We start from the raw sequence: 230686 nt of genomic DNA, 5'->3' as shown, positions 1-230686 counted from the left end.
GCTTCGCGCGCAAGTTGCCGATCATTGGCGGTCTGTTGATTTCGACCTCGATCATCGGCGCCAACTTCGTCGAATCGACGCCGCTGGTGATTGCCTTCCTCGCGTTGGCGTTCTTCGGTAACGGCCTGGCTTCGATCACCTGGTCGCTGGTCTCGACATTGGCCCCGGCGCGCCTGCTCGGCTTGACCGGCGGGGTGTTCAACTTCATCGGCAACCTGTCGGCGATCACCACGCCGATTGTCATCGGGTTCCTTGCGACCGGCGATTCGTTTGCTCCGGCGATCACCTACATCGCGGTGCTCGCATTGATCGGTGCACTTTCCTACGTGCTGCTGGTGGGCAAGGTCGAGCGTATCGAGTTGTAGTCGCCGCCATCGGGCGACCATAATGCCGCCCGTTCACTCGCTCAACGGTAAAGGCTGGATATGCAGGAAGACGCCCCAAAAATCGCCAAGGACGCCGCGCCGACCGGCACCCAGACTCTGCTTCGTGGTTTGGGTGTGGTTCAGGCTGTGGCCAGTGGCGCGCGCGATCTCAAGGAAATTGCCCGGCTGATCGGCACCACGCGCAGTACCACGCATCGCCTCGCCAGTTGCCTGGTGGACGAACGTTACCTGCGGGTGGTGCCGCAAATCGGTTATCTGCTGGGGCCGAAGTTGATCGAACTGGGTTTCCAGGCGCGCGAGGAATTGCCGCTGGTGACGTTGGCCGGGCCGTATCTGGATGAGTTGTCGGCGTTGACTGGTGACACCGTGCACCTGGCGATTCGCGAGGGCGACGAGGTGCTGTATCTGCACAAGAATCCGGGGCGCAATGGCCCGGAAATGCGTTCGCGGGTTGGCCATCGCATGCCGTTGGCGCGCACCGGGATCGGCAAGGCGTTGATGCTCGATGATTCGCAGCAAGACTGGAAACGTCTGTACGAAGTGAGCCTGCCGGCGGGTGGGAAAAATCAGTTCTGGCCGCTGCACCCCGAGCAATCCTGGGAGCAGTTTCAGCAGCGCATGATTGAGTACGTGGCGGGCGGTTACGCCTTCGACCTGGAGGACAACGAGCCGTCGATCCGCTGTGTCGCGGCGCCGATTCGGGATGCCAGCAAACGCATTGTTGCCGGGATCAGCATCGCCAGCACCGTGCCGTACATGCCGCTGGAAAAAATGGCCGAGCTGATTCCCCTGATCAAAGGGGTCACAGCCCGGCTATCAGCGGAGCTTGGTTTGAAAGTCTGAGACGCTACAGTTTGATCAGACTTTGAGCGTCGCCATGTCGATCACGAATCGGTATTTCACATCACCGGCAATCATGCGGGTGAACGCTTCGTTGATCTGATGGATGTCGAGCATTTCGATGTCGCAGGTGATGTTGTGCTCGGCGCAGAAATCCAGCACTTCCTGGGTTTCGGCGACGCCACCGATCAGCGAACCGGCGAGCACGCGGCGGCTCATCACCAGTTTGCCGGCGTGGACCGGTGGATCAACCGGTTCGATCAAGCCAACCAGAATGTGCACACCGTCGAAACGCAGGGTATCGAGGTACGGATTGAGGTCGTGCTGCACCGGAATGGTGTCCAGCAGGAAGTCGAAATGCCCTGCGGCAGCCTTCATCTGTTCAGCATCGGTGGACACGATCACGTGGTCCGCGCCTTGGCGACGACCTTCCTCAGCCTTGCTCGCCGAACGGGTGAACAGGGTGACTTCGGCGCCCATCGCTTTGGCGAATTTGATGCCCATGTGGCCGAGGCCGCCCATGCCGAGAATCCCGACTTTGTCGCCAGCCTTGACGCCGTAGTGCTTGAGCGGCGAGTAGGTGGTGATGCCGGCGCAGAGGATCGGCGCGGCGCTGGCCAGGTCGAGTTTTTCCGGGATGCGCACCACGAAATGCTCGCTGACGACGATGCTGTCGGAGTAACCGCCCATGGTGTTGCTGCCATCGACGCGGTCCGGCGTGGCGTAAGTCATGGTCGGACCTTCGAGGCAATATTGCTCGAGATCAGCCTGGCAGGCTTCGCAGCTGCGGCAGGAATCGACCATGCAACCGACGCCAACCAGATCGCCGATTTTGTGTTTGGTCACGTTCGCACCGACGGCGGTAACTTTGCCTACGATCTCGTGGCCGGGCATCAGTGGGTAAACGGCAATGCCCCACTCGTTGCGCGCCTGGTGAATGTCGGAGTGGCAGACGCCGCAGTACAGAATGTCGATGGCAACGTCGTCGGCCCGAGGGCTGCGGCGTTCGAATTTGACCGGGGCGAGGGGAGTGGTAGCCGACTGGGCGGCGTATCCGATAGCGGTGTACATGCAAAACCTCGCAAAAGCAGTGACAGTTGAGGCGTGCCATTTTGCGGGGCGAGGCGGTTATCAGCCATGACGATTCCTCCGGGTGTCATGCCTAATCCTCCGGCATGCGCCTTTGATTGGTCGCATAACGCGACAGACCTGCGATGATGCTTTCATCCCGAAATCTGCAACTTTTGTGTGAAGACTTGCCCATGCTGTTGACCCGCCATCTCGACGCCAACGCCACGTTGGTATCACTTCTGCAGCCGCTCACCACCCGCGACGGCTTCGCGCCGACGTTATTGCCCGGCGTGCAGGTATTGCGCGCCAGTCGCGACGTCGCGCGTGGTCCGCAAATCTACGAGCCGAGCCTGGTGATCATCGTTCAGGGCAGCAAATTGGCCTACCTAGGCCCGCGCACCCTCGAATATGGCGCCGGGCATTACTTGATTCAGGCGTTGCCGGTGCCGTTCGAGTGCGAGACGTTTGCCGCCGCCGAAGGGCCGATGCTGGGCCTTTCAATCGCGATCGACCGCGTGTTGCTCGGCGAATTGGTGCTGGCGATGGGCTTGATGCCGGGGCGCAACATCGCGGTGCAGACGCTGGAGTCGATGACCTCGGCGGTGCTCGATGACGAGATGCGCGGTTGCGCGGAGCGGTTGTTGCGCTGCCTGCACGATCCTCTGGAATCCCGGATCATGGGCCAGGCGCGGCTGCGGGAATTGCTGTTCGTCGCGTTGCGCGGTCCGCAGGCCGATGTGCTGCGGGCGCTGGTGGAGCAGCAGGGGCAGTTCGCGCGGATCGCGGCGTCGCTCAACCATTTGCACGGGCATTTCACCGAGCCGTTGAATGTCGAGACGCTGGCCAGTTGCGCGAACATGAGTGCTTCGACGTTTCACGAGCATTTCAAGCGCAGCACGTTGTTGTCGCCGGTGCAGTACCTGAAGCGATTGCGCTTGCTCAAAGCGCAGCAGTTATTGCTCTCGGAGGGCTTGGGCGTGGCGCAAGTGGCGCATCGGGTCGGGTATCAGAGTACGTCGCAATTCAGTCGCGAATATAAGCGCTACTTCGAGCGCAGCCCCGGCGATGAGCGCGCTGCCTGATGAATCGTCAAACCCTGTAGGAGTGAGCCTGCTCGCGATCGCGGTGGGTCAGCCTGCATTGATATTTAGCGATGGATTGCTATCGCGAGCAGGCTCACTCCTACAGGGGGATTGCGGTGTGAAGTTAATCGCGCACAACAAAAAGGCCCCCATTCCGGGAGCCTTGATGTTCAGACGTCGCGCTTACATGTTCGGGTAAGTCGGGCCGCCGGAGCCTTCCGGTGCTACCCAGGTGATGTTCTGTGCAGGGTCCTTGATGTCGCAGGTCTTGCAGTGAACACAGTTCTGGGCGTTGATCTGGAAGCGCTTCTCGCCGTCTTCCTTGGTCACCACTTCGTACACGCCGGCCGGGCAGTAACGCTGGGCGGGCTCATCGTACAGCGGCAGGTTTTTGCTGATCGGGATGCTCGGGTCGGTCAGCTTCAAGTGGCAAGGTTGTTCTTCTTCATGGTTGGTACCGGAGATGAACACCGAGCTGAGTTTGTCGAAGCTGAGTTTGCCGTCCGGTTTCGGGTAGTCGATCTTCTTGCAGTCGGCGGCGAGCTTGAGGCATGCGTAATCCGGCTTGTTGTCGTGCAAGGTGAACGGCAGTTTGCCGCCGAAGATGTTCTGGTCGAGCCAGTTGAAACCACCGCCGACAATCGCGCCGAACTTGTGGATCGCCGGGCCGAAGTTGCGGCTGGCGAACAGTTCGTCGTAGAGCCAGCTCTTCTTGAACGCGTCGACGTAAGTAGTCAGCTCTTCGGTGCCATCCTTCTCGGCGAACAGCGCCTCGGCAACCGATTCAGCGGCGAGCATACCGGACTTCATCGCGGTGTGGCTGCCCTTGATCTTGGCAAAGTTCAGCGTGCCCAGATCGCAACCGATCAGCGCGCCGCCCTTGAAGATCATTTTCGGCAGCGAATTGAGGCCGCCCTTGCAGATTGCGCGAGCGCCGTAGCTGATGCGCTTGCCACCTTCCAGGTATTGCTTGAGCACCGGGTGATGCTTGAGGCGCTGGAATTCGTCGAACGGCGACAGGTACGTGTTGCTGTAGGACAGATCGACGATCAGGCCGACCACCACCTGATTGTTTTCCAGGTGATAAAGGAAGGAGCCACCGGTGTTCTCGGAACCCATGATGTCCAGCGGCCAACCGGCGGTGTGCACCACCAGGCCTGGCTGATGCTTGGCCGGATCGATTTCCCAGATTTCTTTCAGGCCGATGCCGTAGTGCTGGGCGTCGGCATCGCTGTCGAGGTTGAAGCGCTTGATCAGCTGCTTGCCGATGTGGCCACGGCAACCTTCGGCGAACAACGTGTACTTGCCACGCAATTCCATGCCCGGGGTGTACAGGCCTTCTTTCGGATGACCCTCACGGTCAACGCCGAGGTCGCCAGTGATGATCCCGCGAACCACGCCGTTCTCGTCGAACAGGGCTTCCTGCGCAGCGAAGCCCGGGTAAATTTCCACGCCGAGGTTCTCGGCCTGCTGAGCGAGCCAGCGGCACAGGTTGCCCAGGGAGATGATGTAGTTGCCTTCGTTGTGCATGGTCTTGGGCACAAAGAGGTCGGGGATTTTCTGCGCGCTGTCGGCGTTCTTCAGAACGAAAATGTCGTCGCGGGTGACTGGCGTGTTCAGCGGTGCGCCGAGTTCTTTCCAGTCCGGGAACAATTCGTTCAGGGCGCGCGGTTCGAACACCGCACCAGACAGGATGTGAGCACCGACTTCGGAGCCTTTTTCGACCACGCAGACGCTGATTTCCTTACCGGCTTCGGCGGCCTTCTGCTTCAAGCGGCAGGCGGCGGAAAGACCAGCGGGGCCGGCACCGACGATGACCACGTCGAATTCCATGTATTCGCGTTCCACAGGCTATCTCCTACTCAAGGCTCAACAGTTTTTTTTCTAATTGGAGGTTTGGCGTCGTATCCAGGAACTCCGGCGCAAGGCTGGAAAAGGACAATCGATGAACCACCTTTCTCTCTAGGTGGCGCATTATATCTACACCACTCCTAGCGTCCAATACAAACGTTTGTTTGAATCGGCTCGAAGCCAGAGAAATCAAAGTCACGCGGCTTATGACTGGCCATTTTGCCGTATTGACCGGAATAGGCGTTCCGGTCAAGATACGGGCGGTTTTGCGCTCGCCGTAGGCTGACTGTTGGTTTCAAGAGCACCTCTAAAGACAGGGCGATGGCAGTACAAGGTGATGCGCAACGATGATTTGGCGCGCAGTTTACACGCCGCGAGATTGTATGACTCGTCAGTCACCACTGACGAACGGTCATCAGCAAAGCGAGCCGTGTCACCCCGTTCGGATGCCAGCGTTTTTAGAGGTGCCCTTGCGCCCACGAGCATCAACCGCCAGGTTCGCCTAGGCGACTTTCTTTTCACCGGAGAGTAACGAGGAATCCATGAAGGTTCTTGTAGCTGTCAAACGCGTTGTTGATTACAACGTCAAGGTTCGCGTCAAGGCGGACAATTCCGGCGTCGACCTCGCCAACGTGAAGATGTCGATGAACCCGTTCTGCGAAATCGCAGTGGAAGAAGCCGTACGCCTGAAAGAGAAAGGTGTTGCGACTGAAATCGTCGTCGTCTCCATCGGCCCGTCCACCGCTCAAGAGCAACTGCGCACCGCGCTGGCTCTGGGTGCCGACCGCGCCATCCTCGTCGAATCCGCTGAAGATCTGACTTCCCTGGCCGTTGCCAAACTGTTGAAAGCCGTTGTCGACAAGGAACAGCCACAGCTGGTGATCCTTGGCAAACAAGCGATCGACAGCGACAACAACCAGACTGGCCAGATGCTCGCTGCATTGAGCGGCTACGGCCAAGGCACCTTCGCTTCGAAAGTCGAAGTGTCGGGCGACAGCGTTGCCGTAACTCGCGAAATCGACGGCGGCGCGCAGACAGTTTCCCTGAAACTGCCGGCCATCGTCACCACCGACCTGCGTTTGAACGAGCCGCGTTACGCGTCCCTGCCAAACATCATGAAAGCCAAGAAGAAGCCTCTCGAAGTGCTGACTCCGGACGCTTTGGGCGTTTCCACCGCCTCCACCAACAAGACCGTCAAAGTCGAAGCGCCTGCTGCACGCAGCGCGGGTATCAAGGTCAAGTCGGTGGCTGAACTGGTTGAAAAACTCAAGAACGAAGCGAAGGTAATCTAAATGACTATCTTGGTTATTGCTGAACACGACAACAAAGTGCTGGCCCCGGCCACGCTGAACACCGTCGCTGCTGCCGTCAAAATCGGTGGTGACATCCACGTGCTGGTCGCCGGTCAAGGCGCTGGCGCCGTGGCTGAAGCCGCTGCGAAAATCGCTGGCGTGAGCAAAGTCCTGAACGCTGACAACGCCGCTTACGCGCATCAGCTGCCGGAAAACGTTGCGCCGCTGGTTGCAGAGTTGGCATCCGGCTACAGCCACATCCTGGCTGCCGCGACCTCCAACGGCAAAAACATCCTGCCGCGCGTTGCCGCTCAGCTGGACGTTGACCAGATCTCCGAGATCATCTCGGTCGAAAGCGCTGACACCTTCAAGCGCCCGATCTACGCCGGTAACGCCATCGCTACCGTGCAATCGAACGCTGCGATCAAAGTGATCACCGTGCGCGCCACCGGTTTCGACCCGGTTGCCGCTGAAGGTGGTTCGGCGGCTGTTGAAGCCGTTGGCGCTGCTCACGATGCTGCGATCTCGAGCTTCGTTGGCGAAGAACTGGCCAAGTCCGATCGTCCGGAACTGACCGCTGCCAAAATCGTCGTTTCCGGCGGTCGCGGCATGCAGAACGGCGACAACTTCAAACACCTGTACGCGCTGGCCGACAAGCTGGGCGCTGCTGTTGGCGCTTCCCGCGCGGCAGTCGACGCAGGTTTTGTACCCAACGATATGCAGGTCGGCCAGACCGGCAAAATCGTTGCGCCACAGCTGTACATCGCGGTCGGTATCTCCGGCGCGATCCAGCACCTGGCCGGCATGAAAGACTCCAAAGTGATCGTTGCGATCAACAAAGACGAAGAAGCGCCGATCTTCCAGGTGGCCGATTACGGCCTGGTCGCTGACCTGTTCGAAGCAATCCCCGAGTTGGAGAAGCTGGTCTAATCCAGCGGCTTCACTTATAAAGAGCCCGACCTTATGGTCGGGCTTTTTTTTTGATTCGGATTTGAGTGGGAGAGCTTCGCCATGGATCTGCGCCGCCTGTATGGCTGGTCTTTATTGCTGGGCCTGACGCTGGCGCCAGCGTTCGCGAGCGCGGCCGGCAAGTGCGAGCGCCTCGTTGTCACCGGCAGCCCGGATGCGCCGCCGTACCTGTGGCAAGACCCGCAAAATCCGAAAAAACTGATCGGCGCCAATGCCGATCTGCTGCAGCAAGTGGCGGCGGAGCTGGGCATCAAGGTTGACCTGCTCTATGCCGGCAAACGCTCGCAGGCGTTGGACGAGGTGCGCAGTGGGCGCATGGACATGCTCATCGACGCACCGTTGACCCTCAGCGAACTGGAAAGCCTGGACTACATCCATCCGCCGCTGCTGGAAAACGACTACCTGGTGTGGACGCGCAAAGGCTCGACGCTGGTCTACAGCGAAGCCAAAGACCTGCAGGGACACCCCGGCGCGGTGTCGGAAAAGTCTCGAATGACCGGCGGATTCGGCACTTTCGCCGAGCAGCAATTGACCCTCACGCGTACTCCAAACCTGACCCAGGCCTTGCAGAAATTGCTCCTTGGCGAGGTGGAATATGTACTCGCCGGCCGTTACTCGGGTATGGCGGCCGCGCAGGCATTGGCCATGGGCAACGACTTGCTGGCGTTTGAGCAACCCGTCGACCGCCCGGGCCTGTACCTCGCGGTTTCGCATAACTCGGCTTGCAACGATCCGTGGTTGCGCGGACAGCTGGCGAAAAAGATGACAGAATTGCCCGCGTCCGGTCTGGCGGAGACCGCGCTGCAACGCAATATCGAGCGTTGGAAAGCGCAGCAACAGCAGCAACCCCCGAGCACCCCGCCAGTACCCCAAAAAAAGTAGGGATTTTTAGTGAGTATTCGACCTCTTTTCGCTGCCCTGGCCGTTCTGGCTCTGGCGGGTTGTGCAGCCGATCCGGCGCCGAATGAACAGATTCGCCTGACCGAGCAGGCACTGGTACAAGCCAAGGCCGTTGGCGCCACTGCCGATGAAGTGCCGGAGATGAAACTGGCCGAAGACAAATTTGCCCGCGCTCAAGGCGACATGACCGACCAGTCCTACAAGCACGCCCGCATGCGCGCCGAACAAGCCGAGCTGGATGCGCGCCTCGCCGAAGCCCGGGTCCTGACCCTCAAGAGCCAGGAGCAGTTGAACGTCCTCAATACCCGCATCACTCGCCTGCGCAAGCAACTGGGAGATGCCAAATGAGCCTCGCCATCGGAAAAACCGCCATCGGCGGCCTGATCATCGTCGGTTGCGTCAGCCTGTACGGCTGCGCCGGGCAACACAGCGAGTCGGCCATTCAAGAGGCCAGCGTCGATTTCCAGAAGGTCAAGGAAGACTCGAACGTGCTGCGCATCGCGCCGAAAGACGTGATCCGCGCCGGCGAATCCCTGGCCCGCGCCGATCGCCTGTCCAGCTATTGGGGCAGCGGTTCGGACGTGGTGCATTACGCCTACTTGAGTCGGCGCTACAGCGAAATCGCCCGAGAGCACACCAATCAGGTGCTCAACGAAGAACAAGCCGCCAAGCTCGAACTGGAACGCCAACGCCTGCAACTGGCGTTGCGCGAATCCAAACTGCTCAGTGTGCAGCAGCAGGGTAAATGGCTCGAAGAACAGATCGTCGCGCTGGCGACTACTCAAACCGAGCGCGGTTTGGTGATGACGCTGGGCGACGTGCTGTTCGATACCGGCGAAGCGGAGTTGAAGAGTTCGGCCAACCGCGTGGTGTTGAAGATTGTGCAGTTCCTCCAGCTCAACCCGAAACGCGTGGTGCGCATCGAGGGCTACACCGACAGCACCGGCGGCAAGCAGGAAAACCTCAAACTGTCGCGCGACCGTGCGCAGTCGGTGGCTGATGTGTTGATGGACCTGGGCATTGACGATAAACGCATTCAGGTCGAAGGTTACGGCGATGAATACCCGGTAGACGCCAACGCCTCCGAACGGGGTCGCGCGCAGAATCGTCGGGTGGAAATTGTTTTCTCCGACGAAAAAGGTCAGCTCGGCGCTGCCCGCTAAGGCAATCTCCAATGAAACCCGGCACCGCGCCGGGTTTTTTTATGCCTGTGAATCGCTTCGCAAAGCAGTACAGATTTTGCTGACACTGCACTGTACCGTCGTCTATTGTGGCAACTGTCCCCGTACACTTCTAAACTGTTCCGGTATTGTTTCGCACAAGAATAAAATGCCCGTGAAATCGAGTGCTGCGTCATGACCAATCTCTTGCTCTACCAACGTATTGCTCAGCAACTGGCCGAGGACATCCGCCGTGGTGTCTATCAACCGGGGGAGCGCGTGCCTTCGGTGCGCAAGATGAGTTCGCAGCTCAACGTCAGCCACGCGACGGTGTTGCAGGCGTACGCCAACCTCGAAGATCAGGGCCTGATCCGCGCCCGGCCGCAATCCGGTTACTACGTTCACCAGACGCCGGCCCTGACCGCGCCGACCCCGGACATCGCGCGGGTCGAACGCCCGGGGCTGGTCACGCGCAGCAGCATCATTCAACAAGTGCTGGTCGAATCTCGGCGCGAAGGCGTGTTTCCGCTGGGCGCGGCGGTGCCGAGTGTCGATTACCTGCCGGTCCGCGCGCTGCATCAGCAGTTGGCCAAAGTCACTCGATTCCATAGCCCGCGCGCCTTCAGTTACATGTTCAGTCCCGGTTTTGAGCCGCTGCGTCGGCAAGTGGCGATTCGCATGCGCGACGCTGGCGTGGTGGTCGATCCGTCGGAAGTGGTGATCACCCACGGCTGCGTCGATGCCTTGCAGATGTCATTGCGCGTGCTGACCCGCCCCGGAGATTTGATCGCTGCCGAGTCGCCGACTTATTACGGTTTGCTGCAACTGGCTGACCTGCTCGGCCTCAAAGTCATCGAAATCCCCAGCGATCCCGCCACCGGCATGAGCCTGGAAGCCTTGCAACTGGCGGCCAATCAGTGGTCGATCAAAGCGTTGGTGCTGACCACGCGCCTGAGCAATCCGCTGGGCGGAACCATGCCCGAGGAACGCCAGAAACAATTGCTGCGGCTGGCGTCGGACTTCGATATCCAGATCGTTGAAGACGATATCTACGGCGAACTGATGTTCGAGCAGGGCCGCACCAAAGCGCTCAAGGCTTACGACCGGCTGGATCGAGTGATCTATTGCTCAAGCTTCTCGAAAACCCTGTCGCCGGGCGTGCGCATCGGCTGGATGATTGCCGGCAAGTACCAGCAAGAGATCCAACGTTTGCAGACCTTCAGCACCCATTCGGCGTGCAGCGTCACGCAAATGGGCATCGCCGCGTACCTGGAGAACGGTGGATACGACCGGCATTTGCGCTACATCCGCCAGGAATACCGGAAAAACCTCAGCGCGTTCCAATTGGCGGTGCAGCAATACTTCCCTGAAGGCACGCAAATGAGCCGACCTACCGGTGGCTTTATTTTGTGGGTGAGCCTGCCGGGGCGGGTCAATACTCAGGAACTGCACGTGCGTGCGTTGCAACAAGGCATCAGCATTGCACCGGGGCTGATCTTCAGTAACACCGAGCAATTCAATCACTGCATCCGCCTCAATTGCGGCACCGCGTGGAACCGCGAGGCCGAGCGCGCATTGATGACGTTGGGCTTGCTCGCAACGCAACTGTGTCAGGAAACGGCCAGCAGTTTTTGATCAAACGGACAGTTGAATAGCTGTCCGCGCTTGTCATGTGGCGCTCAACGCGCGAGCATATGGCCCTCTGCCGTTAGTGCCGTTGGGTCCATGAAAACGATTTTTTCTGTTGCCTGGCTGTCGATTTTCCTCGTGACGACTGCGGTTCCGCTGGCTGCGACGGCGGCTGCCGTCCAGGATAAGCCCGCCGCCAGCAGTACTGAGCAAGCGCCAAAGAAACCTGCCGTGGCGAAAAAAGCCGCCCCAGCCAAGAAGAAAGCCGCGCCGGTGAAAAAGCGTGCGCCGATTGCTTCCAAGTCCAAATCGGCGCGTGAAGTGGTCAAGACCACCAAGTTGCCGCCCGCCGATCTCGACCTGAGCCTGCCGCAACACATGGTCGAAGACCTCAAGCCTGCCGGCACTGTGCCGTTGCCGAAACATGACGGTGTGTTGCCGCAAATGTTCGGCGACAAGACCAGTGACTTCCAGCTCAATGGCCGTTTGATCAGCAATGAAATGCAGCTGCAATTGCGCAACGAAGAGCGCCGGGACGTGGATGGCGCAGCACTCGAATTCGAGTTCAAGCGCTAATCAGCGCCATCTGTAAGCCGCAGGCCAGACACTTCGTCGGAGACTGCTCGGTCACGTTCGCTTGAGTGCACAAACGGCGCCCGTAGCAATTTGAAACAGTCGTTTTAGCGGTTACTCTGTGTCCCGTCCCTTTTACACATCACCCGTTGCGAGGTTGTTGTCGTCATGAAATGCCGCGAAGGCTGTGGCGCCTGTTGCATTGCCCCTTCCATCAGTTCACCGATTCCCGGAATGCCGCAAGGCAAACCTGCGGGAGAACGTTGCGTGCAACTGTCTGTCGAAAACCTGTGCAACATTTTCGGCCAGGCTGAACGCCCGGCGGTGTGCTCGGCTTTCTCGGCCGACGCCGAGGTTTGCGGCAGCAGCAGCGAAGAAGCGATCCGCCTGCTCGGCTGGTGGGAGCAAATGACCGCCGCGTGATGTGTTCAAGAATGGAACTTCAACAATAAGGAATAACACTATGGGTTCGCTGCATCGTATAGCTGTGCTGTGTGGTTTGACGGTAGCGCTGGCCACTTCGGCTGCGCAGGCTGAAGAATGGAAAGTCGCGAAAGACCAGGACGGCATCAAGGTTTCCCTGAGTGAAGTGGCGGGTTCCGATTTCAAGGCCTATCAGGGCGTGACGTTGATGAAGACCACCATCGCCAAGTTGCGCGCGTTGCAGGAAGACGTGGCGGGCGCCTGTTCGTGGATTCACGAGTGCAAGGCGCAGAAGTTGCTCAAGCACGAAGGTGATCAGAGCTGGACCTACACCCAATTCAATACGCCGTGGCCGGTCACCCCGCGTGATTCGGTATTGCACGTCACCACCGTCGAAGGCGCCGATGGCAGCCTGACGCGCAAACTTGAAGGCGCGCCGAAGTACATTCCTGAAGAAAAAGGTTTTGTCCGCGTTCAGGAAGTCGACGGCTTCTGGAAGTTCGTGCCAAAAGGCGATCAAGTCGAAGTGACGTATCAGGTGCACACGAATCCGGGCGGCAGCGTGCCGTCGATGGTTGCCAACAAGTTTGTGGTCGATGCTCCGTTCAATACCCTGAAAGCCTTGAAAGAACGCGCCGAGAAATAACCGCGCCGCGCTACAAAAAACGCCCCGACACAATCGGGGCGTTTTTATTACAACCGAACAACCCAAAACCCTGTAGGAGCGAGCCTGCTCGCGATCACGATTTATCACTCGATAAAAATGTTGGCTGACACACCGCTATCGCGAGCAAGCCCAACCTCAAAGGTATTGCCCATCAACAGACACCGCACCGCCCATTCTTTATTGTGTTTCCAGATATGCGTTGTACGAAATTTTCACAATGCCTCCAAGACAATTCGCCCGCGTCAATTTGCCGAACAGTAATCAATGGCAATGGCGTCAGTGATCGTGCAACATTTGCGCACCGCGCGAGCCCCGGGGCCAGGTAGTGGCCAACAGAGGGCAGGGCGCAGCTGTATTTTTTGCAACTTAAACTTCCAATGGGTCCTAAAACGACATGGCAAACCCGGACGCCCTGAATCAGCAGCGAGCTTCTAGTCGCCTGCTGCAACCGACCGTCAAATCGCATCTGGCCTACACGCTCCTGTGTGCCCTGGTCATGATGGTCATGTTCAGCCTGCTGCGCCTCGCGCTGCTGGTTTACAACCGCGCGATGATCCTCGACACACCCGCTTCGACCTTCGTCGAAGCCTTCGCCAACGGCCTGCGTTTCGACCTGCGCCTGGTGGTCTACCTGAGCATTCCGCTGCTGCTGGCCTTGTTCAGTGCCCGCGCAATGGCGGCTCGCGGGTTCTTCCGTTTCTGGCTGACCCTGGCGTCGAGCATCGCGCTGTTCCTCGGCCTGATGGAAATGGACTTCTACCGCGAGTTCCACCAGCGCCTCAACGGCCTGGTTTTCCAATACGTACGCGAAGACCCGAAAACCGTGGCGAGCATGCTCTGGTACGGTTTCCCGGTGGTTCGTTACCTGCTGGCGTGGGCCTTCGGCACGTTGCTGCTGACCCTCGCGTTCAAGGGCGCCGACCGCGCCACTCGGCCGCGCGGTCCGTTCAGCGGTGGCAGCGTCGGCACGCGGCAGATTGCGCCGTTGTACGCGCGCGTCGGGGTGTTCGTGGTTTGCCTGCTGATCTGCGTGGTCGCCGCGCGCGGCACGCTGCGTCAGGGCCCGCCAATGCGTTGGGGTGACGTTTACACCACCGATTCCAACTTCGCCAACCAACTGGGCCTCAACGGCACGTTGTCGCTGGTCGCGGCGGCGAAGTCGCGGATGTCCGAAGATCGCGACAACATCTGGAAAGCCACGCTGCCACAGCCACTGGCCCAGCAGACCGTGCGTGACATGTTGCTGACCCCGAGCGACAAATTGGTCGACGAAGACATTGCCGCCGTGCGCCGCAACTTCACGCCGAATGCCGACAAGACGTTGCCGATCAAAAACGTCGTAGTGATCCTGATGGAAAGCTTCGCCGGTCACTCGGTGGGCGCCTTGGGTCGTCCGGGCAATATCACCCCGGCGTTCGACAAGTTGAGCAAGGAAGGTCTGTTGTTCGACCGCTTCTTCTCCAACGGCACGCACACCCACCAGGGCATGTTTGCGACGATGGCCTGTTTCCCCAACTTGCCGGGTTTCGAATACCTGATGCAAACCCCGGAAGGCAGCCACAAGTTGTCGGGTCTGCCGCAACTGCTCAGTGCGCGTGATTATGACGACGTGTATGTCTATAACGGCGACTTTGCCTGGGACAACCAGTCGGGTTTCTTCAGCAACCAGGGCATGACCAACTTCATCGGCCGCAACGACTTTGTTGATCCGGTGTTCTCCGATCCGACGTGGGGCGTGTCCGACCAGGACATGTTCAACCGTGGCCTCGAAGAGTTGAAAGCACGCGACGGCAAGGACAAAAAACCGTTCTATGCCTTGCTGCAAACCCTGTCCAACCACACGCCATACGCCTTGCCGACGCCATTGCCGGTCGAGCGCGTAACCGATCGTGGCAGCATGAACGAACACTTGACCGCCATGCGTTACTCCGACTGGGCGCTGGGTCAGTTCTTCGAGAAGGCGCGTAAAGAGCCTTACTTCAACGAAACCCTGTTCGTGGTAGTTGGTGACCATGGCTTCGGCAACGAAGAGCAAATCACTGAAATGGACCTCGGCCGCTTCAACGTTCCGATGCTGTTGATCGGGCCGGGCGTGCAGCAGAAGTTCGGCGAGCGTGACCACACCGTGGGCACGCAGATCGACGTGGTGCCGACCATCATGGGTCGCATCGGCGGCGACGTGATCCATCAATGCTGGGGTCGTGACCTGCTGAACCTGCCGGAAGGCGACAAGGGTTTCGGCGTGATCAAGCCTTCGGGCAGTGATCAGACCGTGGCCTTGCTGACCGCAGATCGGGTGCTGGTATTGCCCAAGGAAATGCCGCCGAAGTTGTACAGCTACGAGTTGGGCGCCAACCCGAAAGGCACGGTGATTCCCGATGCGCCGGACGAAGCGGCACTCAAGCAGAAACTCGAGTCGTTCCTGCAAACCGCAACCAAGAGCCTGATCGACAACACCGCCGGTGTGGTTAACGGCAAACCGGACTAAACGCTGAGGCAATAAAAAAGAGGCCCTTTTTCAAGGGCCTCTTTTTTTGGGTCGGGGTTGACGCTTTATATCTTGCCAAGCAAGAGCAGGATCAACAGCACCACCAACACTACGCCGAGGATACCCGATGGACCGTAACCCCAACTTCTTGAGTGCGGGAACACTGGCAAACCACCGATCAGCAACAGGATCAGGATTACGATAAGAATTGTGCCCATGTCTATTTCCTTGTTCGAAGTGTTCTGGATTGACCTAACGTTGTAACGGTCAGCCGGAATGCAATTAATCCGAACTGCTTACAAACTCCGACTCGTGGGCCTGAAAGAAAATTCCATGTTTTTTAATCTTTTTTAGATTCATGGGTTATTTCTTTTGTGCAGCGCGCTAGTTGATTTAATGGGAGCAAGGCTTGCCCGCGAAGGCCGTTACGCAATCGCGATCCGTGCTGCGGTTTGCCAACACCATTCAGCAATCTGATGGAGCGTGGGTCGGCCACGGTCCTTCGCTACACTCGGCGCATCTTCCCCAGAACAACAAGGCTGTTTGCTATGCAAAATCGCATGATGATCACTGGCGCAGGCTCGGGCCTGGGTCGCGAAATCGCGCTGCGCTGGGCCCGCGAAGGCTGGCAACTGGCCTTGTCGGATGTCAGCGAACCGGGCCTTCAGGAAACCCTGAAACTGGTGCGCGAGGCCGGTGGTGACGGCTTTGTGCAACGTTGCGACGTGCGCGATTACAGCCAATTGACCGCATTCGCCCAGGCCTGCGAAGAAAAACTCGGCGGCATCGACATCATCGTCAACAATGCCGGCGTGGCGTCGGGCGGGTTCTTCAGCGAACTGTCGCTGGAAGACTGGGACTGGCAGATCGCGATCAACTTGATGGGCGTGGTCAAGGGCTGCAAAGCGTTCCTGCCGCTGCTGGAAAAAAGCAAAGGCAAGATCATCAACATCGCCTCGATGGCGGCGCTGATGCAAGGTCCGGCGATGAGCAACTACAACGTCGCCAAGGCGGGTGTAGTGGCGTTGTCCGAAAGCCTGCTGATCGAACTGGCGCAACAGGAAGTCGCGGTGCACGTAGTGTGCCCGTCGTTCTTCCAGACCAACTTGCTGGATTCTTTCCGTGGCCCGACCCCGGCGATGAAAGCCCAGGTAGGCAAGTTGCTGGAAAGTTCGCCAATCACCGCCACTGACATTGCCGACTACATCTACACCCAGGTCGCTGCCGGCGAGTTCATGATCCTGCCCCACGAACAAGGGCGCATGGCGTGGGCAATCAAGCAGAAGAATCCGCAATTGCTCTACAACGAAATGACCGTCATGGCCGATAAAATGCGCGCCAAGGCCCGGCAAACCGCAGGCTGACCTTGCCCGTCGGCAACAGCCTCGTTAGGGTGGCCGCCAACGGTCATCCTCACGAGACGCCTGCATGCTCAATTACCTGTGGTTTTTCCTCGCCGCGCTGTTCGAAATCGCCGGTTGCTTCGCGTTCTGGATGTGGCTGCGCCAAGGCAAAAGTGCCTGGTGGGTGATCCCGGCGCTGCTCAGCCTGACCCTGTTCGCGCTGCTGCTGACGCGCATCGAATCCACTTACGCCGGCCGCGCCTATGCGGCTTACGGCGGCATTTACATCATTGCTTCGATTGGCTGGCTGGCGGTGGTCGAGCGCGTGCGGCCGCTCGGCTCGGACTGGCTCGGCGTGGCGCTGTGCGTGATCGGCGCGAGCATCATTCTGTTTGGCCCGAAATTCTCGGCGTCCTGAGTGATCAGCGCTGCAATCCAGCATTTTGTAAGAGAAGTCTGTAGGCGCGTTCATTTCGCGCTGTAGGGCATGACTGATTATCTGGCGGCGCATTGAACCGCGAGCACGCGGCGGGCATCTTCAAAGTCCAGTAACCCTTAAAGGACGAAGGCCATGCTTGTTCTCAGTCGTGTTGTAGGTGAGTTGATTTCCATCGGTGACGATATTTCCGTGCGCATTCTCGCGGTCAATGGCGGCCATGTGCGCTTCGGTATCGAAGCGCCGCAGAACGTCAATGTGCATCGCGCGGAAGTGTACGAACGTATTCAGGCCAAATTGGCGAAAAACAAGGCGCGTTGATTGCTTCAGTCGAACAGGTGCTTGGGCACGTCGTGCTTGAGCATCAATTGGCATTGCTCGCTGTCGGGGTCGAAAACGATCAGTGCCTGGCCTTTGGTCAACGCCTGGCGCACACGTAATACGCGGGTTTCCAGCGGCGTGTCATCACCATTGTCGGTGCCGTCGCGGGTGACGAAGTCTTCGATCAGGCGGGTGAGGGTGTCGACTTCAAGTTGGTCGTAGGGGATCAGCATAGGCACCTCGGTAAAAACAATGTCGCGATGCTACGGCGAATGCGGTTTTGCGGCTAGTCAGTGGATGTTGTGTTGTCTGGTTTGACGCCTTCACGAGCAAGCCTCGCTCCTACAGGTTTGGCGTTCCATGCCCGCGAAGGCAATTTCACTGACAACACATCACTCAACTATCGTTGCGCTGCCCCACCAGACTGTCCACCGACGGCACGCGCGTATCGCTTTCCATCTGCGTGTCGTGTTCGATCTGGTGACTGAAGCGGTCCAGCGAACCCTTGGCCGGTTGCGCATCGCTGGCAAATACCGGCGGGCTCAAGATGTACGCGCCGAGCAAACGGCTGAGCGCCGCCAGACTGTCGATGTGCGTGCGCTCATAACCGTGAGTGGCGTCGCAGCCAAACGCCAGCAGCGCGGTGCGGATGTCATGTCCGGCCGTCACTGCCGAATGCGCATCGCTGAAGTAATAACGGAACAGGTCGCGGCGCACCGGCAGTTCGTTTTCACTGGCCAGACGCAGCAGATGCCGCGACAGGTGATAGTCATACGGTCCGCCGGAATCCTGCATCGCCACACTCACCGCGTGTTCGCTGGAATGTTGCCCCGGCGCCACTGGCGCAATGTCGATGCCGACAAATTCGCTGACGTCCCACGGCAGTGCCGCCGCCGCGCCGCTGCCGGTTTCCTCGGTGATGGTGAACAGCGGATGGCAGTCGATCATCAGCTCTTCGCCGCTGTCGATGATCGCTTTCATCGCCGCCAGCAGCGCCGCGACACCGGCCTTGTCGTCGAGGTGACGGGCGCTGATGTGGCCGCTTTCGGTGAACTCCGGCAGCGGATCGAACGCGACAAAATCGCCGACGCTGATCCCCAGCGAATCGCAATCGGCGCGGGTCGCGCAGTAGGCGTCGAGGCGCAACTCGACGTGGTCCCAACTGATCGGCATTTCATCCACGGCGGTATTGAACGCATGCCCGGACGCCATCAGTGGCAACACGCTGCCACGAATCACGCCGTTGTCGGTGAACAGGCTGACGCGGCTGCCCTCGGCAAAACGGCTAGACCAGCAACCGACCGGCGCCAGGGTCAGGCGCCCGTTGTCTTTGACCGCACGCACCGCTGCGCCGATGGTGTCCAAGTGCGCGGAAACGGCGCGGTCGGGGCTGCTTTTCTTGCCTTTGAGGGTGGCGCGGATCGTCCCGCGCCGCGTCATTTCGAACGGTACGCCGAGTTCTTCCAGACGCTCGGCGACGTAACGCACGATGGTGTCGGTAAACCCGGTCGGGCTGGGAATGGCGAGCATCTCCAGCAGGACTTTTTGCAGGTAGTTGAGATCCGGTTCGGGAATTTTGCTGGTCATGGAAACTCCTGATGAGTTACGAGCATCGATGGTTTCGATGAAGGGGAATGTGTCGCGCCAGTCAGGCCGCCATCGCGAGCAGGCTCGCTCCCACAGGTTGTACGCGTTGCAATGTGGGAGCGAGGCTTGCCCGCGAAGAGGCCCGCCCAAACGCCAAAGAACTACGAAACAGCCGGCTGACTGTGCGGAAACAGCAAGTCGACAAATTTCTCCGCCGTCGGTTGCGGTTCATGGTTGGCCAGCCCGGCGCGCTCATTGGCTTCAATAAACACGTATTCCGGCTGGTCCGCCGCCGGCACCATCAGGTCGAGCCCGACCATCGGGATATCCAGCGCCCGCGCCGCACGCACGGCAGCATCGACCAACGTCGGGTGCAGGATCGCGGTGACATCCTCCAGCACGCCGCCGGTATGAAGATTCGCCGTGCGCCGTACGAAAAGATGCTCGCCGGCCGGCAGAATACTGTCGTAGTCGTAGCCGGCAGCCTGCAAGGTGCGCTCGGTTTCGTGGTCCAGCGGAATCTTGCTTTCGCCGCTGGTGGCCGCCTGCCGTCGGCGACTTTGCGCTTCAATCAACGCGCGGACTGAATGCTGGCCGTCACCGACCACCTCGGCGGGACGGCGAATCGCTGCCGCAACCACTTCAAAACCAATCACCACGATGCGCAGATCGAGGCCTTCGTGGAAGCTTTCGAGCAACACCCGCGAGTCGAATTGGCGCGCGGTTTCGATGGCTTGCTGCACGTCATCGATAGTCCGCAAATCCACCGCCACGCCGTGACCCTGTTCGCCATCCAGCGGTTTCACCACAACACGTTCGTGTTCATCGAGAAACGCCAGATTGTCATCGCCATTGCCGGCCAATTGCTGCGACGGCAGGTTCAGTCCGGCGGCTTTCAGCACTTTGTGCGTCAGGCTTTTGTCCTGACACAAACTCATGCTGATGGCGCTGGTCAGGTCGCTCAACGATTCGCGGCAACGTACGCGGCGGCCACCGTGGCTGAGGGTGAACATCCCGGCGTCGGCGTCATCGACCTGCACGTCGATGCCGCGCCGATGCGCTTCCTCGACGATGATCCGCGCGTAAGGATTGAATTCCGCCTCCGGCCCCGGGCCAAGAAACAACGGCTGATTGATGCCGTTCTTGCGCTTGATCGCGAAGGTCGACAGGTTGCGAAAACCGAGCTTGGCGTAAAGGCTTTTCGCCTGACGGTTATCGTGCAACACCGACAGGTCGAGGTAACTCAAGCCACGGCTCATGAAGTGCTCGACCAAGTGCCGCACCAGCACTTCGCCGACACCCGGACGCGAACAATGCGGGTCCACCGCCAGGCACCAAAGGCTACTGCCGTTTTCCGGGTCGTTGTAGGCCTTGTGATGGTTAAGGCCCATGACGCTGCCGATAATCGCGCCGCTGTCCTCGTCTTCCGCCAGCCAATACACCGGGCCGCCCATGTGGCGCGGGGTCAGTAATGTCGGGTCGATCGGCAACATGCCGCGTGCCTGATACAGCAGGTTGATCGCCTGCCAATCCGCCTCGCTCTGCGCGCGACGAATGCGAAAACCGCGAAACACTCGGGTCGACTGGCGATAGTCGCTGAACCACAGGCGCAAGGTGTCCGAAGGATCAAGAAACAACTGCGCCGGTTCCAGCCCCAGCACTTGCTGGGGCGCCGCCACATAAAGAGCAATGTCGCGCTCGCCGGGCTGCTCATTGAGCAATTCCTGGGCAATGCTCGCCGGGTCAGGGAAAGTGTGCCCGATCAGCAATCGGCCCCAACCGCAATGCACCGCAATCGGTGCCGCGTTGAGTGCGCTGCCATCCTCGGCCAGGCGTGCCTGCAAGCGTTCGTAAGAAGGTGTCTGACCGCGCAACAAGCGTTGGCTGTAAGCCGTGGCGTGGGGTTTCATCGATCAGATTCCTTGTTCACTGAGCCACAGGTTCAGCGCAGCCAATTGCCACAGCTTGGAGCCGCGCAACGGCGTCAACTGACCTTGCGGATCGGTCAGCAGGCGATCGAGCATGGCCGGGTTGAACAAGCCGCGATCCTGACTTGGATCGAGCAGCAGTTCGCGTACCCAATTCAGCGTGTCACCCTGCAAATGCTTGAGGCCGGGCACCGGGAAGTAACCTTTTTTACGGTCGATCACTTCGCTTGGGATGACCAGTCGCGCGGCTTCCTTCAGCACTTGTTTGCCGCCGTCCGGCAGTTTGAATTTGCCCGGCACACGTGCCGACAATTCCACCAGTCGATAGTCCAGAAACGGCGTGCGTGCTTCCAAGCCCCAAGCCATGGTCATGTTGTCGACACGTTTGACCGGGTCATCGACCAGCATGATCGTGCTGTCCAGACGCAACGCTTTGTCCACCGCCGCATCGGCGCCGGGTTGGGCGAAGTGCTCCTTGACGAAGTCGCCCGCAGCGTCATTCGCGGTCAGCCATTTCGGCTGCACGGTGGCGGCGTAGTCTTCGTAGCTGCGGTCGAAAAACGCGTCGCGGTAGGCCGCGTACGGGTCGGCCGCGCCGTCCACTTGCGGATACCAGTGATAACCGGCGAACAGCTCGTCGGCGCCCTGGCCGCTCTGCACCACTTTGCAATGTTTGGCCACTTCGCGGGACAGCAGATAGAAGGCGATGCAGTCATGGCTGACCATCGGCTCGCTCATCGCCCGGAACGCTGCCGGCAGTTGTTCGATGATTTCTTTTTCGTCGATGCGCAACTGGTGATGCTGGGTGCCGTAATGCTTGGCGATCAGGTCCGAATACTGGAATTCGTCGCCGCGCTCGCCGCCGGCATCCTGGAAACCGATGGAAAACGTCGAGAGATTTTCCACGCCGACTTCACGCAGCAGACCGACCAACATGCTCGAATCGACGCCGCCGGACAGCAACACGCCGACATCGACTGCCGCGCGTTGACGAATTGCCACCGCGTCGCGGGTGCTGTCGAGCACACGGTCACGCCAGTCTTCGAGCGTCAGGTTCATCTCGTCGGCGTGAGGGCCGTAGGGCAGGGTCCACCAGGTTTTCTGTTCGGTAGTGCCATCAGCTTCGATACGCATCCAGGTCGCTGGCGGCAGTTTTTCAATGCCGGCGATCAAGGTGCGTGGCGCCGGGACCACCGCGTGGAAATTCAGGTAATGGTTGAGGGCCACCGGGTCGAGCATCGGGCTGATATCGCCACCCTTCAGCAACGCTGGCAGCGCCGAGGCGAAACGCAGGCGCTGGCCGGTGCGCGACAGGTACAACGGCTTGACGCCGAGACGGTCGCGGGCAATGAACAGGCGCTTGGCGTCGCGTTCCCAAATGGCAAACGCAAACATGCCGTTGAGCTTGGGCAGCATCGACTCGCCCCAGGCGTGGTAGCCCTTGAGCAGCACTTCGGTGTCGCCACCGGAATAGAACGCATAGCCGAGCGCTTCAAGTTCGGCGCGCAGCTCCGGGAAATTGTAGATCGCACCGTTGAACGCCAGGGACAGGCCCAATTGGTTGTCGATCATCGGCTGCGCCGAGCCGTCCGACAGGTCCATGATTTTCAAGCGACGATGGCCCAGGGCAATCGGCCCTTGGCTGTGGAAACCCCACGCATCCGGGCCGCGTGGGGCCAAGTGATGGGTGATTCGTTCTACGGCTGCAAGGTCCGCAGGTTGTTGATCAAAGCGTAACTCGCCAGCTAGTCCACACATAAAGTCCTTACCGGTTTTTCCGTTGGGGAGGGGTCGGTCAATTCCGCGTCAAAACAGCGGGTACTCAGAAACTGACCCGGCGGATTGGCGGGAGTTTTAGATCGATCGGTTATAAGTAGCGGGGCTGGGCTGTTGCGCGACGCATGCACAACGCTGCGCGGAAGGTGCGGTACGGGGTTATCGCATGGGTAGAAATTACTGCTTGAAACAGTGCCGGACCGCGCGACTATTCGTGTTTTTTTTCCAGCCGCAGACTCGCTAAGTTAACGGTCCACCACTCGCAATAAGGATATTGCCGATGCTGACCACCGAAAATCCGGCGCCAGTGCGCCAAGCCCCGACGCCGATGCAAACGCTGATGGCGCTGCTCGATGAAACCGGCGATTTGGACATTGCGCAGGCGCTTCAGGCGGGCATGCCTGACTGGCTGCGCAAAGCCTCACCGGCCTTGCTCGCGGCCCTTGAAACCGACGTGCAGGAACTGTTGGCCTACCAGCACAAAGTCGAGTTGCTGCTGCTCAAGTTGCAGCCGCTCGACAGTTTCTGCGCGGTGAACCTGTCGGCGGCGCTGAGCAGAAAATGGTCCGTCGCGTTCGACGTCAACAAAGACCTGCTGGTGCTGCCCGGCTTCGACTGTGGCTGCGACGGCACCCCGACCAAAGTCGAGGGCGAGGTCGAAATCCCCTCGATCAAGCGCAGCCTGCTGCAAGCGGCGATGCAGAATTTCACCGAAGAAGAAACCGCCAGTGAAGGGTTCCCCGATGGCAGTTCGCTGGATATCGCCGCCGCCCCCAAAGGGATCGTCGGGCTGACCCCACAAACTTTCGCCACGTTGTGCCGGGAACTCGATCTCGGCCGGCGCTACCAGCAACATCTCAGCGATGTGTTCAGTTTGCCGCTGACCTCGGATGGCCTGGTCAACGATCTCAAATGGCTCAAGGTCAAGAAGCTGCGGGTAGATGCGCACTTGGCGTTGATGAAAGGACACATCAGCCCCGCCGCGCATAAAACCTTGCTGACGCTGGGGCCGCACAGCGGCACGGTGGCGCAGACCGGCATCCAGAAAATCACCCACGATGGCCAGCCGCTGATCACTCAGGGCATGGAGTTGTTCGGTGCGTGCGTGTGGGGCGTCGTGGTGTTGTCGCGGCGCTCGGTCGAAACCTTCCCGACCGATTGGTGCCTCGTCTACATGCCCAACGAACCGGGGCGAGCGCTGTATGAGTACAGCTCGTTTGCTGAATACAAAGTCTATTTGGGCCTCAAACTCAAGGTCAAAAGTTACAACGAGTACTTTGCCCACGGGATCGAAGAAGATCGCAAACGCGAGTTCTTCGAGGCTGCGGCAGCGGCCGACAACCTCGATACGTTCAAAGCCCTGCCAATCGATGTGCCGCTGTTCCAGTTCATGATCCAGAGCGCGCTCGGCAAGATGCAAATCGATGCTCGCGAACTGGCCGTGCCGACCGCCGATGTCGATGAGCAAGTGCGCAAGAAACGCCTGGAAAACCTCCTCGAACTGGGCTTGACGATCAGCAACATCGCCGGGTTTTTTATCCCGGTCCTCGGCCAATTGATGATCGGTGTCACCGTCGGCCAATTGCTTGGTGAGGTCTATGACGGCGTTCAGGACTGGCACCACGGTGACAAGCAAGAGGCACTGTCGCACCTGCTCAGCGTGGCGGAAAACCTCGCGCTGATGGGCGCGATGGCGGTGGGTGGCAAAGTCGTGGGTTCGCTGATCAAGAAAACCGTGCGCGAACACGCCGAGTTCTTCAGCCAGTTCCAGTCGGTGACCAACAGCCAAGGCCAGCCGCGACTGTGGAAGCTCGACCTGCGGCCCTACAAGCGGCCGTTGAGCACGCTCAGTGGGCGCACGGCGGATGCGCAGGGGGTTTACCACGTTGCCGGGCAACCGCATATCCGCATCGACAACAGTGCTTACCGGATTCACTACGACCCGCTGATCAAAAAATGGCGAGTGCGGCATCCGCTGCGCCCGGAAGCGTTTTCGCCGACGCTGGAGTACAACGGCGAGCGCGGCTGGCGGCTCTCGTTCGAGCAACCGGACCAGTGGCGCGAAGGCAGCTATGCACTCAAACGCCTGGATTCACGGCTGGCGACCCTTGAAAACGCCAGAGTGGAAGAAATTCGCAACGCCACCGGCACGTCCATTTCCGATCTGCACTACCTCAATGACGAAGGCCTGGTGTTGAACGCCCGGTTGAAGGACACCATCGAGCGATTTCATCTGGACCAGCGCATCCGTGAGTGCATCAGCGTGCTGGAAACCGGAGATCCGCACGATGCCGTGCACCTGCCGGAACACTTGAACGCCTTGCCAGCGCTGCCCGGCTGGCCGTCCGGGCGCTACATCAAGGTGCTCGATAGCAAACAGCGAGTCAGCGCGATTTACCCCAAGGGCGCGCATGTCGCTGATGAAGACATGGCCATCGCGATCTCCGAGCTGGAGTTGGCGCAGGGCCATTTGTTCGAGCAAGTGCTGGACGGTTTGACCCGCAGGGAAATCGATGGCTTGCTCGGCGCCAAGGCCAGCGCTGAAAAAGAAACCGATGCGCTGGCGAAAAAAATCGCCGCCGCGCTGAAGCAGGATCGTTTGCCGCTGTTCAATCGCTTATATGAATTGCAGGACGTCAGCGCCGCTGCAGACGTGGAAATCGTCCGCAAGAAATTCGCCGGGTTGCCCGTCGACATGACGCAAGAGCTGATCGATCAGGCCAGCAGCGTCGAGCGTCTGCGTTTGCGCTCGACCAAACGTGTGCCGATGGGCATTGCCGAAAAGGCCCGCAAAGGTCTCGCCGAGGTGCGCCTGGACCGCGCCATCAGCGGCGTTTACCTGCCGGAAGTGGCCAGCGACGATTCCGCCCGGCTCGCCGTCGCGTTGCTCGAACATTTGCCCGGTTGGAACCGTGAACTGGCGCTCGAAGTGCGCGAGGGTGCCGTAACTGGCGAGGTCCTGCAACGCGTCGGCCATCCGGGTAACTCGTCAACAATCACTGTGGTCAAATCGCCGGCCGGATATCAGGCGTTTGCCAGCGACGGCGCATCGCTGACGGCCGTCAGCAAGGGGCCGGACGCCTTGTATAAAACCATCGTTCAGGCGATTGAACCGCCGACTCGCGCAGCGCTGGGGCTAGGCAATGATTTGCAGGATCAAGCCAGGCTGTTGCGTGGCAAGTTGCTGTCCCGAGCCTTGGAAGAACGTTCGGTGTGTTCGCGATTGCTCGCCGGTGAACCGCTGGAGGCAGCAATTGCGCCAGTTTCCTGTGTGCAGGCGCAACAGCCGGGCCGGTCATCGCGCTACCCTCGGGCGCTGGTGCGCAAAGTCAAAAAACTCTACCCGTTGATGACCGATAGCCAGATCAACACATTGCTGGACGGGCTGGGCACTGACCACCTGACCCGCTCGACCGCGATCAAACAGCGCCTGGCGCAACTCGAAACTTTGCGCACGTTGCTCAAGACCTGGCGCACCGATGACGCGCAGATGCGCAAGTTGCCAGGCGCGCTGAGTGAGTATCGGCAAAGCCGCAGGCAAGTTGCCGATGCCATCGAAAACAGTTGGCGGCGCCTGTCGTTGCTGCGTGACGAGCATGGCGTTGGTGTTCCGGGGTTGAGCCTGAATGGCATGCGGGTCGGCCAGTTGCCGACGTTGCCGGCGGCAATTGACTTCAGTCACGTGCAACGTCTGTCATTGAAAGACATGCAGCTGGGCGACGAAGTCAGTCAATTCCTCACCTCGTTCAAGTCCGTGGATTCGCTGGAGCTGGACACCAACAAAATCACGGCGCTGCCCGACGAGCTGGCGTCGATGCCCAAGCTGATCCACTTGAGCCTGGCCGATAACCAGCTGCGCCTGAGTGAAACAACCCTGGCCAGGCTGGCGGCGATGCGTTCGCTGGAATCGCTCAATCTGAGTAAAAACCGCCTTGGCGCCACGCCGGACATCAGCAACATGTTCGACCTGCGGGTGCTGTCGCTGCGAGAAACCGGCGCGACCGAACTGCCCAAAGGCCTGGTCCGTTTGCCTAACCTGAGCTTCGTCGACCTGCGTGAAAACAACATCAGGACGTTGCCGGACTGGTTGTTCAGCGTGTCGACGACTTTCAGCAAAGCGATCAATCTGCGCACCAATAACCTCGACGAGGCCAGTCGGCGCAAATTGCAGACCTACCTGGATAACACCGGGGTCGGCATGGGCGTGTTTGATGACGACATCGGGCGCATGACCGAGCGCAACGCCAAGGCCCTGTGGTTGCCCGAAGAAACTATCGTCACCTATAGCCGTCGCGGCGAAATCTGGAACGCTTTGCGCGATGAGCCGCAATCCGAGGGTCTGTTCCAGTTGCTCGCCGAACTGGGCAACACCGCCGACAGCGAACACGTGCATGAAGACATGAGCCGTAGAGTCTGGTCAGTGCTGGAGGCGGCCTACGACGATGCGGTGCTGCGTGACCAAGTGCTTAATCAGGCCGCCAACCCGATCAATTGCACGGACAGTGCGGCGATGAACTTCAGCAACCTGGAAGTGGCCGTGGCGGTCGACAAGGTGCTGCGGCAGTCGGGCAACAGTGCCACGGCAGCCCGGCCATTGTTGAAGTTGGGGCGCACTTTGTTTCGCATCGAGCAATTGAATGCGATTGCCGTCGAGCACCAAATCAAGTACCCGACGATGGACCCGCTGGAGATCAATCTGGCTTATCGCACTGGGCTGGCAGACGCACTGGAGTTACCCGGTCAGCCACGATTCATGCGTTACGCCGCGCTCGGCAATGTGCAGACTGCCGACCTCACGGCAGCCAAAACCCGAATCATCGCTGCCGAGCTTTCACCTGCGCTGCGTATGTCGCTGGTGAAACAAGGGTTCTGGGGCGATTACCTGAAACGTCATTCCCCACAGGAGTTCTCAGTGATGAATGCACCGTTTCAGACGCGCTTGAGTAAAGTTTTCGAGAAGGCCACCACGCTCAAGGGCGCTGACTATCTCAGCCAGATCGAAGCGATCAACAAGGAGCGCGCAGCGGCCGAGACTGCGATGATGGAGCGCTTGACCGGCGAGGCGATGAAACGCCTCGAGTTGGGTCTGTGCGCTATCGCCGAAATGTGAAGCGTCTGTCGACCTGCTCAGTTGCCGCGAATCAAGCGGCGCAAGGCAAAACGATTCGGGTGACAGGCTTCAGCGACGGCGCGCGGCAGCGGCAACGGTTCGTTGTCCAGCCACGCCGCGAGCAATTCGCCGGACAGCGGCGCGGTGATCAAACCGCGTGAGCCATGACCGCTGTTGACGTACAAACCGTCGAGCCATGGGCACGGGACGTCGGGCACTTGCCGGGCATCTTTGCTCAGGGCGGCGTAAGCCAGGTTGAACGCCTGACCGTCCGCCAATGGCCCGACAATTGGCAAGTAATCGGGACTGGTGCAACGAAACGCCGCGCGACCTTGCAGTTGCTCGGCGTCGAGTTCGCCTGCGTGCAGTCGGCTGACCAATTCGCTGGAGATTTCTTCGAGCAATTGCAGATTGCCGAGGTGTTCGGCGGTGGTCGGGCTCAGGTCATCGCTGGTGAAATCAAAACTGGCGCCGAGAGTGTGTTCGCCCAGTCGCGCCGGGGCGACATAACCTTCGGCGCAGACCACCGTGGCCAGGCTCTGGCTCTCGGCGGTTTGCGCCAGTCGGGTGATCTGCCCGCGAATGCGTTTGAGCGGCAGGTCGGCGCTTTGCTCGAATCGCTTGATTTCGGCGGCGCCGGCCAACACTACGGTCGCTGCGCTGGCGAGCAAAGTGTCGCCGTCCCACGCTTGCCACTGGTCATCGACTTTGCGTAAGGCCAGCACATCGTTATGCGGCAGCACGTGGACATTCGGTTGCGCCGCTTGCCACTGGCACAACGCCGGCGGATGCACCCAACCACCTTCCGGATAGAACAAGCCACCGTGGGCCAATGCAATTCCGGCCCGCGTTGCGGCTTGAGGCTGATCGAGCAGGTGCAGCAAGTCGGCAGGAAACGCCGCCGCCAGTTGCGCCTGACGCTCGGCTTCCTTGGCATTGAACGCCAGTTGCAACACCCCGCAACCGTCCCAATCGACACCGCGATGCAAATGCTCCAGCACCCGGCGCGTGTGGCCGAAACCGCTGACAATCAGTTGCGACAACGCGGTGCCGTGCGCCGACAGTTTCAGGTACAGCACGCCTTGCGGATTGCCTGAAGCTTCTTGCGCGATCGCCGCATGGCGCTCCAGCAAACTTACCTGCCAACCCCGCGCCGCAAGGCTGGCCGCCGTCGCGCAACCCGCCAGGCCGGCGCCGATCACCAATGCGCGACGCTCGCTGGTGGGCCGAGGAGGGCGGGCGAACCACGGTTTCGCCGCGAGCGGTGCGCCGACTTCGGCTGGCCAACCGAGAAACACCCCACGCAGAATCTCCCATTTGTGGCCGATGCCCGGCGTGCGTTTCATTTTGAAACCGGCGGCGTTGAGCAAGCGCCGCACCCATCCGGTGCTGGTGAAGGTGCTGATGGTCGAGTCGGGCGCGGCCAGGCGCGCCAGTTCGGCAAACAGCTCGGCGGTCCACATATCGGGGTTTTTCGCCGGGGCAAAACCGTCGAGAAACCACGCGTCAATTTGTGCGTCGAGTTGCGGCAACATTTCCAGCGCATCGCCGATCAACAGCGTCAGGGTCACGCGGCCGTTGTCCAGCACCAGCCGTTGAAAACCTTGATGGATCGCCACGTACTGCGCCAACAGTTGATCGGCGAACGGTTTCAGTTGCGGCCACAACGCCAAGGCCCGCTGCAGGTCTGCCGCAGTCAGCGGGTATTTTTCCACGCTGACGAAATGCAACCGCGCGCCAGCCACCGCGTGCTGGTCAAACAATTGCCAGGCACACAGAAAATTCAGCCCGGTGCCGAACCCCGTCTCGCCAATCACCAGACGCCCGTCGACGGGCAGCGCGGCGAAACGTTCCTGCAAACGGTTCTGTTCGATGAACACATAGCGAGTTTCTTCCAGACCCGACAGGTCGGAAAAATACACATCATCGAACACCCGCGAATACGGGCGTCCCTGGTCGTCCCAGTCGAGCTGGGCGTTGGGCAATTGAGGATTCATGACAGGCTCGGCAACGGCAAGGTCGGCATTCTAGCCGATCAGCGCGGCTGTGCTTGATCCATGGCAACTGCCGGAGACACTGCTTCAGGGAAAATCTGCCGCCAGGCCATTGTGGCAATGGAGCTGTGGCAAAAGAGCTTCCTCTGGCAAAAGAGCTTTTGTGGCGAGGAGGCAAGCCCCCTCGCCACAACAGCCCGTTAGCCACAACTGCCCGGCAGCCACAAGATCAAACCTGCAATCCCGGCACGACCCAGCACTAATGCGCACACCCCATGGAATTTCTACGCTGATCATCAGCCCAATCCGCTAGTCTTGCTCATTCCCGGAACGGAGCCGCCCATGTTCGAATCTGCCGAAATCGGTCACGCCATCGACAAAGAAACCTACGAAGCCGAATTGCCGGCCCTGCGCGAAGCCTTGCTTGAGGCGCAGTACGAACTGCTGCAGCAGCAACGCTTCCCGGTGATCATCCTGATCAATGGCATCGAGGGCGCCGGCAAGGGCGAAACGGTCAAACTGCTCAACGAATGGATGGACCCGCGCCTGATCGAGGTCCGCACGTTCGACCAGCAAACCGACGAAGAACTGGCGCGACCACCGGCCTGGCGTTACTGGCGCATGCTGCCGGCCAAGGGCCGCATGGGGATTTTTTTCGGCAACTGGTACAGCCAGATGCTTCAGGGCCGCGTCCATGGTTTGTTCAAGAACGCCGTGCTCGACCAAGCGATCAACCAGTCCGAGCGTTTCGAAAAAATGCTCTGCGACGAAGGCGCGTTGATCTTCAAGTTCTGGTTCCACCTCTCGAAAAAACAAATGAAGGCGCGACTCAAAGCCCTCGCCGACGACTCGCTGCACAGTTGGCGCATCAGCCCGCTGGACTGGCAGCAGTCGCAGACTTACGACAAATTCGTCAAATATGGCGAGCGCGTATTGCGCCGCACCAGTCGCGACTATGCTCCGTGGCATGTGATCGAAGGGGTAGATGCCAATTACCGCAGTCTGGTGGTCGGGCAGATTCTGCTCGAAGGCCTGCAAAACGCGCTCAAACGGGCCAAGGTTCACCCGGAAAAGGTCAATGCTGCGCCGTTGCCGATTCATGTCGATCAACTGAATCTGCTCGACAGCCTCGACATGACCCTGCGCCTGGACAAGGACGATTACGAAGAACAGCTGATTACCGAACAGGCGCGCTTCTCAGGATTGATGCGCGACAAGCGCATGCGCCAACACGCGCTGGTCGCGGTGTTTGAAGGCAATGATGCGGCGGGCAAGGGCGGGGCGATTCGGCGAGTCGCGGCGGCGCTCGATCCACGCCAATACAGCATCGTGCCGATTGCCGCGCCCACTGAAGAAGAACGCGCGCAACCGTATCTGTGGCGTTTCTGGCGACACATTCCGGCCAAGGGCAAATTCACCGTGTTCGACCGTTCGTGGTACGGCCGGGTGCTGGTTGAACGCGTCGAAGGTTTCTGCCCGCCGGCGGACTGGCTGCGCGCCTACAGCGAAATCAACGATTTTGAAGAGCAGATCGGCGATTCCAATGTGATCGTGGTCAAGTTCTGGTTGGCCATCGACAAGCAAACCCAACTCGAGCGTTTCCAGGCGCGCGAAGAAATCCCTTTCAAGCGCTTCAAGATCACCGAAGACGACTGGCGCAACCGCGACAAGTGGGACGCTTATCGCGCGGCGGTCGGCGACATGGTTGATCGCACCAGCACCGAAGTATCGCCATGGACCCTGATCGAAGCCAATGACAAGCGCTGGGCGCGGGTCAAAGTGTTGCGCACGATCAACCAGGCGCTGGAAGAGGCATTCGACAAGGCTGATAAAAAACGCAAGAAGCACAAGAAGTAAGTCGATGGTTACGCATACGCGGGGTGAATGATTGTCGCGGTGGGTCATGCGCTGGACTTATGCTCGGTCCACTCTCAACCGACAACAACAATCAACATCAATGAGGTATGCCATGCGTGAAGTGGTGATCGTCGACAGCGTGCGGACCGGCTTGGCCAAATCCTTTCGCGGCAAGTTCAACCAGACCCGTCCGGACGACATGGCGGCCCATTGCGTGAATGCGCTGCTGACGCGCAACGCCATCGACCCGGCGAGCGTCGAGGATTGCATCGTCGGCGCCGGCTCCAACGAAGGCGCGCAGGGCTACAACATCGGGCGCAACGTCGCGGTGCTCTCGCGTCTGGGCATCGGCACCGCCGGCATGACCCTCAACCGTTTCTGCTCCTCGGGCCTGCAAGCCATTGCCATTGCGGCGAACCAGATTGCCTCCGGTTGCAGCGACATCATCGTTGCCGGTGGCGTCGAGTCGATCAGCCTGACGATGAAAAGCGTCAACACCGATAACCTGATCAATCCGTTGCTCAAAGAGCAGGTGCCGGGCATCTACTTCCCGATGGGCCAGACCGCCGAAATCGTTGCCCGGCGTTACAACGTCAGCCGCGAAGAGCAAGACCTCTATGCGCTGCAGAGCCAGCAACGCACCGCGCAGGCGCAGGCCGACGGCTTGTTTGACGATGAAATTGTCTCGATGGCGGTCAAGTATCGGGTCGAAGACAAGGCGACTGGCCAGGTGCAGATCCTCGACGGTATCGTTGATCGCGACGACTGCAACCGCCCGGACACCACACTGCAAAGCCTCGCCGGGCTGAAACCGGTGTTCGCCGAAGACGGTTCTGTGACCGCTGGCAACTCGTCGCAACTGTCCGACGGCGCCTCGATGACGCTGGTGATGAGCCTGGAGAAAGCCCTGGAATTGGGTTTGAAACCAAAAGCATTCTTCCGCGGTTTCACCGTCGCCGGTTGCGCTCCGGACGAGATGGGCATCGGCCCGGTGTTCTCGGTGCCAAAACTGCTGAAGGCCAAAGGCTTGCAGGTGGCTGATATCGACTTGTGGGAACTCAACGAAGCGTTTGCGTCGCAGTGCCTGTACAGCCGCAATCGCCTGGAAATCGACAACGCCAAATACAACGTCAACGGTGGCTCGATTTCCATCGGCCACCCGTTCGGCATGACCGGGTCGCGGCAGGTCGGGCACTTGGTGCGTGAACTGCAACGGCGCAATCTGCGTTATGGCGTGGTGACCATGTGCGTGGGCGGCGGGATGGGGGCTACGGGGTTGTTTGAGGCGGTGCGCTGATCGGCAATTGTTGTGGTCCGGTAGGCCGCCATCGCGAGCAAGCTCCGCTGCCACATTGGATCTGTGTCGCACATCAGATCCCTGTGGCAGCGAGCTTGCTCGCGATGCAGTCGCCACGGTCTAGCGGTTGGCCGTTGATTCCTGCATCCGCTCGATATAAGCCTGAATCCCTTTCGCCGCCACTTCAGCATTCTCGAACGGCCCTTCAAGGGTGTTTTCCCGAGTACTGAAATACAACTCCCCGTTCACCCGACACAAACGGTCACTGCGAAAGTGCGTGGCGGGGGCCGGGTCCTGGGCGCGCATGCCGTACATGGCCATCTCCTGTGGGCGTTGGTTATGGGCGGATCCACTGAGCGTAGAACTTAAGGCCTGGTGCCGCCCGCCGACCTGATCGACGGCATCTGACCTTGCGACCTGCACAGTTTCATTTGCGTCAGCGCGTAACTGTGCCTGTGTTGTGCCAAAAGCTGCGCCTAGAATGGCGACTCTTGCCAATCGGCGTTGGAGTCAGCATGCACATTTCATCGGGTCGCTGGGTTTATGGATTGTTCCTCGCGTTACTGACGGCGCTGCTGTGGGGCATTTTGCCGATCAAGCTCAAGCAAGTGCTGCAAGTGATGGACCCGGTGACGGTGACCTGGTTTCGTTTAACTGTTTCTGGCGGTTGCCTGTTCCTGTACCTCGCCGCCACCAGGCGTTTGCCGAGCCGCAAAGTGCTCGGCCCCAAGGGTGGCTGGCTGGTGCTGATGGCGGTGCTCGGGCTGGTAGGCAATTACGTGTTGTACCTTATGGGCCTCAACCTGCTGAGCCCCGGCACGGCGCAACTGGTGGTGCAAATGGGCCCGATCATGTTGCTGATCGCCAGCCTGTTTGTGTTCAAGGAGCGTTTCAGCGTAGGACAGGGGATCGGCCTGCTGGTGCTGCTGATCGGTTTCGGGTTGTTCTTCAATCAGCGTCTCGCGGAATTGCTCACCTCCCTGACCGATTACACCGCTGGCGTGTTGCTGGTTTTGCTCGCGTCCACGGTTTGGACCTTCTACGCGTTGGGGCAGAAGCAATTGCTGACGGTGTGGAATTCGTTGCAGGTGATGATGGTGATTTACCTGTTCTGCGCACTGCTGCTGACGCCGTGGGTGCACCCGCTCGAAGCACTGAGCCTGAGCCCGTTGCAGGGTTGGTTGCTGCTGGCGTGCTGCATGAACACTTTGATCGCCTATGGCGCGTTCGCCGAAGCGCTGGCGCATTGGGAAGCGTCGCGGGTCAGTGCGACGTTGGCGATTACGCCGTTGGTGACGTTTGTCGCGGTGGCCATCGCGGCGTGGGCCTGGCCGGAATACGTGCATGCCGAGACCATCAATGGCCTGGGATATGGCGGGGCAGTGCTGGTGGTGCTCGGTTCGGCGCTGGTCGCGCTGGGGCCTTCACTAATTGCGGGGCTCAAGGCTCGGAAAGCCCGAGTTGTGGTCGGCTGAAGATGTTCAGTGTCGCCAATCGCGAGCAAGCTCGCGATTGGCGGCGTGACAGTCACCGTAAATCTCAGCCCTTGGCGCCCGCTTCGAGCATATTCTCCGGCCGCACCCACGCATCAAACTGCTCGTCAGTCAGATAACCCAACTGCAACGCTGCTTCACGCAAGGTCAGACCTTCGCTGTAAGCCTTCTTGGCGATTTCCGCCGACTTGTCATAGCCGATGTGCGGATTCAACGCCGTCACCAGCATCAAACCCTGCTCCAGGTGCTCAGCCATTTTCCCGGCATCCGGTTCCAGACCGGCGATGCAATGTTGTTGGAAGTTGCTGCAACCGTCGGCCAGCAGCCGAATCGACTGCAGCAGGTTGTGGATGATCACCGGTTTGAACACGTTCAATTGCAGATGACCCTGACTCGCGGCGAAACCGATTGTCACGTCATTGCCCAGCACCTGACACGCCAGCATCGACAGCGCTTCGCACTGCGTTGGGTTGACCTTGCCGGGCATGATCGAACTGCCCGGCTCATTCGCCGGCAGTTTCACCTCGGCAAAACCGGCGCGCGGCCCGGAACCGAGCAAGCGCAGGTCGTTGGCGATTTTCATCAGGGTCACGGCGAGGGTTTTCAGCGCGCCGGACAACGTCGTCAGCGGCTCGTGGCCGGCGAGGGCGGCGAACTTGTTCGGCGCGGTGACGAATGGCAGGCCCGACAACGCGGCCAGTTCGGCAGCAATAGCCTCGCCAAAACCGTGCGGCGAATTCAGCCCGGTGCCCACCGCAGTGCCGCCCTGAGCCAATTCACAGACTTGCGGCAAGGCGCTGCGGATCGCCCGTTCGGCGTAATCCAGCTGCGCAATAAATGCCGAAATCTCCTGGCCGAAGGTGATCGGCGTCGCGTCCATCATGTGCGTGCGCCCGGTTTTCACCAGTTTCATGTGGCGCGCCGACAGCTCGGCGAGGCCACCGGACAATTCGCTGATCGCCGGCAGCAAGCTGTGCTGCACCGCTTGCACGGTGGCGATGTGCATGGCGGTGGGGAAACAGTCGTTGGAGCTTTGCGAACGGTTGACGTGGTCGTTCGGGTGCACCGGCGACTTGCCGCCACGCGCATTGCCGGCCAGTTCGTTGGCACGACCGGCGATCACTTCATTGACGTTCATGTTGCTTTGCGTGCCGCTGCCGGTCTGCCAGACCACCAGCGGGAATTGGTCGTCGTGGCTGCCTGCGAGCACTTCGTCGGCGGCTTGTTCGATCAGCCGGGCGATGTCGGCGGGCAAGTCGCCATTGCGGTCGTTGACGCGCGCGGCGGCTTTCTTGATCAGGGCCAGAGCGTGCAGCACCGGCAGGGGCATGCGTTCCTCACCGATGGCGAAGTTGACCAGCGAACGTTGAGTCTGTGCGCCCCAGTAGGCCTCCTCGGGGACGTCAACTTCACCAAGGCTGTCGGTTTCGATACGGCTCATCGGTCACACTCCTGTAGGTCTGATTGCGCAGTTTAGGCCGTGTTCGGCGCTTGTGGTTCCATCAGTCTGTTTTCTGACCGCTGGGCCTTACAAATCAAGCCCTGTAAGGCTTGGGGGTTGAGCCATGGCGTTTTTTAGGCGCAGAATGGTCGCCCTTGGGGTTTTACCTCGCCTGCTAGAAAAGGAAACTCGATGACTCGTCTTCGTGCCATCTGTACCGCGGTTGCACTGGTTTGCGCCAGCGGCCAGGTTTTTGCCGATACCGCCAGCCACAACGCCAGTGCCGAAGCTTTCCTGACCCTGGCGCACGCTGACAAATTGGGCACTCCGGTGTACATGCAAGTGCAGCAAATGTTCGCTCAACGCTTTGAGCAGACCAAAGCTCCGGCGTCGAAAAAAGCCCTGCTGGAAACCTACCAGGCCAAGGCCAACGCCGCGCTGGACCAAGCCATTGGCTGGAACAAGCTGAAGCCGGACATGGTCAAGCTGTACACCACCAACTTCAGCGAGTCCGAGCTCAAGGACCTGGTGGCTTTCTACCAGTCGCCACTGGGCAAGAAAGTCCTCGAAAAAATGCCGCAGCTGACTCAGCAATCGGCGCAGATGACCCAGGCCAAGCTTGAAAGCGCGGTCCCTGTGGTCAACAAACTGCTGGCCGACATGACTGCCGAGCTGGAGCCTAAAGGCGCCGCCGCTCCAGCCAAGAAAAAGCCTTAAGCGGAGTTCGGTATGAGCATGCAACAACGCATCGAATCGACGCTCGGGCTGCTGCAGCCCGAGCACCTGCAAGTGCTCGATGAAAGCCACATGCACAGTCGCGGGTTGCAGACGCACTTCAAAGCGGTGGTCGTCAGCCAGCAGTTCGAAGGCCTCAATCGCGTCAAGCGCCACCAGAAAGTCTATGGAACGCTGGGCGAACTGATGGGCGAGTTTCATGCGTTGGCGCTGCATACCTACACGCCGGAAGAATGGGTACAGATCGAAACGGCCCCGGCCTCACCGACCTGTGCTGGCGGCAGCAAGCACTGATGATCTGCCCCTTGTAGGAGCGAGGCTTGCCCGCGAAGGCGTCCTCAAGATCGCCTTCGCGGGCAAGCCTCGCTCCTACAGAAGCGTTTATTTTTGTTAGACTGCCCGACGCGCCGCTTACCCGGCGCGTTTTTTTTCGCATCCGGTTCACCCCTTACGAGGGTAGCCACCTGGAGAATCACCCATGACACAACAGATTGTCGTGGCGGCACTGTATAAGTTCGTCACTTTGGAAAACTACGTCGAGATGCGCGAGCCATTGCTGCAAGCGATGGTCGACAACGGCATCAAAGGCACCTTGCTGATTGCCGAAGAAGGCATCAACGGCACCGTTTCCGGCAGCCGCGAAGGCATTGACGGGCTGATGGCCTGGCTCAAGAACGACCCGCGCATGGACGACATCGACCACAAAGAGTCGTACTGCGAAGACCAGCCGTTCTACCGCACCAAAGTCAAACTGAAGAAAGAAATCGTCACCCTCGGCGTCGAAGGCGTGGACCCGAACAAAACCGTCGGCACCTATGTCGATCCGCAAAACTGGAACGCCTTGATCAGCGATCCGGAAGTGCTGTTGATCGACACCCGCAACGACTACGAAGTGGCGATCGGCACCTTCGAAGGCGCCATCGATCCGAAAACCACCAGTTTTCGCGAATTCCCCGACTACATCAAAGAACACTTCGACCCGGCCGTGCACAAGAAAGTCGCGATGTTCTGCACCGGCGGCATTCGTTGCGAAAAGGCGTCGAGCTACATGCTCAGCCAGGGTTTCGACGAGGTCTATCACCTCAAGGGCGGCATTCTCAAGTACCTCGAAGAAGTGCCGCAGGAAGAAACCAAATGGCAGGGCGACTGCTTCGTGTTCGACAACCGCGTGACCGTGCGCCATGACTTGAGCGAAGGCGACTACGATCAATGTCATGCATGTCGTACGCCGATCAGCGCCGAAGACCGCGCATCCGAGCACTACGTGGCTGGCATCAGTTGCCCGCATTGCTGGGATAAGCTGAGCGAGAAAACCCGTCGCAGTGCCATCGACCGGCAGAAGCAGATCGAACTGGCCAAGGCGCGCAACCTGCCGCACCCGATTGGTTACAACTACAAGCAAACCCCTTCCGAGGCTTGAATCCATGTCTGCCCGCCGCCTGCTCTACGTGATGGACCCGATGTGTTCATGGTGCTGGGGCTTCGCGCCAGTGGCCGAAGCGCTGGTCGAACAGGCGCAGGCAGCGGGGGTGGAATTGCACTTGGTGGTCGGCGGCTTGCGCACCGGCAGCGGCTCGGCGCTGGAGCCGACCACTCGGCGCTACATTCTTGAGCACTGGCAAGCGGTCACCGAGGCCACCGGCCAGCCGTTCAAACGCGAGGGCGCATTGCCCGACGGTTTTGTCTACGACACCGAACCGGCGTGCCGCGCCGTGGTGACCGCGCGCAGTCTGGCGCCCGATTGCGCGTGGAAACTGCTCGGGCTGATCCAGCACGCTTTTTACGCCGAAGGTCGCGACGTCACCCACGCCAGTGTGTTGGTGGAACTGGCCGAGCAGGCTGGCGTGCCGCGCATCGAGTTCGCCGCCGCGTTCGACCGCGCCGACCAACACGCCGCCACCGCCGCCGATTTCACCTGGGTGCAGGACTTGGGCATCGCCGGTTTCCCGACCTTGCTCGCCGAGCGCGATGGCCAACTGGCATTGCTGACCAATGGCTACCAACCCTTGAGCGAACTGTCGCCGCTGCTCGGCCGCTGGCTGGAGCGCGCTGCCTGTGCCTGATGTGCCCGACGATGTGCCTAATGGCTTGCCCGATGATGCGGCGGCGCCCAAGCGTGTTGATCGACTGAGCTGGGCGGAAATCCGCCGACTGGCCTTGCAGCACAAAAAAGCCCTGTGGATCGCCAACGGGGTCGCCGTGCTGGCGACTTTGTGCAGCGTGCCGATCCCGCTATTGCTGCCGTTGCTGGTAGACGAAGTGCTGCTCGGTCACGGCGATTCGGCGCTGCAAGTCATGAACCACGCCTTGCCCGACGCCTGGCAGAAAGCCGCCGGTTACATCGGTTTGATGTTGCTGGTGACCTTCGTCCTGCGCTGCGGCGCGTTGCTGTTCAACGTGGTGCAGGCAAAACTGTTTGCCGGGCTGGCCAAGGACATCGTCTACCGCATCCGCATTCGCCTGATCGAGCGGCTCAAGCGGATTTCCCTCGGCGAATACGAAAGCCTCGGCAGCGGTACGGTGACCACCCATCTGGTTACCGACCTCGATACGCTGGACAAATTTGTCGGCGAAACCCTCAGTCGTTTCCTCGTGGCGATGCTGACGCTGGTCGGCACCGCGAGCATTCTGGTGTGGATGCACTGGAAACTGGCGCTGCTGATCATGCTGTTCAACCCGTTGGTGATCTACGCCACGGTGCAGTTGGGCAAACGCGTCAAACACCTGAAGAAACTCGAGAACGACAGCACCTCGCGTTTCACTCAGGCCCTCACCGAAACCCTCGATTCGATTCAGGAGGTACGCGCCGGTAACCGTCAGGGGTTTTTCCTCGGGCGCCTCGGCCAGCGTGCCCGCGAAGTGCGCGATTACGCGGTGACCTCGCAGTGGAAAACCGACGCATCGAACCGCGCCAGTGGCCTGCTGTTCCAGTTCGGTATCGATATCTTTCGCGCGGCAGCGATGCTCACCGTGCTGTTTTCCGACCTGTCGATCGGCCAAATGCTCGCGGTGTTCAGCTATCTGTGGTTCATGATCGGCCCGGTCGAGCAGTTGCTGAATCTGCAATACGCGTTTTATGCCGCTGGCGGCGCGCTGTCGCGGATCAACGAACTGCTCGCGCGTGCCGATGAGCCGCAATACCCCGGCGGCATTGACCCGTTTCAGGGACGCGAAACCGTCGGCATCGACATTCAGGGTTTGAGTTTCAGCTATGGCGACGATCTGGTTCTGGACCAGATGCACCTGAGCATTGCGCCCGGTGAAAAAGTCGCAATCGTCGGCGCCAGTGGCGGCGGCAAAAGTACCTTGGTGCAATTGCTCCTGGGCTTGTACACGCCGCTGGCCGGGACCATTCGTTTCGGCGGTTCGACCCAGGAAGAAATCGGTTTGGCCACGGTGCGCGAGAACGTTGCCGTGGTGTTGCAGCATCCGGCGCTGTTCAACGACACCGTGCGCGCCAACCTGACCATGGGCCGCGAACGCAGCGACGAAGCCTGTTGGCAGGCACTGGAAATCGCCCAGTTGGATGGCACCGTACGCGGCTTGCCGCAAGGGCTGGACAGTGTCGTCGGCCGTTCCGGCGTGCGCCTGTCCGGTGGCCAGCGTCAACGGCTGGCGATTGCGCGGATGGTGTTGGCCCAGCCGAAAGTGGTGATTCTCGACGAAGCCACCTCCGCGCTGGACGCCGCCACCGAGTACAACCTGCACCAGGCGCTGGCACGTTTTCTCCATGGCCGCACGACGTTGATCATTGCCCATCGCTTGTCGGCGGTTAAGCAGGCGGACCGGGTACTGGTGTTCGACGGCGGGCGCGTGGCCGAGGACGGCGATCACCAGCAATTGATCGCCGACGGTGGTTTGTACGCCAAGCTTTACGGGCATTTGCAGCGCCTGTAACTCAGCCTCACCGCCTCATCTGCGCCACAACACCTGCAGCGCATTCTGCCCGCCGTCGTAGCCAAACTCCTTGATCACCACCGAACAACTGCCACACGGCGGCATGGTCGTGGCGATGCTCACGGATTTGATCATGGCGCGCTCGGGGTATTTTTCGCGAATCGCGCTGATCAATTTGGCTTCGCTGTCCAGTGACGTCGGGCGCGCGGACATTTGCGGATGATAGGTTTCAATGTTCTTGATGGTCAGCGGCACCGCCAGCAGCTTGCCTTCGGCGGTCAGGTTCAGCGCGGTGCGGACCGGCGTCTGGCCGACATCGGTATTGAAATAAGTCGTGCCGTTGATAGTCATCTGGTCTGGGTGGAAGGGCGGTCGGAATACCGGCAGATAACCGGTCAAGCCCTGCGCGCCGGAGACGCTGACGTAGACCTCGCGGGCGCCGCTCGCCGTTTCCACTTCGGCGTAAGCAATGTTTCTCGCGCGTACACGACGCAGGCCATAAGGCAGGATTCTTTGAAAATCCTCCATCACCGCGTTGATTTTCAGGTTGCTGTCGGCTCTTACCTGCACGGTTTCCCTGACAAACAGCGTGTCGAAAATCTCTGCGGTGCGCTGGCGAAAAACTTCCGGCGCTTCCTTGCTGCGTGACCATGACGTCGCGCCTTCTGGCAAGGTGCTGACGATCATGCGCGTGGAATGGTCAAACAACACCGCTTCGCCCGGGCTGGTCTGCACCGAGAGCAATTTCAGCGTATCGGGCGGATTGGCATGACCGCCGATGGGAATCGCGATCTCTTCCATGGTTTTCAGCGCCCGGTCTACCGCGTCGACGCCATGGATGCGCGCGATGTTGTTGGCATTCAGCGAGCCGATGTACACCTGTTTCAGTTCATCAATCAGCTCGGCCGGCAATGTCTCGGCCCTCTTCAGGGTCAGCAGTTCATGGGCCATTTGTCCCTTGAGGCGCTCGGCAACATAAAAGTCGCCGGCATTCAGGCGAGTGAAAACGTAGTGCCGGGAGCCGTCGCTGGCCTCGACCACAATCGCCCCGACCCGCAGGTTATCCACCAGCGGCTGCCCCGGCACCGGCAAGCTGACCATCACCCGGCCAAACATGCCCTGATTGAATTCCAGCGACGCTTGCAGGGTCGCGTTCCTGGCAATGTGCGAGGCCTCCATGGGTGGGCGGTTAGTCGCCGGGGTGTAGAGGATGTCGCCAAACCACGGGGCCCAGGCGCGGGTTTCGTCGTAGTCGCCAACGGCCAGCGTCGGTGCCGGATCGCGTGTCACGTAACGTGTCTCGCAGACCCCGGATTGCGGCGCGCGGCGCAGGTGGCACGGCTGAGCCATCAAGCCATCGTGGTCAATCAGGTCCGCGCGGTGCAGGTGGTCGTCATCGAGACGATAAGGCGCGTTATCGATCAGCAAGGTGGTTCGGCCATCGACTTCGAGCAGTTCGCGAACTCGCGCGGTTTTCGGCACATCGAAGACAACGTGACGGTCAGTCTTTTGCAACGCTGTGTAACGCGAGCGGCCCGGCGACAGATCGCCGGATTGGGTCGGTAATGTCGGACCGTACAGCTTGGACGACAGCGGATCGATCAGGCGGAAGTCGGATTTGCCCGACGCGGCGAGATTGCGCACCGGCACGTCGTCGATGCCTTTTACGCGGGCCAGTTGATCGCCGGCCGTCTGCGGTTTCCAATGGCTGATGTCGGCCATCTGCGGGTGACTGTGCACCAGATCGTACTGGCTTGTGCGTCCCAATAACTGCATGAGTCGGGAGCGATTGGCACGGCTGGCTCTGTTCACGGCATTGCCCAAACCGGTCAGCAGCGACACCGGGCCGTCCAGCGGATTGACATTGCCCGCCAGCGAAACCAGCAACTCCATGGTCAGTAACTTGAACGACGGCAATGGTGCTCGCAGTGCCTGCTGGCCGGCGCGGGTAATCAGGCGTACCGAACCCGACGCGTATTTGCCGATCGGCAGCGCGAATGACAGTGAGTCGGCGAACAATCCGAAAGCGCCCTGAATCCAACGCGTCTTGTCGTTTGACGCGAGGTCGTCGAGGCTGCCCCAAAAAGGCACGAGCGACTTCGCCAGTTCGAGTGCTTTTTTATACCAGTCGGCCCGGCGCTCGGGTTCGGTCTGGCCGTAAGCGGCGTCGCGCAGGGTTTTCGGGTCGATGAATAACAGCTGGGAAGCAATCGCCTGGCCGATATCGACGATGCGTTGCGCGGTCAGCGTCTGGGCGACGCGCAGCGGGTTTTCTTCGGTGTCCGTGGTGGCGGCGAGCGTGTCGCCCAATTGTTCGATGATTGCCTGGCAACGCGCGTTGGCTGAGGGAGCGCTGCCGGTGGCGTGTGCTTGCCAGTCGAACGGCAAGTCGCTGTGACGGCGAACATCGACCGAAACATTCAGCGACTTTCTCAGCGACCAACGCTCAGTCGTGAGACCGCCAGTCAACCATTCAGGGTCCAGTTTGCCGAGGCAGCGAATCACCCCAGCCTTGGGCAACAATTCGTAGTGAGTGATCCGGCTCGCGTAGTCAGCCTCGAGGATCAGCCCGTAGCGAGCCCGCAGCGGCAAGATCTTTTCCGCCGTTTCGTGCTGGGCCTCGACGCCGCTGGTTTGTTTTCTGAGGCTGAAGATCCGCACGTCGCCCAGTTGCAGCGCGAGGCGATCTGAATTGGGCAAGGATGCAATCAGGCTGGTGATCAGGGTTTGGTAGGCGCCGGTGGTGCGCTGCAAATAATCGGCGAACTCGGTCTCGAACAGCGCCTTCACGTCCGGCATTTTCGCGCGTGGTGAGATAACCAGTGGATGGCCGCCGAAGGATTTTCCTGACGCGGGCCAAGCGGCTTCGGTTTTGATCGTGCGTTGTTGGTCAATCCGAATCCATTGTTTGCCCACGGTCGCGCCATCGCCGTCGGTGACGAACCAGGTGTCGTGGCGATCAAACAGACCAGACGCCAATACATCGAGAAAGGAATACACGTCGTAATCCTTGCCTTTGAGGTAGGGCACATCAAGCAGACGAGGAATGTGGCGGCCAATCTTCCTCGCAAGCTTGCGGCCGTCCGAAAGGAACGCCACTTTGCCGAAGATCTTTTCCATTTCTCTTTGTGCAATGTTCAAACGCTGCACGGGTGCTTCATTCAGTTGCTTGACGGCTTTGTCGATGTCAGCGGTATGTTTGTCCAACTGGGCCAGCGCTGTTTCAACGTTGTCATGCGAGAACTGTTCGCCAGGTTTGGCGGTAATCACCGCGTAGGTTTCGGCCCAGTCCAGGGTTGGTTGAAGTTTGGCCTGGGCGATGTCTGCTGTTCGGTCTTCGGTAGTACTTTCCGCCATTGCAATTGGCAGGTTGACGAGTTGCTGGAACGTCAGACTTTCGAGCAATCGATGATCAATGAATTTGATCAAGTTCACCCCTGTCACAAAGTTGACCCAAACGATCGAACTTCTGTAAGAAAGATCTTCAGGGATATCCCGCACACGAAATTCGGCAGGCCATTGCCGCAGGAATAACCGCGCAATCACCACAGCCTCTTTCTCGGTGGCGGCGCGGTGGGTGGTTATAAGGTGTTGTTCAAATTCGTGGCGAATAGTCTGATAACTTTTTCCCCAGTTTGTCTGCGCCTGCCAGGCATAGCCGGCAATCGTCGAGGAGTTTTCAGCACTGGGTTTACTGAGCCAAAGTTGCAACGCCTGGGCGACCAGTTGTGTGCGAACTATTGGTGAAGTCTCTTCGCCGGGCTCGGCCCCGTACCAACTCATGGTGGTTAACAGCAGTGCGCTCAAACGTTGCGCTTCGGCGCTGTGCAAAATCTTTTGCAGATAAACAGTGGGCGTGGCCCGAACTTGCTCCAGCGTTGCGTCGCCAAGCACCTCGCTGGCCAGCCAGGTCAGCGGCGAGGTATGGCTTGGCGGGATAAACGACGTCACGGTTTCGATTATTTCCTTGCGGACAATCTCGGCGTGCACCTGTTGTATATCGACTTTGCCCGGCTGCGCAGATTTTCGCCGACTGGCGCGAAACGCGGCGCGATCCTTGTCGGTGGGCCGCCGTCTGAGCGCGAGGATATCGAAGTCATCTTCAAGTCGCAGATCATGGCTGGCGATTCTTTCCTGCACATGCTGGATCGCGCCGCGGTGCTGTTGCGCGTGTCCGGGCGTCCAGGGCGCGAAGGCATAGAACCGGCACATTCTTTCCAGGCTGATCATCTGATTGGAATTGATCTGCCCGCCCAATAACAACGCGGCGCGTTCGATTCGTGGTTTCAGCGCTTGCCAACTCGCCTGCTCGGTCAATGGCAGGGCGACTTTGCTGCCATCCTCCGTCCAGCCTCGGTACACATAGGCGGCGTTTTCGAACGTAACGCTCAGGTCACCCTGTTTTATTTGCCGGCGGTGGCACATGTCGATGTAACGTCTGTCGCGCAGCAGGTTCCACAGCGCATTCAAGCCATCCTCGCTGACCCGACGTAACGGTGAGAATGGCCCGATGGTGATCAGGTTGGAGAGGTGCACCACGCCGGGCGGCTCGTTCATGGCCGCGAGCATCAATCGATAGTCTTGCAACTGGCCGGTATGCAGTTGCGCTTCGGTGGGGAAAGTGGGCGGGAACAGGCCACTGGGAGTGAGGGTTTGCATGAGCGTCCTTGTCTTGATCGGCGGTTGCGTAGTTGGCGAAGGGATTGGCGTCAATTACAAATGATCGGGCGCAGGCGCTGGCGTTACATAGTTATCGCTTCAAGGGATATCGAGTTGGAATTTTCACGCGGCGTTGTTGACCAAGTTTTGCCCCATCTGCGTTAAAAAACCGTCATTTATGGGGAACTGTCCACATCGCGAGACGGCACTTCCTTGCGGGGAATGCGAACGCCTCCTAGTCTTGCGACAGTGGTCGGATCTGGATGATGATCAGGCAGTACCTATGCAAGGGACCTCATGAAGCCAAACCGGACTCTCGGAACGCCGCGATTGTTGGGCATCGTCTGGCCGTTTATTGCCGTCGTGCTGTTCCAGGCGTTGCTGGGTGGCGTCAGCCTTTATGTGCTGTCGGCCGTTCGCGGCTATGTCGCCGGTGAAAGCCTGTGGTCCAAGGGCCAGAAAGACGCGATCTATTACCTCAACCTCTACGCCGACAGCCGCGACGAGGCGATCTACCTCAAATACCAGACTGCGCTGGCCGTGCCGCAGGGCGGGCATGAGTTGCGCCTGGCGCTGGACAAGCAACCGCCGGACCTGGAAGCCGCGCGGGTGGGCATTCTCAAGGGCGGCAATCATCCTGACGACGTCGCCAGCCTGATCTGGCTGTACCTCAACTTCCGGCATTTCAGTTATTTGGAGAAAGCCATCGACCGCTGGACGGTCGGCGATGCGTACTTGGTGCAACTGGACAACGTCGCGCAGCAAATGCACCAACGCGTCCTGAATGACCAGGCCAGCGCCGCCGATATCCAGCGCTGGAAAGCGCAGATTTTCGCCATCAATGACGCCGTCACCCCGGCCGCCCGGGCCTTCAGCGATGCGCTGGGCGAAGGGTCGCGGTTGATTCTGCGTTTGTTGCTGGTGACCAACCTGGCCACCGCGCTGGGGCTGATCGTGCTGGCGTTGCTGCGCACGCACAAATTGCTCGCGCAACGCCACGCCTTCGCCGACGCGCTGCAACTGGAAAAAGAACGCGCGCAAATTACCCTGCAATCCATCGGCGACGGCGTGATTACCACCGATGTCGACGGCGCGATTGCCTATATGAACCCGGCCGCCGAGGCGCTGACGCACTGGAAAGCCGAACAGGCGACCGGTCTGCCATTGGCGGCGCTGTTCAATCTGCTCGACGAGAATGCGCAGACTGACGGCTTTACGTTGATCGAGCGGATTTTGAGCGGCCAGCTCAGCGGCGGCAGCGAGCATTCAAAATTGCTCCAGCGCCTCGACGGCAGCACGGTTTCGGTGACCCTGGTGGGCGCGCCGATCAGCAACGCCGGCAAGGTCAGCGGCACGGTGCTGGTGCTGCACGACATGACGCAGGAGCGGCAATACATCGCCAATCTGTCGTGGCAAGCGACGCACGACGCTTTGACCGGGCTGGCCAACCGCCGCGAGTTCGAATATCGCCTGGAGCAGGCGCTGCACAATCTGACGCGCCAGAGCGGGCGCCACTCGTTGATGTTCCTCGACCTCGATCAGTTCAAGCTGGTCAACGACACCAGCGGCCATGCGGCGGGAGACGAGTTGTTGCGACATATCTGCGCGTTGCTGCAATCGGATCTGCGCGAAGGTGACACCCTGGCACGGCTGGGCGGCGACGAGTTCGGCATTTTGCTGGAGAATTGCGCGCCGGAAGCCGCAGAGAAAATCGCCGAAGTGCTGCGCCAGACCGTGCAAAACCTGCACTTTGTGTGGAAGGGCCGGCCATTCCTGACCACTGTGAGCATCGGCCTGGTGCATGTGGCGCAAACCCCGACCACCCTCGAAGCCTCGCTGCGCGCCGCCGATATGGCTTGTTACATGGCCAAGGAAAAGGGCCGCAACCGGGTTCAGGTCTACCACGCCGACGATTCGGAACTGTCGATGCGCTTCGGCGAAATGGCTTGGGTGCAGCGCTTGCACATGGCGCTGGAAGAGAACCGATTCTGTTTATACGCCCAGGAAATTGCCCCGTTGGGGCATACCGAGAAGGCTGGCGGACATATAGAAATACTCTTGCGCCTGCATGACGAAGCCGGGCGCATGATACTTCCCGACAGTTTTATTCCCGCCGCTGAACGTTATGGTTTGATGACATCGCTGGATCGTTGGGTTGTCGAGAATGTATTCAAGATCATCGCACAATGTATAGCGCAACAACATAAGGCGCCGTTAGCCATGTGTGCGATTAATCTGTCAGGCATTACTATCGGAGATGAGGCGTTCTTACACTTCTTGCGTGAGCAGTTTGTTAAGTACGCTATTCCTCCTGAAATGATTTGTTTTGAAATCACAGAAACCAGCGCTATTGCGAATTTAGCGAGTGCAATCAGATTTATTAATGAACTCAAAGGTTTAGGCTGCCACTTTTCACTGGATGACTTTTGCGCCGGAATGTCTTCATTCGCTTACTTGAAACATTTACCTGTAGACTTCCTGAAGATCGACGGGAGTTTCGTTAAGGACATGTTGGACGACCCGATTAACCGGGCAATGGTCGAAGTGATTAACCATATCGGCCATGTCATGGGTAAGCGCACTATTGCCGAGTTTGTCGAGACACCACAGATCGAGCAGGCACTGCTCGAGATCGGTGTTGATTACGCCCAAGGGTATGTAATCGAACGCCCGCAATTGTTTACCTGTGACAGTTTGCTAAGTCGTCCGGCCAGACCGCAACCGCTGTTGTTCAAGGCGCCTGGCACGTTTCGTTGAACATCTCTCGTTGATCTGACAATCACAATCAAAAGGAGCCGAACAGTGATCGATACATTCAACCGAACCGGACCACTCATGGAAGCTGCGAGTTACCCAGCCTGGGCACAGCAACTCATCCAGGATTGCAGCGAGAGTAAGCGCCGGGTAGTCGAACACGAACTGTATCAGCGCATGCGAGACAACAAACTCAGCGCCAGGACCATGCGTCAGTACCTCATCGGTGGCTGGCCAGTTGTCGAGCAGTTCGCGTTGTATATGGCACAAAACCTCACCAAGACCCGTTTCGCGCGCCATCCCGGCGAAGACATGGCGCGGCGCTGGCTGATGCGCAACATTCGCGTTGAGCTCAACCACGCCGATTACTGGGTGCACTGGAGCCGTGCTCATGGGGTCAGCCTGGAAGATTTGCAGGCGCAGCAAGTTGCCCCGGAATTGCACGCGTTGAGCCATTGGTGTTGGCACACCAGTTCGTCGGATTCGCTGATCGTCGCCATTTCTGCGACCAACTACGCAATCGAAGGCGCGACCGGTGAGTGGTCGGCGGTGGTTTGTTCCAGTGGCGTCTATGCAGCGGCGTTCCCGGAAGAGGATCGCAAGCGCGCGATGAAATGGCTGAAGATGCACGCCCAGTACGACGATGCCCACCCGTGGGAAGCGCTGGAAATCATCTGCACCTTGGCCGGGATGAATCCGAGCAAGGCGCTGCAAACGGAATTGCGCCAAGCGGTGTGCAAGAGCTACGACTACATGTTCCTTTTCCTTGAGCGCTGCATGCAGCTGGAACATGCCGAACGCTCGTCGTTAACCCGTGAGCGGATGGCGTTGGTCGAAGGCTGAGCTTAGCGTCACCGCAAACAACTGTGGGAGCGAGCCTGCTCGCGATGCAGACAACTCGGTGTAAGCGGCATACCGAGTTATCGTTCATCGCGAGCAAGCTCGCTCCCACATTGATTTGTGCGGCTGCGGAAGACTCAGCCCGCCATCGCCAGGCGATTACGCCCCTCGCGCTTGGCCACGTACAGCGCGCTGTCTGCGCGACGCAACAGGCTTTCGGCAGATTCGCCGGGCAGCAACGTCGAGCAACCGAGGCTGACGGTCAGGTCGATCATTTGTCCATCGGCGAGATATTCCTGGGCTTGCGCGGCAAAGCGCAAACGCTCGCCGACCATCGCTGCCGCCTCACGCGGCGTGTTGGACAGCAAGATCAAAAACTCCTCGCCGCCAAAACGAAACACCATGTCGACGTTGCGCAACTGGCTCTTGATCGAGGCCGCGACGGCTTTGAGCACTTCATCGCCGGCGCTGTGGCCATGGCTGTCGTTGACACGTTTGAAGTGGTCGATGTCGAGCATCAGCAACGACAACGGCTGCATATGCCGGCGGGCCATTTCGATTTCGCGTTGCAGGGTCTGGTCCATGGCGACGCGGTTGCCGGTGCCGGTCAGCGGATCGCGCAGAGCGCTCTGGGTCGCGGCGCGGTAGAGCAGGGCGTTGCGCATCGGGAACAGCAGCGCCGACAGTAACGATTCCAGATGACCTTGTTCCTGCTCGCTGAAACGCTGATTGCGGCGGAACACCAGTTCACCCAAATGCTCGCCTTCGTGGCTCAGGTTATAGCTGACGGAGTGGTGACCGCGCTGACCGAATTCCAGGCGCAAATCACTGGTCTGGTGGCGGTAACTCAAGGCATCCAGCGGCACGAGGCGCTGAATTTCGCGAAAGAATAGGCCCAGAATGCGTTGTGGCTCAAGGCTGGTCTGCAATTGCAGACCCAGTTGCTGGCGCAATTGCGCAAGGCTGACCGGCCGTTCCAGAAGCGCAGGCTGTTGACCGAAGCCCAGGCGTTGCAATTTCGCACGATCGAAGTCAATTGCGTTGGTCTGGGATGGAGATTTCATATGGCGTGAGCCCCTAAGCAGTAAGGCTGTCTTACAGGCTGGGTGAGAGCGGCTTTGGGCTGCGCGTCATACTGGTCCGTCAGTCCCGTAGGACATTTGGTACGAGTCTAGTCCGCTTTATCGACGATAAGTAACCTATCGATTTGTGCGCCAATTCCAACTGCTTTCACACGTCTGTCTGAACAAATTAGAGCGAAAGTCGTGCCATTCAGTTCATTCGAATAAAAGCCGTTGAAAATCATGCGATTACGGCGCCTAGCTAAACCTGGCGGGAGGAATAGCGGCAATAGTTTGACTGGGAAATGCGAAAGTTACGACGATTGCCGTGTGCCGCGACGGATAAATGCCGCGGCACAAAGCGACGTGCGGGGATTATCGAGGGTTACTGCGCGTTGAACGCCTGGCCATTGATGCCTGTGCTGTCCGGACCCATCAGGTACAGGTAAACCGGCATGATCTCCTCGGGCGTCGGGTTGTTCAGCGGGTTTTCCCCCGGATAAGCCTGGGCGCGCATGCTGGTGCGGGTGGCGCCGGGGTTGATGCTGTTGGAGCGCACGGGCGCCACAGTGTCCAGCTCATCGGCGAGGGTTTGCATCAGCCCTTCGGTGGCGAATTTCGACACGCCGTAAGCGCCCCAATACGCGCGACCCTTGCGCCCGACGCTGCTGGAGGTGAACACCACCGAAGCATCCTGGGATAACTTCAGCAACGGCAGCAGCGTGCTGGTGAGCATGAACATCGCGTTGACGTTGACGTGCATCACGCGCATGAAGTTTTCGCCGGACAACTGCTCGATCGGCGTGCGCGGACCAATGATCGACGCGTTGTGCAGCAGGCCATCGAGGTGGCCGAACTCGGTTTCGATCATCGCTGCCAACTCATCGTATTGATGCGGCAGAGCGGTTTCGAGGTTGAACGGGATAACCGCTGGTTGCGCATGGCCAGCCGCTTCGATTTCGTCGTAGACCTGAGTCAGATTGGCTTCGGTCTTGCCCAGCAGCAACACGGTCGCGCCGTGGGCGGCATAGGTTTTCGCAGCAGCGGCGCCGATGCCACGGCCAGCGCCAGTCACCAGAATGACCCGGCCCTTGAGCAATTCAGGGCGAGCGGAATAATCAAACATGAAAAAACCTCAACAAATCAAAAAGCGACTTAACAGCTGCACAACGCGCTGTCCAACACCTTGCGCAGCTCCAGCGGATGATCCACCACCACGTCCGCGCCCCAGTGCCGCGGGTTGTCGTCCGGATGAATGTAGCCAAAGGTCACCGCAGCGGTCTTGGTCCCGGCATCGCGGCCCGACTCGATATCACGCAAGTCATCGCCGACAAACAACACACTCGCCGGATCGAGGTCGAGCATCTTGCACGCAAGAATCAACGGCTCCGGGTCCGGTTTGCTGTTTTTCACGTGGTCCGGGCAAATCAGCACTGCCGAGCGCTCGGCCAACCCCAGTTGCTGCATGATCGGTTCGGCAAACCGCAGCGGCTTGTTAGTGACTACGCCCCAGATCAGATTGGCTTTCTCGATGTCGGCCAACAATTCGCCCATGCCATCGAACAGCTTGCTGTGTACCGCGCAACCGACGAGGTAGCGCTCGAGGAACTCCAGGCGCAATTCCTCGAAACCCGGCGATTCCGGGTCCATCGAAAACGTCACCGCGACCATGGCTTTCGCGCCGCCGGAGATCTCGTCGCGAATGTGTTTGTCGTTCATCGGCGGCAAACCACGATCAGCGCGCATTGCCTGGCAGATGGCAATGAAGTCCGGCGCGGTGTCGAGCAGGGTGCCGTCCATGTCGAAAAGGACTGCTCTGATTCGCATCGGCTTACTCCTCGCGCAGGGTCTGGATCATGTAATTGACGTCGACGTCCGGCGCCAGTTTGTAGTGCTTGGTCAGCGGGTTGTACGTCAGGCCAATGATGTCCTTGACGGTCAGGCCGGCCATGCGGCTCCAGGCACCCAGCTCGGAAGGGCGGATGAATTTCTTGAAGTCGTGGGTGCCGCGCGGCAGCAACTTTATGATGTATTCGGCGCCGATGATCGCGAACAGGTAGGCCTTCGGGTTGCGGTTGATGGTGGAGAAGAACACCTGGCCGCCGGGCTTGACCATTTTGAAGCAGGCGCGGATTACCGAGGACGGGTCCGGCACGTGCTCGAGCATTTCCAGGCAAGTGACCACGTCGAACTGCTCGGGCATTTCTTCGGCCAGCGCTTCGGCGGTGATCTGCCGGTATTCGACGGTCACGCCGGATTCCAGTTGATGCAGTTGCGCAACGGCCAACGGGGCTTCGCCCATGTCGATGCCCATGACCGTGGCGCCGCGCTGAGCCATGGCTTCGCTGAGGATGCCGCCGCCGCAACCGACGTCGAGGACTTTCTTGCCGGCCAGATTGACCCGTTCGTCAATCCAGTTGACCCGCAGCGGGTTGATGTCGTGCAGCGGTTTGAACTCGCTTTCGCGGTCCCACCAGCGATGGGCCAGGGCTTCGAATTTGGCGATTTCGGCGTGGTCAACGTTGCTCATGGTTTAAATCCTCTAAAACTTGAAAAATCCTGTTTGCCCCCGGTATTTGACCGAGGTGCTTACGATTCGGTGTGGCCGCTGATGCGTTGGCCCCAGGCCTTGGCCGTGGCGCAGAGTTGTGCTTCATCCAGGCGCGTCAGGCGTTTGTCGTCGAGCAATTGCTTGCCGGCGACCCACAGGTGTTTCACGCAGTCGCGGCCGGTGGCGTATATAAGCTGCGAAACCGGGTCGTAGATCGGTTGCTGCGCCAGGCCGGACAGGTCGAAAGCGACGATGTCCGCAGCCTTGCCGATTTCCAGCGAACCAACGTCAGCCTCGATCCCGAGGGCGCGGGCGCCGTTGAGCGTGGCCATGCGCAACGCGCGATGGGCGTCGAGCGCGGTGGCGGAACCGGCGACGGCTTTGGCCAGCAACGCCGCAGTGCGGGTTTCGCCCAACAGGTCGAGGTCATTGTTGCTGGCCGCGCCGTCGGTGCCGATGGCAACGTTGACGCCGGCCTGCCACAGACGTTCAACCGGGCAGAAGCCGCTGGCGAGTTTCAGGTTCGACTCCGGGCAATGAATCACATTGGTGTTGCTTTCTACCAGCAGCGCCAGGTCTTCATCGCTGATCTGGGTCATGTGAACCGCCTGAAAGCGCGGCCCGAGCAGGCCGAGGCGACCGAGACGCGCCAACGGACGCTCGCCGCGTTGTTCCACCGCTTGCTGCACTTCGAAAGCGGTTTCGTGGACGTGCATGTGAATCGCCGCGTCCAGCTCTTCGGCGATCACCCGAATTTTCTCGAGGTTTTCATCGCCAACGGTGTACGGCGCGTGCGGGCCGAAAGTGATTTTGATGCGCTCGTGGTGCTTGAGGTCGCCGAACAGCTCGACGCCCTGACGAATGGCTTCATCCGCCGAAGCCGCGCCGGGGATCGGGAAATCAAGGATCGGAATGGCGATTTGCGCGCGAATGCCGCTGTTGTGTACGCGTTCGCTGGCAACCTTGGGGAAGAAATACATGTCTGAGAAGCAGGTGATGCCGCCCTTGATCTGCTCGGCGATTGCCAGGTCGGTGCCATCGCGGACGAACGCTTCATCGACCCACTTGGCCTCGGCCGGCCAGATGTGATTTTCCAGCCAGCTCATCAGCGGCAGGTCGTCGGCCAAACCACGGAACAGCGTCATCGCCGCGTGGCCGTGCGCGTTGATCAGTCCCGGTGCAAGCAGCACATCCGGCAACTCGCGAGTTTCAGTCGCGTTACACTTCAGCGCTTCGGCACGCGGGCCGATAAACACGATGCGACCGTCGCGGATGCCCAAGCCATGTTCTTTGAGGACCACGCCAGCGGGTTCGACGGGTACCAGCCAGGTCGGCAGCAATAATAAGTCGAGCGCAACGGCAGGTTTCGGCATCGAGGGTCGGTTCCAGTGCTTTTGTAAAGGATGGCGAAGTATACCCGAGCGTCTTCGCCGGGGGATCGCTATAATCGGCGGCTTTTGTTCATGAGTGCGGGGTGTGGGATGCGCGATCGACTGTTGGCTGCGGAGAAGGTGAAGGCCATCGATTGGCGTGATGGCGCCCTGTACCTGCTGGATCAGCGAATTCTGCCGTTCGAGGAAAACTGGATTGCCTACACCAGCGCCGCCGGTGTCGCCGAGGCCATTCGCTCGATGGTGGTGCGCGGCGCCCCGGCGATCGGCATCAGCGCGGCGTACGCCATGGTGCTGTCGGCGCGCGCGCGGATTGCCGAGGGCGGCGACTGGCAAGCCGAGTGGGAAGAGGATTATGCGTTGCTCGCCGATTCGCGTCCGACCGCGGTCAATCTGTTCTGGGCGCTCGGTCGCATGCGTGATCGCCTCGATCGCTTGAAGGAAGATGCCGACCCGCTGGCGGCGCTGGAAGCGGAAGCCATCGCGATTCACGAAAGTGATCGCGAAGCCAACCTGACCATGGCGCAACTCGGCGTCGATCTGATCCGCAAACATCAGGGCAACGCCCAGACCATCCTCACCCACTGCAACACCGGCGCCCTGGCGACTGGCGGCTTCGGCACGGCACTGGGGGTGATTCGCGGGGCGTTCATCGAAGGCATGGTCGAGCGCGTCTACGCCGATGAAACCCGTCCATGGCTGCAAGGCTCGCGGCTGACCGCGTGGGAACTGGCCAACGAAGGCATCCCGGTGACGCTGAATGCCGACTCCGCCGCTGCGCATATCATGAAGACCAAAGGCATCACCTGGGTGATTGTCGGTGCCGACCGCATTACCGCGAATGGCGATGTGGCGAACAAGATCGGCACCTATCAACTGGCGGTCAGCGCCATGCATCACGGCGTGCGCTTCATGGTGGTGGCGCCGAGTTCGACCATCGACATGAACCTCGCCAGCGGCGACGACATCCCGATTGAAGAGCGCGACGGCAGCGAATTGCTCTGCGTTGGTGGCCAGCGGGTCGGCGCAGAGGTTGAGGCGTTCAACCCGGTGTTCGACGTGACGCCGGCGGATCTGATCGATGCAATCGTCACCGAGAAGGGCGTCGTCGAGCGCCCGGATACGGCGAAAATGGCCCAATTGATGTGCCGCAAGCGTCTGCATTGACGCTTTGTGTTGTCAGCCAAAATCGCCTTCGCGAGCAAGCTCGTTCCCACAGTTGATCGAGGTGTGGCCGCAATGTCGGCTCAACCGGGGTTCAATGTGGGAGCGAGCGTGCTCGCGAAGGGGGCCTGCGGCCAGTAAACACGTTGGATCTTATCCCCGAATCTGCATTCACCGCGGCTCTAAGCCTCTCTCGTCGCCGTTAAGCCTGTCACCGGTCAACTTACTATGCTCCATGCGCATCAGGGGGATAGGTGCGTGGCGGCCTTTGTGATAACATCCGGCGTTTTCCGAGACAGCCCCAAGGGGTTGTCTTTACTGCGCAGATCCATGGCATAACTCGTTGATTTGTCGTAAGTCGGCGCCGGGCACTCAGCCTGCGTCGGCGAGCTTCGTTCGTCCCATATGGATGTGACGAAGTTTCACCAGAAAAAGGAATCAGGCTTCTCATGGGCGAACTGGCCAAAGAAATCCTCCCGGTCAATATCGAAGACGAGCTGAAGCAGTCCTATCTCGACTACGCGATGAGCGTAATTGTCGGGCGGGCACTGCCGGATGCGCGCGATGGCTTGAAGCCCGTGCACCGGCGTGTGCTGTTCGCGATGAGCGAGCTGGGCAACGACTTCAACAAGCCGTACAAGAAATCTGCCCGTGTTGTCGGTGACGTGATCGGTAAATATCACCCGCACGGTGATACCGCGGTGTACGACACCATCGTTCGGATGGCGCAGCCATTCTCGCTGCGTTACCTGCTGGTAGACGGTCAGGGCAACTTCGGTTCGGTGGACGGCGACAACGCCGCCGCCATGCGATACACCGAAGTGCGCATGACCAAGCTGGCGCACGAGCTGCTGGCTGACCTGCACAAAGAAACCGTGGACTGGGTGCCGAACTACGACGGCACTGAAATGATCCCCGCGGTCATGCCGACGCGTATTCCCAACCTGTTGGTCAACGGCTCCAGCGGTATCGCCGTGGGCATGGCGACCAACATCCCGCCGCACAACCTCGGTGAAGTCATCGATGGTTGCCTGGCGCTCATCGACAACCCTGAGTTGACCATCGATGAGTTGATGCAATACATCCCCGGTCCGGACTTCCCGACCGCCGCGATCATCAACGGTCGCGCCGGCATCATCGAAGCCTACCGCACCGGTCGCGGGCGCATTTACATGCGCGCCCGCTCGATGATCGAAGACATCGACAAGGTCGGCGGCCGCCAGCAGATCGTCATCACCGAACTCCCTTACCAGCTCAACAAGGCGCGTCTGATCGAGAAGATTGCCGAGCTGGTTAAAGAGAAGAAGCTTGAAGGCATCACCGAACTGCGCGACGAGTCCGACAAGGACGGTATGCGCGTTGTGATCGAGCTGCGTCGTGGCGAAGTGCCTGAGGTGATCCTCAACAACCTTTACGCCCAGACCCAGCTGCAAGCGGTGTTCGGTATCAACATCGTTGCGCTGATCGACGGCCGTCCGCGGATCCTCAACCTCAAGGATCTGCTGGAAGCTTTCGTTCGCCACCGTCGCGAAGTCGTTACCCGCCGTACCGTGTTCGAACTGCGCAAAGCTCGCGAACGTGGGCACATTCTTGAAGGTCAAGCGGTTGCCCTGTCGAACATCGACCCGGTGATCGCCCTGATCAAAGCTTCGCCGACGCCGTCGGAAGCCAAGGAAGCGCTGATCAAGACTGCGTGGGAATCGTCCGCTGTAGTCGCAATGGTTGAGCGCGCCGGTGCCGATTCCTGCCGTCCGGAGACCCTGGACCCGCAATACGGTCTGCGCGAAGGCAAGTATTTCCTTTCGCCGGAACAGGCTCAAGCCATTCTCGAACTGCGTCTGCACCGCTTGACCGGTCTGGAACACGAGAAGCTGCTGGCCGAGTATCAAGAGATCCTCAACCAGATCGGCGAACTGATCCGCATCCTCAGCAGCGCCGTGCGCCTGATGGAAGTGATCCGCGAAGAACTGGAAGTGATCCGCGCCGAATACGGCGACGTGCGCCGCACCGAAATTCTCGATGCCCGTCTCGACCTGACCCTGGGTGACATGATCCCGGAAGAAGAACGCGTCGTGACCATCTCCCACGGTGGCTACGCCAAGACCCAGCCATTGGCTGCGTACCAGGCTCAGCGTCGTGGCGGTAAAGGCAAATCGGCGACCGGCGTCAAGGATGAGGACTACATCGCTCACCTGCTGGTCGCGAACAGCCACACCACGCTGCTGCTGTTCTCCAGCAAAGGCAAAGTGTACTGGCTGAAAACCTACGAAATTCCTGAAGCGTCTCGCGCTGCCCGTGGTCGTCCGCTGGTTAACCTGTTGCCGCTGGGCGATGGGGAATACATCACCACCATGCTGCCGGTCGACGAATACACCGAAGGTCACTTCATCTTCATGGCGACCGCCAACGGCACCGTGAAGAAGACCCCGCTGGAATCCTTCAGCCGTCAGCGCAGCGTTGGCTTGATCGCGCTTGAGCTGGATGAAGGCGACGTGCTGATCTCCGCTTCCATCACCGATGGCAGCCGCGAAGTCATGCTGTTCTCCGATGGCGGCAAGGTTACGCGCTTCAAGGAAACCGACGTTCGCGCCATGGGCCGTACCGCTCGCGGTGTGCGCGGCATGCGTCTGCCGGAAGGGCAGAAGCTGATTTCGATGCTGATCCCGGAAGAAGGCAGCCAGATCCTCACCGCTTCGGCGCGTGGTTACGGCAAGCGCACGGCGATCACCGAGTTCCCTGAGTACAAACGTGGCGGTCAGGGCGTTATTGCCATGGTCAGCAACGACCGTAACGGCCGTCTGGTCGGTGCGGTCCAGGTGCTTGATGGCGAGGAAATCATGCTGATTTCCGACCAGGGCACACTGGTTCGCACTCGCGTCGACGAAGTCTCCAGCCTGGGTCGAAACACCCAAGGCGTGACCCTGATCAAACTGGCCAGCGACGAGAAGCTGGTCGGTCTTGAGCGGGTTCAGGAGCCATCGGAAGTCGAGGGCGAAGAGCTTGAAGGTGAAGGCCTCGACGGTGAAGACGGCGAAACAGGTGCAGTGTTCGACGGCGAGGTCGTGAACGACGACGCTGCCGAGGACCAGCAGCTCGACGCCGCTGCCGACGAAGAACCGCAGGAATAAGCGGACAAACAGGGGGCGGATGAGAATTCGCCCCCTTGTTGTTTGTCCCGTATGAAAATATCGACACCCATGAAGTTTCTTGTAGGAGTGAGCCTGCTCGCGATGCAGGCGCCGCAGCACGTCTGACACATCGCGGTGATGCAATCGCGAGCAGGCTCACTCCCACAAAAGCTGTGCCTGGCAGAGACTTCTGTGTCGATTTGATGTTGTGATTGTTGCGTGACTACCACCAAATCAGAGCGAGATTGGATGTGAGCAAGAGAGCCTATAACTTCTGTGCCGGTCCTGCGGCGCTGCCTGAAGCTGTCCTGAAACGCGCTCAGGGCGAACTCCTCGATTGGCACGGCAAAGGCCTGTCGGTCATGGAAATGAGCCATCGCAGCGATGAGTTCGTGTCCATTGCGACCAAAGCCGAGCAGGATCTGCGTGATCTGCTGGATATCCCTTCGAACTACAAAGTGCTGTTCCTGCAGGGCGGCGCCAGTCAGCAATTTGCCCAGATTCCGCTGAACCTGCTCCCGGAAAGCGGCACCGCCGACTATATCGACACCGGTATCTGGTCGCAGAAAGCCATTGAAGAAGCGTCCCGTTACGGCCACGTCAACGTCGCCGCAACTGCCAAGCCTTACGACTATTTCGCGATTCCCGGTCAGAACGAATGGAGCCTGTCGAAAGACGCGGCTTACGTTCATTACGCGCCGAACGAAACCATCGGTGGCCTGGAATTCCAGTGGATTCCGGAAACCGGCGACGTGCCGCTGGTCGCTGACATGTCTTCTGACATTCTTTCGCGTCCGGTGGACATCTCGCGTTTCGGCATGATCTACGCCGGCGCACAGAAAAACATCGGCCCGAGCGGCATCGTCGTCAACATCGTTCGCGAAGACCTGCTGGGTCGCGCGCGCTCGCTGTGCCCGACCATGCTCAACTACAAAGTCGCCGCCGATAACGGTTCGATGTACAACACCCCGCCAACGCTGGCGTGGTACTTGTCCGGTCTGGTGTTCGAATGGCTGAAAGAGCAGGGTGGCGTCGAAGCCATCGGCAAGCTCAATGAAGTCAAACAGCGCACTTTGTACGATTTCATCGACGCCAGCGGCTTGTACAGCAACCCGATCAACAAGTCGGACCGCTCGTGGATGAACGTGCCGTTCCGTCTGGCCGACGACCGTCTGGACAAGCCATTCCTCGCCGGTGCCGACGAACGCGGGCTGCTGAACCTCAAAGGTCACCGCTCCGTGGGCGGCATGCGCGCCTCCATCTATAACGCCGTCGATATCGTTGCGGTCAACGCACTGATTTCGTACATGGCAGAGTTCGAGAAGGAACATGGCTAATGTCTGAGCAAGAACTCAAGGCACTGCGCGTGCGCATTGACGCCCTGGACACCAAAGTCCTCGAGCTGATCAGCGAACGTGCACGCTGCGCCCAGGAAGTTGCGCGAGTAAAGATGGCCTCGCTGGCCGAAGGCGAAGTGCCGGTGTTCTATCGTCCCGAGCGTGAAGCTCAGGTGCTCAAGCGCGTAATGGAGCGTAACCAGGGGCCGCTGGGCAACGAAGAGATGGCGCGGCTGTTCCGCGAAATCATGTCTTCGTGCCTGGCGCTAGAGCAGCCGCTGAAAGTGGCTTACCTCGGCCCGGAAGGCACGTTTACCCAAGCGGCGGCCATGAAGCATTTCGGCCACGCGGTGATCAGCAAGCCAATGGCCGCGATCGACGAAGTGTTTCGTGAAGTGGCGGCCGGTGCGGTGAATTTTGGCGTGGTCCCGGTGGAAAACTCCACCGAAGGCGCGGTCAACCACACCCTCGACAGCTTTCTCGAACATGACATGGTCATTTGCGGCGAAGTCGAGTTGCGGATTCACCACCACTTGTTGGTCGGTGAAAACACCAAGACCGACAGCATCAGCCGCATCTATTCCCACGCGCAGTCGCTGGCCCAGTGCCGCAAGTGGCTGGACGCGCATTACCCGAATGTCGAGCGCGTCGCGGTTTCCAGCAACGCTGAAGCGGCCAAGCGGGTCAAGGGTGAGTGGAACTCGGCAGCGATTGCCGGCGACATGGCTGCAGGCCTGTACGGGCTGACGCGTCTGGCCGAAAAAATCGAGGATCGCCCGGACAACTCCACGCGATTCCTGATGATCGGCAGCCAGGAAGTGCCGCCGACCGGCGACGACAAGACTTCGATCATCGTCTCGATGAGCAACAAACCCGGCGCACTGCACGAGTTGCTGGTGCCGTTCCACGACAACGGCATCGACCTGACACGGATCGAGACGCGTCCGTCGCGCAGCGGTAAATGGACCTACGTGTTCTTCATCGACTTCGTCGGCCACCACCGCGATCCGTTGATCAAAGGTGTGCTGGAAAAAATCAGCCAGGAAGCAGTGGCACTCAAAGTTCTGGGTTCCTACCCGAAAGCGGTTCTCTAAGGGGTAGCAAGATGAGTGGTGATTTCCTCGCTCTGGCACAGCCGGGCGTGCAACAACTTTCGCCTTACGTTCCGGGCAAACCCGTGGACGAACTGGCGCGCGAGCTGGACATCGATCCGGCGAACATCATCAAACTGGCAAGCAACGAAAACCCGTTGGGCGCCAGTCCAAAGGCGCTCGCGGCGATTCGCGACGAACTGGCCGAGCTGACACGTTACCCGGACGGCAACGGTTTTGCCCTCAAGACCTTGCTGGCCGAGCAGTGCCGCGTCGAGCTTGATCAAGTGACGCTGGGCAATGGCTCCAACGACATTCTTGAGTTGGTCGCGCGCGCCTATCTGGCGCCGGGCCTGAATGCCGTATTCAGCGAGCACGCGTTCGCGGTCTACCCGATCGTCACTCAGGCGGTTGGCGCAGACGCGCGGGTTATTCCGGCGAAGGATTGGGGCCACGATCTGCCAGCGATGTTGGCTGCAATCGACGCCGACACGCGCGTGGTGTTCATTGCCAACCCGAACAACCCGACCGGCACCTGGTTCGGCGCCGAGGCGCTGGATGAATTTCTCCAGGACGTTCCGGCCCACGTGCTGGTGGTGCTGGACGAGGCTTACATCGAATACGCCGAGGGCAGCGACTTGCCTGATGGTCTCGATTTCCTCGCGGCTTATCCGAATCTGCTGGTTTCACGCACGTTCTCCAAGGCCTATGGCCTGGCGGCGCTGCGGGTCGGTTATGGCCTGTCGACGCCAGTGGTTGCCGACGTGCTGAACCGCGTGCGCCAACCGTTCAACGTCAACAGCCTGGCCTTGGCCGCTGCATGTGCGGCGTTGCAGGACGCTGACTATCTGGCCGAAAGCCGCCGTTTGAACGAGGCCGGCATGCAGCAACTGCAAGCGGGTTTCGGTGAGCTGGGGCTGGGATGGATTCCGTCGAAAGGCAACTTTATCTGCGTTGACCTCGGTCGTGTTGCGATGCCGGTGTTCGAAGGTTTGCTGCGCGAAGGCGTAATCGTGCGTCCGGTGGCCAATTACGGCATGCCGAACCACTTGCGCATCACCATCGGCACGCCAAGCGAAAACACTCGCTTCCTTGAGGCGCTGACCAAGGTTCTGGCTCGTGGTTGATGTCACCGCTGTGCAATCTGTAGAGCCTATGATCGGGCGCCTGGTGGTGGTCGGTCTGGGTTTGATCGGCGGTTCGTTTGCCAAAGGCTTGCGTGAAAGTGGCGTGTGCCGCGAAGTGGTCGGGGTCGATCTTGATCCGCAGTCGCGCAAACTCGCGGTTGAATTGGGCGTGGTCGATCGTTGTGAAGAAGACTTGGCCATCGCGTGCCATGGCGCTGACGTGATCCAGCTCGCCGTGCCGATTCTCGCCATGGAAAAGATGTTGGGCCGTTTGGCTGCGATGGATCTGGGTTCGGCGATTTTGACTGACGTCGGCAGTGCCAAAGGCAATGTGGTGCGCGCAGCGACCGAAGCGTTTGGCGGCATGCCGACGCGTTTCGTGCCCGGTCATCCGATTGCCGGCTCCGAGCAGAGCGGGGTGGAAGCTTCCAACGCCGAGCTGTTCCGTCGGCATAAAGTGATTTTGACGCCGCTGGATCAGACCGATCCGGCAGCGCTGGCGGTGGTCGACCGTTTGTGGCGCGTTTTGGGCGCCGATGTCGAGCACATGCAGGTCGAGCGCCACGACGAAGTGCTGGCGGCGACCAGCCATTTGCCGCACTTGCTGGCGTTCGGTTTGGTCGATTCGCTGGCCAAGCGCAATGAAAATCTTGAGATCTTCCGTTACGCTGCGGGCGGTTTCCGCGATTTCACAAGAATCGCCGGGAGCGACCCGGTCATGTGGCACGACATCTTCCTCGCCAACCGCGAAGCTGTCCTGCGCACACTCGATACATTTCGCAGCGACCTCGACGCCTTGCGCGACGCGGTCGATGCAGGGGATGGGCACCAATTGTTGGGCGTGTTCACACGCGCCCGGGTTGCCCGCGAACATTTCAGTAAAATCCTGGCCCGCCGGGCTTATGTGGACGCTATGAACTCCAACGACCTGATTTTCCTGGGACAACCGGGTGGCCGCCTGACTGGGCGGATTCGCGTACCGGGCGACAAATCGATTTCCCACCGTTCGATCATGCTCGGCTCACTCGCCGAAGGCACCACCGAAGTAGAAGGTTTCCTCGAGGGCGAAGATGCCCTGGCCACCTTGCAGGCCTTCCGTGACATGGGCGTCGTGATCGAAGGTCCGCACCACGGCCGCGTGACCATTCACGGCGTCGGTCTGCATGGCTTGAAGCCTGCGCCGGGCCCGATCTATCTGGGCAACTCCGGCACGTCGATGCGTCTGTTGTCCGGCCTGCTGGCCGCGCAGAACTTCGACAGCACCCTGACCGGCGACGCCTCGCTGTCGAAGCGACCGATGAATCGCGTGGCCAATCCGCTGCGCGAGATGGGCGCAGTGATCGAGACGGCCGCTGAAGGTCGTCCACCGATGATCATTCGCGGCGGCAACAAGCTCAAAGGCCTGACTTACAGCATGCCGATGGCCAGTGCTCAGGTTAAATCCTGCCTGTTGCTCGCCGGTCTGTACGCCGAAGGCAAAACCACCGTCACCGAGCCTGCACCGACTCGCGACCATACCGAACGCATGCTGCGCGGCTTCGGCTATCCAGTGAGCGTTGATGGCGCAACGGCATCGGTCGAGTCCGGGCACAAACTGACCGCGACGCACATCGAAGTGCCGGGCGACATCTCGTCGTCGGCGTTCTTCCTTGTTGCTGCGTCGATTGCCGAAGGCTCGGAACTGGTGCTGGAACACGTCGGGATCAACCCGACCCGCACTGGCGTCATCGATATCCTGCGTCTGATGGGCGCCGACATCACCCTGGAAAACCAGCGTGAAGTCGGCGGCGAACCGGTCGCTGACCTGCGCGTACGAGCAGCTAAACTCAAAGGCATCGAGATTCCCGAAGCGCTGGTGCCACTGGCGATCGACGAGTTCCCGGTACTGTTCGTGGCAGCGGCCTGCGCCGAAGGGCGCACCGTGTTGCGCGGCGCCGAAGAGCTGCGAGTCAAGGAGTCGGACCGAATCCAGGTCATGGCCGATGGCTTGCTGGCACTGGGCGTCAAGTGCGAACCGACCCCGGACGGCATCATCATCGACGGCGGCCCGATCGGCGGCGGCGAAGTGCACGGGCACGGCGATCACCGGATCGCGATGGCCTTCAGCGTTGCTTCCTTGCGCGCTACTGCACCGATCCGCATCCATGACTGTGCCAACGTCGCGACTTCGTTCCCGAATTTCCTGGCGCTGTGCGCACAGGTCGGTATCCGCGTTGCACAAGAGGCTCAGTCGTGAAAATCAAGCCACCGGTCATCACCATCGACGGGCCCAGCGGTTCGGGCAAAGGCACTATTGCCGGGATTCTGGCCAAGCGCCTGGGCTGGTGCCTGCTGGATTCCGGTGCCTTGTATCGCTTGCTGGCCTTCGCTGCGCGCAATCATGGCGTCGACCTGACCAATGAAGAGTCGTTGAAGCTGCTTGCCGCTCATCTGGATGTGCAGTTCATCGGGGCGACGGAAGGTCATCCGCAGCGGATCATCCTTGAAGGCGACGATGTGACCGATGACTTGCGCAACGAGCAAGTTGGCGCTTGGGCGTCGCAAGTCGCGGCATTGCCGGCGGTGCGCGACGCCTTGCTGCAGCGCCAGCGCGCGTTCCAGGAAGCACCGGGTCTGGTGGCCGATGGTCGCGACATGGGCACGGTGGTTTTTCCGGAGGCGCCGCTGAAGATTTTCCTCACTGCCAGTGCCGAGGAGCGTGCGCGCCGTCGATACTTGCAGTTGAAGGGCAAAGTCGATGGTGTTAGTCTGTCGAGTCTGCTAGATGAGATACGTGTCCGCGACGAGCGTGACACCCAGCGCGCGGTAGCCCCGCTCAAACCGGCGGCTGACGCCATACAGCTGGATTCCACGGAATTATCCATTGATCAGGTGCTGGAACGCATCATGAGTGAGATCGCCATTCGCGATATCGCCGGGTGACCAAGAAACGGCCCAGGGGACCAGTCATAGTCCTGTGTTGTTTCTTTAAATGAACGTAACCCACGTCGTCTGGGATGTGGAGCTGGGCGTATCCTTCGCCCTTATTCAACAGGAATTAAAATGAGCGAAAGCTTTGCGGAACTCTTTGAAGAAAGCCTAAAAACCCTGAACCTTCAGGCAGGCTCCATCATCACCGGTGTTATCGTTGATATCGATTACCAAGCTCGCTGGGTAACCGTTCACGCTGGCCTGAAGTCTGAAGCACTCATCCCGCTTGAGCAGTTCTACAACGATGCTGGCGAACTGACTATCAACGTCGGTGACGAAGTTCACGTTGCTCTGGACTCGGTTGAAGACGGCTTTGGTGAAACCAAGCTGTCCCGTGAAAAAGCCAAGCGCGCTGAATGCTGGATTGTTCTGGAAGCAGCCTTCGCAGCCGAAGAAGTGGTCAAGGGCGTTATCAACGGTAAGGTTAAAGGCGGCTTCACTGTCGACGTTAACGGCATCCGTGCGTTCCTGCCAGGTTCTCTGGTTGACGTCCGTCCTGTGCGCGACACCACGCACCTGGAAGGCAAAGAGCTGGAATTCAAGGTCATCAAACTCGACCAGAAACGCAACAACGTTGTCGTTTCCCGTCGTAGCGTCCTCGAAGCCGAGAACTCCGCTGAGCGTGAAGCTCTGCTGGAATCCCTGCAGGAAGGTCAACAAGTCAAAGGTATCGTCAAGAACCTCACCGATTACGGCGCATTCGTCGATCTGGGTGGCGTCGATGGCCTGCTGCACATTACCGACATGGCTTGGAAGCGTATCAAGCATCCTTCCGAAATCGTCAACGTTGGCGACGAGATCGATGTCAAGGTTCTGAAGTACGATCGCGAACGCAATCGTGTTTCCCTGGGCCTGAAGCAGCTGGGCGAAGATCCATGGGTTGCTATCAAAGCCCGTTACCCAGAAAGCACTCGCGTTACCGCTCGTGTAACCAACCTGACCGACTACGGCTGCTTCGCTGAGCTGGAAGAAGGCGTTGAAGGACTGGTACACGTTTCCGAAATGGACTGGACCAACAAAAACATCCACCCTTCGAAAGTCGTACAAGTCGGCGACGAAGTGGAAGTTATGGTTCTGGACATCGACGAAGAGCGTCGTCGTATCTCCCTCGGCATCAAGCAGTGCAAATCTAACCCATGGGAAGATTTCTCTGGCCAGTTCAACAAGGGCGATAAAATCTCCGGCACCATCAAGTCGATCACCGATTTCGGTATCTTCATTGGTCTGGACGGCGGCATCGACGGTCTGGTTCACCTGTCCGACATCTCCTGGAACGAAGTGGGCGAAGAAGCCGTTCGCCGCTTCAAGAAGGGCGACGAGCTGGACACCGTTATCCTGTCGGTTGACCCAGAGCGCGAGCGCATTTCCCTGGGTATCAAGCAACTGGAAAGCGATCCGTTCTCCGAGTACGTTCAAGAGAACGACAAAGGCGCAATCGTTAAAGGCATCGTGAAAGAAGTTGACGCTAAAGGCGCCATCATCACTCTGGCCGACGATATCGAAGCGACTCTGAAAGCCTCCGAAATCAGCCGTGACCGCGTTGAAGACGCGCGCAACGTTCTGAAAGAAGGCCAGGAAGTAGAAGCCAAGATCATCAGCGTTGACCGCAAGAGCCGTGTAATCCAGCTCTCCATCAAGTCGAAAGACGATGCTGAAGAGAAAGAAGCCATCCAAAGCTTGAAAGACAAGCCTTCGGATAGCATCGCTGCTGGTCCTACCACTCTGGGCGACCTGTTGCGTGCACAAATGGAAAAACAGAACTAAGTTCTGTCAGACCATAGAAAAAGGGCGACTTCGGTCGCCCTTTTTTGTGTCTGCGATTCGGTGAGCTGATCGTCGCATTGGCGCTCAGTTCAATGAGCGTGAACTAATTATCGGTACGAGCGGTCTTTTTGTTTAATTGGATCAATCATTTATTTGCAGCTGGTCTCTAGCTGGTAATAAAAGTTGAGTCGGCGTGAGATGTAGCAAAAGGAAGTGTATGAACAAGCTAATTGTCGCAGTCGTTTTGTTGGGGTTGGCGGGCTGCACAACGAATGCCAAATCGCACAACGTTCGTGGAGGCAATAGTTTAGAGATTGACTGTTCAGGCTTGGGGGCGGGGTGGGACATGTGCTACGAACGTGCCGCGAGCGAGTGTAAAGGAAAATCTTATAAGGTTTTGGCCAGATCCAGCGACTTGAAGGCAGATCCGGAAGATTCTCTATTCGGTTGGAATCCGGCGGGTTATCTGACCCGAATACTGTGGGTAGGGTGTGTTTCGGGCTAATTGTTGATTCCGGAATAAGCAAGATTCGATTGTCTTAGTTCAGAAGCGTTTGCCCGTTATTGTTAATGAAAAGCAGGTGGAAAAAGCGTAAAATCCCGATTTTTAGAGTTTTATTTTTGATGTTTGAAAAATTCCACGTGCACTTTTTTTGATCGGGAGCGCTTAATGAAGGTTTTGGTTTTAGGTGCAAATGGTTTTATTGGCGCTAGACTTGTCGATCGTTTGATAGACAGTGGGCACGATGTAAGGGTTTTAACTAGATCCCAAGGTAAACATAAAAATATTAATACGGAAATTTTTATTGGCGATTTAAGAGATCCGCTATTGGATACCTCGCGCTTGTTAGAAGGGTGTGAAGTTGTATTCAACTGTGCTGGTGAAATACGCAATGACGCGCTGATGCATGAGCTTCATGTCGTTGCGACAAATCGTATGCTCGAAGCTGTCTCCAAAAAAGTTGCTGAAAATAACAGTGTCCATTGGGTTCAATTGAGCAGTGTGGGTGCTTATGGATCCGTGCCCGATGTAGAGCGGATTGTTACCGAAGAGACCAAAGTTAGTCCAAGAGGTGAATACGAAGTAACCAAGACTGTCGCGGATCAGAATATTCTAACAAAGTCCAAAGAATCAGCTTTCACTTTCTCTATATTACGGCCGTCCAATGTATTTGGCCCTGGCATGCCGAATAATTCGGTTAGGCAACTGATTGCGATCGTTAGGCGTCGACTATTTTTTTACGTAGGATTCAATGAGCCTATAGTGACGTATGTACATGTGGACGATGTCGTAAGTGCGCTACTTCTGTGCGGATTTGACAAGCGCGCAGAGGGCGAGATTTTCAATATTTCCAACGATTGCTCGTTAAGAGAGTTAATTGAAGGAATTGCTCGTTCAATCTCAGTCCCGGCCCCATTTCTCAGAATTCCCAAGTTTTTGATTCGATCCGCTGTTTCAATACTCTCAATTTTTACAAAGGGTATGATAACTCAGGAAAGAGTTAATGCTTTGACTTCTAGAACACGTTACCCGACCACTAAATTGAAAAAGAAGCTGGATTTTGAACCCAAGAAATACGTTCCTGATTATATTGCAAAAATTTGATCGCCATATTACGAGTGTAGAGGAGGCTATGTGTTAGACAGGAAGCTTAAGGTTGCCAGGGTTTCTACTGTTCCATTTTTCATCGTGACACAGTTAAGCGCAACCATTCGGGCGCTCAAGGATTCTGGTGCTGCCGTAACTGTTATTTCAAGCGATGACGATCTGGGAGATGAATTGCGAAAGCTTGTTGGATCAGATTTTTTGGCTGTGAAGATGGTCCGTGAAATAAACCCTCTTCAAGATCTGGTTTCTTTGTTTCTGCTAATAAAAATATTTAAGCATCGCAAGTTTGATATTGTACATTCGACAACTCCAAAGGCAGGTTTACTTTGCGCCATTGCCGGGAAAATTGCCGGTGTGAATATTAGATTACACACCTTTACTGGGCAGCCGTGGGTGACGATGCATGGATTAAAGCGTCATCTACTTAAGCTCTGTGATCGAGTGATAGGGACTTTAAACACAAGTTGCTACACAGATAGCTTTAGTCAGCAAAAGTTTTTAGTTGAACAGAATGTTGTAAAGTCGAATAAAATACGCGTTTTAGGTCATGGTTCTTTTGCAGGTGTCGATCTCGAACGGTTTAGCGCCTCTCGTTTTTCTGAAGATGATCGGAAGAAACTGAAGTCCGAATTAAATATCGATTCTGAAAGTAAAGTCGTGATTTTTGTAGGGCGTATTACAAAGGAAAAGGGAGTTTCCGAATTGGTTGAGGCCTTTGGACGGCTCGTCTTAGAGGGGCAAGACTTGTGCTTGCTCCTTGTCGGCCCATATGAACCAGATGGCTTCGACATCATAGATAACATAATAAATGCTAGTATAAAAAACAGAATTAAAATTGTGGGGTTCTCTAATATCCCTGAAAAATATATGGCAATTGCAGATCTATTATGTCTTCCAAGTTATCGTGAAGGATTTGGCACCGTAGTGATCGAGGCTGCAGCGATGGGATTGCCAACAGTTGGAACATGCATTTACGGTCTCTCTGATGCGGTGGTCGATGGCGAAACCGGACTTCTTGTTCCTGTCGGGGATTCTGTAAGTCTTGCAAACTCTATTCGTACACTAGTAGACGACGAAGACTTACTGATGACAATGGCAAACTCCGCTCGGTCGCGCGCACAAACATCATTTGACAGTAATCTTTATTCTTCGTTGCTGATCGATGAGTATAGTCGGTTTGTAGAAAGTCCATAAAGAGACGGATCCAATTAGGCCGAAGTTAAAAAATTAGGTTAATCATGAATATTCTGATCACTGGTGCTACCGGTTTTGTAGGACAGTCTTTAATCAGCCACTTGGCTGCTGATGAGCGTTACCAAATTTTTGGATCGGTCAGAAGGCTAGATCCTGTTTCAATTAGCAGTGTGAATTTGATTGCAGTAGGTGATATATCAAGTGAAACGGACTGGACGTCCGCTCTTAAAAATGTCGATGTTGTAATACATTTGGCAGGCCGTGCACATGTGCTCGGAGATGTAAATAATGTAGCCGCATTCAAAAGTGTCAACGTCGAGGGCACTCTTCGCTTGGCAGAGCAGGCGATAGCGTCCGGCGTAAAGCGTTTTATCTTTATTAGCTCAATCGGAGTTAATGGCTCCCAAACTTACAGTGAAGCTTTCACAGAGTCGTCTGCAGTGGCACCGCATGCAATTTACGCAGAATCGAAAAGACAAGCTGAAGATCTACTGAGAAGCAAGCTTCAGAATAGCACCATGGAGTTGGTCATAATACGTCCTCCATTGGTGTATGCAGTGAACGCACCAGGAAATTTTCAACGCCTGATTAAGCTTGTGGCGACCGGGCTTCCCTTGCCGTTTGGCATTACGAAGAATAAAAGAAGTATGGTCTCGTTAAAGAATTTAACTGACTTTATTTCACTGTGCATTGAACACCCTGCCGCAGCACAAGAAACCTTTTTGATTTCTGATGGTATGGATCTGTCCACCAAAGAAATTGTTTCTTTCCTAGCGGAAGGTATGGGGAAAAGGCCGAAGTTATTACCTGTGCCTGACATCTTTGCGCAATTTGCTCTAACAATCCTACGCAAGCCATCAATCTATGTTCAATTATACGGCTCGCTCGTAGTCGATTCGTCGAAAGCTCGCACGTTGTTGGGTTGGAATCCTGTTGAACCAGCATCGACAGCCTTGAAAGCAGCTGGAGCGTCTTACCGTGACCGACGACGCATGTTGGACTGACGATAACCTGGTGATTTCAACTGGTTGCGTCCCTGCGTGCGATGTTGCGAAGGCCCTATAGGGCGGGGAGCACGCGGTACCCCTTGCAGCAAATTCTCTGTGGTTCCAGAGGTTTCTAGTCGTTTTTCTCCGGTGCTGCTCAAATTGGTCGGTCTCGATGTCAACATTCGTTGGTGAGAGTCACTCCAGGATGCTTCTTCCTGCCATGACACGTTGGGTCTATTCGTTTAATGGCTCGTGACGAATGGAATAAGTCGGATTGCGGGCTGTTCAAATCCAATTAGACATGCTAAAACAAATGAAGTACTGATCTAGCTGCTTGAAAAAGAAGGGAAAAAAATGACGAAGTCGGAGTTGATCGAACGAATTGTCACCCATCAAGGGCTACTCTCATCGAAGGATGTGGAGCTAGCTATCAAGACCATGCTTGAGCAAATGTCCCAATGTCTTGCTACCGGTGATCGCATCGAGATACGGGGTTTTGGTAGCTTTTCTCTACACTATCGAGCGCCTCGTGTCGGGCGTAATCCAAAGACTGGCCAATCCGTCAGTCTCGATGGAAAATTCGTGCCTCATTTTAAACCAGGCAAGGAGCTAAGAGATCGCGTTAACGAGGAAGAAGAGGATGAACTCTGAGGCAGGAACCGGTCGAATGGGAAATTTTAAGCGTGTGTTCGAAATAGTTGTTTTTCTATCAGTGGTCTTGATATCAATTGCATTTATTTTGGAGAACAACCAGTTAACTTCTCTGATCTTTTTTGGTTGGACTTCACCGCAGTTACCATTAGCGGTTTACATAGTCCTGTTTTTTCTTTTGGGAATGGCGATTGGACCGGTTTTATTTTGGCTCGCCGGGAGGAGGTTTGATTCCGTCAGGAGAAGGTCTAATAAAGTAGTTTAGGCTTGAAATGCCAGCTGTAAAGTTTCGGTTTTTGGTTTTTAGTTAAATTGCTATACGGGAAGCGTACCATTTTAAGTAAGTGGTCAGGCAAGTAGGCCGAAAATTTAGAGTTTTCTGGATTGTACTTGGCGCGAAGGTAAAAATTATGCAAGATACTAATAATAAAAATTATCAAGTTGCAGAACTCGATTTATTTGATATCACGGCAGTGTTGTGGAAAAAGAAACGGCTAATTTTTGCAGTTACTTTTTTAGCTGGCTTGGTCGCTCTCGCTGTTGCATTTATGATTACCCCTGTTTACGAGGCTAAGCTAGAAATCGCCCCTCCCACTATAAACAATATTGCTAATTTGAACTATGGTCGCACGCGTGAATCTGAGTTGGCGCCATACACTGTTAAAGATATTTATGACGTTTTTTTACGCAATCTACAATCCGAATCTATGCGTCAATCTTTTTTTAATAGCGTTTATGTCAAGTCTGGAGCAGGCTCTAGTGCGAAAATTATAGACAGAGGTCTATATGAGGATTTTTATAAGCGTTTGACTATTGCCCCTGTTGGTAAAGATCAAAACGATCGTTGGGTCGTTTCATTACGAGAATCCGATCCTGTAAAAGCAGTCGAACTGGTCAGCGGTTATGTAGCTCAGGCTGGTGAGTATGCGAAGCAAGAGGTCCTACGTAACGCCCATTCAGAAGCGGAGTTAAGGGCCCGCATTTTGAAATCGCAAATCGAAACGCTACGAGACAGTGGAAAGAAACAGCGCGAAGATACTATCCATCGATTGAGGGAAGCTCTTAATGTTGCCAAGTCAATAAATCTGGATAAGCCGCCGGTTTTCACAATCGATCGCTCCTCCGAAATGGCAGGCGATATGGGAGCGAACCTAACATATATGCGTGGGAGCAAAGCTCTGGAGGCTGAGCTTATAAATCTAGAAACGCGTTATTCCGATGATCCGTTCATTAAGGAACTGCGTGGCATTGAGGAAAGGCTGGCCTACTATCAAAGTCTTGAAGACGCCCCGGACGATATAACGGTTTATCGTCAGGATGGTATCGTCACCCCACCAAGCACTCCCGTGAAACCTAAGAAGGTCGTAATAGTGATCATTGGTCTAGCCGCGGGGGCTGCTGCCGGCTGCATAATCGTTCTTTCAAGCTTCTTTATTAGACGCCGTTTATCTCAAGTATAGAGTGCGCAGAAAGCGCGACCGGAGATTTGTATCGGTTGGTGCGGAATAGGCCGCGCCAGAATTTACGGCTAATCTCTTTTCCTGGGTGTCTGCTCCCCAACTGCCAAGTGTCTGGGACAATCTTTTTTCCGTCCCTGGTTCTGGGCGAATAATGCATGTCGCAATTAAATTGCGCGGATGATTATAGGCAAGGAATTTTGGCACTTTGACTCTTACCGGTCATCTAGGTTAGATCTTTCTCTGCTAGCTCCATGATCGCGCCATGTGATCTGGAAGATCTCTGTCTTCACGAGCTCCCTCCAAGCACCATGCCGTCCATCATATTCTATGCGCGATTCTTCGACTGTTTGCGTGCCGGGAGGATTCCGTCGGATGTGATCGCCTTTGTTGTAGGTGACGCGGCTTGTACAATCGCTCTACGAATGGTGGCACAGGATTTTTTGATCCGAATCGGAGCTACAAGAGCCTTTGCTGCCCAATCTAAGGGTCTTCAGACCTAAATTTCAATTTTTCACGATGCACAGATCAGATGGCTTTCACTGATTTTGGTTGGCATGGGAGACGCATTAGCTCCAAACGCAGAGATCTGGAGTTTGCTTGTGAATCCTGACATCACTCATGTTTTTCGATAGCAAACCCGAAAAAAGAAGGTTAAAATCAAGTTTTTGTCGCTGCGCAGTGCTCCGGTCTAATGAGTTGCAGTATTTAAGTGAGAAAATAATGGTTGATGTTGATTATCTAGTTTCAGTCGTAGTGCCTACACATAACAGATCGCAATACGCTATTCACTGCATTGAAAGCTTGTTGGACATTGATTCTGAGCTACTTCAAGTAGTAGTGCATGATACGAGCAATGATGAGTGTGAGTTGGCGCAGTGGGCGGGAAAAAATCTAGATAGTCGCTTGAGATACGTTCATTGGGTAGATCGTTTGTCAATGACGGAAAACCATGAGCGAGCAATGCGCATCGCTACTGGGGAATATATTTGCCTTATCGGTGACGATGATAGCGTATCGGAGCGAATTATCGAGGTTGCAGCCTTTGCTAAGAACAAAGGCATCAAGATGATTACCCCAAAAGTTAAAGCATTGTATTACTGGCCAGATTTTCGAACCAAGATGTACGGTGCTGCACATGCTGGTCGAGTGTATCTCAGTGAGTTCGATCAAAAAATTGAATACATGGGCAGTCTTGGGAACTTAAATGTGGCTCTTCACGCCGCGTGCCAAGGTACGGACGAGCTTCCAAAACTTTATCACGGGTTGGTTCATCATTCGCTTATCGACCAACTGCGAGAATCCAATGGCCAAGTGTTTTTCGGCACTAGTCCGGATATGTCGGCCTCGGTAGCGTTAAGTTTGCTAGGGCATGAATATGCGCTCATTGATCTTCCTTTTACAATGCCTGGGGGCGCTGGCGGTAGTAATAGTGGCCGTAGCGCGGCGGGTAAGCATAAAGGTGATCTAAAAAGTGATCCACATATTGCGCCTTTTAAGAATCTTGAGTGGCCTGAGATAATCCCCCATTTTTTCAGCGTGGAAACCGTTTGGGCTCATGCGGCATGGACCACATTAAATGGCATTGGCGGAGCTGAGCAATTAAAGAAATTTAATTTGGCACGTTTATATGCTCTATGCGCATGGGGCCATAAAGATTACCTCTCTACAACGCGTCTTGCTCGATTGGCCGCGGTAGAACAAGGTTATTCAAATGTAAGACGCCTGGATGTATTCAAGGAGTTGCTGGTCGTTATCTCTAAACATGTGCTGTCGCGTTTCAAACGTCTGCTGAAGCCATCCGCCAGTAATGGCCGAGAAGTGCTCGCCGTTGTGCCAGACGTTCGATTGGCTCGTCAGGAACTGGATAAAAATCTACGTGACAGGATCAAAAGTACTTTATAACTTAATTTGTTAGGGAGTGAGGCTGAAGTATCATGGAATATAAAAAGTGAAAAGTATTAGAACGCTTTTTTTGGCAAGTTTTTCAGGAAAAGTGATTTTTGCCGCTTCAAGTTTGATCTCATTACCGCTCCTGACGAAAGTTCTGGGTGCGGAGGCCATCGGGCTAATCGGTTTTTTTACGTCACTTCTGATGGTTTTGATGGTACTGGAAGGCGGTTTGACGAGCAGCATTATTCATAGACTCGCATCGTCTTCACGGCGTGAGAGCTATGCGCCTGCAAGACACAAAAAATCCACCCAGATATTGGTCAAAACGTATCTGTCGGTGTTCTCAGTTTTGGGAATCTTCATAGTTTTGTTGGTTTGGTTGAGTGCGGATACGGTTACTAATCACTGGCTAAATTTTGAAAAACTTTCGCACTCGGAAGTATTAGAATCAATCCATTATATGGCTATTTTTATTGGCCTTAATTTACCGATTCTCGCCCTACAAGGAGTGTTTGTTGGTCGTGAGATGCAGCCAACGCTTAACGTAATTTACATTCCATATTCTGTTGCTAGAACTTTGGGAGTTGTATTGCTTCTTCAGTTAATGCAGCCAGGGGCAGGCGTCACTGATTACTTCTATATGCAAGTAATCATTCAGATTCTATATTTATTATCGCTGTTAGTTTTCTTGTATCGTGCATTGGATTTTAATCCGTTTAGTAAAGGTTTCAAGCTGGCGGTGTTGAAGAAGGGTATGAAGTTCAGTGGAGGGGTGTTACTGATATCTTTGACTTCGATTGTGGCTGTCCAATACGACAAGATCTATCTGAGTGGTAGTGTTGGTCTTTCGGATTATGCTGCTTATACATTGGCGGCAACTCTTGCAGGTGTTCCATATATATTCTCTACGGCGTTCAGTGCCGTATTGTTTCCCCGTTTTTCAAAAAGTTTTGCGAGTGGCAACCAGAATGAGCTCGAAAGAGTGTATCGTTCTGCTTTTTCCATTATTGCGTTGGTCATGTCCGTATTATGCGGCTCCATATACTGGTTGTCAGGCGGATTGGTGCATGTGGTTTTTGAGACGGAACTTGCAGACAAAATTAACGCGATTTTTCCAGTGCTAGTCATTGGTACCGCGCTCCAGTCATTATCAATAGTTCCTTTTTCACTCCAGTTAGCGATGAAGTGGACGAAACTGGCTTTTAAGTTAAATTTTTTTTGCGTTTCTATAATGGTTGTAATGTTGCCGATTTTTGTCGATGTCTACGGGGTTTTGGGTGCCGCATATATTTGGGTCTTATATAATATAATATCCATAGTCCTGACCTGTTTCTTTTTAATTCGAAAGCTGCCTTACCTATCGGACACGTTAATAGTGGCAGCGAAAATCACTGTTTCTATGATCGCTCTCTGCTGGTCAACTTTTGGCCTGCTGGATTACCTGATGTTTTGGTCTCTTTCTTCAATTTATTTGGTGGGAATACAGATTCTGTTGAGTGGGCTCGTACTGCTTGCAGGTGCTTATTTCTACAGAAAACAATTGAAAGATTTTAACTAGGATCACGGTCTTTTCTTCTACTAGTCGCAATATGGTCGCTGGGTGATAACTATGAAAATATTAGTTCTGGGTGCTACGGGGATGCTGGGTAGCACAATGTTCAGACAACTGTTCGGCGATGAGCGGTACGATGTCTGGGGTACTACTCGCAGCCCGTCGGCCCTCGTAAGATTTTCCGAGCAAGAGAGAGCTAAACTTCTTTCGAATGTGGACGTGTTAGATGCAGATCAGCTGATCTCTGTGTTCAATGATGTAAAACCTGATGCGGTTATAAATTGCATCGGTCTGATAAAGCAATTATCGACAGCTAAAGACCCTATGGCGGTATTGCCGATAAATTCGTTGTTGCCTCACAGACTTTCAAAAATCTGTGAACTGTCTAATGCGCGACTTGTACAGATCAGCACTGACTGTGTGTTTTCAGGCCGCAAAGGAATGTATACGGAGGCTGATGTATCCGACGCAGAAGATATCTATGGGAAATCCAAGTTCTTGGGCGAGGTAGTGGATTCGAAGTTGGCCGTTACATTGAGAACATCCATAATTGGTCACGAGCTAAATAGTACTTTCTCTCTGGTTGACTGGTTTTTGAGTCAGTCAGGAAGCGTAAAGGGCTTCGCCAAGGCTATTTTTTCAGGATTGCCCACAGTCGAATTAGCAAGAGTTATACGGGATTTCGTTTTACCCAATCCCGAGCTGAGTGGTCTTTATCAAGTCGCTGCAAGCCCGATAGATAAATATTCTTTGCTAAAACAAATAGCATCCATTTACGAAAAGAAAATTGAGATTGTCAGGGATGAAAGCCTGGTCATCGATCGATCATTGGATCCTTCAAAATTTAAAGCTGCCACAGGTTATGTCGCGCCGTCTTGGGCTGATTTAATCGATTATATGCATCGTACCCGCTGATAGAGTCTGGAGAATCTATGTTCGATAATAAAGTATTAATGATTACCGGTGGCACTGGATCCTTCGGGAACACAGTGCTCAAACGCTTTCTAGATACTGCGGTAAAGGAAATCAGGATTTTTAGCCGCGATGAGAAAAAGCAAGAAGACATGCGCATCGCGCTTGGCAATGACAAGGTAAAATTCTACATTGGTGATGTGCGCGATTATTCAAGCATTGAACAAGCGCTATCTGGCGTTGATTACATTTTTCACGCGGCCGCATTAAAGCAAGTACCCTCATGTGAATTCTTTCCCATGGAGGCTGTAAAAACTAATGTCCTGGGCACCGAAAACGTACTCAATGCAGCGATTGCTTGCGGTGTTGAGCGGGTCGTTGTTCTAAGTACTGACAAAGCGGTTTACCCGATTAATGCAATGGGTATCTCTAAGGCAATGGCTGAAAAGTTAGTTATTGCTAAATCAAGGATGATACCTACAACTTCGAAAACGGTCATTTGCGCAACACGATATGGCAATGTGATGGCTTCGAGAGGTTCGGTGATTCCTTTATTCGTTAACCAGATTAAAAGCGGAGCTCAACTGACGGTCACAGACCCGAACATGACTAGGTTTTTGATGTCTCTCGAAGACTCTGTTGATCTCGTGTTGCATGCCTTCGAACACTCTAAGCAAGGCGATATCTTCGTTCAAAAAGCTCCTGCTTCAACCGTGGCTGATCTTGCGAATGCATTAACGCAGCTGTTCAACAAGAAAGCGGATATTAAAGTCATTGGCACACGTCACGGTGAAAAACTGTACGAATCATTGATTTCACGTGAAGAGATGGCAAAGTCAGAAGATATGGGTAAGTATTACAGAATCCCAGCCGATAATAGGGATCTGAATTATGAGAAATACTCCTCAAATGGTGAGGAGCAAGTGTCCATTCTAGATGACTACACTTCACACAATACACATCGACTTTCGGTGGAAGAAATTAAAGGCGTGCTTCAAAAGCTGGATTATATTAAAGCTGAGTTGACGACGGCTAAGTAAATATGAGTTGAGGTTGAGCAGTAAATCTAATTACTGCTCGGCTGCAGACGACTGAATATGATGAGTTATATATATGATCGAAGCGGGCGATGCAATTAAGATGGTGTATGCCGAGGTTAGCGTCATAATTCCTTGTTTTCGCTGCGTTGATTCGATACAGCGTGCGCTAACTTCGGTGTACGAGCAAACGCTCAGACCATATGAAGTAATATTGGTTGACGATTGTAGTAGCGACGGTACATTAGACTTTTTGCATAAATTGAAGTCTGAGTTTCCTGAGCAATGGATCAAAATAATCGCTTTGCCGCAAAATGCGGGACCAGCTTCAGCACGAAATGCTGGGTGGGCGAGTGCTTCTCAACCTTTTGTTGCTTTCCTGGATTCAGATGATAGTTGGCATCCGCACAAAACCGCGATACAACTTGCGTGGATGAAAAATAATCCGGAAGTTAGCATTACGGGCCAGGATTGTGTTGCTATTCTAGATGAACCGACAAGCCCTAAGCCTTCGATAGATGATATTGCGTTCTATGAGGTTTCCGGAAACCAGTTACTGGCGGCTAACAGATTTTCCACTTCTTCGGTAATGGTATCTTCCTCTTTGGATATCAGATTCTACAGTGGGAAAAGATATTGCGAAGACTATCTGCTGTGGTGTCATGCTATATTTTCCGGTAGTAAATGTTATCGCTATCATGCACCGTTAGCTTACTCTTACAAGCCACGCTATGGCGACTCTGGTTTGAGCGGGAATTTATGGCGTATGGAGCGGGGTGAGCTTTTTGTATACCACTTTCTTTTTAAAAAGAAATTGATAGGGCTGGCAACCTATTTTGTTTTTGGAGCGTGGTCGATTATTCGATTTGTTCGTCGAGTGTTAAAGGTTTTTCTCGGTATGAATAATTTATGATCTATTTGATAGGTTGGACATTGATTTTTACAGTGTTGACTTTATCGGAGCTCACGGGCAATAGATCTCGCTCGCCGTTATTCATTTTGCTTATTTTTTTTACAATGATCTCGGTGTTGAGGGGTGATGTTGGTACCGACACAAATACGTATGAGTTCCTTGTCAGCGGACTCTATAATGGCACTGATACCGGCGGTATGGAGCCCGGCTTTATAGGGGTTTCTGAAGTTTTGTTGGGAGTGTTTGATAGCCCGGTGATGGTTGTAAGATTCTTTGCATTGATATTTTTTGGCTTGTTGTACTTTTACGTCGCCAGATCTAATAAAAATGAAAGATTCTTGTTTCTTGCTTATATTGCGCCCGCTTTTATTTATCAGTACAGCATGAATGTAATTAGGCTCGGTATAGCATCCGGATTACTGATATTGGCTGCACAATATTTTAATCGAAGCCGAATCAAGAGTTCTGCAGCTTTTGCCGTTGGCTCCGTTTTGTTTCATTACTCGATAATGTGTTCTTTTGCGATAATTTGGCTCAGCCAGATGCGCTGGAGTAGATTTTCTACTGTGTTCGCAGGACTGTTTTTTTTCGCGTTAGCGATGGCTGTCGTCTACTTAAATATGGATTATTTTCAGTTGAAGCTCGCTTCGTATCAAGGATTCAGTGCTCCAGGCGAATCATCTGGGTTAAGTAAATTGGTGGTTTTGGTCATATTGGTGTTCGGTATATTATTCAGTGGCCTTCAGCGTGCTGACAAAACAAAATTGTCTGCGCTAGGTGCTGGGTTAGGTTCTCTGTTTTGGATGCTTTCCGCCTATACATACGCGGGATTGCGATTTCTTGATTTGCTTTCGTTCGCACTTCCAGTCGCGGTGTTGATTACTCACAATCGACGTCAAATAAACTTTAATCTAGCGATAAAGATTTGTCTGGTTTTGTCTGGAATGCTGGGCGCTGTGAGTGCATTCAAAAACTTTCTTTCAGAGGAAGGAGTTGGACCGTCCCCTTTTCTGCCCTACACAGTAAATTTAATATTTGAGCTAATCTAAATGTTCAGTGAAGTCAATGCAGATGGACGGAAAGCGAACTGGAATGTGAGTTTTAAATCATCTATCGCGCCGCCTCTAGATTGTTATTTTACGGTTCTTGAAAATATACTGAAGTAAATTTGTGGGAGAGTCGTACATGATTAGTTTTTACTGGATATTACCGTTTGCTCTCATCGGTGCACTGATAGGAACGGCAATGTTGCGCAAATATGCGCTTTCCAATAGTTTGATTGATATACCTAACTCTAGGAGCTCTCATACTTTACCCACTCCGCGGGGAGGGGGCGTTGCTATCGTAGTTTCATTTATTGCAAGCGCAATTTTACTAGGGGTTTCTGGTTTTGTACCTTGGATGCTTGTTTGGGGGTTAGTCTTACCGGGCACGTTGATAGCTTTGATCGGGTTTCTTGATGATCACGGCCATGTTCCGGCTAGGTGGAGATTGTTAGGCCATTTTGCCGCAGCCGCCTTAGCCATGTTTTTTGTGAATGGATTACCATTAATCCAGTTCTTTAATTTTTCGTTGGATTTAGGTTGGTTTGGATACGCCGTGGGGGCCGTATTTCTGGTCTGGTTATTAAACCTTTATAATTTTATGGACGGCATTGACGGGCTTGCGAGTTTAGAGGCAATCTTCGTGTGTGCGGGGGGGGCGATTTTATATGCACTCGCAAATGCTCCAGAATTGTTTTGGCTTCCGCTAACCCTTGCCTGTGCTGTTGCAGGATTTTTATACTGGAATTTCCCTCCTGCCCGTATTTTCATGGGAGACGCCGGCAGTGGCTTTCTAGGCATTACCTTAGGCGTCCTCTCTCTGCAGGCCGCTTCGATAAATCCAGCACTATTGTGGGCTTGGTTGATTTTGCTGGGAGTGTTTATTGTTGATGCGACTTGCACGCTTTTTGTTAGGCTGCTGCGTGGCGAGAAGGTTTACGAAGCGCACCGTAGCCATGCTTACCAAATCATGTCGCGCCGGACGGGCAGTCATCGTCGGGTTTCCTTGGTGGTCCTAGCCATTAACTGCGTCTGGTTATTACCGCTAAGCGTACTTGTATGCTTGGGAGTAGTCGATGGGGTGCTCGGCGTAGCAGTCGCTTACTTTCCCTTGGTCGTGGCAGCTCTCCGAATCAAGGCTGGTCAGCGAGAAATTTGCCAATAGTTTTACGAACGTTCCCTATCGGTGTGGCTGGCGCAGAGGCTGAAGGGTTGAATAGGTTTGAGATAAAAGCAGTTGGGCCTTAAGCTTACGCTCCGCTTTATTTGAAAAGGATATTGAGATGCTTCGACAATGGCTGCTTCAGCTACCTCGGCGGAAAAAACGGCTGATGCAGGTTGTGACAGATTTGGTTCTGGTGTGGATAGCGCTTTGGCTGGCGTTTGTGGTTCGTCTTGGCTTAGATGAGTTCACTAATCCACTGAGAGATCATCTTTGGTTGTTTATAAGCGCCTCGGTGGTCGCAATCCCTTTGTTCGTCAGATTCGGATTGTATCGCGCCGTCTTGCGTTATTTTGGCAACGACGCTCTCATCGCAATCGTCAAGGCTGTCACTCTGTCGGCATTGATTCTTGGCGTGGTCGTCTACTGGTATAGCAATCATCAAAACGTTGTTCCACGTTCGATCATTTTCAACTATTGGTGGTTGAGCCTGATTATGATCGGTGGACTGCGTTTGGCCATGCGTCAATATTTTCTTGGTGACTGGTTCAGCGCTGCTCAGCACGTCCCTTTTACCAGTCGTGACGATGGGCTGCCTCGAGTGGCAATTTATGGTGCAGGGGCAGCGGGCAACCAGCTCGTTGCAGCCTTGCGTATGGGGCGAGTGATGCGGCCAGTCGCGTTCATTGATGATGATAGCGGCATCGCCGATAGAGTCATTTCTGGTCTGCAAGTCTACAAGCCTAAACATATACAGCAGATGATCGATACCACGGGAGCCCAGGAAATTCTTCTTGCTATTCCGTCTTCGAACCGCGGTCGTCGTCGCGAAATCCTTGGGTATCTGGAAGGATTCCCGCTCCACGTCCGAAGCGTTCCAGGCTTTATGGACTTGGCGAGTGGCCGCGTAAAGGTCGATGACATTCAAGAAGTGGACATAGCTGACTTGTTGGGTCGTGACGCTGTTCCTGCCCAAGCGGATCTGCTTGCACACTGTATTACCGGTCACTCAGTATTAGTAACCGGCGCCGGTGGCTCCATTGGGTCTGAACTGTGTCGGCAAATTCTTACTTTACGGCCTACGACGCTTCTGTTGTTTGAGCACAGCGAATTCAATCTTTACAGCATTCTTTCGGAGCTAGAACAGCGAATTACTCGCGAATCTTTATCCGTCCGGTTATTGCCCATTCTAGGTTCAGTACGTAACCAGGGTAAATTGTTAGACGTAATGAAGACTTGGCATGTAGAAACGGTCTATCACGCTGCGGCGTACAAGCACGTACCCATGGTGGAACACAACATTGCTGAGGGCGTTTTAAATAATGTCATAGGCACGCTTAATACTGCTCAGGCTGCATTGAAGGCGGGTGTTGCAAACTTTGTCCTGATTTCAACAGACAAAGCTGTTCGTCCTACCAATGTCATGGGCAGCACTAAACGCTTGGCCGAGTTGACCCTGCAAGCTCTCAGTCGGGAGTTAGCCCCGGTATTGTTCGATGATACATCGAACATAGCGCATGTTAATAAAACGCGTTTCACCATGGTGCGATTCGGTAACGTTCTGGGTTCCTCTGGGTCGGTTATTCCACTGTTTCACAAACAAATCAAGTCAGGCGGCCCGCTTACGGTTACCCATCCGAAGATAACTCGTTATTTTATGACCATTCCTGAGGCAGCGCAGCTTGTCATCCAGGCAGGTTCCATGGGGCAGGGTGGTGACGTGTTTGTTTTGGATATGGGCGAACCTGTCAAAATTGTTGAACTGGCAGAGAAGATGATTCATTTGTCAGGCTTAAGCGTGCGTTCGGAAAAAAACCCTCACGGAGACATTGCAGTCGAATTTACTGGCCTACGTCCGGGCGAAAAGCTCTATGAGGAATTGCTGATTGGCGACAATGTCAGCGCCACTCAACATCCGATGATCATGAGCGCAAATGAGGATCACCTTGCCTGGGATGTATTGAAGGGCAAGTTAGGTGATCTGGTTCAGGCTGTCGAAAAGGATGACTACACGCTTGTACGCCAACTCCTTCGTGAAACGGTCAGTGGATACACGCCAGATGGCGAGATCGTTGACTGGATCTATCAGCAACGTCGTCTGGAACCTTGACTTTCTCACATTCTGAAACGTACACACTTTTGACAGTTTCATGAGATCGCCTAAGGTTGAGGAGCAGCATCGGAGATGCTGCTTTCTCAATAGATGTCATGGAGCTTCATTAATGCGTAAAAGTTATTTCTACTCGTTGGTTTTCGCCCTCCTTAGCTGCGCTTCTATTGCGGTTGTTGCTGCACCTGTAAGCATCGCGGATACGGTCCAGCCTTCTGTGAATGCGCAGGTCATCAGAGAAGCGCAGGATGGCAAAGTCGATTTGAATAACGCAGATGCGTTGACGCTTCAACGCGAGCTAGCGGGTGTAGGGGACGCGAAGGCTAAGGCGATCATTACCTATCGCGAGAGTAATGGACCATTCGCATCTGTGGATGAGTTGCTTGAGGTGAAGGGCATTGGGAAGGCGATTCTTGAAAGAAATAAAGATAAGCTAGAAGTTAATTAACAGCTGAAACTAAAAAAGGCCGATCATTGATCGGCCTTTTTTATTGAGCGTTTAACCATATTCCATTCAATTGAAGCTAGATTGGAGCAGGATTTCGCCATCCAGCCTCTAACTGAGACAAAGACACAAAGGTTATTTTTCTGAATCTACGATTTTCGGAAAAGCAATAGTTCTGAAAAGCGCGAGCATTACGCCCAGCAAAAGCCCCAACGTAAATCCTAAACCGACTATTATGGCTTTTTTTGGCTTAATCGGCCCTGGCGGTGGCGTCGCAATCTTGTCAATGTTAACCAAATTGAATTGATCGAAGTTGATATGAAGATTGTTCAAATGCGCTAATTCTTCACGAATTTCGCTCAGGCCTTTGAGGAATAGCTCTTCGTTACCACGTTGTCTTAAGAGAGCAACTTCGCGATTATTGGCGAGGAGGTTCAGTTCCTTTTGAATTTCATCAACACGGGGCTCGGTAAAGTCATCCGAATTACGGGACCGCAGCGTTGCTCGTTCTGCTTCAAGCGCTGACTGGCCCATGAAATACAAAGGGATTGCCTGGTTGCTGACCTCTGTGCGTATCATGTTGCCCTGTCTGCTCTGTCCTGACTCTCCAAGAGCAGAAGGAGTAGTAGGAGCAACGATGCCCAGTTTGGTGGCAATCGTGATTGCTTCGTCCAACTGTTTGATGCGGTTTTGCCGGCGAGTCTGCAATTGCTGCCGCAATGCTTTGAGTTCGTCCTGAAGCCATTCTTTTTTAAGTTGGTCTTTCTCTAAAAGCGCCGCGATTTTCGAATCTTTTTCAGCGTCATAAGCCGCTTTTTTTGATAAAAGCTTTCTTTCTACTTGAGCTATGCGGTTGGCAATAATAACTTGAAAATCAGCTTCTACTTTTTCTTTTTCGCGCTTAACTACATAGTCTGTGAAGTTGTTTACAATCAACACACCATTGACGCCAGCGGGATACTCCACGCCTAGTTGAATGGCTTCTGAAAGGTTTGCAGTTTTCTTCGGATCGATTTGGTCGACCGTGAAAGCTTTGGTATTGAAGTTTTCAATGGTTTCTTCGATTGGCTTGCCAGGAATTTGCAGCGGGCTGAGCAAATCCGGATTGGCCAGGAAAAACTTACGTCGCTCGTCATAAGACTCCATGGAGGAGCCGATTCGTCTTAATGCTTCTTCAGGTTGTATCTTATATAGACCGGTTTCATTCAGCATGTCCAACTCCGCCGAAGCGACTGGCCTGACATAGTTCTGAACTTTATACTGCGGCTGTGCCATTAGGGCATAGGTAACTGCAATCGAAGTAGAGAGCGCAGTAAAAATGAGAATAATGCCTCGTTGCTTCCACAAACTTCGGAGCAGTTCTGCAATATCAATTTCATGCTGTCCATTGTCATGCTGTATTTTTGCAGGGAAGTTCATGTAACCCTCAGGCTTAGAAACAGTTACCGATAAGCAAGGTACTTAGTTAGTCGCTGTTGTTGGCGTTGGCAAATTATTTAGATATTTAGCATTGTCTCGTATCTAAATGTGCACGGCAAGGCGCGAGCAGGGTGATTTGCCCTTCTTCTGCTTGCCGTTTTGGGCTTGGAACGTGAACGACTGACGAGGGTTCAACAACAAACTTGCGCTTTGCAACTCTAAGAATTGGCAGATGGGCCAATGAACATTGGGGTACGGCGGTGCGCCTGCCGGCTCCTTCCGCTGGTCCGAATGAAAAAATTACGTATGTCATATTTTCATTGGATTATGCCTATAATAAATCCTCGTCCTATTCTGACGTTTCCAAACGTCATTTCTCCACGATCCCAGAAGGAGCACAGCCATGACTACCCCTGAATCCCAAGGCACAGCCCTCATCACCGGCGCCTCCTCAGGCATCGGCGCTATCTACGCCCATCGCCTGGCCGCTCGCGGTTTCGATTTGCTGTTGGTCGCCCGCGACGAGCAACGCCTTCAGGACGCCGCCACCCAACTGCGCGAGCAGCACGGCATTCAGGTCGAAGTGCTCACAGCTGACCTCACGCAAAAAGACCAAGTCATAAAAGTTGAACAACGTCTGCGCAGCGATTCGAGCATCAGCCTGCTGCTGAACAATGCGGGAGTTGCCAGCGACGGTTTACTCGCGAACGCCGACATGGAACAACTTGAGCAACTGATTCAGCTCAACGTCACCACGGTCACGCGCCTGGCGTCGGCGGCTGCAGCCAGTTTTGCCAAAGCGGGGCGCGGCACGATTATCAACATTGCCTCGGTCGTGGCTTTGTTTCCGGAACGGTTTAATGCGACTTATAGCGCCAGCAAGGCGTATGTTCTGAGCCTGACCCAATCTTTGGACGCGGAACTCAGCGGCACCGGCGTGCGAGTGCAAGCGGTTTTGCCTGGGGTGACGCGCACCGAGATTTGGCAGCGCTCGGGGATTGATGCCAGCGGCATCCCGGCGGAAATGATCATGGATGCAGCGGACATGGTGGATGCGTCGTTGGCCGGTCTGGACCAGGGCGAATTGATCACTATTCCTTCGTTGCCGGATGCGTCCGAGTGGCAAGCCTTTGTTGCGGCCCGTCATGTGATGGCGCCGAACCTGTCCCGAGATAAGCCCGCCGCACGTTACAAGTGAGGCGTCATGAATCGGTTTGAGGTGAATGCGGTATGAGTGATTGTCGAATAGTTGTGACTGGAATGGGCCTGGTGTCGCCATTGGGTTCTGGCGTCGAAGCCGTGTGGGCACGCCTGTTGGCCGGGCGTTCCGGACTGCGCGCATTGCCCGACGCAGTGGTTGCGGATCTGCCGGCCAAGGTCGGCGGCGCGGTGCCGAGCATTGCTGACGATGCCGAAGCGGGTTTTGACCCGGACCGGGCCATCGCGCCCAAAGAACAGAAGAAGATGGATCGCTTCATCATGTTCGCCATAGAAGCCGCGCGTCAGGCGCTGGAGCAGGCCGGTTGGCAGGCGCAGGACGCTAATGCTCAGGAACGCACCGCAACGATTATCGGCTCGGGCGTCGGTGGTTTTGGCGCCATTGCCGATGCGGTGCGCACCACCGATACGCGCGGGCCGCGACGCTTGTCGCCGTTCACCATTCCCTCGTTTCTGGTCAACCTGGCGGCGGGGCACGTGTCGATCCTGCATGGTTTCAAAGGTCCGCTCGGCGCGCCGGTAACCGCATGCGCCGCTGGTGTTCAGGCGATCGGCGATGCGGCGCGGCTGATTCGCAGTGGCGAGGCGGATATTGCCGTGTGCGGCGGCGCCGAAGCGTCGATTGATCGCGTCAGCCTGGCCGGATTTGCTGCCGCGCGGGCCTTGTCCAGTGCTTACAACGAAACCCCGGAGCGCGCCTCGCGGCCATTCGACAAAGATCGCGACGGTTTTGTGATGGGCGAGGGCGCCGGTCTGCTGGTGATCGAATCGCTCGAGCATGCATTGGCCAGGGGCGCTAAACCGATCGCCGAGCTGGTCGGCTACGGCACCAGTGCGGATGCCTATCACCTGACCGCCGGACCTGAAGATGGCAGCGGTGCTCGGCGGGCAATGTCGTTGGCATTGGCGCAAGCCGGGGTCAGCGCCGATCAGGTGCAACACCTCAATGCTCACGCGACGTCGACGCCAGTCGGGGATCTCGGGGAGTTGGCGGCGATCAAGTCATTGTTCGGTGCGGATAACAAGATTGCGGTGACGTCGACCAAGTCTGCGACCGGTCATTTACTCGGCGCCGCTGGCGGCATCGAAGCGATCTTCACCCTGTTGGCCATTCGCGATCAAATCGTCCCGGCCACGCTCAATTTCGATAACCCGGACCCGGCGGCGCAGGGTGTCGACATCGTTCACGGCCAGGCGCGGTCGATGCCGATTGAATACGCGCTGTCGAACGGCTTCGGTTTTGGCGGCGTGAATGCCAGCGTGCTGTTCAAGCGCTGGAGTGATTAATCGTTGTTCTGTTTCAGGTGATCGCGCGTCACGTCGAGAATCCGCTGGGCCAACTCGGCGTTCTCGACACTGCGCGATAACATCAGCGCACCGACCAGCGTCGACATGATGACAATGCTGCGTTCGCTTAGCTGTTCGCCTTCAAGAGTGCTTTGCACTTGCTCAAGTCTGGCGTTGAGCACTTGATCGGTGGTCGGGCTGGGTTGGCCGCGCAGTCCGAGTTCTGAAGACATGGTCGGCAGCGGGCAACCTTGATCCGGCGAGGTCTGGTGCCATTCGGAGAGATAACTGTCGATGAACGCGTCGAGCGGCCGTTGCTCAGCGAAGAGCGTGGCGCAATGCGCGTCGAGTTCATCGCGGGCCATTTGCAGGGCTTTTTCCACCAGTTCATCTTTCGACTTGAAGTGCGAATAAAAGCCGCCGTGGGTCAGGCCCAATGCTTTCATCAAGGGTTGCAGGCCGGTCGCCCCGATGCCGTCGCGGCGAAAACGTGCAGACGCTTCCTTGATGATGCGTTGGTGGGTCTGGGCTTTATGGTCCTGCGTGTAACGCATTTTGGGTCTCCGCGACAATGCGCCATCTTACCCAATGAATATTGGATGGTGACTGTACTTCTACTGCAAAAAAGCATGCAGATGCGCGCCATTCGGCTGGGCGGCGTGTTTTTTGGAAGACTGCCGCAGAACTGTCGAGCGCAAAAAAAAAACCCCACCGCGAAGGTGGGGTTTTTTTATCAGCGGTCCTGCGCATCCTTGGCGTCCGCGACTGCATTGCGTTCAGCGATGCGTTTGCGTTGCTCTTCGGTCAGATCGACCTTGGTGGCGGTGTCGCGCAACATCATCAAACCGCCAACGATCGAGCCGATTGCAACGACCAGAATCAACCAGGCATACCAGGGCATAGGGCTCTCCTTGAGGGCAGGCCGGTTGGCGGATTTCGCCAACCGAGCGTGCATACCACTTTGAGCGATCAGATTTCGCAGTGGTTCCATTCTAGGCCTGTAATGTCTCGCGCGTATCCCTCGTTACCGCCCCTTGCTACAAGCCAGTCAGCATCGCATCCGCTGGCGCATCGGCGCGTAATTGCGCGGTGAGCATGAAGTACACAAACCCGACGACCATGAAGCCCACGAAGATCAGCCCGATCAAGGTGTTGAACCACGCCATCGCCACCAGGCACACCACCGCCAACACCAGCGCGATCATCGGCACCAGCGGATAACACGGCGCGCGGAAAGTCCGTTCCAGGTTTGGCTCGGTTTTGCGCAGTTTGAACAGGCTGAGCATGCTCATGATGTACATGACGATGGCGCCGAACACCGCCATGGTGATCATCGCCGCGGTCAGCGTCATGCCGCCAAGGTTGATCAAGCCGTCACTGTAAATAGCCGCGATGCCGATCAGCCCACCGGCGATGATCGCCCGGTGCGGCGTCTGGAAGCGCGACAGCTTGGCCAATGATTTCGGCAAGTAACCGGCGCGGGCGAGGGCGAAGAACTGGCGCGAGTAGCCAAGAATGATCCCGTGGAAACTCGCCACCAGTCCGAACAGGCCAATCCACACCAGCATGTGCAGCCAACCGGAGCTTTCGCCGACCACGGTTTTCATCGCTTGCGGCAGCGGATCGTTGATGTTCGACAGGGTGCGCCAGTCGCCGACGCCGCCAGCAAAGAACATCACGCCCATCGCCAGCAGTACCAAGGTCAGAATGCCGCTGATGTAAGCCTTGGGAATCGTCCGTTTCGGGTCCTTGGCTTCTTCGGCGGCCATGGCTGCGCCTTCGATGGCGAGGAAAAACCAGATCGCAAACGGGATCGCCGCGAACATCCCGGCAATCGCCGGCGCGCCGAACACATCGGAACCGGCCCAGCCATTCAGGGCAAAGTTGCTGAAGCTGAAGGCCGGCGCGACCACGCCCATGAACACCAGCAATTCGGCCACAGCCAGGACGCAGACGATCAACTCGAAGGTTGCCGCGAGTTTTACCCCGAGAATGTTCAGGCCCATGAACAGGATATAGGCACCGACCGCTGCGTGTTTCGGGTCAAGTGCCGGAAACTGCACATTCAAGTAAGCGCCAATCGCGAGAGCGATCGCTGGCGGGGCGAAGACGAATTCGATCAGCGTGGCCAGCCCGGCGATCAATCCGCCTTTCTCGCCAAAGGCGCGGCGACTGTAGGCAAAGGGACCGCCGGCGTGGGGAATCATCGTCGTCAGCTCGGTGAAACTGAAGATGAAACAGGTGTACATGGTCGCGACCATAAAGGACGTCACCAGAAAACCCAGGGTTCCGGCGACGCCCCAGCCGTAACTCCAGCCGAAGTACTCCCCGGAAATCACCAGCCCGACGGCGATGCCCCACAGATGCAGCGTGCCCAGCGTCGGTTTGAGTTGTGTGTTCATGCGTTGCTCCCGGAACGGTTTGGAAAGCTCGGGGGAGGGCGCGTGCAGCGGGCGTGCCATTTTGTATTTGCGCGTCGCAATGCGCGGAAAGGTGTCGTATCGGAGATGATCGGCGCTGGATGGCTATGATTTGTGCGCCAGTTGGGGGCAAGGTCGCCCGTTATGCCGCTATCGCGAGCAAGCTCGCTCCCACAATAGAAATGCATTCGCCGACACGGCACTGATCCCTGTGGGAGCGAGCTTGCTCTCGATGGCGTCCGCCCAAAACGCCTGTAACCCCCGCATAAAGCCACTCTTTACACTTTCTTTATGCCCCGCCACACCCCTCGCTCTCGTTCCTTTACAGCCTCCCTGCCGACAATGCCCCACACGCGGCAATACGCCGTTACACGGAGATTTTCCATGAGCGTTCTGGACGGGGTGTCACTGCTATTGGCAGTGGGGCTGTTCATTTATCTGCTGGTTGCGCTGTTGCGCGCGGACCGGAACTAGGAGCGGCTATGCACAGTTATGACTATTGGCTGATCCTCGGGTTTTTCGCGTTAGTGCTGATTCCCGCGCCGTTTCTCGGGCGCTTCTATTACAAAGTCATGGAAGGCCAGCGCACCTGGCTGTCGCCGGTCCTCGGCCCGGTCGAGCGCGGTTGTTATCGCGTGGCCGGGGTCGATCCGCAGGTCGAACAGAGCTGGCAGAAATACACATTGGCCTTGCTCGCCTTCAACCTCGCAGGCTTCCTGCTGCTGTTCGCGATCCTGTTGTTCCAGGACCACTTGCCGCTGAATCCGCAAAACCTGCCGGGCCAGGAGTGGACGCTGGCGTTCAACACCGCCGTCAGTTTCATGACCAACACCAACTGGCAGGCCTACAGCGGCGAAGCGTCGCTCAGTTATCTGAGCCAGATGGCCGGCCTCACCGTGCAGAACTTCGTCAGCGCCGCCACCGGTCTGGCGGTGTTGGTGGCACTGTGTCGCGGCATCGGCCGCAAATCGACAAAAACCCTCGGCAACTTCTGGGTCGACATGACCCGCGCCACCCTCTACGGCCTGCTGCCGCTGTGCCTGCTGCTGGCGCTGTTTCTGGTCTGGCAGGGCGTGCCGCAAACGTTCGCGCAATACGTCAATGCCGTGACCATGCAAGGCGTCGATCAGGTGATCCCGCTCGGCCCGGCAGCGAGCCAGATTGCGATCAAGCAACTGGGCACCAACGGCGGTGGCTTCTTCGGCGTCAACTCGGCGCATCCGTTCGAGAACCCGACAGCGTGGAGCAACTTGTTCGAAGTCGGTTCGATCATCCTGATCCCGGTCGCGCTGGTGTTCACCTTCGGCCATTACGTCAAGGACCTGCGCCAGAGCCGCGCGATCATCGCCTGCATGCTCGCGCTGTTCCTGATCGGCGGCGCGACCTCGCTGTGGGCTGAGTACCAGCCGAATCCAGCGCTGGCCAACGCTGCCGTCGAGCAGACCGCGCCACTTGAAGGCAAGGAAGCGCGCTTCGGCACCACGGCGACGGTGTTGTGGTCGGTGACCACCACGGCGGCATCGAATGGTTCGGTCAACGGCATGCACGACAGCCTCAACCCGCTGAGCGGCATGGTCGCGATGGTCAACATGATGGTCGGCGAAGTGATCTTCGGCGGCGTCGGCGCCGGGCTCTACGGCATGCTGCTCAACGTGCTGATCGCGGTGTTCCTCGCCGGCCTGATGATCGGCCGCACGCCGGAATACCTGGGCAAAAAACTCCAGGCGCGGGAAGTGCAATTACTGGTCGTGACTTTGCTGGTGATGCCGGTCGGCGTGCTGGTGCTCGGCGCGATTGCCGCCAGTTTGCCCGGCCCGGTCGCGGCGGTGAGCAACCCCGGCGCCCACGGTTTCAGCCAGTTGCTGTACGCCTACACCTCGGCCAGCGCGAATAACGGTTCGGCGTTTGGCGGTTTTGGCGCGAACACCGCGTTCCACAACTTGATGCTGGGCCTGGGCATGCTGATCGGTCGTTTCGGTTACATCCTCCCGGTGCTGGCGTTGGCCGGCAGCCTGGCGATGAAGAAAACCGCACCAATCGGCCCGAACAGTTTCCCGACCCACGGCGCGCTGTTCGTGACGCTGCTGACCGTGACCATTTTGCTGGTGGGTGGCCTGACGTTCTTGCCGACGCTGGCCCTGGGTCCTATTGCCGAACATCTGAGCATGGGCTTCTGAGCCAGGCTTTTTCGAGGAGCTGATGATGAATATGCCCGCAACCAAACCGGTCGCCGCCAAGGCGCCGGAACAACCGAAAACCGCGATCTCGGCGCTCTGGCGTCCAGCGCTGGTGCAAGCCTTCGTCAAGCTGGATCCGCGCCAGTTGCAACGGGCGCCGGTGATGTTGGTGGTCGAACTGACCGCCGTGCTGACCACCGTGTTGTGTTTCATTCCCGACAGCGCCGTGCCGACCTTTGTTGCTGCGCAAATCGCGTTGTGGCTGTGGTTTACCGTGCTGTTTGCCAATTTCGCCGAAGCCTTGGCCGAAGGTCGCGGCAAGGCCCGCGCCGACAGCCTCAAGGCCGGCAGCGAAGGCTTGAGCGCGCGGCGCAAAACCGCCAACGGCACGTTTCAAGTGGTGCCGGCGGCCAATCTGCGCAAGGACGATGTGGTGCGCGTCGAAGCCGGGGAAATGATCCCCGGTGACGGCGAGGTCATCGAAGGCATCGCGGCGGTCAACGAAGCGGCGATTACCGGCGAGTCGGCACCAGTGATTCGCGAATCCGCCGGCGACCGTTCGGCGGTCACCGGCAATACGCGGCTGGTCTCCGATTGGCTGCTGGTGCGCATCACCGCCAACCCCGGTGAATCGACCCTGGACCGGATGATCGCGCTGGTCGAAGGCGCGAAACGCCAGAAAACCCCCAACGAAGTGGCGCTGGATATCCTGCTGATCGGCTTGACGCTGATCTTTCTGCTGGTGGTCGTGACCCTGCAACCGTTCGCGCATTTCGCCAATGGCAGCCTGCCGCTGGTGTTCCTCGTGGCGTTATTGGTCACGCTGATTCCGACCACCATTGGCGGCTTGTTGTCGGCCATCGGTATCGCCGGGATGGACCGTCTGGTGCGCCTCAACGTGATCGCCAAATCCGGCCGCGCCGTGGAAGCGGCGGGGGACGTGCACGTGCTGTTGCTGGACAAGACCGGCACCATCACTTTCGGTAACCGCCGTTGCACCGCCGTTTATGCCGCGCCCGGCGTCACCGCCAAAGAGCTGGCCGAAGGCGCGCTATTTGCCTCGCTGGCCGACGACACGGCGGAAGGCAAGTCGATCGTCGAGTTCCTGCGCAACCTGCATCCGCAGACCGAGCCAAGTGCGGAGTTGCTGACGGCGGTGCCGTTCAGCGCCGAAACGCGTTTGTCCGGTGTTGATTATCAGGGCCGCGTGTATCGCAAAGGCGCGGTGGATTCGCTGCTGGCGTTCATCGGCCAGAAACGTTCGGACCTGGCCCCGGCCATGGCTCGGGAAATCGACAAGATTGCGCAGAGTGGCGGCACGCCGTTGCTGGTGTGTGTCGACGGTAAATTGCTTGGCGCGATCCATCTCAAGGACGTGGTCAAACCGGGCATCCGCGAACGTTTCGCCGAGCTGCGCAAACTGGGGATTCGCACGGTCATGGTTACCGGCGACAACCCGCTGACCGCTGCGGCGATTGCGGCCGAGGCGGGCGTCGATGACGTGCTGGCCGAAGCCACGCCGGAGAAAAAACTCGCGCGGATTCGTCACGAGCAGAACGACGGTCGTCTGGTGGCGATGTGCGGCGACGGCGCCAACGACGCGCCGGCGCTGGCCCAGGCTGACGTCGGCATGGCGATGAATGACGGCACGCAAGCGGCGCGCGAAGCGGCGAATATGGTCGATCTCGACAGCGATCCGACCAAGCTGCTGGATGTGGTGCAAATCGGCAAAGAACTGCTGGTGACGCGCGGCGCGTTGACGACTTTTTCGATCGCCAACGACATCGCCAAATACTTCGCGATTTTGCCGGCGCTGTTCGCCTCGATCTATCCGCAATTGGGCGTGCTCAACATCATGCAACTGAGCAGTCCGCAGAGCGCGATTCTCTCGGCGATTGTCTTCAACGCGTTGATCATCGTCGTGCTGATTCCGCTGGCGCTGCGCGGCGTACGCGTGCAAGCGGCGAGTGCTGCGGCGTTGTTGCGGCGCAATTTGCTGATCTATGGGCTGGGCGGGATTGTCGTGCCGTTTGTGGGGATCAAGGCGATCGACATGTTGCTCACTGCATTGCATTTGGTTTGACCTTTGGATCGGCCCCTCACCCTAACCCTCTCCCCAGGGGGTAGAGGGGACTGACCGAGGTGTTCTTGGAGCTACATCGACCTGAAAGATCGAGTCGAACTCTGGTTTTGAAAGGCACAAAGATCGGCCCCTTTTCCTCCTCGCTCCCTTGGGTAGAGGGGACTGACCGAGGTGTTCCTGGAGCTACATCGACCTGAAAGCCCGAGTCGAACTCAGGTTTTGAACAGCACAAAGATCGGCTCCCTTTCCTCCTCGCTCCCTTGGGTAGAGGGGACTGACCGAGGTGTTCCTGGAGCTACATCGACCTGAAAGACCGAGTCGAACTCAGGTTTTGAAAGGCACAAAGATCGGCTCCCTTTCCCCCTCTCCCCGTGGGGAGAGGGCTGGGGTGAGGGGTGGATTTCCCTGACACCCACTACTTTTTCAATTTCGAGGATTCTGAAATGTCCACAATGATCCGCCCGGCCCTGAGCCTTCTGGTACTGATGACGCTGATCACCGGCGTCGCCTATCCCTTGGTGGTGACTGGCGTCGCGCAAATCGCTTTCCCCGATCAAGCCAACGGCAGTCTGGTACGCGATGCCGATGGCAAGGTGCGTGGTTCGTCGCTGATTGCCCAGGATTTTGCCGGCGACGCCTGGTTCCATCCGCGCCCGTCGGCCGGGGCATTCGCCACGGTGTCGAGCAGCGCCAGCAACCTCTCGCCGAGCAACCCGGCGCTGGCCACGCGGGTCATCGACGAGGCCAATAAACTGCAAGTGCCCGGCCAGGGAGCGGTGCCGCTGGCGCTGCTGACCACCTCTGGCAGCGGCCTTGATCCGCACTTGCCACCGGCGGCGATTGCCTATCAACTGGCGCGTGTTGCGGCGGCGCGCAATCTGCCGGTATCGACCCTTCAACAGTTGCTCGACGCGCACATCGAGCAGCCGCTGGTGGGGCCGCCGGTGGTGAATGTGCTGGCATTGAATATCGCGCTGCAAAAGCTGTAACCCAGCGGCGCCGCCAATCGCGAGCTTGCTCGCGATGGCGGCCTGACGTTCACCCCATCAAAACCTGAAAGAAGAGACCTTCAAGCATGAGCGATTCCGGCCGCGCCGATGCGCTGTTAGCAGACCTGCCCCGCGATGGCCGTGGTCGGCTCAAGGTATTCCTCGGCGCCGCGCCCGGTGTCGGCAAAACCTACGCCATGCTGCAAGCGGCGCACACGCAACTGCGCCAAGGGGTCAAAGTCATCGCCGGGGTGGTCGAGACCCACGGCCGCGCTGAAACCGAAGCGCTGCTCGGCGGCCTGCCGCAACAGCCGTTGCTGCGCTCGGAATACCGCGGCGTGATGCTCGAAGAAATGGACCTCGACGGTCTGCTCGCGGCCAAACCAAAACTGGTCCTGGTCGACGAACTCGCCCACAGCAACGCCCCCGGCAGCCGCCACGCGAAACGTTGGCAAGACATCCAGGAATTGCTCGCCGCCGGCATCGACGTGTTCACCACGGTCAACGTCCAGCACCTGGAGAGTCTCAACGATCAAGTGCGCGGAATCACCGGCGTGCAGGTCCGCGAAACCTTGCCCGATTGGGTCCTGCAAGAAGCCTACGAACTGCTGCTGATCGACCTGCCGCCGCGCGAATTGCTCGAGCGTCTGCGCGACGGCAAAGTCTATGTGCCGGAGCAGGCGCGCGCGGCCATCGATGCTTTTTTCACCCAGACCAACCTCACTGCGCTGCGCGAAATGGCCATGCAAACCGCTGCGGCGCAGGTCGATAACGACTTGGCTCAGGGTTATCGGCAACTCGGTCAAGCTGCGCCGGCGGTGCGCGGACGCTTGCTGGTCGGGGTCGATGGCGATGCGCAGGCCGAACGCTTGGTGCGCCACGCCAGCCGCGTCGCCCAGCGCCGGCATCTGCCGTGGAGTCTGGTGCACGTCGACAATGGCCGCGTGCGCGACGAGCAATCGCGCCTGCGTCTGCAAAGCGCCCAGCAACTGGCTGAACGTTTAGGCGGCGAAGTGGTGTTGCTGCGTGCCGGCGAAGTGGCGAAGACCCTGATCCAGCACGCCGCCGAACGTCGCGCCAGTCTGGTGTTGGTCGGCCAGTCCCGGCAGCGTCTGCGCCGACGGCTGTTTGGCGGCGGACTGGCTTCCCGGCTGTTGCGCGATGCCCGAGGGCTGGAAATCAACGTGCTCGACAGCGATCACGAAACCCATCAGCCACGTCAGCGTTCGATCCGTTCATTGGTCTGGTTCGACTACGCTCTGGCGTTGCTGGCGACCGTTTTGGCCAGTGCCTTGGCGTGGGCCGTGGCGAGTGTTTTGCCGTTGCCGAATATCTCGCTGGTGTTCCTCGCGGCGGTGTTGCTGGTGGCGGTGCGCAGCAGCCTCGGCCCGGCGCTGGCGTGTGCGGCGCTGTCATTCCTGGTTTACGACTTCCTGTTCATTCCGCCGAATTTCTCGTTCAGCATCCAGCGCGAAGAAGACGTGCTGACCTTGCTGTTTTTCCTGTTGATGGCGGCGCTGACCGGCAACCTCGCAGCGCGTCAACGCCGGCAATTGCAGGCGTTGCGCGACACTCAGGAAGAAACCACCGAGCTGCTCGACCTGTCGCGCAAACTCACTGCCGCCACCGACCGCCAAGCCGTGATCAGCGCCGCCGCGCAGCACCTCAATGGTTGGAGCGAACTGCAATTGTGCCTGCTCAATCGCGACGGCCAAGGTGGCTGGAAAGTCGAAACCGGTGGTCCGCTGGAGTTCTCCGAAGCCGAACGCGCCGCCGCCGATTGGGCCTGGCAGCACGATCAACCGGCGGGCGCCGGCACCGGCACCTTGCCGTTCGGGCGTTGGTGGTGGTGGCCGTTGTCGGTCGAGGACGGCCCGCTGGCGTTGCTCGGCGTGTGCGCCAAAGAGGGCCAGACCTTGAGCGGCCAGCGTCGACGCTTGTTGACGGCGCTGAGTCAGCCGCTGGCGCAAGCGCTGGCCCGCGCGCAGCTGGCCGAGGACCTCGAAGCGGCGCGCCTGCATGGCGAAACCGAACAATTGCGCAGTGCCTTGCTGGCATCGGTGTCGCACGATCTGCGCACGCCGCTGACCGCCATGCGCGGCAGCATCGATAGCCTGTTGGCGCTCGGCGAAGCGATTCCTTTGGAGGATCGCCGCGAGTTGCTCGAAGGCACGCGCGATGAGGCCGAACGCCTTGATCGTTACATTCAGAACCTGCTGGACATGACGCGCCTCGGCCACGGAGCGCTGAAACTGGCGCGCGATTGGGTGTCGCCGGCCGACATTATCGGCAGTTCGCTGAATCGCCTGCGCGCGGTGCTGGCGCCGTTGCAGGTCAGCGCCGAAGTGCCGGCCGAGCTGCCGTTACTGTACGTGCACGCGGCGCTGATCGAACAAGCGCTGGTCAACGTCATCGAAAACGCCGCACGTTTCTCTCCGCCTCAGGGACGTTTGCAAGTGCGCGCCGGGGCTGACGAAAAAGAGCTGTTTTTCTCGGTCAGCGATGAAGGCCCGGGGATTCCCGAGGAGGAGCGCGCAAAGATTTTCGACATGTTCTACACCGCCGCTCGGGGTGATCGCGGCGGCCAGGGCACCGGGCTCGGGTTGGCGATCTGCCAGGGCATGGTCGGCGCGCATGGCGGGCGCATCAGCGTCGCCGAGGGCCTCGACGGGCGCGGCACGTGCATCACGCTGCACTTGCCGCTGCAGGAACAACCTGGTTTTGAAAGTGAAGCCTGATATCTTTCGCACAGTCTCATTACCATCCCCGTGCCCATCCACACGCTGCGATCACAAACCATGAGCCAGACCACCACCATTTTGGTCATCGACGACGAACCGCAGATCCGCAAATTCCTGCGTATCAGCCTCGCTTCCCAGGGCTACAAAGTTCTGGAGGCGGGCACCGGTAATGAAGGCCTGGCGCAAGCGGCGCTGAGCAAACCGGACTTGCTGGTGCTCGACCTCGGGCTGCCGGACATGGACGGCCAGCAAGTGCTGCGCGAGTTTCGCGAATGGTCGAGCGTGCCGGTGCTGGTGTTGTCGGTGCGCGCCAGCGAAGGGCAAAAAGTCGAGGCGCTGGATGGCGGCGCCAACGACTACGTGACCAAACCGTTCGGCATTCAGGAGTTTCTCGCACGGGTGCGCGCGTTATTGCGCCAGGCACCGAGCGGCGAAGCGCAGCAAGCGGCGCTGACGTTCGGCCCGTTGACCGTGGACCTGGCCTATCGGCGGGTGCTGCTCGACGGCGCCGAAGTCGCGCTGACTCGCAAGGAATACGCGGTGTTGGCGCAACTGGCGCGGCATCCGGGGCGGGTGATTACCCAGCAGCAATTGCTCAAGGACATCTGGGGCCCGACGCACACCGAGGACAGCCATTATTTGCGGATTGTAGTCGGGCATTTACGGCAGAAACTCGCCGACGACCCGACCCGACCACGGTTTATCGTGACCGAAGCGGGGGTTGGTTATCGGTTGTTGGGGGAGGGTGGTCTGTAGGTTTTTCGGCGGGCAGTCCGGCCTCTTCGCGGGCAAGCCTCGCTCCTGCAGGGTTCGCGTGAACCGTGTGGGAGCAAGGCTTGCCCGCGATGAGGCCCTGACATTCACCCGAGAATCTCAAGCATCACGCTTCTGGTCACTCTCATAACGGTCCATCGTATCGCTGGCAATCTCGCGGCCCAGCGCGATCAACTCCGGCGCCTTGTAAAACTCGAAAAACCGGCACACACGCTTCGGCACGTTGATCAGCACGTCCGGCGGATACCCGGCGATCTTGTACTGCGCCAACGACGTCTGCATCACCTCGAAACTCTGGTTGATCAAATCCAGCAATGACGCCGGCCCGACGTTGTCGATGATGAACGAACCGGTGGCGGATTTCGGTGCGCCATCGGCTTGCGGAGCCGCCGCAGGTTGCTGCGCTTCCGGTTCGGCCGATTCGATCCACGGGTTGATATCCGCCGCTTCCGCTTTCAGCGCTTCCTGTTCCAGCAACAGCAACTGTTCAGCCTGTTTGCGGCGGAATGGCATCTTCGAACCTAGCGAACTGATCAGGTTATTGAAACGCGACTTGAACGCCGGCGGCCGCGGAATCACCGGCAATTGGTAATGCCGCTGGTTGGTCGAGTTGAGATTGACCGCGATGATCAAATCACAATGGCTCGACACCACCGGCACAATCGGCAACGGATTCAACAGACCGCCATCAACCAGCATCCGATTGCCCTGCATCACTGGCGTGAACAAACTGGGGATCGCCGCCGAGGCGCGCATCGCTTGATGCAGGCAACCTTCCTGAAACCAGATTTCCTGCTGATTGGTCAGGTCCGTGGCCACCGCCGTGTAGGGAATGCGCAGATCTTCAATGTTGATTTCGCCGACGATCTTGCGGATCTGGCCGAAGACTTTTTCGCCACGAATCGCCCCCAAGCGGAAACTGACATCGACCAGCCGCAGCACGTCGAGGTAGTCGAGGCTTTCGATCCAGTCGCGATAATCCTTGAGTTTGCCGGCGGCATAAATCCCGCCGACCACCGCGCCCATCGAGCACCCGGCAATGCACGCGATGTCGTAACCACGCCGCTCGATCTCCTCAATGACACCGATATGGGCATAGCCCCGGGCTCCACCTGAGCCCAGCACCAGTGCGACACGCTTTTTCATGAATCGCCCTCGTCTGACAAGGTCCAACAATGCACCCATCAGGGGCAACGCTTCAATCGCCAAGGTCGTTGCCCGGGGTGACGGCGTCGTTTTTTCGACACTGCATGGCGCCACATGCGTATGCTCGCGAACGCTGTCGTTGGCGGGGCAGGTCAGGGCAGGGCAAAGCAGAGGCACTTTTTGCGCGCGCCACCGTCTTACCTGCACGACTGTTTTCTTATTCTTGAGGTGTGAGTGATGAAAGCCTGGATCTGTGTGCCGTTGATTGCCCTGGCGCTGGCCGGTTGTGCTGGTAAAACTGCGTACCGCGAAAGCTGCGGCAGCCAGATCGATGCCGCCTGGCATGAGCTCGACCTGGCCAAGGCTGAAGGTTTCGCCGGCACCGTCAGTTACTCCAAGGCTTTGTCGCTGTTGACCGGCGCCAAGACCCAGCAACAATTTGAAGCCTATGAAGGCTGCACCAACAAAGCCGAGAAGGCGCGCTTCTACATTCGTGAATCCCGCGCCGGTCGTTAACGGGCACGGTGCGTTCAATGGGCGGTTAAGCACATTCGATTCAGGGAGAAAGTGATGTCGGCTTTGGTCAATCGATTGGTGGCTCAGGTGCTGAGCCTGGATATTCGTTTGCTGGCGTGCCAGGCGCGTTTGACTGCCCGCACCGATCCCGAAGCGCTGCACGACTTGCGCACCACCGTGCGGCGGCTGCGCAGTCTGTTGCGGCCGCTGCGCGGGTTGCCCGGCGTCGAGCAACTGGAAGCGGCCGCTTCCAGCGTCGGCGACCTGACCACACCGCTGCGGGATCGCGAGGTGCTGGCGGCGTACCTGTTGGCGCACCAGCAACCCGAAGCGGCGCAACGGCGCATGGCGCAGATGGACGCGGCGTATCCTGCCGTCGCCAGCAGCGCTGAAGTGACGCAACTGCTGATGATCCTCGACGCGTTTCCGCGATTCCTGCGTGCCGCGCAGCGTCAGGGTTTGCTCAAAGGCTTGCGTCAGCGCATCGAAAAGCGCCTGGCCAAGCAATGGAAGAAACTCGACGAAGCGCTGCACGACCCGGCCCACGATCGCCATCGTCTGCGCTTGCTGATCAAGCGGGTGCGTTATGGCATCGAGGCTTATCCCGAGCTCGACCGTTTGCCGAAAGCGGCGATGCCGCGACTGAAATCGGCGCAAGGCGCGCTGGGTGACTGGCACGATTGCTGGCAATGGCTGCTATTGGCCGAGAAGGAAAGTGATTTGCAAAGCTGCGTCGCTGAGTGGAAAACCACCATGGCCAAAGCCGAACAGCGTGCCGACCGTGTACTGGATAAACTCAGCGACGCCTGCTTCAAATCCTGAAAACCCTTGAAGCCGAGACACAACTGCTCAATAACAACCACCACAAACCCTGTAGGAGCCGAGCTTGCTCGCGATGAGGCCGACCCATTCAACCCAGATGTTGAATGCAGGACGCGATCCCCTGTAGGAGCTGAGCTTGCTCGCGAAGGCGTCCTGTCAGTCAGTAAGTTTGCTGCTGACACGACGCCTTCGCGAGCAAGCTCAGCTCCTACAGTTGTTTTTGCGCGGGGCACAACCCCTCGCACGGCTCATCTGTCCGTCAATTTGGCCGGAATAAGCGCTGTATCGCCCGCGCAGGCTGGTTAACATCCCCTTCATCCTTTTCCCGCACTCCCGAGGTTCCCATGCGCTTTTCCGATCTGCTCGACGCTGTCCGCAGCCAGCCGCAGGCGCTGTCGATTCCTGCCGAATGGGGCCAGGGCCGGGCCAGTTTCGGTGGCCTGATCGCCGCGTTGCAGTACGAAGCCATGCGCGCGAAAGTCCCGGCCGAGCGCCCGGTGCGTTCGCTGGCGATCACCTTTGTCGGCCCGGTCGAGCCGGACGTGCCGGTCAGTTTTGAAGTCGATGTGTTGCGCGAAGGCAAAGCGGTCAGCCAGGTTTTGGGCCGGGCGATGCAGAAGGGCCAAGTGGTGACGCTGATGCAAGGCAGTTTCGGCGCCTCGCGCGAATCCGCAGTGGCAGTCCCGGCGCAACCGGCGACCGCGATGAAGCACTGGGACGAATGTCAGGAATTGCCCTATATCAAAGGCGTGACCCCGGAATTCATGCGGTATCTGGCGATGCGTTGGAGTGTCGGCGGGCTGCCGTTTACCGGCAACACTTCACGTGAAATGGGCGGTTGGGTGCGGTTGCGTGGGGAAGTGCATGAAGAGGTGCGTGAAAAGGTGCGTGAAGAGGCGCTGAGCGAGGCGTACATTCTGGCGCTGGTCGACGCCTGGCCGCCGGCGTTATTGCCGCACCTGCGCAAACCGGCGGCGGGCAGCACGCTGACCTGGACCATCGAATTCGTTCAGCCGCTGCTGGCGCTGAATACGCTGGACTGGTGCAAATACCTCGCGCAAATCGAACACGCCGCTGACGGCTACGGCCACGTCGCGGCGAAACTGTGGAGCGCGGACGGTCGGTTGATCGCCATGAGCCGGCAGACCGTGACCATTTTCGCCTGATTCAGCGCCGGTGGCGTTTGCGCCAGGCGCGCCACCAGCCGCCGCTGAGGAAAAATCTCGGGAACGTGAAGAATTGCTCGACCAGCAAACGCGACATCGCATCTTTGCGATTCGCGAACGGCTCGGAAGCCTGCGCCTCCAGGCTATGGCCGTGGCGCTGCAAACCCAGCGCAGCAATCACGCCGATTACACCAATCACGATATTCAACAGGCTCAGGCTGAACACCCCGGTGACGATCAGCAGAAAACCAATGATGAACAGCGGCACGGCAATCAGGTGCAAGGCCAGATTGGTCGGGTGCTGATGGTTGTGCGGGTAGGACTTCCATTGCCAGGCCGGAAGGTTGGGATGACGTTTGCCCATGATGAAATTCCTTGATACACGTTGAGACACATGTTTGAAGGATAGGCGGGGCAGGGGTGGGCGGCGAATCAAGGTTGGCTATCGGAGTGATAGGGTCGATGGGGCAAATCGATGTTGGCTGGGTGGGCGCCATCGCGAGCACGCTCGCTCCCACACAGGATCTGTGAACGGCGCAAATCCCCTGTGGGAGCGAGCTTGCTCGCGATGAGGCTTTCAGCATCAGAGCTTCAGAGCTTCAGGGCCTCAAAGCTTCAACTGCCCAATCGCCTTGCTCAATTCCCCGGCCAACGTCGCCAACTCGTTACTGGTATTCGCCGAATCCACGGTCTGCTGCACGGTGTTTTCGGTGACGTCGCGAATGCTCACCACCGAACGATTCATTTCCTCGGCGACATGACTTTGCTGCTCGGCCGCCACGGCGATCTGCGTGTTGCTCTCGCGCATCTGCGCCACGGCGCTGGTGATTTGCGCCAGCGCCGCCCCGGCTTCCTGCGCCTGCTGCACGCAATCGTCAGCCTTGAACGAGCTTTCCTGCATGAAATCCACGGCGTCGCGGGTGCCGGCCTGCAACGCGGACACCATCAGCGTGATCTCGTCGGTGGAGGTCTGCACGCGTTTGGCGAGGTTGCGCACTTCATCGGCAACCACCGCAAACCCGCGACCCATTTCTCCGGCGCGCGCCGCTTCGATGGCGGCATTCAGCGCCAGCAGGTTGGTCTGCTCGGCGATGCTGTGAATCACCCCGACCACGCCGTTGATCTTCTGACTGTCCTCGGCCAGACGCTCAATCATCTCGGCGGTCTGCTGCACGCCGCTGGACAAACCGGCAATCGATTTCTGTACGCGACTGACCACTTCCTGCCCGCTGCCGGCCAGGGTATCGGCGCTTTGCGAAAGGTCGCGGGTGGCGCCGGCGTGCTGGGCGATGTGGTACACCGTGGCCGTCATTTCGTTGATGGCGGTCGCGGCTTGATCGGTTTCGCTTTGCTGGCCGAGCATGCCGTGGCGCACTTCATTCATGCTCGACGCCAGCCGCGCCGCGCCGACATCCAGCTGCCGCGCGGTATTGGCGACGGTGTTGACCACGCGCTGATAACCGGCCTGCATCGCATTGAACGCATTGGCCATCTGCCCGACTTCATCCTTGCCGGCCAGCGGCACGCGGGCCGCCAGGTCGCCGGTTTTCTCGACGTGCAGCATCACGTCTTTCAGGGTATTGAGCTGGCTGAGCAGGAAGCGGATGAGCAATTGCGAAGCGCCGAGCATCGCCAGCATGAGGATCGCCACCGCCATCGCGTAATTGACGAAGCGCTCGCCGAACACCTGGCTGAGGCTCGGGCCGTAAGCGATGACCGCGACTTGCTGGCCGTCGGCGCGGCTGAGTACTTCGGCGCCCAGCAACGGGTTGTCGCCGAACAATGGCATTGGATTGATGGCGGTCCAGCCGTTGGCGGTGTCGGTCAGTTCCAGCAGCGGCTGCCCGTTGAGACGCGGCGCCTGGCCGCGACTGAAGGTCAGCACGTTATCGACCGTGGGCAGCGGCTGCCCGGCAGGCCAGGCCCCAAGCAGTCGCGCCTGCGCTTGCGCGGACACTTGTGCGGCGTGGCTGCGCGCCTGTTGCTCGAGCTGCACGGCGTACAACACCAACAACAGCGTGGTAACGAAGGCGACCGCATTGACCGCCCAGAATTTATATTTCAGCGAGATGTTGCTAAGCCAGGCACCCATAGGAGGTTTTCTCTGATAGCGGAAACAGCATTGGCAAGGTGCCAGCATTGTGCCGCTATGCAGGGCATCGAATTTTGATGCAGGTCAACGACTGCCACATTCCCTGTAGGAGTGAGCCTGCTCGCGAAAGCCGATGCTCAGTCACATCAATGTTGGATGTGCGGGCGCTATCGCGAGCAGGCTCACTCCTACAAGGGGATCTGGGGTTACTGGGGGATTGCGGGGAGACGGAAGAACGCTTGTGCGCACGCGGTGGTATGCGCCGCCAGATCTTCCTCGCTCTCTTCACGATGCAATGCCACCTCGCGCAGCACTTCAGTCAGATACGCCGGCTCATTGCGCCCATTCTTCGGTTTCGGCCGCAGGCTGCGCGGCAGCAGATACGGCGCATCGCTTTCCAGCATCAAGCGCCCACGCTTGATCTCTTTCACCAGCGGATGCAAATGCGTGCCACGGCGCTCGTCGCAAATCCAGCCGGTTATGCCGATGTGCAAGTCGAGGTCGAGGTAGCTGAACAGCGCTTTTTTCTCGCCGGTGAAGCAATGCACCACGGCAGCCGGTAACTGATCGCGATAATCGCGGAGGATTTCCAGCAAGCGCTGGCTGGCATCGCGCTCATGCAGGAACACCGGCAATTGCAGGTCGACGGCCATCGCCAGATGCGCTTCGAGGACTTTTTCCTGCTGCGGACGCGGCGAGAAGTCGCGATTGAAATCCAGTCCGCATTCGCCCACCGCGACTACCTGCGTTTCCTTGAGCAAACCGCGCAGGCGCTGCTCGCTGTCGGCGTTCCAGTCACTGGCGCTGTGCGGGTGAATGCCCGCAGTGGCGAACAGCTGTTGGCCGCTCTCGTCCAGTCGCCGGCACAGCTCCAGCGCCTGTTCGCTACCATTGACGCTGGTGCCGGTGAGCACCAATTGGCAGACCCCCGCAGCGTAGGCGCGATCGAGTACAGCCTGGTGTTTGTCGTCGAAACTGGGGTTGGTCAGGTTGACGCCGATATCGATGAGTTGCATGGTGCTACCTCGGACCAAAGGCCGGAAAGCATATCAGAGCTGTAGATTTATAAGAAAAACCAAGAACTACAACACGTTGAGGCTGTCTCTTGATGCCGCAAGACAGGTTGTGATGGTGAAAATGCCATCACTGCGCCGATCTTCGGTACGTGGCCAGCGCTGCAAGCGCTCTGTTTCTGTCGTCAGCTCTCATGAAATCTCGTGAGATCAACCAGTATTCTTTCCGGAGAGTGGATGATACGTCCCTCGGTTTTGCTACTGCTGTGTTGTTCGTTGCTGCTGCCGATGCCGGCGCTCGCGCGTTTGGCTGGCCCGCTGCAAGCCGTGCCGGCGACCAAGGTCCGCGACCTCGCGGAAATCCGCAGCAGTCGCGTGCTCAAAGTCTTGGTCAATCAGAGCCGCAACAGCTCCGGCGAAGTCCAGGGCCAGGCCATCGGCGTCGAATATCATCGGCTGCGCGCCTTCGAGCAATACCTCAATGGCCACGCGCGCGATGGCCAGGAAATCAGCCTCAAAATCATCCCCAAAGCCAAGGATCAACTGCTCGGCGCGTTGCAGCGCGGCGAGGGCGACCTGGTCGCGCCGGGCGAATTGCTCGATGCGCAAGCGGGTCATGCGGTCAGTTCCAGCGAGCCGATTGCCAGCAACGTGCCGCTGATTCTGGTCGGCATCAAAGGCGAGCGCCGTTATACGCGTCTGGAGCAACTCTCCGGCAAAACCCTCGCATTGCCGACCGGCAGCGCCGCGGGCGATGCGGTCAGTCAGATCAATCAGAAACTCTCGCTGCACAAACTGGCGCCGGTGAAAGTCGAGTGGGTCGACCCGACGCTGGCGGTCGAGGACGTGCTGGAAATGGTTCAGGGCGGGATTTTTCACCTGACCATCGTCGAGCAGCCGATTGCCGAGCGCTGGGGCAAGATCCTGCCAAAACTGCGCCTCGACCGGCAGGTGCAGATCAGCGAGCCGGGCGAGGAATACTGGTTCGTGCGCCGCGACGCGTCGATGCTGCGCGCGAGCATCGATCGTTTCCTGGTCACCTATAAAAAGCCCTCGGATCAGGACGTGGCGTTCACGCGGATCTATCGACGGCTCTATCAAGTCCACTATCCATTGGCCAAGGCTGACCGCCAGCGTCTGGAAAAACTGCGCCCGGTGCTGCAAAAACACGCCGATGCGCAAGGCATGGACTGGCTCAACCTCGCGGCACTGGCGTTCAAGGAATCGGCGCTGAAACCCGAGGCGCGCAGTGGCAGCGGCCCGACCGGTTTGATGCAGATCACCCCGTCGGCGGCGCAGCGGGTTGGCGTGAACAATATTCAGAACCTCGACGCCAATGTGCAGGCCGGGGCCAAGTATCTGGCGATGATCCGACGCAAATTCTTTTCCAGCCCCAAACTCAACGAGCGCGAGCGCATGGCGTTCGTTCTGGCGGCTTACAACATGGGGCCGGAGCGTGTTCAGGGTATGCGCGCCGAGGCTCGGCGGCGCGGCCTGAATCCAAATCAATGGTTTTTTCAGGTCGAACGCATTGCCATGGAGCAGGTGGGAATGGGCGCCGTCAGCTATGTTAATAGCGTAAACAAGTATTACTTGGCGTTCGATCGGGAGCGGGAATCGTTGGAGCCTCAAGGGCAAAAAGTAGCCTCAAGGAAATGATCGACTAAACTGATTGTTATGGCGAAATATTTGCGCTTTTAACATTCGATTTACCGATTAATATAGCGGCCAACCAACACACACTCACAATGGATGACACAGCATGAGCACTCTGATCAACAAGGTTCTGTTTACCCGCGCTGGCTACGGCCTGACTGTTCTGCGGATATTCGTCGGCATCATCTTCGCTGCCCACGGTTCGCAGAAACTCTTCGGCTGGTTCGGTGGCTACGGCCTCGCCGGCACCGCGCAGTACATGGAAAGCCTCGGCTTGGCGCCGGGTCACCTGATGGCGATCCTCGCCGGTGGCACCGAGTTCTTCGCTGGCCTGGCATTGATCATCGGTTTGTTGGTGCGTCCTGCGGCACTCGGCCTGACTTTCCTGTCGCTGGTGGCGATCTTCACTGTGCACATCAGCAACGGCCTGTTCATGGCCAACAACGGTTACGAATTTGCCCTGGCTCTGCTCGGTGGCAGCATTGCGGTGCTGATCGAAGGCGCCGGCAAGCTCTCGGCAGACCGCGCCATCGCCGGCTGACCGCTCTGGCTCAACGAAAAGGCCCGCATTGTGCGGGCCTTTTTTGTTTGGCGTCATTCTTGACACTGCTTGGTCAGTTTCTCTACGATGCCGCCCATGCGCCGATTTAAACAGCTACTTGCGGGGCGCCAGGTGACTCTAATGAGTCGCCGATAGAAGCTTGAATCACAGCTTCGAAATACCGCTAAAGCGCTGGTTCGGTGTTGCCTCTCACCTGCCATGCAGACTTTTGAGGCAGAGACACGACTCATGAATGCACTAAGCCCCGTTGTACGCCCCGCGCCGATCACGGCACACCTCACCCAGCGCAATCCAAAAATTCTGCTTGGCGGCAAACATCAGCCGACACTCCTGCGATATCTCGACGGCTGGCCACGGCGCAGCGGCGGACCTGCGGCGTTCCTGATCCAGTTTGTTGAAGACGGCGAATCGCTGGCGCGTTTTGCCAGCGACAGTTTCGATTTGGCGGTGATTCAGTCGCCGAACCTCGAGGACGCGCCGGAAATGATCAAGCAACTGACCCGCGTTGCTCGCCAAGGGCTGATCACTCGCCGCTGACGACTAATCTGCGCCGAGGAGCTTTTTAACCTCGGCGATGATCAAGTCGATGTCGAATGGCTTCGCCAATACAACATCAAACAAATCCGAGCGCTGCATGCCGATGTGCGCCTGAGCGCCGCTCATCAAGATGATTGGCAGATGATTGACTGAAGGCTGGGCTCGCACGGCGGTGGCGAATTCCAAGCCATCCATGACCGGCATCATAAAGTCGGTAATGATCAAGGCAGGCCTTTCTCTGTCCAGCACCTCGAGTCCTTTTCGACCATTGCTGGCGGTCACCACCATGAACCCCTCATCCTCCAGCGCGAAGCAGAGAATGTCAGCGATCAAGTACTCGTCGTCGACGACCAGGATGGTGGTCATGTTAATTCAACCCACGCAAAAGCTTAAGAATTTGAACCCGCAGATGTCTCAGTAGGGACTGATGGCTCATGTCTTGAAGCCTTTTTCAGGAAAACATCGTGATCTTCAATGACAATCTCAAATCGCGAGGGGTCATAAGCGCTATCTCGTACTTTAAGAATGGATAGCGTCCTGCTTAGTTCAGAGTGATTCTCGGAGAAGCGCATCAACATCAGGTTATCGACGATGCTCGACAGGTCAGAGTTGGGTGCGCTGACCTCAGAGCCAAACAAATCGCGCATTTCCCAGGAGGCGAATACCGTAACGCCACGGGATCGCAACTCGTTCATCAAGGCGCTGAAGAAATCAGTAATGCGCGCCGGATTGGTCGACACTCGCGTCATGCCGCTGAGGCTGTCGATGAACAGGCGCTTGATGCCTTTTTCTTCAACGATGCTCAGCAGCCGCGCGCCGAGTCCGTCGAGCAGGCCTTCAGTCGTCGGCTGCCAGGCAATGCTCAGTGCGCCGCTGTCCTCCATGCCTTTGATATCGATGCCCAGGGACAGACCTTTGAGCCGTAACCGTTGCGGACTTTCGTAGAAACCAAAATGCAGGCCCGGAGCTTCCACCGTCGATTCGGCGAGGAATTTGAGGCCCAGCGTGGTTTTGCCAATCCCTGACGGGCCGATCACCAGCGTCACACTCGAACTGTGCAGGCCGCCACCCAATATGCCGTCAAGCGAGCCAATGCCACTGGGAATACGCGTCAAGTCGGAGCTGTCGGGGGCGGAAGGGTGGCTGTAGAGACTTTCCAGGCGTGGGTAGACGACCAGGCCTTGATCGGTAATTTCACACTCATGTAGGCCGGTCATTGCGCCGCTGCCACGAGTCTTGCGCAATTGGATGCGCCGGACCGAGCGCGTGCCGTAGAGCTCTTCGCCCATCTCGATGACGCCATCAACCATGGTGTGCTCAGGGCTGCCGTCGTCGAGACGCGAGCTGGTGAGAAACAGCACCGTGCAACCCGCGAACGCGGCGTGCCCCTGCAATTCTGAAATGAATTTCTTGGTGTCGATGTGCGAATCGGCTTTGGAGCGCGCATTGAGCAAACCGTCGACCACCATGACTGTGGCTTTCTGGCGGCTGATCTCGCGTCGAAGCAGTTTCACTACCTCGTCCAGTCCTTCGTTTTCCAGCGTATCGAATGCGCTGACAAACTGAATTTCGGCGCCGACTTTGGACGCGTCGAAAAAACTCAGGGTCGAAAGAAACTGGAAAAGACGGTCGTGTGACTCGGCCAGCAGCGTGGCGACCAGAACCCGGCCGCCATTGTTCGCATGATGGAACCCGAGCTGGTTGGCGAGGATCGTTTTGCCAGACCCCGGGCGCCCCTGGATTATGTATGAAGCGCCCGCGACCAGCCCTCCCTTGAGCAGAGCGTCGAGCCCTTCTATTCCACTTCGGAGGCGTTTTAGCTTTTCCACAATGCGACCCTGATCTGAAAAACAGGCTGTTTAAGCCGAATGGGCGGAATGCTAACGCCATTTTCGTTTTGGAGCCATTCACGCCTGCCTCATTGATGGCCAACAGGGCATTTAGCCCCAGTCCAAGGCCGACTTTTACTCGGACTTCGTACCGTTAACGGTTTGGTCAAATCAACCTTCCTTGCAGATGACCTCCCAATCCTGCAGTGATTCAAATGCACGACCAAATATCCGCGTTTAAATCGAGACACGGAACGGCCGGGCAGGGCGCATCTTGAACGGAAACTATCGAGCGAAGAATAATTATCTGGATAGAGACGACGGCGCCGTGTATTGCTACGTCCATAGGCTGGGTGCACGCGGCAGAGCGCTGCTCGCCAGTGAATGATTGAGAGGCGGGGCATTTGTGAGTACGAACATCATTACCGTTGAGGGCCATGAAGCCCTGAAGCAAGAGCTGGATTACCTGTGGAGAGAAAAACGCCCTGATACCACCAGAAAGGTTACGTGGGCGGCGTCTTTAGGCGATCGAAGCGAGAATGCCGATTATCAATACAACAAAAAACTTCTGCGAGAAATTGATCGGCGGGTGAGGTATCTGCGCAAGCGTCTCGAAGACGTTCGGGTTGTTCACTACTCTCCCGAACAAGAGGGGCATGTGTTTTTTGGCGCTTGGGTCGAGGTTGAAAACGAGGCAGGCGAGATCAAGAAATTCAGAATCGTTGGATATGACGAGATCTATGGTCGCAATGATTACATCTCGATTGATTCACCGATGGCGCGGGCACTGTTGAAGAAACAGGAGGGTGATGAGGCGGTTGTGCAGACGCCCACCGGAGAAATTCTCTGGTGGATCAACCAAGTGACATACGTCAAATAGCTCGTAGCAAACAGTTCGGCGGGCCTGCGCGCTGCACTTTTCAAGGTGAAGCGCGGTGCCGGCTTATGCCGACTTTTGGCCCGTGCGCGAAGAGCCAGTCAGCCCTCGCGCAAGACTGTCAGGGGGCTGGCGTTCAGCGCGCGGCGCGTGCCGAACACACCGGCGCCACCGATCAGCACTGCGCCAATCAACGGCAACACCAGCAACCACGGATGCGGCTGCCACGGCAGGTCGAAGGCGTAGCGGTAAAGCACCAGACTTACTACTTCCGAACCGATCGCCGCAAGCAAACCGCTGACCGCGCCGAGCAGGCCGAACTCGATTCGCCGCGCCTTGACCAGCAGTTTGCGTTCAGCGCCCAAGGCTCGCAGCAACGCACCTTGGCGAATCCGCTCATCAAGGGTTGCCTGCAAACCGGAGAACAGCACCGCCATCCCCGCCGCCAACACGAACAACAACACGTATTCCACCGCTAGCGTGACTTGCGCGAGGATGCTGCGCAGCTGCTCCAGCAAGGCTTCGACCTGCAAAATGGTGACTGCCGGGAACGCCCGGGACAAGTCGACAATCTGCTGATCGTGACCGGCCGCCAGATAGAAACTGGTGAGGTACGTCGCGGGCAAGTCCTTCAAGGTGCCGGGCTGGAAGATCATGAAGAAGTTCGGCTGGAAATTGTCCCAGTTGATGTCGCGCAGGCTGGTGACTTTCGCTTCGCGATTGACCCCGCCAACGGTGAACACCATGTGATCGCCGAGTTTGAGTTTCAGGCTCTCGGCGACTTTGCCTTCGACCGACACTCCCGGAACCTCGTCTGGCGTCTGGTCGCTCCACCAGTTACCCGAAGTGAGCTTGTTGCCGGCCGGCAGGTCCGCCGCCCAGGTCAGGCTCAAGTCACGCTGGATTGCCCGGTCACCGGCGGAATCCTTGCTGACGATGTCCTGCACCGCTTCGCCGTTGATGCTGATCAAGCGCCCAGGCACCACCGGATACAGCGGCGCCGACTGCGCCGACAATTCGACAAGGCGATCGGTAAAGGCTTGCTTCTCCGCCGGCAGAATGTTCAACGCGAAATAGTTCGGGGCGTTTTTCGGTAACTGGTTCTGCCAGGTGTCGAGCAGCTCGCCACGGAGCAGGGCGATCAACGCCATCGACAGCAGAATCAAACCAAACGCCAGCGCTTGGCCAGCCGCCGCCAGCGGATGGCGCAGCAATTGGCCCAGACCCAGGCGCCACGGCAGGGAAGCGCGGGCCAACATCCGGCGCAGGCTTTTGAGTAGCAACAGCAGCAAACCGCCGAGGACCACAGCAGCGACTACGCCACCGCCGAGCAAGGCAAAAGTCAGCACCAGATCCAGACTCAGGCGCCACATGATCAAACCGAGTGCGCCGAGTGCTGCGCCGTAGACCATCCAGGTGCTGGACGGAATCGGCAACATGTCGCGACGTAATACACGTAATGGCGGCACCCGGCCGAGTGCGGCCAGCGGCGGCAGGGCAAAACCGGCGAGTGCCACCAGCCCGGTGCCAATCCCGGCTACCGCCGGCAGCAAGCCGCCCGGTGGCACGTCGGTGGGCAGCAAGTCGTGCAATAACGCGAACAGCCCGAGTTGCGCCAGCCAACCGATCAGGGCGCCGCTGAGACTCGCGAGCAGACCCAGCACGGTCAACTGCAAACTGAACAGCACCATGGTTTCCCGGCGTGACAGACCCAGGCATCGCAGCAGGGCGCTGGCGTCGAAACGGCGGGTGGCGAAGCGCGTCGCCGACAGCGCCACCGCGACGCCGGATAACAACACCGCGACCAGACTGGCCATATTCAAATAGCGTTCGGCTTTGCCCAGCGCGCCCCCGATCTGTCGGTTGCCATCGCGGGCATCCTGCAGGCGTTGGTTGGGGGCGAGGCCGGGTTTGACCAGTTGCCGATAGGTTTCCAGCGCCTCAGCCTTGCCGCGCCAGAGTTCGCGGTAACTGACCCGGCTGCCGGGTTGCACCACGCCAGTCGCCGTGAGGTCGCTGAGGTTGATTAGTACGCGTGGGGTCAGGCTGTAGAAATTGCCGGCGCGGTCGGGCTCGTAAGTCAGCACCCGCGCCAGTTTCAAGGTTTTCATGCCGACGTCGATGCTGTCGCCGATCTTCAGGTCCAGCGCCGTCAGCAGTCGCGCCTCGACCCAGGCTTCGCCGGATTTCGGCCCGCCGCCGGATTCTTCGGCAGCGAAGGGCGCCGGGGCACTTTTCAGTTCGCCGCGCAGGGGATAAACGTCGTCGGCAGCTTTGATGCTCGACAGTTGAATGCCGTTATCGGTGGCGATAACGCTGGAAAATTCCACCACTTGAGCATGTTCCAGGCCCAGCTCGGTGCCGCTGCGGATTTGCTCCGGTCGCGCTGGCGAACTGCCTTCGAGCAACAGGTCGGCGCCGAGAAATTCGGTGGCGCGCAGCAGCATCGCGCCATTCAGGCGCGCGCCGAAATAACCGATGGCGGTACTCGCCGCCACGGCTACCAGCAATGCAAAGAACAATACCCGCAGCTCACCGGCGCGGGCGTCGCGCAGCAGTTGGCGGATGGCGAGGCTGAACAGGCGCAATAGCGGCAGGCGTGCCATCAAGGCTCCAGAGGGGCGACCAGCAGGCCGGCTTCAAGGCGGATCAGGCGCCGGCAACGATGTGCCAGGCGTTCGTCGTGGGTGACCAGCACCAGCGTCGTGCCGCGTTCCTTGTTCAATTCGAACAACAGATCGCTGATGCGCTCGCCGGTGTGGCTGTCGAGGTTGCCGGTCGGTTCGTCGGCGAACAACACGTCGGGTTCGGCGGCAAATGCGCGGGCGATCGCCACGCGTTGCTGTTCGCCGCCGGAGAGTTGGCGTGGCGAATGAGTCAGGCGCTGGCCCAGACCAACACGTTCGAGCAATTGCGTGGCGCGTTGCCGGGCGTCCTTGCGGCCATCGAGCTCCAGCGGCAGCATGACGTTTTCCAGCGCATTCAGGCTGTCGAGCAACTGGAACGACTGAAACACAAACCCGACGTGTTCGGCACGAATGCGCGCGCGTTGGTCTTCATCGAGATTGCTCAGCGCCTGACCGGCGAGGGTGACTTCGCCACTGCTCGGCAGGTCGAGGCCGGCGAGCAAGCCCAGAAGGGTGGATTTGCCGGAACCGGAGGCGCCGACGATGGCCAAACTGTCGCCCTTGTTCAGTTCCAGGCTGAGTTCGTGCAGGATAGTCAGTTCACCTTCCGCGCTGGGAACCACTTTGCTGAGGTTCTTCGCGGTGAGAATGCTTGCGCCCATGGAGAATCCGATGCGAGTGTGGTTTTTGAGTGCTGGCCTGGCCTTGATGTGCATGGCCCAGAACGCAGCGGCGGGTACAGTCCTGATCGTTGGCGATAGTATCAGCGCCGGTTTCGGACTGGATACCCGCTTGGGGTGGGTATCGCTGCTTGAGCAACGGCTCAAGCGCGAAGGTTTCGACGATAAAGTGATCAATGCCTCGATCAGCGGCGACACCAGTGCCGGAGGCCAGGCACGCCTGCCGGCGCTGCTTGCAGAGCATAAACCGCAGCTGGTGATCCTCGAATTGGGGGGCAACGATGGCTTGCGCGGAATGCTGCCAACGCAATTGCAACAAAACCTTGCGGCGATGATCGACAGCTCTCGGGCCAGCGGCGCGAAGGTGTTGTTGCTGGGCATGCAATTGCCGCCTAACTATGGCAAGCGTTACACCGAGCAGTTCGCGCAGGTCTACGGCACGCTGGCGGAGGAGAAAAAAATCCCCCTCGTGCCGTTTTTCCTCGACGGCGTCGGCGGTCACCCGGACCTGATGCAGGCCGATGGCCTGCACCCGGCTGCGGCGGCTCAGGACAAGTTGCTGGAAAATGTCTGGCCGACGCTGAAACCGCTGCTTTGACGCTTTTCTAGTGACGGTGTTTCGGCTAAGGTGGCGCCCCCGATTTGGAGCCCCCGATGCCGCGTCCTGCCTGGTCCCTTTTTGCCTACCAACTGATCGAGCCTGACGAACAGCTGGATCTGTTCGCCTGCCAGGAAGTGCGGGTGCATCTGGTGACGCGTCAGTTGGAACTCGGCGGCTCGGCAGATCGGACGTTGTGCGGCAGCCTGTTGCCGGCGCAACCGCGCTGGTCGAGCGTGGATCGCCGAGTGTTTCAGGATCAGCGGCTGTGCTCGCTTTGCCGGGCGATCCTCGAATCGCAGAAGCGCGGCACGTCGCCGATCTGGCCTGAGCTGCGTTTCGAGCTGTAATCGTCTATTCAACCTTAAAGTTTCACCCCAGCCCTGTGGCGAGGGGGCTTGCCCCCATCGGGGTGCGAAGCGCCCCTCAATAACAGTCGCCGCGACTCTTGGTCAGTAATGTCGTGTTCGGATTACGGCTGCTTCGCAGTCGAACGGGGGCAAGCCCCGTCGCCACAGGGGTTCGCTTGCCACAGGGGGTTTCTGTGAGTGAGGGGTTCACTCGCGCAAGCCGAAAAAACGTCATGCATCGCTTGCTGGCTGCCGAGCTCCCCGAATTCCGGGACGTCAGTGTACAATCCGTTTTTTACCCCAAGTCGACCACGCGAAGGATTTTCCGGATGTTGCCGCGCTTTCCTGCTGTCACCCGCTGCCTGACCCTTGCCGCCCTGTGTGTAGCTGGTCCGGTTTCAGCATTAGAGTTGCCTCTGCCTCCGCCCGGTGAAGACATCATCGGTCAGGTGCAGGTGATCAAGGCCAAGTACGAAGACACCTTCGCCGACCTTGGCACCACCTACGACCTCGGCTATTCGGAAATGGTCGCGGCCAACCCCGGCGTCGATGCCTGGTTGCCGGGCGCCGGCACCGAAATCGTCCTGCCGACTCGCTTCATCCTGCCGCCGGGCCCGCGCGAAGGCATCGTCATCAACCTCGCTGAATACCGCCTCTACTACTTCCCGAAAGGTCGGGACGTGGTTTACACCTTCCCGTTGGGGATCGGTCGTGAAGGTTGGGGTTCGCCGATTGCCCACACCACCATCACTGCAAAAACACCGAACCCGACCTGGACCCCTCCAGCCTCGATCAAGGCTGAGCACTTGGCCGACGGCGACCCGTTGCCGAATGTGGTGCCGGCCGGTCCCGACAACCCGCTGGGCCCGTTCAAGTTCAACCTCGGCACGCCGGGTTACCTGATTCACGGTTCGAACAAGAAGTTCGGCATCGGCATGCGCACCAGCCACGGTTGCTTCCGCATGTTCAACAACAACGTGCTGGAAATGGCCGACATGGTGCCGGTCGGTACGTCGGTGCGCATCATCAACGACCCCTACAAGTTTGGCGTCAGCGGCGGCAAGGTTTACCTCGAAGCGCACACCCCGCTCGACGACAACGGCAACCCGTCGGTGGTCGACAAGCACACCGCGGTGATCAACGCGATGCTCAAGCGTGAAGACATCACCAACAATTTGCGCATGAACTGGGATGTGGTGCGTGACGTGGTGGCTGCCGAAGACGGCTTGCCAGTCGAGATCGCCGTGCCGAATGGCGCTGCTCCGATGGTGTCGAGCGCGCCGGTCGAACTGCAGTAATAACCTCGCAGCACGAAGACAAACAACCCGCCGACGCTGGCCGCGTCGGCGGGTTTTTTATGGCGGGTGACAAATCCCGGACATAAAAAAGCCGACCCAAAAATGGGTCGGCTTGATAACAACCCCGAAGGATTATTACTTGCGGCTAGCTTTGTCCAGCATGCGCAGAGCACGCTCGTTAGCTTCGTCAGCAGTCTGTTGTGCTTTTTGAGCAGCAGCCAGAGCTTCATCAGCTTTACGGTACGCTTCGTCTGCACGAGCCTGGGAGCGAGCAGCTGCGTCTTCAGTAGCGGTCAGACGTGCTTCGGTTTCTTTCGATACGCTGCTGCAACCGGTAGCCAGAACTGCGGCCAGAGCCAGCGCAGAGAATTTCAGAACGTTGTTCATCGTGTTCCCCTTCAAGGACTTTCTATTAAGTAGCTGTCTCCTCAGAGTGAGGAAATAGCCGGCGTACATACTACCCATTACTTGTCGTAAGTAAACTGACGTAAAGCAAGAAGCAAAAAAATTGTAGGCGTTGATTCTTTTTCGAGCAACTTTTAACTGCGCTGTATAAAAAATATCCAGCTGCAAGCCCCGAGATGAGCGAGCTGCGGGCAAAAAGTTCCCTGACTGCAAAGGCTAATTTCAATTCGTTGTTAAAGTCTGACTAGATGCTTTCGTCTACACTTCTGTTCGGATTTTGCGTAGCCCCTCACATATCTTTCTGCATGTTGAGGTGACTTTAACAACGGTGGCTCGTCTTAAGTCTCAATATCCGGCAATGTTCAGGCTTGAACACGGGAAGATCCCCGCTCGAGCCGTCCCTGCATCACCCGGAGCAGCACCCGCCACCCCCACGTCAAGACGAGCGCACCTTGAGCATTTTCGCCAATGGTGCCTACTATTTGATAGTGCCCAGGTAGCGCGAGATCGGTGCGGCTCTTCTCGGTGTCCATTCAGGCACAGGGTGGCGTAGATGTTCCTTCGCCGGAAAAACATCGGTAAGGTAGGGGTCAGAATTCAAGACCCGCGAGGAGTAGTGATGAGCGAGGCGTTGTCCATCCACCATGACCAGGCTGGTCATCAGTTCGAGACCAATGTGGACGGTCATCGTGCCTACCTGACCTATATGGATCTGGGGAAACAGACCCTGGATATTTATCGCACCTTCGTGCCCAACGCCTTGCGCGGCCGTGGCATTGCGGCGGCCTTGACCGAGCAGGCGCTGCAGTACGCCGAAGAAATGGGCTACACGGTGATTCCATCGTGCTCCTACGTCGAGCGCTACATGGAACGCCACCAGCGGCACGCGGCGAAACTGAGCCAGTAAACGCAAGACATAAAAAAAAACGCCGGGTTTTCAGCCCGGCGTTTTTTTTGTGCCCGATTTCTCGTGCCAGAAGACGTTGATCAGCCGCGATCACGTTTCGGCAGCACATCCTTGAGCTTGGCATGCATGCCGCGCAAGGTGTTTTCAGTGGCGGCCCAATCGATGCAGGCATCGGTGATCGACACGCCGTATTGCAGATCGGCGAGGTCTTTGGGGATCGCCTGGCAGCCCCAGTTCAAGTGGCTTTCGACCATCAGGCCGATGATCGACTGGTTGCCTTCGAGGATCTGGTTGGCAACGTTCTCCATCACCAGCGGTTGCAGGGCCGGGTCCTTGTTGGAGTTGGCGTGGCTGCAATCGACCATGATGTTCGGCTTGATCTTGGCTTTGTTCAGCGCTTGCTCGCAGAGCGCGACGCTCACCGAATCGTAGTTCGGCTTGCCGTTGCCGCCGCGCAAGACCACGTGACCGTAGGCGTTGCCCTTGGTGGTGACGATCGACACGCCACCTTCCTGGTTGATGCCGAGGAAACGGTGCGGGCTCGACACCGATTGCAGCGCGTTGATCGCTACCGTCAGGCCGCCGTCGGTGCCGTTCTTGAAGCCGACTGCCGAGGACAGGCCCGAAGCCATTTCACGGTGAGTCTGCGACTCGGTGGTGCGTGCGCCAATCGCCGACCAGCTGATCAAATCCTGCAGATATTGCGGGGAGATCGGGTCCAGCGCTTCGGTGGCGGTGGGCAAGCCCATCTCGGCCAGGTCCAGCAACAACTGGCGACCGATGTGCAAACCATCCTGAATCTTGAACGAGTCGTCGAGGTACGGATCGTTGATCAGACCTTTCCAGCCGACGGTGGTACGTGGCTTCTCGAAATACACACGCATGACCAGATACAGCGTATCCGAGACTTCGGCAGCCAAAGCTTTCAGGCGCTCGGCGTATTCGTGGGCAGCCTTGATGTCGTGGATCGAGCAAGGCCCGATCACCACGAACAGACGGTGGTCGGTGCCATCAAGAATGTTGCGAATGACTTCGCGGCCCTTGGTCACGGTGCGCAGGGCAGCGTCGCTCAAAGGGATATCACGCTTGAGCTGATCCGGAGTGATCAGGGTTTCGTTGGAAGCGACGTTTAGGTCGTTGATCGGTAAATCAGCCATCGTTTACTCGTCAGGTCACGGGTGCCATCCGCCAGCGAACCCGCGCGGCGGAGCACAGCAAATTAAGCGCGTCGGGGAGCGGAACCTTAGCGCGTTACACCGTGGCTAGACAATGGGCAAACGCCGGTTTAATCCAGCACAGACTGAGCAAAAGCCTTGCGAACCGTGTCGTGGGAGAACTCGTCGGCGTGCTCCTGCACCCATTCGAGCGCGCGCGCCTGAATATCCTGCAAGTCTTGGTTGGCTTCATGCAGCCGGCAGTAACGTTCGATCTGGCACACCTGCTCGCCCATTCGCGCGCTGAACAGCATCTGCTCATCGACAAACGCGATGCCCACCAGATAGCCGCGTTTGCGCCGCAGACACCACGCCACATAGCCCAGATAACGCAAGTCGGGATTCAAGGTCGGCATGCGCACTTCCAGCGCCGTGCCATGACGCCACGCGCGGTGGTAATTGCAAGCCATGCCGCCGAGGCTGATAGTGTGCAGCCGTTGCCGAGAAATGCACTCATGTTTGAGTAGCGTCAGCTCCACGGGCACATCGACAGGATGAGGAAGAAAACGTCCCATGAACACGGACTCCCTGTGTCGCCCATTTGACATTGTTTCCCCCAGTATAGTGGTCGAATTGCCGCTGACCGATTTCGATGCCGACCAACGGCTGCTGGCGATGAGCGGTGTTTCGCTGGTGATTTTCACCAGTGTTGGTTGCGCCAGTTGCCGCTATGCGCGCGAGCAATTGCCAAGATTCGAACTACCGATCGATCGCTTGTGCTGGATCGACGCCGCCGACAATGGCGGGCTGGTCGAACGTTATGAGGTGTTTCAATTGCCGGCGCTGTTTGTGGTGCGTGACGGTGAATTTTTTGGCGCGCTCCAGTCGCGCCTGACCGCCGCCGAACTGAATGGAGCGCTGGCGCAGGCGTTGAATCGAATTGCAGAGGAATTGCCATGATGCAAGCAGTTGCCAAGCCAAGAATCGGCATTATCGGAACCGGCGCCATCGGCGGTTTCTACGGATTGATGCTGGCGCGCGCCGGGTTCGACGTGCACTTTTTGCTTCGCAGTGAATTTTCCGCGGTCGCCGCGCAAGGCTTGCAGGTCAATAGCGCGGTGCATGGCGCGCTGAGCCTGAACCCGGTCCAGGCTTATTCAGCCGCCGAAGACATGCCGCCGTGCGACTGGTTGCTGGTGGCGGCGAAGAGCACGAGTTCCGGTCTGGCGCCGGTCATCGCCAAAGCGGCCGCGCCGGGCGCCAAAGTCCTGTTGCTGCAAAACGGCCTGGACGTCGAGGACAGCCTCCGCGAGGTGTTGCCCGATTCGCTGCACCTGCTCGGCGGGCTGTGCCTGATCTGCGTTCACCGTGAAGGCCCCGGCGTCATCACCCATCAAGCCCTCGGCGCGGTGAACGTCGGCTACCACAGCGGCCCGGCGCACGATGCGGCAACGCGCATGGCCATCGTCGAGGAGGGCGCCGGACTGTTTCGCAGCGCCGGCATCGACTCGCAAGCGATGCCCAATCTGCATCAGGCGCGTTGGCAAAAACTGGTCTGGAACATTCCTTATAACGGTCTGTCAGTGTTACTCGGCGCCAGCACCGCGCCGCTGATGGCAGATGCCGACAGCCGCGCGCTGATTCAGGCGCTGATGGCCGAAGTGGTGCAGGGCGCCAAGGCTTGTGGTCACGACATTGCGCCCGGTTACGCCGACTTCCTGTTCAACATGACCGACAAAATGCCCGACTATTGGCCGAGCATGCACCACGATTTGCTGCACAAACGGCCGCTGGAATTGGACGCGATTTACGCCCGACCGCTCGCGGCGGCAAAAGCGGCGGGCTGTGAATTGCCACGCATCGAAGCGCTGTACCGGGCGCTGGTTTTCATTGATCGACGTAACGTCTGAGTCGATGCAGCGACATTCAAGGAAAGGGCAGGGGAACGGGCATGGCAAAAGAGATCGATGACAAGTTGGTGCTGGCGATTTCTTCGCGCGCACTGTTCGACTTGAGTGAGAGCCACAAGGTCTATTTGTCGAGCGGTGTCGAAGCCTATCGGCAGTACCAGATTGAACACGAAGACGAAATTCTCGCGCCGGGTGATGCTTTTCCGCTGGTGGAAAAACTGCTGAAACTGAACGCCAGTCTTGGCCGGGCCCGGGTCGAAGTGGTGCTGGTCTCGCGCAACAGCGCCGACACCGGTTTGCGCGTTTTCAACTCGATTCATCATTACGGCCTGGCGATTTCCCGCGCGGCGTTTGTCGGTGGGCGCAGTCCTTATCCGTACCTCAAGGCATTTGGTTGCGACCTGTTTCTCTCGACGCACGCCGAAGATGTGCGCAGTGCGCTGGACGCCGGTTTCGCTGCCGCGACCATTCTCTCGGGCGGTGCCAGCCGCGCCGCGAGTGACGAATTGCGCATCGCTTTTGATGGCGACGCAGTGTTGTTTTCCGATGAGTCGGAACGGGTTTATCAGGCCGGTGGGCTGGAAGCGTTCCAGGCCAGCGAACGCGAATCGGCGCGCGAGCCATTGCGCGGCGGCCCGTTCAAAGGTTTTCTGGCGGCGCTGAATCTGCTGCAACGCGAGTTTCCCGACGAATCCTGTCCGATCCGCACGGCGCTGGTCACCGCCCGTTCGGCACCGGCGCATGAGCGGGTGATCCGCACGTTGCGCGAGTGGGATATTCGTCTCGATGAATCGCTGTTTCTCGGCGGCCTGACCAAAGCGGCGTTCCTCGAAGCCTTCGCCGCCGACGTGTTTTTCGACGATCAGGCCGGTCATTGCGAGCTGGCGCGCGAAGTGGTCGCCACCGGTCATGTGCCACATGGCATAAGCAACGAGCAAAAAGTTTAAGCCCTCGCGTCAAGGTGTTACGCGGCCCGTCGTACTCGGCAAGGCACTGCTAAGCTGAATCAATCTCCGCCATGTCGGCACGCAAGGAGGTCATATGATTCGTTCCATGCTGTATGCCACCGACCTCGGCCTGTACGCACCTTTGGTGATGCAGCATGCCTTGGCGATGGCGCGAACATTCAATGCCGACTTGTATGTGGTGCACGCCGTGGAACCCATGGGGCTGTTCGCCGAGTCGGTGCTGCAAAGTTATCTGGATGAGCAGGCGCTGAACGAATTTCACAGTCAGGGGCTGAGCACGGTGATCGCCAATATCGAGCGGCGGGTGCTCGATAGTTTTCGTGAAGAGCTGGGGGATGAGGGCGAGCAGGACCTTGAGCGGATTCAAGCGGTGCGGGTGGTGCAGGGCGATCCGGCGCAGGTGATTCTCGACCAGGCGCAGAAACTCTCGGTGGATTTGCTGATCGTAGGAAGTCACAGCCATCGCGCCAGCGCGGAAACCCCGTTGGGCCGCACGGCCGCGCGGGTGTTGCAACTGTCGAGGGTGCCGGTCTATCTGGTGCCGCTTGTGGAACGTCGGCGTCAGGGCGACCGCTAGAACATCAATAATGGCGTTTTGATAAAAAAGTTCTAGATTTATTATTCAAACCATTAATATAGTTATATACCGTCGCTGATGCCCGTGGCGTCTACCTGCTTTGAGGGATACATATGAAGCTTCAACAACTGCGCTACATCTGGGAAGTGGCGCACCACGACCTCAACGTCTCCGCTACCGCCCAGAGTCTCTACACCTCGCAGCCGGGCATCAGTAAGCAGATCCGTTTGCTGGAAGACGAACTGGGCGTCGAAGTTTTCGCCCGCAGCGGCAAGCACCTGACCCGCGTCACCCCGGCCGGCGAGCGCATCATCACCACCGCCGGCGAGATCCTGCGCAAAGTCGAAAGCATCAAGCAGATCGCCCAGGAATTCTCCAACGAGAAGAAAGGCACACTGTCGATCGCCACCACGCACACTCAGGCGCGTTACGCGTTGCCGCCAGTGATCAGCAATTTCATCAAGCAATACCCCGACGTTGCCCTGCACATGCATCAGGGTTCGCCGATGCAGATCGCCGAAATGGCGGCGGACGGCACCGTCGATTTCGCCATCGCCACCGAAGCGCTGGAACTGTTCGGTGATCTGGTGATGATGCCGTGCTATCGCTGGAACCGTTGCGTGGTCGTGCCGCAGGGCCACCCGCTGACCAAACTGCCGAAGTTGACGCTGGAAGCACTGGCCGAATACCCGATCGTGACCTACGTGTTCGGTTTCACCGGCCGTTCGAAACTCGACGAAGCCTTCAGCCACCGTGGCCTGACGCCGAAAGTGGTGTTCACCGCTGCCGACGCCGACGTGATCAAGACTTACGTGCGCCTGGGTCTGGGCGTGGGCATCGTCGCGAAAATGGCGGTAGACGCCAAACTCGATAGCGATCTGGTGATGCTCGATGCCAGCGACCTGTTCGAATCCAGCGTGACCAAAATCGGCTTCCGTCGCGGCACTTTCTTGCGTGGTTTCATGTGCGACTTCATCGAGAAGTTTGCGCCGCACCTGACCCGCGAAGTCATGGCCAAAGCCATTCAGTGCCACAACAAACAGGAACTGGAAGAACTGTTCGACGGCGTCGAACTGCCGGTTCACTAAGCGGCCAGCCCACTAAACTGCCAGGCCACTGAGCAGCTTCAGATCACCTCGGTAACAGCAAACTGTTGCCGAGCGCCCGCCACCAGAATCTCCACCTCATCACCTTCAAACTTGCCCAGCAGGCTTTTGCCCAGCGGCGAGCGCGGGGTGATGACGGTCACCAGTTGCCCGACCACATCGACCTTCAAGCCCGCCGCATCAGGGGCGAGGAACAGCCATTGCTCGCGCCCCTTTTCGTCTTCGAGACCCAGCAGGGCGCCGACTTCGATACCGCGCTGATCGTCATACGCACGCAAGATCAGGTTCTGACACAGATTGAGTGAATGACGGATTTCCTCGACCCGTTTCGCTTGCCCGGCGGCGAGGTACGACGCCTCCAGACCGAGCGTGTCGTATTTGTTTTCGGCGATGTTCTCTTCGTGGGTCGCGGTTTCGTACGCGGTTTGCGCCGCGCGTTCCGCGATGTCGAGATCGATGCGCAGCTTGTCGAGAATCAATTGGTGGACGAAAGGCTTGTTCATGATCAATCGCAGAATTGCTGGACGTTGGCGCGGCTTTTTTCGCTCGGCGCGTTGCGATCCTGTTGCAGCCAGAACTGGCATTTGGGGTTCGACAGATTGCGCGTATTGCTGCGCGCCTGATCGAGATTTTGCTGCAGCTCGTTCTGCCGCAGATTCTCCTGATATTGCTCGAACATCGGCGTTTCAGCCTCCGGTTGCACCACCGCTGGCGGCTTGGCCAGTTGCTGCACGGCTTGGGCCACGGGCGCCAATTGCTCGGGAAAGAGCACGCGTGAGGCCAGCCAACAGGTCAGCGCAATGGCCAGAAAACCCAGCCAGATTCCCAGGGCAATGCTGCCGCTCAGTTGCACGGCACTCAGGCGAATCGGCAACGGACGGCGCGTGTTGGGACGGTATGGCATGGCTGCCTCCTGGCGGGTGATCGCGGATGGTTGGCGATTGTCGCACGAAGATTAATCGTCGGCGGCTCTTCTGCACGGGGTAATTTATGCGGACAATCGGTGTTTTTGCCAATGGGGGCCGTAATGCCTGAACTGCCTCAAATGAAAAACCGCGGGCGCTGGGATATTTTTTGCACCGTGGTCGACAACTTCGGCGACATCGGTGTGACCTGGCGTCTGGCCCGGCAGTTAGTCGCCGAGCACGGCGTCGATGTGCGGCTGTGGGTCGACGACTTGCGCGCGTTTGAACGCTTGTGTCCGCAGATCGATGTCGACGCCGAGCAGCAATGGCAGCAGGGTGTCGAGGTGCGTCAATGGCCCACCGACTGGCAGCCGGTCGATGCCGGCGACGTGGTCATTGCCGCGTTTGCCTGCCAGTTACCCAGCGCCTTCATGGACGCGATGGCCGCACGCGAAAAACCACCGCTTTGGATGAACCTCGACTATTTGAGCGCCGAAGACTGGGTCATCGGTTGCCACGGTTTGCCCTCGGTGAAATACAAAAGTGTGCAGAAGTATTTCTTCTTCCCGGGATTCCAGAAGGGCACTGGCGGCTTGTTGCGTGAGCGCGGTTTGCTCGAACGGCGTAGGGCGTTTCAGCAAGACCCCGAAGCCCAGCGACAATTCCTGCACGGGTTAGGCATTGATGCTGCGCCCGACGCGCAGTTGATCTCGCTGTTTGCCTACGAAAATGCTGGATTGGCCAGTTGGCTCGACGCCTTGGCAAGCGATTCCACGCCTGCGCATTTGCTGGTGCCGGAAGGGCGGATTCTTGGCGATGTCCAGCGCTGGCTCGGGGTCAGTGAGCTGGCTGCGGGTGCGCTGCACGTGCGCAATGGCCTGACCGTGCAAGTGTTGCCATTCGTGCGTCAGGACCAATACGACCACCTGCTGTGGTGCTGCGACTTCAACGCGGTGCGCGGCGAAGACTCGTTTGTTCGCGCGCAGTGGGCGGGGCGTCCGCTGCTGTGGCACATCTATCGGCAGGACGAAGACATTCACCTGGACAAGCTCGAAGCCTTCCTTGTGCTCTACACAAAAGGCCTGTCAGCACCTGCGAGCGCGGCAATCAGCAGTCTTTGGCGCGCATGGAACGCTGGCGAGGACATGGCCGACCAGTGGCTCGCCACCCGCAAACACTGGCCAGAGCTGCAAAATCACGCCGAGGCGTGGTGTCTGGAACAAGCCTTGCAGGCGGATCTTGCCGCGGCGCTGGTACAGTTTTATGTAAATTGGATATGATACGCGGCCTAGATTTTTGTAAATCCCATCCAAATTCGGATATTCGCAATGAAAACTGGTAAAGAACTGAAACCCGGTACCGTGATCCGTCTCGAAAACGATCCTTGGCTGGTTCAGAAAGCTGAATTCACCAAGTCCGGTCGTAACAGCGCGATCATGAAGACCAAGCTGAAGAACCTGCTGACCGGTTACAAGACCGAGATCGTTTACAGCGCTGACGACAAACTGGACGACGTAATCCTCGACCGCAAAGAAGCGACCCTGTCCTTCATCAGCGGCGACACCTACACGTTCATGGACACCACCGACTACACCATGTACGAGCTGAACGCTGAAGACATCGAAGCCGTTCTGCCTTTCGTTGAAGAAGGCATGACTGATGTTTGCGAAGCAATCTTCTTCGAAGAGCGTCTGGTTTCCGTAGAACTGCCGACCACTATCGTGCGCGTCGTTGACTACACCGAAGGTTCCGCTCGCGGCGACACTTCCGGCAAAGTCATGAAGCCAGCCAAGCTGAGCAACGGTACTGAGCTGCAGGTTGCTGACTTCATCGAAATCGGTGATCGCATCGAAATCGACACCCGCGAAGGCGGTTCCTACAAGGGCCGTGCTAAATAAGCACAGCTTCAGGAATGAAAAAGCCCGACCATTGAGTCGGGCTTTTTTGTGCCTGGAGGAAAGCTGTTTCGCGACCAGCCTTCAATCTCGCAGGTTTTTTGCTGGCGCTGATCAGACGGTCACATGCAGACGCACATCAACGTTGCCACGTGTTGCATTGGAGTACGGGCAAACCTGGTGGGCGGCGTCGACCAGGCTCTGCGCATCGGCTTGTTCCAGGCCCGGCAGGCTGATGTGCAAATCGATGTCCAGACCAAAACCGCCAGGAATCTGACCGATGCCGACATGCGCGGTGATCGAGGCGTCGTTCGGGATGCTGCGCTTGGTCTGGCTGGCGACGAACTTCAGCGCGCCGATGAAGCAAGCGGAATAACCGGCGGCGAACAGTTGCTCAGGGTTGGTCGCCGCACCGCCAGCACCGCCGAGTTCTTTCGGGGTGGCGAGTTTGACGTCGAGGATATTGTCGCTGGACACCGCACGACCATCACGGCCACCGGTGGAAGTTGCGATTGCGGTGTAGAGAGTTTGCATGATGTGAGCCTCGTTCCGGGTTTGGATAATTCGCGCTAATTGTTTGCGCGCTAAGTAAGTTCGAGGTGAATGTATCGCGCAAATATTTAGCGCGCAAGATAAATTTTTGAGAAAGTTTGTTGAATCGAGATCGATGGACGAGCCGTTCGGCAGGAGAGCCCTGAGTTAGAGCGGTGCGCCAGAATTTTTCAGCTATGAATATTTTTGTGAAGCCACCAAAAACAAAAGTGGGAGCGAGCTTGCTCGCGATGTCGGTAATGTCACCCAGCAAATAACTGCCTGATGCACCGCCATCGCGAGCAAGCTCGCCCCCACAAGGGTTGTAGGGTGATCTGAAAGCTAGAGGCTTTCCTGAAGATGGCTGCGCAGTTCCTGCAGATCATTCTGCAGTTTCTGCAATTGCTGAATCGTCTGCCCACTCGCGCCAAGAATGCACTGCGGAATCCCTCGGGCCTTCTCGCTCAACGCCCGGCCTTGCTCGGTCAGCTCGACGATCACCACTCGTTCATCCTCGCGACTGCGAGTCCGGCTAAGTAATCCCTCGACTTCCAGACGCTTGAGCAACGGGGTCAACGAGCCCGGATCGGTCAGCAGTCGCGTGCTGATTTCTCCTACGGTCAAACCGTCCCGTTCCCACAACACCAGCATCGCCAGGTACTGCGGATAGGTCAGGCCCAGCGCTTGCAGCAATGGCTTGTAAACCTTGGTCATCAGCAGTGAAGTCGAATGCAGGGCGAAGCAGACCTGATTGTCCAGCAGCAGGTGGTCGCAGGTATCCGGGTTGTCGCGTTTGGTGGTCATCGCAAAGCCTTGATCTGTCATCGTCATGAATCTAGCGGTCGAATCTTTAATGCGCCAGATAATTCTCGGTCAGTAACCCGCCAGCGTGCCTTGCAGCGCCAGGTCCCACGGCGCAATCGGGCTGAAGCGGGTTTTCAGGTATTCCAGCAACAGCCGACTGCGCGAACTGGCCTGCTGCTCCAGGCGCAACGCGTAAATGCCGGCGGTTTCCGGTTTCGGCAGGCCGTTTTCGCAGAACAGCGGCAGCAGTTCGCCCCGCAGCAAATATTCGCTGGCCAGCCACGTCGGCAGATGTGCGATGCCAAGCCCGGCGAGCGCGCCACAGACCAGCGCCTCGGCATTATTGGCGCTCATGCGAATGCGCGCCGGGCGATGCAATTGCATCCGACCCTGTTGTTCGAAACGCCAGGCGAAGGGCGGGGCGAGGCCGTCCCAGTCGAGGCCATCGTGTTCGATCAACTGCGCCGGATCGGTCGGCACGCCACGACGTTTCAGATAGTCAGGGCTGGCGCAGGCAATGCGCACCATGTTCGCCAGCGGCGTTGCCACCAGCCGCGTGTCGGCCATCTGCCCGGCGCGTAGCACCAGATCGACCTTGCCCAGGTTCAAACCCTGCATGTCGACAAAACTGTCGATCAAATGCAATTGCACGTCGAGGCCCGGATACAGCATCAGGAAATCGGCGATCACCGGCGCCAGATGTCGTCGCCCGAACGCGGCGGGCGCATCCACCCGAATCAGCCCTTCAGGCGCGCTGCTCAGCGACACCGCTTCCGCCCGCGCCAGGCGCAATTCGGCGACGATCCGCCGCGCGCGCTCGGCAAATGCCAGGCCGGCCGGCGTCGCGCGCACCGCGTGAGTGCTGCGCAGAAATAACTGGCTGCCGACCGCGCTTTCGAGGCTGTCGATGCGCCTCGCCACCGCCGATGGCGTCAGCGGATGCCGCCGTGACGCAGCAGAAAAACTGCCGGTTTCCAGCACATCGAGAAACAGCCCGAGCTGGTCGGTCAATTGATTGGGATTCATATTTATCAACGCTTATGCGAAATCGGCACAGCCATTGTGCGTTGCTGTGCGTTTCCCCGCTAGCGTCGACTGCGTAGGATGCAAGGCCTGACGAGAGGAATTGGCTGTGGTTGAGTTTGTGCTTTATCTGATTTTTGGCGCCGCGCTCGGTACTTTGGGTGGCTTGTTCGGAATCGGCGGTGGTCTGATCGCGATTCCGTTGCTCGGTGTGCTGTGCGGGCTCGATCAACAAATCGCCCAAGGCACGGCGCTGGTGATGGTCGTGCCCAACGTGATGCTGGCGCTGTGGCGTTATCACCAGCGCAACCGGATCGAATTGCGCCACGCGTTGCCGTTGGCCTCGATGGGATTCTGCTTTGCCTGGCTCGGTTCGATCTGGGCGGTGGGCATCGACGCGCAAACCATGCGCGTAGGATTTGTCGCGTTCCTAGTGGCGTTGTCCGCCTACAACCTTGTGCGAATGTTTACCGCCAACGCGCCGGCGTCCACGCAGATGAAATATTCCTGGCCATGGCTCGGCGTGCTGGGCGCGGCGTCCGGGACCATGGGCGGATTGTTCGGCGTCGGTGGCGCGGTGGTGGCGACGCCGGTGCTGACCAGCCTGTTCGGCACTACGCAAGTAGTCGCTCAAGGCTTGTCGCTGGCGCTGGCCTTGCCGAGCACCGGGGTCACGCTAGTGACTTACGCGGTGCATCATCAAGTGCATTGGATGATCGGTTTGCCGTTGGCCATCGGCGGGCTGATGAGCATCAGTTGGGGTGTGAAAATTGCTCACGCCATGCCGGAACGGCTGCTGCGCGGGCTGTTCTGCGGTTTTCTGGTGTTTTGTGCGGTGATGCTCGCGTTTAAAGTTTGAAGCCTTCGACGATGTGCTCGGCCAGGCATTCGGTGATCGGCGACGGATTGTGCAGGTTGCGCACGAGCATGATGCAAGCCTCGGGCAGCAGCGGCAGGTCTTCGGCGGCGCCGAGGATGCGCATGTCCGGGGTGATCAGGCTTTCCAGTTGCGCGGTCACTGCCAGACCGGCGCTGACCACCGCCATCAACGCCGACAGGCTCGAACTGTTGTAGGCAATGCGGTAATCGCGGCCCATCGCGTCCAGCGCATTGCACGCCCACAAGCGGCAGAAACAATCACTGTTGAACATCGCCAGCGGCAACGGCGTCTGCTCGTGGGCGCTGAAACATTGCGCCTCGGCCCAGACAAAACGCTCCTTGCGCAGCAATTGGCCGATCTCGGTGCCGGGCTCGCGGGTGACGATCGACAGGTCCAGATCCTGGCGCTGCAACAGTTGCCGGGTCGATTCGCAATGCACCTCGATCTGGATCAGCGGATAGAACTTGGCGAAGCGCGAGAGAATCCCCGGCAGAAAACGCATCACGTAATCGTCCGGCGTGCCGATGCGCACCGTGCCGACCATGTGCGGCTCGCGCAGGGTATTGAACACTTCGCTGTGCAATTTGAGGATGCGCCGCGCGTAGCCGAGCAACACCTGGCCCTCGGCGGTCAGCTTGACCTGGCGTCCGTCGCGCTCGAACAGCTGGCGCTGCAACACGTCTTCTTCCAGGCGTTTCATCTGCATGCTCACCGCCGACTGTGTGCGGTTGACCATCTCGCCGGCGCGGGTGAAGCCGCCCAAATCGGCGATGGCGACGAAGGTACGCAGGACATCGGTATCGATACTGGGGAACGCCGACATTCATCAATCTCCGAGATGTATTGCATCAGAAACATTCGTTGGATTGATCTTAGCTGCGGCGCGAGACTTGAGCCATCCCTAAAGGAGGGCGACATGATGAAAGGTCAACACGAACATGTAACGGACGAAAAATTCTCAATCCACGCAGTTTCCGATTTGCTGCACAAGTTTAGCCGCTGGTACGAACTTCACCGCGAACGCGAGATGTTGGCAAGCCTGAGCGATGAGGCACTCAAAGACATTGGCGTCAGTCGTGCGGATGTCGAGCACGAGTCAGTGCGGCCATTCTGGGACGATCCGATGCACAAATGACCGACGCACCAATGATCAGGCGATTGATACACAAACACTTCTCCATTGAGGTAGGTTGCGAGCAGACAAGGAGATGCTCATGCCCGCAATACTGTCCTCTTCCAAACTGTCTTTTTCCAACAAGCAGGCTCGACGTCTGGCACTGGCGGCCCAAGGATTTAACGGGCGCCAGCCGCCAGCGACGATCAAAGCACTGCAGCTCAACCGGTTGATCGAACGTCTGGGCGTCCTGCAGATCGATTCCGTCAATGCGTTAGTGCGCTCGCACTACCTTCCGTTGTTTTCCCGTCTTGGCACTTATTCTTCCGAGTTGCTCGACCAGGCTGCCTGGAGTACGGGCCGGCGCCGCACGTTGTTCGAATATTGGGGCCACGAAGCGTCGCTGCTGCCGCTGTCGATGTACCCGCTGATGCGCTGGCGCATGGCGCGGGCGGCGCGCGGCGAAGACATCTATCAGCAACTCGCGCGTTTTGGCCGGGAACAGCAGGACACCATTCGCCGCGTATTGGCGTCGGTCGAGAAGCTCGGCGCATTGGGTGCGGGCAGTTTGTCGACGCGTCAGGAGCGCGCCGGGCCATGGTGGGATTGGTCGGCGGAGAAGCATGCGCTGGAATGGCTGTTTGCTGCGGGCGAAGTAACGGTCGCCGGGCGCCGTGGTTTTGAACGACTTTATGATTTGCCGGAACGGGTGATTCCATCGGCGATCCTGCAGCAGCCTTTACTCAGCGAAGCCGAGGCGCAGCGAGATTTGTTGCTGCACGCGGCGAACGCCTTGGGCGTGGCCACGGAAAAAGACCTGCGCGATTATTTTCGGCTGAACCCCGGCGATGCCCGACCGCGTTTGGCTGAGCTGGTGGAGGCGGGCGCGTTGCTGGCGTGCGAAGTCGAGGGCTGGCGCCAACCGGCGTACTGTCTGCCGGAGCCGAGCGTGCCGCGTAAAGTCGAGGCCAGCGCCTTGCTGTCGCCGTTCGATTCGCTGATCTGGGAGCGCAGCCGCACCGAGCGTTTGTTCGATTTTCGCTATCGACTGGAGATTTACACGCCGCAAATCAAGCGGGTCTACGGCTATTACGTCTTGCCGTTTTTGCACAATGAACGGATCGCCGCGCGCGTGGATTTGCGTGCAGAACGGGCAGCGGGGCGCTTGGCGGTGCATGCCGTGCATGAGGAAGAGCCGGGGCTGGACGAGGCGGGGATGGTGGCGTTGGCCGTCAATTTGCGGCGGATGGCGGATTGGCTGGGATTGGCGCAGGTGCAGCTCAATTGTCAGCGAGTGAGTGCGGCGCGGTTAAGAGTGGCGTTGGCACAGATTGGCGGTGCCTGAGCGCACGTCATCGCGAGCAAGCTCGCTCCCACAAGGGATCGCGTAATCCTGTGGGAGCATGGCTTGCCCGCGATAGCGTCAACGCGGTCTAGCGCCGCACTTGCTTCAGTGTTTCAGCAATCAAAAACGCCAGTTCCAGCGACTGATCGGCATTCATCCGTGGGTCGCAATGGGTGTGGTAGCGGTCCGACAAGCCATCCTCGGTAATCGGCCGCGCGCCGCCGATGCACTCGGTGACGTTCTGCCCGGTCATCTCGATGTGAATGCCGCCGGCGTAGGTGCCTTCCGCTTCATGCACCTGGAAGAACTGCTTCACCTCGCCAAGAATCTGCGCAAAGTCGCGGGTCTTGTAGCCGCTGCTGGCCTTGATCGTGTTGCCGTGCATCGGGTCCGAGCTCCAGAGCACCTTTTTGCCTTCACGCTCGACAGCGCGAATCAGTTGCGGCAAATGATCGCCGACCTTGTTCGCACCCATCCGCGCAATCAGGTTCAGCCGGCCCGGATCGTTGTCCGGGTTAAGCACGTCGATCAGGCGGATCAGGTCTTCAGGGTTCATGCTCGGGCCGACTTTGACCCCGATCGGGTTGTTCACGCCGCGCAGGAATTCGACGTGGGCGCCGTCGAGCTGACGGGTGCGGTCGCCGATCCACAGCATGTGCGCCGAACAATCGTAGTAATCGTTGGTCAGGCTGTCGCGGCGCACGAACGCTTCTTCGTAATTCAGCAGCAGCGCTTCGTGGGCAGTGAAGAAACTGGTTTCGCGCAATTGCGGCGAGCTGTCCATGCCGCAGGCGCGCATGAATGCCAGGGTTTCATCGATGCGATCGGCGAGGTGGCTGTACTTCTCGGCCAGGGCCGAGTTGGCGATGAAATCCAGGTTCCATTTATGCACTTGATGCAGGTCGGCGAAACCGCCCTGGGCAAAGGCGCGCAGCAGGTTCAGGGTCGCGGTGGACTGGTGATAGGACTGCAGCAGACGTTCCGGGTCCGGCACGCGGCTTTTTTCGTCGAAACCGATGCCGTTGACGATGTCGCCACGGTAGGCCGGCAGGGTCACACCGTCGATGGTCTCGTCGTTGGCCGAACGCGGTTTGGCGAACTGGCCGGCCATGCGCCCGACTTTGACCACCGGGCAACCGGCGGCAAACGTCATGACAATGGCCATTTGCAGGAGGACTTTGAAGGTGTCGCGGATTTTCGCGGCGGAGAACTCGGCGAAGCTTTCGGCACAGTCGCCGCCCTGCAGCAGAAACGCGCGGCCCTGGGTCACTTCGGCAAACTGACGACGCAACTCCCGGGCTTCACCGGCAAACACCAGCGGCGGATAGCTGGCCAACGTTTGCTCGACCTGCGCCAGATGCGCGGCGTCGGGGTAACGGGGTTGTTGCTGGATCGGCAAAGCACGCCAGCTGTCAGGGCTCCAGGGTTGGCTCATCACGGTCTCTAGTGTTTACGCACGGGGCGCTCATGTTATCAGCAATTAGTGCGTGACCTGTTCCCGTCGCTTCGCCGACAATCGCGCCTTTGCCGCTTCATGTTGCGGCGTGTTGCGTTGCTGTTGACCCGAATGCGGGGCCGGCAACGATCAGGAGATGAAATGACTGAGGAGCGCGTCGAGCATTTGCTCGCCGAGGTACAGGATGAGTTCGGCGTGATTCGCGTGCTGGAAGTGGCCGATTACCGTTTTCTCGAATTCGGCGACGCCATCGAGCAAAGCTGCGTGTTTACCGCTGATCCGAGCTGGCTGGAATACGATTACACCCGCGCGATGCTGATCGGCGCGTTGTGCCACGAGCAGCCGGACAGCGCGTTGTTCCTCGGTCTGGGCGCGGGTACGCTGACCCAGGCCTGCCTCAGGTTCCTGCCGCTGGAAGACGTCGAAGCGATCGAACTGCGCCCCGACGTGCCGCGCCTGGCCATCGAATACCTTGGGCTCGACGATGATCCGCGGCTATACATCCGCGTCGGCGATGCGCTGGAACTGCTGGAAACGGCTGAGCCGGCGGACCTGATTTTTGTCGACCTGTATACCGACGTCGGGCCGGGTGTCGGGCATTTGGCTTGGGGGTTTTTGGAAAACTGTCAGAAACGCCTGAATCCGGGTGGCTGGCTGGTGATCAATCAGTGGGCGACGGACGACGGCAAGCCATTGGGCGCGGCGCTGTTTCGCGGCTTGTATAACCGCCATTACTGGGAACTGCCGGTGAAGGAGGGCAATGTGATTCTGATTGTGCCTTCTGACCTCGATCAAGAGCTGGAGATGGACGGACTGATCGCCCGTGCCGAGGGGCTGGCGCCGCGTTTGGGGTATTCGTTGTTGTCGTTGATCAAGGCGATTCGCCCGGCGACATAGTGTGGTGTGTGTATTGGCATCATCGCGGGCAAGCCATGCTCCCACAGAGAGATAGGCAACCTGTGGGAGCAAGGCTTGCCCGCGATGGCTTTCTACCAGTCAATACAGACCTCAAATCCCTTTGAAAACCCCGGGCCGCTTCTCGATCATCGACCGCACACCTTCCCGCGCATCCTCGCTGGCCAGCAACTTCTTCACCATCGGCGGCAATGCCTGCGCCGCCGCGACTTCCCCTTCATAACGCGCCTGCCGCGCCGACATCAATGTCGCCTGAACCCCCAGCGGTGCCTGCCGCGCGATGCGTTCCGCCAATTCAATGGCGCGCGGCAGCAGGTCCTCGCTGGCCATGACTTCCTGCACCAGACCCAAACGCAGCGCATCATGCGCATCAAACTCATCGCCGGTCAGCAGCCAGCGCATCGCGTTGCCCCAACCAGCGAGCTGATGCAGGCGCAACGTGGCGCCGCCGAACGGGAAAATCCCGCGCTGCACTTCCATCTGCGCGAAGCGGGTATTGCTCGCGCAGAGGTTGATGTCGGCCGCCAGCATCAGCTCGATGCCAATCGTCAGGCAATAACCTTGCGCGGCGACGATCACCGGTTTGCTGACACGCGGCCCGGCGAACACGCCCCACGGATCGCAGCCGCCGGGTGGCGCCTGCCAGCCTTCGGCGAGGGCGGCGCTGGCGTTGATCAGGTCGAGCCCGGCGGTAAAGTGCTCGCCGTGGGCGAACACCACGGCCACCCGCGCCTCGGCGTCGGCTTCGAATTCGCCGTAGGCGAGGCTCAGCGCATTCAGCAGGTCGAGGTCGAACGCATTGCGCTTGGCCACCCGGTCGAGGCCCAGCAACAAGACATGACCACGGCGCTCACGGCTGACACGGCTGGCAACAGACTGATTCATGGCGCATTTCCTCGGGCGGGAAGGGGGGCGGGTGAGTACGGCAAGACCAAAGGTCGGGACACCTCGGGTGAATCGTTTTAGCGCCATCGCCAGCAGGGCCGGGCCTTTGAAAAATAGACGCTTGCGCGATTATCCGCAAAGTCTGTGACACAACCGTGTATCCGTCAGTTTTCCGACAAATAATGCTCCCTTTTTGGGCGAATTCCGGTATAGTGCGCGCCGGCCTTTAACCGGGCCGCGTTTAGGTAGCGCAATTCCCCGAAGTCAGCTTCGGCTGCACGTCCGCACAGCGGACTCTCCCTTGACGAATCTTTTTCATTCATTCGTTTTCGCAAATCCCCGCCGACAAAGCAGCCAGGGCGACTCTTGAGTCTTACACGGCATGCGCAGCTTTGGAGCATGGGTCTTTGCGGATGCACTTAGAGGCAGACCCATGACCCAGGAAACCGGCGGCTTCGCCGCTTTTAATCTCGATCCGAACATTCTTGCAGCCGTCATTGCGACTGGCTACGAAGAACCTTCGGCGATTCAGCAGCAATCGATCCCGATCATCATGGCCGGCCAGGACATGATTGGCCAAGCGCAAACCGGTACCGGTAAAACCGCCGCGTTCGCACTGCCTATTCTGCATCGCATCGATCCTGCCAAGCGCGAGCCGCAAGCCCTGATCCTGGCGCCAACCCGTGAGTTGGCGCTGCAAGTAGCAACCGCTTTCGAAACCTACGCCAAGCAAATGCCGGGCGTTACCGTTGTGGCCGTTTACGGCGGCGCCCCGATGGGCCCACAACTGAAAGCAATCCGTAATGGCGCACAGATCGTTGTCGCCACTCCGGGCCGTCTGTGCGACCACCTGCGTCGTGACGAAAAAGTCCTCGCTACCGTGAACCACCTGGTTCTCGACGAAGCGGACGAAATGCTCAAACTCGGTTTCATGGACGACCTGGAAGTCATTTTCAAGTCGTTGCCTGCAACCCGTCAGACCGTATTGTTCTCGGCGACCCTGCCGCAGTCGATCCGCGCGATTGCCGAGCGTCACCTGCGTGATCCGCAGCACGTGAAAATCCAGACCAAGACTCAGACCGTTACCGCGATCGAACAGGCTCACCTGTTGGTTCACGCTGACCAGAAGACCTCGGCTGTATTGAGCCTGCTGGAAGTCGAAGACTTCGACGCCCTGATCATGTTCGTGCGCACCAAGCAAGCGACCCTGGACCTGGCCAGTGCCCTGGAAGCCAAAGGCTACAAAGCCGCTGCGCTGAACGGTGACATTGCTCAGAACCAACGTGAGCGCGTGATCGAATCCCTCAAGGATGGCCGTCTGGACATCGTTGTGGCGACCGACGTTGCCGCCCGTGGCCTGGACGTTCCGCGCATCACTCACGTGTTCAACGTTGACATGCCGTACGACCCAGAGTCCTACGTTCACCGTATCGGCCGTACTGGCCGCGCCGGTCGCGAAGGTCGTGCACTGCTGCTGGTGACTCCACGTGAGCGCCGCATGCTGCAAGTGATCGAGCGTGTAACCGGGCAGAAAGTTGCCGAAGTTCGCCTGCCGGACGCACAAGCTGTTCTCGATGCACGCATCAAGAAATTGACCAACAGCCTGTCGCCACTGGTTGCCGATGCCGAATCGACTCACGGCGATCTGCTTGATCGCCTGACCGCCGACATCGGTTGCACCCCGCGTGCACTGGCCGCTGCTCTGCTGCGCAAGGCCACCAACGCTCAGGCGTTGACCCTGGCTGCAATCGAGAAAGAACGTCCACTGGTGCCGAACAACGCACCGCGTGGCGATCGTCCAGAGCGTACCGGTGATCGTCCGGACCGTGGTGATCGTGAGCGTCGTGCTCCGGTTGCATTGGCCGAAGGTCGTGCACGTTGCCGTACCGCGCTGGGCGCGCGTGATGGTATCGCTGCGAAAAACCTGCTGGGCGCCATCCTCAATGAAGGTGGTCTGGCTCGCGAAGCAATCGGTCGCATCCAGGTGCGTGACAGCTTCAGCCTCGTCGAGCTGCCGGAAGATGGTCTGGAAAAACTCCTGACCAAGTTGAAGGACACTCGCGTTGCTGGCAAGCAGTTGAAGCTGCGTCGCTACCGCGAAGATTGATCGGCTCTTGAGCTGATTGATCGAACATAAAAAATCCCCGACTGGTTCGGGGATTTTTTTGGCCTGCTGTTTGTGCCTGGCTGAAGACCCTGTGTCCCCATCGCGAGCAGGCTCACTCCTACACGGGCAATGCATTCCAGTGTAGGAGTGAGCCTGCTCGCGATGGCCGCACCTCGGTCCATCGGTCAGCCAAAGCGATAAATGTCCATGCCCAACGCGCCCATGGTGAACCCCTGGTGGGCAATCGCGAATTCACCGCCCGCGCCGCGCGCAAAGTACAGCGGCAGCAAATGCTCGTCACTCGGATGATTGCGCGCGGCGTTCGGCGCTTGCTGGCGATAATCGTGCAGCGCCGCTTCATCGTTTGCCGCAAGTTTTTCAATCATCCAGTCGCGGAACACCTTGGCCCACGGCTCGACGCTCTCCGGACCGGCGTGCCAGTCCAGTTCGCGCAAGTTGTGAGTGATGCTGCCGGAACCGATCAGCAGCACGCCATGCTCGCGCAAACTCTGCAGCGCCTGGCCGACATGTGTTTGCAGCGCCGGGCCGCCACGGGTCGGCAGTGAGACTTGCACCACCGGAATATCCGCCAGCGGGTACATCAACGACAGCGGCACCCAAACCCCGTGATCCAAAGGCCGATTGGCATCGATGCGCGCCGGCAGGTCATTGGCGTTCAACAACTCGACCACCTCGGCCGCCAGTTGCGGATCGCCCGGCGCCGGGTATTGCACCTCGAACAGGGCTTTGGGGAAGCCGCCGAAGTCGTGCCAGGTTTGCGGTTGTGGATTGCCGCTGACCAGCAACTCGTTGCTTTCCCAGTGCGCCGACACAATCACAATGGCTTTGGGCTTGGGCAACTGCGCTGCGAGGCGCGTCAGGGCAGGGCCACTTTCGCCAGGTTCGAGCGCCAACATCGGCGAACCATGGGATATGTACAGGCTGGGGAACATGAAAGAGCTCCTGAGGGGTAAGATGGCGACATCTTCAGTCAGATCATTGATCTAAATCTAATATAAGTTTTAGCGTCTTTTGATCGAATTTTCGGGATTAATTATGCAGCCGGAGTTTTGGCACAAGCGGTGGACGTCGAATCAGATCGGCTTTCACCTGCCGGAAGTGAATCCATATCTGCAACGGTACTGGCCGCAACTTGGCCTGGAAGAGGGCGCGCGGGTATTGGTGCCGCTGTGTGGGAAAAGCCTGGACCTGTTGTGGCTGGCCAAATGCGGGCACGAGGTGTTGGGCGTCGAGTTATCGGAAAAAGCCGTGGAGGACTTTTTCCACGAGCATCAATTTGATCCGGACGTCAGCGATCAAGGCCCGTTCACCGTCTATCGCGCGGGCTCCATCGAAATCTGGTGTGGTGACTTCTTCGCGTTGACTCCCGGCGATGTCGCCGATTGCAGCGCGCTGTACGACCGTGCGGCGCTGATTGCACTGCCGCCGAAGATGCGCGAGCAATACGCCGAGCACCTGACGCGGATTCTGCCGAAGGATTCGCTGGGATTGCTGATCACTCTCGACTACGACCAGATCCAGAAGGACGGCCCGCCGTTTGCGGTACTCGATGATGAAGTGCAGCGACTGTTCAGCGCGTCGTGGCAATTGAAGATTCTCGAAGACCAGGATGTGCTGGGCGAGAGCGTGAAGTTTGTCGAGAGCGGGGTAACGCGGCTGGAAGAGCGGATTTATCGGGTTTCCACACATTAAGGTGTGCTGACTTCACTGCCCCCCATCGCGAGCAGGCTCGCTCCTACAATTGAATGCGTTGAATCACATCTCTGTGATCGAACACAAATCCACTGTAGGAGCGAGCCTGCTCGCGAAGGGGCCCGAAAGCAAACCACACAGCTATGCAGACAAAAAAAAGGCCCGCATTCAATGCGGGCCTTTCATTTATGGCGAAGCCTCTCAGCCCCGGCGACGCAGCGCGTCAATGCGCTCTTCCAGCGGCGGGTGGCTCATGAACATACGAGCAAACCCTTGCTTGATGCCGCCGTTGATGCCGAACGCGCTCAAGGTGTCCGGCATGTGCACCGGCAAGCCCTGTTCGGCCCGCAGGCGTTGCAACGCGCCGATCATCGAGTTGGTTCCGGCCAGACGAGCGCCGGCTTCATCGGCGCGGAATTCGCGTTTGCGCGAGAACCACATGACGATCGAACTCGCCAGAATACCCAGCACCAGCTCCGCGAAGATCGTCGCCACGTAATAGGCGATGCCTTGGCCTTCCTCGTTCTTGAAAATTACCTTGTCGACGAAGTTGCCGATGATCCGCGCGAAGAACATCACGAAGGTGTTCACCACGCCTTGAATCAGCGCCAGGGTGACCATGTCACCGTTGGCAACGTGGCCGATTTCGTGGGCCAGCACGGCTTTCACTTCATCCGGCGAGAACCGCTCGAGCAAACCCTGGCTGACCGCGACCAGCGCGTCGTTCTTGTTCCAGCCAGTGGCGAACGCGTTGGCCTCGTAGGCTGGGAAAATCCCGACCTCGGGCATCTTGATCCCGGCTTCGCGCGACAGTTGTTCAACGGTCTGCAGCAGCCATTGTTCGTGACGGGTGCGCGGCTGGCTGATGATCTGGGTGCTGGTGCTCATCTTCGCCATCCACTTGGAGATGAACAGCGAGAACAGCGAACCGGCAAAACCAAACACAGCACAGAAAATCAGCAGCTGATTGAGGTTGAGATCAACCCCGTTGGCCGCCATGAACCCGTTGAAGCCGAAAAGGCTCAGGGTGATGCTGGCTATCAGCACGACCGCCAGGTTAGTGGCCAAAAACAGCAGGATGCGCATCATGGTTGTAGAAATCTCCTCATGCTAAAGATGTAGCGTACTGCGGGGTATATAAGGTGCTGCATCGTGCTATTCAACCGAGTGACTATTTCAAACTGTGTCCTACAGCAATGGTTCAGCATCGTGCAGGACATTTCCTGCGCAGTTGCAGGAAAAGTTCGTCAACCGATTGACCTGCAAACCCCAGTCTTTATTAGGCGCGAACGCAAAATTCGTCACCTGACAGCGGTGACAAGCAGAAAGGGTGGCTGTGGCCAGAGATGTGTTGCTGAATCAATCACCGTGCGACAAAAATTGACGTCGCACGGCGGATTTCAGCTTACTGGCGATAGGTCTTGAGAAAGTTGCCGATGCGACCGATGGCCTGATCTAGCTCGTCGACGCGGGGCAGGGTGACGACGCGGAAGTGATCCGGCCATGGCCAGTTGAACGCCGTGCCCTGAACCACCAACAGCTTTTCGGAGAGCAGCAGGTCGAGCACGAACTTCTCGTCGTTGTGAATCGGGCAGACTTTCGGGTCGATCCGCGGGAACGCATACAGCGCGCCCATCGGTTTGACGCAAGTCACGCCGGGGATGTCGTTGAGCAATTCCCACGTGCGGTTGCGCTGTTCCAGCAAACGCCCTTGCGGCAACACCAGGTCATTGATGCTTTGATATCCACCGAGCGCAGTCTGAATCGCGTGCTGGCTCGGGACGTTGGCACACAGGCGCATGTTGGCCAGCATATCGATGCCTTCGATGTAGCTCTGGGCGTGGTGTTTTGGCCCGGAAATGGCGATCCAGCCTGAACGGAAACCCGCCACGCGGTACGACTTCGACAGCCCGTTGAAGGTCAGGCACAGCAGATCCGGCGCCAGCGACGCGGTGCAGATGTGCACGGCATCGTCGTACAGAATCTTGTCGTAGATCTCGTCGGAGAACACCACCAGATTGTGCGAGCGCGCCAGTTCGAGCATGCCCAGCAACACTTCTCGGGAGTACACCGCGCCCGTCGGGTTGTTCGGGTTGATGATCACCAGGGCCTTGGTGTTCGGGGTGATCTTGGCTTTGATGTCGGCCAGGTCCGGAAACCAGTCGGCGCCTTCGTCGCACAGGTAATGCACCGGGTTGCCGCCCGCCAGACTGACAGCGGCGGTCCACAATGGATAGTCGGGCGCCGGCACCAGCACTTCGTCGCCATTGTTGAGCAACGCCTGCATCGACATCACGATCAGCTCGGACACGCCGTTGCCGAGGTAAATGTCCTCGATGCCGACGCCTTCGACCTGTTTCTGCTGGTAATACTGCATCACCGCTTTGCGTGCGCTGAACAGGCCTTTGGAATCGCTGTAGCCCTGGGCGGTCGGCAGGTTGCGGATAACGTCCTGGAGGATTTCATCCGGCGCTTCGAAACCAAAAGGCGCCGGGTTGCCGATGTTCAGCTTGAGGATGCGATGGCCTTCCTCTTCCAGGCGTTTGGCGTGCTTGAGCACTGGGCCGCGAATGTCGTAGCAGACGTTGGCGAGCTTGTTCGATTTGCTGACCTGCATGGCGATGTGTTCCCGAAAATGAACGATCCAGGCGGCGCGTGTACAACCGTACTGGGAATCCTGCGTGATGCGCACAGGCCTGACGCCTTCGAAGGCGACACTCATAATCCGTTTGAATGCGCGGGGACGGGCTGCCAGACTGGCGTTCGACGAGGCGCAATCATACGTGCCGCCCGATCCGTGGAAAAGGTACAGATCGGGCTTTTTCAGCTGCTGAGGTGTGATGATGGAAAAGTTGGAAAAAACCCTGGAAGAATGGCAGGCGATGCTCGATCCCGAGCAGTACAACGTGTGCCGCCTCAAGGGCACCGAACGGCCGTTTTCCGGCAAGTACAACGACAGCAAAGTCGACGGCGTTTACCACTGCATCTGCTGCAACGAGCCGTTGTTCGATTCGAAAACCAAGTTTGATTCCGGGTGCGGCTGGCCGAGTTTCTACGCGCCGATCGGCGACAGCGCGATGGTCGAGATCCGTGACGTCAGCCACGGCATGATCCGCACCGAAGTAGTGTGCGCCAAGTGCGACGCGCATTTGGGCCACGTATTCCCGGACGGCCCGCCGCCGACCGGCCTGCGTTATTGCATCAATTCGGTGTGCCTGGACCTGGTTCCCCGCGGATAACCCGAATCCCCCTGTAGGAGCGAAGCTTGCTCGCGAAGGCGTCTTAACATTCAACAATGATGTTGACTGATCCGACGTCTTCGCGAGCAAGCTTCGCTCCTACAGGGATTGGCGGGCGTTCTATTGATTTATTAAATTGCACACAATTCAATTGCTCGCTATGTTCAGCGCTTCTTCCTGCCTCTGGAGCCTCGAACCATGAGCGACAACCTGCTGAGCATCCCGGTGACCACCATCAAGGGTGAACAGAAAACCCTTTCCGACTTCGCCGGCAAAGCCTTGCTGGTGGTCAACACCGCGAGCAAGTGCGGTTTCACCCCGCAATACAAAGGCCTCGAACAGCTTTGGCAGACCTACAAGGACCAAGGCCTGGTGGTGCTCGGGTTTCCCTGCAATCAGTTCGGCAAACAGGAACCGGGCAACGAAGGCGCGATTTCCGAATTCTGTGAGTTGAATTACGGCGTGAGCTTTCCGTTGTTCAAGAAAATCGACGTCAATGGCTCCGACGCTCATCCGCTGTTCGTGCAATTGAAGAAACGCGCGCCGGGCCTGCTCGGTTCCGAAGGCATCAAGTGGAATTTCACCAAGTTCCTGATCGGCAAGAATGGCCAGTTGGTCAAGCGCTTCGCCCCGACCACCAAGCCGCAGGACATGAGCGCCGAGATCGAAGCCCTGCTCAAATGAACGAGATGTCCGCCGATGCGCTGAAACTCGACAGCCAGCTGTGTTTCAAGCTATATGCCGCTTCTCGGGCGGTGATTCGTGGCTATAAGCCGATGCTTGATCAACTCGGCCTGACGTATCCGCAATACCTGGCGATGCTGGTGTTGTGGGAATGGCAGGAAGCGGCGCCCGAGCAGCCGACCGTCAAGGCGTTGGGCGAACGCCTGGCGCTGGATTCCGGGACGCTGACGCCGTTGCTCAAACGCCTTGAACAACTGCAACTGGTGCAGCGCCAGCGTTCGGCGCGCGACGAGCGCGAAGTGCACTTGAGCCTGACGCCAACCGGCAAAGCCCTGCGCGAGCAGGTCGGGCCGCTCAAGGCGCGGCTGTTGTGCGACAGCGGCGTTGACCTGAATCGCCTGGACGAACTGCGCGACGGCCTCGACCATTTACTCGGGCAGATCAAGGCGCTGGGGTAGTCGGTATCCACAAGTCGAGCAGGGCGGCCAGTTCTTCGCGGCGAAACGGCTTGGCCAGATAGTCGCTCATGCCCGCCACCCGGCAGCGTTCGCGCTCTTCTGACATCGCGTTGGCCGTCAACGCGACAATCGGCAACTCGGGCCAGCGCCCGCTGCGGCGGATGTGGCGGCTGGCTTCGTAGCCGTCCATCACCGGCATGTTGCAGTCCATCAGCACCAAGTCGAATTCACCCACTTCCAGTTGATCCAGCGCTTCAGCGCCATGCGCTGCCACCACCACTTCGCAGCCGAGTTTGCCGAGCATGCCTTTGGCCACCAATTGATTGACTGGGTTGTCCTCAACCAGCAACACCCGGCCGCGCCGTTGCGGCGTCAGGGTTTCGAGGCGCGCATCGCTGCTGGTCGTGGTGTCCGGATGCAAAACCCGGCGCAGCGTCTGATACAAGGCGTTGCGCGCCAATGGTCGTGCTTGTTGCTGCAACGGCGCGAGCGCGGCGGCCTCTTCGCTGGGCATGAAACTGCCATAAGCGGTGACCAGCAGAATCGGCGCTTTCAGCGTCGCTCGCAGGTTGAACAGGCATTCCGGGCAGTCGGTGATCAGCACATCGGGCTCCAGACCGAGCATCGAGTCTTCGATCGAGCGCTGCTGATAATCAAGTCCCCACAAAGGCAACAAGCCTTTCAACAATTCGGCCAGGCCGCTGCTCGCCGCCGTGATCGCGACAATTTTGCCCTGTAGCGGCTGCGGCGCTATCGCGCGGGTGTGGCAGGGTAACGGCAAGTCGGCGCAAAACTGGCTGCCGAACCCGGCTTCGGAGCTAATGGTCAGCCGCCCCTGCATCGCTTCGCACAGGTTATAGGTCAGCGCCAGGCCCAGACCGGTGCCGCCAAACTGGCGGGTAATCCCGGCGCCGGCCTGGGTGAACGGCTGGAAGATTCTCACTTGCGCGTCCTGGGCGATGCCGATGCCGGTGTCGCAGACTTCGATGCGCACGCCGTCCTCAAACATCGAAAGTCGTACATCGACCCTGCCAAACCGGGTGAATTTCAGCGCGTTGGACAGCAGGTTGCTGACGATCTGCCGCACTCGTGTCGGGTCGCCGCTGACCAGCGCGGGGAATTGCGGATCGATCAGACACGTCAATTCGACGCTCGGCGCGGCGTTCTGCGAGAGCAGGTTGGCGGTGTCCTCGATCAGCGAGCCGAGATCGAACGGAATGTGCTCAAGCTCCAGTTGCCCGGCATCGAATTTCGACAGGTCGAGAATATCGTTGAGCAACTCGACCAGCACTTTGCCCGAGTCGTGCGCGATCGACAGTTGCTGCTGCTGCTCGGCATTCAGCGGGCCGTCGAGCGACAGCGCGATCATCCCCAGCAAACCGTTGAGCGGCGTGCGAATTTCGTGGCTCATGTTGGCGAGGAATGCCGAGCGCGCTTCGGCCATGTCCAGCGCGGTACTACGCGCGACTTCCAGTTCCTGATTGGATTGGCTGAGCCGGCTGTTGATCGCTTTCAGCTCGGCGGTGCGCGCCGAGACGATATTTTCCAGTTGCGCGAGGTAGTCGGTCAGGCGGTTTTCGGCGTTACGCCGTTGCTGGATTTCGGTGGCAATGTTTTCGAACTGTTGATTGGCGACTTTCACCAGCACGCCGATTTCATCGTTTTCATGCCCCGCCGGGTATTCGAGCCACGTCGGTTCGGCGCTGCGCGGATCGCGACCGCTGAGTTCGCGGATCACCCGCACCAACGGCTTGGTCAGCATCACGTAAAACAGCGCCAGCAGGATCCCGGTCAGGAGCAGGCTGCGCGCGAAACCGTTGAGCAAGGTCACTTCGGCCCGACGCAGAAAACGGCTGCCGAACGAGTAAGTGTCGACTTCCAGCTTCAATGTGCCGAGGGATTCCTCGGGCAAATGGTCGAGGTAGAGCCGATCCTGAAACTGCCGATTGGCGCCAAACAGGAAGTCGCTGATCACCCGATAGCCGCTTTGCTGGCCCTGGCGTTTGACGCTGGCGAGCACGGTGCCGGTGTTGTCGGTGAGTTGCGCGCTGATGATCGCCGGCGACCGCAGCAGGCCCATGGTCAGCTCTTGGGCGAGTTCGGCGTCGATGTTGTAGGCGATGCGCGATGCCGGGTTGTGGCTGATTTCCAGCAACGACAGGATTTCGCGGTTGATAGAGGCGTCTTCGCTGGCATAATCGATGCCTATTTGCAGCAGACTGAGCAATGTGCCCAGGATGAAACCGACCAGCACGGTCAGCCGGGCTTGTTTGTAAGACAGCCGGTGGGTGAACTTGATATCCATGGGGTGTTGAACCACTTCCGTTTCCCTTCGCTGCTCAAGCATAGTCGATCATGCATGGAAACCGATGGTGCCACGCTCGAGCCCTGTCGGGTTGAGCGAGTTGTTGAATGCTGTGTTGAGTCGCTGCTTTGCCATCATTACTGTGAAACGTGCCCGAGGAGAAGACGTGGATTCCCGATTGAATGCTTTTCTTGAACGCGCCGATGCCGTTCTGGCCCGTATCGAACCGTTGCTGCCGGCCCCACGGCAAACCATCGACTGGCACCATTGCCTGGCTGCGCGCTGGCAACGTGAATGTCGCAGCGGTTTCCTGTTGCCGTTGCAGGTCAGCCTCGACACGCGCCTGACCGACCTGATCGGCGTTGACCGCCAGGTCGAGCAACTGGGCCGCAACACCCAGCAATTCATCGACGGCATGCCGGCTAACCATGCGCTGCTCTGGGGCTCGCGCGGCACCGGCAAATCGTCGCTGGTGCGCGCCTTGCTCGCCGAGCATGCCGAAGCCGGTTTGCGCCTGATCGAAATCGAGCGCGATCACCTCGCCGATCTGCCGCGCATCGTCGAGCAAATCGCCAAGTTGCCGCAGCGCTTTGTGCTGTTTTGCGATGACCTGTCGTTCGAGTCGGGCGAGGGCGATTACCGCGTGCTCAAGAGCGTGCTCGACGGTTCGCTGGAACAGGCGCCGGACAATGTGTTGCTGTACGCCACCTCCAACCGCCGCCACTTGGTGCCGGAAAAGGAAAGCGATAACGAAAACTGGAAACGCGTTGATGGCGAGCTGCACCCCAGCGAAGCGGTGGAAGACAAGATCGCGTTGTCGGACCGGTTTGGTTTGTGGCTGTCGTTCTATCCGTTTACTCAGGAACACTTCCTTGATGTGGTCGAGCACTGGATCGGGCAACTGGCCGACAAGGCCGGCCTGGCGTGGCAGCGCACCGAAGAACTGGATATTCTCGCGGTCCGCTGGGCCACTGGCCGTGGCAATCGCAATGGCCGTTGCGCCTATCAATTTGCTCGCTATTGGGTGGGCCTCAAGCTGTTGGAGCACAAGGCATGATCGATCTGAAACAAAGCGGCCAGGGCCTCGACGGTTACGGCATGCTCTGCGCACAGCTGGAGTCGCTGCTGGCCGATGAACGAGATTTCATCGCCAACGCCGCGCAGTTTTCGGCGTTTCTGTACAACCAGCTCGATGATTTGAACTGGGCCGGATTTTACCTCAATCGCAACGAAGAACTGGTGCTCGGCCCGTTTCAAGGGCAGATCGCCTGCGTGCGCATTCCGTTCGGACGCGGCGTCTGCGGCGCGGCGGCCGCCACCCTGCAAACGCAGTTGGTTGAAGACGTGCATGCGTTTCCCGGGCACATCGCCTGCGACAGCGCGTCGAACAGCGAATTGGTCGTGCCACTGGTCAAGGATGGCCGATTGATCGGCGTGCTCGACCTCGACAGCCCGAAACTCGCGCGCTTCACCGCCGAAGACCAGACCGGCATCGAACAACTGGCGGCAATCTTCTTGCGCCTGACCGACTGCTGAAACGCGTCTTTGTGGGAGCGAGCCTGCTCGCGATAGCGGTCTCACCTTCAACATTGACGTCGGCTGATCCACCGCTTTCGCGAGCAAGCTCAGCTCCTACAGGGGTTGGTGGTGGGCGCGGATGCTGTGTTCACCCACGATCACCTGTAGGAGTGAGCCTGCTCGCGATAGCGGTCTCACATCCAACATTGATGTCGGCTGACCCACCGCTTTCGCGAGCAAGCTCAGCTCCCACATGGGTTGGGGGGTGGCCGCGGATGCTGTGTTCACCCACGATCACCTGTAGGAGTGAGCCTGCTCGCGATAGCGGTCTCACATTCAACATTGATGTCGGCTGATCCACCGCTTTCGCGAGCAAGCTCAGCTCCTACAGGGATTGGTGGTTGGCGCGGATGCTGTGTTCACCGGAGATCACCTGTGGGAGCTGAGCTTGCTCGCGATAGCGGTCTCACATTCAACAGTGATGTCGGCTGACCCACCGCTTTCGCGAGCAAGCTCAGCTCCTACAGGGGTTAGTGGTGGCCCAGATGCTGTGTTCACCCACGATCACCTGTAGGAGTGAGCCTGCTCGCGATAGCGGTCTGACATTAAACATTGATGTCGGCTGACCCACCGCTTTCGCGAGCAAGCTCAGCTCCTACAGGGGTTGGTGGTTGGCGCGGATGCTGTGTGCACCCACGATCACCTGTAGGAGTGAGCCTGCTCGCGATGGCGGTCTCACATTCAACATTGATGTCGGCTGATTCACCGCTTTCGCGAGCAAGCTCAGCTCCTACAAGGACGGCGGTGGGCGAGCGGGTGCTGCCCCTACAATCCAGCCTTGGCCAGCAAGCTTGCCGTGTCCACTTCATCGATCTGGGTCGGGTCGAGGAATTGGTCGGCGTACTGTTGGTAAATCTGTTCGTTGATAAACAGCCCGAACAATTCGGGATCGATGTGCGCGTCACGGCACATGGTCGCCATGATGCCCAGCGCTTCGCTGAGTGATTTGGCTTTCTTGTACGGGCGATCGGCTGCCGTCAGCGCCTCGAAAATATCGGCAATCGCCATCATCCGCGCCGGCAGGCTCATTTCTTCGCGTTTCAAGCGTTTCGGGTAACCGGTGCCGTCCATTTTTTCGTGATGGCCACAGGCGATTTCGGCGACGGTACTCAAGTGGCCGGGGAAGGGCAGGTGGCTGAGCATCAGCACGGTTTGCACCATGTGGTGATTGATGATGTAGCGCTCTTCGCGAGTCAGCGTGCCGCGTGGAATGCTCAGGTTATACAGCTCGCCGCGATTGTATTTGTACTGCGGCACATCGAGCTTGAAACCCCATGGATTGTCGGCCGGGATCAGCTCGCTTTCGGCGCGCTCCAGCAGATGCTCGGGTTTGTCCGCCAGCAGCCGTTCACTGACCGGCAGCGTCGGCGCCGGGTTACGCGCCTGACGCCGATTCTCCTCCCACGAAACCCCCAGACGATCATCGAGAGTGCGCGTCCACGTGCGCTGCGCGATCAGTTTCAGGCGCTGCAAATCGGCTTCGGCCATTGCCTCGCTGCCCAGATTGCACCGGGCAATAAAACTGAAATCATCGTCCAGCCCGGCCAGGTGCGCGTTGCGCAATTCAGCCAGATTCTGTTCATCGCCACCCATGGCAATCGCCTGCCAGTAACTGATCCAGACATCGCGTTTAAGCACCTCGAAACGAGTACGAATTTCGTGGATTCGATCGTTGAGGGTTTCCAGTTTGGTCGCCTTGTCGACCACGTATTCAGGCGTGGTCACCTTGCCGCAATCATGCAGCCACGCGGCGATGTGCAAGGCCTCCCATTCATCCTCGGTCGGCCGATAGCCGCTGAACGCCGGGGCCTGACTGGCCGCCGCAGCCTGGGCGAGCATCAGCGTCAGCGCCGGCACGCGTTGGCAATGGCCGCCGGTATAAGGGCTCTTGGCGTCGATGGCGCCGGCCAGCAATTGAATAAAGGCATCGAGCAGTTGTTTTTGCCTCGCTTGCAGGCGTTGGCTTTCAATACTTACCGCCGCCGCGCCGGACACCGCTTGCAGAAACGCAATGCGATCCGGGCGCAGTTTTTCCAGGTCGCCCAGGCTGCCACTGTCAGCCAGCAGCAGGATCAGCAGACCCACGGTTTCGTTATGCCGGTTGCGCAGGCGAATGCCGATCAAGTGCACGCGCGGGCACTCCATCGCCAGCAAGACTTTGCGCAGATCGCCAGCCTCTTCGAACCCGAGATTGGCCACCACGTTGTCGGCGTTCGACAACTGCTGTAACCACGACGGGTTCTCCAGATTCTGTAACTCATATCCTTCAACACCAAACGTTGGCAGTGTCTGCGGCGTGCCATCGATGACCAGGCCTTGCGGCTCGATCCGATTGCCGTCACTTTCACGCAAATAGATCAGACCAGCCTGGGCCTGGGCGATTTTCACGGTTTCGTGGAGCACCCGTTCCAGCAGCGGGGCGAAGCGCGTTTCGGCGCACAAACTGTCGGTGATCTGGAAAAAGCTGCCGAGGGTGTCCTTCATGCGCGCCATCGACACGCCGAGCTGATCGACTTCCAATACCGGCGAACGGCGGGTGGCCGGAAAGCTGAAATCAAAGCTGCGGATCGCATCGGCTTCCTGCACCAGTGCGCGCAACGGTTTGACCAGAATCCGCGAGGTCAACCAGCCCACTGGCAGACACAACAGCAACGTCGCCAACGTCAGCAGCGCGCCTTGCCAGCGAAGGCGATAGGCGTCGATGAGCAATTCATCCTCGGGCACCAACAGCGCCAATTGCAGCCCTTGCGGACCTCCTTGCTGCATGTGGCTGCGGGCGACGATCCACTGCCGGCCATCGACGTTGAGGCGTTTTCCACTCGGCGGGCTGGCCAGCAGCGCGCCGAGATTGGGGCTCAGGTCGGCGACTTTGCTCAGATGGGCGGTGTTGTCGTCGATGATCAGTTTGCGGCTGTCCGGGTAGGCGATCGCATTGCCTCGGGCATCGAACAGCACAATCTCGGTGCTCGGCGTGACCACGTGTTTGGCCAGGGTTGCCGAAAGCTCGGCCAGAGTCAGGTCGGCGCCCAGCACCGCACCCTCGCCGCTGCGCCGGGCCAGAGTAGTGCCGACGTTGTGCGTGGAAAAGAACACGTAGGGTTCGGTGGTGATCTGCTCCGGCTCGGCGCGGGCGGTGGTAAACCAGGCGCGGGCGCGTGGGTCGTAGGTTTCACCGGGAATTTCCTGGCGGCTGATGAGGTTCAGCGCCTGATCGTAAAAGACAAATTGCGAGACCACTTGATCGCCCCGGCGCTCGACGCTCCAGACCTGGTAAGCCGCCGTGTCCGGCGCTTTGAACAAGGTTTTGAGCTCGGCGTTGCGCAGCGGCCGCACCATGAAAAAATCGCCATTGGCGTAACCGAGGTGCAGCGAAGCGAGGTTGGGGTTGTCCTTGAGTGCCTGGCTGAACGGTCTGAGCAACGTCAGTCGTTGCTCCAGAGTCGGCGCCAGAGTCGCTGGCATGTCGGCCAGCAGGCTGAGCAAATGCTGGATTGGTTCGTAGGTCGATTGCAGGTCGAGGCGCACATCCTGCTCGATCCGATTGAACAGTTTTTCACTGCTCGCCAGGATGATTTGCGTGGTTTGTCGATAATTGAAAATGCCCAGCACCACGCCCGTCAGCAGCAACAGGAAAGTGAACATGACGCTGATATGCACGTGCAGCGGAAACCGGCGTTTATCCTGGCGCAGTGGGCTGGGCATTTCAGGTCTCTCCATAGGGTTAACTCACTGCTTAGCGTCCAAGCATAGTTAAGGCGCAGCCGTTTTGCCGGGGTGGTTTTGGCTTATCTGTTGCAGCAATGCGTGTTCCAGCTCGAGCATGGCCTGGTCCATGGATTTGTTGCAGCGGACCAGCTCATCGGCCGGGGCATTGTCATGGCAGGCTTTTTCCAGAGATTCGCAGCAATCGATCAAACGGCTGGCCTGAACGATGCGCGCCGCACCTTTGATTTTATGGGCAATGTCGAGCAATGCCGGACGGTTAAGCCGCGCCGGCGCCACGCTGCCCAAGCCCAGCAATTCCTGACGATCGAGGCGATTGCTGCTGAGCAATTCGGCCATCAGCCGTTGCGCCAATTGCGGATTGCCGCCGGTCAACAGGTCGAGTCCTTGCAGGTTGAATGGCTGCGCCCGCAGCACGGGTGTAATGCCCGCGACCCACTGGCTCAACGCCGTCAGGCTCAGCGGTTTGAACAGGCAATCGTTCATCCCGGCTTGTTTGCAGCGACGGACTTCTTCCGGTTGCGCGTTGGCGGTAAACCCCAGCACGGTGCAGGGCGGACGCCCCTCCTGCTGTTCGTGTTGGCGAATCGCGCACGCCAGGTCGTAGCCATTCATGATCGGCATGTTGCAATCCACCACTACCAGATCGAACGACTGGTTTTTCCATAATTGCAATCCGGCCTGGCCATCATCCGCGCCGGTAAAGCTGTGTCCCAGGTATTCCAGTTGCTGACACATGAGCAAACGATTGGCCGGGTGATCGTCCACCACCAGCACATTCAGCGGCGTACTGCTGAGCGCAATCACTGGCTCAACGCGATCATTGACGTGCTCGGGTGGCAGGGTCGGCAGGTCGAGCACTACGCTGACCTGCGTGCCCGCCCCCGGCTGACTGCTCAGGTGCAAGTCGCCGCCCATCATTTCGCACAGACTGCGGCTGATCACCAGTCCCAGCCCGGCGCCGCCTCGGGCCAGCTGCCCGGTGTTGTCAGCCTGGGCAAACGGCTCGAACAGACGTTGCTGATCCTGTTCGCTAATGCCGATCCCGCTGTCGCGGACTTGCACTTGCAGGCGCGTTCGGTCGGGTTGGTCGCCGGGGAGCAAGTCGAGGCTGATCCTGACCTCGCCACGTTCGGTGAACTTGATCGCGTTGCTGACCAGATTCGACAGGATTTGCTTGAAGCGCAGCGGATCGAGCATCACGTCGACCGGCGGCTGCGGCGGATTGAACACCAGCAGCAGGCGCAGGTTTTTCTGGCGCGCCAGTCCGTCGAAAATTCGCACCACCGAAGCGACGATTTCCCCCGGATTGACCCGCTCCGGGCTCAGGCTCAAATGCCCGGATTCGATCCGCGCGATGTCGAGAATGTCGCCGATCAATTCCAGCAAATCTTTCGCTGAGCTGTAGGCAGTGTCGATCGAGGAGCGATCCGGGTGCTCGCGATCCATGCGTTTGAGGGTCAGTTCGAGCATGCCGATCACCGCGTTCATCGGTGTGCGAATTTCGTGGCTCATAGTGGCGAGGAAAGTGCTTTTCGCCCGGTTGGCTTCATCGGCCTGTTCCTTGGCGGCGCGCAACTTGTCGAACAGTTGTCGGCGTTCGCTGATGTCGATCCAGCCACCGATGATCCCTTGCACTTCGCCGCTGGAATCGCGGTAAGGAATGATCCAGTGATAAATCGTCAGCCGCTGCCCGCCGATATGCAGCGCGCGGTCGACGATCAACGGCGTGCCTTCGGCCACCACTCGCTGGTAATCGGCCTGATATTCCCGGGCCTCGAAGGCGTTGTTCATGTTGCCCTGCATCACGCTTTTGCCAATCACCTCTTCGCGTTTGGCCTGAAACACTTCCAGATAACTGTCGTTGCAGCTTTGCAGCAACCCTTCGCGATCACGCACGTAAATCGGGTGCGGCGTGCCGTTGACCAGCGAACGCATGAATTCGTATTGATCGTTCAACGCGCGCTCGGCGGCCCGGCGCTGGCGGATCTGGTGGCGCATCCAGGCATTCCACACGATCAAAATCAGCAGCAACACGCCGGCACCGGCGACGATTTGATAGAACGCCCGGTGAAAGTTGTTCCAGGTTTTTTCCGACGCTGCGGAGTAGCCTCGCCAGCGACTATTGATCACCCCAAGTTCTTCCGGCGCAATGCTCAGCAGCGCTTTGTCGAGGATGGCGGCGAGTTCCGGGGCGTCTCGCGCGGTGGCCAGGGAAAACGCGGCTTGCTGGGTGCCAATCGTGGTGCTGATTTGCAGTTTGTGTTCGAAGACCTGCGAGGAAATAAAGTAATTGGCGATCACCAGTGAAGTCACCGCGCCGTGCACCTGGCCCTCGGCGAGCATTTTCACTGCGTAAAAGGTGTCCGGTGTTTCGATCAACTGGATGCGCGGGTACTCGTTGCGCAGGTAATTTACCAGCGGATTACCTTGGGCGATTGCGACACGCTGGTCTTGCAGTTGCTGCAGATTGCTTGGGCTGGCGGCGGATTTTCGCGTCAGCAGCACAAAGGAGTTTTCCAGATAGGGGCGGCTGAAATTCAGCTCGGTTTCGCGTTGCGGACTCGGTAGCAATGCGGCGATCAGGTCGGCGTGGTTGCCTTTGACCTGGCCAATCATGTCTTGGTCGCCACGGCCGCGTTGGATGTCGAAACGCAAACCGGTGCGCAGGCGGATCAGTTCCAGCAGGTCGGCGCTGACTCCGCGAAAGTTGCCTTCGCTGTCGAAAAACGATAACGGCGCAAACGCTTCGTTGACAGCCACGCGCACTACCGGGTGTTGGGCGAGCCAACGCTGTTCGCGGTCGGTCAGTTGCAACTTTTGATCGGTGAGCAGAATGTCGCTGCCGGCACTCCAGCGCTTGGCGATGTTTTCTCGCTCGCTGCTCGGAATCGCCTTGAGGATCGCGTTGACGATTTGCAGCAACTGCGGATTGTCTTTGCTCACCGCGAAACTGAAACCGTGGGCCTCGTGTTTACCGAAGTTGGCCATGCGGATGTTGTTCAGATAACCCTTGTTGATCATGTAGTGCGTGGAAATGGTGTCGCCGAGGAATACGTCAGCCTGATCAAAAGCCACCGCGTTGATTGCGTTTTGATAAGACGGGTAATCGCTGATGATCGCCTTCGGGTACAACGCCTGCACTTCCGCCAGCGGCAGATAGTGGTAGACCATGCTCAGCCGCAGCCCGGCGAGGCCATCGGTCAGCGAGCGGGTTTCGCCTTCGCGCGTCACCAGCACCGGTTGATCCACGGCGTAGGGCTGCGACAGCTCGATGTTCTGGTTAAGTGCTTCAAAGCCGTTGGCGGTGCCGAGCAGATCGATCTCACCGTTTTCCAGCGCGGTAATGGCGGCATGCCGCGTGGCGAAGCGCTGAACCTTGATCGGCAGGTCGATGACGTGGCTGATGATCCCGGCGTAGTCCGCCGTGAAACCTTCATAGTCGCGGCCGCTGACCGTCATGTCGAAAGGTGGGTAGTCCGGGGCCGATGTGCCCAGTATCAATTGGCTTTTTTTGTTGGCCCATTGCCGTTGCGCTGGCTCCAGTTGCACTTCCAATTGGGAGTGCGCCGAGCGGCTTGACAGGGTGTAGTTCTCGACAGCGAGATCCGCAGCGAACACGCAAGTACTCAGGCACAAGCCTGCACTCACTGTAATCAAATAGTCCTTTATACGGCTGGGCATCCTGACTCTCACACTAAGGCGTTACGTTTTGCCATCTCGATGAGCGCTACCAAGGATTTTGCCTTGAGCTTTTGCATCAATCGTTTTTTGTAAGTACTGACCGTTTTGTTGCTCAGGAACATGCCTTTGGCGATTTCCTTGTTGGTGCGTCCTTGTGCGAAAAGTTGCAGCACCATCAACTCGCGATCATTGACTAGTTTGAATAACTCCAGCTCGGCGTAACGCACGTCGTCCGGGCGTACCGGATTCAAGGCCTGACTGGGGAAATAGTTGTAACCCGACAGCACAGCTTTGATCGCGCTGACCAGTTCACTCAAGTCTTCCTGTTTGCATACATACCCGGAGGCACCGGATTGCATGCAGCGAATACCGAACAGCGTCGGGCATTGCGCGGTCAGTACCAGAGTCTTCAGCGGGGTACTCATGGCGTTGAAACGGGCGAGAACTTCGAGGCCGTCAAGTTTGGGAATGCTGATGTCGAGAATGACCAGATCGGGCATGCATTCACGAACCATCTGCATGGCGTCGACTCCATTATCGGTTTCGCCAACGACCTTATAACCCTCGTGTTCCAACAACATCCGAACAGCGAGGCGGATGACGGGGTGATCGTCGACAATAAAAACGGAGTTCATAATCAAGTCCCATACGTTCGCGAATAAAGGCCGCACCTTAGCTCAGTTAAATGAGGGGGCGCATGAACTGACGGGTCTATAGCGGCAATATAGGACAATTCCTACAATTGAAAAAGAAAGGGGCTACGTGCTAACTAGGATTTACATGAGGGAAGTAAAAGTTCTGATTGTGTAATCGGAAAACGATAAGGCTTGTTCGGCAAGTTACATACTGTGATTGGTACGCTGTGTAATGGGTCAAAGTTAATGGGTTTTCATGTAGTTACCGAAATCAACTTGTTTCTCGCCTCAGATTGTTTCCGAAACAGCCTGATATGGCCAGTTTGTTGGCGTTGCGCTTGCTTTTGGCGAATGTCGGCAGGGCGAACAGATCAAATAATGTGAAGCAGTTCGCACTATTGATGGTGGGTGGCAGTGGGGTATGCGCTGCATTTGCCGAGCGTAATACTCAGCGCAGATTTTGCGATTGTTGAAAACCGGTTGAAGGTCTGACAGCAGCAATCAGCCGGTCAGAAATATCTGACACGGCTGATCCGCAGTTTTTTACCCGTGGACCGAACGGCCGGTCATTTCCTGAGCCATTTCGCTGGCGTAGCTGTCGGTCATGCCGGCGATGAAATCAATCATCCGCAGGAACGAGGCATGCAGCGGGCCGTGCGGATCGGGCGCGTTATTGCCCAACAGGTCGAGGACGCGGCGGCTTTTGAACGACGGCGTGCGCCCGTTGTGCTGTTCGAGCGCCGCGCCGCAGAACGCATTCAGGAGAATTTCCAGCGTGGTGTAGGCGCCGATTTCATGCAGCGTCTTGCGTTTGTCCTGGAAGATTTTCTTGCGCGCCATGTCTTTCGCATTCAGCACGCAGCGCTTGGCCGGGCCGTGCATGTGTTCGACCAGATCACCCGGCAATGTGCCGGCCAGCAAGGAATCTTGCTGCTCGACGAAGGCGCGGGCGGCGGCGTTGGTCAGGTGCTCGATGGCTTTGCCGCGCAGGATGGCCAGTTTGCGCCGACGCGAATCCTGCGCGCCGAGCAGGCGATAGGTTTCCGGAATGTCGTCGCCTACCAGATCGAGCAGCAGCGATTCGACTTCGGCGTATTCCAGCAGGTCCATCTCCAGACCGTCTTCGAGGTCGATCAGCGCGTAGCAGATGTCATCGGCGGCTTCCATCAAGTACACCAACGGATGCCGCGCCCAACGCTGGTCTTCCAGTTGCGGCAGGCCGAGCTTGTGCGCGATCTGCTCCAGCAGCGGCAGTTCGCTCTGGTAGCAGCCGAATTTGTGCTTCTTGTAACCCAGCGAATCGGCGTGTTTGGCGGTCCACGGGTATTTCAGATAGGTGCCGAGGGTCGCGTAGGTGAGCCGCGTACCGCCGTCGAACTGGTGATATTCCAGCTGCGTGAGCACGCGAAAACCCTGGGCATTGCCTTCGAAATTGAGGAAGTCGTTGCGCTCGACTTCGCTCATTGCATCGAGCCAGCCACGCCCGGCGGCTTGCTGAAACCAGTGGCGGATCGCGTCTTCGCCGGAGTGGCCGAACGGTGGATTGCCGATGTCGTGCGCCAGGCAGGCCGATTGCACGACCATGCCCAGATCGCTCGGGTCGCACCAGTCGGGCAGGGCGCCGCGAATGGTTTCGCCGACGCGCATGCCCAGCGAACGGCCGACGCAACTGACTTCCAGCGAATGGGTCAGGCGCGTGTGGATGTGGTCGTTGCTCGACACCGGATGCACTTGGGTCTTGCGTCCGAGGCGGCGGAACGCGCCGGAGAAAATGATCCGGTCGTGGTCTTTGTGAAAAGGGCTGCGGCCGAGTTCTTCCGGGCTGTGCAGGGTCTTTCCGAGGCGTTCGCGGGTAAGCAGGGTTTGCCAATCCAAGGCTGTTTGTCTCCGTCTAGTGACTGATGGCCCAGTGTCCTGTCTCGTCCCGATGGCTGCAAGCGGAACTACAGGCCGGCGGCGTCGATGTCGATCAGCAGCAAGCGTTCGCCATTGTCGAAAAACTGGCCCGCCGTCAGGCAATACTGGTTGCTGGTGGCATCGCGATAAGTGTTGGAAAGCGTCAGTCGACGCTCGTCCCAACCTTCGGCGAGCAGGTGATAAAAGTACGGCCGCCACGACCAGTTGTGGCCCAGATAGCGGTTGTCGGCTTCCCAACAATTGTTGCGCCACTCGAGGTTGGGCGTCAGCTGCGTGCCGTGGCGGTCGCACTGGTAAAAGCGCAGCAGCCACGGAAAAGCATCCAGTTGCGGCAACGCGTGCAGCGGCGCGCGGGTCTGCGCCCAGTCCTGCAGGATCGCCATCAATTCGACCAGCTGCCGGCGCCTGTGCATAAGCTGGCCGCGCTCAACCAGTTTGCGTTGCACGTAGCGTTGGCGCAGTTGCGCGAATTGCTCGACAAACGCATCGGTGGCAAAGAAATCGGTTTGCGCGCGGGCAAACAAAAAGCCTTGCACGTAACGAGAGCCGCACTCGAGGGCGAAATTCAGTTGCGCCTCGGTTTCCACGCCTTCGGCAATGATCCAGCAACCGGTTTTCTCGGCCATCTGCGCCAGTGCCTTGACCACTTCACTGCTCGGCCCGCCCAGTGCGGCAGCCTGAAACAGGCGCATGTCGAGTTTGAGGATGTCCGGTTGCAGCGCCAACACTCGATCAAGTTGCGAATAACCGGCGCCGAAATCGTCGATGGCAATTCGCGCACCCGCCTGGCGATAACGCGCGACCACTTCAGCCAGGCGCTGACTGTTGCCGCCCAGCTCGGTGATTTCGAAAACGATGCGCTGCGGATCGACGCCATGCCGGTTTAATTGCTTAAGGCTGGGCAAGGCCTGGTCGGGGCGCAAGCGACTGATCCAGCGCGGCGACATGTTCAGACTGAGAAACCATTCCTGCGGAGCTTCGTGCAGACGGCTCAGGGCGTTGTCACGAATCTGTCGATCGAGGCGGCGCAGGGCAATGGCCGGGGTTCGTGGGTCGGCGAACAGCGGCCCCACCGAAGTCAGTTGGCCATCGGCCTGACGCAGTCGACCCAAAGCCTCGACGCCCGCGATACGGCCGGTGGCGGTATCGATGAACGGCTGAAAGCAGGCGAGCGGTTGCCCGTCGATCACGAGGCCTCCTTAGTAAGGGGTGGTGTCTGGATGGACCCGGCGCCGGGTAGGCACGCAGGATTGAACCTCTCGATAAAGAGGTTCATCCAGGTGGTGTTGCAAGAATGTAGCCAGATGATGGCAATCAGTGTTTGCGCGAGGAACCCTGCATGACCAGTTTGATCAACGGGCCAAGCGTAGTGCCCAGTCGAACCAGGCGCGTTACGCTGCTGACGCCGCCGCTTTTCGCGCCTTTGCCGGTCAGGAAACCGAGCAGAGTCACAGCGGCCATGCCCCAGAGCGGAGCGTGCTTGATGCCGAAACCTTCGTGAAAGTTTTGCGTCATCCCGCGCACCCGCTGCAGCGGTTGCAGCAGTTGCCGGGATTCCTGGCGGATTTCCTGGCGGTGCATTTCCATGCGCAGACGGATCAACGCCTTGCGCATTTCGGCTCGGGAACTGTTATGCGGCTGATTAGGCTGGCTCATGGCAGCAGGCGCTCCCTGTCGTTGGCCAATTCTTCCAGGGTTCCGTGGAAGGGTGAGGACTCATCGAAGATCGCCGCTTTCAGGCGCATTGCGCAGAAAATTGCCGCCAGCGTGTAGAACACGCACAGCCCGATGATTGCGGCCAGACGATAGGTGTCCCAGAAAATGATCATCACCAGCGTCGACAGCCCCACCAGCAGCAGCAAGGCAAAAACCAGCGCCAGGCCGGCAAACAGCAGCAGGCTGACGGTGCGTGCTTTCTGTTCCTGCAATTCGATGCCGAACAACTCGACATGACTGTGCAGCAACCCTAGAAAAGCGGCACCGAGGCGCCGCGGTGAGGAGCTTGTGCCCGTCGCGGACGAGCCGGATTCGCCGATATTCATAATCAGCGCCGCGTGGCCAACAGGCCAATCAGGAAGCCGACGCCGGCGGCGATCCCGACCGATTGCCATGGATTGGTCTGAACGTATGCTTCGGTAGCAGCGACGGCGGCTTCACCGCGCAGGCGCAGGGAATCTTCGGTGACTTTCAAGGTTTCGCGGGCACGCAGCAGGCTGTCGTGGATCTGCTCGCGCAACTCGTCAGCCTGATCGCCGGCCAGGGTCGCCGTGTGTTCCAGCAACCGTTCGGTATCGCTGACCAGAGTTTGAAAATCGTTCATCAGGATTTCTTGAGCAGTCTTTGCCTTGATGCTGGCCATTGGTGAATCTCCGTAAGTGACTTCTGATGCGTTCGAGTATGAGCCTTGCGTGAAGGTTCACTACAAATGACTGGTACAACATTTGCTATGCCATGGTGCGTCAGCCCGCGCGTTTGCGCTGTTGCTGGGCATGATTTGAGCAAAACCATAACTCAAATAATCGAAACCCGCGCAAAGGTTGTGACCTTGTGCGCCAAAGCGGTTCATTGCGATCAATACGTTGATCGCACGTGGCCGCAACTTGGTGCACGGAATGACTGCGCGAACTGCTTTGGTGCTTTTTTAGCCTTCAGGTCTGCCAACTCCATGGAAAATCTGCAAAGCGCTGTGGCCACGCTGGTCCATAGCTCCAATACGTTGTTCATTCTGATCGGCGCAGTCATGGTGCTGGCCATGCACGCCGGGTTTGCGTTTCTGGAAGTAGGCACGGTGCGCCAGAAGAACCAGGTGAATGCCTTGTCGAAGATCCTCAGCGACTTTGCCATTTCGACCTTGGCCTATTTCTTTATAGGCTACTGGATTTCCTATGGCGTGACTTTCATGCAACCGGCGGCGGTGCTCACTGCCGATCACGGCTATGGACTGGTGAAGTTCTTTTTCCTGCTGACCTTCGCTGCGGCGATCCCGGCGATCATTTCCGGGGGCATCGCCGAGCGTGCACGCTTTGTTCCGCAATTGTGCGCGACGGCGCTGATCGTTGCGTTTATCTACCCGTTTTTCGAAGGCATGATCTGGAACGGCAACTACGGTTTGCAAGCCTGGTTGCTCGAACGTTTCGGCGCGAGTTTTCATGACTTCGCCGGCTCGGTGGTAGTGCACGCGATGGGCGGTTGGCTGGCGCTGGCGGCGGTGCTGTTGCTGGGGCCACGGCAGGGACGTTATCGCGACGGGCGACTGGTGGCGTTCGCGCCGTCGAGTATTCCATTCCTGGCGCTGGGCTCGTGGATTCTGATTGTCGGCTGGTTCGGCTTCAACGTGATGAGCGCGCAAACCCTGCAAGGCGTCAGCGGCCTGGTGGCGGTGAACTCGCTGATGGCCATGGTCGGCGGCACCGTCGCGGCGTTGGTCGTCGGCCGCAATGACCCCGGCTTTTTGCACAACGGCCCGCTGGCCGGGCTGGTAGCAATCTGCGCCGGTTCCGACCTGATGCACCCGGTCGGCGCATTGGTCACCGGCGTAATCGCCGGAGCATTGTTTGTCTGGTGCTTCACCGCCGCTCAGGGCAAATGGCGTATCGACGATGTCCTCGGCGTCTGGCCGTTGCACGGTTTGTGCGGTGTCTGGGGCGGGATTGCCTGCGGCATTTTCGGTCAATCGACGTTGGGCGGATTGGGCGGCGTCAGCCTGATCAGCCAGTTGATCGGCACTTCGCTGGGCGTCGTCGTGGCGCTGGCCGGCGGTTTTGCGGTGTACGGCACGATCAAGGCATTGCATGGTTTGCGCCTGAGTCAGGAAGAGGAGTATTACGGCGCGGACTTGTCGGTGCACAAGATCGGCGCGGTGAGCCAGGACTAGTTTTCTTCATCTTCGGCGCCGGGGTAAAACTTGTGCAGCAGGCGATAACGATCGTGCCGGACCTGATCGACGCGCTCCTGCACTTGATGCGCCGGTAGGCCGAGCATGATCAACGCATGCGAGGCGAGCATCAGGCTCGACTCCAATAACTCGGGCACCACTTCAGTGGCGCCGGCCGCTTTCAAATCGGCCGAATAACTGTCGTCGCGGGTGCGCACCAGAATAGGCACGCTTGGGTTGCAGCGGCGTGCCTCCTTGAGCACCAGCAGGGCGATGTCGGCATTGTCCACGGCGATAACCAGCAATCGCGCGCGCTCCAGACCGACGGCGGCGAGCAATTCGCCGCGTCGCGAGTCGCCGTAATGTACGCTGCTATCGCCCGCGGTGGCTTGTTGAACGCGTACCGGGTCGTTGTCCAAAGCGATGTAGGTCTGTTGCGCGTTGTGCAGGAAACGGCCGATGGATTGGCCAACGCGTCCGTAACCACAAATCACCACGTGGCCCTGCAGCGTGGCAGTCAGCGCAGTGATTTCATCGAGTTTGGCTTCTTCGTTGGGTTTGCGGTGCAGGCGTGCGGCGATCGTCGGTGCGGCGCGCAATAACAGCGGCGTGATCAGCATCGAGCAGAACGTCGCCGCCAGCAGCAAACCACCGAGGTCCGCAGGCATCATCTGGTTCTGCTGCATTTGCGCCATCAAGGCAAAGCAGAATTCGCCACCCTGGGCCAATGCCAGACCACTGCGCCAAGCGGTTTCGCTGTCGCTGCCGCGCCATTTCACCAGCAGCGCGACGACGCTACCCTTGATAACCAGCAGACCGAGGGTCATGCCAAGGATGAGCAGGCCGTTGCTGGCAAACAGCTGCAAGTCGATCAACATGCCGATACTGACGAAAAACAACCCGAGCAATATGTCGCGGAACGGGCGGATGTCGGCCTCGATCTGGTGCCGATAATGGCTCTCGCCCAGCAGCATGCCGGCGAGAAACGCGCCGAGGGCCGGGGATAGCCCGAGCAGATGAGTCAGCCACGCGGTCAGCAACACGATGACCAGCGCCAGCAGCACAAACAGCTCGGGTGAGCGTGAGGCTGCGACCTCCTGAAACAGGCGCGGCAGCAACCAGCGACTGGCCAGCAGCAGGCCGACAAACAGTAGAACGGTTTTGCCGAGCGTCAGCGGCAACGCCAGATACCAGACTTGCTCGCCATGACCGGCGAACACCGGGACCAGAGTCAGCAGCAACACCGCCACCACGTCCTGGAACAGCAACACGCCAATCGCATTCTGGCCGTGACTGCTGAAAATCTCGCCAAGGCTGCTCAGCTCCTTACTGACAATCGCCGTCGACGACAATGCCAGCCCTGCACCGAGCAACAGTGCGGGAGTTACCGCCATGCCGAAGAGGATCAACGAGCCGCCCAGCGCCGTCGCGCAAAGCAGCACCTGCAGGCTGCCGAGGCCGAACACCACTTGGCGCAGGGCGAGCATTTTCGACAGCGAAAACTCCAACCCCAGCGAGAACAGCAGGAACACCACGCCCAGTTCGGCGAGGTCTGGCAGTTCTTCGCTTTCGTTCACCCAATCGAACGCTGTCGGCCCAACCATCAATCCCACGCACAGGTAGCCCAGCACCGGCGGCAAACGCAAACGGCGAAACAGGGCAATTACCACCAGCGAGGAGGCGAGGATGATCAACAGGTTGGCAAACACTTAAAACTCCGATGACAGGGTTGGGCTACCCAAGCGTAGAGGTAAAAAAGTGCCAAGCATCGCGGATTGCGCAATCAGTGTTGATGATGTGAGTCAGGGAATTGCCGAAACCTTTTGAAACTGACCGCCAGGACCTCTCCACGCCCCATGGCGACTGGCTCAGCGCGAATGCGCGGCCTAGAATGAAAGCCTAATTTTCCAGGTTAATTTGTCATGCCTCCTGAATGTCAGCTGTTCGGCACCTTGGGTTGCCATCTCTGTGAAGTTGCCGAAGAGGAATTAATGCCACTGGTCGAGCACGGGTTGCTGGTGGAGCTGGTCGATATCGCCGATAAAGACACGTGGGTCGAGGACTACGGCTTGCGTATTCCGGTGTTGCGACGAACCGATACCGGCGCCGAGCTCGACTGGCCATTCGATGCTGCGCAAGTGGTGACGTTTTTGCGCTAGGCGGCTCCTTCCGTCGCCACGCCGGATTCGCGCGTTGGCGCAAAACGGGTTATTCGGTTACTGTATGTTCATACAGTTATTCGGATTACCTGCCTTGCGTCCCTTTTGTTTGGATTCGGCCAGGTGATCCCGCTAGTCAGAGGGATGAGCCGTGGTCAATGTCGAACAATTAAAGAACAGTGTTAACCGGATGTCGGTCGATGTGGTGCGCGATGCGGTGGCCGAATTGCGTCTGGATGGCTTGGTGACCGAGGGTAAAACTCCTTTCAACAAGCTGCACTTCAACACCTGCTTTGCCGAGATTGAAGCCTTGTTCCAACGCGCGGGTTATCACCGGCAACTCGACGTCGTGGGTTATCAGGGTTTGTTGTACGCGCTGTACGATCCAGGCCGCTGGGAAGCGGTGGATGTCTTGCGCTGGCTCAAGGAGTTCACCGAAGCGGCGGCACGGGCGCAATCGATCCCGGCGTGAAGAATCTGCGCTAGGTTCGATCTGGCGGCTGTTGGATAATGCCGCTCTGTATCGAGGGTTAGAGCGTTCGAATGTCCACTACATCTTTTTCCGCGGCGCACAGCCAGGCCAGCACCCTCTATTTGCCACCGGGCCCGTGGCTGACCGTGCTCGATTGCCTGTGCGAGCACTTCCGCGCCATCGGTCGCGATCAATGGCTGGATCGCATTGCGCGCGGACGGGTCCTCGACGGACAAGGGCTGCCGATTGCGCTGGATCTGCCCTACAAGGAAGGCCTGCGCATTCACTACTTCCGTGAAGTGCCGGATGAAAAACCGATTCCGGTGGTCGAGACGATTCTTTACGCCGATGAGCACTTGGTGGTCGCGGATAAACCGCATTTTCTGCCAGTGACGCCTGCGGGCGAATACGTCGAGCAGACCTTGCTGCGGCGCTTGATCCATCGGTTGCATAACCCGCATTTGGTGCCATTGCATCGCATCGACCGCCATACAGCGGGGCTGGTGTTGTTTTCTGCCAATCCTCAGACCCGTTCGGCGTACCAATCACTGTTTCCTACCAGACAAATCGAAAAGCGCTACGAGGCGATTGCTCCGGCATTGCCCGAATTGTCGTTTCCGTTGATCCACAAGAGTCGGCTGGTCGATGGCGAGCCGTTCTTCCGCATGCAGGAAGGTCCGGGCGTAAGCAACACCGAGACGGCGGTCGAGGTCAGGGAGAAAAACGGCGAACTCTGGCGCTACGGTTTGTACCCGGTGACCGGCAAGAAGCATCAGTTGCGGGTGCACATGACCGCGCTGGGCGCGAGCATTTGCAATGACCCGTTTTATCCGCAGGTGCTCAAGGATGTCGAGGATGACTATGCCAATCCTTTGAAACTGTTGGCTCAGGGATTGCGTTTCGTTGATCCGGTCACCGGTGAGCAACGCAGTTTCGAGAGCGCCATCACCTTGCAGTGGTGATAGCTGCCGATACTTTCTTTCAGGCATGAAAAAGCCCGCATTCAGCGGGCTTTTTCGTATCGGGTTGTCGCCGCAAAGATTACAGCTCTTTAACGGTACGAACCTGATCCTTATTGATGCGAGTTTGCTTGCCGTCCAACTGTTCGAACTCGTAGAAGCCCGACTCTTCGTCGTATTTCGGCTGGTCGACGGCCTGGATTTCACGACCATCATTCAGGGTAAGCACGGTTGGCGATGCGCAACCAGCGAGGGTAGCGAGGCCCAGTGCGAGCATGAAAGTGGCGAGGGTCCGTTGAGTCATGAGTGTGTCTCCGAAAATGAATACTTTTGATTACTGAGCTTGTAGACGTATGCAACGCACGCAAGTTCCTTCTCGTGTCAGTCTGACACAGTGTTGTGTGCACTTAACAGGTCTGGTGTGTTCAGGTTGGCCAGGCGAGGGTCATTGTCCGGGCATTGCAGGGCTGTGGCGCCCAGTTGCCGCATGATTCTGCCGGGACTGCGTTCACCCTCGTTCCAGGCTTTTTCGAATGCCGGCGCCAGGGCCACTGGAATAATGCAAAGCAGCGGTTCCCAATGGTCGCCGTGGCGCAACATCAACGGGTTGTCCGGATGTGCTGCGGCGTTTTCACGCATGCCGTGCAGCAGCGCGGCATCGATCCGCGGCACATCGCAGGGCAGTACCAGCAAATGAGCATGCCGCGCGGCTTTCAAACCGGCACGAATACCGGCCAGCGGGCCAGGGAAATCAGCCAGGTCATCGCCAACCAGTTGATCGGCATACGGCGCGTATTTTTCCTGGTTGCGATTACAGGATATGATCAGGTCGTCACTCAGCGCACGGGTCTTGCGTTGCAGGTGCGCAATCAGCGGTTCGCCATGCCATTCGATCAGCCCCTTGTCCTGACCTCCCATGCGCTGGCCGCGCCCGCCCGCCAGCAGCAGAATCGAGCAGGGCGGCAGGGGTGAATTCGAAGTCATGACAGCTCTCCTTGGGGGCGGCGAAAAAACCGGGCGCTGTGATATAACACCGGGCTGTTTCCCCTACAACTGGACGAGCCTATGAAAGCCAAGGCTGATGTACCTTTCGCGCCGCTGAACATCGCGGTGCTGACTGTCAGTGACACCCGTACCCTGGAAACCGACACCTCGGGCCAGGTCTTCGTTGACCGCCTGAGCGCGGCCGGACACAACTTGGCGGCGCGGGTGTTGCTCAAAGATGACCTGTACAAAATCCGCGCGCAAGTCGCGACCTGGATTGCCGACGACGTGGTGCAAGTCGTGCTGATCACTGGCGGCACCGGATTCACCGGTCGCGATAGCACACCGGAAGCGGTGAGCTGCCTGCTGGATAAACAGGTCGATGGTTTTGGCGAATTGTTCCGGCAGATCTCCGTGGCCGACATCGGCACGTCGACCGTGCAATCGCGCGCATTGGCCGGTCTGGCCAACGGCACGCTGGTCTGCTGCCTGCCGGGTTCGACCAATGCGGTGCGTACCGGTTGGGATGGCATTCTTGCCGAACAACTCGATTCGCGGCACCGGCCGTGCAATTTTGTCCCTCATCTGAAACAGGCGGCTCCCTGTGAATCCCGCGGGTAAGGCGGGCAAAACCGGCAGTTTGCTGCCGGTCGAGGTGGCGTTGGCGCGGTTGCTGGAAATGGCTGAGGCAGCGCCGATTCGCGAGCGTGAACGCCTGCCGTTGGCGCAGGTTGAAGGGCGGGTGCTGGCGGACGATCTGATCTCGTCGCTGGACCTGCCGCCATGGCCCAACAGCGCCATGGACGGTTACGCTCTGCGCACGGCTGACTGGGTCGGCGAACCGCTGGTGGTCAGCCAGCGGATTTTTGCCGGTCAGGCGCCGCAACCGCTGCAACCCGGCACCTGTGCCCGAATCTTCACCGGCGCTCCCGTGCCCGCCGGTGCCGACTGCGTCGAGATGCAGGAAAACGCCGAGGTGCTCGCGGATGAGCGCGTGCGCTTCACCGAAGCCATGTCCCCCGGCCAGAACATTCGTCCGCGAGGTCAGGAGACCACGGTCGGCGAATTGGTCTTGTCCGCCGGCACGCGTCTCGGACCGATCGAGCAAGGCTTGGCGGCATCCCTGGGATGCGCCGAGCTGGAGGTGGTGCGCAAGGTCCGTGTTGCGGTGCTGTCGACCGGTGATGAGCTGGTCGAGCCCGGCCAGGCCTTGGGCCCCGGACAAATCTACAACAGCAATCGTGTGTTGCTGTGCAGTTGGTTGCAGCGTCTGGGCTGTGAAGTGATTGATGCCGGCATCCTCGTGGATGATTTGGAGATTACTCGCCAGCGTCTGGGTGAGCTGGCGGATGTCGACCTGATTCTGTCCACCGGTGGTGTCTCGGTGGGTGAAGCCGATTTCCTCGGTATTGCCTTGCGCGAGGAGGGCGAACTGACCTTGTGGAAGCTCGCGATCAAACCCGGCAAACCGCTGACGTTCGGACATTTCCGTGGCGTGCCAGTGATTGGTTTGCCGGGCAATCCGGCATCGACCCTCGTAACCTTTGCGTTGCTGGCCCGGCCTTATCTGTTGCGCCGTCAGGGCGTGGCAGACGTCGAGCCGCTGAAATTTCAGGTGCCTGCAGGGTTCGTCTGGCCCAAGGCGGGCAATCGCAGGGAATACCTGCGCGGTCGCCTCGAAAACGGACGGGCAATCATCTATCGCAATCAGAGCTCCGGCGTCCTGCGCAGCGCAGCGTGGGCCGAGGGCCTGGTTGAAGTGCTGGAGGACCGCACGCTGGTTGAAGGTGACTGGGTCAACTTCATTCCATTGAGTGAAGTGCTGGCCTGATGCATGTCGACGCGGGTCCGGTTAGCCGCCGGGCCTTGCGTCACTCAAGCCCGCCACTTAATCCCGTTACTTCTGCCGATCAGTTGGCAAGAAGTGTCAACAAGTGATCGAACCGGCTGTTGGCGATCCACCCCACAAGCCCGAGCATGACCGCGATAGCGCCCGCCGAGTAAGCCAGTCGGTGTTTGATCGATTTGACGTCACCGCGCACTTCTTCCATATCTCTGCGGATGTACTTGAGGTGTGTCTCCAGTTCCACTACGCGCGGTTCCATATCAGCTGCTCCGTTGGGTTTTGCATTGCTGTTGTTGAACTCAGACTGCTGGTTTCTTAAAACAGTGGTACTCATTGGCTGCACATCCTTGTGGTTTGTTTTGTGTTGACTGTGACTTCTGGCGCCCAAGGTGTACCAATCACCGAGGTCGGTCAATTAGGCCAATTCGTCAGGTTTTGTAGGAAAAAATACCGCCTTGTAGGACCCGCCATGCCGCGCCGCTGAATTAATTCAAGTTATGCCGACTTTTTTGCCTGGCGCAGAGGTCAATATATTTCATACGGATTCCAATCATGGGAGTGATGGCAATGGGTGAGCGCAAGGCGCTGTTGATTCTGCATGGCAAGCAGGCACTCAACGAGGATGTGCGCGCGGCGGTTGTAGCCAAGCGCGAAGAAGGCTGGGACTTGGCCGTGCGGCTGACCTGGGAGGGCGGTGATGCCGCGCGCCTGGTGGACGAAGCGCTGGCGGCCGGGTACACGCAGGTCATCGCCGGTGGTGGCGACGGCACGCTGCGCGATATCGCCGAAGCGTTGGCGGCGCATTCCAGCGAGGCCAGTCTGGTGCTGCTGCCGCTGGGCACGGCCAATGACTTTGCCCGCGCTGCCGGGATTTCGCTGGAGCCGGCCGAAGCCCTGGCGCTCTTGGACAGCCCGCCGAGCGCGATCGATCTGGGCACCGTCGACGGTCAGGTGTTCCTCAACATGGCCACCGGCGGTTTTGGCAGTAATGTCACGGCCAATACCTCGGAGGACCTGAAAAAGATCCTCGGTGGCGCCGCGTACCTGTTCACCGGCCTATCGCGTTTCAGCGAGTTGCACGCGGCCTATGGCGAATTGCAGGGCCCGGACTTCCACTGGAGTGGCGAGTTGCTAGCGTTAGGGATCGGCAATGGTCGTCAGGCCGGTGGCGGCCGTGTGTTGTGCCCTGAGGCTGTAGTCGATGACGGCCTGCTGGACATCAGTATTCTGCCCGCGCCGCAGGAAATCGTCGGCACGTTGCGCAACCTGCTGGCGGAGGGTTTTGGTATCGACAATATGTTCGTGCGGGCGCGCTTGCCGTGGGTCGAGATCAAAGTCGCGGAAGGCCTGCACATCAACCTCGATGGCGAACCACTGGAAGGCGAGAATTTGCGTTTCGAGGCACGTCCGTCGGCGTTGCGCGTGCATCTGCCGGCGAATTCGCCTTTGCTCAGCTCATCGACTCAGGTCAGTCGTCCAGACTGATGATCTGCTCGCGCACCGCGAACAGCACGAGGCCCGCCACGTCGTAGATCTGCAAGCGTTTCATGATCTGCGAGCGGTGAGTCTCGACGGTTTTGATGCTCAGGCCCAAGCCGTTGGCGATCTCGCGCGTGGACTTGCCGCGCACGATCAGGCGAAGGATTTCCAGTTGGCGTGCCGTCAGATTGTGCATGTCCGGCACGGCTGGCTGGTGCTTCTGATTGCGCGTCAATGCCTGATTGATCACCGTGTGGGCGATCGCCGGGCTCAGGTAGCGCTCGTCATTGCGCAAGGCTTCCAGCGCATGTTCGAGCTCGGTGGCGGTGGTGTCCTTGAGCAAATAACCGTGCGCGCCCGACTCCAGCGCCTGCATGATCAGGCTCGGATCGGTGTGCATCGAGAGGATCAGCACTTTGCTTTGCGGGCGAACCAGTTTCAGCCGCTGCAAGGCTTCGAGGCCGCCGGTTTCCTTCATGGAAATATCCAGCAAGACAATGTCCGGCGACAGCTGTTCGACCATCTCCAGCAGTTGCGAGCCGTCATTGGCCTCGCCGACGACGGCGTAACCGGGAATATCCAGGACCAGGGCGCGCACGCCGGCCCGAATCAGCGAATGGTCATCAACCAGAAGTAAGTTACAAGTCAACGCATAACCTTATTCGTACTGGCCCGCTCGAGCGCGCGCGGCGCCCAGGGCAGAAGTGCTTCGATTTGGGTGCCTTTGCCCGGCTCGCTGGTCACGGTCAACGTCCCGCCCAACTGATCGATCCGTTCCGACATCCCGGCCATTCCACGCTGCCCCTCGCGCCCGGGGTTGGCCGCTGGCGCAAAGCCTTGTCCATCATCGCTGATCAGCAGCGTCAGGCCCTTGGGCAAGCGTTGCACACGCACCAGCAAATTTTTCGCCTCGGCGTGGCGCAGTATGTTGGTCACCGCTTCCTGAGTAATCCGGAACGCGGTCACGGCCATTTCTTCCGGAAGACCGGTCAGCCGCTGGTGGCATTCCAGGCTCCAGTGCACCGACGTGTTGGCCAGCGTCCTGAGCAGATGCGCGCGAAGGCTGGCTTCCAGACCGAGGCTGGCCAGTTGCCGTGGATTGAGGATGGCGGAAACGTCGCGGACCTTGGTCAGGGTTTCTTCAAGGGTTTCGCAAAGTAGCGAACATTGCCCTTGCAAGTCTTCGGGCATGCGCCGTTTGAGCCATTCACTTTGCAGTTTTGCCGCCGTCAGCAACTGGCCGATATCGTCGTGCAGTTCGCGACTGAGTCGATGGCGCTCGTTTTCCTGGACTTGCAGCAGTTTGTCGGCCAATTCCTGCGGCTGAAACTTGATGGACTTGCGCGATATACGATGGCCAACCCAGACGCACGTCAACGCTGCGAAGTTGAGCAACAACAATGGCAGGGGCAAGTGCGTCGAAAGTCCATAAACCAGCAAGCTGCCGAGCGCCGAAGCGGCACACAGCAAGAGCGTGAACCGTCGCGCGTTTTCGCGGGAGGGTGGCCACGTGGTGATTGACTTGAGGCTGGCGTACATAGCGGATGGAGCCAATGAATGTTCGCTGCGGGCAGACCGGTCAATGCTGGCTGACGGGCCCCTGTGGGAAAAACGATCGGAATAAATCGCAGACTTCAATGGGCAAAAACGCCGGGCGGGATGCCGTCCGGGAAACCTGCGGACTGCGCCAGTCAGGAGTCAATGTGCCATTAATTGAAGTCAACTAATCGCCGGCATACTACCACTTAACATACCGTTGGTCGCGGTTGGCATATATGTCCAAACAGTCAAAAATGCCGCTGAGTTGGACGTTAGTTCCATATTGGATAAGTTGGGTTTTGTTTAAGCGAAGAGATGACGGTTGCCATCAAATGTAAGGCAATCAGGTATTACCTGAGGTCTGACGGACAGCTCCTACAAATAAAATGTGTGCTGAGTGGTTGGCGAGAATGAAATTGCGCCAAATGCTTCAAGTTCGCTCAATCAGGCTTGGCGCCCGGAGTAGGCCACGAGGGTCAGCGGTTTGGCGTGTGCCTGTGCTTGAAAGCGCCGTTGTCCGACCTGATAGGCGAAGGCTTCGATCAGCGCGGTTTGTTCGCTGTCATCGAGGCTCAACTGGCCGGTGACGGGATCGACCAGTTCGAGTTGCCAGGCCAGCAGCGTCAAGCAGTCTTTCAATGCCTCAAGGGCATGTTGATGCAGGGCGGTGTGCTGTTGGGCATGGTTGAGCAAACCATGAATGTGCAGCGAAAACTCGGAGATTGCTTGCAGCCCTAACGCATCAGCCTTGTTCGCCAGTTTCAGCAGGGTGCTGAGCATGCAGTCGATGGCGTCCGCGTCGTTGCTGATCAGTTGCAAATGACTGAAGCATTCTTCGGACTTGGCCAGCAGCATTCCAGCCTCGACGAGAAAATCGCAAACGCGTTGAGCGCCTTCTTTAGGGTCGTAAGGCATGCTTAGCTCCACCACGTCATGTCAGATGAGGGAATGTCGTGTGTGGCGATGATCGCCCGCTGTCGCGCAAGCGAAATTCGGCACGCGGTTACGTGTTCCGGAGAATTCGAAAGCGTGGAGGGCCACTGAACTGCGATCGCACACAAAAGCCTGACTCCGTTCATGCAATGAGAATGGCGTCACATTAATGGCTATTGGATATTGCGAATATCAGGTTGGGCCTGATCGTTTCTAGGGGAATCCCTTACACAGGGGAACTCAACGTGCAAACCGTGGTCGCGCCGGGGAGGGGATGAGGCAGATGAAATTGCGGCGCCAGTAAACCATGATGTTAATGTGACATCAATACACGCGCATGGCATTTTGTCAGAGGGTCAAGCTCCGGCAATAACAGCCGATAACCCTCTTTAGTGAATTCATTCGAACAAGCCCAGGAGTCATTGATGGCCGGCATTCTCGACACGGTAGACCAACGCACGCAACTGGTGGGTGAGAATCGCCTGGAAATTCTCATGTTCCGTTTGGCCGGACGGCAATTGTTCGCGATCAACGTGTTCAAGGTTCAGGAAGTATTACAACTGCCCAAGCTGACCCTGATGCCGCAGCGTCACCCGTTCGTCTGCGGCGTGGTCAATCTGCGTGGGCAGACGCTGCCGGTGATTGACCTGTCGCAGGCGATTGGCATGCGTCCGCTGGTGCCGAGTCCCACCAGCACCATCATCGTCACCGAGTACAACCGTTCGGTGCAGGCGTTTCTGGTCGGCGGCGTCGACCGCATCGTCAACATGAACTGGGAAGCGATCCTGCCGCCGCCGACCAGCGCCGGCCGCCAGCATTACCTGACCGCTATCAGTAAGGTCGATGAACAGTTGGTGGAAATCATCGACGTCGAAAAAGTCCTCGCCGAAATCGTCCCGTACAACGCCAAGGTGTCGAAGGAAAAACTCGATGACCCGGTGCTGGAACGCGCGCGCGGTCGTGAAGTGCTGCTGGTCGACGACTCCAACGTGGCGCTCTCGCAATTGCGCGACACCCTCGGCCAGTTGGGGGTAAAAATGCACATCGCCAGCGACGGTCTGAAAGCGCTGAACATGCTCAAGGCCTGGGCAGATACCGGCGTGGTCATGACGGACAAGTTGCTGATGATCTTCACTGACGCGGAAATGCCGGAGATGGACGGTTATCGCCTGACCACGGAAATCCGCAACGACCCGCGTTTGCGCGGCCTCTATGTGGTGTTGCACACGTCGCTGTCCGGCAGCTTCAACGACTCGATGGTGAAGAAGGTCGGCTGCGACAACTTCCTCTCCAAATTCCAGCCGGACAAACTCGTCGACGTGGTGCGCCAGCGCCTGATGCTCGACGAAGTGCCCGCCTGAGAAAAATACAGGCCCTGTAGGAGCGAGCCTGCTCGCGATAGCGTTATTACATTCAGCATCAATGTTGAATGTCCCGACGTCTTCGCGAGCAGGCTTACTCCTACAAAGGTTGGTGGCGCTCACAAATGCCGGATTGAAACTGATTCCCTGTAGGAGCGAGCCTGCTCGCGATAGCGTTATTACATTCAGCATCAGTTTTGAATGTCCCGACGTCTTCGCGAGCAGGCTCACTCCTGCAAAGGTTTTTTCTTGTGTGGGATTTTCAGTCTTTGATTCAGTGATGAAGCTCGTATAGGGTGGCGTTTTGATCACCTGAGAGCTGGCCATGCTGCGTCTGAGCGCGCTTTACCGTTATCCGTTGAAATCCGCCAAGGCTGAGGCCCTGCAACAGATCGGCCTCGATAAGCTAGGTCTGGACGGTGATCGACGCTGGATGCTGGTAGACGAGGCCAGCGGGCGGTTTCTGACCCAGCGCACGGTCGGGCAGATGAGTCAGTTGTCGGCGCTGTGGAATGCCGACGGCGGCCTGACCCTCAACGCGCCGGGGCATTCAACGATCAACATTGGCCTGCCGACCGCCGACGCGGAACTGCGCGGCATCACCATCTTCAAAGACACCCTGCGCGTGCCGGATGCCGGTGACGAGGCCGGTGCCTGGGTCAGCGAATTCATCGGCAAACCGACGCGGCTGGTGCAGATTCCGCTGGATCGCGCGCGCACCACCCAGTCCGGTTACGGCAGAGACGATGACCAAGTGGCGTTCGCTGATGGTTTTCCGTTGTTGCTGATTGGCCAGGCGTCGCTGCAAGACTTGTCGAGCAAGGTCGGGCGGCCGCTGGAAATGTTGCGTTTTCGGCCCAACCTGGTGATCGAGGGCAGCGATGCTTTCGCCGAGGACGGCTGGAAGCGCATTCGTATCGGCGATGTCGAATTCCGCGTAGTCAAGCCATGTTCGCGCTGCATCCTGACCACGATTGATCCGCAGACCGGCGAACGCAGCACCGATCGCGAGCCGTTGGCGACGCTGCAAAAGCACCGGGCTCAGGCCGACGGCGCGATGTTCGGGCAGAACCTGGTCAATGACGGCAACGGTCGCCTGGAAGTCGGCATGCCGGTGACCATTCTCGAATAAACCAATCACTGCCCCGGAATAGAAAATGCCCGTGTCCAAGGACACGGGCATTTTTTTTGTCGCTGTGAAACCCGTGGGTTCAGCCGCGGTATTCGCACAGGTAAGCGGTGTCGACCGCGACTTTCAATTGGAACTTGCTGTTGGCCGGCACATTGAACTGGCTGCCAGCGGCGAAGGTTTCCCAGTCGGTGCTGTCCGGCAGTTTCACGCTCAGGGCGCCGGTGACGACGTGCATGATTTCGCGTTGGGCAGTGCCGAATTCGTATTCGCCCGGGGCCATGACGCCGATGGTCGCCGGACCTTCAGCGGTGCCAAAGGCGATCGACTTGACGGTGCCGTCGAAGTACTCGTTGACTTTAAACATGGGCGATTCCTCGAAAAGGGCTTAAAAGGGGCCGGCCAGTATGCACAAGGCCCCGTGCCTCGTCACCTTTCCTGAAGCGGCAGAACCAGCGGCAATAATCGCGCGGTATTGCGCGCATCTTCGAGTGCCCGATGCTGCTGCCCGGTGAACTGCATGCCCGCCAGTTGCAGTGCGCCATTAAGCCCCAGCGGCCGGTCCAGGCGCCGCGCCTTGGCGAAACGCTGCTTGAGGTTCATGTGCGGCACCTGGCTCAAAAAACTCGAGAGTTGCAGGCGTTGCCATTCCTGAACCAGTTGTTGCCGATCGTAATCACCCCAACTGGCCCAGCCTTCCACGCGTGGATGATGCTGGCCGAGCCAGCGCTCGAACGCCGCCCAGACTTCGGTCAGCGGCTGCGCGCTGTCGATATTGGCTTGGGTGATATGCGTCAGTTCCCGACAAAACGGCGTCAGCAACGGTCGCCGCGTCGGGCGCACAAAGCGCTGGAATTGGTCCAGTTCGCGCCCCTTGCGGTCCACCAGCGTGGCACCGATTTCAATGATTTCCATCTCTGTGACTGGCCAGCCGCCCTCATCGGTGGTGGCTTCCAGATCAATGACCAACCAGTGAGGCATTACAGGGTTCCTGGTATCCGCGTCTTGATTGGGCTTGAGCGTAGCCAAACCCGACGCATCCGCCTAGCGCGTTATTCGACCTCCAGCAAAATCTGCCGATTTTTAACCTGATCGCCGACCCGTACCTGCAAGCGTTTGAGCACGCCGTCGATGCCGGATTTCAGCGGATGCTCCATTTTCATGGCCTCCAGCACCACCAGCAGCTGGCCTTTGCTGACCGTGCTGCCCTCGCTGACCAATACATCGACAATCGCCCCGTCCATCGGTGCCTTCAGCGTGCCGGAGCTGACGCTGGCCTGACTGCTGACCGGCAATTGCGTGCGATCTTCCAGGCGCAGACTGCCGGGGCGGGTGAACAGCCACACTTGTCGGCCATCGAGACGATAGGCATGACGCCGGCGGATGCCATCGATCTCGACGGTGGCCCAGCGGCCATCGATATCTACGAGCTGCACGTCAACTGCGCGTTCGCCGATCTGCAAGCGATACGGCTCGCCGGCGACGGCGGTCAATTCCACCGTCCAATTTTGCTCGTCGGCGCCGAGGCGGTAGTGCAACGGCACGCTGGCGTTGTTGCGCCAACCGGCGCGCGGGGCAGGGTGCTGTTGCGCGCCGGCCTGATACAGCAGCGCCGTGGCGAGAGCCAATTCTTCGGCGCTGGCAGCATGCGGATGCAGGCAAGGGTGCTCGGCGAAGTGTGTGGGGATAAACCCGGTGCTGAATTCGCCGCTGATGAATTGCGGGTGTTGCAGCAGGCTGGTGAGCAGTCGCTGATTGCTTTGCACGCCGAGCAAAACGCTGTCCTGCACCGCGCGCAACAACTTGCGCCGGGCTTCCTCGCGGGTCGCGCCATGGGCGATCAGTTTGCCGAGCAGCGGATCATAAAAAGCGCTGACCTGCTGGCCTTCGAGCAAACCATGGTCGATCCGCACGCCGCTTTGCAGTGCCGGTTCCCAGGCATTTATCTGCCCGGTTTGCGGAAGGAAACCCTGGGCCGGGTCTTCGGCATACAAACGCACTTCGATCGCATGTCCAGTCAGTTGCACCTGCTCCTGACTCAGCGGCAAGGGTAAACCTTCGGCGACGTGCAACTGCCACGCCACGAGGTCGAGACCGGTGATCAGTTCGGTCACCGGGTGCTCCACTTGCAGGCGTGTGTTCATTTCCAGAAAGTAGAATTGCCCGCGCGCATCGAGGAGGAATTCGACGGTGCCGGCGCCGACGTAATTCACCGCGCGTCCGGCCTTGAGCGCCGCTTCGCCCATGGCTTGGCGCAGTTCCGCGGTCATCACCGGACACGGCGCTTCCTCGATGACTTTCTGGTGGCGGCGCTGGATCGAACAGTCGCGTTCGCCGAGGTAAATGAGGTTGCCGTGCTGGTCGCCGAAGACCTGGACTTCAACGTGGCGCGGATCGATCAGCGCTTGTTCGAGAATCAGTTCAGCGCTGCCAAAACCGTTCAGGGCTTCCGAGCGCGCGGTGCGCAGTTGTTCGAGCAATTCGCCGGCCTCGTGCACCAGGCGCATGCCGCGTCCGCCGCCGCCGGCACTGGCCTTGATCATCAGCGGATAACCGATGCTTTCGGCTTCGCGGCTGAGGGTCGCGTCGTCCTGCTCGGCGCCCTGATAGCCTTTGATGCAAGGCACGCCAGCGTCGAGCATGGCGAGTTTCGACAGACGTTTGCTGCCCATCAATTCGATCGCTTGCGGGCTGGGGCCGATAAAAATCAGGCCGGCCTGCTGACAGGCGCGGGCGAACCCGGCATTTTCGGAAAGGAAGCCATAACCGGGGTGAATTGCCTCGGCACCGCTGCGGCGCGCGGCGTCGATGATCGCCGGGATATTAAGGTAGGACTGTTGCACCGGAGCGGCGCCGATGTTCACTGCTTCATCGGCCATTTGCACGTGCAGCGCGTCGGCGTCGGCATCGCTGAACACGGCGACGGTGCGATAACCCAGAGCCTGGGCGGTGCGCTGGATGCGGCAGGCGATTTCACCGCGGTTGGCGATCAGGATTTTGTTGAATCCGGGCATGGGGATTTCCCTTGGTTTATGCGGTGAATTTCAGGGCCTGTTCGCGGGCAAGCCTCGCTCCTACAGGGACAGGGGGTGTGTGCCCGCGAAGCTTTAAGGCGCCCACCCCGGCTTGCGTTTTTGCACAAACGCCAAGGTTCCCTCGACCCCTTCATCACCCTTCACCGCGTCGCTGAACCACTGCGCCGCTTGATCGAGCAGCGCATCGGCCGGTTCGCCGGCGCTCGCCAGCAACAGTTTTTTGGTCAGCGCGTTGGCCTCCGGCGCGCAGCACAACACGTGCGCCAACACCTCTTCGAGACGTTCGGCCAGCGCTTGCGGGTCATGCTCGACAAAATGCACCAGCCCCAGGCGTTTTGCCTGAACGCCATCGAACCGCGCCGCGGTCAGCGCCAACCGGCGCGCATGCGTCAGGCCGATGCGCTGGACCACAAACGGTGCAATCTGCGCCGGGAGTAATCCGAGGCTGGTTTCCGGCAAACCGAATTGCGCCTGATGATCGGCCAGCGCCACATCGCTGACACATGCCAGGCCAAATCCGCCGCCGAGCACCGCGCCTTGCAGCACGCTGATCACCACTTGCGGTGCGTGTTGCACCTCTTGCAGCAGCACACCGAACGCACGGTTCAAATCGCGATAAGCGTCTGGCCCTTCGGCGCGGGCGTTGGCCATGTCCTTGATGTCGGCGCCGGCGCAAAAGTGCCCGCCCGCGCCGCCGATGACCAAGGCGCGAACGCTACGGTCTTCGCGCACTGCGGCAAACACCGCGCGCAGTTCGGCGACCATCTGCAAGCTCATGGCGTTGCGGCTTTGCGGTCGATTGAGGGTCAGGTGCAGCACGCCGTTGTGCAGTTCGAGCAGCAGCGTCTGGCAATCCGGCAGGTTGCTCATTTCTTTTTCCCCGGCAGGATGCCCATGAGTTTGCAGATGATCCCGAGCATGATTTCGTCGGCGCCGCCGCCAATCGACACCAGCCGCACATCGCGGTAAGCGCGGGCCACCGGGTTGTCCCACATGAAACCCATGCCGCCCCAATATTGCAGGCAACTGTCGCTGACTTCGCGGCCGAGTCGGCCGGCCTTGAGTTTGGCCATCGACGCCAGCCGCGTGACGTCCTGTCCCTTGATGTATTGCTCGGTGGCCTGATAGACCAGCGCGCGCAGGCATTCGATTTCGGTTTGCAGTTCGGCGAGGCGGAAGTGAATCACCTGATTGTCGATCAGCGCGTTGCCGAAGGTTTTGCGTTCCTTGCAGTATTCGATGGTGCTGTCGATGCAATATTCGAGGCCTTTGAGCATGTTCGCCGCGCCGAACAGGCGTTCTTCCTGGAACTGCAGCATTTGCATCATGAACCCCGCGCCTTCGTGGCCGATGCGGTTGCGTTGCGGCACGCGCACGTCATCGAAAAACACCTGGGCGGTTTCCGAACTGCGCATGCCGAGCTTGTCCAGATGGCCGCTGAGGCTGATGCCCGGGGTGTTCATCGGCACCATGATCAGTGATTTGTTGACGTGCGGTTTGTCCTCGGAGGTATTGGCCAGCAGGCAGATGAAATCGGCGCTCGGCGAGTTGGTGATCCACATTTTGCTGCCGTTGATCACGTAATCGTCGCCGTCCTTGCGCGCGGTGGTTTTCAGCCCGGCGACGTCGGAACCGGCGCCGACCTCAGAAACGCCGATGCAACCCACTTGCTCACCGCTGATCGCCGGGCGCAGAAACTCTTCGCGTAACTCATCCGAGCCAAACCGCGCCAGTGCCGGGGTGCACATGTCGGTCTGCACGCCGATCGACATCGGAATCCCGCCGCAATGAATGGTGCCGAACTCCTCGGCGGCGACGATTGAATAGCTGTAGTCGAGGCCCATGCCGCCGAATTTTTCCGGTTTGGAAATCCCCAGCAAACCGAGATCGCCAGCCTTGCGGAAGATATCGTGGATCGGAAAACGTCCGGCCTTTTCCCATTCCTCGACGTGCGGATTGATCTCGTGATCGACGAATTGGCGGACGGTGCGGCGCAGGGCCTGGTGTTCCTGAGTGAAGATCATTTTTATTGTTCTCCTTGGGCCGACCTAGAACCGGGCGACGCCGAAACTGTTGGTTTGCAGCGGTCGCACTTCGGCTTCGTGACAGATATCCAGCAAATAACCGAGCAACGTCCGGGTATCGCGCGGATCGATCAAACCGTCGTCCCACAAATTGGCGCTGCCGTAGAGCGCGGTGGACTGGCTGTCGAGTTTCTGCGCGGTGACCTGTTCGAGCATGTCGAGCATTTTCGGGTCTGGCACCAAGCCGTCCTTGAGCTGCTTGGCTTCGGTGACGATTCGCAACACCTTGCCGGCCTGCGCGCCGCCCATGACCGCCGTGCGGCTGTTGGGCCAGGCAAAAATGAAGCGCGGGTCGAGGCCGCGACCGCACATGGCATAGTTGCCGGCGCCATACGAGCCGCCGACGACGATGGTCAATTTGGGCACGCGAGCATTGGCCACCGCTTGAATCATCTTCGCGCCGTGTTTGATCACACCTTGCTGTTCCGACTCGGTGCCGACCATGAAACCGGTGGTGTTGTGGAAAAACAGCAGCGGCGTCTGGCTCTGGTCGCACAGCTGAATAAACTGCGCAGCCTTGCTTGCACCCTTGGGCGTGATCGGGCCGTTATTGCCGATAAAACCGCAGGCGCGACCTTCTATGTGCAAATGGCCGCAGACGGTTTGCTGATCGAACTCGCCTTTGAATTCGAGGAAGTTCGACGCGTCGGCAATCCGCGCAATGATTTCGCGCACGTCGTAGGGCTTCTTCGGGTCGTCCGGGATCAGCCCGAGCAACTCATCGATGGGGTAGAGCGGTTCCTGCCAATGGCGTTCGGGTAACCATTGCAGTTGCTCATTCCACGGCAACATGCCGACTATTTCGCGCACCTGACGCACGCCATCGGCATCGTTTTCGGCGAGGTATTCGGCGGTGCCGGCGGTTTGCGCGTGCATTTCGGCGCCGCCCAATTCTTCATCGGTGGCGACCTCGCCGGTAGCGGCTTTCAGCAGCGGCGGGCCGGCGAGAAACAGCTTGGCTTTGCCGCGCACCACCACCACGTAATCCGACAAACCCGGCTGATAGGCGCCGCCCGCCGTGGCCGAGCCGTGCACCACGGTAATCTGCGGCAGCCCCATGGCCGACATCCGCGCCTGATTGGCAAAACTGCGCGCGCCTTCGACGAAAATCTCGGCGGCGTAATTGAGGTTGGCGCCACCGCTTTCGGCGAGGGTGATGACTGGGAGTTTGTTTTCCATGGCGATCTGTTGCAGGCGCAGGGATTTTTTCAGACCGCTGGGGGAAATGGTCCCGCCCTTGATCGCGCTATTGTTTGCCACCACCAGTACGCGCACGCCGGACACGTAGCCGATCCCGGCAATCAAGCCGCCACCGGCCGCGCTGCCGTCCTTGTCGTCATGCAATTTATAGCCGGCCAGACTCGCCAGTTCGAGAAACGGCGCGCCGGGATCGAGCAGCAGATTCAGGCGGTCACGCGGCAGCAATTGCCCGCGTTTGTCGAATTTGTCTTTAGCCTCGGCAGCCTTGTTCAGCAAGTTATGTTCGAGCTGACGAACCTGTTCGATGCCCACCAACATCGCTGCGCGGTTTTGCTCGAACTGCGCGCTGAACGGGTCGACCTGGGATTGGATTACCGGCATGACTTACTCCTTGTCCTTGAGCGTGTCTGGCTGCAGTACGTCAGGTAAGTACGCGCGGTGGAAGCCGTTATAGGATTCGCTGTTCTGCGCCTTGTGAATCGGCCACGCGCGACCGCCGAGGCTCGCCGCGCCGTCAATGCGCAAGGTGCTGCCGCTGATAAACGCCGCCGCCGGGCTGAGCAAAAACACAATTGCCGCGCTGACCTCCGATTCGGTGCCGATGCGCTTGAGCGGCACATGCTCGCGCAGGGTCGGGATCACCGCTTTGAACGCGCCTTCATAAGTGTCCATGCCACTGGACGCGATCCAGCCCGGCGCCACCGCATTCACCCGCACCCCGGCGTAACCCCATTCGAATGCGGCGGTCTTGGTCAGGTTGTCCATGCCCGAACGCGCTGCGCCGGAATGGCCCATGCCGGGCATGCCGCCCCACATGTCGGCGAGCATATTGACGATGCTTCCGCCGTGTTTGCTCATCGACTGGTTGAACACCTCGCGGGCCATCAGGAAACCGCCGACCAGATTGGTGCGCATCACGGTTTCGAAACCTTTCTGACTGATCGCGGCGAGCGGCGAGGGGTACTGGCCGCCGGCATTGTTGACCAGACCATGGATCGGTCCGTGTTCGCCAATCAACTCGCTGACCAGTCGCTTGACCGCTTCTTCCTCGCGAATGTCGCAGGTCTTCCAGTCAGCCTTGCCGCCGTCCTCAATTATTTCGGCGGCGACTTTTTGCAGTTTTTCCGGCTTGCGCCCGACCAGCAGCACATGGGCGCCCAGGGCCGCGAGTTCGTGGGCGGTGCAACGGCCGATGCCGCTGCCGCCGCCGGTGACGATAATGGTTTGGCCAGCGAACAGATCGGCTTTGAAAATCGAGTCGTAAGCCATGGCAGCGGTCCCCTAATTGACCTGGTCGGCGATGCTTTGCGGCACCGGAATCTGGAACTCCAGCAGTTGCTGGGCGAACGCCTTGCCTTGCGGATCAATCCGCAAACTGGCGACGCCACCACCGCCAAGGGCGTTTTCCAGGAGGAAATTCAAACTGTCGCTGCCCGGCAGATACCAGCGTTCAACCCGTCCGTGGATCGGGTCGAGCACATGGCGCATCCAGTCGACCAGCACTTCCGGGGTCAGCGCTTCGGCGATCCACGGCAGAAACTCCGGCTCGCGCGCCATCACGCCAATGTTGCTGTGGTTGCCCTTGTCGCCGGAGCGCGCCACCGCGAGTTTCACCAGCGCCACACTGGCATCGGCGCGACCGCTCGGTTTCGCTGGTTGCAGCGGCACTGGCAAATCGGCCGGGTCGAGCGCATCGAGGGTGGGCAGGGCGCAGGGATGGCGTTGACCGTCGAGGTCAATCGTCAGCGCGCAGGTGCTTTTGTCGATCAGGAACGAGAACAGCCGAATCAGCGGATACACCGTTGGCCGGCCGCCGACAATCCCGGTCAGCCCCGGCGCCATGCCGGTAGCGGCCTGGGCAATTTCCCGGGAGAACACGATCAGCGCCTGTTTGCTCGGGTGGCGCACCGCCAGTTTGATCACCACTTCACGGCTGTCGAAGCGCTGGCCGTGCGGGCCATAAGTCGCCTCGCTGCCAAGCAGTTCGATGTCCACTTCGCTGTACGGCGCCCAGCCGCGCTGGCGGAAAATCTCCGAGGTCTTGTTGATGATTGCTTCGCTGACCCGGCGCGCCTTGTCGACGGCATCGATTCCGGCCATCAGGCAACTGGCGGTGCAGCGAAAACCGTCGAGGTAGGTGGCGCTGACCTTGTATTGATCGCTCGGCGGCAAGCCTGTGGCGCCGTGCACCCGCACCGCGTTTTTGCCCTGTTGCTGGAGTTTGACCTGGCTGAAATCGCAGACCACGTCCGGCAGCAGATACGCTTGCGGGTTCCCGATTTCGTAGAGCATCTGCTCGCCGACGGTCAGCGGCGAGACCAGCCCGCCCGAGCCTTCGGGTTTGCTGACAATAAACTGGCTGTCGGCGCTGACTTCGACAATCGGGAAACCGATGTGCTCGTAATCCGGCACGTCGCGCCAATCGGTGAAATTGCCGCCGGTGCACTGCGCGCCGCATTCGATGATGTGTCCGGCGAGCGCCGCTTGCGCGAGTTTGTCGTAGTCGTGCCACGACCAGCCGAATTCATGCACCAGCGCGGCGCTGACCACCGCGCTGTCGACCACGCGTCCGGTGATCACGATGTCCGCGCCCAGACGCAGCGCTTCGACGATGCCCGGTGCGCCGAGGTAGGCGTTGGTCGAGACGCACATTGGCGGCAACGGCGCGCCGCTGAACATCTCGCGAATGCCTTGACTGCCGAGCTGTTTGAACTGCGGTTGCAGGTCATCGCCGAGCAACACGGCGATCTTCAACGCCACGCCAGCCTTGTCGCACGCCGCTTGCAGGGCGGCGGCGCAGGCTTGCGGGTTGATCCCGCCGGCATTGCTGATCACGCGGATTTTCTGCTCGGCGAGTTGCGGTAATAAAGGTGTCAGCACTTCGATGAAGTCGCTGGCGTAACCGGCCGCCGGGTCTTTCATCCGCGCGCCGGCCATGATCGACATGGTTATTTCAGCCAGGTAATCGAACACCAGATAGTCCAGTTGCCCGCCGTTGACCAGTTGCGCGGCGGCGGTCGAGGTGTCGCCCCAGAAGGCGCTGGCGCAACCGATGCGAATTGTTTTTGACACAGTCGACTCCCTGGCAGTTTTTATCATCAGCTGCGGCACAATGGTTTCGAGACTACCAAGCAAGCGCTTGGTTTGTAAACGTCTGAAATATCTTCTGCCCAAGCGCTTGCTTGGTCTTCCGCGCCAGCTTAAATTGCCCGCGCAACCCCGCTGTTTTCGCGGCGAGCGGCGTATTTGATTGATCGACTGTAGGAGAGAACGGGTGGACGAGCAAAAAGCCCTGACGGTAATGCGCGAATTGGTCGATGCCGGCCGATTGACCGACCCGGACAGCGCTCGCGGCAAATTGCTGCAAGTGGCGGCTCACCTGTTCCGCAATAAAGGTTATGAACGCACCACCGTGCGCGATCTGGCTGGCGCGGTGGGGATCCAATCGGGGAGCATTTTTCATCACTTCAAAAGCAAGGACGAAATCCTCCGCGCGGTGATGGAAGAAACCATCCGTTACAACACCGCGTTGATGCAGGCCGCTCTGGCCGAGTCCGACAATGTCCGCGAACGCGTGCTGGCGCTGATTCGCTGCGAATTGCAGTCGATCATGGGCGGCAGCGGCGAAGCGATGGCGGTGCTGGTGTATGAATGGCGTTCGTTGTCCGAAGAAGGCCAGGCGCAGGTGCTGGCCTTGCGCGATATCTATGAAGAGATTTGGCTGCAAGTGCTGGGCGAGGCGAAAGCGGCCGGGTTTATTCGCGGCGACGTGTTCATCACCCGGCGTTTCCTCACGGGCGCATTGTCCTGGACCACCACCTGGTTTCGTGCCGGCGGTAATTTGAGCCTCGATCAGTTGGCCGATGAGGCGTTGATTCTGGTGCTCGCAGAACAGCCATGAAGCGTCTGTCTCGGCGATTAACCGGCTAAATAAGCGTCTGGAACTGGCTAAGTAGGCGAAACCGCCTAGTTTGAATGCATTGATGCGTACTTTTTTGGGGAGTGGGTTGTTTTGATGTCTTCGCCAATGTGGACGGTGCCGCGGCTTTTGCTGGCGGCACTTGCGGTGTTGTGGGCGTTGCCGGCTCACGCAGGGCAACTGGTGCGGGTCGGTGCCGCGCATTTTCCGCCCTACACCGTGCGTCCGGAGTCCGGCGCCGACACCGGTCTGCTGCCGCAATTGGTCGAAGCGCTGAATCGGCTGCAAAGCGATTATCAGTTTGTGCTGGTGCCGACTTCCATTCCGCGACGCTTCGGTGATTTCAAGCAGGCGCGGGTCGACATGGCGATTTTCGAGAACCCGGACTGGGGCTGGAAAGACATCCCGCACACCACCGTCGACATGGGCCTGGAAGACGCCGAGATTTTCGTCGCGCAACGCGAGCCGCAACGTGGCGAGAGTTACTTTGCCGACCTCAAGGGCAAACGTTTGGCGCTGTTCAGTGGCTACCATTACGAATTCGCCAATTTCAACGCCGACCCGAAAACCCTCGCGCAAAACTACAACGCCACGCTGACTTATTCCCACGACAGCAATCTGTTGATGGTGCTGCGCGGGCGCGCCGATGTGGCGCTGGTCACGCGTTCCTATTTAAGCGATTACTTGCTGCGCAACGAGAAAGTCGCCGATCAGTTGCTGGTGTCCCAGCGCATCGATCAGGTCTATCACCATTACGCGATCATTCGCCCGACTGCGCCGATCACCGGCGAGGCGTTCGGCAAATTGCTCCGGGGCTTGCGCGACAACGGCCAGATGCTGAAGATTTTCCAGCCGTACCGGATCGCCGTGGTGCCGGTGCCGGACTCCTGAAAACCCGCCGCAGGTCGCGGATCTGATCCCTTCGCTTAAATTTCCCGGCTCGGCTCACGTCACCTCGTTGAACTGTCGACGATTACTGTGAGCCCGACCATGTCCAATCTGAATGACCTGACTGCCCTGGCCTTGCCGTCAGGACGCAGTCTTGAAGCCGATGAAACCGAAACCCGCCTGAGCCTCAGCCTCGAAGGGCAACCGCTGATTCGCCTGCGCCTGTCGCGCGAGCCGGCGTTGCACATCGAGGTCGATGAGCGTTTTGGTTTGCCGGCCAGCCAAGCGTTCTGGGCGGCCTGCTATTGGCTGTTCGCCCGCGATCCGGCCTGCCAGCGCTTGACCTGGCGCCTCGATGAAGTGCCGACCGAAGCGCTGTCCAGCGGTTTGCTGGTGGCCACCGAAGTGACGGGCGAATACCGCTGCGAGCGCACGCTGTTCTGGCAATTGCCGCAGCCGTGGCTCGGCGAATCGTTGAGCGGCACCTATCCGCAGCAAATGGTTATCAGTGCCGGCAAGCGCCATCCGTTGCGCGCGCCAAAACCGCGCGGCGAAGTCTATCGACGTTTTGATCCGCGGCTCGGTGCCTGGGTATCGTTACGGACGCTGGAAATCGACAATGACCTGAACCGCTTCAACCGCTGGCAGAACAGCCCGCGCGTCGCCAGTTTCTGGCAGGAGGAGGGCAGTCTCGAACAGCATCGCGAATACTTGAGCAAGCTCGACGCCGACCCGCACACGCTGACCCTGATCGGCTGTTTTGACGATCAGCCGTTCGCCTACTTTGAAGCCTATTGGGCCAAGGAAGATCGGATCGCGCCGTTCTACGACGCCGGCGATTACGACCGCGGCATTCATATGCTGGTGGGGGAAGAGGCGCATCGCGGCCCGCACAAAGTCGCGAGCTGGTTATCGGCGCTGGTGCATTACCTGTTTCTCGACGATCCGCGCACGCAACGGGTGGTCGCCGAGCCGCGCGCCGATAACGCGAAGATGATCGGGTACATGCACAACCAGTGTTTTCACTGCGAGAAAGAGTTCGACTTCCCGCACAAACGCGCGGCGCTGATGATGTTGGGGCGTGAGCGGTTTTTTGATCGGTGCGCGTTGGCGTGAGGCGCAGGGCTCAAGATTCTTTGGGGTCTTGAGTCCGCTATCGCGGGCAAGCCTTGCTCCCACGGTTCTGACCTGTGGGAGCAAAGCTTGCCCGCGATGCTTTTAACGACGGGCAAATGTATCCGCGCGGCTGCCCGAGACTTTGCGGCAATGCACCAGCGCGTCGCGAATCATGAAGTTCACCAGTGTCGGCGACACCCCGAGTTCTTTGGCGATGTCCTTCTGCGGCACGCCGTGCAGACGGTACATCTCAAACGCGTAACGTGTGCGGCTCGGCAGCTCGGTCAGCGCGTCGGCGATGTTTTCCAGGGTCGAGAAATTGATGTGCGAGGTTTCCGGCGAAGCGCCCTGGATGACCACGTTCAAACCCTCTTCTTCAGGCCCCGAATACTTCTGCTCAAGCGCCTGCTTGCGATAGTGATCGATCGCCAGATTGCGCACGATCTGGAACAGGTAGCTGAGCTGAGCCTTGAACGAAGACGTGATCTGCGGCGCTGATTGCAGCCGGAAAAACGCATCTTGCACCACATCTTCAGCCCGCGACCGGCAGCCGGTAATGCGTGCTGCGATTTTGACCAGAATCAGTCTGTTGTCGACGAAGGCCTGAAGTAGCGGTGAATCGCACCTGCTTGTGGATACTTGTTCCGTCATGGAAATCACCTTGCTGCAAATAGGGTTGTGGGGCGACCAGGGGAGCTGAGCCGTCCTACACATCGAGCGACAAATTATGTTGAATGATAATGATTGTCAATTGAGAAAGAGAATTAATGCTCCACAAAAGTGCAGAGTGCGAACTGCGACACGCTGTCGCGCCCAGCCCTGTTGCGTTTGCAGCCTGCCGACTAATTATTTCAAGACATCAATCGTTCTCATTGGTGAATGGCAGCGGTTCCGAGCCGCGCCATAACAGCATTCCCAAGCCTTGCGCGGTCGGCGAAGACCGCGTCCTGCACGCCATTTATTGCGCGTGAGCAGCGAAAACCGATTCCAACTTGCAAGCCGAATTCAGGCAGGAAACCTCATGACCGACGCGTTCGAACTCCCCAGCACACTGGTCCAAGCCCTCCAGCGCCGCGCGGCTCTGACGCCGGATCTAGTGGCTTTGCGTTTTCTCGCCGAAACCGCGGATCAAACGGTGGTCCTCAGTTATCGCGACCTCGATCAGCGCGCCCGCACCATTGCTGGCGCATTGCAGGCCGAAGCGGCGTTTGGCGATCGCGCGGTGCTGCTGTTTCCCAGCGGCCCGGATTACGTCGCGGCGTTTTTCGGTTGCCTGTATGCCGGGGTGATCGCGGTGCCGGCCTATCCGCCGGAGTCGGCCAAACGTCATCACCAGGAACGCTTGCTGTCGATCATCAGCGACGCCGAACCGCGCCTGCTGTTGACCAGCGCCGGTCTGCAAGACGCCTTGTCGCAAATCGACGGCGCGCCGCCGCTGTTGTGCGTCGATACCCTCGACGCCGCGTTGGCTGAGGATTGGGTGTTGCCCGAGCTTGAAGACGAGCACATTGCCTTCCTGCAATACACCTCCGGCTCGACCGCGTTGCCCAAAGGCGTGCAAGTCAGTCACGGCAATCTGGTCGCCAACGAGCTGCTGATTCGCCATGGTTTTGGCATCGATCTGAACCCCGACGACGTCATCGTCAGTTGGCTGCCGCTGTACCACGACATGGGGTTGATCGGCGGTCTGTTGCAGCCGATTTTCAGCGGCGTGCCGTGCGTGTTGATGTCGCCGGCGTACTTCCTCGGCCGGCCGTTGCGCTGGCTCGAAGCGATCAGCGAGTACGGCGGCACCATCAGCGGCGGCCCGGATTTCGCCTATCGTTTGTGCAGCGAGCGGGTCAGTGAATCGGCGCTGGAACGCCTCGATCTCAGCGGCTGGCGCGTGGCCTATTCCGGCTCCGAGCCGATTCGCCTCGACACGCTGGAACGCTTCGCCGAGAAATTCGCCGCGTGCGGTTTTACCGAAAACAGCTTCATGGCGTCCTACGGTTTGGCCGAGGCCACACTGTTTGTCGCCGGCACCGCGCGCGGCCACGGCATCGGCAATTTGCGAGTCGACGATCAAGCCTTGGCGCAGAACCGCGCCGAAGCAGGCGAGGGCGCGGCGATCATGAGTTGCGGCATCAGCCAGCCGGATCACGCGGTGCTGATCGTCGATCCGCTGGCGTTAACCGAACTGGCCGACAACGCCGTCGGCGAAGTCTGGGCCGCCGGGCCGAGCATCGCCCACGGTTATTGGCGCAACCCCGAGGCCAGCCGCAAAACTTTCGTCGAACACGCGGGCCGCACCTGGCTGCGCACCGGCGATCTGGGGTTCATGCGCGGCGGTGAATTGTTCGTCACCGGGCGCCTGAAAGACATGCTCATCGTGCGCGGCCACAACCTCTATCCGCAGGACATCGAGCAGACCGTCGAGCGCGAAGTGGAAGTGGTGCGCAAGGGCCGCGTCGCCGCGTTCGCGATCACTACTGATGGAGAGGAAGGCATCGGCATCGCCGCAGAAATCAGCCGCAGCGTGCAGAAAATTCTGCCGCCCGAAGCGTTGATCAAAGCCATTCGCCAAGCCGTGGCCGAGGCGTATCAGCAAGCACCGAGCGTTGTAGTTTTGCTCAATCCCGGCGCGCTGCCGAAGACGTCCAGCGGCAAACTGCAACGCTCGGCGTGCCGCAATCGTCTGGCGGACGGCAGCCTCGACAGCTATGCGTTGTTTCCCTCGGCAACCGCCGAAAGCGCTGGCGCAACGCACTCCGCGTCCGAGCTGCAAACGCTGATCGGCAACCTCTGGTGCGAACAGCTCGGGGTCAAACAGGTCAACGCCGACGATCACTTTTTCCTCCTCGGCGGCAACTCCATCGCTGCCACGCAAGTGGTCGCGCGTTTGCGTGAAGTGTTGGGCGTGGAACTGAACCTGCGCCTGTTATTCGAAGCGCCGAGCCTCGGCGAGTTTGCCGCTGCGGTCGCGCAATTGCAGCAGGACGGCGGCCAGGCCCAAGGCGCGATCAGCGTGTTGTCGCGCAGCGCAGCGCTGCCGCAATCGCTGGCGCAAAACCGTTTGTGGATCACCTGGCAACTCGATCCGCACAGCAACGCCTACAACATTCCGGGGGCGTTGCGTCTGCGCGGCGAACTCGATGAAGACGCTTTGCGCAGCAGCTTCCAGCAGTTGATCGAGCGTCACCAATCGCTGCGCACGCGTTTCTTCGAGCGCGACGGCGTGGCGTTGCAACAGGTGGATGACGCCGCTGAATTCAATCTGCAACTGATCGACATCAGCGACTTGCCGGCCGATAAACGCGAAGTGCGCGCGCAACAAATCCGTGAAGACGAGGCGCGCACGCAGTTTGATCTGGAAAAAGGTCCATTGCTTTGGGTGACGCTGGTGCGCCTCGACGACGAGGACCATCAACTGCTGGTGACGCTGCACCACATCATCGCTGACGGTTGGTCGCTGAACGTCTTGATCGACGAGTTCTCGCGCCTGTACGCCGCCGCTTCGCAGGGGCAAACCGCCAACCTTGCGGCGCTGCCAACCCAGTACGCCGACTACGGCAGTTGGCAGCGTCAATGGCTGGCGCAAGGTGAGGGCGAGCGTCAACTCGCCTATTGGAAAGAACAGTTGGGCGACGAGCATCCGCTGCTGAGCCTGGCCACTGATCACCCGCGCTCGGCGCAACAGCTGCACAGCGCCGCACGCCACACCGTGCGTCTGGGCGCGAGCCTCAGCGAAGCGATTCGCCAGACTGCGCTCGCGCATCAAGCGACGCCTTTCATGCTGTTGTTGAGCGCATTTCAGAGCCTGTTACATCGCTACAGCGGCCAGCGCGATATCCGCGTCGGCGTGCCGAATGCCAACCGGCCGCGCCTGGAAACACAAGGCCTGATCGGCTTCTTCATCAACACCCAAGTGCTGCGCGCCGAGGTCGATTCGCGGCTGCCGTTCCTCGAGCTGCTGGCGCAAACCCGGCAAGCGACATTGGGCGCGCAAGCCCATCAGGACGTGCCGTTCGAGCAACTGCTGGAAGCGTTTCCGCAGGCGCGCGAATCCGGTTTGTTCCAGGTCATGTTCAACCACCAGCAACGCGACTTGAGTGCCTTGCGCCGCTTGCCGGGACTGCTCGCCGAAGAGCTGCCGTGGCACAGCCGCGAAGCCAAGTTCGACCTGCAATTGCACAGCGAAGAGGATCGCAACGGGCGGTTGAGCCTGTCTTTCGACTACGCCGACGAGCTGTTCGACGCGACGACCATCGAGCGCCTGGCCGAGCATTTCAGCAACTTGCTGCGGGATGTCTGCGAGCAGCCGCAACGCGCTGTCGGCGATCTGCAATTGCTCAATCCGCGCGAGACCGAGCAACAGCAACAATGGAGCGTGGCGCCGTGCATACCTGCCAGCCAATGGCTGCCGCAACGGCTCAATGAGCAACTGCTGCTGACCCCGCAGCGCACCGCGTTGATCTGGGACGGCGGGCAAATCGACTTCGCCGAACTGCATGCGCAAGCCAATCGCCTGGCGCATTACCTGCGCGACAAAGGCGTCGGCCCGGACGTGTGCGTGGCCATCGCCGCCGAGCGCTCGCCGCAACTGTTGATCGGCCTGCTGGCGATCATCAAGGCTGGCGGCGCCTATGTGCCGCTGGACCCGGATTACCCGGCCGAGCGTCTGGCTTACATGCTCAGCGACAGCGGCGTCGAATTGCTCCTGACCCAGACTGCGTTGCTTGAGCGCTTGCCGGCCACCGACGGCGTCAGCGTCATCGCCATGGACGCCTTGCACCTGGAAAACTGGCCGAGTCAGGCGCCGGGCCTGCACTTGCACGGCGACAACCTCGCGTACGTGATTTACACCTCCGGTTCGACCGGTCAGCCAAAAGGCGTCGGCAACACCCACGCCGCCCTCGCTGAACGTTTGCAATGGATGCAGAACACCTATCGCCTCGACGAAACCGACGTGCTGATGCAAAAAGCGCCGATCAGTTTCGACGTGTCGGTGTGGGAATGCTTCTGGCCGTTGGTCACCGGCGCGCGTTTGCTGATCGCCGGCCCCGGCGAACACCGCGATCCGCATCGCATCGCGCAACTGGTCCAGCAATACGGCGTGACCACGTTGCACTTTGTGCCGCCGCTGTTGGCATTGTTCATCGAAGAACCGCTGACCGCTGAATGCACCAGCCTGCGCCGGGTTTTTTCTGGTGGCGAAGCATTGCCGGCGGAGCTGCGTAACCGCGTGCTCGAGCAATTGCCGGCGGTGCAATTGCACAACCGTTATGGCCCGACCGAAACCGCGATCAACGTCACGCATTGGCATTGCACCAGCGCCGATGGCGAGCGCTCGCCGATTGGCCGGCCGCTGGGCAACGTGATTTGCCGGGTGCTCGACAGCGAGCTCAACCCGGTGCCGGCCGGGGTGCCGGGCGAATTGTGCATCAGCGGTATTGGTCTGGCGCGCGGTTATCTGCGGCGTCCGGCGCTGACCGCCGAGCGGTTTGTGGTCGACCCACTGAGCGAGCACGGCGCGCGTTTGTACCGCACTGGCGACCGCGCGCGCTGGAGCGCTGACGGCGTGATCGAATACCTCGGACGCTTCGATCAGCAGGTCAAACTGCGTGGTTTCCGCGTTGAGCCGCAAGAGATCGAAGCGCGGCTGCTCGCGCAATCAGGTGTGGCGCAAGCCGTGGTGCTGGTGCGCGAAACCGCTGCCGGTGGCCAGTTGATCGGTTACTACACGTCAGCGGATGCCGCTGAAGACATTGATGTTCAAACCCAACGCCTGAAAACCGCATTGGCCGCCGAGTTGCCGGAATACATGGTCCCGGCGCAACTGATGCGCCTCGATGCAATGCCCCTGAGCCCGAGCGGCAAACTCGACCGCCGCGCCTTGCCCGAGCCGCAATGGCAGGTGCGCGAACACGTCGAACCGGTGAGCGAACTCGAACAGCAAATCGCCGCGATCTGGCGTGAAGTGCTGGGCCTGGAGCAAATCGGCCTGCGCGACGACTTTTTTGCCCTCGGCGGACATTCGCTGCTGGCGACGCAAATCATCTCCCGCACACGCCAGGCCTGCGACGTCGAATTGCCGTTGCGCGCCTTGTTCGAAAACAGCGAACTCGGCGCGTTTGCCGAGCAAGTGCGGCTGATTCAGCTCAGCGGCAACACCAACCGCCAGCCACCGATCGACAAGGTCGATCGCAGCCAAGCGGTGCCGCTGTCGTATTCGCAGCAACGCATGTGGTTCCTCTGGCAAATGGAGCCGGACAGCCCGGCTTATAACGTCGGCGGCATGGCGCGGTTGCGCGGCGTGCTGGATGTCGGGCGTTTTGAAGCGGCGCTGCAAGCACTGATCATTCGCCACGAAACCCTGCGCACCACGTTCCCCAGCGTCGACGGCGTGGCGCGGCAACAGGTGCACGCCGACACCGGCGTGCGCATGGACTGGAAAGACTTCACCGCACTCGATGCCGATGACCGCGAATCGCAGGTCCAGCAATTGGCCGACGCTGAGGCGCACAAGCCGTTCGACCTGGAAACCGGTCCGCTGCTGCGCGCCTGTCTGGTCAAGACCGCCGAGCAGGAACATTACCTGGTGCTGACCTTGCACCACATCGTCACCGAAGGCTGGGCGATGGATATTTTCGCCCGCGAACTCAGCGCGCTGTACGAAGCGTTCGTCGATGACCGCGAATCGCCGCTACAGCCGTTGCCAGTGCAATACCTCGATTACAGCGTGTGGCAGCGTCAGTGGCTGGAATCTGGCGAGCGCCAACGTCAGCTCGATTACTGGACCGCGCAACTGGGCCGCGAGCATCCGCTGCTGGAATTGCCCGCCGACCGTCCGCGTCCGCCAGTGCAAAGTCACCAGGGTGAATTGTTCCGCTTCGACCTCAGCGACGACCTCGCGGCGCGGGTGCGGGCGTTCAATGCGCAAAACGGCCTGACGCTGTTCATGACCATGACCGCTGCGCTCGCCGTGCTGCTTTACCGCTACAGCGGCCAGAGCGATTTGCGCATCGGCGCGCCGGTGGCCAACCGTATTCGCCCGGAAAGCGAAGGGCTGATCGGCGCGTTCCTTAATACGCAAGTGCTGCGCTGCCAACTCGATGGGCAGATGTCGGTCGGCGAATTGTTCGAGCAGGTGCGCCACACCGTGATCGAAGGCCAGTCGCATCAGGACTTGCCGTTCGATCATCTGGTCGAAGCCTTGCAGCCGCCGCGCAGTGCCGCGTACAACCCGTTGTTCCAAGTGATGTGCAACGTGCAGCGCTGGGAATTCCAGCAGAGCCGCACGCTCGCCGGCATGACCGTCGAGTACCTGGCCAACGATGCGCGGGCGACCAAATTCGACCTCAACCTGGAAGTCACCGACCTCGATCATCGGCTCGGTTGCTGCCTGACTTACAGCACTGATTTGTTCGATGAGCCGCGCATTGCGCGCATGGCCGGGCATTGGCGCAATCTGCTCGAAGCGTTGCTGGCCGATCCGCAGCAGCGTCTCAGCGAGCTGCCGCTGCTCGAATCCGCCGAACAGCAAAACCTGCTCGACAGCCTCGGCATCGAGCCGGGCCAACATCGCCTCGACCATTGCATTCATCACCTGTTCAGCGAGCAGGCACTGGCGCGCCAAGACGCGCCGGCGCTGACCTTCGCCGGCGCAACCCTGAGCTATGCCGAACTGGACAGCCGCGCCAATCGCCTGGCCTGGATGCTCCGCGAGCGTGGCGTCGGCCCGCAAGTGCGCGTCGGCCTCGCGCTGGAGCGCTCGCTGGAAATGGTCATCGGCCTGCTGGCGATTCTCAAGGCTGGCGGCGCTTATGTGCCGCTCGACCCGGAATACCCGCTCGATCGCCTGCATTACATGATCGAAGACAGCGGCATCGGTCTGCTGCTCAGCGATCAGGCGATGTTCAACGCGCTGGGTGAATTGCCGGCGACCGTGGCCCGTTGCTGCCTCGAAGAAGACGCCGCCGAACTGGCCCATTACCCGGCCAGCGAGTTGCCGTTTATCAGCCTGCCGCAACATCAGGCGTACCTGATTTACACTTCCGGTTCGACCGGCAAACCGAAAGGCGTGGTAGTCTCGCACGGTGAAATCGCCATGCACTGCCAAGCGGTGATCGAGCGCTTTGGCATGCGCCCGGACGATTGCGAATTGCACTTCTATTCGATCAACTTCGACGCCGCCACCGAGCGTCTGCTGGTGCCGTTGTTGAGCGGTGCGCACGTGGTATTGCGCGCTCAAGGGCAGTGGGACGCGGAGGAAATCTGCGGGTTGATTCGTCAGCATCAGATCAACATCCTCGGTTTCACCCCAAGCTACGGCAGCCAATTGGCCCAGTGGCTGGCGACTCAGGGCGAAACCCTGCCGGTGCGCATGTGCATCACCGGCGGCGAAGCGTTGACCGGCGAACACCTGGCGCGGATTCGCGCAGCGTTCCAGCCGAGCGTGTTTTTCAACGCGTACGGCCCGACCGAAACCGTGGTCATGCCGCTCGCCAGTCTGGCCCCGCAAGTGCTGGAAGAAGGCCTCGGCAGCGTGCCGATCGGCAGCGTGATCGGCGCGCGTGTCGCGTACATTCTCGACGCCGATCTGGCGCTGGTGGCGCAAGGCGCGACCGGCGAGTTGTACGTCGGCGGCGCTGGCCTCGCGCAGGGTTATCACCAGCGCGCCGGGATGACCGCCGAGCGCTTTGTCGCCGATCCATTCGCGGCCAATGGCGGGCGTATTTACCGCACCGGCGACCTGGTGCGCCAGCGCGCCGATGGGCTGGTTGAATACCTCGGGCGGATTGACCATCAAGTGAAGATCCGTGGTTTCCGCATCGAACTCGGCGAGATCGAAACGCGTTTGCTCGAACATGCTTCGATTCGCGAAGCGGTGGTGCTGGCACTGGACGCGCCGAGCGGCAAGCAGTTGGTCGGTTATCTGGTGACGGACGTCGCCGAACAGGACGAAGCGCAACAAGCCATCTTGCGTGAAGCGTTGAAGGCACACCTCAAGTCGCAGTTGCCGGATTACATGGTGCCGACGCACCTGATCCTGCTGGCCAGCATGGCGCTGACCGCCAACGGCAAGCTCGACCGCCGCGCATTGCCGGCACCGGACCCGGAGCTCAATCGTCAGCATTACGTGGCGCCGAGCAATGAACTGGAGCTGACGTTGGCCGGGATTTGGTGCGAAGTGCTGAACGTCGCGCAGGTCGGGCTCAACGACAATTTCTTCGAACTCGGCGGTGACTCGATCCTGTCGATTCAAGTGGTCAGCCGCGCGCGTCAGCAAGGCATTCACTTCAGCCCGCGCGACTTGTTCCAGCATCAAACGGTGCAGACGCTTGCCGCCGTCGCGACGCGCACCGAGCAGGTCAGCGCCGAGCAGGGTTTGCTCAGCGGCGAAGCGCGTCTGACGCCGATTCAGCACTGGTTCTTCGACACCGATATTCCCCAGCGCCAACACTGGAACCAGGCGTTGCTGCTGCAACCGACCAGCGCGCTGGACGCGCCTCGGCTCGAGCAAGCGCTGCTGGCGGTGATTGAGCAGCATGACGCCTTGCGTCTGCGTTTTACCGCGGCCGATGGTCAGTGGCATGCCGAGCATCAGGCGATCAACCACAGCCCGATCCTCTGGCAAGTGCGCGTTTCGTCCATGGACAAATGCGCGGCGCTGTTCGCCGACGCACAACGCAGCCTCGATCTGCAACAAGGGCCGCTGTTGCGCGCGTTGCTGGTCGATGGTCCTGAAGGGCAGCAACGCTTGTTTATCGCGATTCACCACTTGGTGGTCGATGGCGTTTCGTGGCGGGTTTTGCTCGACGATCTGCAGACCGTTTACCGTCAACTGGATGCCGGGCAAGCGCTGAAGCTGCCGGCGAAAACCAGTGCTTTCAAAGACTGGACCGCACGTTTGCAGGCCTATGCCGGCAGCGAATCGCTGCGCGAAGAACTCGACTGGTGGCAGGCGCAACTGGCCGGGCCAGTCAGCCACTTGCCGTGTGATGACCCGCAGGGCGGCCAGCAGCATCGTCATGCGCAAACCGTCAGCGTGCGCCTCGACGCCGAGCGCACCCGGCAGTTGCTGCAGCAGGCGCCGAGCGCTTATCGCACGCAGGTCAACGACTTGCTGCTGACCGCGTTGGCCCGGGTGATTTGCCGCTGGAGCGGCGAGCAATCGGCGCTGATTCAACTCGAAGGGCATGGCCGCGAAACCCTGTTCGACGAGATTGACCTGACCCGCACCGTCGGTTGGTTCACCAGCGCTTATCCGCTGCGCTTGACCCCGGCGGACGGGCAGGGCGCGTCGATCAAGGCAATCAAGGAACAACTGCGCAGCGTGCCGCACAAAGGCCTCGGTTATGGCGTGTTGCGTTACCTCGCCGACGACCTGTGCCGGCAGACCATGAGTGCGTTGCCGGTGGCGCCGATCACCTTCAACTACCTTGGCCAGTTCGACCAGAGCTTCGGCGCCGACGCGTTGTTCCGCCCGCTCGATGAAGCAGTCGGCGCGGCCCACGATGCGCACGCGCCGCTGCCGAACGAGCTGAGTGTCGACAGTCAGGTGTATGGCGGTGAACTGCTGCTGCGCTGGACCTTCAGCGCTGAGCGTCACGACCCGCATACCATTGATGAGTTGGCGAACGCTTACGTCGCCGAGCTGCACAGCCTGATCGAACATTGCTTGCAGGACGATGCCGGTGGCCTGACGCCGTCGGACTTCCCGTTGGCCCGGCTGACCCAGACGCAACTCGATGCGCTGCCAATTGCTGCGGCGCTGATCGAGGACGTCTACCCGCTGACGCCGATGCAGGAAGGCATGTTGCTGCACACGCTGCTGGAACCGGGCACCGGCCTGTATTACATGCAGGATCGCTATCGCATCAACAGCGAGCTCGATCCGCAGCGTTTCGCCGAGGCCTGGCAAGCGGTGATTGCGCGTCACGAAGCGTTGCGCGCGTCGTTCTGCTGGAACGTCGGCGAAGACATGCTGCAAGTGATCCACAAACCGGGCAGCACGCCGATCGAGTACCTCGACTGGAGCGCAGTCGCCGAGGCCGAGCAAGAACCGCAGCTGCAAGCGTTGCTGAAAAACGAGCGCGAAACCGGCTTCGATTTGCTCAATCAGGCACCGTTTCACTTGCGTCTGATCAAGGTCGGCGCGGCGCGTTACTGGTTCATGATGAGCAACCACCACATCCTCATCGATGCCTGGTGCCGTTCGCTGCTGATGAACGATTTCTTCGAAATCTACCTGGCGCTGGGCGAGGGTCGCGACGCGCAATTGGCCGTGCCACCGCGCTATCGCGACTACATTGGCTGGCTGCAACGCCAAAGCCTCAGCGAGGCGCGGCAGTGGTGGAAAAGCAACCTGAAAGGCTTCGAACGCACCACGCCGATCCCCAGCGACCGACCGTTCCTGCGCGAACACGCGGGTGACAGCGGCGGCATGATTGTTGGCGACCGCTACACCCGACTGGATGCCCGTGACGGCGCGCAATTGCGTGAACTGGCGCAGGCCCATCAACTGACCATCAACACCTTCGCCCAAGCGGCGTGGGCCCTGGTTTTGCGCCGTTTGAGCGGTGATCGCGACGTGCTGTTCGGCGTTACGGTGGCCGGGCGTCCGGTGGAAATGCCGGAGATGCAACGCACCGTCGGGCTGTTCATCAACAGCATCGCGCTGCGCGTGAAAATGCCCGAAGACCATCAGCGTTGCAGCGTTCGCCAGTGGCTCAGCGGTTTGCTCGACAGCAACATGCAACTGCGCGAGTACGAATACTTGCCGCTGGTGACCATTCAGGAAAACAGCGAATTGCCGAAGGGCCAGCCGCTGTTCGACAGTCTTTTCGTGTTCGAAAACGCCCCGGTGGAAGTCTCGGTACTGGACCGCGCGCAAAGCCTTAACGCTACCTCGGATTCCGGCCGCACGCACACCAACTTCCCGCTGACGGCGGTTTGCTATCCGGGTGACGACCTCGGTTTGCACCTGTCGTATGACCAGCGTTATTTCGACGAAAGCACCATCGAACGCATGCTTGGCGAGTTCAAGCGTCTGCTGCTGGCGCTGGTTGCCGGTTTCCATGGCGACATGGCCGACTTGCCGCTGCTGGGCGACGAGGAACAGCAGTTCCTGATCCACGGCTGCAATCAGAGTGCGCATGAATATCCGCTGGAGCAGAGCTACGTCGAGTTGTTCGAGGCCCAGGTCGCGCAGCATCCGCAGCGCATCGCCGCGAGTTGCCTCGACCGCTTGCACAGTTACGTCGAACTCAACCAACGCAGCAACCGCCTCGGGCATGCGTTGATCGCCGCTGGGGTAGGCCTCGATCAACCGGTGGCGTTGCTCGCCGAACGTAACCTCGATCTGCTCGGCATGATCATCGGCAGCTTCAAGGCTGGCGCCGGTTACCTGCCGCTGGATCCGGGCCTGCCGAGCCAGCGACTGAGCCGGATCATCGACCTCAGCCGCACGCCGTTGCTGGTCTGCACGCAGGCTTGCCATGAACAGGCGCTGGCGTTGCTGGATGAATTCGCCTGTTCCGAACGGCCGAAATTACTGGTCTGGGAAGACGTGCAGGCGAGCGATGCTTCGGTGCAAAACCCGGGCATCTACAGCGCGCCGGATAATTTGGCGTACGTGATCTACACCTCGGGCTCGACCGGTTTGCCCAAAGGCGTGATGGTCGAACAACGAGGCATGCTCAATAACCAGTTGAGCAAGGTGCCGTACCTGAACCTGAGCGCGGCGGACGTGATTGCGCAAACCGCGTCGCAAAGCTTCGATATTTCGGTCTGGCAGTTCCTCGCCGCGCCGCTGTTCGGCGCGCGCGTGGACATCGTGCCGAACACCATTGCCCATGATCCGCAAGGTTTGCTGGCGCACGTGCAGAGCCAGGGCATCACCGTGCTGGAAAGCGTGCCGTCGCTGATTCAGGGCATGCTCGGCCAAGAGCGCATGAGCCTCGATGGCCTGCGCTGGATGCTGCCGACCGGCGAAGCAATGCCGCCGGAACTGGCGCACCAATGGCTGCTGCGTTACCCGCAGATTGGTCTGGTGAACGCTTATGGTCCGGCGGAATGTTCGGACGACGTGGCGTTCTTCCGTGTTGACATGGCGTCGACGCGCGGCAGTTATTTGCCGATTGGTACGCCGACCGACAACAACCGTTTGTACCTGCTCGACGGCGCGCTGGAACTGGTGCCGTTGGGTGCGGTGGGTGAGTTGTGTGTTGCCGGCACCGGGGTTGGGCGCGGCTATGTCAGCGATCCGCTGCGCACCGCCCAGGTGTTTGTGCCGAACCCGTTCGGTGCGCCGGGTGATCGCTTGTATCGCACTGGCGACCTGGCCCGTCGGCGCAGCGATGGCGTGCTGGAATACGTCGGGCGTATCGACCATCAAGTGAAGATTCGCGGTTATCGCATCGAGTTGGGCGAAATCGAAGCGCGCCTGCACGAGCAACCGGAAGTGCGCGATGCGGCGGTCGGGGTGCAGGAAGGCGTCAACGGCAAGCACTTGGTCGGGTTCTTGGTGGCAAGCACGGGGGCGGCGGATTCGGCGCTCAATCCGGGCGAACGCCTGGAACGCATCAAGCAACGCCTGCGCGCCGAACTGCCGGAATACATGGTGCCGCTGCATTGGTTGTGGCTCGACAAATTGCCGCTGAACGCCAACGGCAAACTTGATCGCAAAGCCTTGCCGGTGCTGGAGATCGGCCAGTTGCAGAGCCAGGATTATCTGGCGCCGCGCAACGAGCTGGAGCAGACCCTGGCGGATATCTGGGCCGAAGTGCTCAAGGTCGATCAGGTCGGGGTGCGCGACAATTTCTTCGAACTCGGCGGCCATTCGCTGCTGGCGACGCAAATCGCCTCGCGCGTGCAAAAAGCCCTGCAACGCAATGTGCCGCTGCGGGCGATGTTCGAGTGCAGTTCGGTGGAGGAATTGGCGGAGTACATCGAAGGTTTGGCGGCGAGTGATATCACCGAGGAGAAAGTCGATCGCTTGAATGATCTGATGGCGGAGTTGGAAGGGCTTTGATTCTTTAGCGTCGGTTCTGGCCCCATCGCGAGCAAGCCTTGCTCCCACGGAATTTATGTCGGTCTCGATATCGGGGCCGACTCCGACCTGTAGGAGCAAGGCTTGCCCGCGAAGGCGTCAGCCCAGACACCCCAAGGTTGACTGCCAAGCCACAGCGGCCCAGTCTTCCCCCTCCATTTTGGTGAGGAGACAGCTGATGCCCTTCGCAACAATAGACGGACAATCCCTTCACTACACCGATCAAGGCACCGGCCCGGCCGTGTTGCTCGCCGGCAGTTATCTGTGGGACCAAAACATGTGGGCGCCGCAGATTGCCGCACTGTCGCAGCAATACCGGGTCATCGCGCTGGACCTGTGGGGCCACGGCCAGTCCGGGCCATTACCGGCCGGCACGACTTCACTGGATGACATCGCCCGTCAGGCTCTGGCGCTGCTCGATCATCTGGACATTGCTCGGGTGACGCTGGTCGGCCTGTCGGTCGGCGGCATGTGGGGCGTGCGCCTGGCGCTGTCGGCACCGCAGCGGCTCAATGGTCTGGTGCTGATGGACACTTACGTCGGCGTCGAGCCGGAGCCAACTCGCCAATACTATTTCTCGCTGTTCAAACAGGTCGAAGACACTGGCGTGATCGCACCGCAACTGCTGGACATCGTGGTGCCGATCTTCTTCCGGCCAGGCATCGATCCGCAGTCAGCGTTGTATCAGGATTTCCGTGCTTCGTTGGCGGCGCTGCTGGCCGAACGCCTGCGCGAGAGCATCGTGCCGATGGGGCGGATTACCTTTGGACGGGATGATTTGCTCGCGCGCCTGCCCGAGCTGGATGCAGCAACGACGTTGGTGATGTGTGGCGATCAGGACAAACCACGGCCACCCTCGGAAGCGCGCGAGATGGCCGGGTTGATTGGCTGCGAGTGTGTGCTGGTGCCGGAGGCCGGGCATATTTCCAATCTGGAGAATGCCGGGTTTGTCACTGAGGCGTTGTTGAGGTTTTTGGCTGAAAGGAATTAGTTGTTGATTCGGGCCCCTTCGCGGGCAAGCCTCGCTCCTACAGAGGTTCGCATTCCCCTGTAGGAGCGAGGCTTGCCCGCGAAGGCGTCGGTGGGGGATTACTTCGGCCCGAGGATTTTCTGCAATTTGTCCGGCGACGGTGCGCCTTGCTGTTGCTGCAATTCGCCCTTGTCGTCCATGTAGAAAATCGCCGGGGTTGCCTGCAATTCCAGATCGTCCATCAACTGCATGTTCGCCGCCAGTTTTGCCTGGATCGCCGGTGGCACCTCTTTCAAGGCTTTGAGCTTGCTTTGCTTGCCAGCCTTTTCGTGATCGGCCAACGCCTGGCTCGGGTCTTTGGCGGCGAGCAGCGCGGCGGATTTCGCCGGGCTGTCCTCGCGGATGATCCCCACCATGATGTGCCGCAGCTGCACCTTGCCCGAATCGACCCACGGCCGCGCCTGTTCCCAGAACATGTTGCAGTAAGGGCAATTCGGGTCGCTGAACAGATAAACGATGCGCGGCGCATCCTTTTTGCCGTCGGCGATCCAGTTGCTCGCTTCCATCTTGCCCCAGACTTCCTTGGACATCGGCGCGTAAACCAGCTTCTGCAACGGCGCGCTGCTCAGGTCGTTGCCGTCGGCGTCGTACAGATTGCCGAGCAGCACGTGTTTGCCATCCGGCGTCAGGTACAGCGCCATGCCGCGATTCTGGTACTGCGCGGCGTAACCGCGCAAACCGTCCGGCGCATCGAACTGGCCGACGATTTTCGCGCCTTTGGCTTCAATCTTCTTGATCGCCTCGGGCAGTTCTTCAGCGGCCTGCACCGCCGGCAGGTGTAGCAGCGCAGCACCCAAAGTCAGGGTCAGCAGGTGGCGGAGGCGGGGCATGGCAGTTTCCTTGAAGAAGAGGTCGAAGAGGCAGAAGCGGCGGCGTTGGGCGTGTCGAAGTTTTCCAGGGCGCGGGCCAAACTGGCGTCCGACAATTCGCCCAGATGGCTGGCCAGCAAGCGGCCATCGTTGCTATAGAACAGCGTAGTCGGCAATGCCATCGAACCGACGGCCTGACCCAAACGGCCGCCGCGATCAAACAGCACGTTGGACAGGCTCAGGCCCTGGGTTTCCAGGTAAGTGCTGACACTTTGCATGCTTTCAGCCTGATTGACGAACAGGAAAGTCAGGTCCGGACGTTGCTGCTGGGCGTGTTCGAGCACCGGCATTTCCCGGCGACACGGCGGACACCAGGTCGCCCACAAGTTGATCACCAACGGGCCACCCTGATAGTCGCTGAGTTTGACCGTTTCGCCAGCGGCGTTGCGCAGTGCGATGTCCGGCAGGCGCGTGCCTTGCTCGTAGAGCGTCAGGGAAAAGGTCGCGAGCAACCAGAACAGCAAGCCGCTGCCGGCGCCAAAGCCCAGTGGCCGACGCAAACCCGGCCGCCGCCAGCCGCGATACAACGCCGCCAGCACCAGCACGATTACCCCCGGCCACGCGAGAAATCCGCCATCGCGCAGATCAATCATTTGCCACGGGTCGTTGCGGTAATGCGCCCAATAGGCGATCACGAAACTCACCCGCGCCGCCAGCATGCCCAACAGGAACAGGCTGAACAGCACCGACTCGGGATTCTCGCCGCCGCGCTTGGCCACCCGCCAACCGACGAACGTCGCCAGCGCCAGAGCACTGATCAGCAGCAGGTGGTTAAGCGCAATGGCAAAGGTGCCGAGGGTAAAAGTCAGCATTAATGAGCATCTCGGGTGGTGGTCCAGCGTTGCAGGAAAGTCTGCGCATCGACTTCGCCGGTGATGCGCTGGCTGCGGCGTTCGACACCATCGGCGCCGATCCACAGCAGGCTCGGTGGCCCCGGCACTTTATAGCGGCCGAGCAGTTCGCGGCTGGCGGCATTGTCGGCGGTGACGTCCAGCCGTAGCAAGCGCACATCTTTTAATGCAGCCAAAACCTGTGGTTGGCCGAACACCTGTTTTTCCATGACTTTGCAGGCTACGCACCAGTCGGCATAGTAATCCAGCAGCACCCATTGGCCCTGAGCCTGCGCCGCTTCGAGTTCGCGTTGCAGCGCGGCGGGGCTGTTGACCGTGGTGAAGGCGTCGTGGCCGACCGGGTTGGCGGCGTTGGCGGAATCGGACGCCGCATACACCTGCAATGGTTTGAACAGGTCAGCGCTGCCGCCCGCCGCCCCGATCACCAGCAGGCTGCCCCAGAGACCGAGCAACAGCGCGCTGGCGCCGAACAGTTGAGCGACGCGGCCGAAACCCTCCGACTGTTTCCAGGCGCTGTACGCGGCGATCAACAACAATGCGCCACACAAACCGAGCCACAGCGATGGATCGAGCACCGAGCGCAACATGAACAGCGCGGTGGCGAGGAACAGAAAACCGAACACGCCTTTGAGCAGATTCATCCACGCGCCCGGTTTGGGCAGGAAGCGATTGCCGACGGTCACCAGCAACAGCAGGGGAATGCCCATGCCAATGCCCATGGCAAACAGAATCAGCCCGCCGTGCAGCGCGTTACCGCTTTGCGCGATATACAGCAACGCGCCGGCCAGCGGCGCGGTCATGCACGGCCCGACCAGCAGCCCCGACAACGCGCCGAGCACGCCGGCGCCGATCAGGCTGCCGCCGCGTTGCTTGCGCGAGGCGTGCTCAAGTCGATCGCGCAATGCTACGGGCAATTGCAATTCGAAGAAGCCGAACATCGGCAAGGCCAGCAGCACGAACACCGCTGCGAAACTGCCCAGCAACCAGGGATTTTGCAGCAATGCCTGAAGATTGCCGCCCAACAACGCGGCCAGCACGCCCAGCGCCGCGTACACCAACGCCATGCAAATCACATAACTGCTGGCCAACGCGAAACCGCGTTTGGGCGAGGCGCCGCTGCCGACGATCAGCCCCGCGAGAATCGGCAACATTGGCAACGTGCACGGCGTGAACGCCAGCAACAGACCGAGGCCGAAGAACACCAGCAAACTCCAGCCCAACGCGCGCTGTTGCAAGTTGCTGGCGAGGGCTTGATCCGGCGCCTGCGTGGCGGCAATCGTCGCCGCCGCGCCACCGAGATCAACGACCTGGGTTTGCGGCGGATAACACAGCCCGGCATCCGCGCAGCCCTGAAAACCGACTTTGATCTGTCCGGTCGCCCCGGCAGGGATTTTCAGCTCCAGACCTTGGCGATAAACCGGCTGCTCACCGAAAAACTCATCGCTGTGCGACTCACCCTCCGGCAACACCGGCATTTTCGCCGGCGCCAGACCTTCGAACTTCAGGCGCTTCTGATACAGGTAGTAACCGTCGGCAATCTGCCAGAACAGCTGCATTTCACCGCTTTGCAGACGTTCAGAGGTAAGAACGAACGCTTGCTCGACCGGCAGGAATTCTGGTTTGGTTTCGAACGGATTTGATCCCGCGTGGGCGATACCCGAGAGCAGAAGAATAAAAAGCAGAAAATATTGCCGCATGAGCCATCCGATGCCGGTGCAAGTGAGACGCACGATGCTGGCCGACGATTAACCGGTGATTAATAGGTGCCCGGCAGGTGATCGGCAGGTGCTTGCCGATCACTTTGCTCGGCCCACCCGAAAACCACGAGTTCAAACCTGGCCAGCGGGTGGTCAGCGGCTCAGATGCCGTGATACGTCAGCCGATTTTCCGACAGCGGCGGGTGTGAGTCCTTCCAGGTCTGGGCGACTTTTAGCGCCAGATCGATTTCCTGCTGGCTCATCGCTTTGCCTAACTCGTCGAGGAACAGCGCGGCGCTATTGTGCAGTTGATACTCCGGCGCCGAGTTCACCACTAGCGAGATCAGCGCGTAACTCAGCGGGTAGTTTTTCTTGTAGCCGTACTCGGGGTCACCGCCAGACTCGCCGTGGCCGAGGGCGAAGCCGTACTTGAGCATGCCGTAGAGATCATTCAGCGCTGCGGTTTTCTCAAGCCATTCACGCCGCAGCGAAGGGAATGTCGTGACTTTCTGGCGATTGGTGTACCAGTTCATCGCCAGCGGGAAATTGACGTGGGCGGCCCTTTCCAGCCACAGATCGATCAGCTCGCCGGCATTTTCGCCCGGCAGCAACAGGCTGCTGTCGCGGTCGTATTCCAGCGCCAGGATGTACATGGCTTCCGGGAAACGGGTACGGGCCGATTGCTTGAGCCACGTGATGTCCTTGGTCAACTCGTACATTTGCAGCAGGGCTTCACCGTCACGCTGCTCGATACGCGGCAGCAGCAGTTGTCGGGCCTGGTCCAACGATTGGCGATCGCCCAGGCGCAGCAAGGCGTAGACATCTTCTTGGGCGGCGGCGAGGCGATACGCGGTTTTCGCCTCTTCGGTGATGCTGCCGTGCTGGCGCCTCAGCACTTCGCCCAAGGCGTATTGGCAGGCGCGGTCGCCGGCCGCAGCGCCGATGTTCAAGTAGCGCTCTGAGGCCTGGAAACTGCCGAGGTTATACAGCTCGATGGCTTTTTTGCGGGCGTTTTCCTGTCGCACGTTCAACTTGGCGATCAGCGCGGTCAGGCTGTTGAGCAGGTTGAAAAAAGCAGTCAGGTCATCAATGTTGGTGTGCATGGTCAATACCTTTGTGTGCGGTGATGGAACTTGCCATCAGGGTATTGGCCGATGAACGGCTGTGTGCGGTACATAGATAGTGCACTTGCCGTTGCGCGATGCGGCACACTCTGGCCAGCAACCGCCATCCGTTGCGCCGATTACCGCCAACGCCGCCAGTTGTGAGCCCTGCCATAATTGCGGCTTAATCCATCTCTGTTTGACTTGCCGTTTTTCGGCTCAGGGAGCTCCCATGCACGTACTGGTTTGCGAAGACGATGAGCTGATCGCCAGCGGCATCGTTGCCGGTCTCACCGCGCAAGGTTTGACCGTCGAGCACGTCGCTACCGCGTCGTCGGCGCGGGCGATGCTCAAGGTCGCGGAGTTCGATGTGATGGTGCTCGACCTCGGTCTGCCGGACGAGGACGGCCTCAAACTGCTGCAGCAACTGCGCCACAATGGCCTTGAGTTGCCGGTGCTGATCCTCACCGCGCGCGATTCGGTCACCGACCGCGTTGACGGTTTGCAGGCCGGCGCCGATGACTACTTGCTCAAACCGTTCGACCTGCGCGAACTCGCCGCGCGCCTGCACACGTTGCTGCGGCGCGTGGCAGGGCGCAGCGTCAACCTGATCGAACATGGCGCCCTGACGTATGACCCGAGCAGCCGCGAAACCCTGCTCGGCGGCAAGTCGATTGACCTGTCGCGTCGCGAGCAGGCGCTGCTGCAAGCACTGCTGCACAACCGTGGCCGCGTGTTGTCGACCGAGCAGTTGAAGGACAGCGTCTACGGCTTCAATGACGAACTGGAAAGCAACGCGCTCAACGTGCATATCCATCACCTGCGACGCAAGCTCGGCAACGGCATCGTCGAAACGGTGCGCGGTCTGGGTTATCGCCTCGGGCCTGCGGATGGCGGAGAGCAACCGAAGTGATGAGCCTGCGTTTACGCCTGAGCCTGACCCTCGGCGCCGCTTTTGCGCTGATCTGGGCGCTGGCGGCAGCCTGGATGCTCAGCGACCTGCGCAACCAGATGATGTTTTCCCTCGACCAGCGCCTGGTCGCCTCGGCACGCATGGTCGCCGGGCTGATGGAGCAATTGCCGAAGTTGCCGACCAAGGGCGAAGGCACGCATTTCAGCGCCGAACAATTGAACGTCCCCGGCGGCATGGCGTGTCAGGTCAGTTCCCTGCGTGGGGAAATCCTCGCGCGCAGCCATACCGATCCGCAACAAACCCTCGAAGCCGAGAAAATGGGTTTCCACGATCAGATGATCGACGGCGCGCCGTGGCGCAGTTTCACCCTGGCGCGCGGCGATTTGCGCATCACCACGGCGGATCGGCAGATCGAGCGTGAAGCCTTGAACATGTCGATCCTGCTGGCCGCGTCGGTGCCGGTGGGCGTCGCATTGCTCGGTTGCCTGTGCCTGCTGTGGCTGGGCATCGGCCAAGGTTTGGCGCCGCTTAATCGCATGCGCGACGCGCTGATGCGCCGCAGCGCCGATTCCCTCGAACCCTTGCAGATCCAACCGTTACCGAGTGAATTGCAACCGTTGCTCGACACGCAGAATCAGCTGTTCCAGCGCATCGGCAAAACCATCGAACGCGAGCGACGCCTGACCGGTGACGCCGCCCATGAACTGCGCAGCCCGCTGACCGCAATCAAAACTCACCTGCAAGTGGCGCGCATGACTGACGGCCCGGCGCGCGATCAATCGTTGGCGCGCGCCGAAGAGGGCGCCGATCGTTTGCACCGCACGCTGGAGCAATTACTGCTGCTGGCGCGGGTCGAGGGCAGCTTGTCGTTCGATGACGGCGTGCAGTGCAGCGCCGAGCAAGTGGCGAAACTGGCGATTCAGGATGCCGGCAGCGGCGATCGCCACCGCATCAAGTTTCAGTTGCCGAGCACGCTTTCCGCCGCGCCGGTGCAAATGCCCGCGGTGCTGTCGATTGCCGCGCTGCGCAATTTGCTCGACAACGCTTTGCGCCATACGCCGAGTGACGGCAACGTGGAGTTGAGCCTGGAAACCACCGGCAGCCATGTGCGATTTGTCGTCCGCGACCACGGGCCGGGGATTGCTGAAGAAGATCTGCAGCACCTGACCCAACGTTTCTGGCGCAATGGCCAAAGCACCGGGTGCGGCTTGGGCCTGGCGATTGTGCAGGCGATTGTTCAGCGCTGTGCCTGCACGTTGCACTTCGACAGCCGCCCGGATGGCTTGCGCGTCGAACTGACCATGCCGTTGCAAGCGATCTGACAAACAGCGCACCTCCGGGAATCGGGTTGCACATCAAATGTAACTTCTCTCCATTGGCCATCCACGCGCTGTCGGGGCTATCTTTCCGGCAGCTTCGACTCAATGGATTGAGGGAACAGTGCCATGGATGCATCTCTGCACATCTGCAAGGCAACAGCGGCCGACGTCGGCATCATCAGCCGCATCGTCGAGCGTTCGATTCGCTTGGGTTGCGCGCTCGACCACCGCAACGATGCGCAAATCGTCGCTAACTGGACGCACAACAAAAGCGCCGAGCACATCCAGAACTGGCTGGCCGACCAACGGTTGCACCTCACCGTCGCGGTACTTCAAGACAAACCAATCGGCGTCGGCATGGCGGCCACCAATGGCCAGATTGCCTTCTGTCATGTGCAGCCGGAATGCTTTCGGCGTGGGGCCGGACAGGCGCTGATGCACGACCTCGAAGCCTGGCTGCGCCTTCAGGGCTTGCCTGCGGCACGCCTCAACAGCACCGTCGCCAGTGAAGCGTTTTTCCGGCGCCTGGGTTATTGCGTCAGTGCGCAGACCTTCAACGTGGCCGGGTTGTGCGCAATCCCAATGCTCAAAACATTGGCACCGCCCTCATAGAAAGCTGATCGCGGGTCTAAATCCTCAAGCCTCTGATGCGTTTCCAGAACAGGAAAACCTGCAAGTGCGCCCCGTCACCGGAACGCGCGCCTGCCCGGTGTGCAGTTTTGGTCACTATTCACAGCGTATTGAGGGGTCGAGAGATGTCAGTCGCTACCAGCCTTATCGAAGATCAGCCGGCCCGGGTTGCCCCGACGCCTGCCGAGACGCTTTACCAGTTCAACGAATCGCCATTGCTGGCTCGGCAAAACCAGCAGGAATCGAATGCTCGCAGCTACCCGCGACGGATTCCGCTGGCACTCAAACGCGCCAAGGGCATTTATGTCGAAGACGTCGAGGGCCGCCGTTTCATCGATTGCCTGGCGGGCGCCGGCACGCTGGCGTTGGGGCACAACCATGCGGTGGTGATCGAGGCGATCCAGCAAGTGCTCAGCGATGAATTGCCGCTGCACACCCTCGACTTGACCACCCCGGTCAAGGATCAATTCGTCCAGGACCTGTTCGGCCTGCTGCCGCCAGCCTTGGCCGCCGAGGCGAAAATCCAGTTCTGCGGACCGACCGGCACCGACGCCGTCGAAGCCGCGTTAAAACTGGTGCGCACCGCCACCGGCCGCAGCACGGTGTTGTCATTTCAGGGCGGTTATCACGGCATGAGCCAGGGCGCATTGAGCCTGATGGGCAGCCTGGGGCCGAAAAAGCCGTTGGGCGCGTTGCTCAGCAGCGGTGTGCAGTTCATGCCGTATCCCTATGATTACCGTTGCCCGTTCGGCCTCGGTGGCGCGCAAGGGGTGCAGGTCAACCTCAACTACCTGGAAAACCTGCTCAACGATCCCGAGGCCGGCGTGCAACTGCCAGCGGCGGTGATCGTCGAAGTGGTGCAGGGCGAGGGCGGCGTGATTCCGGCGGACCTCGACTGGTTGCGCGGCTTGCGCCGTATCACCGAACAGGCTGGCGTGGCGCTGATCGTCGATGAAATCCAGAGCGGCTTCGCCCGTACCGGCAAGATGTTTGCCTTCGAGCATGCCGGGATCATTCCTGACGTCGTGGTGCTGTCCAAAGCCATCGGCGGAAGTTTGCCGCTGGCGGTGGTGGTTTACCGCGACTGGCTCGACACTTGGCTGCCGGGCGCACACGCCGGCACGTTCCGCGGCAATCAGATGGCCATGGCTGCCGGTTCGGCGGTGATGCGTTACCTCAAGGACAACAACGTCTGCGAACACGCCGCCGCCATGGGTGAACGCTTGAGCGAACACCTGCGCATTCTGCAGCGCGACTTCCCGCAGTTGGGCGACATTCGTGGTCGCGGCTTGATGCTCGGCGTCGAGTTGGTCGACCCGACTGGCGCGCCGGACGTGCAAGGCCATCCGCCAGCGTTCGGCCGTCTGGCGCCGCTGGTGCAGCGTGAATGCCTGAAGCGTGGCTTGATCCTCGAACTCGGCGGCCGGCATGGCGCGGTGGTGCGGTTCCTGCCGCCGCTGGTGATCACCGCTGCTGAAATCGACCGCGTCGCCGAGATATTCGGCCGGGCCTTGGTCGCAGCGACCGCCGGCCTGTAAATTTTCCGATGGCCCGAACGTTCTTTCTACATACCGGCTGCGCATGCCGCGCAGCCCACCCCTACAGCGATGGAGACACACCATGACGTCAGTATTCGACCGCGAGGACATCCTTTTTCAGGTCGTGGTCAACCATGAAGAGCAGTACTCGATCTGGCCTGACTACAAAGCCGTGCCACAAGGCTGGCGCACCGTGGGCAAAAGTGGCCTGAAACAGGAATGCCTGGCCTACATCGAAGAAACCTGGACCGACATGCGCCCGCTGAGCTTGCGCCAGAAGATGGACGAGCAGGCGGCTTTGACCCACTAAAGTCACCGCGTAAAAAAAGCCCGCTGAACCGATGAGGTCAGCGGGCTTTTTTGAATCTGGGACTTGTGTCGTCTGTCAGGCAGTCTTCGCGGGCAAGCCTCGCTCCTACGGGAGATTGCGGTAGCCGTGTGGGAGATTGCGGTTCACCTGTGGGAGCGAGGCTTGCCCGCGAAGAACGATAACGCGGACTATCTGACGTTACGCGCCACTCAACCCTTTAATCACCAAATCCACATTCCCTTCCAACTCGGCCACCGGATCCGCCGCATCGGTGCTCAGCACCACCAAACGGCTTCCCGATTCGCTAATGACCGCTTTCACCGCGTCCGACGGCTGACGATGATGCAGCACCACCGCGACGTCGTTGTCCTTGAGCGTTGCACCGAGTTTCTGCAAATCTTGCGGCGTCCACTCGGCATCCGGCCGCGCATCGACGCCGACCAGTTCCAGGTTGAGGCCGCCGATCAGGTAAGCAAAATGATCGCTGAGACTCATCACCGTCAGGTTGTCGGCACTCGCCAGGCGCGCTTCGCTGTCGGCGCTGAACTTGAGCAGACGCTGTTTCAACGCCGCCAGATTCGCTTCGATTTTCGGCTTGGCGGCGGGCGCCAAACGCACCAGATCGGCGGCCATCACGTCCGCCATGCGCCCCATGTTGTTGCTGGAAAACCACGGCTGACTGTTCAGGCCATCGACCTTGTTGCCCGGTTGCACGGCAATGCCGGGCAGGGCGCCGTCGACCGGGCGCGCGGCGTCGACTTCGACGATGCGGATATTGCTGCGGCGGGCAATCGGGTACAGCGGATCATCCGACCACAACGAGCGCAGGCCGATCACCGCATCGGCGTCGGTCGCCAGTTTTGCCAGCGCCGGCGCGCCACGTCCGGTGAAGTAAGCGGTCTGGCGGCTGCCCGGCAAGTTGCCCGGCGCCGCACGTTCGAGGCTGACATCGGTGCCCTTGAGCAACACTTCGCCCAAGCCGTAAGTGATCGGCAACGACGCCAGCACGCGCAATGGCTTGGCGGCGTCCGCTGCAAAGGAGGTGTTGACCAGCCCGCACAGAGCGACGGCGAGGGTCAGTTGACGCAAATTGAAAGACATTTATCCGAGATTCCCTTTCAGGCTAGGAACGACGCCGCGCGCAATGGCGGACAGGGCGAAAGCGATACCGGCGACCAGAATGATCGCGGCACCGGACGGGATCGGCAGGTCGAAGACGATTGGCGCAAGAATGCCGCACAGGGTACTGACCGTGGCAATCGCCACCGAACACCAGAAAAACCCTTTCAGTGACTGGCTGAGCAACCGCGCGGCGGCGGCCGGAATCACCAGCAACGCACCGACCAGAATCGCGCCGATGACTTTCACCGCCGCGACGGTGATCAGTGTCACCAGAATCACGAACAGGTAATCCAGGGTCTTCACCGCGACGCCGCGCACCGCCGCCAGTTGCGGATTGAAACTGGCGAGCATGATGCGGTTGTACAGCGGCAAGGCCAGCGCCATCACCAGTGAACCGACGATGGCCAGCACCAGCAGGTCATTGCCATTCACCGTCAGCACTGAACCGAACAGCACGTTTTCCAGAATGTGCACGTTGATCTTGCCCGCGAGAATCAGCAGCAGGCTCGCGCCGAGTGCCAACGACACGGAGAGGAACACCCCGATCAAGGTGTCCGGCGCCAGCCCCGTGCGGTTGCGCAGGTAATTGAGCAGGATGCCGAACAGCAAGCAGTAGCCGAACAGGCTGCCGTAAGGCCCGGTGTACGGTTCGCCGAGCAAAATGCCCACGGCGACACCGGTCAGCGCCGCGTGACCGACCGCTTCGGAGAAAAACGCGAAGCGCTTGACCACCACCAGCGTGCCCAGGCCACCGAGCACCGGGCCAATCAACAGGCCGGCGAGCAGCGCGTTGACGACAAAGCCGTAGGCCAGCGCTTCCGGCAGATAACCGGACGACGCCCAACCCTGAACCATCAAACGAAAGGCTTCATAACTCATCAGACAGCGCTCCGTGGATGGGTCGAAAACAGGGTGAGCAAACGGTCCGGGGTCAGTGCCTGCTCCGGCGTGGCGTCGAACAACACGTGGCGATTGAGCCCGGTTACCCGGTCCGCCAGGCGCTTGACCGCTTCCAGGTCATGCTCGATCCAGAGCACGGTGATGCCGCTCTGGCGCCAGTCGGCCAAGAGCCGTTCGAACACGCGAATGCCGGCTTCATCGAGGGCCGACATCGGTTCGTCGAGCACCAGCAATTGCGGGGCGGGGATCAACCCTTGCGCGAGCAATACACGCTGGCGTTCACCGCCGGACAGCGCGCCCATGCGCCGTTTGCGTTTGTCCTGCATGCCGACCCGTTCCAGCGCTTCGCCGATGGCCGCTGCGTAATGTTTGCTCAACCCGAGGAACGCCGGGCGGCGCTGACACATCGCTGCCATGAAATCGTCGATGGTCATCGGCAAGCCACGATCAAACTCCAGCGCTTGCGGCACATAACCAATGGTGCCGGGCGCGCCGGGCCATTGCAGGCTCAAGCGGCCCTGATGCGGCATCTGTCCAAGCAAGGTCTTGATCAGCGAACTCTTGCCGCCACCATTCGGCCCGACCAGAGCGTGCACGCTGCCGGGCTGCACCTGGAAGGTCACCTGATCGAGGATGACTGTGCGTCCGAGGGTCAAACCGACCTGCGCGAACTCCAGCGTCGGCCCGTAAACCTGTGGGAGCAGGCTTGCTCCTGTTGGGAAATCTGTTGTGCCGAGGGTTTCTTTTGCCGTCATGCGCCCGACTCCTGAATCGCCCGGACCACGGTGTTGAGGTTGCCGGTCATCTCTTTTTCGTACTTGTCGGCGGTGTATTCGCCGTAAGAGATGTGCGACAGCGGGTACAGCTTGACCCCGGATTCGCGCTGAATGGTGTCGACGTACGAGGAGGGGAAATCCATCTCCGAGAAGATCACTTTGACGTCCAGTTCACGCAGTTGGTCGATAGTTTTTTTCAATTGGCTCGGGCTCGGCTCAATGCCGTGGGCCGGTTCGACCACGGCGGTCACTTCCAGGCCAAATTCGCGCAGCAGGTAGTCATAAGCGGCGTGGACCGTGGCAACCCGCAGTTCGGCGTTCGGCGCTTCAGTCAGTTTGGCCAGGGCATCGGCGCGCATCTGGCGCAGACGTTTGCCGTAAGCGCGGGCGTTTTGCGTGTAGGTCTTGGCGTTGTCCGGGTCGAGTTTGCCGAGTTCGCGGGCGATGTTGTTGACCTGGGCAATCGAGGCGCTGATCGACAGGAACGTGTGCGGGTTGACGACTTTGCCGGCACCGCGCGCGGCGACGCCAGTGGCGGCCAGCAGTGGTACGTTTTCGTTGGCTTCGATCACCGCGACGTTGGGCGTTTCGCTGGCAGCGATCATGCGGTCGGCGAAGTCATCGTGACCGACACCGTTGAGCACCACCACGTCGAGCCCGCTGATGCGCTTGATGTCTTCGGCGCGCGGCTCATAGGCGTGGGGGTTGAAACCGGCCGGGATCAGCGGCACCACTTCAGCCTTGTCGCCGACGATGTTCGCCACGTAGCTGTAATAAGGGTGCAGCGTGATGCCGATGCGCAGGCGTTTGGCTTCGTCGGCGCTGGCCAGCGGTGCCAACAGACAGGCGAGCAAACCAACCAGGGTCAGGCGCAAAAATGAACGTAGAGATGAAATAGGCATGGGAAAGCGGTCTTCTCTCGGGTGGAGGCGAGGGGTCAGTGCCGATGCTGGCGGGTTACGCCGGCATCGAATTGCGCGACGATCTGCTGCCAGCCAGCGCTTTCCAGCGCGGCGTCAGTCAGGTCAGTCGGGGCGGCGAGGGATTTGCCGCGATGCAGCCACACGTCCGGCGCGTCATCGTCAGCGGTCAAGCGCATCAGGAATGAGCCGGCGACATCGGGCGACTGGCTCTGGCCGAAATAGGCTTTGGCCTCCAGCAACTGCCAGGCATGGCTGCCGCGACTGACCGAACTGGCGTCCTGGGCAAACGGCGCAAAACCTTCCTCGGCCAGCACTTCGGGGGTCGGCAGCGCGGCTTGTTCCTGGCGCAACAGATGAATCTCGTCGAGTGTCACTCGCAGATCGGCGTAAATGCCTTGCTCGGACGCGCTCAAATCGCGGCGCGCGTCGAGTTGATGGCTGTTGACGCTGCTGACTTCCTGCGACTCATGGCGCCAGGCGACCACCGATCCGGCAACCGCCAGGATCATCAGGCACAACAGCAGCACATACAGCGTTTCATGCCCGGCGCCGGCGGGGCGCACGACTTGGGTGGTCGGAGTAACGCTGGTGGCGTTGCTTGTGGGGAGGGGGCTGCTCATGCTTACGGGGCCTCGATGTCGGCTTGGTCAATCTCGACCACGTGACCCGGGCCGGCATCGAACAACACGTAGAATTCGGCGCCGGGTTTCTTGAAGGTCAGCGTCGAATCGCTGCCGAGCTTGCCCGGTACCAGAATGGTTTCGTCGTAGCCGATCACGTCCAGCGTTACCCCCGGTGCGCCGCTGCCGTCGGAGAAACCGCCGGTGCATTTGATTTGCTCGGCATCAATCGCCTTGCATTCGCACATCGGGTTGTGGGCCAGGGCGCTGGCGCTGAACCCGGCGCTCAAACCGGCACACAGCACCAGCAGCGCGGTGCGCAGTGGGCGGATTACGTTGATCATGGTTTGCCTCCTTGTTTGTTCAGCCAGGCGATGGTGGCCGGGGATGCCTGGCTCAGTGGGATCGAGGCCTGGTGCATCGAACCGTCCCAGCCCTCCATGGTGATCCACAGCTCGGCATCGGCTTTGGTTTTGACCGGCACCGGCAACGAAGCGCCCATGCGGTACGGCGTGCCGAAGAAAATCACCCCGGCGGCGCGCAGGCTGCGCGGCTTGCCGATGCGCAGGTAAGTCGCCTTGACCTGTTCGACGCAACTGCTGCACAGCGCCGCATTGAAGCTTTTCAAGTAGCCGGCCGGACCGTCCGGGCGCGGCGCCTCATCGCGTAATTCGGCGAGGCGCATGCTCCACGGACCGACTTTGATCTCGCCGATTTCGTGTTCGCCGAGGCCGGCATCGCCGCGAAACAACGCCGCATCGGCAAAATATTTCGGCATGAAACCCAGCGGGATCAGCAGCAACAGAATGTTCAGGTGGAAACGCCATTTGTGCCACAGCACGCTCAGGCGTGAGCGTTGCGGGGCGGCGATGACTTTGCTCACAGGCTGGCCTCCGAGGTTTCACGATTGACTTGCGCGGTGGCAATGCGGTTTTTTTTATGGCTGCGCTTGAGCGCATTGGCGGTAGCGAGGGCGGTACGTTTGGTCCAGATCAGCAAGCCGCTGAGGACCATCATGCTCAGCAGCAGGCCGAAGAAGAACCAGATCAGCTTGACCCACAACCCACCGAAATCGCCGGTGTGCAGTGGACGCATGGATTCGGTGACGAACTCCAGCGCGTTACGGTCCGACAACAGTCGCGAAGCAGCGATTTCACCGTTGAACGGGTTGATCGTCGCGCTTTGGAACATCAGCGGATACCAGCCACGTCCGGAGATGTCGAGGTGGCTGTAGCCATTGCCTGGCAGGCTGACCGAGCTGGCTTCCAGTCCGGGGATTTTTTCCTGGGCGATTGCAATGGCGCGGTCCAGGTCGATGCGCGGCGGCGGCGAGCCATCTGCCGAAATCGGCACGGCTTCGCGCGACATCGCTGGAATCACCGGGGCGCTGGAAATGGAAATCTGGTTATCGAACAGCAACGCCTGAATCAGGAACCAGGTGCCGGTGATCGACATGACCGCAATAAACCAGATCGACCAGATCCCGCTGAGACGGTGAAAGTCGCCCCAGAAAATCCGCGCGCCGTGACGAAAGCGCAGGGTCGGCTTGAAAAAGCCCTTCCAGAATTTCTTGTAGACCACCAGCCCGGTAATCAGCGAAACCAGCAGCGGCAAGCCGAGGAACGACACCAGATACCAGCCCCAACTGAAACCGTTGGTAAACGGCACCAGCCACCAGCCATGCAAGGCGCGGGTGAACGCGCGGAAATTGAATTCCGGTTCGGGGCCCTGAATGACCCCGGTGTACGGGTTGACGTAAACCGTCACCGTGCGCCCGTCGGGATAGGCGACGTCGACATCGAGGGCGAAGTGCGACTCGTCGGGACGGTTGATCGATTCAACCAGAAGCTGCGGTTCGGCTTGCTTGATGGCGGCAAGGACCTGGTCATAACTGAGCAGCGGGGCGTCGTCCGACGGTTGGCTGGCGCGCATTTGCGGGCTGGCCAGCCAGACGATTTCCTGGCTGACGACGGCGAGCGTGCCAGTCACACAGACGATCAGCACAAAAAACCAGATCGGCAGTGCCAGCCAGCTGTGCACCAGAAACCAGATTTTGGAGCGGGATTTCTTCGACATTTTTGGAGGTCTTGGTTCGATGAAGGGGTCTCTACTGCGGGCTTCGCAGCGTGGTGAACCCGGAAAAGTCCGGCCGTGGCTTTTGCCTACGCGGGCAGACTGCATCTATATGAGACGCATGAGCAACGAAAATCCTGATGCAGATATGAAAGCAAATGTTTCGCGTTTCCATTTTCAGAAGGTTTTGCTGGGTTGGGCGCACGGTGGGTCGTTTGGATTTGCGGTGGAGGTGAGGACGCTATCGCGAGCAAGCTCGCTCCCACAGGAGTTGGCGTTGAACACACATTTTGTGTGCGCAGCCCTCCCTGTAGGAGCGAGGCTTGCCCGCGAAGAGGCCCGATCAGGCACTAAACATCTCGAACATCTCAACCCTGCTGAAACATCTCCCTGGCCCGCTGCTCAATCTGCTCCTGCGTCAAATCCTCCTTGCGCGTGGCGAGAAACCACATGTGCCCATACGGGTCTTTCAACGTCCCCGAGCGGTCGCCGTAAAACTGATCCTTGACCTCGGACACCACGGTGCCACCAGCGGCAATCGCCTGTTGAAAGGATTTGTCGACATCGTTGACATATAAATGCAGGCCCACGGACGGCGAGTTGTCGGGATTGCTCAACGGGCCTTGATCGCACGGCGTGCCGAGCATGATCGGGCAGTCGCCGATGCGCAGTTCGGCGTGGCCGATGCCGCCGTCGGGCATCGACAGGCGCATCACTTCCGTGGCGCCAAAGGCTTTTTTGTAGAACTCGATGGCCTCGGCGGCTTTTTCGATGCCGAGGTAGGGCGTGATGCTGTGATAGCCCTCGGGAATGGGTTTGACGCTCATGACGAATCTCCCTTTTGTTGGTGATTTGAGTCGTGCTGATTTGAGTCGTGCTGATTTGAAGGGTGCTGATTTGAAGAGTGCTACAGCGCGACTTGATGCCGAATAACTATAGGCCAGCGCCATTTCGGCGGACGGGGGCCCGACGAGCAGCAATGCTGCCGACCATAGGTTTTGACCTTTCGGGCGCTTTCGCGGGCAAGCCTCGCTCCTACGGGGGATCAGTCAGCGCCAGAAATCAAATGCGCCCCCGGCCCTTGCTCCCCGAGCACATCGCCAAAATTGCGCAACGGGCATGCTTGCATCGACAGACAGCCGCAACCGATGCAGCCGTTCAGCCGGTCGCGCAACAGGGTCAATTGCGCAATACGCTCATCCAGTTCGCGGCTCCATTGCGCCGACAACACTTGCCAGTCCGCCGCTGTCGGCGCGCGGTTGTCCGGCAACGCTTTCAGTGCCTCGCCAATCTCCGCCAGCGGAATGCCCAAGCGCTGGGCAACTTTTATCAACGCGACCCGGCGCAGCACTTCGCGCGGATAACGGCGCTGATTGCCCTGATTGCGATAGCTCTTGATCAAACCTTTGGTTTCATAAAAGTGCAGCGCGGTCACGGCCACGCCGCTGCGGGCGGCGACTTGGCCGACAGTGAGTTCCTTGTGCAGATTTTCCGCAGTGATCATGATGAAAAGCCTCTTGACCTCTAGTTAACTTGAGGTTTTACCCTGCAGGCCTTCGGATCGCAAGGTCCGGTTTACCGGTCAGTGGGGACTATTTATGCGCACGCCAGTCATGCAGACGTCAGTCATGTACACGTCAGAGAAAAATCGCAGTTTCACCCAATTGATCGAATTCGAGATCGAGCCTCATCAGCAACCCGCGCTCGTCTCGGCGCTGTCGGCGCAAACCGAGCGTCTGGCGCAGGATTTCAGCGGCTTTTTAAGTGCGAGCATTCAGGCCAGCGACGATGGCCGGCGGGTGCTCAATTACCTGCAATGGCAATCGCGCGAGGCCGGGGAAGCGGCGTTTCAGCGCTTCGAAAGCGGCGAGCAGGATTTCTGGCAATTGATTCGCGCGCACCAGGCAAAAACCGTGACGTTCGGTTCATTTCAGGTATTGCACAGCCTGGAGCGCAGCCACGACAACGCGCTGCACTGCAATCTGGTTCTGTGAAAAAGCAGGTGCCGTAAGCCAACCGTCAGATCGACAACTGCATCAAGCGCTCGCCCTGCACATTCTCGGTGGGCCGGCGCTTGTTCACCGCCAGTTCGCCGATCTTGATCAAACGCGTGCGCGTGACGTTGCGGCTCAAACCGAGCAGTGCGGCGGTGTGCACCTGGTTGTAATGGCTGAAGCGGTAAGCGGCGCGCAGCAAGGCGTCTTCGACTTTTTCATGCAGCGCGCCGGCCTGTTCCTCGAAGAGTTTCTGGAAAGCACGGTCGAGCAGCGCTTCCGGCGAATCATCGACGTTGCCGTGGTGATCGTCCTGACGCTCGATGCGCATATTCGACAGGCGCAAATCGTCGCGTTCGATCACGCCGTTGCGGCAGATCAGCAAGGTGTGGTGGATGACGTTTTCCAGTTCGCGGATATTGCCCGGCCAACTGTAACTGCGCAGTTTCAGCTCGGCCTCTTTGCTGATCGTGACGGTGCCGTAGCCGAGGCGCTGGCTGTAGGCTTCGACGAAATGCCGGGTCAGCGGCAGGATGTCGCCGGGGCGATCGCGCAAGGGGCTGAGTTCGAGGCTGACGACGTCGAGGCGGTAATACAGGTCCTCGCGAAAATGCCCGGCATTAATGGCTTTTTCCAATTGCACGTTGGTCGCCGCCAAGACGCGCACGTCGATCGGAATGCTCTTGCGCGAACCCAGCCGCACCACTTCGCGCTCCTGCAACACGCGCAGCAACTTGACCTGGATCGCCATCGGCAAATCACCGATTTCATCGAGGAACAAGGTGCCGCCATCCGCCTCTTCGAACCAACCGGCCTTGGCACTCAGGGCACCGGTGAACGCGCCTTTTTCGTGGCCGAACAATTCCGCTTCGACCAGCGATTCGGAGAACGCGCCGCAGTTCACCGCCACGAACGGCCGGTTGCGCCGGGCGCTGAGGTTGTGGATATGCCGCGCGACGAGTTCTTTGCCGGTGCCGGTTTCACCGATGATCAGCACGCTGGCTTCACTCGGCGCGACTTGTTGCAAATGCGCGAGCAAGGCCTGGGATTTCGGGTCTTCGAACACTTGCGCGGTGGCACGGATCGACGTGGCAAGGGCGGGCGAGGGCGGTAGGGTCAGCAGTTGCATGGCAGGCTCCATGAAGAGAAGGTCAGGAATAGAAAGTCGGAATCGGCAGGGACTGGTTCAGCGCCCAATCACCCAGTTCATGGAGTTTGTAATCCACCGGGTCGTGCAGGGTTTGCGTGCGCAGGTTGCGCCAGTGCCGATCCAGCCGCAGCGAGGCGTGGGTCGAGCGCGCGCCCGTGACTTCGAACAAACGGCTGCACAATTCCAGACCGTTGCGCGTGGCGGCAACCTTGGCCGTGGCAATCGCTGTGGCCAAGTGTCCGCGTTCCTCGGCGCTGAGGTTCGGCCCTCTGGCCCAAGCTTTGTCGAGCAGGTCGGCCGCGCGTTCGACCAGCAACCGCACGCCTTCGAGGGCGACCCAGAATTCGCCGTAATGGCCTAGCACGTAAGGGTCTTCGCGCACGTCGCGAGCGCTGGATTTATGCCAGGGCCGGGTTTCGGTGAGGGTGTATTGGCGCGCTTCCTCGAAAGCGCCTTCGGCGATGCCGAGGAACATATGGGTGAAGGTCAGTTGCGCAATCAGCGGCCGCAAGCAGGCGAACGGCGTGCTCAACGGCCCCGGATCGAGGAGCAATTCCGACTCTTCGACCCGCACGCGTTCGAAAGTGGCGCTGCCGCTGTCGGTCTGGCGCTGGCCCATGTTGTTCCAGTCGTTGTGCAGAGTGATGCCGCTGCGACCGCTGGGGATCGCGGCGATCAACAGCTTGCCGCCAGCGCTTTCATCGACCGCCGAAGCGATCAGCATCTGCGAATCGCTGGCGCCGGAGCAGAAGCTTTTCTTCCCGGAGAACTCGCGCCAGCCGCCGAGGTTTTTCACCACGGTGCGCGTATCCAGCGGATTCAGGGCGTTGCCCCAGAACCAGTTTTTGCGCGCAGTCTGTTCGAACCACGGCTGCCACTGTTCGGGTTTGGCGAACAGGCGCACGGTGGCGAGCATCAGGTGATGGAAACCGAAGACGTGGGCGATTGAACTGTCGACCTTGGCGAATTCGCGCACCACGCTCAGGGTTTCGCTCCAACTGGCGCCGAGGCCGCCGTACTGGGTCGGAATGCTTAGCGCGAGCAGGCCGCTGTTGCGCAATGCATCACGCTCGGCTTTGGGCGTACCGCCGCGTTCGTCGCGCTCGACGGCAGTCAGGGCAAAATCTGCCGCCAATTGGCGGGCGGTTTGCAGGGGAGATAACAGGGCGCTTCGTGGTTTGGCCGTCACGCGAATTTCCTTTTATGTACGACGTCCCTCGTAGGAGCGAGGCTTGCCCGCGAAGAACGGTAACGCGGTCCATCAGATACACCGCAGTGCCTTCTTCGCGGGCAAGCCTCGCTCCTACAAGAGCTGCGTGGGTCAGGCCGTGGCTTTGCTCGGCAATACGTCGTTGGCGATCATTTCGCCGAACGGCCCAGTGAGGTTGGTCACGCCGCGCCCGGCCAGGCTCGCATACGGTTCCGGCAGCAACGGGAACACCAGTTCGGCAAAGCGATAGGCTTCTTCCAGGTGCGGATACCCGGAGAAGATAAAACTCTCGATCCCCAAATCCGCGTACTCCTTGATCCGCGCCGCGACTTGCTGCGGATCGCCGACCAATGCGGTTCCGGCACCGCCACGCACCAGGCCGACGCCGGCCCACAGGTTCGGCGAGATTTCCAGATTGTCGCGACGCCCGTCATGCAACGCCGCCATGCGCCGCTGGCCTTCCGAGTCGAACCGCGAAAACGACTTCTGCGCCGCAGCAATGGTCTCGTCGCTGATGTGCTCGATCAGTTTGTCCGCAGCTTTCCACGCTTCTTCCGCCGTTTCGCGAACGATCACGTGCAAGCGAATCCCGAACTTCACCGTGCGCCCGTTGCGCGCCGCACGCTCACGCACATCGGCGAGTTTTTCGGCGACGGCGGCCGGTGGTTCGCCCCAGGTCAGGTACACGTCAACCTGTTCGGCGGCGAGTTCGTGGGCAGCTTCCGAAGAACCGCCGAAGTACAACGGCGGATAGGGTTTTTGCACCGGCGGATACAACGCCTTGGCGTTTTGTACCTGCAAGTGTTTGCCTTCGAAATCCACCGATTCGCCCTGCAACACACGGCGCCAGATCTTCAGAAATTCGTCGGTGACTTCGTAGCGTTCGCTGTGATCGAGGAAGATCCCGTCGCCACGGTTTTCATCGGGATCGCCGCCGGTGACCACGTTGATCAGCAAGCGGCCATTCGACAGGCGATCCAGGGTCGCAGCCATGCGCGCCGAAACCGTCGGCGAAATGATCCCCGGCCGAATCGCCACCAGATAGCGCAAGCGTTCGGTCAGCGGCACCAGCGCCGATGCGATCACCCACGAGTCTTCGCAGGAGCGCCCGGTGGGAATCAGTACGCCGTGGTAACCGAGGCTGTCGGCGGCCTGCGCCACTTGTTTCAGATAGTTGAGCGTGACCGGGCGCGCGCCTTGGGTAGTGCCCAGGTAATGGCCGTCGCCGTGAGTCGGCAGGAACCAGAAAACATCCATGAAGAGATCCTTAAGCGATTTTCAGCAGATTTTTGGGGTGCACGCCGAACAGCGGCGCGGCGCGTTCTGCAGCAAGACGAATGCGGGCCTTCAAGGGCTCACTGGTGATCTGGTAATTGGCGAAATCGGCCTCGGTGGCGTACACGCCAATCGGCAAGGTCAGGGCCTGGAAGAAACTGAACAGCGGCCGTAACTGATGATCGAGCACCAATGCATGCCGTTCGCTGCCACCGGTTGCGGCCAGCAGCACTGGCGTATTGATCAGCGCATTGAGGTCGATCAGATCGAACAGATGCTTGAGCAGGCCCGGATAAGAGCCGCGATAAACCGGCGCGGCGACGATCAGCAGGTCGGCGCTTTCGATGGCTTGCAGCTCGGCTTCGATCTCGGCGCTGAGTTCCTGGCGCGACAGCGCGGCGCCGAGCGGGCGGGCAATGTCGCCCAGTTCGATCAATTTGCTCTCGATCGGCAACTGCTCGGCCAGTTCGGCCAACAGCGCCTGGGTCAGTACCAAGGTGCGCGACGGGCGCCAGGTTCCGCCGGAGAGGGCAACGACTTTCAGTGGACGCGACATGATCAGTTCCTTTTTAAACAGTTGCTCAGCGAGCAGTGACTAGTCACTGGGTTGGAGCAAGACCTGTACCAATCCTTCGCAGCCCGTATTTGCTGGGCTTCGAGCGCCATATTCGACGCAGACTGTGCGATTGGCGGGGCTGTTTGTTGAATGACTGTTGCCTGGCAAACAGTTGCGTGGGCAACAGTGCGTGCGGCGATGGGGTTGTTATAAAGGTTTGCCTTTATTCCTCAAAAGATCATTAACGGATATTTATAGATCTTTAATGAATATGTGATCTTTTGTTTCCGCTGGCCGATACCCACTATCGAGAGCGTTGATTTCTGCCAATCGCGGGCCGGGCGTAGCCTTCACCCATCGCCAAACATCAGATTGCCAGGACGCTCGCCATGAACCGCTTACTCACCGCTTCCCTGTTGCTCGCCATCTCCGTTCTCGCTGGATGCGCCAGCCATGTTTCCCCCGAGCTGCGCCCCTACACCGCAGAAGAGACCAGGGAGTTGGCAATGGAAGCGCTGAACCGTCGCGGTTTGTCCTTCGATGAATACCACGCGAAAAAAGCCGAATTGCTCGGCCAGCCGCAGAAGACTTTCGGTTTTGATAGCCAAGGTGAAATGAGCGCCGAACGTGCCGTACACCTGCACGGTCGTCCAAGCTGAGCCGCAACTGTACTGTTCGAACTTTCACCCAACTGTCCGTGGGTTTCGCGCAAGCCGTGCGCTAGGGTCAATGCCTGACTGACCCTGACGGAAATGCCGCCGATGACCCTCTCGCTCGACTTGCTGCTGGGCTTCGCCCTGTACGCCCTCGTAACCTCGATCACTCCTGGCCCGAACAACACGTTGTTGCTGGCATCGGGCGTGAATTTCGGCTTTAACCGGACCATTCCGCACATGCTCGGGATTACCTGCGGCCTGTTTGTCATGGTGGTTGCAGTGGGTTTCGGCCTGGGCACGGTGTTTCAGAACTATCCATTGCTCTACGCGGTATTGCGCTACGTCGGCGCCGCGTATTTGCTCTATCTGGCGTGGAAAATTGCCCATTCTGGGCCGGTCGCGGAAGGCGAGCGCGGCGAGGGCAAACCGATCAGTTATCTCGGCGCGGCAGCGTTCCAGTGGGTCAATCCCAAGGCGTGGATCATGGCCATCGGTGCCATCAGCACCTACACGCCGATGCAGGGTTATTTCACCAATGTGCTGGTGATTGCCGCGGTTTTTGCCTTGATCAATTTGCCGAGCGTCAGTGTCTGGGTTGCCTGCGGCAGGCTGTTGCGCAACGTCTTGCGCGATCCTCGCTGGTTGCGCCTGTTCAATTGGGGCATGGCGGCGTTGCTGGTGGTTTCGCTGTATCCGTTGTTGCTCGAAGGCTTTAGCTGATGCATTGCTTCAACCGGTTGGCCGATGCCTGTTAAGCTCGCCTTCGGGAGCGTTCCTACGCACTTTGAAGAGAAGTCGTATTTCTTTAACAGCATCCGCTCAGGTATTGCTGGCGTCTGCGCACCGCTTACCTGATTCCGGAACACGCTCTGCGAGCCTTTTTATGAATAAACGTCCGTTGTATTTCGACTACGCCGCCACCACGCCGGTGGACGAGCGAGTCATCAAAGTCATGGTCGAGTGCCTGGGTTTCAACGGCAACTTCGGCAACCCGGCTTCCAGCTCCCATGCCTTCGGCCAACAGGCCCGGCAATCGGTCGAGCAGGCGCGCCGGCAAGTAGCCGAATTGGTCGGTGCCCACGCGGATCAAATCGTCTGGACTTCCGGCGCCACTGAATCGAACAACCTCGCGCTCAAGGGTGTCGCCCAGGCGCGAGGTGTGTCGGGCGGCCACATCATCACCAGCCAGATTGAACACAAGGCGATCCTCGATACCGCGAAACAATTGCAAGACGCCGGCGTGGCGGTGACTTATCTGGTCCCCAATGCCGAAGGCCTGATTACCCCGCAAGCGGTCAGCGAAGCATTGCGCGACGACACCTTTTTGGTGTCGCTGATGCTGGTCAATAACGAACTCGGCACCGTCAACGACATTCCGGCGATTGGCCAGGTTGTGCGTAATCGTGACGCGCTGTTTCACGTTGACGCCGCGCAAGGCGCAGGCAAAGTCGCGATTGATCTGGCCGAGTGGTCGGTCGACCTGATGTCGTTTTCCGCGCACAAGATCTACGGCCCCAAAGGCATCGGCGCGCTCTACGTCGGCCCGCGCGCACAACAACGCTTGCAGGCGCAGATCCACGGCGGCGGGCATGAAGGCGGGTTGCGTTCCGGGACGCTGGCCACGCACCAGATCGTCGCCATGGGCGAAGCGTTTGCGTTGGCCGCCAGTCTGTTCGACGACGAGAAAGCCACCATCGCCCACTTGCGCGAGCGCTTGCTCGAACAACTGCTCAGTCTCCCCGGCGTGCGCCTCAATGGCAGCGCCACCCAGCGCATTCCGCATACGTTGAGCCTGACCTTCGGCGAAGGTGAATTCAACGTGACAGCGCTGGGCCATTCGATTGCGTTTTCCGCGACCTCGGCGTGCAATTCCGCGAGCAACGCACCGTCCCACGTGTTGTTGGCGCTGGGGCATGACGCGCGATCCGCCGGGCGCACCATTCGTTTGAGCCTCGGCCGTTTCACCACCGAGCAGGATATCGACCAAGCCGTCCAACTGATTAAAACGGCCTGCACCAGCGCCCCGGCGTTCTGGCAATAGGCCGTTAAAGCGCCGACTCAGATCGGCACTCAACAAAAATGAATGACCAAGTGGTTAGCAGGAGAAATGATGAGTACGCAGCCTTTGACCAACGGATTGGTGCCCCAGCGCCTGGCGCAAACCCGCGAGCTGATGAGCCGGGAAGGCATTCATGCCTTGCTGGTGCCGTCGGCCGACCCGCACCTCTCCGAATACTTGCCGGGTTACTGGCAGGGCCGGCAATGGTTGTCGGGCTTCCACGGTTCGGTCGGCACCTTGATTGTTACGGCGGATTTCGCCGGCGTCTGGGCTGACAGCCGTTATTGGGAACAAGCGAGCAAGGAGCTCAAGGGCAGCGCCATCGAGTTGGTCAAACTGCAACCGGGTCAACCCAGCCCGCTGGACTGGCTGGCCGAGCAAACTCCTGAAGGTGGCGTGGTTGCCGTCGATGGCGCAGTCATGGCCGTGGCTTCGGCGCGCACGCTGGGCAGCAAACTCGAGGAGCGCGGCGCACGCCTGCGCACTGACATCGACCTGTTGAGCGAAGTCTGGAGCGACCGTCCAAGCCTGCCCAATGAGCCGATTTATCAACATTTGCCGCCGCAAGCGACCGTCAGCCGTGGCGAAAAACTCGCGCAGTTGCGCAGCGTATTAAAAGAACACAACGCCGATTGGCATTTCATCGCCACGCTCGACGACATCGCCTGGCTGTTCAACCTGCGCGGCGGCGATGTTTCGTTTAACCCGGTGTTCGTTTCCTTCGCGTTGATCAGCCAGGACCAAGCGACGTTGTTCGTCGCGCTGAGCAAAGTCAGCGCCGAACTGCGCGCGATCCTTGAACAGGACGGCGTGACCCTGCGCGATTACAGCGAAGTCGCCGAAGCCTTGCGCGCGGTGCCGAGCGGTTCGAGCCTGCAGGTCGACCCGGCGCGCGTCACCGCCGGTTTGCTGGATAACCTCGACAGCGGCGTCAAACTGTTCGAAGGCTTGAACCCGACCACACTGGCCAAATCGCAGAAAAGCCTGGCCGATGCCGAACACATTCGTCAGGCAATGGAACAGGACGGCGCGGCGCTGTGCGAATTCTTCGCGTGGCTGGAGTCGGCGTGGGGGCGCGAGCGCATCACCGAACTGACCATCGACGAACACCTGACCGCCGCGCGCATGCGTCGCCCGGATTATGTGTCGTTGAGTTTCAACACCATTGCCGCGTTCAACGCCAATGGCGCGATGCCGCATTACCACGCGACGGAAGAAGAGCACGCGGTGATCGAGGGCGACGGCTTGTTGCTGATCGACTCGGGCGGCCAATACCTGGGCGGCACCACCGACATCACGCGCATGGTCCCGGTCGGCACCCCGACCGAGGAGCAGAAGCGCGATTGCACCCGCGTGCTCAAAGGCGTGATTGCCTTGTCCCGCGCGCATTTCCCTCGCGGCATTCTCTCACCGCTGCTTGACTCGATCGCGCGCGCGCCGATCTGGGCCGAAAGCGTTGATTACGGTCACGGCACCGGGCACGGCGTGGGTTATTTCCTCAATGTTCACGAAGGCCCGCAGGTGATCGCCTATCAAGCGGCGGCCGCGCCACAAACCGCGATGCAGCCGGGGATGATTACGTCCATCGAGCCTGGGACTTATCGTCCGGGCCGTTGGGGCGTGCGGATCGAGAATCTGGTGTTGAACCGCGAGGCCGGCAAAAGCGAATTTGGTGAGTTCCTCAAATTCGAAACCCTGACCCTGTGCCCGATCGACACCCGTTGCCTGGAGCCGTCGCTGCTGACGCTGGAGGAGAAGCAGTGGTTCAACGGCTATCACGCTGAAGTGCGTGAACGCCTGAGCCCGCTGCTCGACGGCGCTGCGCTGGAATGGTTGAACACGCGGACTGCGGCAATCTGATGGATTGGCATTCAGGCGCTGCTTTCAGCGCCTGATTTTTTCCGAAAGACCTCAGCTCAGGGCTTCGCGGACAAAGTCCAGGCGGTCCTGTCCGAAGAACAGCTCATCACCGACAAACATGCTCGGCGCACCGAACACGCCGCGTTGCACTGCCTGTTCGGTGTTTTCTTTCAGTACGGTTTTGATCTGCTCATCGGCAGTCAGGGCCAGCACTGCATTCGGTTCAAAGCCGTTTTCAGTCAACACGGCTGCGACCGTAGCCGGATCATCAAGGTTGCGACCCTCGACCCATAACGCGTTGAACAGACAATCGATGAAGGCCTGAAAGCGTTCGGGATGGCGTACTTGCATGCCGGTAACGGCGCGCATCAGCATCAGCGTATTGATCGGAAAGTGCGGATTGAATTTCAGCGGCACGTCATATCGCTGAGCGTAGCGATCCAGATCCTTGAACATGTAGCGACCCTTCGCCGGGATCATCGCCGGTGAAGCATTGCCGGTGGCTTTGAACACGCCGCCGAGCAGCATCGGTTTGTAGACCAGTTGGCTGCCGGTCTGCGCGCAGATGTTCGGCAGTTGGGTGTAGGCGAGGTAGGTGGCGGGGCTGCCGAGGTCGAAGAAAAACTCCACGGTTTTGCTCATCGTCGATGCACTCTGCTGGGCTGTTTTGGCTGTTTTGGCTGTTTTGGCTGTTTTGGATGTAGTCAGTTGTCGTTAGCTGTCGTCGCGAGGCGCGGGGTTACCAGCGTTCATTCCAGGGGCGCAGGTCGAGTTCGAAGGTCCAGGCGTCGCGTGGCTGGCTGTGCAGGTACCAATAGTTTTCGGCGATGTGCTCGGGGTTGAGGATGCCGTCGTCTACTTTGGTCGCGTATTTTTCCGGGAAACTGTTGCGAATGAAGTCAGTGTCGATGGCTCCATCGACCACCACATGCGCGACGTGAATGTTCATCGGCCCCAGTTCACGCGCCATGCTTTGCGCCAAAGCGCGGATGCCGTGCTTGGCCCCGGCGAACGCGGCAAATCCGGCCGCGCCGCGCAATCCAGCGGTGGCGCCGGTAAATAGCAGCGTGCCGCGTTGGCGTGTGGCCATGCGTTTGGCCACTTCGCGCGCATTGAGAAATCCCGAGAAACAAGCCATTTCCCAAATCTTGAAATATTTGCGGGCGGTTTCTTCGAGAATGCTGCACGGCACGTTGGCGCCGATGTTGAAGACGAATGCTTCAATCGGGCCGATCTCGCTTTCGATCTGCTCGACCAGCGCGATTACATCTTCTTCCTTGCGCGCATCGCTGGCGAAACCATGCGCCTCGCCGCCGCTGGCGTTGATCGCATCCACCAGTGGCTGGAGTTTATCGGCGCTGCGCCGGGTGACGCAGGCAACGAAGCCTTCCTGCGCAAAACGCTTGGCAATCGCGCCGCCAGTGGCATCACCTGCGCCGACAACCAGTACGACCTTCTTGTTATTCATGGGCTGATCCTTTGGTAAACGCTCTTGGCAGAACGAACGTTAGGTCAGGATCAGCCGGCAGTCGACCGTTTACTTGCAGATGACGATCATGCTGCGACTGGTATAACCGGCAGGGTTGAGCCCGAAAGGATAGTCACCAGGCTCCTCCACCGAATCCCCCGACTTGGCGATGACCTTGTAGCTCTTGGGCGCACACGAATTGGCGGCGCTGGTGTAGCACTTGTCCCAGGAGGACGAGAGGCCGGAACAGTTGATGTGCAGCCCTTTCTTGCCGTGCTTGACCTGGGTCTTTGAAGTCGCCGCGCAGCCTGCAATTGCGAGTACGGCGATCAAAATCAAAATTCGTTTCATTACTGTCCTTATAGCGGCCCGGATCTGGCGCCCGGGTCTGGCTGCGTTCGCTTTCACTTTCAGCTGATGCGCGTTGTTATACCTGTCTGAAACTCTCCCAATGCGGCATCGAGTAGCGCGGGTAAACATGGCCTAAATGAGCGGCAAATACCAGAGCTTCGTCAAATCCGGTATCAATCTGCTGCGACGGCGGGTTTGGCGTTGCTGCCCATGGTCAGTGTCGCTCCAACGGAGGCAAGAATGATGCAGAGAATGGCCATCCACTGTGACAACGAAAGGTATTCGTGGAGAAACAGCAAACCCGAGAGCGCACCGAACGCGGGTTCGATGCTCATCAATGTGCCGAAGGTTCGTGCGGGCATTCGCGTCAGGGCGACCATTTCCAAGGTGTAGGGCAGGGCGGTGGACAGCACGGCGACCCCAATGGCCACCGGGATCAGCGAAGGAGTGAGCAACGCGGCGCCAGCGTGGACGATGCCGATCGGTGCAACGAACAGTGCGGCGATCATCACGCCCAACGCGGCGGTTGTGACGCCGTTGTCGGCGCCGGCCTTCTGCCCGAACAGAATGTACAGCGCCCAGCACACACCGGCGCCGAGTGCGTAACCGGCGCCCACCAGGTCAATTCCGGCGGATGTCGCGCCGGTGGGTATCAATAGCAGCAAACCGACGGCGGCGAGCGCGATCCACAGGAAGTCGATGGCGCGACGCGAGGCGTAGATCGCGACGGCCAATGGGCCGGTGAATTCCAACGCTACGGCGATACCCAGCGGAACGGTGCGCAGGGACATATAGAAGAGGAAGTTCATTCCGCCCAATGCCATGCCGTAGATGATCACAGTGCGTAGTGACTTGGCGGTCAGCGTTGCTCGCCATGGGCGCAGGATCAGCAGCATGATCACGCTGGCGAAAATCAGCCGCAGGGTTGTGGTCCCTTGCGCGCCGACGATGGGGAACATGCTTTTGGCCAGGGATGCCCCGGACTGGATCGATGCCATGGCTATTAATAGAAGGCCAACCGAGAACAGGGTGGAGGCAAGCGTGCGGGGTTGGTCATTCATTGCGAGGCGTCGTCCGAGGCAGTAGGCGAATTATGATGTTACGTGTGGGCAATATACTGCGCACTCGATAAGCCGGCGTCTATATAAAGGAGGTTTTTAGCCGATTTGATTGAAACAGCAAATCAGCGCTTGACGGCAGAATCTGGAAGTCTATAATTCGCCCCACTTCCGGCGCAGTCGAAACGGAAAACTCCTTGGTAAACAATGAGTTGCGAAGGTTTCGGCAGTGAGTTGCTTCAGTTCATCGAAGCGCGAAAGGGGGTTGAAAAAGAGGGGTTGACAGCAGCGAGTAACGCTGTAGAATTCGCCT

The 230686-nt window shown here is 59.0% G+C and carries 201 protein-coding genes and 2 pseudogenes (1 of these 203 cut by a window edge); 113 read left to right on the top strand and 90 right to left on the bottom strand.

Going from position 1 to position 230686, the window contains the following annotated elements; translation table 11 throughout:
- Both FBY12_RS24215 and FBY12_RS24210 read left to right on the top strand, forming a co-directional pair.
- A protein-coding gene (locus FBY12_RS24215) for an MFS transporter (protein WP_145256562.1) crosses the window boundary here: on the top strand, positions 1-365 show its final stretch. 946 nt of this gene lie to the left of the window's left edge; only the last 365 of its 1311 coding nucleotides appear in the window; its start codon lies off the left edge, out of view; it ends in the stop codon at positions 363-365.
- Positions 366-425: 60 nt separating this feature from the next.
- Positions 426-1229, top strand: coding sequence for an IclR family transcriptional regulator (locus FBY12_RS24210; RefSeq protein WP_145256560.1), 804 nt, complete (start codon positions 426-428; stop codon positions 1227-1229).
- Positions 1230-1244: 15 nt separating this feature from the next.
- Here FBY12_RS24210 and FBY12_RS24205 read toward each other — a convergent pair whose 3' ends face one another.
- Entirely contained in the window at positions 1245-2297 is a 1053-nt protein-coding gene (locus FBY12_RS24205) for an NAD(P)-dependent alcohol dehydrogenase (protein ID WP_145256557.1), read from the bottom strand.
- Between the two features lie 191 nt (positions 2298-2488).
- Here FBY12_RS24205 and FBY12_RS24200 point away from each other — a divergent pair, with 191 nt between their 5' ends.
- Complete coding sequence (locus tag FBY12_RS24200) at positions 2489-3379, top strand: AraC family transcriptional regulator (RefSeq protein WP_121732035.1); 891 nt, start codon at positions 2489-2491, stop codon at positions 3377-3379.
- A 183-nt stretch (positions 3380-3562) separates the two neighbouring features.
- On the opposite strand, the gene FBY12_RS24190 is transcribed toward FBY12_RS24200, so the two are convergent.
- Positions 3563-5227 (bottom strand): electron transfer flavoprotein-ubiquinone oxidoreductase, encoded by a 1665-nt coding sequence (locus tag FBY12_RS24190; RefSeq protein ID WP_145256551.1) that lies wholly within the window; start codon positions 5225-5227, stop codon positions 3563-3565.
- A gap of 545 nt (positions 5228-5772) precedes the next feature.
- Between FBY12_RS24190 and FBY12_RS24185 the strand changes: the two genes are divergently transcribed.
- The 10 genes from FBY12_RS24185 (at position 5773) to FBY12_RS24140 (ending at position 15331) form a co-directional block, all read left to right on the top strand.
- Complete coding sequence (locus FBY12_RS24185; protein ID WP_007942046.1) at positions 5773-6522, top strand: electron transfer flavoprotein subunit beta/FixA family protein; 750 nt, start codon at positions 5773-5775, stop codon at positions 6520-6522.
- Positions 6523-7452, top strand: coding sequence for an electron transfer flavoprotein subunit alpha/FixB family protein (locus tag FBY12_RS24180; RefSeq protein ID WP_145256548.1), 930 nt, complete (start codon positions 6523-6525; stop codon positions 7450-7452). It begins immediately after the preceding gene.
- Between the two features lie 81 nt (positions 7453-7533).
- Positions 7534-8373, top strand: a complete 840-nt coding sequence (locus FBY12_RS24175) for an ABC transporter substrate-binding protein (RefSeq protein WP_145256545.1) — start codon at positions 7534-7536, stop codon at positions 8371-8373.
- A gap of 9 nt (positions 8374-8382) precedes the next feature.
- On the top strand, positions 8383-8739 hold the full coding sequence (locus tag FBY12_RS24170) for a DUF4398 domain-containing protein (protein WP_121732043.1): 357 nt from the start codon (positions 8383-8385) through the stop codon (positions 8737-8739).
- Entirely contained in the window at positions 8736-9554 is an 819-nt protein-coding gene (locus FBY12_RS24165; RefSeq protein WP_121732044.1) for an OmpA family protein, read from the top strand. Before FBY12_RS24170 ends, FBY12_RS24165 begins: the two co-directional genes overlap by 4 nt.
- A gap of 192 nt (positions 9555-9746) precedes the next feature.
- Positions 9747-11186 carry a PLP-dependent aminotransferase family protein gene (locus FBY12_RS24160; protein ID WP_121732045.1) on the top strand — a complete coding sequence of 480 codons (1440 nt, stop codon included), beginning with the start codon at positions 9747-9749 and terminating at the stop codon, positions 11184-11186.
- Positions 11187-11276: 90 nt separating this feature from the next.
- Entirely contained in the window at positions 11277-11756 is a 480-nt protein-coding gene (locus FBY12_RS24155; RefSeq protein ID WP_145256542.1) for a translation initiation factor 2, read from the top strand.
- Positions 11757-11921: 165 nt separating this feature from the next.
- On the top strand, positions 11922-12176 hold the full coding sequence (locus FBY12_RS24150; RefSeq protein ID WP_092279344.1) for a YkgJ family cysteine cluster protein: 255 nt from the start codon (positions 11922-11924) through the stop codon (positions 12174-12176).
- A gap of 40 nt (positions 12177-12216) precedes the next feature.
- Complete coding sequence (locus FBY12_RS24145) at positions 12217-12822, top strand: START domain-containing protein (RefSeq protein ID WP_145256539.1); 606 nt, start codon at positions 12217-12219, stop codon at positions 12820-12822.
- Positions 12823-13237: 415 nt separating this feature from the next.
- Complete coding sequence (locus FBY12_RS24140; protein ID WP_121732048.1) at positions 13238-15331, top strand: LTA synthase family protein; 2094 nt, start codon at positions 13238-13240, stop codon at positions 15329-15331.
- A gap of 65 nt (positions 15332-15396) precedes the next feature.
- Here the strand turns inward: FBY12_RS24140 and FBY12_RS24135 are convergent, their stop codons facing one another.
- Positions 15397-15555, bottom strand: a complete 159-nt coding sequence (locus FBY12_RS24135) for a DUF3309 family protein (protein WP_178076589.1) — start codon at positions 15553-15555, stop codon at positions 15397-15399.
- Between the two features lie 324 nt (positions 15556-15879).
- Here FBY12_RS24135 and FBY12_RS24130 point away from each other — a divergent pair, with 324 nt between their 5' ends.
- From FBY12_RS24130 to csrA, 3 genes are all read left to right on the top strand, one after another.
- The gene (locus FBY12_RS24130; RefSeq protein WP_145256536.1) at positions 15880-16695 is read left to right on the top strand and encodes an SDR family oxidoreductase; all 816 of its coding nucleotides are present in this window, start codon (positions 15880-15882) and stop codon (positions 16693-16695) included.
- 64 nt (positions 16696-16759) lie between these two features.
- Positions 16760-17092, top strand: a complete 333-nt coding sequence (locus tag FBY12_RS24125; RefSeq protein WP_092279352.1) for a YnfA family protein — start codon at positions 16760-16762, stop codon at positions 17090-17092.
- 153 nt (positions 17093-17245) lie between these two features.
- Positions 17246-17431, top strand: a complete 186-nt coding sequence (csrA, locus tag FBY12_RS24120; RefSeq protein WP_092279354.1) for a carbon storage regulator CsrA — start codon at positions 17246-17248, stop codon at positions 17429-17431.
- A gap of 5 nt (positions 17432-17436) precedes the next feature.
- Here csrA and FBY12_RS24115 read toward each other — a convergent pair whose 3' ends face one another.
- The 4 genes from FBY12_RS24115 to FBY12_RS24100 form a co-directional block, all read right to left on the bottom strand.
- Complete coding sequence (locus tag FBY12_RS24115; RefSeq protein ID WP_010461751.1) at positions 17437-17664, bottom strand: YheU family protein; 228 nt, start codon at positions 17662-17664, stop codon at positions 17437-17439.
- 163 nt (positions 17665-17827) lie between these two features.
- Positions 17828-19018 (bottom strand): osmoprotectant NAGGN system M42 family peptidase, encoded by a 1191-nt coding sequence (locus tag FBY12_RS24110; RefSeq protein ID WP_092279356.1) that lies wholly within the window; start codon positions 19016-19018, stop codon positions 17828-17830.
- Positions 19019-19179: 161 nt separating this feature from the next.
- Positions 19180-20928 (bottom strand): N-acetylglutaminylglutamine synthetase, encoded by a 1749-nt coding sequence (gene ngg, locus FBY12_RS24105; protein WP_145256533.1) that lies wholly within the window; start codon positions 20926-20928, stop codon positions 19180-19182.
- 3 nt (positions 20929-20931) lie between these two features.
- On the bottom strand, positions 20932-22704 hold the full coding sequence (locus tag FBY12_RS24100; protein ID WP_145256530.1) for an N-acetylglutaminylglutamine amidotransferase: 1773 nt from the start codon (positions 22702-22704) through the stop codon (positions 20932-20934).
- A 298-nt stretch (positions 22705-23002) separates the two neighbouring features.
- Between FBY12_RS24100 and FBY12_RS24095 the strand changes: the two genes are divergently transcribed.
- The gene (locus tag FBY12_RS24095) at positions 23003-27832 is read left to right on the top strand and encodes an NEL-type E3 ubiquitin ligase domain-containing protein (RefSeq protein ID WP_145256528.1); all 4830 of its coding nucleotides are present in this window, start codon (positions 23003-23005) and stop codon (positions 27830-27832) included.
- Positions 27833-27849: 17 nt separating this feature from the next.
- On the opposite strand, the gene mnmC is transcribed toward FBY12_RS24095, so the two are convergent.
- Entirely contained in the window at positions 27850-29829 is a 1980-nt protein-coding gene (gene mnmC / locus FBY12_RS24090; RefSeq protein WP_145256525.1) for a bifunctional tRNA (5-methylaminomethyl-2-thiouridine)(34)-methyltransferase MnmD/FAD-dependent 5-carboxymethylaminomethyl-2-thiouridine(34) oxidoreductase MnmC, read from the bottom strand.
- Positions 29830-30168: 339 nt separating this feature from the next.
- Here mnmC and pap point away from each other — a divergent pair, with 339 nt between their 5' ends.
- Both pap and FBY12_RS24080 read left to right on the top strand, forming a co-directional pair.
- Positions 30169-31683 (top strand): polyphosphate:AMP phosphotransferase, encoded by a 1515-nt coding sequence (gene pap, locus FBY12_RS24085; RefSeq protein ID WP_145256522.1) that lies wholly within the window; start codon positions 30169-30171, stop codon positions 31681-31683.
- Between the two features lie 112 nt (positions 31684-31795).
- Positions 31796-32980: a thiolase family protein gene (locus FBY12_RS24080; protein WP_145256519.1), complete on the top strand. Its 1185-nt coding sequence runs from the start codon at positions 31796-31798 to the stop codon at positions 32978-32980.
- A 120-nt stretch (positions 32981-33100) separates the two neighbouring features.
- On the opposite strand, the gene FBY12_RS24075 is transcribed toward FBY12_RS24080, so the two are convergent.
- Positions 33101-33295 carry a DUF6316 family protein gene (locus FBY12_RS24075; RefSeq protein ID WP_145256516.1) on the bottom strand — a complete coding sequence of 65 codons (195 nt, stop codon included), beginning with the start codon at positions 33293-33295 and terminating at the stop codon, positions 33101-33103.
- Positions 33296-33495: 200 nt separating this feature from the next.
- Between FBY12_RS24075 and FBY12_RS24070 the strand changes: the two genes are divergently transcribed.
- A complete protein-coding gene (locus tag FBY12_RS24070) occupies positions 33496-34455 on the top strand; it encodes a DMT family transporter (RefSeq protein WP_101208495.1) in 960 nt (319 codons plus the stop codon).
- Positions 34456-34519: 64 nt separating this feature from the next.
- On the opposite strand, the gene FBY12_RS24065 is transcribed toward FBY12_RS24070, so the two are convergent.
- On the bottom strand, positions 34520-35914 hold the full coding sequence (locus FBY12_RS24065; protein ID WP_145256513.1) for a class II fumarate hydratase: 1395 nt from the start codon (positions 35912-35914) through the stop codon (positions 34520-34522).
- A gap of 192 nt (positions 35915-36106) precedes the next feature.
- On the opposite strand from FBY12_RS24065, the gene FBY12_RS24060 reads away from it, so the two are divergent.
- The 5 genes from FBY12_RS24060 to FBY12_RS24040 all read left to right on the top strand — a co-directional run bounded on the left by FBY12_RS24060 (position 36107) and on the right by FBY12_RS24040 (position 40546).
- Entirely contained in the window at positions 36107-36631 is a 525-nt protein-coding gene (locus tag FBY12_RS24060) for a DUF2059 domain-containing protein (protein ID WP_092279375.1), read from the top strand.
- A gap of 12 nt (positions 36632-36643) precedes the next feature.
- Positions 36644-36943: a BolA family transcriptional regulator gene (locus FBY12_RS24055; protein WP_145256511.1), complete on the top strand. Its 300-nt coding sequence runs from the start codon at positions 36644-36646 to the stop codon at positions 36941-36943.
- 184 nt (positions 36944-37127) lie between these two features.
- Entirely contained in the window at positions 37128-38069 is a 942-nt protein-coding gene (locus FBY12_RS24050; protein WP_121731547.1) for a rhodanese-related sulfurtransferase, read from the top strand.
- A gap of 40 nt (positions 38070-38109) precedes the next feature.
- Positions 38110-38712 (top strand): DsbA family protein, encoded by a 603-nt coding sequence (locus tag FBY12_RS24045; protein WP_178076591.1) that lies wholly within the window; start codon positions 38110-38112, stop codon positions 38710-38712.
- A 25-nt stretch (positions 38713-38737) separates the two neighbouring features.
- A complete protein-coding gene (locus FBY12_RS24040) occupies positions 38738-40546 on the top strand; it encodes an ABC transporter ATP-binding protein (protein ID WP_121731553.1) in 1809 nt (602 codons plus the stop codon).
- Positions 40547-40561: 15 nt separating this feature from the next.
- Here the strand turns inward: FBY12_RS24040 and FBY12_RS24035 are convergent, their stop codons facing one another.
- Positions 40562-45205: a hypothetical protein gene (locus tag FBY12_RS24035; RefSeq protein ID WP_145256508.1), complete on the bottom strand. Its 4644-nt coding sequence runs from the start codon at positions 45203-45205 to the stop codon at positions 40562-40564.
- A 297-nt stretch (positions 45206-45502) separates the two neighbouring features.
- On the opposite strand from FBY12_RS24035, the gene FBY12_RS24030 reads away from it, so the two are divergent.
- Both FBY12_RS24030 and FBY12_RS24025 read left to right on the top strand, forming a co-directional pair.
- Positions 45503-47962, top strand: coding sequence for an EAL domain-containing protein (locus tag FBY12_RS24030; RefSeq protein ID WP_145256504.1), 2460 nt, complete (start codon positions 45503-45505; stop codon positions 47960-47962).
- Positions 47963-48040: 78 nt separating this feature from the next.
- The gene (locus tag FBY12_RS24025) at positions 48041-48802 is read left to right on the top strand and encodes a TenA family transcriptional regulator (RefSeq protein WP_371927538.1); all 762 of its coding nucleotides are present in this window, start codon (positions 48041-48043) and stop codon (positions 48800-48802) included.
- A gap of 134 nt (positions 48803-48936) precedes the next feature.
- On the opposite strand, the gene FBY12_RS24020 is transcribed toward FBY12_RS24025, so the two are convergent.
- From FBY12_RS24020 to FBY12_RS24000, 5 genes are all read right to left on the bottom strand, one after another.
- Positions 48937-49863, bottom strand: coding sequence for a GGDEF domain-containing protein (locus FBY12_RS24020; RefSeq protein ID WP_121731543.1), 927 nt, complete (start codon positions 49861-49863; stop codon positions 48937-48939).
- Positions 49864-50245: 382 nt separating this feature from the next.
- Entirely contained in the window at positions 50246-50986 is a 741-nt protein-coding gene (locus FBY12_RS24015; RefSeq protein ID WP_121731542.1) for a YciK family oxidoreductase, read from the bottom strand.
- A gap of 29 nt (positions 50987-51015) precedes the next feature.
- Positions 51016-51687, bottom strand: a complete 672-nt coding sequence (mupP, locus tag FBY12_RS24010; protein WP_101208489.1) for an N-acetylmuramic acid 6-phosphate phosphatase MupP — start codon at positions 51685-51687, stop codon at positions 51016-51018.
- A 4-nt stretch (positions 51688-51691) separates the two neighbouring features.
- Positions 51692-52390 (bottom strand): bifunctional 2-polyprenyl-6-hydroxyphenol methylase/3-demethylubiquinol 3-O-methyltransferase UbiG, encoded by a 699-nt coding sequence (ubiG, locus tag FBY12_RS24005; RefSeq protein WP_145256499.1) that lies wholly within the window; start codon positions 52388-52390, stop codon positions 51692-51694.
- Between the two features lie 59 nt (positions 52391-52449).
- Positions 52450-53784 (bottom strand): TRZ/ATZ family hydrolase, encoded by a 1335-nt coding sequence (locus tag FBY12_RS24000; RefSeq protein ID WP_121731541.1) that lies wholly within the window; start codon positions 53782-53784, stop codon positions 52450-52452.
- Between the two features lie 108 nt (positions 53785-53892).
- On the opposite strand from FBY12_RS24000, the gene mtnA reads away from it, so the two are divergent.
- The 24 genes from mtnA (at position 53893) to FBY12_RS23880 (ending at position 83353) form a co-directional block, all read left to right on the top strand.
- Entirely contained in the window at positions 53893-54969 is a 1077-nt protein-coding gene (gene mtnA / locus FBY12_RS23995) for an S-methyl-5-thioribose-1-phosphate isomerase (protein WP_145256496.1), read from the top strand.
- Positions 54970-55415: 446 nt separating this feature from the next.
- Entirely contained in the window at positions 55416-58094 is a 2679-nt protein-coding gene (gene gyrA, locus FBY12_RS23990) for a DNA gyrase subunit A (protein WP_145256494.1), read from the top strand.
- Positions 58095-58345: 251 nt separating this feature from the next.
- Positions 58346-59431: a 3-phosphoserine/phosphohydroxythreonine transaminase gene (serC, locus tag FBY12_RS23985; protein ID WP_145256491.1), complete on the top strand. Its 1086-nt coding sequence runs from the start codon at positions 58346-58348 to the stop codon at positions 59429-59431.
- Positions 59431-60525 (top strand): prephenate dehydratase, encoded by a 1095-nt coding sequence (gene pheA / locus FBY12_RS23980; RefSeq protein WP_028620536.1) that lies wholly within the window; start codon positions 59431-59433, stop codon positions 60523-60525. The genes serC and pheA overlap by 1 nt, the downstream gene beginning before the upstream one ends.
- Positions 60526-60536: 11 nt before the next feature.
- Positions 60537-61649, top strand: coding sequence for a histidinol-phosphate transaminase (gene hisC / locus FBY12_RS23975; protein ID WP_145256488.1), 1113 nt, complete (start codon positions 60537-60539; stop codon positions 61647-61649).
- A gap of 28 nt (positions 61650-61677) precedes the next feature.
- Complete coding sequence (locus FBY12_RS23970) at positions 61678-63885, top strand: bifunctional prephenate dehydrogenase/3-phosphoshikimate 1-carboxyvinyltransferase (protein WP_256663351.1); 2208 nt, start codon at positions 61678-61680, stop codon at positions 63883-63885.
- The gene (cmk, locus tag FBY12_RS23965; RefSeq protein ID WP_092279413.1) at positions 63882-64571 is read left to right on the top strand and encodes a (d)CMP kinase; all 690 of its coding nucleotides are present in this window, start codon (positions 63882-63884) and stop codon (positions 64569-64571) included. The genes FBY12_RS23970 and cmk overlap by 4 nt, the downstream gene beginning before the upstream one ends.
- A gap of 120 nt (positions 64572-64691) precedes the next feature.
- Positions 64692-66383, top strand: a complete 1692-nt coding sequence (gene rpsA, locus FBY12_RS23960; RefSeq protein ID WP_008148721.1) for a 30S ribosomal protein S1 — start codon at positions 64692-64694, stop codon at positions 66381-66383.
- A gap of 217 nt (positions 66384-66600) precedes the next feature.
- Positions 66601-66888: a hypothetical protein gene (locus tag FBY12_RS27960; RefSeq protein ID WP_109502163.1), complete on the top strand. Its 288-nt coding sequence runs from the start codon at positions 66601-66603 to the stop codon at positions 66886-66888.
- A gap of 165 nt (positions 66889-67053) precedes the next feature.
- Positions 67054-67989, top strand: coding sequence for an NAD(P)-dependent oxidoreductase (locus tag FBY12_RS23950; RefSeq protein WP_145256482.1), 936 nt, complete (start codon positions 67054-67056; stop codon positions 67987-67989).
- 30 nt (positions 67990-68019) lie between these two features.
- The gene (locus FBY12_RS23945; protein ID WP_145256480.1) at positions 68020-69186 is read left to right on the top strand and encodes a glycosyltransferase family 4 protein; all 1167 of its coding nucleotides are present in this window, start codon (positions 68020-68022) and stop codon (positions 69184-69186) included.
- Between the two features lie 44 nt (positions 69187-69230).
- The gene (locus FBY12_RS23940; RefSeq protein WP_145256477.1) at positions 69231-70190 is read left to right on the top strand and encodes an NAD-dependent epimerase/dehydratase family protein; all 960 of its coding nucleotides are present in this window, start codon (positions 69231-69233) and stop codon (positions 70188-70190) included.
- A 339-nt stretch (positions 70191-70529) separates the two neighbouring features.
- A complete protein-coding gene (gene ihfB / locus FBY12_RS23935; protein WP_109502171.1) occupies positions 70530-70826 on the top strand; it encodes an integration host factor subunit beta in 297 nt (98 codons plus the stop codon).
- A complete protein-coding gene (locus FBY12_RS23930) occupies positions 70816-71091 on the top strand; it encodes a LapA family protein (RefSeq protein ID WP_306092829.1) in 276 nt (91 codons plus the stop codon). The genes ihfB and FBY12_RS23930 overlap by 11 nt, the downstream gene beginning before the upstream one ends.
- Positions 71092-71236: 145 nt before the next feature.
- Positions 71237-72286 (top strand): LPS O-antigen chain length determinant protein WzzB, encoded by a 1050-nt coding sequence (locus tag FBY12_RS23925; RefSeq protein WP_145256474.1) that lies wholly within the window; start codon positions 71237-71239, stop codon positions 72284-72286.
- A 618-nt stretch (positions 72287-72904) separates the two neighbouring features.
- On the top strand, positions 72905-74188 hold the full coding sequence (locus FBY12_RS23920) for a glycosyltransferase family 2 protein (protein ID WP_256663350.1): 1284 nt from the start codon (positions 72905-72907) through the stop codon (positions 74186-74188).
- A gap of 46 nt (positions 74189-74234) precedes the next feature.
- Complete coding sequence (locus FBY12_RS23915; RefSeq protein WP_145256472.1) at positions 74235-75734, top strand: oligosaccharide flippase family protein; 1500 nt, start codon at positions 74235-74237, stop codon at positions 75732-75734.
- 51 nt (positions 75735-75785) lie between these two features.
- Positions 75786-76643 (top strand): SDR family oxidoreductase, encoded by an 858-nt coding sequence (locus FBY12_RS23910; protein WP_145256469.1) that lies wholly within the window; start codon positions 75786-75788, stop codon positions 76641-76643.
- Positions 76644-76660: 17 nt separating this feature from the next.
- Positions 76661-77680 (top strand): polysaccharide biosynthesis protein, encoded by a 1020-nt coding sequence (locus tag FBY12_RS23905; RefSeq protein WP_109502179.1) that lies wholly within the window; start codon positions 76661-76663, stop codon positions 77678-77680.
- Positions 77681-77753: 73 nt separating this feature from the next.
- Complete coding sequence (locus FBY12_RS23900; RefSeq protein ID WP_145256466.1) at positions 77754-78590, top strand: glycosyltransferase family 2 protein; 837 nt, start codon at positions 77754-77756, stop codon at positions 78588-78590.
- On the top strand, positions 78587-79639 hold the full coding sequence (locus FBY12_RS23895) for an EpsG family protein (protein ID WP_145256462.1): 1053 nt from the start codon (positions 78587-78589) through the stop codon (positions 79637-79639). Before FBY12_RS23900 ends, FBY12_RS23895 begins: the two co-directional genes overlap by 4 nt.
- Before the next feature lie 136 nt (positions 79640-79775).
- Positions 79776-80798 carry a glycosyltransferase family 4 protein gene (locus FBY12_RS23890; protein WP_145256459.1) on the top strand — a complete coding sequence of 341 codons (1023 nt, stop codon included), beginning with the start codon at positions 79776-79778 and terminating at the stop codon, positions 80796-80798.
- 118 nt (positions 80799-80916) lie between these two features.
- Entirely contained in the window at positions 80917-82905 is a 1989-nt protein-coding gene (locus FBY12_RS23885; protein WP_178111804.1) for a nucleoside-diphosphate sugar epimerase/dehydratase, read from the top strand.
- A gap of 112 nt (positions 82906-83017) precedes the next feature.
- The gene (locus FBY12_RS23880; protein ID WP_145256458.1) at positions 83018-83353 is read left to right on the top strand and encodes a helix-hairpin-helix domain-containing protein; all 336 of its coding nucleotides are present in this window, start codon (positions 83018-83020) and stop codon (positions 83351-83353) included.
- 132 nt (positions 83354-83485) lie between these two features.
- Here the strand turns inward: FBY12_RS23880 and FBY12_RS23875 are convergent, their stop codons facing one another.
- Positions 83486-84769, bottom strand: coding sequence for a Wzz/FepE/Etk N-terminal domain-containing protein (locus FBY12_RS23875; RefSeq protein WP_145256455.1), 1284 nt, complete (start codon positions 84767-84769; stop codon positions 83486-83488).
- A gap of 403 nt (positions 84770-85172) precedes the next feature.
- Between FBY12_RS23875 and FBY12_RS23870 the strand changes: the two genes are divergently transcribed.
- Together FBY12_RS23870 and fabF are read left to right on the top strand one after the other, a co-directional pair.
- A complete protein-coding gene (locus FBY12_RS23870; RefSeq protein ID WP_145256452.1) occupies positions 85173-85967 on the top strand; it encodes an SDR family oxidoreductase in 795 nt (264 codons plus the stop codon).
- Between the two features lie 32 nt (positions 85968-85999).
- On the top strand, positions 86000-87274 hold the full coding sequence (gene fabF, locus FBY12_RS23865) for a beta-ketoacyl-ACP synthase II (protein WP_145256449.1): 1275 nt from the start codon (positions 86000-86002) through the stop codon (positions 87272-87274).
- Here fabF and FBY12_RS23860 read toward each other — a convergent pair.
- The 3 genes from FBY12_RS23860 to eat all read right to left on the bottom strand — a co-directional run bounded on the left by FBY12_RS23860 (position 87271) and on the right by eat (position 89676).
- On the bottom strand, positions 87271-87828 hold the full coding sequence (locus FBY12_RS23860) for a TetR/AcrR family transcriptional regulator (protein WP_145256446.1): 558 nt from the start codon (positions 87826-87828) through the stop codon (positions 87271-87273). The two genes, fabF and FBY12_RS23860, sit on opposite strands and share 4 nt — an antisense overlap.
- A gap of 179 nt (positions 87829-88007) precedes the next feature.
- Positions 88008-88175, bottom strand: coding sequence for a DUF2897 family protein (locus FBY12_RS23855; RefSeq protein ID WP_101209192.1), 168 nt, complete (start codon positions 88173-88175; stop codon positions 88008-88010).
- 136 nt (positions 88176-88311) lie between these two features.
- Positions 88312-89676, bottom strand: coding sequence for an ethanolamine permease (gene eat, locus FBY12_RS23850; protein WP_145256443.1), 1365 nt, complete (start codon positions 89674-89676; stop codon positions 88312-88314).
- A gap of 402 nt (positions 89677-90078) precedes the next feature.
- On the opposite strand from eat, the gene kdpF reads away from it, so the two are divergent.
- From kdpF to FBY12_RS23820, 6 genes are all read left to right on the top strand, one after another.
- Complete coding sequence (kdpF, locus tag FBY12_RS23845; protein WP_007899818.1) at positions 90079-90168, top strand: K(+)-transporting ATPase subunit F; 90 nt, start codon at positions 90079-90081, stop codon at positions 90166-90168.
- A gap of 8 nt (positions 90169-90176) precedes the next feature.
- The gene (kdpA, locus tag FBY12_RS23840; RefSeq protein WP_145256439.1) at positions 90177-91871 is read left to right on the top strand and encodes a potassium-transporting ATPase subunit KdpA; all 1695 of its coding nucleotides are present in this window, start codon (positions 90177-90179) and stop codon (positions 91869-91871) included.
- 25 nt (positions 91872-91896) lie between these two features.
- Positions 91897-93954, top strand: a complete 2058-nt coding sequence (gene kdpB / locus FBY12_RS23835) for a potassium-transporting ATPase subunit KdpB (RefSeq protein ID WP_145256435.1) — start codon at positions 91897-91899, stop codon at positions 93952-93954.
- Positions 93955-94397: 443 nt separating this feature from the next.
- Positions 94398-94943, top strand: coding sequence for a potassium-transporting ATPase subunit KdpC (kdpC, locus tag FBY12_RS23830; RefSeq protein WP_145256432.1), 546 nt, complete (start codon positions 94398-94400; stop codon positions 94941-94943).
- A gap of 86 nt (positions 94944-95029) precedes the next feature.
- Positions 95030-97681 (top strand): sensor histidine kinase KdpD, encoded by a 2652-nt coding sequence (locus FBY12_RS23825; protein WP_145256430.1) that lies wholly within the window; start codon positions 95030-95032, stop codon positions 97679-97681.
- Positions 97682-97741: 60 nt separating this feature from the next.
- Complete coding sequence (locus FBY12_RS23820) at positions 97742-98440, top strand: response regulator (protein ID WP_145256427.1); 699 nt, start codon at positions 97742-97744, stop codon at positions 98438-98440.
- Between the two features lie 117 nt (positions 98441-98557).
- On the opposite strand, the gene FBY12_RS23815 is transcribed toward FBY12_RS23820, so the two are convergent.
- A complete protein-coding gene (locus tag FBY12_RS23815; protein ID WP_145256425.1) occupies positions 98558-99604 on the bottom strand; it encodes a patatin-like phospholipase family protein in 1047 nt (348 codons plus the stop codon).
- 237 nt (positions 99605-99841) lie between these two features.
- Between FBY12_RS23815 and FBY12_RS23810 the strand changes: the two genes are divergently transcribed.
- From FBY12_RS23810 to FBY12_RS23800, 3 genes are all read left to right on the top strand, one after another.
- Positions 99842-100120: a hypothetical protein gene (locus FBY12_RS23810; protein WP_101207673.1), complete on the top strand. Its 279-nt coding sequence runs from the start codon at positions 99842-99844 to the stop codon at positions 100118-100120.
- A 54-nt stretch (positions 100121-100174) separates the two neighbouring features.
- Positions 100175-100942, top strand: a complete 768-nt coding sequence (locus FBY12_RS23805; protein ID WP_145256422.1) for a CHAD domain-containing protein — start codon at positions 100175-100177, stop codon at positions 100940-100942.
- A gap of 344 nt (positions 100943-101286) precedes the next feature.
- On the top strand, positions 101287-102108 hold the full coding sequence (locus FBY12_RS23800) for an acyl-CoA thioesterase II (RefSeq protein WP_145256419.1): 822 nt from the start codon (positions 101287-101289) through the stop codon (positions 102106-102108).
- A gap of 1 nt (position 102109) precedes the next feature.
- Here the strand turns inward: FBY12_RS23800 and FBY12_RS23795 are convergent, their stop codons facing one another.
- From FBY12_RS23795 to FBY12_RS23785, 3 genes are all read right to left on the bottom strand, one after another.
- Complete coding sequence (locus FBY12_RS23795; RefSeq protein ID WP_145256416.1) at positions 102110-102472, bottom strand: terminase; 363 nt, start codon at positions 102470-102472, stop codon at positions 102110-102112.
- Between the two features lie 243 nt (positions 102473-102715).
- Positions 102716-104200: a methyl-accepting chemotaxis protein gene (locus FBY12_RS23790; RefSeq protein ID WP_145256413.1), complete on the bottom strand. Its 1485-nt coding sequence runs from the start codon at positions 104198-104200 to the stop codon at positions 102716-102718.
- A 206-nt stretch (positions 104201-104406) separates the two neighbouring features.
- A complete protein-coding gene (locus FBY12_RS23785; RefSeq protein WP_145256410.1) occupies positions 104407-105216 on the bottom strand; it encodes a TatD family hydrolase in 810 nt (269 codons plus the stop codon).
- A 234-nt stretch (positions 105217-105450) separates the two neighbouring features.
- On the opposite strand from FBY12_RS23785, the gene FBY12_RS23780 reads away from it, so the two are divergent.
- The 3 genes from FBY12_RS23780 to FBY12_RS23770 all read left to right on the top strand — a co-directional run bounded on the left by FBY12_RS23780 (position 105451) and on the right by FBY12_RS23770 (position 107968).
- Positions 105451-106872 (top strand): transglycosylase SLT domain-containing protein, encoded by a 1422-nt coding sequence (locus FBY12_RS23780; protein WP_145256407.1) that lies wholly within the window; start codon positions 105451-105453, stop codon positions 106870-106872.
- Positions 106873-106975: 103 nt separating this feature from the next.
- Positions 106976-107410, top strand: coding sequence for a DoxX family protein (locus tag FBY12_RS23775; protein ID WP_101209053.1), 435 nt, complete (start codon positions 106976-106978; stop codon positions 107408-107410).
- 249 nt (positions 107411-107659) lie between these two features.
- On the top strand, positions 107660-107968 hold the full coding sequence (locus tag FBY12_RS23770; RefSeq protein WP_121731502.1) for a class I SAM-dependent methyltransferase: 309 nt from the start codon (positions 107660-107662) through the stop codon (positions 107966-107968).
- 3 nt (positions 107969-107971) lie between these two features.
- Here the strand turns inward: FBY12_RS23770 and FBY12_RS23765 are convergent, their stop codons facing one another.
- Both FBY12_RS23765 and FBY12_RS23760 read right to left on the bottom strand, forming a co-directional pair.
- Positions 107972-108334 carry a response regulator gene (locus FBY12_RS23765; protein ID WP_121731501.1) on the bottom strand — a complete coding sequence of 121 codons (363 nt, stop codon included), beginning with the start codon at positions 108332-108334 and terminating at the stop codon, positions 107972-107974.
- A 23-nt stretch (positions 108335-108357) separates the two neighbouring features.
- Positions 108358-109797: an ATPase domain-containing protein gene (locus tag FBY12_RS23760; protein WP_121731500.1), complete on the bottom strand. Its 1440-nt coding sequence runs from the start codon at positions 109795-109797 to the stop codon at positions 108358-108360.
- 406 nt (positions 109798-110203) lie between these two features.
- Here FBY12_RS23760 and greB point away from each other — a divergent pair, with 406 nt between their 5' ends.
- Positions 110204-110677: a transcription elongation factor GreB gene (gene greB / locus FBY12_RS23755; RefSeq protein WP_092279507.1), complete on the top strand. Its 474-nt coding sequence runs from the start codon at positions 110204-110206 to the stop codon at positions 110675-110677.
- Positions 110678-110775: 98 nt separating this feature from the next.
- Here the strand turns inward: greB and FBY12_RS23750 are convergent, their stop codons facing one another.
- Both FBY12_RS23750 and FBY12_RS23745 read right to left on the bottom strand, forming a co-directional pair.
- Positions 110776-113280, bottom strand: a complete 2505-nt coding sequence (locus FBY12_RS23750; protein ID WP_121731499.1) for an ABC transporter permease — start codon at positions 113278-113280, stop codon at positions 110776-110778.
- Complete coding sequence (locus FBY12_RS23745) at positions 113280-113963, bottom strand: ABC transporter ATP-binding protein (protein ID WP_092279511.1); 684 nt, start codon at positions 113961-113963, stop codon at positions 113280-113282. Before FBY12_RS23745 ends, FBY12_RS23750 begins: the two co-directional genes overlap by 1 nt.
- 10 nt (positions 113964-113973) lie before the next feature.
- Between FBY12_RS23745 and FBY12_RS23740 the strand changes: the two genes are divergently transcribed.
- From FBY12_RS23740 to FBY12_RS23725, 3 genes are all read left to right on the top strand, one after another.
- Positions 113974-114579 (top strand): arylesterase, encoded by a 606-nt coding sequence (locus tag FBY12_RS23740; protein ID WP_121731498.1) that lies wholly within the window; start codon positions 113974-113976, stop codon positions 114577-114579.
- A 56-nt stretch (positions 114580-114635) separates the two neighbouring features.
- Positions 114636-114929 (top strand): hypothetical protein, encoded by a 294-nt coding sequence (locus FBY12_RS23735; RefSeq protein WP_003226812.1) that lies wholly within the window; start codon positions 114636-114638, stop codon positions 114927-114929.
- Positions 114930-115258: 329 nt separating this feature from the next.
- Positions 115259-116227 carry a L,D-transpeptidase family protein gene (locus tag FBY12_RS23725; RefSeq protein ID WP_145256404.1) on the top strand — a complete coding sequence of 323 codons (969 nt, stop codon included), beginning with the start codon at positions 115259-115261 and terminating at the stop codon, positions 116225-116227.
- 135 nt (positions 116228-116362) lie between these two features.
- Here the strand turns inward: FBY12_RS23725 and oprI are convergent, their stop codons facing one another.
- Positions 116363-116614, bottom strand: a complete 252-nt coding sequence (gene oprI / locus FBY12_RS23720; protein ID WP_002553018.1) for an outer membrane lipoprotei OprI — start codon at positions 116612-116614, stop codon at positions 116363-116365.
- 637 nt (positions 116615-117251) lie between these two features.
- Between oprI and FBY12_RS23715 the strand changes: the two genes are divergently transcribed.
- Positions 117252-117539: a GNAT family N-acetyltransferase gene (locus FBY12_RS23715; protein ID WP_020800382.1), complete on the top strand. Its 288-nt coding sequence runs from the start codon at positions 117252-117254 to the stop codon at positions 117537-117539.
- Positions 117540-117619: 80 nt separating this feature from the next.
- Here the strand turns inward: FBY12_RS23715 and FBY12_RS23710 are convergent, their stop codons facing one another.
- Both FBY12_RS23710 and FBY12_RS23705 read right to left on the bottom strand, forming a co-directional pair.
- Positions 117620-118696 carry a 3-deoxy-7-phosphoheptulonate synthase gene (locus tag FBY12_RS23710; protein WP_145256401.1) on the bottom strand — a complete coding sequence of 359 codons (1077 nt, stop codon included), beginning with the start codon at positions 118694-118696 and terminating at the stop codon, positions 117620-117622.
- A 128-nt stretch (positions 118697-118824) separates the two neighbouring features.
- Entirely contained in the window at positions 118825-119268 is a 444-nt protein-coding gene (locus tag FBY12_RS23705; RefSeq protein ID WP_121731495.1) for a PilZ domain-containing protein, read from the bottom strand.
- Between FBY12_RS23705 and FBY12_RS23700 the strand changes: the two genes are divergently transcribed.
- The 5 genes from FBY12_RS23700 (at position 119267) to cysB (ending at position 123236) form a co-directional block, all read left to right on the top strand.
- Entirely contained in the window at positions 119267-119653 is a 387-nt protein-coding gene (locus FBY12_RS23700) for a co-chaperone YbbN (protein ID WP_145256398.1), read from the top strand. The two genes, FBY12_RS23705 and FBY12_RS23700, sit on opposite strands and share 2 nt — an antisense overlap.
- Complete coding sequence (locus FBY12_RS23695; RefSeq protein ID WP_145256395.1) at positions 119650-120603, top strand: putative 2-dehydropantoate 2-reductase; 954 nt, start codon at positions 119650-119652, stop codon at positions 120601-120603. Before FBY12_RS23700 ends, FBY12_RS23695 begins: the two co-directional genes overlap by 4 nt.
- A 41-nt stretch (positions 120604-120644) precedes the next feature.
- Entirely contained in the window at positions 120645-121550 is a 906-nt protein-coding gene (locus FBY12_RS23690; protein WP_145256392.1) for a 5'-nucleotidase, read from the top strand.
- 94 nt (positions 121551-121644) lie between these two features.
- Positions 121645-122148 carry a universal stress protein gene (locus FBY12_RS23685; protein WP_109504449.1) on the top strand — a complete coding sequence of 168 codons (504 nt, stop codon included), beginning with the start codon at positions 121645-121647 and terminating at the stop codon, positions 122146-122148.
- A 113-nt stretch (positions 122149-122261) separates the two neighbouring features.
- Positions 122262-123236: an HTH-type transcriptional regulator CysB gene (gene cysB / locus FBY12_RS23680; RefSeq protein ID WP_092279531.1), complete on the top strand. Its 975-nt coding sequence runs from the start codon at positions 122262-122264 to the stop codon at positions 123234-123236.
- 38 nt (positions 123237-123274) lie between these two features.
- On the opposite strand, the gene FBY12_RS23675 is transcribed toward cysB, so the two are convergent.
- Positions 123275-123757, bottom strand: coding sequence for a GreA/GreB family elongation factor (locus tag FBY12_RS23675; protein WP_145256389.1), 483 nt, complete (start codon positions 123755-123757; stop codon positions 123275-123277).
- Positions 123758-123759: 2 nt separating this feature from the next.
- The gene (locus FBY12_RS23670; RefSeq protein ID WP_145256386.1) at positions 123760-124158 is read right to left on the bottom strand and encodes a hypothetical protein; all 399 of its coding nucleotides are present in this window, start codon (positions 124156-124158) and stop codon (positions 123760-123762) included.
- Between the two features lie 123 nt (positions 124159-124281).
- Here FBY12_RS23670 and earP point away from each other — a divergent pair, with 123 nt between their 5' ends.
- Together earP and FBY12_RS23660 are read left to right on the top strand one after the other, a co-directional pair.
- Positions 124282-125439: an elongation factor P maturation arginine rhamnosyltransferase EarP gene (gene earP / locus FBY12_RS23665; RefSeq protein WP_145256383.1), complete on the top strand. Its 1158-nt coding sequence runs from the start codon at positions 124282-124284 to the stop codon at positions 125437-125439.
- Positions 125440-125487: 48 nt separating this feature from the next.
- On the top strand, positions 125488-126057 hold the full coding sequence (locus tag FBY12_RS23660) for an elongation factor P (RefSeq protein WP_032626910.1): 570 nt from the start codon (positions 125488-125490) through the stop codon (positions 126055-126057).
- Positions 126058-126168: 111 nt separating this feature from the next.
- Here FBY12_RS23660 and FBY12_RS23655 read toward each other — a convergent pair whose 3' ends face one another.
- The 3 genes from FBY12_RS23655 to FBY12_RS23645 all read right to left on the bottom strand — a co-directional run bounded on the left by FBY12_RS23655 (position 126169) and on the right by FBY12_RS23645 (position 128415).
- On the bottom strand, positions 126169-126588 hold the full coding sequence (locus FBY12_RS23655; protein ID WP_047527178.1) for an organic hydroperoxide resistance protein: 420 nt from the start codon (positions 126586-126588) through the stop codon (positions 126169-126171).
- 339 nt (positions 126589-126927) lie between these two features.
- Positions 126928-127389, bottom strand: coding sequence for a MarR family winged helix-turn-helix transcriptional regulator (locus tag FBY12_RS23650; protein ID WP_145256380.1), 462 nt, complete (start codon positions 127387-127389; stop codon positions 126928-126930).
- Between the two features lie 69 nt (positions 127390-127458).
- Positions 127459-128415 carry a LysR family transcriptional regulator gene (locus FBY12_RS23645; protein WP_145256377.1) on the bottom strand — a complete coding sequence of 319 codons (957 nt, stop codon included), beginning with the start codon at positions 128413-128415 and terminating at the stop codon, positions 127459-127461.
- A gap of 106 nt (positions 128416-128521) precedes the next feature.
- Between FBY12_RS23645 and FBY12_RS23640 the strand changes: the two genes are divergently transcribed.
- Positions 128522-129271, top strand: coding sequence for a sulfite exporter TauE/SafE family protein (locus tag FBY12_RS23640; RefSeq protein WP_145256374.1), 750 nt, complete (start codon positions 128522-128524; stop codon positions 129269-129271).
- Here the strand turns inward: FBY12_RS23640 and FBY12_RS23635 are convergent.
- Positions 129261-130115, bottom strand: coding sequence for a LysR substrate-binding domain-containing protein (locus FBY12_RS23635; RefSeq protein ID WP_101209067.1), 855 nt, complete (start codon positions 130113-130115; stop codon positions 129261-129263). The genes FBY12_RS23640 and FBY12_RS23635 overlap by 11 nt on opposite strands.
- Before the next feature lie 96 nt (positions 130116-130211).
- On the opposite strand from FBY12_RS23635, the gene FBY12_RS23630 reads away from it, so the two are divergent.
- Complete coding sequence (locus FBY12_RS23630) at positions 130212-130427, top strand: DUF1127 domain-containing protein (RefSeq protein WP_092281698.1); 216 nt, start codon at positions 130212-130214, stop codon at positions 130425-130427.
- A 79-nt stretch (positions 130428-130506) separates the two neighbouring features.
- Positions 130507-131751, top strand: coding sequence for a winged helix-turn-helix domain-containing protein (locus FBY12_RS23625; RefSeq protein ID WP_145256371.1), 1245 nt, complete (start codon positions 130507-130509; stop codon positions 131749-131751).
- Between the two features lie 88 nt (positions 131752-131839).
- Here the strand turns inward: FBY12_RS23625 and FBY12_RS23620 are convergent, their stop codons facing one another.
- Positions 131840-133186: a class II 3-deoxy-7-phosphoheptulonate synthase gene (locus FBY12_RS23620; RefSeq protein ID WP_092279550.1), complete on the bottom strand. Its 1347-nt coding sequence runs from the start codon at positions 133184-133186 to the stop codon at positions 131840-131842.
- Between the two features lie 162 nt (positions 133187-133348).
- On the opposite strand from FBY12_RS23620, the gene FBY12_RS23615 reads away from it, so the two are divergent.
- The gene (locus FBY12_RS23615; protein WP_145256368.1) at positions 133349-134104 is read left to right on the top strand and encodes a spermidine synthase; all 756 of its coding nucleotides are present in this window, start codon (positions 133349-133351) and stop codon (positions 134102-134104) included.
- Positions 134105-134215: 111 nt separating this feature from the next.
- Here FBY12_RS23615 and FBY12_RS23610 read toward each other — a convergent pair whose 3' ends face one another.
- Positions 134216-135007, bottom strand: a complete 792-nt coding sequence (locus FBY12_RS23610; protein WP_145256365.1) for a crotonase/enoyl-CoA hydratase family protein — start codon at positions 135005-135007, stop codon at positions 134216-134218.
- Between the two features lie 433 nt (positions 135008-135440).
- On the opposite strand from FBY12_RS23610, the gene FBY12_RS23600 reads away from it, so the two are divergent.
- Complete coding sequence (locus FBY12_RS23600; protein WP_121731482.1) at positions 135441-137114, top strand: DEAD/DEAH box helicase; 1674 nt, start codon at positions 135441-135443, stop codon at positions 137112-137114.
- A 185-nt stretch (positions 137115-137299) separates the two neighbouring features.
- Here the strand turns inward: FBY12_RS23600 and FBY12_RS23595 are convergent, their stop codons facing one another.
- A complete protein-coding gene (locus tag FBY12_RS23595; protein WP_145256362.1) occupies positions 137300-138067 on the bottom strand; it encodes a class III extradiol ring-cleavage dioxygenase in 768 nt (255 codons plus the stop codon).
- A gap of 103 nt (positions 138068-138170) precedes the next feature.
- Between FBY12_RS23595 and FBY12_RS23590 the strand changes: the two genes are divergently transcribed.
- On the top strand, positions 138171-138827 hold the full coding sequence (locus tag FBY12_RS23590; RefSeq protein WP_121731480.1) for a thiopurine S-methyltransferase: 657 nt from the start codon (positions 138171-138173) through the stop codon (positions 138825-138827).
- Between the two features lie 201 nt (positions 138828-139028).
- Here the strand turns inward: FBY12_RS23590 and htpX are convergent, their stop codons facing one another.
- Together htpX and FBY12_RS23580 are read right to left on the bottom strand one after the other, a co-directional pair.
- Positions 139029-139916 carry a protease HtpX gene (gene htpX, locus FBY12_RS23585; protein WP_092279562.1) on the bottom strand — a complete coding sequence of 296 codons (888 nt, stop codon included), beginning with the start codon at positions 139914-139916 and terminating at the stop codon, positions 139029-139031.
- A 316-nt stretch (positions 139917-140232) separates the two neighbouring features.
- The gene (locus tag FBY12_RS23580; RefSeq protein ID WP_092281700.1) at positions 140233-141444 is read right to left on the bottom strand and encodes a pyridoxal phosphate-dependent aminotransferase; all 1212 of its coding nucleotides are present in this window, start codon (positions 141442-141444) and stop codon (positions 140233-140235) included.
- Between the two features lie 226 nt (positions 141445-141670).
- Between FBY12_RS23580 and msrB the strand changes: the two genes are divergently transcribed.
- From msrB to FBY12_RS23565, 3 genes are all read left to right on the top strand, one after another.
- A complete protein-coding gene (gene msrB, locus FBY12_RS23575) occupies positions 141671-142066 on the top strand; it encodes a peptide-methionine (R)-S-oxide reductase MsrB (RefSeq protein WP_121731479.1) in 396 nt (131 codons plus the stop codon).
- Between the two features lie 198 nt (positions 142067-142264).
- Complete coding sequence (locus tag FBY12_RS23570; protein WP_145256359.1) at positions 142265-142750, top strand: glutathione peroxidase; 486 nt, start codon at positions 142265-142267, stop codon at positions 142748-142750.
- Positions 142747-143208: a MarR family winged helix-turn-helix transcriptional regulator gene (locus FBY12_RS23565; protein ID WP_145256356.1), complete on the top strand. Its 462-nt coding sequence runs from the start codon at positions 142747-142749 to the stop codon at positions 143206-143208. The genes FBY12_RS23570 and FBY12_RS23565 overlap by 4 nt, the downstream gene beginning before the upstream one ends.
- On the opposite strand, the gene FBY12_RS23560 is transcribed toward FBY12_RS23565, so the two are convergent.
- Positions 143192-145513 (bottom strand): response regulator, encoded by a 2322-nt coding sequence (locus FBY12_RS23560; protein WP_145256353.1) that lies wholly within the window; start codon positions 145511-145513, stop codon positions 143192-143194. The two genes, FBY12_RS23565 and FBY12_RS23560, sit on opposite strands and share 17 nt — an antisense overlap.
- Before the next feature lie 166 nt (positions 145514-145679).
- On the opposite strand from FBY12_RS23560, the gene FBY12_RS23555 reads away from it, so the two are divergent.
- The gene (locus tag FBY12_RS23555) at positions 145680-146570 is read left to right on the top strand and encodes an ATP-binding protein (protein ID WP_145256350.1); all 891 of its coding nucleotides are present in this window, start codon (positions 145680-145682) and stop codon (positions 146568-146570) included.
- Positions 146567-147049, top strand: coding sequence for a GAF domain-containing protein (locus FBY12_RS23550; protein WP_092279572.1), 483 nt, complete (start codon positions 146567-146569; stop codon positions 147047-147049). Before FBY12_RS23555 ends, FBY12_RS23550 begins: the two co-directional genes overlap by 4 nt.
- A gap of 807 nt (positions 147050-147856) precedes the next feature.
- On the opposite strand, the gene FBY12_RS23545 is transcribed toward FBY12_RS23550, so the two are convergent.
- The 8 genes from FBY12_RS23545 to FBY12_RS23510 form a co-directional block, all read right to left on the bottom strand.
- Entirely contained in the window at positions 147857-150793 is a 2937-nt protein-coding gene (locus FBY12_RS23545; protein ID WP_145256347.1) for an HD domain-containing phosphohydrolase, read from the bottom strand.
- A gap of 48 nt (positions 150794-150841) precedes the next feature.
- Entirely contained in the window at positions 150842-154498 is a 3657-nt protein-coding gene (locus FBY12_RS23540; protein ID WP_145256345.1) for a transporter substrate-binding domain-containing protein, read from the bottom strand.
- Positions 154499-154506: 8 nt separating this feature from the next.
- Positions 154507-155133: a response regulator transcription factor gene (locus FBY12_RS23535; RefSeq protein WP_101207020.1), complete on the bottom strand. Its 627-nt coding sequence runs from the start codon at positions 155131-155133 to the stop codon at positions 154507-154509.
- Positions 155134-155676: 543 nt separating this feature from the next.
- Positions 155677-157008, bottom strand: a complete 1332-nt coding sequence (locus tag FBY12_RS23530) for a deoxyguanosinetriphosphate triphosphohydrolase (RefSeq protein ID WP_145256342.1) — start codon at positions 157006-157008, stop codon at positions 155677-155679.
- 68 nt (positions 157009-157076) lie between these two features.
- The gene (locus FBY12_RS23525) at positions 157077-158240 is read right to left on the bottom strand and encodes an EAL domain-containing protein (RefSeq protein ID WP_145256339.1); all 1164 of its coding nucleotides are present in this window, start codon (positions 158238-158240) and stop codon (positions 157077-157079) included.
- 124 nt (positions 158241-158364) lie between these two features.
- Entirely contained in the window at positions 158365-158706 is a 342-nt protein-coding gene (locus FBY12_RS23520) for a hypothetical protein (protein WP_121731473.1), read from the bottom strand.
- Positions 158703-159092, bottom strand: coding sequence for a phage holin family protein (locus tag FBY12_RS23515; RefSeq protein ID WP_092279587.1), 390 nt, complete (start codon positions 159090-159092; stop codon positions 158703-158705). Before FBY12_RS23515 ends, FBY12_RS23520 begins: the two co-directional genes overlap by 4 nt.
- A gap of 2 nt (positions 159093-159094) precedes the next feature.
- On the bottom strand, positions 159095-159409 hold the full coding sequence (locus tag FBY12_RS23510; RefSeq protein ID WP_101207018.1) for a YqjD family protein: 315 nt from the start codon (positions 159407-159409) through the stop codon (positions 159095-159097).
- A 306-nt stretch (positions 159410-159715) separates the two neighbouring features.
- Between FBY12_RS23510 and FBY12_RS23505 the strand changes: the two genes are divergently transcribed.
- The gene (locus FBY12_RS23505; RefSeq protein ID WP_145256336.1) at positions 159716-160924 is read left to right on the top strand and encodes an ammonium transporter; all 1209 of its coding nucleotides are present in this window, start codon (positions 159716-159718) and stop codon (positions 160922-160924) included.
- Here the strand turns inward: FBY12_RS23505 and FBY12_RS23500 are convergent.
- Positions 160921-162633: a monovalent cation:proton antiporter-2 (CPA2) family protein gene (locus FBY12_RS23500; protein WP_145256333.1), complete on the bottom strand. Its 1713-nt coding sequence runs from the start codon at positions 162631-162633 to the stop codon at positions 160921-160923. The two genes, FBY12_RS23505 and FBY12_RS23500, sit on opposite strands and share 4 nt — an antisense overlap.
- A gap of 213 nt (positions 162634-162846) precedes the next feature.
- Here FBY12_RS23500 and FBY12_RS23495 point away from each other — a divergent pair, with 213 nt between their 5' ends.
- From FBY12_RS23495 to FBY12_RS23485, 3 genes are all read left to right on the top strand, one after another.
- The gene (locus FBY12_RS23495) at positions 162847-163083 is read left to right on the top strand and encodes a glutaredoxin family protein (RefSeq protein ID WP_145256330.1); all 237 of its coding nucleotides are present in this window, start codon (positions 162847-162849) and stop codon (positions 163081-163083) included.
- Between the two features lie 151 nt (positions 163084-163234).
- Entirely contained in the window at positions 163235-163555 is a 321-nt protein-coding gene (locus FBY12_RS23490) for a transcriptional regulator (protein WP_092279594.1), read from the top strand.
- Between the two features lie 71 nt (positions 163556-163626).
- Positions 163627-164517 (top strand): pseudouridine synthase, encoded by an 891-nt coding sequence (locus FBY12_RS23485; protein ID WP_145256327.1) that lies wholly within the window; start codon positions 163627-163629, stop codon positions 164515-164517.
- 79 nt (positions 164518-164596) lie between these two features.
- Here FBY12_RS23485 and FBY12_RS23480 read toward each other — a convergent pair whose 3' ends face one another.
- Positions 164597-164818: a YgdI/YgdR family lipoprotein gene (locus FBY12_RS23480; RefSeq protein ID WP_092279598.1), complete on the bottom strand. Its 222-nt coding sequence runs from the start codon at positions 164816-164818 to the stop codon at positions 164597-164599.
- Positions 164819-164895: 77 nt separating this feature from the next.
- On the bottom strand, positions 164896-165498 hold the full coding sequence (gene mobA / locus FBY12_RS23475) for a molybdenum cofactor guanylyltransferase MobA (RefSeq protein ID WP_145256324.1): 603 nt from the start codon (positions 165496-165498) through the stop codon (positions 164896-164898).
- Between the two features lie 81 nt (positions 165499-165579).
- Between mobA and moaB the strand changes: the two genes are divergently transcribed.
- Complete coding sequence (gene moaB / locus FBY12_RS23470) at positions 165580-166119, top strand: molybdenum cofactor biosynthesis protein B (RefSeq protein WP_092279602.1); 540 nt, start codon at positions 165580-165582, stop codon at positions 166117-166119.
- Positions 166103-167329, top strand: a complete 1227-nt coding sequence (glp, locus tag FBY12_RS23465; protein ID WP_145256321.1) for a gephyrin-like molybdotransferase Glp — start codon at positions 166103-166105, stop codon at positions 167327-167329. The genes moaB and glp overlap by 17 nt, the downstream gene beginning before the upstream one ends.
- A gap of 79 nt (positions 167330-167408) precedes the next feature.
- Here the strand turns inward: glp and FBY12_RS23460 are convergent, their stop codons facing one another.
- Entirely contained in the window at positions 167409-167678 is a 270-nt protein-coding gene (locus tag FBY12_RS23460; protein ID WP_256663349.1) for a hypothetical protein, read from the bottom strand.
- Positions 167679-167911: 233 nt separating this feature from the next.
- Between FBY12_RS23460 and yegS the strand changes: the two genes are divergently transcribed.
- Positions 167912-168829 carry a lipid kinase YegS gene (gene yegS / locus FBY12_RS23455; RefSeq protein ID WP_121731466.1) on the top strand — a complete coding sequence of 306 codons (918 nt, stop codon included), beginning with the start codon at positions 167912-167914 and terminating at the stop codon, positions 168827-168829.
- Here yegS and FBY12_RS23450 read toward each other — a convergent pair.
- The 3 genes from FBY12_RS23450 to FBY12_RS23440 all read right to left on the bottom strand — a co-directional run bounded on the left by FBY12_RS23450 (position 168813) and on the right by FBY12_RS23440 (position 171277).
- Positions 168813-169472 (bottom strand): response regulator transcription factor, encoded by a 660-nt coding sequence (locus FBY12_RS23450; protein ID WP_109503288.1) that lies wholly within the window; start codon positions 169470-169472, stop codon positions 168813-168815. The genes yegS and FBY12_RS23450 overlap by 17 nt on opposite strands.
- Entirely contained in the window at positions 169469-170362 is an 894-nt protein-coding gene (locus FBY12_RS23445; protein ID WP_121731464.1) for a sensor histidine kinase, read from the bottom strand. Before FBY12_RS23445 ends, FBY12_RS23450 begins: the two co-directional genes overlap by 4 nt.
- A gap of 444 nt (positions 170363-170806) precedes the next feature.
- Entirely contained in the window at positions 170807-171277 is a 471-nt protein-coding gene (locus tag FBY12_RS23440; protein ID WP_121731463.1) for a hypothetical protein, read from the bottom strand.
- Positions 171278-171720: 443 nt separating this feature from the next.
- Here FBY12_RS23440 and FBY12_RS23435 point away from each other — a divergent pair, with 443 nt between their 5' ends.
- Both FBY12_RS23435 and FBY12_RS23430 read left to right on the top strand, forming a co-directional pair.
- The gene (locus FBY12_RS23435) at positions 171721-172656 is read left to right on the top strand and encodes a chemotaxis protein CheV (protein ID WP_092279616.1); all 936 of its coding nucleotides are present in this window, start codon (positions 171721-171723) and stop codon (positions 172654-172656) included.
- Between the two features lie 325 nt (positions 172657-172981).
- Positions 172982-173788, top strand: a complete 807-nt coding sequence (locus FBY12_RS23430; protein ID WP_145256318.1) for an MOSC domain-containing protein — start codon at positions 172982-172984, stop codon at positions 173786-173788.
- Between the two features lie 79 nt (positions 173789-173867).
- Here the strand turns inward: FBY12_RS23430 and FBY12_RS23425 are convergent, their stop codons facing one another.
- From FBY12_RS23425 to FBY12_RS23390, 9 genes and pseudogenes are all read right to left on the bottom strand, one after another.
- Complete coding sequence (locus FBY12_RS23425; protein ID WP_101207005.1) at positions 173868-174152, bottom strand: pyrimidine/purine nucleoside phosphorylase; 285 nt, start codon at positions 174150-174152, stop codon at positions 173868-173870.
- A 62-nt stretch (positions 174153-174214) separates the two neighbouring features.
- Positions 174215-174766 (bottom strand): exonuclease domain-containing protein, encoded by a 552-nt coding sequence (locus FBY12_RS23420; RefSeq protein WP_101207004.1) that lies wholly within the window; start codon positions 174764-174766, stop codon positions 174215-174217.
- 71 nt (positions 174767-174837) lie between these two features.
- Positions 174838-175188: pseudogene (locus FBY12_RS28235) on the bottom strand (acetyl-CoA carboxylase biotin carboxyl carrier protein subunit); the annotation flags it as partial.
- A gap of 143 nt (positions 175189-175331) precedes the next feature.
- Positions 175332-176799: pseudogene (locus tag FBY12_RS23415) on the bottom strand (acetyl/propionyl/methylcrotonyl-CoA carboxylase subunit alpha); the annotation flags it as partial.
- Positions 176800-176892: 93 nt separating this feature from the next.
- Complete coding sequence (locus FBY12_RS23410) at positions 176893-177690, bottom strand: enoyl-CoA hydratase/isomerase family protein (protein ID WP_145256313.1); 798 nt, start codon at positions 177688-177690, stop codon at positions 176893-176895.
- Complete coding sequence (gene atuD, locus FBY12_RS23405; protein ID WP_145256310.1) at positions 177687-178844, bottom strand: citronellyl-CoA dehydrogenase; 1158 nt, start codon at positions 178842-178844, stop codon at positions 177687-177689. Before atuD ends, FBY12_RS23410 begins: the two co-directional genes overlap by 4 nt.
- Before the next feature lie 24 nt (positions 178845-178868).
- Positions 178869-180485 (bottom strand): geranyl-CoA carboxylase subunit beta, encoded by a 1617-nt coding sequence (atuC, locus tag FBY12_RS23400; RefSeq protein ID WP_145256307.1) that lies wholly within the window; start codon positions 180483-180485, stop codon positions 178869-178871.
- A gap of 3 nt (positions 180486-180488) precedes the next feature.
- The gene (locus FBY12_RS23395; RefSeq protein ID WP_145256304.1) at positions 180489-181373 is read right to left on the bottom strand and encodes an SDR family oxidoreductase; all 885 of its coding nucleotides are present in this window, start codon (positions 181371-181373) and stop codon (positions 180489-180491) included.
- A 12-nt stretch (positions 181374-181385) separates the two neighbouring features.
- Positions 181386-183176 carry an acyclic terpene utilization AtuA family protein gene (locus FBY12_RS23390; protein ID WP_178111803.1) on the bottom strand — a complete coding sequence of 597 codons (1791 nt, stop codon included), beginning with the start codon at positions 183174-183176 and terminating at the stop codon, positions 181386-181388.
- Between the two features lie 202 nt (positions 183177-183378).
- Between FBY12_RS23390 and FBY12_RS23385 the strand changes: the two genes are divergently transcribed.
- The 3 genes from FBY12_RS23385 to FBY12_RS23375 all read left to right on the top strand — a co-directional run bounded on the left by FBY12_RS23385 (position 183379) and on the right by FBY12_RS23375 (position 186027).
- Positions 183379-184005 carry a TetR/AcrR family transcriptional regulator gene (locus FBY12_RS23385; RefSeq protein WP_121731456.1) on the top strand — a complete coding sequence of 209 codons (627 nt, stop codon included), beginning with the start codon at positions 183379-183381 and terminating at the stop codon, positions 184003-184005.
- 114 nt (positions 184006-184119) lie between these two features.
- Entirely contained in the window at positions 184120-184914 is a 795-nt protein-coding gene (locus FBY12_RS23380; protein ID WP_178111802.1) for an ABC transporter substrate-binding protein, read from the top strand.
- Positions 184915-185013: 99 nt separating this feature from the next.
- The gene (locus FBY12_RS23375; protein WP_145256298.1) at positions 185014-186027 is read left to right on the top strand and encodes a GNAT family N-acetyltransferase; all 1014 of its coding nucleotides are present in this window, start codon (positions 185014-185016) and stop codon (positions 186025-186027) included.
- 102 nt (positions 186028-186129) lie between these two features.
- Here FBY12_RS23375 and FBY12_RS23370 read toward each other — a convergent pair whose 3' ends face one another.
- The gene (locus FBY12_RS23370; protein WP_056856344.1) at positions 186130-186678 is read right to left on the bottom strand and encodes an RNA polymerase factor sigma-70; all 549 of its coding nucleotides are present in this window, start codon (positions 186676-186678) and stop codon (positions 186130-186132) included.
- A gap of 370 nt (positions 186679-187048) precedes the next feature.
- Between FBY12_RS23370 and FBY12_RS23365 the strand changes: the two genes are divergently transcribed.
- Together FBY12_RS23365 and FBY12_RS23360 are read left to right on the top strand one after the other, a co-directional pair.
- Entirely contained in the window at positions 187049-200044 is a 12996-nt protein-coding gene (locus FBY12_RS23365; RefSeq protein WP_145256295.1) for a non-ribosomal peptide synthetase, read from the top strand.
- 196 nt (positions 200045-200240) lie between these two features.
- Positions 200241-201053 (top strand): alpha/beta fold hydrolase, encoded by an 813-nt coding sequence (locus FBY12_RS23360; RefSeq protein WP_145256292.1) that lies wholly within the window; start codon positions 200241-200243, stop codon positions 201051-201053.
- Between the two features lie 98 nt (positions 201054-201151).
- Here the strand turns inward: FBY12_RS23360 and dsbG are convergent, their stop codons facing one another.
- From dsbG to FBY12_RS23340, 4 genes are all read right to left on the bottom strand, one after another.
- Positions 201152-201922, bottom strand: coding sequence for a thiol:disulfide interchange protein DsbG (gene dsbG, locus FBY12_RS23355; protein ID WP_121731451.1), 771 nt, complete (start codon positions 201920-201922; stop codon positions 201152-201154).
- A complete protein-coding gene (locus FBY12_RS23350; RefSeq protein WP_145256288.1) occupies positions 201898-202773 on the bottom strand; it encodes a TlpA disulfide reductase family protein in 876 nt (291 codons plus the stop codon). The genes dsbG and FBY12_RS23350 overlap by 25 nt, the downstream gene beginning before the upstream one ends.
- Complete coding sequence (dsbD, locus tag FBY12_RS23345) at positions 202773-204509, bottom strand: protein-disulfide reductase DsbD (RefSeq protein ID WP_145256285.1); 1737 nt, start codon at positions 204507-204509, stop codon at positions 202773-202775. Before dsbD ends, FBY12_RS23350 begins: the two co-directional genes overlap by 1 nt.
- 161 nt (positions 204510-204670) lie before the next feature.
- Entirely contained in the window at positions 204671-205612 is a 942-nt protein-coding gene (locus tag FBY12_RS23340; protein WP_145256282.1) for a sel1 repeat family protein, read from the bottom strand.
- Positions 205613-205844: 232 nt separating this feature from the next.
- On the opposite strand from FBY12_RS23340, the gene FBY12_RS23335 reads away from it, so the two are divergent.
- From FBY12_RS23335 to FBY12_RS23315, 5 genes are all read left to right on the top strand, one after another.
- Positions 205845-206525 carry a response regulator gene (locus tag FBY12_RS23335; protein WP_121731447.1) on the top strand — a complete coding sequence of 227 codons (681 nt, stop codon included), beginning with the start codon at positions 205845-205847 and terminating at the stop codon, positions 206523-206525.
- Entirely contained in the window at positions 206522-207847 is a 1326-nt protein-coding gene (locus FBY12_RS23330) for an ATP-binding protein (RefSeq protein ID WP_121731446.1), read from the top strand. Before FBY12_RS23335 ends, FBY12_RS23330 begins: the two co-directional genes overlap by 4 nt.
- 123 nt (positions 207848-207970) lie before the next feature.
- Complete coding sequence (locus FBY12_RS23325) at positions 207971-208456, top strand: GNAT family N-acetyltransferase (RefSeq protein WP_145256279.1); 486 nt, start codon at positions 207971-207973, stop codon at positions 208454-208456.
- 143 nt (positions 208457-208599) lie between these two features.
- A complete protein-coding gene (locus FBY12_RS23320) occupies positions 208600-210012 on the top strand; it encodes an aspartate aminotransferase family protein (RefSeq protein ID WP_092279657.1) in 1413 nt (470 codons plus the stop codon).
- An 82-nt stretch (positions 210013-210094) separates the two neighbouring features.
- Entirely contained in the window at positions 210095-210322 is a 228-nt protein-coding gene (locus FBY12_RS23315; protein WP_121731443.1) for an MbtH family protein, read from the top strand.
- Between the two features lie 198 nt (positions 210323-210520).
- Here FBY12_RS23315 and FBY12_RS23310 read toward each other — a convergent pair whose 3' ends face one another.
- From FBY12_RS23310 to FBY12_RS23270, 9 genes are all read right to left on the bottom strand, one after another.
- Positions 210521-211423 carry a metal ABC transporter solute-binding protein, Zn/Mn family gene (locus FBY12_RS23310; RefSeq protein ID WP_145256276.1) on the bottom strand — a complete coding sequence of 301 codons (903 nt, stop codon included), beginning with the start codon at positions 211421-211423 and terminating at the stop codon, positions 210521-210523.
- On the bottom strand, positions 211424-212323 hold the full coding sequence (locus FBY12_RS23305; protein WP_092279663.1) for a metal ABC transporter permease: 900 nt from the start codon (positions 212321-212323) through the stop codon (positions 211424-211426).
- Entirely contained in the window at positions 212323-213099 is a 777-nt protein-coding gene (locus FBY12_RS23300; protein WP_256663348.1) for a metal ABC transporter ATP-binding protein, read from the bottom strand. The genes FBY12_RS23305 and FBY12_RS23300 overlap by 1 nt, the downstream gene beginning before the upstream one ends.
- The gene (locus tag FBY12_RS23295) at positions 213096-214022 is read right to left on the bottom strand and encodes a metal ABC transporter substrate-binding protein (protein WP_145256273.1); all 927 of its coding nucleotides are present in this window, start codon (positions 214020-214022) and stop codon (positions 213096-213098) included. Before FBY12_RS23295 ends, FBY12_RS23300 begins: the two co-directional genes overlap by 4 nt.
- Before the next feature lie 35 nt (positions 214023-214057).
- Positions 214058-214663 (bottom strand): DUF6162 family protein, encoded by a 606-nt coding sequence (locus FBY12_RS23290; RefSeq protein WP_145256270.1) that lies wholly within the window; start codon positions 214661-214663, stop codon positions 214058-214060.
- A gap of 2 nt (positions 214664-214665) precedes the next feature.
- A complete protein-coding gene (locus FBY12_RS23285) occupies positions 214666-215007 on the bottom strand; it encodes a hypothetical protein (RefSeq protein WP_145256267.1) in 342 nt (113 codons plus the stop codon).
- A complete protein-coding gene (locus FBY12_RS23280) occupies positions 215004-215546 on the bottom strand; it encodes a thiamine pyrophosphate-binding protein (RefSeq protein ID WP_101206986.1) in 543 nt (180 codons plus the stop codon). Before FBY12_RS23280 ends, FBY12_RS23285 begins: the two co-directional genes overlap by 4 nt.
- Positions 215543-216739: a PepSY domain-containing protein gene (locus FBY12_RS23275; protein ID WP_145256264.1), complete on the bottom strand. Its 1197-nt coding sequence runs from the start codon at positions 216737-216739 to the stop codon at positions 215543-215545. Before FBY12_RS23275 ends, FBY12_RS23280 begins: the two co-directional genes overlap by 4 nt.
- Before the next feature lie 365 nt (positions 216740-217104).
- Positions 217105-217563 carry a VOC family protein gene (locus FBY12_RS23270; protein WP_145256261.1) on the bottom strand — a complete coding sequence of 153 codons (459 nt, stop codon included), beginning with the start codon at positions 217561-217563 and terminating at the stop codon, positions 217105-217107.
- Between FBY12_RS23270 and FBY12_RS28230 the strand changes: the two genes are divergently transcribed.
- Complete coding sequence (locus tag FBY12_RS28230) at positions 217547-217669, top strand: pentapeptide repeat-containing protein (RefSeq protein ID WP_145256258.1); 123 nt, start codon at positions 217547-217549, stop codon at positions 217667-217669. The genes FBY12_RS23270 and FBY12_RS28230 overlap by 17 nt on opposite strands.
- 112 nt (positions 217670-217781) lie before the next feature.
- Here FBY12_RS28230 and soxR read toward each other — a convergent pair whose 3' ends face one another.
- Positions 217782-218240: a redox-sensitive transcriptional activator SoxR gene (gene soxR / locus FBY12_RS23260; protein WP_145256255.1), complete on the bottom strand. Its 459-nt coding sequence runs from the start codon at positions 218238-218240 to the stop codon at positions 217782-217784.
- Positions 218241-218364: 124 nt separating this feature from the next.
- On the opposite strand from soxR, the gene FBY12_RS23255 reads away from it, so the two are divergent.
- Positions 218365-218730 carry an antibiotic biosynthesis monooxygenase gene (locus FBY12_RS23255; RefSeq protein WP_145256990.1) on the top strand — a complete coding sequence of 122 codons (366 nt, stop codon included), beginning with the start codon at positions 218365-218367 and terminating at the stop codon, positions 218728-218730.
- Positions 218731-218755: 25 nt separating this feature from the next.
- Here the strand turns inward: FBY12_RS23255 and FBY12_RS23250 are convergent, their stop codons facing one another.
- The 4 genes from FBY12_RS23250 to msuE form a co-directional block, all read right to left on the bottom strand.
- Entirely contained in the window at positions 218756-219859 is a 1104-nt protein-coding gene (locus FBY12_RS23250; protein ID WP_121731431.1) for a sigma-54-dependent Fis family transcriptional regulator, read from the bottom strand.
- A gap of 22 nt (positions 219860-219881) precedes the next feature.
- A complete protein-coding gene (locus FBY12_RS23245; protein WP_145256252.1) occupies positions 219882-221069 on the bottom strand; it encodes an acyl-CoA dehydrogenase family protein in 1188 nt (395 codons plus the stop codon).
- 132 nt (positions 221070-221201) lie between these two features.
- On the bottom strand, positions 221202-222347 hold the full coding sequence (gene ssuD, locus FBY12_RS23235; protein WP_092279681.1) for an FMNH2-dependent alkanesulfonate monooxygenase: 1146 nt from the start codon (positions 222345-222347) through the stop codon (positions 221202-221204).
- A 10-nt stretch (positions 222348-222357) separates the two neighbouring features.
- Positions 222358-222921, bottom strand: a complete 564-nt coding sequence (msuE, locus tag FBY12_RS23230) for an FMN reductase (RefSeq protein WP_121731429.1) — start codon at positions 222919-222921, stop codon at positions 222358-222360.
- 389 nt (positions 222922-223310) lie between these two features.
- On the opposite strand from msuE, the gene FBY12_RS23225 reads away from it, so the two are divergent.
- The 4 genes from FBY12_RS23225 (at position 223311) to FBY12_RS23210 (ending at position 227496) form a co-directional block, all read left to right on the top strand.
- On the top strand, positions 223311-223580 hold the full coding sequence (locus tag FBY12_RS23225) for a hypothetical protein (protein WP_121731428.1): 270 nt from the start codon (positions 223311-223313) through the stop codon (positions 223578-223580).
- Between the two features lie 102 nt (positions 223581-223682).
- Entirely contained in the window at positions 223683-224297 is a 615-nt protein-coding gene (locus FBY12_RS23220; protein WP_092279687.1) for a LysE family translocator, read from the top strand.
- Positions 224298-224460: 163 nt separating this feature from the next.
- Positions 224461-225618, top strand: coding sequence for an aminotransferase class V-fold PLP-dependent enzyme (locus FBY12_RS23215; protein WP_145256249.1), 1158 nt, complete (start codon positions 224461-224463; stop codon positions 225616-225618).
- 69 nt (positions 225619-225687) lie between these two features.
- Positions 225688-227496, top strand: coding sequence for an aminopeptidase P family protein (locus tag FBY12_RS23210; protein WP_145256247.1), 1809 nt, complete (start codon positions 225688-225690; stop codon positions 227494-227496).
- A 51-nt stretch (positions 227497-227547) separates the two neighbouring features.
- Here the strand turns inward: FBY12_RS23210 and FBY12_RS23205 are convergent, their stop codons facing one another.
- The 4 genes from FBY12_RS23205 to rhtA form a co-directional block, all read right to left on the bottom strand.
- A complete protein-coding gene (locus FBY12_RS23205) occupies positions 227548-228138 on the bottom strand; it encodes a 2-hydroxychromene-2-carboxylate isomerase (RefSeq protein ID WP_145256244.1) in 591 nt (196 codons plus the stop codon).
- A gap of 97 nt (positions 228139-228235) precedes the next feature.
- On the bottom strand, positions 228236-228964 hold the full coding sequence (locus FBY12_RS23200; protein WP_145256241.1) for an SDR family oxidoreductase: 729 nt from the start codon (positions 228962-228964) through the stop codon (positions 228236-228238).
- 69 nt (positions 228965-229033) lie between these two features.
- Complete coding sequence (locus FBY12_RS23195) at positions 229034-229315, bottom strand: hypothetical protein (RefSeq protein ID WP_109520147.1); 282 nt, start codon at positions 229313-229315, stop codon at positions 229034-229036.
- A gap of 173 nt (positions 229316-229488) precedes the next feature.
- Complete coding sequence (rhtA, locus tag FBY12_RS23190) at positions 229489-230376, bottom strand: threonine/homoserine exporter RhtA (protein ID WP_121731422.1); 888 nt, start codon at positions 230374-230376, stop codon at positions 229489-229491.
- Positions 230377-230686: the final 310 nt, after the last annotated feature.

The sequence above is a fragment of the Pseudomonas sp. SJZ131 genome (genome assembly GCF_007828705.1).
GTDB lineage: Bacteria > Pseudomonadota > Gammaproteobacteria > Pseudomonadales > Pseudomonadaceae > Aquipseudomonas > Aquipseudomonas prosekii.
Note: the sequence above shows the minus strand (reverse complement) of the source record. Positions and strands in the feature narration are given on the sequence as shown.

Coding starts and splice junctions, on each gene's coding strand:
- FBY12_RS24210 (WP_145256560.1), top strand. CDS start 426: ATGCAGGAAGACGCCCCAAAAATCGCCAAGGACGCCGCGCCGACCGGC.
- FBY12_RS24205 (WP_145256557.1), bottom strand. CDS start 2,297: ATGTACACCGCTATCGGATACGCCGCCCAGTCGGCTACCACTCCCCTC.
- FBY12_RS24200 (WP_121732035.1), top strand. CDS start 2,489: ATGCTGTTGACCCGCCATCTCGACGCCAACGCCACGTTGGTATCACTT.
- FBY12_RS24185 (WP_007942046.1), top strand. CDS start 5,773: ATGAAGGTTCTTGTAGCTGTCAAACGCGTTGTTGATTACAACGTCAAG.
- FBY12_RS24180 (WP_145256548.1), top strand. CDS start 6,523: ATGACTATCTTGGTTATTGCTGAACACGACAACAAAGTGCTGGCCCCG.
- FBY12_RS24175 (WP_145256545.1), top strand. CDS start 7,534: ATGGATCTGCGCCGCCTGTATGGCTGGTCTTTATTGCTGGGCCTGACG.
- FBY12_RS24165 (WP_121732044.1), top strand. CDS start 8,736: ATGAGCCTCGCCATCGGAAAAACCGCCATCGGCGGCCTGATCATCGTC.
- FBY12_RS24160 (WP_121732045.1), top strand. CDS start 9,747: ATGACCAATCTCTTGCTCTACCAACGTATTGCTCAGCAACTGGCCGAG.
- FBY12_RS24155 (WP_145256542.1), top strand. CDS start 11,277: ATGAAAACGATTTTTTCTGTTGCCTGGCTGTCGATTTTCCTCGTGACG.
- FBY12_RS24150 (WP_092279344.1), top strand. CDS start 11,922: ATGAAATGCCGCGAAGGCTGTGGCGCCTGTTGCATTGCCCCTTCCATC.
- FBY12_RS24145 (WP_145256539.1), top strand. CDS start 12,217: ATGGGTTCGCTGCATCGTATAGCTGTGCTGTGTGGTTTGACGGTAGCG.
- FBY12_RS24140 (WP_121732048.1), top strand. CDS start 13,238: ATGGCAAACCCGGACGCCCTGAATCAGCAGCGAGCTTCTAGTCGCCTG.
- FBY12_RS24130 (WP_145256536.1), top strand. CDS start 15,880: ATGCAAAATCGCATGATGATCACTGGCGCAGGCTCGGGCCTGGGTCGC.
- FBY12_RS24125 (WP_092279352.1), top strand. CDS start 16,760: ATGCTCAATTACCTGTGGTTTTTCCTCGCCGCGCTGTTCGAAATCGCC.
- csrA (WP_092279354.1), top strand. CDS start 17,246: ATGCTTGTTCTCAGTCGTGTTGTAGGTGAGTTGATTTCCATCGGTGAC.
- FBY12_RS24115 (WP_010461751.1), bottom strand. CDS start 17,664: ATGCTGATCCCCTACGACCAACTTGAAGTCGACACCCTCACCCGCCTG.
- FBY12_RS24110 (WP_092279356.1), bottom strand. CDS start 19,018: ATGACCAGCAAAATTCCCGAACCGGATCTCAACTACCTGCAAAAAGTC.
- ngg (WP_145256533.1), bottom strand. CDS start 20,928: ATGAAACCCCACGCCACGGCTTACAGCCAACGCTTGTTGCGCGGTCAG.
- FBY12_RS24100 (WP_145256530.1), bottom strand. CDS start 22,704: ATGTGTGGACTAGCTGGCGAGTTACGCTTTGATCAACAACCTGCGGAC.
- FBY12_RS24095 (WP_145256528.1), top strand. CDS start 23,003: ATGCTGACCACCGAAAATCCGGCGCCAGTGCGCCAAGCCCCGACGCCG.
- mnmC (WP_145256525.1), bottom strand. CDS start 29,829: ATGAATCCTCAATTGCCCAACGCCCAGCTCGACTGGGACGACCAGGGA.
- pap (WP_145256522.1), top strand. CDS start 30,169: ATGTTCGAATCTGCCGAAATCGGTCACGCCATCGACAAAGAAACCTAC.
- FBY12_RS24080 (WP_145256519.1), top strand. CDS start 31,796: ATGCGTGAAGTGGTGATCGTCGACAGCGTGCGGACCGGCTTGGCCAAA.
- FBY12_RS24075 (WP_145256516.1), bottom strand. CDS start 33,295: ATGTACGGCATGCGCGCCCAGGACCCGGCCCCCGCCACGCACTTTCGC.
- FBY12_RS24070 (WP_101208495.1), top strand. CDS start 33,496: ATGCACATTTCATCGGGTCGCTGGGTTTATGGATTGTTCCTCGCGTTA.
- FBY12_RS24065 (WP_145256513.1), bottom strand. CDS start 35,914: ATGAGCCGTATCGAAACCGACAGCCTTGGTGAAGTTGACGTCCCCGAG.
- FBY12_RS24060 (WP_092279375.1), top strand. CDS start 36,107: ATGACTCGTCTTCGTGCCATCTGTACCGCGGTTGCACTGGTTTGCGCC.
- FBY12_RS24055 (WP_145256511.1), top strand. CDS start 36,644: ATGAGCATGCAACAACGCATCGAATCGACGCTCGGGCTGCTGCAGCCC.
- FBY12_RS24050 (WP_121731547.1), top strand. CDS start 37,128: ATGACACAACAGATTGTCGTGGCGGCACTGTATAAGTTCGTCACTTTG.
- FBY12_RS24045 (WP_178076591.1), top strand. CDS start 38,110: ATGTGTTCATGGTGCTGGGGCTTCGCGCCAGTGGCCGAAGCGCTGGTC.
- FBY12_RS24035 (WP_145256508.1), bottom strand. CDS start 45,205: ATGCAAACCCTCACTCCCAGTGGCCTGTTCCCGCCCACTTTCCCCACC.
- FBY12_RS24030 (WP_145256504.1), top strand. CDS start 45,503: ATGAAGCCAAACCGGACTCTCGGAACGCCGCGATTGTTGGGCATCGTC.
- FBY12_RS24025 (WP_371927538.1), top strand. CDS start 48,041: ATGGAAGCTGCGAGTTACCCAGCCTGGGCACAGCAACTCATCCAGGAT.
- FBY12_RS24020 (WP_121731543.1), bottom strand. CDS start 49,863: ATGAAATCTCCATCCCAGACCAACGCAATTGACTTCGATCGTGCGAAA.
- FBY12_RS24015 (WP_121731542.1), bottom strand. CDS start 50,986: ATGTTTGATTATTCCGCTCGCCCTGAATTGCTCAAGGGCCGGGTCATT.
- mupP (WP_101208489.1), bottom strand. CDS start 51,687: ATGCGAATCAGAGCAGTCCTTTTCGACATGGACGGCACCCTGCTCGAC.
- ubiG (WP_145256499.1), bottom strand. CDS start 52,390: ATGAGCAACGTTGACCACGCCGAAATCGCCAAATTCGAAGCCCTGGCC.
- FBY12_RS24000 (WP_121731541.1), bottom strand. CDS start 53,784: ATGCCGAAACCTGCCGTTGCGCTCGACTTATTATTGCTGCCGACCTGG.
- mtnA (WP_145256496.1), top strand. CDS start 53,893: ATGCGCGATCGACTGTTGGCTGCGGAGAAGGTGAAGGCCATCGATTGG.
- gyrA (WP_145256494.1), top strand. CDS start 55,416: ATGGGCGAACTGGCCAAAGAAATCCTCCCGGTCAATATCGAAGACGAG.
- pheA (WP_028620536.1), top strand. CDS start 59,431: ATGTCTGAGCAAGAACTCAAGGCACTGCGCGTGCGCATTGACGCCCTG.
- hisC (WP_145256488.1), top strand. CDS start 60,537: ATGAGTGGTGATTTCCTCGCTCTGGCACAGCCGGGCGTGCAACAACTT.
- FBY12_RS23970 (WP_256663351.1), top strand. CDS start 61,678: ATGATCGGGCGCCTGGTGGTGGTCGGTCTGGGTTTGATCGGCGGTTCG.
- rpsA (WP_008148721.1), top strand. CDS start 64,692: ATGAGCGAAAGCTTTGCGGAACTCTTTGAAGAAAGCCTAAAAACCCTG.
- FBY12_RS27960 (WP_109502163.1), top strand. CDS start 66,601: ATGAACAAGCTAATTGTCGCAGTCGTTTTGTTGGGGTTGGCGGGCTGC.
- FBY12_RS23950 (WP_145256482.1), top strand. CDS start 67,054: ATGAAGGTTTTGGTTTTAGGTGCAAATGGTTTTATTGGCGCTAGACTT.
- FBY12_RS23940 (WP_145256477.1), top strand. CDS start 69,231: ATGAATATTCTGATCACTGGTGCTACCGGTTTTGTAGGACAGTCTTTA.
- ihfB (WP_109502171.1), top strand. CDS start 70,530: ATGACGAAGTCGGAGTTGATCGAACGAATTGTCACCCATCAAGGGCTA.
- FBY12_RS23930 (WP_306092829.1), top strand. CDS start 70,816: ATGAACTCTGAGGCAGGAACCGGTCGAATGGGAAATTTTAAGCGTGTG.
- FBY12_RS23925 (WP_145256474.1), top strand. CDS start 71,237: ATGCAAGATACTAATAATAAAAATTATCAAGTTGCAGAACTCGATTTA.
- FBY12_RS23920 (WP_256663350.1), top strand. CDS start 72,905: ATGTTTTTCGATAGCAAACCCGAAAAAAGAAGGTTAAAATCAAGTTTT.
- FBY12_RS23910 (WP_145256469.1), top strand. CDS start 75,786: ATGAAAATATTAGTTCTGGGTGCTACGGGGATGCTGGGTAGCACAATG.
- FBY12_RS23905 (WP_109502179.1), top strand. CDS start 76,661: ATGTTCGATAATAAAGTATTAATGATTACCGGTGGCACTGGATCCTTC.
- FBY12_RS23900 (WP_145256466.1), top strand. CDS start 77,754: ATGATCGAAGCGGGCGATGCAATTAAGATGGTGTATGCCGAGGTTAGC.
- FBY12_RS23895 (WP_145256462.1), top strand. CDS start 78,587: ATGATCTATTTGATAGGTTGGACATTGATTTTTACAGTGTTGACTTTA.
- FBY12_RS23890 (WP_145256459.1), top strand. CDS start 79,776: ATGATTAGTTTTTACTGGATATTACCGTTTGCTCTCATCGGTGCACTG.
- FBY12_RS23885 (WP_178111804.1), top strand. CDS start 80,917: ATGCTTCGACAATGGCTGCTTCAGCTACCTCGGCGGAAAAAACGGCTG.
- FBY12_RS23880 (WP_145256458.1), top strand. CDS start 83,018: ATGCGTAAAAGTTATTTCTACTCGTTGGTTTTCGCCCTCCTTAGCTGC.
- FBY12_RS23875 (WP_145256455.1), bottom strand. CDS start 84,769: ATGAACTTCCCTGCAAAAATACAGCATGACAATGGACAGCATGAAATT.
- FBY12_RS23870 (WP_145256452.1), top strand. CDS start 85,173: ATGACTACCCCTGAATCCCAAGGCACAGCCCTCATCACCGGCGCCTCC.
- fabF (WP_145256449.1), top strand. CDS start 86,000: ATGAGTGATTGTCGAATAGTTGTGACTGGAATGGGCCTGGTGTCGCCA.
- FBY12_RS23860 (WP_145256446.1), bottom strand. CDS start 87,828: ATGCGTTACACGCAGGACCATAAAGCCCAGACCCACCAACGCATCATC.
- FBY12_RS23855 (WP_101209192.1), bottom strand. CDS start 88,175: ATGCCCTGGTATGCCTGGTTGATTCTGGTCGTTGCAATCGGCTCGATC.
- eat (WP_145256443.1), bottom strand. CDS start 89,676: ATGAACACACAACTCAAACCGACGCTGGGCACGCTGCATCTGTGGGGC.
- kdpF (WP_007899818.1), top strand. CDS start 90,079: ATGAGCGTTCTGGACGGGGTGTCACTGCTATTGGCAGTGGGGCTGTTC.
- kdpA (WP_145256439.1), top strand. CDS start 90,177: ATGCACAGTTATGACTATTGGCTGATCCTCGGGTTTTTCGCGTTAGTG.
- kdpB (WP_145256435.1), top strand. CDS start 91,897: ATGAATATGCCCGCAACCAAACCGGTCGCCGCCAAGGCGCCGGAACAA.
- kdpC (WP_145256432.1), top strand. CDS start 94,398: ATGTCCACAATGATCCGCCCGGCCCTGAGCCTTCTGGTACTGATGACG.
- FBY12_RS23825 (WP_145256430.1), top strand. CDS start 95,030: ATGAGCGATTCCGGCCGCGCCGATGCGCTGTTAGCAGACCTGCCCCGC.
- FBY12_RS23820 (WP_145256427.1), top strand. CDS start 97,742: ATGAGCCAGACCACCACCATTTTGGTCATCGACGACGAACCGCAGATC.
- FBY12_RS23815 (WP_145256425.1), bottom strand. CDS start 99,604: ATGAAAAAGCGTGTCGCACTGGTGCTGGGCTCAGGTGGAGCCCGGGGC.
- FBY12_RS23810 (WP_101207673.1), top strand. CDS start 99,842: ATGAAAGCCTGGATCTGTGTGCCGTTGATTGCCCTGGCGCTGGCCGGT.
- FBY12_RS23805 (WP_145256422.1), top strand. CDS start 100,175: ATGTCGGCTTTGGTCAATCGATTGGTGGCTCAGGTGCTGAGCCTGGAT.
- FBY12_RS23800 (WP_145256419.1), top strand. CDS start 101,287: ATGCGCTTTTCCGATCTGCTCGACGCTGTCCGCAGCCAGCCGCAGGCG.
- FBY12_RS23795 (WP_145256416.1), bottom strand. CDS start 102,472: ATGGGCAAACGTCATCCCAACCTTCCGGCCTGGCAATGGAAGTCCTAC.
- FBY12_RS23790 (WP_145256413.1), bottom strand. CDS start 104,200: ATGGGTGCCTGGCTTAGCAACATCTCGCTGAAATATAAATTCTGGGCG.
- FBY12_RS23785 (WP_145256410.1), bottom strand. CDS start 105,216: ATGCAACTCATCGATATCGGCGTCAACCTGACCAACCCCAGTTTCGAC.
- FBY12_RS23780 (WP_145256407.1), top strand. CDS start 105,451: ATGATACGTCCCTCGGTTTTGCTACTGCTGTGTTGTTCGTTGCTGCTG.
- FBY12_RS23775 (WP_101209053.1), top strand. CDS start 106,976: ATGAGCACTCTGATCAACAAGGTTCTGTTTACCCGCGCTGGCTACGGC.
- FBY12_RS23770 (WP_121731502.1), top strand. CDS start 107,660: ATGAATGCACTAAGCCCCGTTGTACGCCCCGCGCCGATCACGGCACAC.
- FBY12_RS23765 (WP_121731501.1), bottom strand. CDS start 108,334: ATGACCACCATCCTGGTCGTCGACGACGAGTACTTGATCGCTGACATT.
- FBY12_RS23750 (WP_121731499.1), bottom strand. CDS start 113,280: ATGGCACGCCTGCCGCTATTGCGCCTGTTCAGCCTCGCCATCCGCCAA.
- FBY12_RS23745 (WP_092279511.1), bottom strand. CDS start 113,963: ATGGGCGCAAGCATTCTCACCGCGAAGAACCTCAGCAAAGTGGTTCCC.
- FBY12_RS23740 (WP_121731498.1), top strand. CDS start 113,974: ATGCGAGTGTGGTTTTTGAGTGCTGGCCTGGCCTTGATGTGCATGGCC.
- FBY12_RS23735 (WP_003226812.1), top strand. CDS start 114,636: ATGCCGCGTCCTGCCTGGTCCCTTTTTGCCTACCAACTGATCGAGCCT.
- FBY12_RS23725 (WP_145256404.1), top strand. CDS start 115,259: ATGTTGCCGCGCTTTCCTGCTGTCACCCGCTGCCTGACCCTTGCCGCC.
- oprI (WP_002553018.1), bottom strand. CDS start 116,614: ATGAACAACGTTCTGAAATTCTCTGCGCTGGCTCTGGCCGCAGTTCTG.
- FBY12_RS23715 (WP_020800382.1), top strand. CDS start 117,252: ATGAGCGAGGCGTTGTCCATCCACCATGACCAGGCTGGTCATCAGTTC.
- FBY12_RS23710 (WP_145256401.1), bottom strand. CDS start 118,696: ATGGCTGATTTACCGATCAACGACCTAAACGTCGCTTCCAACGAAACC.
- FBY12_RS23700 (WP_145256398.1), top strand. CDS start 119,267: ATGAACACGGACTCCCTGTGTCGCCCATTTGACATTGTTTCCCCCAGT.
- FBY12_RS23705 (WP_121731495.1), bottom strand. CDS start 119,268: ATGGGACGTTTTCTTCCTCATCCTGTCGATGTGCCCGTGGAGCTGACG.
- FBY12_RS23695 (WP_145256395.1), top strand. CDS start 119,650: ATGATGCAAGCAGTTGCCAAGCCAAGAATCGGCATTATCGGAACCGGC.
- FBY12_RS23690 (WP_145256392.1), top strand. CDS start 120,645: ATGGCAAAAGAGATCGATGACAAGTTGGTGCTGGCGATTTCTTCGCGC.
- FBY12_RS23685 (WP_109504449.1), top strand. CDS start 121,645: ATGATTCGTTCCATGCTGTATGCCACCGACCTCGGCCTGTACGCACCT.
- cysB (WP_092279531.1), top strand. CDS start 122,262: ATGAAGCTTCAACAACTGCGCTACATCTGGGAAGTGGCGCACCACGAC.
- FBY12_RS23675 (WP_145256389.1), bottom strand. CDS start 123,757: ATGAACAAGCCTTTCGTCCACCAATTGATTCTCGACAAGCTGCGCATC.
- FBY12_RS23670 (WP_145256386.1), bottom strand. CDS start 124,158: ATGCCATACCGTCCCAACACGCGCCGTCCGTTGCCGATTCGCCTGAGT.
- earP (WP_145256383.1), top strand. CDS start 124,282: ATGCCTGAACTGCCTCAAATGAAAAACCGCGGGCGCTGGGATATTTTT.
- FBY12_RS23660 (WP_032626910.1), top strand. CDS start 125,488: ATGAAAACTGGTAAAGAACTGAAACCCGGTACCGTGATCCGTCTCGAA.
- FBY12_RS23655 (WP_047527178.1), bottom strand. CDS start 126,588: ATGCAAACTCTCTACACCGCAATCGCAACTTCCACCGGTGGCCGTGAT.
- FBY12_RS23650 (WP_145256380.1), bottom strand. CDS start 127,389: ATGACCACCAAACGCGACAACCCGGATACCTGCGACCACCTGCTGCTG.
- FBY12_RS23645 (WP_145256377.1), bottom strand. CDS start 128,415: ATGAATCCCAATCAATTGACCGACCAGCTCGGGCTGTTTCTCGATGTG.
- FBY12_RS23635 (WP_101209067.1), bottom strand. CDS start 130,115: ATGTCGGCGTTCCCCAGTATCGATACCGATGTCCTGCGTACCTTCGTC.
- FBY12_RS23630 (WP_092281698.1), top strand. CDS start 130,212: ATGAAAGGTCAACACGAACATGTAACGGACGAAAAATTCTCAATCCAC.
- FBY12_RS23625 (WP_145256371.1), top strand. CDS start 130,507: ATGCCCGCAATACTGTCCTCTTCCAAACTGTCTTTTTCCAACAAGCAG.
- FBY12_RS23620 (WP_092279550.1), bottom strand. CDS start 133,186: ATGAGCCAACCCTGGAGCCCTGACAGCTGGCGTGCTTTGCCGATCCAG.
- FBY12_RS23615 (WP_145256368.1), top strand. CDS start 133,349: ATGACTGAGGAGCGCGTCGAGCATTTGCTCGCCGAGGTACAGGATGAG.
- FBY12_RS23610 (WP_145256365.1), bottom strand. CDS start 135,007: ATGAATCAGTCTGTTGCCAGCCGTGTCAGCCGTGAGCGCCGTGGTCAT.
- FBY12_RS23600 (WP_121731482.1), top strand. CDS start 135,441: ATGACCCAGGAAACCGGCGGCTTCGCCGCTTTTAATCTCGATCCGAAC.
- FBY12_RS23595 (WP_145256362.1), bottom strand. CDS start 138,067: ATGTTCCCCAGCCTGTACATATCCCATGGTTCGCCGATGTTGGCGCTC.
- FBY12_RS23590 (WP_121731480.1), top strand. CDS start 138,171: ATGCAGCCGGAGTTTTGGCACAAGCGGTGGACGTCGAATCAGATCGGC.
- htpX (WP_092279562.1), bottom strand. CDS start 139,916: ATGATGCGCATCCTGCTGTTTTTGGCCACTAACCTGGCGGTCGTGCTG.
- FBY12_RS23580 (WP_092281700.1), bottom strand. CDS start 141,444: ATGCAGGTCAGCAAATCGAACAAGCTCGCCAACGTCTGCTACGACATT.
- msrB (WP_121731479.1), top strand. CDS start 141,671: ATGGAAAAGTTGGAAAAAACCCTGGAAGAATGGCAGGCGATGCTCGAT.
- FBY12_RS23570 (WP_145256359.1), top strand. CDS start 142,265: ATGAGCGACAACCTGCTGAGCATCCCGGTGACCACCATCAAGGGTGAA.
- FBY12_RS23565 (WP_145256356.1), top strand. CDS start 142,747: ATGAACGAGATGTCCGCCGATGCGCTGAAACTCGACAGCCAGCTGTGT.
- FBY12_RS23560 (WP_145256353.1), bottom strand. CDS start 145,513: ATGGATATCAAGTTCACCCACCGGCTGTCTTACAAACAAGCCCGGCTG.
- FBY12_RS23550 (WP_092279572.1), top strand. CDS start 146,567: ATGATCGATCTGAAACAAAGCGGCCAGGGCCTCGACGGTTACGGCATG.
- FBY12_RS23545 (WP_145256347.1), bottom strand. CDS start 150,793: ATGCCCAGCCCACTGCGCCAGGATAAACGCCGGTTTCCGCTGCACGTG.
- FBY12_RS23540 (WP_145256345.1), bottom strand. CDS start 154,498: ATGCCCAGCCGTATAAAGGACTATTTGATTACAGTGAGTGCAGGCTTG.
- FBY12_RS23535 (WP_101207020.1), bottom strand. CDS start 155,133: ATGAACTCCGTTTTTATTGTCGACGATCACCCCGTCATCCGCCTCGCT.
- FBY12_RS23520 (WP_121731473.1), bottom strand. CDS start 158,706: ATGAGCCAGCCTAATCAGCCGCATAACAGTTCCCGAGCCGAAATGCGC.
- FBY12_RS23515 (WP_092279587.1), bottom strand. CDS start 159,092: ATGAATATCGGCGAATCCGGCTCGTCCGCGACGGGCACAAGCTCCTCA.
- FBY12_RS23510 (WP_101207018.1), bottom strand. CDS start 159,409: ATGGCCAGCATCAAGGCAAAGACTGCTCAAGAAATCCTGATGAACGAT.
- FBY12_RS23505 (WP_145256336.1), top strand. CDS start 159,716: ATGGAAAATCTGCAAAGCGCTGTGGCCACGCTGGTCCATAGCTCCAAT.
- FBY12_RS23495 (WP_145256330.1), top strand. CDS start 162,847: ATGCCTCCTGAATGTCAGCTGTTCGGCACCTTGGGTTGCCATCTCTGT.
- FBY12_RS23485 (WP_145256327.1), top strand. CDS start 163,627: ATGTCCACTACATCTTTTTCCGCGGCGCACAGCCAGGCCAGCACCCTC.
- FBY12_RS23480 (WP_092279598.1), bottom strand. CDS start 164,818: ATGACTCAACGGACCCTCGCCACTTTCATGCTCGCACTGGGCCTCGCT.
- mobA (WP_145256324.1), bottom strand. CDS start 165,498: ATGACTTCGAATTCACCCCTGCCGCCCTGCTCGATTCTGCTGCTGGCG.
- moaB (WP_092279602.1), top strand. CDS start 165,580: ATGAAAGCCAAGGCTGATGTACCTTTCGCGCCGCTGAACATCGCGGTG.
- FBY12_RS23460 (WP_256663349.1), bottom strand. CDS start 167,678: ATGAGTACCACTGTTTTAAGAAACCAGCAGTCTGAGTTCAACAACAGC.
- yegS (WP_121731466.1), top strand. CDS start 167,912: ATGGGTGAGCGCAAGGCGCTGTTGATTCTGCATGGCAAGCAGGCACTC.
- FBY12_RS23445 (WP_121731464.1), bottom strand. CDS start 170,362: ATGTACGCCAGCCTCAAGTCAATCACCACGTGGCCACCCTCCCGCGAA.
- FBY12_RS23440 (WP_121731463.1), bottom strand. CDS start 171,277: ATGCCTTACGACCCTAAAGAAGGCGCTCAACGCGTTTGCGATTTTCTC.
- FBY12_RS23435 (WP_092279616.1), top strand. CDS start 171,721: ATGGCCGGCATTCTCGACACGGTAGACCAACGCACGCAACTGGTGGGT.
- FBY12_RS23430 (WP_145256318.1), top strand. CDS start 172,982: ATGCTGCGTCTGAGCGCGCTTTACCGTTATCCGTTGAAATCCGCCAAG.
- FBY12_RS23425 (WP_101207005.1), bottom strand. CDS start 174,152: ATGTTTAAAGTCAACGAGTACTTCGACGGCACCGTCAAGTCGATCGCC.
- FBY12_RS23420 (WP_101207004.1), bottom strand. CDS start 174,766: ATGCCTCACTGGTTGGTCATTGATCTGGAAGCCACCACCGATGAGGGC.
- FBY12_RS23410 (WP_145256313.1), bottom strand. CDS start 177,690: ATGAGCAACCTGCCGGATTGCCAGACGCTGCTGCTCGAACTGCACAAC.
- atuD (WP_145256310.1), bottom strand. CDS start 178,844: ATGATCTTCACTCAGGAACACCAGGCCCTGCGCCGCACCGTCCGCCAA.
- atuC (WP_145256307.1), bottom strand. CDS start 180,485: ATGCCGGTAATCCAATCCCAGGTCGACCCGTTCAGCGCGCAGTTCGAG.
- FBY12_RS23395 (WP_145256304.1), bottom strand. CDS start 181,373: ATGGCTTACGACTCGATTTTCAAAGCCGATCTGTTCGCTGGCCAAACC.
- FBY12_RS23380 (WP_178111802.1), top strand. CDS start 184,120: ATGTCTTCGCCAATGTGGACGGTGCCGCGGCTTTTGCTGGCGGCACTT.
- FBY12_RS23375 (WP_145256298.1), top strand. CDS start 185,014: ATGTCCAATCTGAATGACCTGACTGCCCTGGCCTTGCCGTCAGGACGC.
- FBY12_RS23370 (WP_056856344.1), bottom strand. CDS start 186,678: ATGACGGAACAAGTATCCACAAGCAGGTGCGATTCACCGCTACTTCAG.
- FBY12_RS23365 (WP_145256295.1), top strand. CDS start 187,049: ATGACCGACGCGTTCGAACTCCCCAGCACACTGGTCCAAGCCCTCCAG.
- FBY12_RS23360 (WP_145256292.1), top strand. CDS start 200,241: ATGCCCTTCGCAACAATAGACGGACAATCCCTTCACTACACCGATCAA.
- dsbG (WP_121731451.1), bottom strand. CDS start 201,922: ATGCCCCGCCTCCGCCACCTGCTGACCCTGACTTTGGGTGCTGCGCTG.
- FBY12_RS23350 (WP_145256288.1), bottom strand. CDS start 202,773: ATGCTGACTTTTACCCTCGGCACCTTTGCCATTGCGCTTAACCACCTG.
- dsbD (WP_145256285.1), bottom strand. CDS start 204,509: ATGCGGCAATATTTTCTGCTTTTTATTCTTCTGCTCTCGGGTATCGCC.
- FBY12_RS23340 (WP_145256282.1), bottom strand. CDS start 205,612: ATGCACACCAACATTGATGACCTGACTGCTTTTTTCAACCTGCTCAAC.
- FBY12_RS23335 (WP_121731447.1), top strand. CDS start 205,845: ATGCACGTACTGGTTTGCGAAGACGATGAGCTGATCGCCAGCGGCATC.
- FBY12_RS23325 (WP_145256279.1), top strand. CDS start 207,971: ATGGATGCATCTCTGCACATCTGCAAGGCAACAGCGGCCGACGTCGGC.
- FBY12_RS23320 (WP_092279657.1), top strand. CDS start 208,600: ATGTCAGTCGCTACCAGCCTTATCGAAGATCAGCCGGCCCGGGTTGCC.
- FBY12_RS23315 (WP_121731443.1), top strand. CDS start 210,095: ATGACGTCAGTATTCGACCGCGAGGACATCCTTTTTCAGGTCGTGGTC.
- FBY12_RS23310 (WP_145256276.1), bottom strand. CDS start 211,423: ATGTCTTTCAATTTGCGTCAACTGACCCTCGCCGTCGCTCTGTGCGGG.
- FBY12_RS23305 (WP_092279663.1), bottom strand. CDS start 212,323: ATGAGTTATGAAGCCTTTCGTTTGATGGTTCAGGGTTGGGCGTCGTCC.
- FBY12_RS23300 (WP_256663348.1), bottom strand. CDS start 213,099: ATGACGGCAAAAGAAACCCTCGGCACAACAGATTTCCCAACAGGAGCA.
- FBY12_RS23295 (WP_145256273.1), bottom strand. CDS start 214,022: ATGCCTATTTCATCTCTACGTTCATTTTTGCGCCTGACCCTGGTTGGT.
- FBY12_RS23290 (WP_145256270.1), bottom strand. CDS start 214,663: ATGAGCAGCCCCCTCCCCACAAGCAACGCCACCAGCGTTACTCCGACC.
- FBY12_RS23285 (WP_145256267.1), bottom strand. CDS start 215,007: ATGATCAACGTAATCCGCCCACTGCGCACCGCGCTGCTGGTGCTGTGT.
- FBY12_RS23275 (WP_145256264.1), bottom strand. CDS start 216,739: ATGTCGAAGAAATCCCGCTCCAAAATCTGGTTTCTGGTGCACAGCTGG.
- FBY12_RS28230 (WP_145256258.1), top strand. CDS start 217,547: ATGGGTTTGACGCTCATGACGAATCTCCCTTTTGTTGGTGATTTGAGT.
- FBY12_RS23270 (WP_145256261.1), bottom strand. CDS start 217,563: ATGAGCGTCAAACCCATTCCCGAGGGCTATCACAGCATCACGCCCTAC.
- soxR (WP_145256255.1), bottom strand. CDS start 218,240: ATGATCACTGCGGAAAATCTGCACAAGGAACTCACTGTCGGCCAAGTC.
- FBY12_RS23255 (WP_145256990.1), top strand. CDS start 218,365: ATGTACACGTCAGAGAAAAATCGCAGTTTCACCCAATTGATCGAATTC.
- FBY12_RS23250 (WP_121731431.1), bottom strand. CDS start 219,859: ATGCAACTGCTGACCCTACCGCCCTCGCCCGCCCTTGCCACGTCGATC.
- ssuD (WP_092279681.1), bottom strand. CDS start 222,347: ATGGATGTTTTCTGGTTCCTGCCGACTCACGGCGACGGCCATTACCTG.
- msuE (WP_121731429.1), bottom strand. CDS start 222,921: ATGTCGCGTCCACTGAAAGTCGTTGCCCTCTCCGGCGGAACCTGGCGC.
- FBY12_RS23225 (WP_121731428.1), top strand. CDS start 223,311: ATGAACCGCTTACTCACCGCTTCCCTGTTGCTCGCCATCTCCGTTCTC.
- FBY12_RS23220 (WP_092279687.1), top strand. CDS start 223,683: ATGACCCTCTCGCTCGACTTGCTGCTGGGCTTCGCCCTGTACGCCCTC.
- FBY12_RS23215 (WP_145256249.1), top strand. CDS start 224,461: ATGAATAAACGTCCGTTGTATTTCGACTACGCCGCCACCACGCCGGTG.
- FBY12_RS23210 (WP_145256247.1), top strand. CDS start 225,688: ATGAGTACGCAGCCTTTGACCAACGGATTGGTGCCCCAGCGCCTGGCG.
- FBY12_RS23205 (WP_145256244.1), bottom strand. CDS start 228,138: ATGAGCAAAACCGTGGAGTTTTTCTTCGACCTCGGCAGCCCCGCCACC.
- FBY12_RS23200 (WP_145256241.1), bottom strand. CDS start 228,964: ATGAATAACAAGAAGGTCGTACTGGTTGTCGGCGCAGGTGATGCCACT.
- FBY12_RS23195 (WP_109520147.1), bottom strand. CDS start 229,315: ATGAAACGAATTTTGATTTTGATCGCCGTACTCGCAATTGCAGGCTGC.
- rhtA (WP_121731422.1), bottom strand. CDS start 230,376: ATGAATGACCAACCCCGCACGCTTGCCTCCACCCTGTTCTCGGTTGGC.